The organism is Pedobacter heparinus DSM 2366 (assembly GCF_000023825.1).
GTDB lineage: Bacteria > Bacteroidota > Bacteroidia > Sphingobacteriales > Sphingobacteriaceae > Pedobacter > Pedobacter heparinus.
The window spans coordinates 3,229,607-3,460,292 of sequence record NC_013061.1; the positions used below are offsets into that span (position 1 = coordinate 3,229,607).

The 230,686-nt window shown below is 42.8% G+C and carries 167 protein-coding genes and 3 tRNA genes (2 of these 170 cut by a window edge); 58 read left to right on the top strand and 112 right to left on the bottom strand.

The window, feature by feature from the left end:
- Positions 1 to 318 carry the end of a response regulator transcription factor gene (locus PHEP_RS13545; RefSeq protein ID WP_015808547.1) on the top strand. It extends 357 nt beyond the left edge of the window, so the window shows 318 of its 675 coding nt (coding positions 358–675); its start codon lies beyond the left edge, outside the window; it ends in the stop codon at positions 316 to 318.
- 2 nt (positions 319 to 320) lie between these two features.
- On the opposite strand, the gene PHEP_RS21680 is transcribed toward PHEP_RS13545, so the two are convergent.
- On the bottom strand, positions 321 to 1,574 hold the full coding sequence (locus PHEP_RS21680) for a serine hydrolase domain-containing protein (RefSeq protein WP_015808548.1): 1,254 nt from the start codon (positions 1,572 to 1,574) through the stop codon (positions 321 to 323).
- A 385-nt stretch (positions 1,575 to 1,959) separates the two neighbouring features.
- Here PHEP_RS21680 and PHEP_RS13555 point away from each other — a divergent pair, with 385 nt between their 5' ends.
- Positions 1,960 to 3,441 carry an AcvB/VirJ family lysyl-phosphatidylglycerol hydrolase gene (locus PHEP_RS13555; RefSeq protein WP_015808549.1) on the top strand — a complete coding sequence of 494 codons (1,482 nt, stop codon included), beginning with the start codon at positions 1,960 to 1,962 and terminating at the stop codon, positions 3,439 to 3,441.
- A 90-nt stretch (positions 3,442 to 3,531) separates the two neighbouring features.
- Positions 3,532 to 3,930, top strand: coding sequence for a c-type cytochrome (locus tag PHEP_RS13560; RefSeq protein ID WP_015808550.1), 399 nt, complete (start codon positions 3,532 to 3,534; stop codon positions 3,928 to 3,930).
- Positions 3,931 to 3,932: 2 nt separating this feature from the next.
- On the opposite strand, the gene PHEP_RS13565 is transcribed toward PHEP_RS13560, so the two are convergent.
- From PHEP_RS13565 to PHEP_RS13665, 21 genes are all read right to left on the bottom strand, one after another.
- Positions 3,933 to 4,946, bottom strand: coding sequence for a zinc-binding alcohol dehydrogenase family protein (locus PHEP_RS13565; RefSeq protein ID WP_015808551.1), 1,014 nt, complete (start codon positions 4,944 to 4,946; stop codon positions 3,933 to 3,935).
- A gap of 28 nt (positions 4,947 to 4,974) precedes the next feature.
- Positions 4,975 to 5,763, bottom strand: coding sequence for an SDR family oxidoreductase (locus PHEP_RS13570; protein ID WP_015808552.1), 789 nt, complete (start codon positions 5,761 to 5,763; stop codon positions 4,975 to 4,977).
- Between the two features lie 11 nt (positions 5,764 to 5,774).
- Entirely contained in the window at positions 5,775 to 7,694 is a 1,920-nt protein-coding gene (locus tag PHEP_RS13575; protein WP_015808553.1) for a glycoside hydrolase family 88/105 protein, read from the bottom strand.
- 97 nt (positions 7,695 to 7,791) lie between these two features.
- Positions 7,792 to 10,104: a DUF5703 domain-containing protein gene (locus PHEP_RS13580; protein ID WP_015808554.1), complete on the bottom strand. Its 2,313-nt coding sequence runs from the start codon at positions 10,102 to 10,104 to the stop codon at positions 7,792 to 7,794.
- A gap of 14 nt (positions 10,105 to 10,118) precedes the next feature.
- Positions 10,119 to 11,567, bottom strand: a complete 1,449-nt coding sequence (locus PHEP_RS13585; RefSeq protein WP_015808555.1) for a sialate O-acetylesterase — start codon at positions 11,565 to 11,567, stop codon at positions 10,119 to 10,121.
- Positions 11,554 to 12,861, bottom strand: coding sequence for a bile acid:sodium symporter family protein (locus PHEP_RS13590; protein WP_015808556.1), 1,308 nt, complete (start codon positions 12,859 to 12,861; stop codon positions 11,554 to 11,556). The genes PHEP_RS13585 and PHEP_RS13590 overlap by 14 nt, the downstream gene beginning before the upstream one ends.
- Before the next feature lie 5 nt (positions 12,862 to 12,866).
- Entirely contained in the window at positions 12,867 to 13,529 is a 663-nt protein-coding gene (locus PHEP_RS13595; protein WP_015808557.1) for an aspartate/glutamate racemase family protein, read from the bottom strand.
- Complete coding sequence (locus tag PHEP_RS13600; protein WP_015808558.1) at positions 13,526 to 14,935, bottom strand: four-carbon acid sugar kinase family protein; 1,410 nt, start codon at positions 14,933 to 14,935, stop codon at positions 13,526 to 13,528. The genes PHEP_RS13595 and PHEP_RS13600 overlap by 4 nt, the downstream gene beginning before the upstream one ends.
- 3 nt (positions 14,936 to 14,938) lie before the next feature.
- Positions 14,939 to 16,189 carry a ribulose-bisphosphate carboxylase large subunit family protein gene (locus tag PHEP_RS13605; protein ID WP_015808559.1) on the bottom strand — a complete coding sequence of 417 codons (1,251 nt, stop codon included), beginning with the start codon at positions 16,187 to 16,189 and terminating at the stop codon, positions 14,939 to 14,941.
- A gap of 11 nt (positions 16,190 to 16,200) precedes the next feature.
- Positions 16,201 to 18,243, bottom strand: coding sequence for an aceric acid hydrolase (locus PHEP_RS13610; RefSeq protein WP_238326477.1), 2,043 nt, complete (start codon positions 18,241 to 18,243; stop codon positions 16,201 to 16,203).
- Between the two features lie 38 nt (positions 18,244 to 18,281).
- Positions 18,282 to 21,701 carry a glycosyl hydrolase gene (locus PHEP_RS13615; RefSeq protein ID WP_015808561.1) on the bottom strand — a complete coding sequence of 1,140 codons (3,420 nt, stop codon included), beginning with the start codon at positions 21,699 to 21,701 and terminating at the stop codon, positions 18,282 to 18,284.
- Entirely contained in the window at positions 21,701 to 22,996 is a 1,296-nt protein-coding gene (gene fucP, locus PHEP_RS13620) for an L-fucose:H+ symporter permease (protein ID WP_015808562.1), read from the bottom strand. The genes PHEP_RS13615 and fucP overlap by 1 nt, the downstream gene beginning before the upstream one ends.
- Positions 22,997 to 23,048: 52 nt before the next feature.
- The gene (locus PHEP_RS13625; RefSeq protein WP_015808563.1) at positions 23,049 to 23,489 is read right to left on the bottom strand and encodes a MaoC/PaaZ C-terminal domain-containing protein; all 441 of its coding nucleotides are present in this window, start codon (positions 23,487 to 23,489) and stop codon (positions 23,049 to 23,051) included.
- A 13-nt stretch (positions 23,490 to 23,502) separates the two neighbouring features.
- On the bottom strand, positions 23,503 to 24,582 hold the full coding sequence (locus tag PHEP_RS13630) for a Gfo/Idh/MocA family protein (RefSeq protein ID WP_015808564.1): 1,080 nt from the start codon (positions 24,580 to 24,582) through the stop codon (positions 23,503 to 23,505).
- A gap of 6 nt (positions 24,583 to 24,588) precedes the next feature.
- Positions 24,589 to 25,821, bottom strand: a complete 1,233-nt coding sequence (locus PHEP_RS13635; protein WP_015808565.1) for an extracellular solute-binding protein — start codon at positions 25,819 to 25,821, stop codon at positions 24,589 to 24,591.
- Positions 25,814 to 26,977: a CaiB/BaiF CoA transferase family protein gene (locus tag PHEP_RS13640; RefSeq protein ID WP_015808566.1), complete on the bottom strand. Its 1,164-nt coding sequence runs from the start codon at positions 26,975 to 26,977 to the stop codon at positions 25,814 to 25,816. The genes PHEP_RS13635 and PHEP_RS13640 overlap by 8 nt, the downstream gene beginning before the upstream one ends.
- Positions 26,978 to 26,980: 3 nt before the next feature.
- On the bottom strand, positions 26,981 to 28,132 hold the full coding sequence (locus PHEP_RS13645) for a CaiB/BaiF CoA transferase family protein (RefSeq protein WP_015808567.1): 1,152 nt from the start codon (positions 28,130 to 28,132) through the stop codon (positions 26,981 to 26,983).
- On the bottom strand, positions 28,129 to 29,289 hold the full coding sequence (locus PHEP_RS13650) for an ABC transporter substrate-binding protein (protein ID WP_015808568.1): 1,161 nt from the start codon (positions 29,287 to 29,289) through the stop codon (positions 28,129 to 28,131). Before PHEP_RS13650 ends, PHEP_RS13645 begins: the two co-directional genes overlap by 4 nt.
- Before the next feature lie 39 nt (positions 29,290 to 29,328).
- On the bottom strand, positions 29,329 to 31,746 hold the full coding sequence (gene galB, locus PHEP_RS13655; protein WP_015808569.1) for a beta-galactosidase GalB: 2,418 nt from the start codon (positions 31,744 to 31,746) through the stop codon (positions 29,329 to 29,331).
- Positions 31,747 to 31,755: 9 nt separating this feature from the next.
- On the bottom strand, positions 31,756 to 32,865 hold the full coding sequence (locus PHEP_RS13660; protein ID WP_015808570.1) for a glycoside hydrolase family protein: 1,110 nt from the start codon (positions 32,863 to 32,865) through the stop codon (positions 31,756 to 31,758).
- Between the two features lie 8 nt (positions 32,866 to 32,873).
- Positions 32,874 to 35,624, bottom strand: a complete 2,751-nt coding sequence (locus PHEP_RS13665; protein WP_015808571.1) for a family 78 glycoside hydrolase catalytic domain — start codon at positions 35,622 to 35,624, stop codon at positions 32,874 to 32,876.
- Between the two features lie 215 nt (positions 35,625 to 35,839).
- Here PHEP_RS13665 and PHEP_RS13670 point away from each other — a divergent pair, with 215 nt between their 5' ends.
- The 5 genes from PHEP_RS13670 to PHEP_RS13685 all read left to right on the top strand — a co-directional run bounded on the left by PHEP_RS13670 (position 35,840) and on the right by PHEP_RS13685 (position 38,363).
- Positions 35,840 to 36,619 (top strand): IclR family transcriptional regulator, encoded by a 780-nt coding sequence (locus PHEP_RS13670; protein WP_015808572.1) that lies wholly within the window; start codon positions 35,840 to 35,842, stop codon positions 36,617 to 36,619.
- 132 nt (positions 36,620 to 36,751) lie between these two features.
- Positions 36,752 to 36,895: a hypothetical protein gene (locus PHEP_RS22255; RefSeq protein ID WP_015808573.1), complete on the top strand. Its 144-nt coding sequence runs from the start codon at positions 36,752 to 36,754 to the stop codon at positions 36,893 to 36,895.
- A 224-nt stretch (positions 36,896 to 37,119) separates the two neighbouring features.
- Positions 37,120 to 37,554: a DUF1810 domain-containing protein gene (locus PHEP_RS21935; protein WP_015808574.1), complete on the top strand. Its 435-nt coding sequence runs from the start codon at positions 37,120 to 37,122 to the stop codon at positions 37,552 to 37,554.
- A gap of 254 nt (positions 37,555 to 37,808) precedes the next feature.
- Positions 37,809 to 38,120 (top strand): hypothetical protein, encoded by a 312-nt coding sequence (locus tag PHEP_RS21685; RefSeq protein WP_143715750.1) that lies wholly within the window; start codon positions 37,809 to 37,811, stop codon positions 38,118 to 38,120.
- A 12-nt stretch (positions 38,121 to 38,132) separates the two neighbouring features.
- Positions 38,133 to 38,363, top strand: a complete 231-nt coding sequence (locus PHEP_RS13685) for a hypothetical protein (protein ID WP_015808576.1) — start codon at positions 38,133 to 38,135, stop codon at positions 38,361 to 38,363.
- Positions 38,364 to 38,421: 58 nt separating this feature from the next.
- Here the strand turns inward: PHEP_RS13685 and PHEP_RS13690 are convergent, their stop codons facing one another.
- From PHEP_RS13690 to PHEP_RS13720, 7 genes are all read right to left on the bottom strand, one after another.
- Positions 38,422 to 38,622 (bottom strand): cupin domain-containing protein, encoded by a 201-nt coding sequence (locus tag PHEP_RS13690; protein WP_036674098.1) that lies wholly within the window; start codon positions 38,620 to 38,622, stop codon positions 38,422 to 38,424.
- 161 nt (positions 38,623 to 38,783) lie between these two features.
- The gene (locus PHEP_RS13695) at positions 38,784 to 39,218 is read right to left on the bottom strand and encodes an SRPBCC family protein (protein WP_015808577.1); all 435 of its coding nucleotides are present in this window, start codon (positions 39,216 to 39,218) and stop codon (positions 38,784 to 38,786) included.
- A gap of 50 nt (positions 39,219 to 39,268) precedes the next feature.
- Entirely contained in the window at positions 39,269 to 39,628 is a 360-nt protein-coding gene (locus PHEP_RS13700; protein WP_015808578.1) for a DUF1801 domain-containing protein, read from the bottom strand.
- Positions 39,625 to 40,113, bottom strand: coding sequence for a DUF4199 domain-containing protein (locus tag PHEP_RS13705; protein ID WP_015808579.1), 489 nt, complete (start codon positions 40,111 to 40,113; stop codon positions 39,625 to 39,627). Before PHEP_RS13705 ends, PHEP_RS13700 begins: the two co-directional genes overlap by 4 nt.
- A 113-nt stretch (positions 40,114 to 40,226) precedes the next feature.
- The gene (locus PHEP_RS13710; protein ID WP_238326478.1) at positions 40,227 to 40,772 is read right to left on the bottom strand and encodes a Crp/Fnr family transcriptional regulator; all 546 of its coding nucleotides are present in this window, start codon (positions 40,770 to 40,772) and stop codon (positions 40,227 to 40,229) included.
- A gap of 39 nt (positions 40,773 to 40,811) precedes the next feature.
- Entirely contained in the window at positions 40,812 to 41,009 is a 198-nt protein-coding gene (locus PHEP_RS13715) for a helix-turn-helix domain-containing protein (RefSeq protein WP_036674102.1), read from the bottom strand.
- 150 nt (positions 41,010 to 41,159) lie between these two features.
- Positions 41,160 to 41,669 carry a DinB family protein gene (locus PHEP_RS13720; RefSeq protein WP_015808581.1) on the bottom strand — a complete coding sequence of 170 codons (510 nt, stop codon included), beginning with the start codon at positions 41,667 to 41,669 and terminating at the stop codon, positions 41,160 to 41,162.
- A gap of 309 nt (positions 41,670 to 41,978) precedes the next feature.
- Here PHEP_RS13720 and PHEP_RS13725 point away from each other — a divergent pair, with 309 nt between their 5' ends.
- Positions 41,979 to 42,467, top strand: a complete 489-nt coding sequence (locus tag PHEP_RS13725; RefSeq protein ID WP_262495146.1) for a DUF6266 family protein — start codon at positions 41,979 to 41,981, stop codon at positions 42,465 to 42,467.
- Here PHEP_RS13725 and PHEP_RS13730 read toward each other — a convergent pair.
- The 19 genes from PHEP_RS13730 to PHEP_RS13820 all read right to left on the bottom strand — a co-directional run bounded on the left by PHEP_RS13730 (position 42,458) and on the right by PHEP_RS13820 (position 73,445).
- Positions 42,458 to 44,662, bottom strand: a complete 2,205-nt coding sequence (locus PHEP_RS13730) for an alpha-L-rhamnosidase-related protein (RefSeq protein WP_015808583.1) — start codon at positions 44,660 to 44,662, stop codon at positions 42,458 to 42,460. The genes PHEP_RS13725 and PHEP_RS13730 overlap by 10 nt on opposite strands.
- 9 nt (positions 44,663 to 44,671) lie before the next feature.
- Complete coding sequence (locus PHEP_RS13735) at positions 44,672 to 46,261, bottom strand: SLC5 family protein (RefSeq protein ID WP_015808584.1); 1,590 nt, start codon at positions 46,259 to 46,261, stop codon at positions 44,672 to 44,674.
- A 30-nt stretch (positions 46,262 to 46,291) separates the two neighbouring features.
- Positions 46,292 to 47,377 carry a Gfo/Idh/MocA family protein gene (locus tag PHEP_RS13740; protein ID WP_015808585.1) on the bottom strand — a complete coding sequence of 362 codons (1,086 nt, stop codon included), beginning with the start codon at positions 47,375 to 47,377 and terminating at the stop codon, positions 46,292 to 46,294.
- A gap of 15 nt (positions 47,378 to 47,392) precedes the next feature.
- The gene (locus PHEP_RS13745) at positions 47,393 to 49,909 is read right to left on the bottom strand and encodes an L-rhamnose mutarotase (RefSeq protein WP_015808586.1); all 2,517 of its coding nucleotides are present in this window, start codon (positions 49,907 to 49,909) and stop codon (positions 47,393 to 47,395) included.
- Positions 49,910 to 49,915: 6 nt separating this feature from the next.
- On the bottom strand, positions 49,916 to 50,803 hold the full coding sequence (locus PHEP_RS13750) for a sugar phosphate isomerase/epimerase family protein (protein WP_015808587.1): 888 nt from the start codon (positions 50,801 to 50,803) through the stop codon (positions 49,916 to 49,918).
- 4 nt (positions 50,804 to 50,807) lie between these two features.
- Entirely contained in the window at positions 50,808 to 52,202 is a 1,395-nt protein-coding gene (locus tag PHEP_RS13755) for an acetylxylan esterase (RefSeq protein ID WP_015808588.1), read from the bottom strand.
- A gap of 3 nt (positions 52,203 to 52,205) precedes the next feature.
- Positions 52,206 to 53,342 (bottom strand): sialidase family protein, encoded by a 1,137-nt coding sequence (locus tag PHEP_RS13760; RefSeq protein ID WP_015808589.1) that lies wholly within the window; start codon positions 53,340 to 53,342, stop codon positions 52,206 to 52,208.
- A 23-nt stretch (positions 53,343 to 53,365) separates the two neighbouring features.
- Entirely contained in the window at positions 53,366 to 54,040 is a 675-nt protein-coding gene (locus PHEP_RS13765) for a DUF3826 domain-containing protein (protein WP_162141659.1), read from the bottom strand.
- 13 nt (positions 54,041 to 54,053) lie between these two features.
- Positions 54,054 to 56,786, bottom strand: a complete 2,733-nt coding sequence (locus tag PHEP_RS13770) for an alpha-L-rhamnosidase (protein WP_015808591.1) — start codon at positions 56,784 to 56,786, stop codon at positions 54,054 to 54,056.
- Positions 56,787 to 56,819: 33 nt separating this feature from the next.
- A complete protein-coding gene (locus PHEP_RS13775; protein WP_015808592.1) occupies positions 56,820 to 59,582 on the bottom strand; it encodes a glycoside hydrolase family 2 in 2,763 nt (920 codons plus the stop codon).
- A 14-nt stretch (positions 59,583 to 59,596) separates the two neighbouring features.
- Entirely contained in the window at positions 59,597 to 61,030 is a 1,434-nt protein-coding gene (locus PHEP_RS13780; protein ID WP_015808593.1) for a sialate O-acetylesterase, read from the bottom strand.
- A gap of 8 nt (positions 61,031 to 61,038) precedes the next feature.
- The gene (locus PHEP_RS13785; RefSeq protein WP_049772251.1) at positions 61,039 to 62,880 is read right to left on the bottom strand and encodes a sialidase family protein; all 1,842 of its coding nucleotides are present in this window, start codon (positions 62,878 to 62,880) and stop codon (positions 61,039 to 61,041) included.
- Between the two features lie 33 nt (positions 62,881 to 62,913).
- The gene (locus tag PHEP_RS13790; protein WP_015808595.1) at positions 62,914 to 63,849 is read right to left on the bottom strand and encodes a glycoside hydrolase family 43 protein; all 936 of its coding nucleotides are present in this window, start codon (positions 63,847 to 63,849) and stop codon (positions 62,914 to 62,916) included.
- Complete coding sequence (locus tag PHEP_RS13795) at positions 63,846 to 65,267, bottom strand: glycoside hydrolase family 140 protein (protein WP_015808596.1); 1,422 nt, start codon at positions 65,265 to 65,267, stop codon at positions 63,846 to 63,848. The genes PHEP_RS13790 and PHEP_RS13795 overlap by 4 nt, the downstream gene beginning before the upstream one ends.
- A gap of 10 nt (positions 65,268 to 65,277) precedes the next feature.
- Positions 65,278 to 68,394, bottom strand: coding sequence for a DUF6298 domain-containing protein (locus tag PHEP_RS13800; RefSeq protein ID WP_238326479.1), 3,117 nt, complete (start codon positions 68,392 to 68,394; stop codon positions 65,278 to 65,280).
- A 196-nt stretch (positions 68,395 to 68,590) separates the two neighbouring features.
- Positions 68,591 to 70,216, bottom strand: coding sequence for a polysaccharide lyase (locus tag PHEP_RS13805; protein WP_015808598.1), 1,626 nt, complete (start codon positions 70,214 to 70,216; stop codon positions 68,591 to 68,593).
- A 238-nt stretch (positions 70,217 to 70,454) separates the two neighbouring features.
- Complete coding sequence (locus PHEP_RS13810; RefSeq protein ID WP_015808599.1) at positions 70,455 to 71,219, bottom strand: LytR/AlgR family response regulator transcription factor; 765 nt, start codon at positions 71,217 to 71,219, stop codon at positions 70,455 to 70,457.
- A 54-nt stretch (positions 71,220 to 71,273) separates the two neighbouring features.
- A complete protein-coding gene (locus PHEP_RS13815) occupies positions 71,274 to 72,212 on the bottom strand; it encodes a sensor histidine kinase (protein WP_015808600.1) in 939 nt (312 codons plus the stop codon).
- Positions 72,213 to 73,445, bottom strand: a complete 1,233-nt coding sequence (locus PHEP_RS13820) for a hypothetical protein (RefSeq protein WP_143715752.1) — start codon at positions 73,443 to 73,445, stop codon at positions 72,213 to 72,215.
- Positions 73,446 to 73,688: 243 nt separating this feature from the next.
- On the opposite strand from PHEP_RS13820, the gene PHEP_RS13825 reads away from it, so the two are divergent.
- On the top strand, positions 73,689 to 76,175 hold the full coding sequence (locus PHEP_RS13825; RefSeq protein ID WP_036674653.1) for a pectate lyase: 2,487 nt from the start codon (positions 73,689 to 73,691) through the stop codon (positions 76,173 to 76,175).
- 57 nt (positions 76,176 to 76,232) lie between these two features.
- On the opposite strand, the gene PHEP_RS13830 is transcribed toward PHEP_RS13825, so the two are convergent.
- Positions 76,233 to 76,592, bottom strand: coding sequence for a cupin domain-containing protein (locus PHEP_RS13830; protein WP_015808603.1), 360 nt, complete (start codon positions 76,590 to 76,592; stop codon positions 76,233 to 76,235).
- Between the two features lie 166 nt (positions 76,593 to 76,758).
- On the opposite strand from PHEP_RS13830, the gene PHEP_RS13835 reads away from it, so the two are divergent.
- On the top strand, positions 76,759 to 77,187 hold the full coding sequence (locus PHEP_RS13835; RefSeq protein ID WP_015808604.1) for an SRPBCC family protein: 429 nt from the start codon (positions 76,759 to 76,761) through the stop codon (positions 77,185 to 77,187).
- 164 nt (positions 77,188 to 77,351) lie between these two features.
- On the opposite strand, the gene PHEP_RS13840 is transcribed toward PHEP_RS13835, so the two are convergent.
- Positions 77,352 to 79,007 carry a polysaccharide lyase gene (locus tag PHEP_RS13840; RefSeq protein WP_015808605.1) on the bottom strand — a complete coding sequence of 552 codons (1,656 nt, stop codon included), beginning with the start codon at positions 79,005 to 79,007 and terminating at the stop codon, positions 77,352 to 77,354.
- Between the two features lie 220 nt (positions 79,008 to 79,227).
- Entirely contained in the window at positions 79,228 to 82,038 is a 2,811-nt protein-coding gene (locus PHEP_RS13845) for an outer membrane beta-barrel protein (protein WP_015808606.1), read from the bottom strand.
- A 312-nt stretch (positions 82,039 to 82,350) separates the two neighbouring features.
- On the opposite strand from PHEP_RS13845, the gene PHEP_RS13850 reads away from it, so the two are divergent.
- The 11 genes from PHEP_RS13850 (at position 82,351) to PHEP_RS13900 (ending at position 93,678) form a co-directional block, all read left to right on the top strand.
- Positions 82,351 to 83,115, top strand: a complete 765-nt coding sequence (locus PHEP_RS13850) for a DeoR/GlpR family DNA-binding transcription regulator (protein WP_015808607.1) — start codon at positions 82,351 to 82,353, stop codon at positions 83,113 to 83,115.
- A 2-nt stretch (positions 83,116 to 83,117) separates the two neighbouring features.
- On the top strand, positions 83,118 to 84,524 hold the full coding sequence (locus tag PHEP_RS13855) for an L-fucose/L-arabinose isomerase family protein (protein WP_015808608.1): 1,407 nt from the start codon (positions 83,118 to 83,120) through the stop codon (positions 84,522 to 84,524).
- Positions 84,503 to 85,327 carry a transketolase gene (locus PHEP_RS13860; protein ID WP_015808609.1) on the top strand — a complete coding sequence of 275 codons (825 nt, stop codon included), beginning with the start codon at positions 84,503 to 84,505 and terminating at the stop codon, positions 85,325 to 85,327. Before PHEP_RS13855 ends, PHEP_RS13860 begins: the two co-directional genes overlap by 22 nt.
- Positions 85,328 to 85,337: 10 nt before the next feature.
- Positions 85,338 to 86,300: a transketolase family protein gene (locus PHEP_RS13865; RefSeq protein ID WP_015808610.1), complete on the top strand. Its 963-nt coding sequence runs from the start codon at positions 85,338 to 85,340 to the stop codon at positions 86,298 to 86,300.
- Positions 86,301 to 86,341: 41 nt separating this feature from the next.
- Positions 86,342 to 87,274 (top strand): D-ribose ABC transporter substrate-binding protein, encoded by a 933-nt coding sequence (locus tag PHEP_RS13870; RefSeq protein WP_015808611.1) that lies wholly within the window; start codon positions 86,342 to 86,344, stop codon positions 87,272 to 87,274.
- A gap of 3 nt (positions 87,275 to 87,277) precedes the next feature.
- Positions 87,278 to 87,904, top strand: a complete 627-nt coding sequence (locus tag PHEP_RS13875; protein ID WP_015808612.1) for a DUF2291 domain-containing protein — start codon at positions 87,278 to 87,280, stop codon at positions 87,902 to 87,904.
- A gap of 7 nt (positions 87,905 to 87,911) precedes the next feature.
- Complete coding sequence (locus PHEP_RS13880) at positions 87,912 to 89,417, top strand: sugar ABC transporter ATP-binding protein (protein ID WP_015808613.1); 1,506 nt, start codon at positions 87,912 to 87,914, stop codon at positions 89,415 to 89,417.
- A 1-nt stretch (position 89,418) separates the two neighbouring features.
- Positions 89,419 to 90,393 carry an ABC transporter permease gene (locus PHEP_RS13885; protein WP_015808614.1) on the top strand — a complete coding sequence of 325 codons (975 nt, stop codon included), beginning with the start codon at positions 89,419 to 89,421 and terminating at the stop codon, positions 90,391 to 90,393.
- Between the two features lie 2 nt (positions 90,394 to 90,395).
- Complete coding sequence (locus PHEP_RS13890; protein ID WP_015808615.1) at positions 90,396 to 91,877, top strand: FGGY family carbohydrate kinase; 1,482 nt, start codon at positions 90,396 to 90,398, stop codon at positions 91,875 to 91,877.
- Entirely contained in the window at positions 91,874 to 93,169 is a 1,296-nt protein-coding gene (locus PHEP_RS13895) for a nucleoside hydrolase-like domain-containing protein (RefSeq protein ID WP_015808616.1), read from the top strand. The genes PHEP_RS13890 and PHEP_RS13895 overlap by 4 nt, the downstream gene beginning before the upstream one ends.
- A gap of 116 nt (positions 93,170 to 93,285) precedes the next feature.
- Positions 93,286 to 93,678 (top strand): VOC family protein, encoded by a 393-nt coding sequence (locus PHEP_RS13900; RefSeq protein WP_015808617.1) that lies wholly within the window; start codon positions 93,286 to 93,288, stop codon positions 93,676 to 93,678.
- A gap of 121 nt (positions 93,679 to 93,799) precedes the next feature.
- Here PHEP_RS13900 and PHEP_RS13905 read toward each other — a convergent pair whose 3' ends face one another.
- The 5 genes from PHEP_RS13905 to PHEP_RS13925 form a co-directional block, all read right to left on the bottom strand.
- A complete protein-coding gene (locus PHEP_RS13905; RefSeq protein WP_015808618.1) occupies positions 93,800 to 94,750 on the bottom strand; it encodes a hypothetical protein in 951 nt (316 codons plus the stop codon).
- A 33-nt stretch (positions 94,751 to 94,783) separates the two neighbouring features.
- On the bottom strand, positions 94,784 to 96,667 hold the full coding sequence (locus PHEP_RS13910; RefSeq protein ID WP_015808619.1) for a RagB/SusD family nutrient uptake outer membrane protein: 1,884 nt from the start codon (positions 96,665 to 96,667) through the stop codon (positions 94,784 to 94,786).
- 10 nt (positions 96,668 to 96,677) lie between these two features.
- A complete protein-coding gene (locus PHEP_RS13915; RefSeq protein WP_015808620.1) occupies positions 96,678 to 99,824 on the bottom strand; it encodes a SusC/RagA family TonB-linked outer membrane protein in 3,147 nt (1,048 codons plus the stop codon).
- Positions 99,825 to 100,073: 249 nt separating this feature from the next.
- Positions 100,074 to 100,748 (bottom strand): DUF3826 domain-containing protein, encoded by a 675-nt coding sequence (locus PHEP_RS13920; RefSeq protein ID WP_015808621.1) that lies wholly within the window; start codon positions 100,746 to 100,748, stop codon positions 100,074 to 100,076.
- A 41-nt stretch (positions 100,749 to 100,789) separates the two neighbouring features.
- Positions 100,790 to 102,403: a fucose isomerase gene (locus PHEP_RS13925; protein ID WP_015808622.1), complete on the bottom strand. Its 1,614-nt coding sequence runs from the start codon at positions 102,401 to 102,403 to the stop codon at positions 100,790 to 100,792.
- Between the two features lie 243 nt (positions 102,404 to 102,646).
- Here PHEP_RS13925 and PHEP_RS13930 point away from each other — a divergent pair, with 243 nt between their 5' ends.
- A complete protein-coding gene (locus PHEP_RS13930; RefSeq protein WP_015808623.1) occupies positions 102,647 to 103,519 on the top strand; it encodes an AraC family transcriptional regulator in 873 nt (290 codons plus the stop codon).
- Between the two features lie 5 nt (positions 103,520 to 103,524).
- On the opposite strand, the gene PHEP_RS13935 is transcribed toward PHEP_RS13930, so the two are convergent.
- The 7 genes from PHEP_RS13935 to PHEP_RS13965 form a co-directional block, all read right to left on the bottom strand.
- On the bottom strand, positions 103,525 to 104,460 hold the full coding sequence (locus tag PHEP_RS13935; RefSeq protein WP_015808624.1) for a dihydrodipicolinate synthase family protein: 936 nt from the start codon (positions 104,458 to 104,460) through the stop codon (positions 103,525 to 103,527).
- A 47-nt stretch (positions 104,461 to 104,507) separates the two neighbouring features.
- Positions 104,508 to 106,037: a sodium:solute symporter family protein gene (locus tag PHEP_RS13940; protein WP_238326480.1), complete on the bottom strand. Its 1,530-nt coding sequence runs from the start codon at positions 106,035 to 106,037 to the stop codon at positions 104,508 to 104,510.
- Between the two features lie 186 nt (positions 106,038 to 106,223).
- Positions 106,224 to 109,739 carry a malectin domain-containing carbohydrate-binding protein gene (locus PHEP_RS13945; RefSeq protein ID WP_015808626.1) on the bottom strand — a complete coding sequence of 1,172 codons (3,516 nt, stop codon included), beginning with the start codon at positions 109,737 to 109,739 and terminating at the stop codon, positions 106,224 to 106,226.
- Positions 109,736 to 112,558 (bottom strand): glycoside hydrolase family 95 protein, encoded by a 2,823-nt coding sequence (locus PHEP_RS13950; RefSeq protein WP_015808627.1) that lies wholly within the window; start codon positions 112,556 to 112,558, stop codon positions 109,736 to 109,738. The genes PHEP_RS13945 and PHEP_RS13950 overlap by 4 nt, the downstream gene beginning before the upstream one ends.
- 17 nt (positions 112,559 to 112,575) lie before the next feature.
- Positions 112,576 to 114,204 (bottom strand): glycoside hydrolase family 28 protein, encoded by a 1,629-nt coding sequence (locus PHEP_RS13955; protein WP_015808628.1) that lies wholly within the window; start codon positions 114,202 to 114,204, stop codon positions 112,576 to 112,578.
- The gene (locus tag PHEP_RS13960) at positions 114,201 to 115,748 is read right to left on the bottom strand and encodes an MGH1-like glycoside hydrolase domain-containing protein (RefSeq protein WP_015808629.1); all 1,548 of its coding nucleotides are present in this window, start codon (positions 115,746 to 115,748) and stop codon (positions 114,201 to 114,203) included. Before PHEP_RS13960 ends, PHEP_RS13955 begins: the two co-directional genes overlap by 4 nt.
- Positions 115,748 to 118,495, bottom strand: coding sequence for an alpha-d-galacturonidase (locus PHEP_RS13965; RefSeq protein ID WP_015808630.1), 2,748 nt, complete (start codon positions 118,493 to 118,495; stop codon positions 115,748 to 115,750). The genes PHEP_RS13960 and PHEP_RS13965 overlap by 1 nt, the downstream gene beginning before the upstream one ends.
- A gap of 465 nt (positions 118,496 to 118,960) precedes the next feature.
- On the opposite strand from PHEP_RS13965, the gene PHEP_RS13970 reads away from it, so the two are divergent.
- Complete coding sequence (locus PHEP_RS13970) at positions 118,961 to 119,446, top strand: Lrp/AsnC family transcriptional regulator (protein ID WP_015808631.1); 486 nt, start codon at positions 118,961 to 118,963, stop codon at positions 119,444 to 119,446.
- On the opposite strand, the gene PHEP_RS13975 is transcribed toward PHEP_RS13970, so the two are convergent.
- The 8 genes from PHEP_RS13975 to PHEP_RS14010 form a co-directional block, all read right to left on the bottom strand.
- Positions 119,443 to 120,690 (bottom strand): MFS transporter, encoded by a 1,248-nt coding sequence (locus PHEP_RS13975; protein WP_015808632.1) that lies wholly within the window; start codon positions 120,688 to 120,690, stop codon positions 119,443 to 119,445. The two genes, PHEP_RS13970 and PHEP_RS13975, sit on opposite strands and share 4 nt — an antisense overlap.
- A 15-nt stretch (positions 120,691 to 120,705) precedes the next feature.
- Positions 120,706 to 121,626, bottom strand: coding sequence for an ROK family protein (locus PHEP_RS13980; RefSeq protein ID WP_036674111.1), 921 nt, complete (start codon positions 121,624 to 121,626; stop codon positions 120,706 to 120,708).
- A gap of 102 nt (positions 121,627 to 121,728) precedes the next feature.
- Positions 121,729 to 125,799, bottom strand: a complete 4,071-nt coding sequence (locus PHEP_RS13985; protein ID WP_036674657.1) for a hybrid sensor histidine kinase/response regulator transcription factor — start codon at positions 125,797 to 125,799, stop codon at positions 121,729 to 121,731.
- 130 nt (positions 125,800 to 125,929) lie between these two features.
- Entirely contained in the window at positions 125,930 to 127,324 is a 1,395-nt protein-coding gene (locus tag PHEP_RS13990; RefSeq protein WP_015808635.1) for a sulfatase family protein, read from the bottom strand.
- Positions 127,325 to 127,331: 7 nt separating this feature from the next.
- Positions 127,332 to 128,834, bottom strand: coding sequence for a sulfatase family protein (locus tag PHEP_RS13995; protein WP_015808636.1), 1,503 nt, complete (start codon positions 128,832 to 128,834; stop codon positions 127,332 to 127,334).
- A gap of 11 nt (positions 128,835 to 128,845) precedes the next feature.
- Positions 128,846 to 130,483 carry a sulfatase/phosphatase domain-containing protein gene (locus tag PHEP_RS14000; RefSeq protein ID WP_015808637.1) on the bottom strand — a complete coding sequence of 546 codons (1,638 nt, stop codon included), beginning with the start codon at positions 130,481 to 130,483 and terminating at the stop codon, positions 128,846 to 128,848.
- A gap of 2 nt (positions 130,484 to 130,485) precedes the next feature.
- Positions 130,486 to 132,135, bottom strand: a complete 1,650-nt coding sequence (locus PHEP_RS14005) for a RagB/SusD family nutrient uptake outer membrane protein (protein WP_015808638.1) — start codon at positions 132,133 to 132,135, stop codon at positions 130,486 to 130,488.
- A gap of 18 nt (positions 132,136 to 132,153) precedes the next feature.
- Positions 132,154 to 135,315, bottom strand: a complete 3,162-nt coding sequence (locus tag PHEP_RS14010; RefSeq protein WP_015808639.1) for a SusC/RagA family TonB-linked outer membrane protein — start codon at positions 135,313 to 135,315, stop codon at positions 132,154 to 132,156.
- A gap of 263 nt (positions 135,316 to 135,578) precedes the next feature.
- Here PHEP_RS14010 and PHEP_RS14015 point away from each other — a divergent pair, with 263 nt between their 5' ends.
- Both PHEP_RS14015 and PHEP_RS14020 read left to right on the top strand, forming a co-directional pair.
- Positions 135,579 to 136,787, top strand: coding sequence for a glycoside hydrolase family 88 protein (locus tag PHEP_RS14015; protein ID WP_015808640.1), 1,209 nt, complete (start codon positions 135,579 to 135,581; stop codon positions 136,785 to 136,787).
- Between the two features lie 153 nt (positions 136,788 to 136,940).
- Entirely contained in the window at positions 136,941 to 138,263 is a 1,323-nt protein-coding gene (locus PHEP_RS14020; protein ID WP_015808641.1) for a sulfatase-like hydrolase/transferase, read from the top strand.
- Here the strand turns inward: PHEP_RS14020 and PHEP_RS14025 are convergent, their stop codons facing one another.
- The 13 genes from PHEP_RS14025 to PHEP_RS14085 all read right to left on the bottom strand — a co-directional run bounded on the left by PHEP_RS14025 (position 138,264) and on the right by PHEP_RS14085 (position 163,942).
- Complete coding sequence (locus PHEP_RS14025) at positions 138,264 to 142,325, bottom strand: hybrid sensor histidine kinase/response regulator transcription factor (RefSeq protein ID WP_238326482.1); 4,062 nt, start codon at positions 142,323 to 142,325, stop codon at positions 138,264 to 138,266.
- Positions 142,326 to 142,368: 43 nt separating this feature from the next.
- Entirely contained in the window at positions 142,369 to 145,050 is a 2,682-nt protein-coding gene (locus PHEP_RS14030; protein WP_015808643.1) for a DUF4962 domain-containing protein, read from the bottom strand.
- 6 nt (positions 145,051 to 145,056) lie between these two features.
- Positions 145,057 to 145,911: a DUF1961 family protein gene (locus PHEP_RS14035; RefSeq protein WP_015808644.1), complete on the bottom strand. Its 855-nt coding sequence runs from the start codon at positions 145,909 to 145,911 to the stop codon at positions 145,057 to 145,059.
- A 17-nt stretch (positions 145,912 to 145,928) separates the two neighbouring features.
- The gene (locus tag PHEP_RS14040) at positions 145,929 to 147,017 is read right to left on the bottom strand and encodes a polysaccharide lyase family 20 protein (protein WP_015808645.1); all 1,089 of its coding nucleotides are present in this window, start codon (positions 147,015 to 147,017) and stop codon (positions 145,929 to 145,931) included.
- A 36-nt stretch (positions 147,018 to 147,053) separates the two neighbouring features.
- On the bottom strand, positions 147,054 to 147,755 hold the full coding sequence (locus tag PHEP_RS14045; protein WP_202901247.1) for a sulfatase family protein: 702 nt from the start codon (positions 147,753 to 147,755) through the stop codon (positions 147,054 to 147,056).
- Between the two features lie 65 nt (positions 147,756 to 147,820).
- A complete protein-coding gene (locus PHEP_RS14050) occupies positions 147,821 to 148,507 on the bottom strand; it encodes a DUF6250 domain-containing protein (protein WP_015808647.1) in 687 nt (228 codons plus the stop codon).
- Between the two features lie 18 nt (positions 148,508 to 148,525).
- The gene (locus PHEP_RS14055; protein WP_015808648.1) at positions 148,526 to 151,759 is read right to left on the bottom strand and encodes a chondroitinase family polysaccharide lyase; all 3,234 of its coding nucleotides are present in this window, start codon (positions 151,757 to 151,759) and stop codon (positions 148,526 to 148,528) included.
- Positions 151,760 to 151,769: 10 nt separating this feature from the next.
- Complete coding sequence (locus tag PHEP_RS14060) at positions 151,770 to 152,951, bottom strand: glycoside hydrolase family 88 protein (RefSeq protein ID WP_202901248.1); 1,182 nt, start codon at positions 152,949 to 152,951, stop codon at positions 151,770 to 151,772.
- Between the two features lie 53 nt (positions 152,952 to 153,004).
- Positions 153,005 to 155,974, bottom strand: a complete 2,970-nt coding sequence (locus PHEP_RS14065) for a polysaccharide lyase family 8 super-sandwich domain-containing protein (protein WP_015808650.1) — start codon at positions 155,972 to 155,974, stop codon at positions 153,005 to 153,007.
- A gap of 20 nt (positions 155,975 to 155,994) precedes the next feature.
- Positions 155,995 to 157,416, bottom strand: a complete 1,422-nt coding sequence (locus PHEP_RS14070; RefSeq protein WP_015808651.1) for an alpha-L-fucosidase — start codon at positions 157,414 to 157,416, stop codon at positions 155,995 to 155,997.
- Positions 157,417 to 157,463: 47 nt separating this feature from the next.
- A complete protein-coding gene (locus PHEP_RS14075) occupies positions 157,464 to 158,903 on the bottom strand; it encodes an alpha-L-fucosidase (protein WP_015808652.1) in 1,440 nt (479 codons plus the stop codon).
- 4 nt (positions 158,904 to 158,907) lie between these two features.
- Positions 158,908 to 160,776: a RagB/SusD family nutrient uptake outer membrane protein gene (locus PHEP_RS14080; protein WP_015808653.1), complete on the bottom strand. Its 1,869-nt coding sequence runs from the start codon at positions 160,774 to 160,776 to the stop codon at positions 158,908 to 158,910.
- Positions 160,777 to 160,792: 16 nt separating this feature from the next.
- Entirely contained in the window at positions 160,793 to 163,942 is a 3,150-nt protein-coding gene (locus PHEP_RS14085) for a SusC/RagA family TonB-linked outer membrane protein (protein ID WP_015808654.1), read from the bottom strand.
- Positions 163,943 to 164,239: 297 nt separating this feature from the next.
- Between PHEP_RS14085 and PHEP_RS14090 the strand changes: the two genes are divergently transcribed.
- Together PHEP_RS14090 and PHEP_RS14095 are read left to right on the top strand one after the other, a co-directional pair.
- Complete coding sequence (locus PHEP_RS14090; protein ID WP_015808655.1) at positions 164,240 to 165,442, top strand: glycoside hydrolase family 88 protein; 1,203 nt, start codon at positions 164,240 to 164,242, stop codon at positions 165,440 to 165,442.
- Between the two features lie 254 nt (positions 165,443 to 165,696).
- Entirely contained in the window at positions 165,697 to 166,533 is an 837-nt protein-coding gene (locus PHEP_RS14095) for a hypothetical protein (protein ID WP_015808656.1), read from the top strand.
- Between the two features lie 2 nt (positions 166,534 to 166,535).
- Here PHEP_RS14095 and PHEP_RS14100 read toward each other — a convergent pair whose 3' ends face one another.
- A complete protein-coding gene (locus PHEP_RS14100; protein ID WP_015808657.1) occupies positions 166,536 to 167,162 on the bottom strand; it encodes a DUF6266 family protein in 627 nt (208 codons plus the stop codon).
- A 297-nt stretch (positions 167,163 to 167,459) separates the two neighbouring features.
- Between PHEP_RS14100 and PHEP_RS14105 the strand changes: the two genes are divergently transcribed.
- From PHEP_RS14105 to PHEP_RS14195, 20 genes are all read left to right on the top strand, one after another.
- Complete coding sequence (locus PHEP_RS14105) at positions 167,460 to 168,611, top strand: NUDIX hydrolase (RefSeq protein WP_015808659.1); 1,152 nt, start codon at positions 167,460 to 167,462, stop codon at positions 168,609 to 168,611.
- A gap of 122 nt (positions 168,612 to 168,733) precedes the next feature.
- The gene (locus PHEP_RS14110) at positions 168,734 to 169,312 is read left to right on the top strand and encodes an RNA polymerase sigma factor (protein ID WP_015808660.1); all 579 of its coding nucleotides are present in this window, start codon (positions 168,734 to 168,736) and stop codon (positions 169,310 to 169,312) included.
- Between the two features lie 73 nt (positions 169,313 to 169,385).
- Positions 169,386 to 170,657 (top strand): AAA family ATPase, encoded by a 1,272-nt coding sequence (locus PHEP_RS14115; RefSeq protein WP_015808661.1) that lies wholly within the window; start codon positions 169,386 to 169,388, stop codon positions 170,655 to 170,657.
- Positions 170,658 to 170,659: 2 nt separating this feature from the next.
- Positions 170,660 to 171,367 carry a hypothetical protein gene (locus PHEP_RS14120; RefSeq protein WP_015808662.1) on the top strand — a complete coding sequence of 236 codons (708 nt, stop codon included), beginning with the start codon at positions 170,660 to 170,662 and terminating at the stop codon, positions 171,365 to 171,367.
- A 99-nt stretch (positions 171,368 to 171,466) separates the two neighbouring features.
- On the top strand, positions 171,467 to 172,582 hold the full coding sequence (locus PHEP_RS14125) for a FecR family protein (protein ID WP_015808663.1): 1,116 nt from the start codon (positions 171,467 to 171,469) through the stop codon (positions 172,580 to 172,582).
- A 218-nt stretch (positions 172,583 to 172,800) separates the two neighbouring features.
- Positions 172,801 to 176,217: a SusC/RagA family TonB-linked outer membrane protein gene (locus PHEP_RS14130; protein ID WP_015808664.1), complete on the top strand. Its 3,417-nt coding sequence runs from the start codon at positions 172,801 to 172,803 to the stop codon at positions 176,215 to 176,217.
- Between the two features lie 16 nt (positions 176,218 to 176,233).
- Positions 176,234 to 177,673, top strand: coding sequence for a RagB/SusD family nutrient uptake outer membrane protein (locus PHEP_RS14135; RefSeq protein WP_015808665.1), 1,440 nt, complete (start codon positions 176,234 to 176,236; stop codon positions 177,671 to 177,673).
- 65 nt (positions 177,674 to 177,738) lie between these two features.
- Positions 177,739 to 179,031 (top strand): redoxin domain-containing protein, encoded by a 1,293-nt coding sequence (locus PHEP_RS14140; RefSeq protein WP_015808666.1) that lies wholly within the window; start codon positions 177,739 to 177,741, stop codon positions 179,029 to 179,031.
- A complete protein-coding gene (locus tag PHEP_RS22410) occupies positions 179,021 to 179,674 on the top strand; it encodes an alkaline phosphatase family protein (protein WP_049772260.1) in 654 nt (217 codons plus the stop codon). The genes PHEP_RS14140 and PHEP_RS22410 overlap by 11 nt, the downstream gene beginning before the upstream one ends.
- A complete protein-coding gene (locus PHEP_RS22415; protein ID WP_049772262.1) occupies positions 179,655 to 180,395 on the top strand; it encodes an alkaline phosphatase family protein in 741 nt (246 codons plus the stop codon). Before PHEP_RS22410 ends, PHEP_RS22415 begins: the two co-directional genes overlap by 20 nt.
- Positions 180,396 to 180,432: 37 nt before the next feature.
- Complete coding sequence (locus tag PHEP_RS14150) at positions 180,433 to 180,615, top strand: type IV toxin-antitoxin system AbiEi family antitoxin domain-containing protein (RefSeq protein WP_015808667.1); 183 nt, start codon at positions 180,433 to 180,435, stop codon at positions 180,613 to 180,615.
- Positions 180,616 to 180,766: 151 nt separating this feature from the next.
- The gene (locus PHEP_RS14155; protein ID WP_015808668.1) at positions 180,767 to 181,069 is read left to right on the top strand and encodes a hypothetical protein; all 303 of its coding nucleotides are present in this window, start codon (positions 180,767 to 180,769) and stop codon (positions 181,067 to 181,069) included.
- On the top strand, positions 181,070 to 181,492 hold the full coding sequence (locus tag PHEP_RS14160; RefSeq protein ID WP_015808669.1) for a hypothetical protein: 423 nt from the start codon (positions 181,070 to 181,072) through the stop codon (positions 181,490 to 181,492).
- Positions 181,493 to 181,554: 62 nt separating this feature from the next.
- Positions 181,555 to 182,016, top strand: coding sequence for an ORF6N domain-containing protein (locus tag PHEP_RS14165; protein WP_015808670.1), 462 nt, complete (start codon positions 181,555 to 181,557; stop codon positions 182,014 to 182,016).
- Positions 182,017 to 182,525: 509 nt separating this feature from the next.
- Positions 182,526 to 183,809, top strand: coding sequence for an aminotransferase class I/II-fold pyridoxal phosphate-dependent enzyme (locus PHEP_RS14170; protein WP_015808671.1), 1,284 nt, complete (start codon positions 182,526 to 182,528; stop codon positions 183,807 to 183,809).
- Positions 183,810 to 183,822: 13 nt separating this feature from the next.
- Positions 183,823 to 184,557: a TetR/AcrR family transcriptional regulator gene (locus tag PHEP_RS14175; RefSeq protein WP_015808672.1), complete on the top strand. Its 735-nt coding sequence runs from the start codon at positions 183,823 to 183,825 to the stop codon at positions 184,555 to 184,557.
- A gap of 29 nt (positions 184,558 to 184,586) precedes the next feature.
- Entirely contained in the window at positions 184,587 to 185,174 is a 588-nt protein-coding gene (locus PHEP_RS14180) for a MauE/DoxX family redox-associated membrane protein (RefSeq protein WP_015808673.1), read from the top strand.
- An 83-nt stretch (positions 185,175 to 185,257) separates the two neighbouring features.
- Positions 185,258 to 185,518: a hypothetical protein gene (locus PHEP_RS14185; protein WP_012781251.1), complete on the top strand. Its 261-nt coding sequence runs from the start codon at positions 185,258 to 185,260 to the stop codon at positions 185,516 to 185,518.
- A 96-nt stretch (positions 185,519 to 185,614) separates the two neighbouring features.
- Positions 185,615 to 186,661 carry a hypothetical protein gene (locus PHEP_RS14190; protein WP_015808674.1) on the top strand — a complete coding sequence of 349 codons (1,047 nt, stop codon included), beginning with the start codon at positions 185,615 to 185,617 and terminating at the stop codon, positions 186,659 to 186,661.
- Between the two features lie 33 nt (positions 186,662 to 186,694).
- Entirely contained in the window at positions 186,695 to 186,949 is a 255-nt protein-coding gene (locus tag PHEP_RS14195) for a hypothetical protein (protein ID WP_015808675.1), read from the top strand.
- On the opposite strand, the gene PHEP_RS14200 is transcribed toward PHEP_RS14195, so the two are convergent.
- Positions 186,923 to 187,156: a hypothetical protein gene (locus PHEP_RS14200; protein ID WP_015808676.1), complete on the bottom strand. Its 234-nt coding sequence runs from the start codon at positions 187,154 to 187,156 to the stop codon at positions 186,923 to 186,925. The two genes, PHEP_RS14195 and PHEP_RS14200, sit on opposite strands and share 27 nt — an antisense overlap.
- Before the next feature lie 357 nt (positions 187,157 to 187,513).
- Here PHEP_RS14200 and PHEP_RS14205 point away from each other — a divergent pair, with 357 nt between their 5' ends.
- Positions 187,514 to 188,155, top strand: a complete 642-nt coding sequence (locus PHEP_RS14205) for a DUF6266 family protein (RefSeq protein WP_015808677.1) — start codon at positions 187,514 to 187,516, stop codon at positions 188,153 to 188,155.
- A 49-nt stretch (positions 188,156 to 188,204) separates the two neighbouring features.
- Complete coding sequence (locus PHEP_RS14210; protein ID WP_143715754.1) at positions 188,205 to 188,387, top strand: hypothetical protein; 183 nt, start codon at positions 188,205 to 188,207, stop codon at positions 188,385 to 188,387.
- Positions 188,388 to 188,499: 112 nt separating this feature from the next.
- Here PHEP_RS14210 and PHEP_RS14215 read toward each other — a convergent pair whose 3' ends face one another.
- On the bottom strand, positions 188,500 to 189,480 hold the full coding sequence (locus PHEP_RS14215) for a 3-keto-disaccharide hydrolase (protein ID WP_015808679.1): 981 nt from the start codon (positions 189,478 to 189,480) through the stop codon (positions 188,500 to 188,502).
- 327 nt (positions 189,481 to 189,807) lie between these two features.
- Here PHEP_RS14215 and PHEP_RS14220 point away from each other — a divergent pair, with 327 nt between their 5' ends.
- Both PHEP_RS14220 and PHEP_RS14225 read left to right on the top strand, forming a co-directional pair.
- On the top strand, positions 189,808 to 191,673 hold the full coding sequence (locus PHEP_RS14220) for an FG-GAP-like repeat-containing protein (RefSeq protein WP_015808680.1): 1,866 nt from the start codon (positions 189,808 to 189,810) through the stop codon (positions 191,671 to 191,673).
- A gap of 210 nt (positions 191,674 to 191,883) precedes the next feature.
- The gene (locus PHEP_RS14225) at positions 191,884 to 192,249 is read left to right on the top strand and encodes an HIT family protein (protein ID WP_202901249.1); all 366 of its coding nucleotides are present in this window, start codon (positions 191,884 to 191,886) and stop codon (positions 192,247 to 192,249) included.
- Between the two features lie 16 nt (positions 192,250 to 192,265).
- Here the strand turns inward: PHEP_RS14225 and PHEP_RS14230 are convergent, their stop codons facing one another.
- The 3 genes from PHEP_RS14230 to PHEP_RS14240 are packed head-to-tail and all read right to left on the bottom strand — an operon-like array spanning position 192,266 to position 195,022.
- A complete protein-coding gene (locus PHEP_RS14230; RefSeq protein WP_015808682.1) occupies positions 192,266 to 193,231 on the bottom strand; it encodes an ABC transporter permease in 966 nt (321 codons plus the stop codon).
- Positions 193,232 to 193,236: 5 nt separating this feature from the next.
- Positions 193,237 to 194,184 carry an ABC transporter ATP-binding protein gene (locus PHEP_RS14235; RefSeq protein WP_015808683.1) on the bottom strand — a complete coding sequence of 316 codons (948 nt, stop codon included), beginning with the start codon at positions 194,182 to 194,184 and terminating at the stop codon, positions 193,237 to 193,239.
- 4 nt (positions 194,185 to 194,188) lie between these two features.
- The gene (locus PHEP_RS14240; protein WP_015808684.1) at positions 194,189 to 195,022 is read right to left on the bottom strand and encodes a COG1470 family protein; all 834 of its coding nucleotides are present in this window, start codon (positions 195,020 to 195,022) and stop codon (positions 194,189 to 194,191) included.
- A 265-nt stretch (positions 195,023 to 195,287) separates the two neighbouring features.
- Here PHEP_RS14240 and PHEP_RS14245 point away from each other — a divergent pair, with 265 nt between their 5' ends.
- The 4 genes from PHEP_RS14245 (at position 195,288) to PHEP_RS14260 (ending at position 198,525) form a co-directional block, all read left to right on the top strand.
- A complete protein-coding gene (locus PHEP_RS14245) occupies positions 195,288 to 195,749 on the top strand; it encodes a MaoC family dehydratase (RefSeq protein WP_015808685.1) in 462 nt (153 codons plus the stop codon).
- A gap of 92 nt (positions 195,750 to 195,841) precedes the next feature.
- Positions 195,842 to 196,960, top strand: coding sequence for a sensor histidine kinase (locus tag PHEP_RS14250; protein WP_015808686.1), 1,119 nt, complete (start codon positions 195,842 to 195,844; stop codon positions 196,958 to 196,960).
- Positions 196,961 to 197,334: 374 nt separating this feature from the next.
- Positions 197,335 to 197,682 carry an AAA family ATPase gene (locus tag PHEP_RS14255; protein ID WP_015808687.1) on the top strand — a complete coding sequence of 116 codons (348 nt, stop codon included), beginning with the start codon at positions 197,335 to 197,337 and terminating at the stop codon, positions 197,680 to 197,682.
- A 174-nt stretch (positions 197,683 to 197,856) separates the two neighbouring features.
- Positions 197,857 to 198,525 (top strand): hypothetical protein, encoded by a 669-nt coding sequence (locus tag PHEP_RS14260; protein ID WP_015808688.1) that lies wholly within the window; start codon positions 197,857 to 197,859, stop codon positions 198,523 to 198,525.
- A 148-nt stretch (positions 198,526 to 198,673) separates the two neighbouring features.
- Here PHEP_RS14260 and PHEP_RS14265 read toward each other — a convergent pair.
- From PHEP_RS14265 to PHEP_RS14345, 17 genes are all read right to left on the bottom strand, one after another.
- A tRNA-Pro gene (locus PHEP_RS14265) sits at positions 198,674 to 198,747 on the bottom strand.
- A gap of 54 nt (positions 198,748 to 198,801) precedes the next feature.
- Positions 198,802 to 198,875 (bottom strand) — tRNA-Pro (locus tag PHEP_RS14270).
- A gap of 231 nt (positions 198,876 to 199,106) precedes the next feature.
- Positions 199,107 to 200,465, bottom strand: coding sequence for a 3-keto-disaccharide hydrolase (locus tag PHEP_RS14275; protein WP_015808689.1), 1,359 nt, complete (start codon positions 200,463 to 200,465; stop codon positions 199,107 to 199,109).
- The gene (locus PHEP_RS14280; RefSeq protein WP_015808690.1) at positions 200,462 to 201,640 is read right to left on the bottom strand and encodes a glycoside hydrolase family 88/105 protein; all 1,179 of its coding nucleotides are present in this window, start codon (positions 201,638 to 201,640) and stop codon (positions 200,462 to 200,464) included. Before PHEP_RS14280 ends, PHEP_RS14275 begins: the two co-directional genes overlap by 4 nt.
- Positions 201,641 to 201,667: 27 nt before the next feature.
- Positions 201,668 to 203,074, bottom strand: coding sequence for a Gfo/Idh/MocA family protein (locus tag PHEP_RS14285; protein ID WP_015808691.1), 1,407 nt, complete (start codon positions 203,072 to 203,074; stop codon positions 201,668 to 201,670).
- Positions 203,075 to 203,098: 24 nt separating this feature from the next.
- Positions 203,099 to 205,030, bottom strand: coding sequence for a hypothetical protein (locus PHEP_RS14290; protein ID WP_015808692.1), 1,932 nt, complete (start codon positions 205,028 to 205,030; stop codon positions 203,099 to 203,101).
- Between the two features lie 30 nt (positions 205,031 to 205,060).
- Positions 205,061 to 207,094, bottom strand: a complete 2,034-nt coding sequence (locus PHEP_RS14295; protein ID WP_015808693.1) for an NPCBM/NEW2 domain-containing protein — start codon at positions 207,092 to 207,094, stop codon at positions 205,061 to 205,063.
- Position 207,095: 1 nt separating this feature from the next.
- Positions 207,096 to 209,288, bottom strand: coding sequence for a hypothetical protein (locus tag PHEP_RS14300; RefSeq protein ID WP_015808694.1), 2,193 nt, complete (start codon positions 209,286 to 209,288; stop codon positions 207,096 to 207,098).
- Between the two features lie 6 nt (positions 209,289 to 209,294).
- A complete protein-coding gene (locus PHEP_RS14305; RefSeq protein ID WP_143715755.1) occupies positions 209,295 to 211,325 on the bottom strand; it encodes an NPCBM/NEW2 domain-containing protein in 2,031 nt (676 codons plus the stop codon).
- Between the two features lies 1 nt (position 211,326).
- Entirely contained in the window at positions 211,327 to 212,919 is a 1,593-nt protein-coding gene (locus PHEP_RS14310; RefSeq protein ID WP_015808696.1) for a glycoside hydrolase family 28 protein, read from the bottom strand.
- Between the two features lie 37 nt (positions 212,920 to 212,956).
- Positions 212,957 to 215,125: a hypothetical protein gene (locus PHEP_RS14315; protein WP_015808697.1), complete on the bottom strand. Its 2,169-nt coding sequence runs from the start codon at positions 215,123 to 215,125 to the stop codon at positions 212,957 to 212,959.
- A 13-nt stretch (positions 215,126 to 215,138) separates the two neighbouring features.
- Complete coding sequence (locus tag PHEP_RS14320; RefSeq protein ID WP_015808698.1) at positions 215,139 to 216,710, bottom strand: sulfatase family protein; 1,572 nt, start codon at positions 216,708 to 216,710, stop codon at positions 215,139 to 215,141.
- Positions 216,711 to 216,723: 13 nt separating this feature from the next.
- Positions 216,724 to 219,111 (bottom strand): GH92 family glycosyl hydrolase, encoded by a 2,388-nt coding sequence (locus PHEP_RS14325; protein ID WP_015808699.1) that lies wholly within the window; start codon positions 219,109 to 219,111, stop codon positions 216,724 to 216,726.
- A gap of 103 nt (positions 219,112 to 219,214) precedes the next feature.
- A complete protein-coding gene (locus PHEP_RS14330; protein ID WP_015808700.1) occupies positions 219,215 to 221,089 on the bottom strand; it encodes a RagB/SusD family nutrient uptake outer membrane protein in 1,875 nt (624 codons plus the stop codon).
- A 15-nt stretch (positions 221,090 to 221,104) separates the two neighbouring features.
- Entirely contained in the window at positions 221,105 to 224,338 is a 3,234-nt protein-coding gene (locus PHEP_RS14335; RefSeq protein WP_015808701.1) for a TonB-dependent receptor, read from the bottom strand.
- A 267-nt stretch (positions 224,339 to 224,605) separates the two neighbouring features.
- Complete coding sequence (locus tag PHEP_RS14340) at positions 224,606 to 225,760, bottom strand: FecR family protein (RefSeq protein WP_036674120.1); 1,155 nt, start codon at positions 225,758 to 225,760, stop codon at positions 224,606 to 224,608.
- Positions 225,761 to 225,835: 75 nt separating this feature from the next.
- The gene (locus tag PHEP_RS14345) at positions 225,836 to 226,402 is read right to left on the bottom strand and encodes an RNA polymerase sigma-70 factor (protein ID WP_015808703.1); all 567 of its coding nucleotides are present in this window, start codon (positions 226,400 to 226,402) and stop codon (positions 225,836 to 225,838) included.
- Between the two features lie 325 nt (positions 226,403 to 226,727).
- Here PHEP_RS14345 and PHEP_RS14350 point away from each other — a divergent pair, with 325 nt between their 5' ends.
- On the top strand, positions 226,728 to 227,477 hold the full coding sequence (locus PHEP_RS14350) for an ankyrin repeat domain-containing protein (RefSeq protein WP_015808704.1): 750 nt from the start codon (positions 226,728 to 226,730) through the stop codon (positions 227,475 to 227,477).
- A gap of 275 nt (positions 227,478 to 227,752) precedes the next feature.
- Here the strand turns inward: PHEP_RS14350 and PHEP_RS14355 are convergent, their stop codons facing one another.
- Positions 227,753 to 228,205: a PA2169 family four-helix-bundle protein gene (locus tag PHEP_RS14355; RefSeq protein ID WP_238326483.1), complete on the bottom strand. Its 453-nt coding sequence runs from the start codon at positions 228,203 to 228,205 to the stop codon at positions 227,753 to 227,755.
- A gap of 64 nt (positions 228,206 to 228,269) precedes the next feature.
- Between PHEP_RS14355 and PHEP_RS22420 the strand changes: the two genes are divergently transcribed.
- Entirely contained in the window at positions 228,270 to 228,404 is a 135-nt protein-coding gene (locus PHEP_RS22420) for a hypothetical protein (protein ID WP_262495117.1), read from the top strand.
- Here PHEP_RS22420 and PHEP_RS14360 read toward each other — a convergent pair.
- From PHEP_RS14360 to PHEP_RS14375, 4 genes are all read right to left on the bottom strand, one after another.
- The gene (locus PHEP_RS14360; protein ID WP_015808706.1) at positions 228,399 to 228,698 is read right to left on the bottom strand and encodes a hypothetical protein; all 300 of its coding nucleotides are present in this window, start codon (positions 228,696 to 228,698) and stop codon (positions 228,399 to 228,401) included. The genes PHEP_RS22420 and PHEP_RS14360 overlap by 6 nt on opposite strands.
- A 60-nt stretch (positions 228,699 to 228,758) precedes the next feature.
- Positions 228,759 to 229,196, bottom strand: a complete 438-nt coding sequence (locus tag PHEP_RS14365; protein ID WP_015808707.1) for an Hsp20/alpha crystallin family protein — start codon at positions 229,194 to 229,196, stop codon at positions 228,759 to 228,761.
- 316 nt (positions 229,197 to 229,512) lie between these two features.
- Positions 229,513 to 229,602, bottom strand: a tRNA-Ser gene (locus PHEP_RS14370).
- Between the two features lie 68 nt (positions 229,603 to 229,670).
- Positions 229,671 to 230,686 carry the 3' portion of an HD family phosphohydrolase gene (locus tag PHEP_RS14375; RefSeq protein ID WP_086003148.1) on the bottom strand. The gene runs 994 nt beyond the window's last position, so the window shows 1,016 of its 2,010 coding nt (coding positions 995–2,010); the start codon falls outside the window, past its right edge; its stop codon occupies positions 229,671 to 229,673.

Here is a 230,686-nt window from a genome sequence, read left to right on the forward strand (position 1 = left end):
ATGCTGTTTGCATTGAAATACATCAGCAGGGGCGGAAGTTATATATGCGCAGCGCTATCAATGTCGATGCTGAGCAAGGTACTGAAAAGAATAAATAGTACCGTAGCAGTTGCGGAAACAGCTATAGATTTTTCCAGCCGCGAAATAGAGATACTGGAATTAATTGCCGAAGGTCTCACCAATCAGGAAATGGCAGACCGGTTATTTATTAGTAAGCGGACTGTTGAAGGACACCGACAAAGCCTGACAGACAAGACGGGATGCCGGAACACCGCTGCTTTGATTCGTTACGCGATGGTGCATGATATTCTTCAGTAATTTTAATTGATTTTCTTTACTTCCTGCACAACGCCGTCACGAATGATCTGTGCTTTGATAACATTCCGGCCATCTAAGACAAAGTTCAGTTGCCTGTCGCTGCCATCTGAAAAGAAAAGTTGAGTTTCAGACTCAGGTTTAAGCTCCATATCTCCTCCTTTTGTGCGCCTAAATAATTTATTGTCTTTTATGATCAGCTCAAACACACCAATATCAGTCTGATATTTACCGAGAAACCTTTCAAAGTTTTTAACGTCGACTTTCAATTCTACATGCTTGTAAGGATTGATCACCTCTTTATCGAAAAGTATTGCATTGATCGCAGAAGAAATTGCCGCCAGATTTGTATCACTGTTAGAAAGAATGATCACATGAGTATCTTCATCAGGAAAAATAAAATCATAGCTTAAAAATTCCGCAATAACTCCGCTGTGACCTATTAGTTTCCTATTGTACAAGGAATCAACAACCAATCCATATCCATACCTGTTTAAATTACGGGTAGTCATCATTGTAAACATAGCCGGACTGATGACCTTACCGCCAAAAAGTGATTTGTTCCATTTATATAGATCCTCAACTGTTGAGACCATCGCGCCTGCGCTGAATGGAATGTTCATCGATCTGTCCACTGAGGTGTTTAGAAGACCGGCTTTTTTTATGAGATTGTTCAGGATATACGTGCTATAAGGCTCACCGCTCACTTTTTCAATAATACATCCCAACAGGAAGTAACCAGAATTGCTGTAGTTATATTTTGTTCCGGGTGAAAAATCATATGGTTCTTTCTTAACAGCAGCTATTACAGAATCCCTTGGGTCAGAAAGGGTAGAAAAGCTTGAAATCCTTGGAATACTTATAAAATCCTTTATACCCGATGTATGATTGAGCAGCATGTGTAGCGTAACACTATCACCTTTGGGGTAGTCTGAAAAATACTTGCTCAACTTATCCCCAACATTCAGCTTGCCAGTTTCCTGCAGCTGTAAAATTGCTGCAGCGGTAAATTGCTTGGTGATCGACCCTATCCTGAATTTCGTTTGGATAGAATTGGGAATGTTCCCTTCCCTGTTTGCCTGCCCGAATGCTTTTTCAAGTACGACCTTTCCTTTTTTTGTGATGAATACAGCACCTCCAAATCCATGCACTTTCTCTTGAGCGTTCAGATAAGACTGAAGAACTGTTGAATAGTTCCTTTGTGCTTTTCCGGCAATAGAACAAAGAAGAAATAATAAAAATAAAAGTCTTGTTTTCATGTTGTATGTATTGTTGTTTGTTAATCGAATACAAGTATACTGATTTATATAGTACTATGCAATACATAGTACTATATAAATTTAACATTAACCGCACACCTTTGGTTATAACCAAGCCAACTCTGGCTATGAAACGGCCTTGAATCAGGATTTCAGCAATATATTGTCCAAAAAAAATCCGTAAATAGCGCCACTATTTACGGATCATTAAATTACGGAACTCAATCCGCTAACCTTAAAAAAACAATTCCCCCTCCATCAAATGCCTGTTACACCAATCGTTAATTGAAAGAATCATCATTATGATGATCAAAACTACCTTTAATTTACCTGCTCCCGAACAACAGATCGGCAGAAAGGCAAAAACGATAGCTGAACAGCCCAAATGAAAGGGTTAATGATCAGAGGTTTGGCACAGTTTATGAACAAAACGCTATCTATGGTAAAAGCCGGACTAACATCTGTATTTATTTGCCTGTTTTTGATGCTCTTCTATATAAAGCCCGCGCTGGCCATAAAAGAAGAAGTGATTAGTCATAAAACTTTTGGCAAAACGGTGATTTATATTCCTCAAACTATCCCCACTTCTGTTGCCTTGTTTGTTTCGGGTGACGGTGGCTGGCAGGCTGGCGTCATCAATATGGCTAAAAACCTGGCTTTACAGGGAGCGCTCGTTGCCGGAATAGATGCCAGGCAATACATGGCATTTTTATCCCGCAGTTCTTCATCCTGTTATTATCCGGCAGGTGATTTTGAACAATTGAGCATGATGCTCCAAAAAAAATACAAATTCAACAGTTATACCAAGCCGGTATTGGTTGGCTATTCTTATGGAGCTACATTGGTTTACGGTTTATTGGCACAGGCACCTGCCGGTACCTTTAAAGGGGCAATTGCACTTGGTTTTTGTCCGGATATCACCCTAAAAAAACCACTTTGCAAAGGCAATGGCTTAAAATCGCATGTACTTGTTCCCGGGAAATCGTATTACCTGGAACGTACAGAAAAACTGGCGGCACCATTTATTGCGCTCAACGGCATAAAAGATGAAACCTGCCCGTTTCAGGCCACTAAAACATTTTTAACAGGTATGCCCTTTGCCGAACTGGTTACTTTACCTAAGGTAGGCCATGGATTTTCTATTGCAGACAACTGGTTGCCGCAATTTTACCAGTCTTACAAGAAGATCATCGCAAGTCCCTCTGCCATTAAGCAGAAAAATGCGGCGAGCGTTCAAAGGATGCCAGACAAACTGATCACTACATTGCCGTTAAATTTGCTTCCGGCGCCTTCGTCCGACCAACCACTGATATTTATGATGTCGGGGGATGGTGGATGGACAAGTTTTGACCAGTCGCTTGCCGAGTCTTTTGCCGAAAAAGGAATGGCAGTAGTGGGACTTGATGCCCAAAAATATTTCTGGAATGCAAAAACACCCCAGCAAACAGCAGCCGCAATAGCTGATGCCATTTCTTATTATATGCAAAACTGGAAGAAAAAGAAATTTATACTTGCCGGTTATTCCTTTGGTGCCTGTATTGCCCCATTTATTGCGAACCGGCTTCCTGAAAACCTGCAACATAACCTTTCTGCAGTTTGTATGTTATCACCGGATGAACGTGCAGATTTTGAAATCCATGTTGCCGATATGCTTTCCATTGACGGACAGGATGAACCTTACAATGTATTGGCTGAAATGAAAAAAGCAAGGACATTTAAACTGATCGTGCTATTTGGTGATGACGAAGATCCGGCTACAACAAAACAGTTCAGACAGGAAACCTCCCGGGTAATCACCTTGCCAGGCGGCCATCATTACAACAATGATTACACTGGCATAGTAAACTATGTTATAAAGTCATTGTAATACACCTGTTTCATATTTCCGGAACTATTTTTTTGTTACATAGCGCAACTTTTATTTTTTTTTAGCATTTTTAATATAAAATTAGTTGTTATGCCTTATAAAAAAACCATCGTATTCTCAATATTATTGAGTACCGTACTCATACTCAGCGCTTTTATGCCACAACAGGAAGACAAAAAACCTGTAAACCTGAAGGTTTTGCCCAAAAATATTAGTGAGAAAGAACTGGATGACATTATGGACGGCTTTAAGGCTGCCTTAGGCGTAAAGTGTAATTTTTGCCATACACCAAGGAAAGACAATCCGAAAAAGCTTGATTTTGCCAGTGATGAAAACCCTAAAAAGGAAATTGCGAGAAATATGATCCGCATGACCAACAAGATCAACAAGAAATATTTTCACGAGAAAGATAAAGAAGGCAAGCTGATCAATATTTCATGCGTAAGCTGCCACAATGGAAAAGAAGAGCCGCAGACCATTAAAATTTAATTTTACAGGCTTACAATTGCCTTGATCACCCCATTCTTCGGATCCAGCCAGCCTTTAAATTCATCTTTTACCTCCTCAAATAAAACCCGGTGCGTGATGTATGTAGCGGGTTCTACCAGTCCAGCTTTCATAGACCTGATCACATGTTCAAAATCCTGTCTTGTGGCATTTCTGCTGCTCATTAAGGTAGCCTCGCGTTTATGGAATTCAGGGTGACTGAAAGAAATGTTTTCTTTTTGCAGACCGATCAGCACAAAACGTGCCCCATGGGCCATATATTGAAAGGCATTATTGATGGCTTTCAGGCTGCCTGTGGCATCTATAACTACGGTAGGCATATCCCCGTCCGTAATTTCTTTCAATTGCTCCAGTACATCGGGGGCCAATGCATTGACCACGTGAGGTACATTCAATTTTTCTTTACAGAACTTTAAGCGGGCATCATTGATATCCAGGGCAATGACTTTAGCGCCCGCAATGCGGGCAAATTCCATGGTGCCCAGGCCAATAGGACCGGCACCTAGGACAAGTAGAAATTCATCTTTCCTGACATCCGCGCGTCTTACCCCATGGGCACCGATTGCCAATGGCTCTACCAGTGCCAGCTCGTCAAAACTGAGGCCTTCGCCATGTATCAGCAAACGGGAAGGGACAGAAAGGTATTCTGCCATTCCTCCATCCACATGAACACCGCAGACCTTAATGTCGGTGCAGCAATTGGGTTTGCCTGAGCGGCAGGCTATACATATCCCACAGTTAAAATAAGGAATAAAAGTTACAGCTTCTCCTTTTTCAAAACCTTCTGCCCCATCAAATTCAATCAGCTCACCGGAAAGCTCATGGCCCAATACCCTTGGGTAGCTGAAAAATGGCTGGGTGCCTTCAAAAGCATGCAGGTCTGTACCACAGATCCCGATCCTTTTGATCTTTATAATTGCATGGCCCGGACTCAATACAGGTTTTTCAGCAAGCTGGTATTCAAACGTTCCGGGTGTAGTGCAAACTAATGTATTCATTTCTTCTTTTTAATGCTATAATAACAATTTATGCGTTGGCCAGCGCCCTGTCCAGGTGTACATATCCCCCATCCACATGGATGATCTGCCCGGTAGTGTGGCTTGACCTGGCTGACATTAGGAAAGCAGCCATATTGGCAATTTCTTCTGCTGTGGTCATCCTGTTTTCGAAAGGTATTTTGTCGGTGATCTCTTTCAGCTTTTCTTCCGCGTCCGAAAGGGTTGCTATCCAGGTTTCATAAGCCGGTGTCCAGCATTCTGCAACCACCACTGCATTTACCCGAATGCCATATTTCAGGAGTTCTACCGCCCATTCCCTGGTCAGCGCATTTCTGCCCCCATTGGCCGCAGCATAAGCTGACGTATTACCCTGTCCGGTTTCGGCAGTTTTAGAGGTTATGTTTACGATGGCGCCTTTGCTCTTTTTCAGTTCGGGCAGTGCAAAATGGGCCATTAAAAAATAATGCACTACGTTTTTATGCAGGGAGGCCATAAAATCTTTGTAATTCCCATTTTCGAGCCCCACCCCATCATTTACACCAGCATTGTTCACCAATCCATCTATCCGGCCAAAGGCACCAACAATGGCTTTCACCGCATTTTCACAGGCATCCGGATCGCTCAGCTCCGCTGCAACCTGAAACGCTTTGCCCCCGGCCGAGGTTATTTCTTCCACCACTTTCAGGTTATCGATTTCTTTTCGTCCTACAATTACCGCAGTTGCACCCTCGGCTGCAAATACCTGCGCCATGGCTTTTCCTATTCCTTTGGCCCCACCGGTAATCACAATGACCTTTTCTTTTAACTGTAAATCCATATTTAAACACTTTATTTTTTTAGCAGCTGCTTCCCGATCCAGTTCACCAGATCCTGGCCAGCTTCGAAATTCTGATAGTCTGCAGGTAATTTTCTGCCATCTACATATTCATTGTACAACCATGGATCGCCAATGGCAAAAACCGCCCCTTTACCATATTTAGCTATGGCCATTACATTATCGCCATCCTTATCCTTGAGCACTGCTTTTGCAGCAGTGGTTAATTTCAGGCTGCTGTATTCTTTGACGTACAATTGCTTTGCGGTTTTAAATATTTCGTTGCCTGCCGGTACCATTACCTTACCCATCTCAAACTGGCTTTTTACTACCCTGCCTTTACTGTCCTTGTTAAATTCAATACCAAAAGTTTTGGCCAGCTGGTTAAAATGGTCCAGTTCCACATTACCGGTATCATTGGCCATCAATACCAATATGCCACCACCCTTAACCCATTCAGCAATTGCTTTAATGTCATTTTGGGCAACAAAATTCGGTTTTTCCGTTTCTTTTTCCGTATCCGGATCAACAATGATATACACCGAAGCATTTTTCAAATTGGCTGCCGTAGGTGCCGCTTTTAAAGTTGCAGTTTTAAACCCTGCATTGTTAAACTGATCTGCCCACATAGAAAAGCCGCCATTGGCCAGTTCATCCCATTTATAATGCCAGGAAACCAGGTTTCCGCTTTGGTCTTTCCGGCTTTCATTGTTAAAGTATGAATCGAGTAGCACGGTTTTACCCAGCCCGGGTTTAGGAAGGGCGGCAATTTCCATTTCGTTTGCGGCCATTAAAAATGCGCCCACACCTTTGGGATCATTGCTAACTACCTTTTCGCTCATGTAATACTCATAACTGCCATCGCGGTAAGGCTTACCACCTAAACCGGAAACACTTACTGTCCCTTTCAGATTGATCTTACCTTCTGCACGCTGTTCAATAAATTCCTGCTGAATACCTTTATAACCTTTACTGGCTACCACAAAATAGGAAGCAGGGAGATAACCCAGACGAACACCTTTGGCGATGGCATATACAAACATGCTGGAAGCCGAGGACTCAAAATAATTGCCTTTACGGTTTGGCTGGTCTAAAATATCATACCATACCCCTGTTTTGTTATTTTGTGTGTTTTTAACAGCTGCAGCAAGACGGTTCAGGATATTGATCATTTCCTGACGTTTTGGGTGGGTTTTAGGAAAATTGTCCAAGGTTTCGACCAGTGCCATGGCATACCAGCCCATTGCCCTTGCCCAGATATGCGGAGAAAGACCGGTTTTTGGATCTGCCCAGCGCTCTGTTTTGCTTTCATCCCAGCCATGGTACAGTAAGCCGGTCCTGGCATCTCTCGTATTTTGTTCTACCCAGATGAACTGATTGGCAATGTCGTCAAAAGCTTCCTTATTTCCGATAAGCGCCGCATATTCTGCATAGAAAGGCTGCCCCATATACAGACCATCCAGCCATACCTGGTTTGGATAGATCTTTTTATGCCAGAAACTACCTTGTTTGGTTCTGGGTTGTATCTTTAACTGTTCCCATAAAGTAGTGGCCGCTTTAAAGTATTTTTGCTGACCGGTTATTTTATAGAGGTCAAGCAGCACGGTACCATTCTTTACATTATCAATATTTACATGCTCCTGGCTATAGGTATCAATTATCCCATCTGCCGAAATGAATCCATCCATGTCATTCTGGATGTACTTGAAATAGCTGGCATTCCCTGATCTTTTCCACAAAGCATCCATTCCGTCCTGCACTACACCATGGTCATAAGACCATTTTTTTGCCCTTTCTGGCCAGATTTCCATGACTGTTGCAGCCATCTGATCGGATAAAGGTTTAGCAGGTGTTTTAGCAATCTGGGCGTCTGCTGAAGATGCAGTACCCATCAGCGCCAATAAGCTAAATATAAGGGTTCTTGATTTATTCATACTTGTTATCTTATATTGGTTTCATACAATTCTACATAGTTTTACCCGGTGATTAGCGTAAAAACGGCAAAATAACTACGCAATCGTTGCCAAAGTATTATTTTAACCTGATCTCTATATCTTTTCTCCTCGATTCAGGTATCACTTTCAGCAATTTTACCTGGCCGTCTTTTAACTCTGCTTCAACAATGGTTTGATATGAGGCATGCAACCTGAACCGGACATTCCATTCTTTTGGCCATGCAGGGAACAAATAAATGGCTTTACCATTACTTTGCAACAGCATTTCCTGCAGGCCGATCATGCCCGAACCGCCCCAGTTGTGATCGGGTACCCAGTCAAATCCAGGTCCCCAGAATGCCGGGAACCTCCTGCCCGAATCTTTTAATTTCCCCAAAGTGAGTTCAGCAGCTTCTTTTGTTAAACCCAGCCTAGCCGCAAAAATATTGTCCTGTTTCCAGCCTATATGACTTCTGAACTTTAACACATCCGGATCATTGTTGAAGGTATTGATAGCCGTATCCAGCCCCGGACGGCCAATTCCGTAAATTCCCCAGGGATAAACCGGGTACAACTGCGGGCTTTCGGTATTGTTGACCCGCTCCCATACTTTAGCCGGTGCAATGGTAGTATGGCCATTAAATTCCCGGAAGCTGATGGGCGGAATACGTTTCAGCATCGCTTCCCAGCCTTGCTTTTGCTCCGTTGTAATGTCCTTAACCTGCAGCAGCCTGCTCAATACCGTTTTTAATGCAGCAATAGTAGAAGTAGCGTTATAGGCCATTTTATAAGTCTCTGCAGCCGATCCCGGGTACAGCACCAGGTGTCCGCTGCCATCCACTGCTTTACTGCCCCTTTGCCGGGCCAGGTAAGTGTAATGTTCATCAAAAAAGCTGAGGCAGCTGCTGATAAAGGGTAAATATGGTTTTACTGCTTTGCCGGCATAACTTTCTGTTTCCAGCATCATCAGACAAAATTCCAGCACCGTATCCCATTCATATTCCAGCCAGGCATTGTATTCCATTCCCTTATCGTAGTTTTCAGGACGCTTCCATCCATACTCTGCCGGGTTTGGCAAGCCGAAATTCTCCAGCTGTTCAGTAAAGCTTGCGCCTTTATGTTTCCAGTAAAATGCTGTCCGCAGTTCTGCATTTTTTAGCAGCCTGGTATAGAAATCGAATTGAGGCTGCATCATTTCCGCATCTCCGCTTTTTAACATCGGCCAGTATACCAGACGCTGGTTTTGCGCAGTATGGGTTCCCCCGCCCCAGTTCCTAAAATCCGGGGTATATTTCAGGGTGGTATCTACCAAAACAGGATCATAGGTGAAAAGACCTCCGTTAAATTTGGTCGGATAAGTACCAAAAGCATTACAGCCAAGCATATAACGGAACAGTTGATAGTTCTTTCCGGCCTGCACCACTGTTTCATCCTTGTTGCCCTCCAGTTCTATAAAACTACGTTCCCAATAGGCATTCCACCACTTGATGCTATTGTTAAAATCCTTCGCAGCGGCCTTATTTCTGGTCTGGCTCAAACCCGCTGTCCAATGCCGGAGATCGGTTGTGGCTTCTGTATGTAAGGCCAGGCTCAGGCTGATCGATGTTCGCCCTTTATCGTTTTTCAATTTCCAGCCCTTAAAAGCAATGCCTGCATAAGTACCAGTGTAATTCCCTGCCGGAACCATTCCTGTTCCCCAAATCATTCCGCCAAACACCAGGTTCTTAAGCGGGTTAAACAGCTGGTCTTTAATGCTGTCCAGGCCTTGTTGTTTAACGGTTATATCGAATACCGACTGTGCTTTGTTTTGATGATAAAACAGCAATCCATTATTTTTAAAAGCAATACTATCTTTAAAAGTCTTTACCTCACCCTGAGGAGCCCATTTATAAGAATTCTGGTTGTTTTCTTTGCCTTTGGTCAGGCGATCTGCATATCGCCAGCTTTCATACCCGGCTTCGGCGATGGTTTTCCGGTTGCTTTTTACTTCCAGATGAACCAATGGTTTAAATACATCCACCCAGAGCCTCACTTCGGTGGTCAATCCTGCTTTTTTACCCTTAACTTTCACATAACCGTCTTTTAAGATCAGTTCCTGTTTAAAAGCTGCATCTTCATCAAAGGGACTGGGACTTAATTTTAAGCGCAGGCGACCAAGTTTCAACAAGGTATTGTTCTCATCGAAGGTTCCACTCCTGGCGATGTAAAACAGCAGTTCGCCCTTTTCTACCCAAACGTTGAGGCCAATATCGCCCCCGCCGCAGGGCATAGATCCGGCTGCATTTTCACTCTGGCTGGTCCATACCAGGTTCTGATCAGCTGTTGCCGGCTGTTGGGCCAGTACAGATGTGCTCAGAAATGATAAAACGATACCAATGATAAGGGGCTGTATGTGCTTCTTGTTATCCAAATCTATATTTTATTTCAATTGTCCCAGTCATCTGTACGGAAGGAAGATACCGGCAGGCCATCTGTACCAAACAAATCTCCCGTCACAAAATCTTTAAATGCATACCGCACAGCCACAGGGTTTTTTACCTGATCGGAAGATACCGTTACACTACTGCCCGAAATTTTAGCCGTTGCGGGATAGAATTTTTTATCGGCACCTGCAATTTCGAATAAAGTTAAGCTTTTACCAAAAGATGTAAGGCCATTGGCTACATTTTGAAATTTAAGCACCGCTGTATGGTCTTTAATACTCATCGCTTCATAAGCTGGACTGGCATAACCAAAGCCTTTAATACCATAGGTATTTCCTAATGCCAGGTAAGCCAGCCGAGTCCCTCCCTTTTCCTTATTGGCCGGATGGATGGAGTTTTCCTCACCGATGTCCATCAATACAGCCATACCTGAAGCAGGTATTTTAGCCAGCGATTTGCGTTGTGCATCCCTGATAAAGGCCGAGCTGAATTTACCTCCGGTATGGTAAGGCGGCAGCTGGGCATAATTATAAGGAGCAATCTGCGCATAATAAAAAGGAAATTCGCCCATCCCCCAGGCTTCCCGCCAGGCCTTTACCATAGCCGGAAAAAGTTCTTCGTAACGGTCTGCCCGATCGTAATTGGATTCTCCCTGGTACCAGATGACCCCACGGATGCCATACCCAATTACCGGGTACAACATGCCATTGTATAAGGTGGTTGGCGTACGGCTTACTTCTTTTATGGTATCCGTTTTGGCGGGGATCTTCACTTCAGGAAATGCCTTTAACTGTGCTGGCGACATCCAGGCTTCTATAGAAGAGCCCCCATAACTGTCGTTGATCAGACCCACCGGCACCTGCAGCATTTCACTTAACAGGCGGCCAAAGTAATAGGCCGTAGCACTAAAGTTGGCTACGGTTTCTGGCGCAGCAGCTTTCCATTCAGAGGCTTTGCTGTTGTCCTGCCTTTCTGTAACAGAAGAACGCGGAACGGTATATAAGCGGATCTGAGGATTTGCAGCTTTCAAAATGGCTTCATTGGACCCAATGACAGGCTGCCCTTTAAAGCCTTTCATCGGCATTTCCATATTGGATTGCCCGCCGCAAAACCAGACTTCCCCAATCAGGATATCTTTTAAAACCAGCGCTTTGCCATCGCTGATACTGATTTCAAAAGGACCACCTGCTTTAGGGGTGTTGATCTTTATGTTCCATTTGCCATCGGCTGCTGCTTTTACACTGTACCTGCGCTTATCCCAGGAGGGGACAAGTTGTACATCGCTTCCTGCTTTTGCCCAGCCCCATATTGCAACTGTTGTTTGCTGCTGCAATACCATATGGTCGGTAAAAATCGAAGCTGGTTTAACCTCAGCAGAAACATTCGCAGAAAGGACAAGCGCAAAGGCCAGCCAGATAAATTTCAGGGTATAAACTTTAATCCTTTTCATTTTTATATTGAATTGATGCGGCTTCTTCTTTTAATGCTTTACGGCGCCAGTAATTGGCCAGTATTGAGCCCGAGATGTTCATCCATGGGCTAAATACGGCTGCTGCCAGGCCAACTGTACCCAGCTTACCCATAGAACCGGCCAGCCCTGTAGCCATTCCTCCGTTTTGTAATCCAACTTCAAATGCCAGCGTTCTGGCGTCTGCTTTATTAAGCCCTATTATCCGGCTGAAAGCATATCCGAAAAAATAACCTGCGCCATTATGGATAACAGCAGCAATGAACAATAAAAAGCCTACCTGCAAAAGATGATCACGTCCGGCTGCTGTAGTAACTGTGGTGAAATAAACAATCCCGGCCATAGAAAAGTAAGGCATGAAATCATCAATTTTAGGAGATTTCTTGGCAAGCATATGATACAGTACACCGATAACAACCGCTCCTGTAAAGAAATTAAGCACTTCTAAACTTTCTAAAAAAGGTTCAGATAGATTGGGGGCAAAAGTGCTTTTCCAAATCAGCAGGTTAATCACTAACCATGCTGCAGAAAGCAATGCTATGCTATTTAATTTCTTTGCCTGGTCAGGAGATGCCGTTTTAAGATAATCATGAATAAGTGCAGCACTTAAAGGAACAATCACAATCTTAATGATCTCCATCATCATATTAATGAACTTTACTTCTATTAAAGTTCCGGCGAGGATTTTCATTAAAAAAGGGGTCATTACCGGAGCAGCAATGGTGGTAACAGCAGTTACTGTTACAGACAGTACCAGGTTTCCTTTGGCAATGTAAGTCATTACATTAGATGCCAATCCGCTGGAGCAACAACCAATCAGGATAATTCCTGCCGCAATTTCTGTATCAAAATGAAAAACTTTAGTTAACAGCAATCCCATCAAAGGCATCACCGTAAAATGGCTCATTAAACCTACAACAACACCTTTTCCAGACTTTGCAATTCCTGTAAAATCTTTAATGCTCATCTTCATGCCCATGCCAAACATCACCAGTTGAATGACGATCAGAATAAGCCATTTATTTCGCATATCTACACCGCCAATGTTAAGCAGTTTTTCAGGATAAATCATCCCGGCAACAACAGCGGTAATAATCCATGCCGTGTACTGATAACTTTTAAGGGATTCAATCGACCCCATACCGATAGAGGTACTAAGGGCCAGTACAAGTGCTGCCGGCTGCCAGAAGACAGCATCTGAGCGCAGCAGGCCATACAGTAAAACAGCCAGGGCAACTAAAGCGACGAGCAGGCAAAACCTGCGGAACGTATACATGGCCCTTACTGAATCAGGTTGGCAATATGCTGAATGGCCAGTGCAGGACTGGCTAATATCGGAATGCGCTTCCCTGTATCCGGTAAAGTATCCACCACACGCGACATCGAAGCCTGTGCCAGTACAATCACATCCACTACAGCAGAAAGTTCCAGGAGTGCCTTAGCCACCATCTCATCGTGTTTTCCTGGATTCCCCCCCATCAATGCTTCAAAAGCACCTTCACAAAGTTTCGAAGTCAGCTCAATTTCTTTTCCTGCAATTGCAGCCCTGCGTTTTACCAGGTCGCTGGTTGGCCCAAGCGTAGTGGGCAAGGTCGCAATCACACCTATCTTTTTACCGGTTTGAACGGCAAGGTCTGCCATTGGCTGATCGACCCTCAATACAGGAACACCAGTTAGACCTGCTGCAGCTTCAATGGCTGCACCTATGGAAGAACAGGTGACCAGGATAAAATCGGCCCCTGCTGCCTCTGCGGAAGCCACATGGTCGACTACCCTTCTTGAAGTTAGTTTCGTCAGTTCATTTCTACTGATCACATCTTTTATCAGGCTGTCGTCCACAATGTTAAATACATTTACATTGGGTAAATATTCAGAACATAGTTTCTGGAAAACGGGTACTAGTGTGGCAGAGGTATGGACAAGTCCGAGTGTTTTGGCTTTCATATTTTAGTTGCTATAAGGTTATTGTTAAAAAAATCTTCTTTTCCGACCTGGCCTCCTTTAAATACCAGTTCTAACTGATCAATAGCCGAGCCTGGGGCATCAGCCCGGCAAACAGGGGCACCTGGACTAAGCGGGGCAATCATTTCAACTGCTGCAATCCCCATAGCCCTGGCGGCATAGCTGGAAGTATCACCCCCGGCAATGACCACTCTTTTTAGTTTTATTCTTTCTGCAGTTTTACGGGCAATCATCCCCAATAAACTGCCATAAAGCTGTGCTGTTGCCGCTTTACCAAAATTTTTCTCCCTGAACAGCTGATCCGTTTCGTTAACCCGCTGGTCATCATTGCCCAGGCTGGTATGGATCAGCGGATGTTTGCCCTGCCGGATCAGTTCAGTTGCCTGCAAAGCATATTTTTCTGCCGCTTCTGTTATCAGTATGGAATCCGCATTTAAATCTTCTGCTGAAGCCCGTTCCGCAAGGGATATGGTGTCTATGGCAATTTCAGTAAACCCATTTTTTAAGGCATAGGCAATTTGCGCTGCAGTAACCGGCGAACAACTTCCGGATGCGATGAGTACGGGGCCGTGCTGGCTGCTGTCTTCCCATAACACTTCCTTATTTAGTGTTCCATTTTCCTGCCAGTGCGCTCCGAGTGCCATCTCTATACCCGAAGATCCGGCAGAAAACAGCGTTTGGCCGACTGTGGCCATGCCGTCTATAATGGCTCCTATGCTTTTCAGGTCTTCCTGCTGCAGGGCATCAAAAAGAACAATATCTTCTCCTTCCAGCTTTAATGCTGTAGACTCCTGTTGGTATTGATGCAGGGCCAGGATATCAAAAAGACCTATGTTTTTAGTGGTTTGCTTGCCTAAATGTAAACGCAGGTCGCTCTCTTCTGCTGGGGTTACCGGATGTCTGGACATAGAAGGATGCCTGTCAAGCCGGTAAATATTCCCTTGGCTACCAATACCCATACGGGCAAACAAATTGCCAAACAGGCAGTACCTGCCTAAGATCGGGGCTGCCACCAATAAGGGCACTGTTTTGGTGTTAAATACAGCGGCACCGATATCAATTGCCTTACCGATGCTGCCTATTGCAGGAGAAGAGTCGAAGGTAGAGCAGACTTTATAATGCACATGACGCGGATTGAGCCCGGCCAGCGCTTTGAATGCGGGCTGAAGCTCCACTTCCATTTCGGCAGGCGACATCGTCCGGCTCATTCCGGCAATACCTATGGCCTGCAATTCAGGATAACGGGCCAGTTGTGCAGCTGAAGGTGTTTCGATAAACAGTACCGTTTTGATGCCCGACCTGCTTAAAAATTCCAGCGCGTCAGTTGAGCCGGTAAAGTCGTCGCCATAAAAGGCCATCAGCAGGCGCTTATTTTTTGTCACTTCCATCAGCTAGGCCTGTTTTTTACCGAATACACTTACCGAATGTCCAAATTCAGGATATTTTGCAGCTGTTTCAGCCACTGACAGGCCATCTACAGCACCTTGCCAGGCCTGTTGTAAAGCTACTACGCCACCTGCAGGACCGTCTGGATGCGCCATAATTCCACCTCCGGCCATATATAACAAGTCTACAGAGGGTACGCGCCGGTAGGTTTCAACAGCCTGCCCGCCCCACTGCCCCGAGGATACCACTGGTAAAACCGAATAGCCACCCAATAAGGGTTTGAAGCAGGCTTCAATAGAACGCACTACAGAATCGTCAGATTCCCAGAATTTGTTTTGTATGCCATTTACATGGATCTGGTCGACCCCGGCCAAACGCCAAAGCTGCTGATAGGCAGGAAACTCTATACCCAGTAAAGGGTGACGGTTGAGCATACCCCAGCCATTACGGTGGCCATGAATAGCCAGCTCCCCTATTTCGCCAATCTTCTTAACCCCTGCCAGCCCAACACTATTGAGACTTATCATCGCTGAAGTACCCCCTGAACGAAGGATCTTTTCGTAATTGCGCTGCATCTGGTCGATGTCATCGCTGATGTTAAAAGCATACATTACTTTTTTTCCGCTGCGATCAGCATGTCTGTTGATCACTTCCATAATGGCATCCACCCGTTTATCAAAGGGGGAATTGGCAGATGAGCCCAGCAGTTCATCATCCTTGATGAAATCAATTCCAGCCAGGGCAAGGGTATTTACCAAAGCAGCCGTTTGTTCCGGCGTCATGCCGATGCTGGGTTTGATGATGGTTCCGATCAGGGGCCTGTTGTAAACACCTGTCAGTTTCCTGCAGCCGGCTATGCCAAATTTAGGCCCTTTAAAGGCGGTAGCAAAAGAAGCTGGCAATTCCAGATCCATCAGCTTAAGCCCTGTAAACTGGGTCAGCTCATATAAATTTCCCTGCAGGGTAGACACCATCACCGGCAGGTTATAGCCGAAATTCTCTATCGACCAGGAAACCTCGATCATAGCGCGCTGGTATTTACCGCCGGCAGACAGTACGCCTGGTATGGCGGGTTCATTAGCTGTATCCATTGGGGTAATGCTTTCTACCCTGGCGGCAAAGCGCTGTTTCAATTCTTCGGTTTCGCCCGGCACGGCAATAAAGGTTCCTGAACTTTGCTCGCCGGCCAGCAACTGGGCCGATTTTTCGAGATCAAGCGGCGTTTCTATGTAATATTTTGCGGTTATTCTTTCCATAATCGTATCGTTTATCTGCTTACCGGTAACCAAACAGACATTTCTGAATGCCCCCTGTTGCCCCAGGCAAAATAAGGCACCAGTTTTATAGGGCTCAGCGCATTGTTTTCGTTAAGCGGACGGTACAGTACATTTTTCCAGTCTTTATTTTCAATCAAGCGGGCATTGCCTTCCAGGCTTATCATATCGGCACCATCAATTTTGATAGGCATCGCTTTCAGGCTGATGTTGGCCGGAATGAACACATTAAAGATCTTTTTACCCCGCAGATCAGGGGACTCCAGGCAATACACCACCGGTCCGCGTTTCACCGCAATCTGGTTCCTGTTTTCTTCTACCAGCGGATTGGCTTCTACCAGCTGTGCTTCCATTGGCAATACCAGTTCTACCAGGTCACCCGCTTTCCATTTCCGGTTCAGTTCGGCATAAGTACCTGGCCTAAGGTCCATATTTTCCACTTTACCGTTTACCTTTAAATCTGCCCTGGCTGCCCATCCCGGAATCCGGAAAAACAGGGAATAAGGTTTGCTCCCTGTTGAGAGGATTTTGATTTTTATGTTGCCATCCCAGGGATAATTGGTTTCCTGGCTCAGCTTTAATTTGGTTCCATCAGTTAAAGTAGTATTTACGGTATTGCCACCATACAGATTAAACCACAACCCTTTATCAGAAATACTATAAGCATAATCGCTCACTTCTGCAATGGTACGCACTACATTGGGCGGACAGCAATTGGACAGGCCGATATAAGGCACGCGGTCTTTGGACCAGCGCTGTTTAAAGGGCAGCTCATCTGAATAGCTGAGCGGATTGGTGTACAAAAATTTCTTGCCATCCAGGCTGATGCCTGACAATACACTGTTGTGCAGGGCCAGTTCCATTACATCTGCATATTTCGCGTCACCGCTAATCTGGAGCATGCGCCAGTTCCACAATACATTGCCGATATTTGCACAGGTTTCATTGTGTGCAGTAAAATTAGGCAGCTGAAAATCGCGGCCAAAGGCCTGGTGTATCTTTTGTACTTCTGTTGGGTTATAAGATGTCCCATCTGGCGATGTCCCGTCATAAAGCGATCCACATCCCCCGGTGATGTACATTTTATGCTGGTTTACATCATCCCACATTAAATTCAAGGTCTTCATCAGCGAATCGTTACCTGTTTCGGCATACAAATCGGCCACACCAGCGTACAGATAATTGGCCCTCACGGCATGGCCCATGGCCTTCGTTTGCTGTAAAAAAGGAATCCTGTCCTGGTTGTCATCCGTACCATCTTCAATCTTACCTTTTATGGCTATCAGATGTTTAGCCAACTCCAGATAACGTGGATCTTTAATTGTACGGTACATTTCAATCACGCCCATATAGTGGGATGGGCAAATGGCATTTCTGGCCAGGGCCGGTGAGGCCTTCTGGTAAAAATTATACAGGTATTCGGTGGCTTTTTTAGCCACATTCAGTAAGGTAGTTTTACCGGTAGCCCTGTAATGCACACAGGCAGCCGTCATTAAATGTCCGATATTATAGGCTTCAAAGCTCAGCCTATCCTGAAACTGGTTCTTTGAACCGGTTTTACGCTGCTCTATCATCGCTTTGGTATAAATGTAACCATCATCACGCTGAGATCTGGCTATGACCGCAATGGCCTTGTCCATCATCGCGTCTAATTTTGGATCGTTGGTAGATGCATACATACTGGCCATAGCTTCCAGCGTTTTATAATAGTCACCATCATGGAAAGATGGCCCTTTGTGTGATCCTGTATCCAGACCAGCTGCGATCTCAAAGTTTTTGAAGGCATGACTGATGTTGGCGTCGTTATAAATGGCCCACATATTGGGTACCATAGCTTCTTTCGCTACTTTAAAGCGGTCGGCCCAGAAACCTTTGGTCCAGCTCACATCCCTCATGTTCAGGCTATGCAGTTTGGCATGCTGACTATTAGAGGTATTGACCAGGCTTTTATCCTGGGCCTTACCCATACCTGCTACCAAACAGCAGGCAAAACACAAACCTAACATCATTCTTTTTGGCATAGTTATCGTTTCCATCAGCATATTCATTAATTTATATTCCCGGTATCTTTCATTTAATTTGATTGTTCCTGTTTAAATAGCCTTACCGGACCAAGCAAGCCAGCCTCATTCAGTGGCTTGCCTTCCAAACGGTATGGCGCATTTGTTTTTGTGATTCTCCTGTCTTCCGGCAAACGCTGATCGCCGATGATCCTGTTGGCCCAGGTATTGGTTACCGTTATGTCCAGCACATTGTCCCCATTTTTTAGAGCAGCTGTAATGTCGGCCTGGTAAGGCGCAGTCCAGACCACACCACAAGAAATTCCGTTTACCCGAACCTCTGCGATACAGCCTACCGTTCCCAAATCCAGCAAGTATTGCTGCCCGGCCTGTTTTTTAACTTTAAAATTATTACTATACTCCGCTGAACCTGAGTAATATCTGATCAGGCTGTCCGGATGTTTACTCCAATCGCTCAGCGCAGCAAAAGTTACCGGCTTTTCCGGACCGCCATAAGCAGGGTCAAAACGTACTTTCCAGCTCCCATTTATCGTGTTTACCAATTGCTGTTCTTTCCAGTTTTTGCCTGTAGCAGAGGCAGTAGTAGCCGCTCTATCTTTAAAGATGACAAAGGCGGAGGCATTTGGGGCCAGCTTTAGCTGCATTCTTGTACGACCAGCCTCAGTTTTCCAGGCTTTCAGGGCAATAGTTTCATTAGTTACAGCATCATAAAGTTCAGGTATTTTACCGGCTGTTCTAAAAGAAAACTCCAGCAAGCGCTTTTTATTTTCCTGGTTAGCAACAAAATAAAACTCTTTATCGGCTGCAATCCTATGGGTATAAGCTACCTTTTTCGCATAATCTCCATTTCCTTCCATTACCAGCAGATCCCTTTCCAGGCCAATAAGGTCAAAACTTTCTGCCTGATAAGCACCCTTAATGATCCTTCCCTTACCCAGTGTTTTCAGGGAAAGCTGCTGTTGCCCCTGTCCTGCTGTTTTAAAATTACCATCCCAAAGCTCGGTCAGTAAAGTCTCAAAGTCCTGATCACTGCCTGTTTTAGGCATACCCAGCTGGAATTTCGGACGTTCACCGAGCACAAGGCTTGCACCTGCTTTCGCCAGCTCGTTCAGCTTTGCAGCCACTTCCTTACTCATATACTGATAATTTGGGTTCAGGAGCATTTTACCCGGGATAACCAGTACCGCATAACTTGCACCGCTGGCAAACACCACTCTCCCGTCTTTTACACTTGCGTCAAGCAATACATCAGGATTAAAAGAATCGTAGGCATAGCCTCTTAATGGATTTACCCAGTCTTCCGGATCGGCCATGTTTGCCGAATGTGTTACCCCTGCAGGCTTTTGTCTTAAGGGCTCGCCGGTATTGGCCAGTCTTTTTGCCTCAGCTGCCACCACTTCAGCACCAAAAAGGCCAGGCAGCAGGTTAACCAACCGATCAGGTAATACCGAGCGGCTGGGCAATTCTTCACCAATAAATACCGCGACATCGGCTACAGGCTTACCCTGTTGTAAAAGTGCCTGACAACGTGTGGCATAATCTACCCAGGCCTTTCCAAGTTTCCACCAGGTCTGGTCACGCTGAAAATATAAACCTATCCCATCCAGTGTCATCCCTGGCTTTTGGTCCAGCCATGGATTATGGGCAAAAACATGATATACCAGTTTATTGATGCCCAGCGCATAATTTCTATCCTGTAAGGTCTTCATATTGCCGGGATGTTCATTCCAATCCATCCTAATGGTGGTGAAAGCTTCTGCCTGTATGATATTTTTGCCATAAATGTGCGCGCCGGAAACCGCATCCAGCATGTCGTTCAGTTTATCGTGTGTCGGACTGTTCAACCAGAACTCACCCATCGGCATGTCTACATTTTTATAATGCAGCAGGCCATCGCTCAGCATGGTCGGTGCAACATTCTCAGCGGCAAAAGTGACACCTTTCTCTTTGGTCAGGCTGGATAAGGTGTAGTAAAACTGGTCTGCAACCAGTTCAGCAATGGTTTTTCGCACATCATGTAAAAAGGCTTCAGACAGCTCAACACTTCCAAGCGGTATGCCTACCATAACCGGCAGATAACGCATCAGGTCGTAGCCCCTGCGTTTCTTAAATTCCGCTGCAAAAAGTGGCGACCAGTTCTGGCTGCCACACTCCCAGCTGTCAACAAACAATTCATTCAAAACCTTTGAGGCGATTTCAGGTCCTCCATGTTTTAAGGCTGCCCCGTACCAGCTGTCAAATTGTAATTTTACTGCAGCCGGATTAAATTTATCACATTCCAGCCCCATACCTGCTCCGGCAGTGGCATTCTTATGACCGGTGGAAGTATGGCCAATCCTCAATATGGTCCAGTTTCCTTTAGGCGCCTTCCAGTCTAAGCTGCCGTCTGCTTTAATTTTATCGCTCAGGTTGATGATCTTATCTATCGGTACACATAAATGGTCTTCCAGCGTCTCTTTTGTGCTGGCTTTGCTGATGCGCCATACCAAGCCAGCTTTTCCCTCAAACTGGTTGATCCTGGCTTCCGCAGAAAGCTCCAGGTTCCTCAGTTTTAAAGAAGGCTTCCATTTGGCGGCGTCCAGATCTTCTGAACCGGGCTCCGATCCTTTTTTATCGTATACGAAGCGGTAATATCTTGCGGTAACGGGTACAATACTATGTGTCACATCGGCATCAGTGTCCTGCCAGCCATGCCTTGGCGGCTCCAGGCGCCCCACCGAACGGAAATTTTCACCATCATCACTAACCTGTATTTCCAGCCGTTGTGCCTGGTAGTTATTGCTGCCAGTACTTATGCGGATGGTGCGGGTGGTAAAAGGCTGTTTAAAAGCATACTGAATCCAGCAGGCTTCATTACTTCCAAAATTTTTCGTATTACCCGGTCTGATCAGTCCGCTTGCATCTGCAGCATTACTGGTCGTAATTTCGGGAATCACAGTCTGTGTGGAAATACCGGCACCTTCAGCTGAGGGATAGGCGTATACCGCAATGTCTTTATAATAACCTTCCAGGGTTTCCGGTTGCTGCAGTTTTATTTTTTCAGCTGTTTCACCCTTGATATTCAATTGGGTAGATACCACTTTCTGCATAGAAAGTTCAGGTGTAATCCAGGGCCCTCCTGCAAGTGCAAAGCCATCACTTACATGCATCCCCAGTTTCAGGTTTAAACGCCTGGCCTCCTGCATGGCAAAGGTTACCATGTCCCACCATTGTGGGGTAAGCTGCCGTACAGATGGGTTAAATAAAGGGGGATTGGGTACATCTTTAATCGATAAAAGATATGCACCTCCGATGCCCGCTGACTTCATGGCTTCCAGATCGGCGGTAATACCTGGTTTTGAAACCCCGCCTTTAATCCAGTGCCATAATACCCAGGGCTTAGCAGACTCATTTGCCTGCGCCATAGCTGCGCCAGGCTGCAGGCTGCAAGTCAATAAAACGAATGCTATGGTTTTACTTAAGTTCAAATTCATTATGATTTGGCGGCAATCTTATAACCTTTTAATCCGAAATAAAGAATAACTAAAAAACAGATCAGCGGCACATAATAGCCAATCTGAACCTGATCATCGTAGTGATCAATCAATGCACCCATGCATACCGGAATGATTGCACCCCCAACAATAGACATGATCAGCCAGGATGAACCAGGTTTGGTATCATCACCAATTCCATCAATTCCCAATGCAAAGATGGTTGGGAACATGATCGACATAAAGAATCCTAACCCTCCAAGTGCATAAACCACATACACTCCGCTTCCTAAAACTGCAATTAAGCACAGAATAATACAGACGATCGCATAGATTGACAGTAACTTCTGAGAAGAGATCCATTGCAACAATGCAGTGCCTGCAAAACGGCCTACCGTAAACAGGAAGCCGTAAACAATTAAATAATATCCGGCAGTACCTTCGTCAAAACCAGCCCCCTGTTGTGCAGCACGGATAAAAGAGCTCGTTACACATACCTGAGCGCCCACATAAAAAAACTGTGCCACAACCGCCCATTTTAAATGTTTATGCCTTAATGCACCAATAAAGCTACCCTTAGCCTCGCCATCGATGCTTTTGGTTTTGATCTCCGGGAAACGGATGAAACAAAAAATTAAGGCAAAAAGCACTAAAACACTTCCCAAAATAATGTACGGCATTTTAACTGAAGCAGCTTCTTCCATAAAGTAGGCATTGCGGTTAATTTCTGTCATCGCTGCCAGCTCTGCTTTGGAATAGGATTTTCCTGACAGGATAAACCTTGTACCTACGTATCCCGCCACCATAGCCGCTAAACCATTAAAGGAAGCTGCTAAATTTAGTCTGCTGGTGGCTTTTGCAGGATCTCCTAAAACCGCAGCATATGGATTTGCAGTAGTTTCCAATAAGGTTAAACCACAGCCGATTATAAACAGGGCAATTAAAAACGTGATATAGGAAAGCTCATTTGCTGCCGGCACAAACAAAAAAGCACCTGCAGCAAAGACCAGTAAACCAGCAATCATACTTGCTTTATATCCCCATTTTTTAAGGATCATCCCCGCAGGAATTGCCATTAAAAAATAGGCCAGAAAAACTGAAGTATCAATCAGCATCGACTGCGTATTGCTTAAATTACAAGCTTTTTTAAGGTGAGGAATCAAACTGGAATCCAGGTTGTGCGCCATCCCCCATAAAAAGAACAGGCTGATCACAAAAATAAATGGTACCAGGTATTTTTTACCCGCTGCAGGATCACTGCCCCTTATCACTTCAGGTGCTGCTGAATGGTTCATATTTTGGTTTTTAGGTTTTTATCTATTCCAATTCCCTGTAACAGGGAATCTGTTATTTCTTTTTTACCAGCAGAAGGTGATCACATACCAATACGACCTCACCATGCTGGTTTATAATTTCCACATGCTCAGTTACCGTCCCATATTCCGGTTTTTTTGCCTCGGCCTTCTCCGAAATGGTAATCTCCGAATGAATGGTATCCCCTATGTACACGGGTTTTACAAAGCGCAAACGGTCATAACCTTTAGAAAAGGCTTCAGGATTGATCTCGGAAGCGGTAAGCCCGATCCCAATGCTGAATATCATGGTACCATGTGCGATCCGGTGTTTAAAAGGCTGTGTTTTGCACCATTCCTCATCCATGTGATGCGGAAAAAAATCTCCGGTATGCCCTGCATGGACTACAAAATCTGTTTCTGTAATGGTCCTTCCCAAGGTTATCCGCTTGTCCTGTAACAGGTAATCTTCAAAAAATATCGATTTAAAATACATGTTCCGTAATACTTTAATTGTTGTTCAGTTGTTCGCTTATTTTTACACCACCTTTATTGCTGGAGAGATAAGCACTCTCCACTACCGCCATCGTTTTGATCACATCTCCTACACTGGTATGCAATACCGATGAAGAACCTTCCTTGTAGCGCATAAGGTTAGCCATAGTGCCAATAAAAGCTTCAGGAAACCAGGAACCTTCCAGTTTCAGCTCTTTCCATTCTGGTGCTTTCCCTTCTTCCTTCAAACAATATTCAAATACATCAGGTACCCCATGCGGATAATCCATCAGCAAACCTATGTTCGCTTTGATCGAACCCTTTGTACCTTCCCATTTGATGAAACACTCCTGGTTATGCGGCCCGAAATCATGGTCGTGGTTGGTATTGATCACCGCATGCATGGTATCCCCATAATCCATCAAAATGGTGGAGCGGGAAGAGGAAAGTGTTTTAGCCGGATGTTTTAAGGTCTTTGCCATTACTGTTTCCGGATCTCCTAAAAAAGAGCGCAGCATATCGATATAGTGGATGCTGTGGTAAAGAATCTCCAGACGGGGATGTACCATTACATGCGGAAAAATCTCCCATGGTGTTTTAATGGTCACACGCACTTCCATATCATACAGCTCACCAATCATTCCCTGATCGATCATATACCTTGCAGCACTCACAAATGGTGCAAAACGCAACTGAAAATTGATGGCCGCAACCAGTTTTTTCTGCCTGCACAGTTCCAGGATCTCTCTGGCCTGTTTAAAGTCATCTCCCATGGGTTTTTGGATCAGTACCGCTGCCCCATCTGGTAGTTGTTCCAGTACTTCCAGGTATTGTTCGGGCATAATGGTCAGGTCAAACACGGTATGCGCAGGTGCCTTGGCTACGGCTTCTGCTACAGAATCATAAACATTCGGGATCTGAAAAGCTTCCGCCAGCTTTTCAGCTTTAGCTTTGGTACGGTTTACAATTCCCTGAACTGCAAAACCTGCTTTTTTATAAGCCGGAAGGTGTGCATCTGCTACAATACCGCCAGCCCCGATAATGATAATGGGTTGTATGCTTTTAGGTAAAACCGGTTGATAGATGATTTCCATAAAGGTCTATTTGTCAATTAAAATGATCTGTTCCTGGGCGAGGCGCAAAATTTCTGCAGCAGGTAGCTCGCTGTTTAAGGCCTTTAATACCGCCACATCAATAATCGCTGCAATTTCTGCCCAATTGCTTTTTTGCGGAAGTGTTTTTGCCCCTTTATGCAATTGTTCCAGTTTATGGTAATAAGGTACCAGCTCGTTCACCAGGCTATCTTTCCAGGTTGAAATCCGGCAGCCAATTCCACCTTCCAGCGTCAACTGCTTATCGTTCTCCTCATTTACTGCGAAACGGAGAAAATCATAAGCAGTTTGCTTATGTTTACTACCCGAGCCTATGGTATATACCCAATAAACATTTAACGAAGCCGGCAGGTTATTTTCCGAAACCGGCAATGAAGTTACCCCTACTTTGCCTTTCACTGCCGAAGCGGCATCTACCTCGCATACCGATGCAAAACCAAACCAGTTGATCATCAGTGCAGCTTCACCTCTGGCAAAAGCCTGTCCGGCCTGTACAGAATCGTAGTTTGCCGAACCAGGGTGTACAGCTTTTGTGTCTTTCAGCAGCTGACGATAAAAATCAAGCCCTTCAGCAGCGGCTTTGGTATCAATATTTATTTTTCCTTCTTCATCGAGCAATGTCCCGCCCCGGCTCCACAATTGCAGGCAGAAATCAAACACCGTATTGTGCCCATCAGGATAGCACGCAAATACACTGCCATAGAGGTTTTGTTCCGGACGGTAAAAAAAACTGGCTACCTGCCGGAATTCATCCCATGTTGCAGGTATTTTCAAATCCCTTCTGTATTGCTGCAGATAACGTTGCTGTTCTGCAACATCGTCAAATAAGTCTTTTCTGTAGCTCAGGCATTCCGGACCATCATGAAAGGGCAAACCTACCACCTGTTCTTCAAATTGCTGTAAAGCCAGCAATGACGGACTCCAGCCCTCCGGAAAAGCCGAGGGGGCATTGGCATCGAGGTGGGGGTTCAGTATTTCAAAGGCCTCGCTGGCATAACCTTCCAGCAGCCAGTCGGTATTGATGTGGGCAATGTCCCATTCGCCTTTTTTCAGGCCATCATTGCCCAAAGTAGCCTTATGTAGCTCATGCAGGTCGAGCGGAACCAGTTCTGCCTGCAGGGTACAACCTGAATACATGCAATAGCTATCCCATACCTTTTGCATAGCCGCCTCGAAAGGGGCAAATTTGCGCACTGCTATCCTGATGGCTTCCTTATTCATGAACACTGGGTTTTAAAGTGATAAACTGGTTAATGATCCTTTCATTATCCTGCCCCAATTTAGGAGAACCTTTGGAAGAAACCAGCAATTCTCCGTCAATCTTTATCGGACAACGGGTAGTCTGGTAACGATAGCCGTCCTCCATTTCCACTTCCTGAATCATATTTAAGGCCTTAAAGCCCTCATGTTCCATCAGTTCCTTCCAGTTCAACACCTCCGAACACCAGATGTCGGCAGGTTCCAGCACAGCAAGCCAGCTTTTGGTTGCAGCGGTCTGTAAATGGGCTGCAAGTATTGCCTTGATCTCCTCCCGTTTGTCATAAGCTTCAGCCGGATCGGTAAAAACTTCCATGGCCTTGCAGCCCAATAAAGCAGCAAGTACAGGGATGGAGCCCATTGCCAGGGCAATAAAGCCGTCAGCAGTTTTATAGATTCCGTAAGGTGCACCTAAATAAGCATTGGCATTGTTATGTACCGTTCGTTCTGGAAGCTCAGCACCGTCATTCATAAAAGTAGTGATGGTCTCAAACTGAAAATCATACGCCGATTCGATCATACTCACTTGTACCAAGCCACCTGTTCCGGTGCTTATTTTACGAAATAAGCAGGCCAGGATACCTTGCGCCAGGTGCGAACCTGCCAGCATGTCAACAATAGAAAGCCCCATAGCTACCGGGCCGCTGTTGGCATTACCACTTAGCCAGGTCAAACCAGTTACCGATTGCAGCAGCAAATCCTGTCCGGGCTTGCCTTTACCTTCAATTTCTGTTCCATAGCCAGAGAGTTCCGCATAAATGATGCTCTTGTTCAGCTGCTGCACATCTGCATAACCAAAACCCAGCCTTTCCATTACACCCGGACGAAAATTATGGATCATTACATCCGCCTTTTCCAGTAATTCCCGTACCATTTTACAATCTTCCTCATTTTTAAGGTCAAGCTCAAAGCTCTCCTTATTTCTGTTGATGGCATGAAATACAGAGGATTCCCCATTCATAATGACATTGGAAGTATATAAGGTACGGCATATATCGCCTACTCCTGAACGCTCTATTTTAATCACCCTTGCACCCATATCGGCCAACCTCAAGCTTGCAGAGGGGCCCGATAAGAACTGGCTAAAATCTACCACTAAATAATCTTCCAGGGCTTTCATATCCTATTTTAAATCAAATTCTTTGTTAATCCTTTCATTGTCTGCACCTATTTTAGGTGCGGCTTTGGCCGCATAAAGTTTATGCCCGTCTACACGGATGGGAGCCCTTGTAGTAGCTATGGTACGTCCATTCCCTAAATCCAGCTGTTGCCTGATTTCCTGATTTTTAAAGACCTCCATTTCAACAGCCTCTTTATAACTGAGTACTGCCGCACACCAAACGTCAGCCGGCTCCAGTACACTCAGCCAATGCGCATTGGTATTGGTTTTGAATGTCTTCCCCAATAACAGCAACAAGGCATCCCTGTTTTCAAAAGAAGCAGCGGCACTGGTGTATGCGGCCGAGATGTCGCAGCCAATCAACTGGCTGATCTTGTTCAGATCGCCCATAGCCAGGGCCAGGTATCCGTCTTTGGTTTGGTAGGTGCCGTAAGGGGCGCTTAAATAAGCATGTGCGCTGCCTTTAACAGCACTTCTTTGCGGCAACTGCCCGCCATCATTCAAATAAGTGGTCAGTACCTCAAACTGCACATCCAGTGCCGATTCCAGTAAACTTACCTCTATCAGCACGCTTTTATTGGTTTTGGCCCGCTTGATCAAAGCGGCTATAATTCCCTGCGTCAGGTGGTTGCCACACATGATATCGGTTACCGACAAGCCAAAAGGCACTGGCCCCTCGTCTCTGCTGCCCGAAAGTTGCGTTAAGCCGGAAACAGACTGTACCAACAGGTCTTGCCCGGGTTTTGCCGCCCATGGCCCCGCGGTTCCATATCCGGTAACTGCGGCATATATAATTTTTGGATTGATGTGCTGTACCGAAACATAATCCAGTCCTATCTTTTCCATCACCCCAGGCCTGAAATTATGGGTCATCACATCCGCTTTGCCAATCAGTTTACGAAGCAGATCCAGATCTTCCGGATTTTTCAGGTCTGCCGCATAAGATTCCTTATTCCGGTTAATGGTATGAAAAAGTAAGCTATCTCCTTCAACAAAGAGATTTTTAATGGCCAGCTGCCTGCAGGCATCGCCTTTTACCGGACGTTCGATTTTAATTACGCGTGCACCCAGATCGGCTAGCTTCAGGCCAGCTGATGGCCCCGCCAGGAACTGGCAAAACTCTAAAACAAGAATTCCTTCTAATGGTCTCTTCATGACAACTGCAGGGTTCTGGATTCTACATATAAACTATTCAGCTTTTCCAGTACTGATATTTCAGATCCTCCCATCATGAGGTAATCACGCACGATATCCCCGGCATGGTCCTGGAAAAACATGTGCCCGTGGTAACGCGGTCGCAAGAAAGCCCGTTGCAGTGCTGGCAGCGTATTCACAAAAAAATCATTCGACCTGTGGTTCACTTCTGCATCTGTCCAGGCACTTAAGTGGCCGGGCTGACCACCATTTTCGAAGAAAAGCCCCTGTTGCCAGAATGGCGAAGCTACATATCCTGCATATTTTACAGCCATTTCTATATGCTTACAAGCTGAAGATACGGCCAGGCCGGTTCCTCCAAGCGTACTGCGCAGGTTACTGCGCCCATTCAAAGAGATCATGTCATGAAAATGCAGCAGTTTGCGGGCGTAACCTTTTCTGGAATAATTGGAATACCCATAAGCAAAAGGACAATAAGCAATATCATCACCTAAGGTCATGGCTTCATATGTCTGTATTGGATTTCTTTTAAAATTATCGGGATGAATCTTTGAAGCCAGTTCTCTGTACATCCTGAGTGCGGCAATACCAATATCACTGGATATGATCAGGTCCTCCTGCTGGCAGGGATCTTCGCCCAGCGAGCAGCAAAATGTATAAAAATTCATGAGTACATCAATGGGGATCCCCGCAAAAGCCACCAGGCCTTTATCGGCCAGGTTCAGTAAATCCTCAAATGTTTTTGGCAAAGCAAGGCCATGCTGTTCCAGTAAATCCGGTCGGCAGGCCGCTACGGGTGTCGCCGCATCTATCGGGAGTGCCCACTGGTGTCCGTCGTAACTGTAACTCTCATAAGAATGTCCTACTGTATTGTCTTCCTGGTCTTTTAAATAATCCTTTGTAAAATATTTGTCCAGCGGAAGAATGGATCCTGTTTTGGCGGCAAAACCTGCCCAGGGATGATCAATTACCAGAAGATCAAATCTTTCGGCCAGCTCCTGTATGGAAAAATCAGCAAAAGCCTGTAAACTTCTTTTCTCCCATATAATTTCTACTGATGGATTCAACTCTGAAAAACGCTGTGCTGTAGCTACCATTGGGGTAAAGCCACGGCTGTGGTTCCATGTTATTCCTTTTAAACTAATTTTGTCACTCATGACCTTTCTGCTCTTTATCTTTATTTTTTTACCGCAATGTTATTTGCCTTTCAAGGTAATTGTTACAACAGCCTGCTGTAAACCTTCTGAAGAGGCCGTTAATGTTAATTTTCCGGCTTTGGTTTTTGCTTGTACAATAGCAAGGCAAAGTCCGTTATAGGCTTTCCGGTAATAGGCTTTGAAAGGTTCCAGACTGGCCTGAAAACCATTATCTACACCAGCTATCGTGCCCTCACCTTCCAGTTTAAACTGTACCCTATTGGCTGCATCCGGCACCGGATTGCCATCTGCATCTAAAATCCTTACCGTTACAAAAGAAAGGTCTTTACCGTCTGCGGTTATAGTAGTCCTGTCGGCAATCAGTTCTATCTTTGCAGGCTTTCCAGCAGTTTTAATCTCTCTGATCAGCACCACCTGCCCGTTTTTCCTTGACACCGCTTTTAAAGTACCTGCTTCAAAATTAACCGGCCATACTACGTGTAGTTCTTCTCCCTGTTTACTTTTGGTACCCAAAGATTTTCCATTCAGGAACAGTTCTACCTCATCCGCATTGTTGTAATAGGCCCAAACATCTATCTTTTTACCCGGAGTCCAGTTCCAGTGCGGAAACAGGTGCAGTACCGGTTTACTGGTCCATTCACTCTGGTACATATAATAGGCATCCTTAGGAAAGCCAGCCAGGTCAATGATGCCATAGTAAGAACTTCTTGCCGGCCAAGGATAAGGTATTGGCTCTCCTAAAAAATCGAATCCTGACCATACAAAAATCCCTGGTACATGGGCATATTTTTTTGCTTCCTTCCAGGTTTCTTCATGTGTAGAACCCCAATATGCAGAAACGTTATCATAAGCAGAAACTGCCCAGGCTGCATTTCCGTCTGTAAATTTGGTTTTCCCATCTTTAGGCCAGCGGCGGATACTGTCGGATGGCATGTCGTAAAAACCGCGGGTAGCAAATGCAGAAGTTGTTTCTGAAGGCAGTAATGTCTGTCCGGGATAGTTCTTTGGAAAATCCTTATACAGTTTATGGTTATAATTTAACCCGTAAATATCCAGGGCTTTGGCCTGGTAAATAAAGTTCTTCGCAGAATCTGTTTCTGTCAATGCCGATAAAACCGGACGTGTGGCATCTACGTCCTTTACCATCTTTACCAATGACCTGGTTAAAGCCACCCCGGTACTGTCAAACTGCTCACGGATCTCATTGCCAATGCTCCATAAAATAATAGAAGGGTGGTTTCTGTCCCTTTTCACCATGTCCTGAAGGTCGCGCTGGTGCCATTCCGGAAAATCAAGATGATAATCCTGTTTGTTCTTCTTTTTAGCCCATATATCGAAAGCTTCGTCCATTACCAGGAATCCCATTTTATCACAAAGATCAAGTAATTCCGGAGCTGGTGGGTTATGTGCCGTACGTATGGCATTACAGCCCATCTCTTTCAATATTTCCAGCTGGCGCTCCATGGCCCTTACATTCACCGCAGCACCCAGTGCACCCAGGTCATGGTGCATACAAACCCCCAGGATTTTCAGGGATTCACCATTCAGGAAAAATCCTTTTTTGGCATCAAAGTTAAAATAGCGGATGCCCAGTGGAGTTTCATAAGTATCTGTTAATGTCTTATTGACAAATACCCGGGTCATTACTTTATAAAGGTACGGCTGTTTTACCGACCACAGCTTAGGGTTGTTTACCCTGGCAAATTCTGCTACTTCAAACAAGGTGTCTTTTAAGGATATGTCCTTCATTTCCGTAGCAGATACCACTTTGCCATCTGCATCATGTACTTCCCATTTCACATCGATCTTAGCTTTTACCCGCTCTTTGTTTCTGATCTGGGTTTTGATGTAAACGTTTGCCGAGGTTTTACTTACCGAGGGTGTAGAAACAAATGTACCCCATTGGTTCACTGCAACCTTTCCGGTAGCCGTTAACCAGACATTACGGTAAATTCCGGATCCTGAGTACCAGCGCGAATCGGGCTGGGCAGCATTGTCTACCCTTACAGCAATGACATTTTGGCCCGTTTTCAAATATTTTGTGAGTTCGTAACGGAACGAAATATAACCATAGGGCCTTTTCCCCAGTAAATGACCATTGATCCAAACCTCACTGTTCTTGTACACCCCATCAAACTCAATAAAAACATCTTTTTTTTGCATGGACGCCGGTAATGTAAATGTTTTCCTGTACCAGGCAATACCCGTAGGTAATCCCCCACCTTCCGGTTTTGCAGGATTCTTTTCATCAAACTTCCCTTCAATGCTCCAGTCGTGGGGCAAGGTAAGTGTCCTCCATTTACCATCCTTAAAACCGGGTAATTTCGCCGCAGCATCATCACCCAGAAAAAACTTCCAGTCCTGGTTAAAATTCTGGCGTATACGCGGGGTGCCATATGCAACAGCCCCAACAGTCAGCATCAGCAACAATAAAACAAGGTTCTTTCTTAACATCATGATGTATCTTTATTTACTATCCGGACTTATAAACTCCAGCTTACTTTTCCCTAAATCTTTTGAAGTGGCTACTGCAATTCCGCGTTGGTCTTTTTTATTAACCGCGCAATAAAAATGGTATACCACTCCTTTATACTTTAACACAAAAGATTTATGTGCATACAGGTTATCGTAAACTTCAGAAGATTCAATTAAATTGTTTCCAGTCCAGTCTGTCCAGTTAACCAGGTCATCTGAAGCAGCAAAACGGTTAAAAGCTCCCTGTCTGTCCTGCCAAAAGGCCCCAAAATAGAACATTACCCAGGTCCCGTTTATTTTCTGGATCACCCCATCTCCGGTAATCCCAACCGGATGATGTACTACAGGATCCTTACCAAACCTTTTCCAGTGCAACATGTCATCTGACACTGCCATACCGATACGCTCATACCATCTGGTCTTTTTATTGTTCTTCAGTGAATCACCAACGGCATTGTAATACATCACAAACCGATGTCCTGTTAAACGCTGCTTATCTTCAATTACCGTGCTTTTAAAAAGCTTATTGCGGTTTTCCCACCACCTTACATCCGCATCAGCCGAAGTCAATACCGGTTCGGGCAGTCTGGTCCATTCCTGGGCAACCCAGGGCTTTTTATCAGTATAAGCCATCCCTATAGATAAAGGTTCCGTTTCATAACCCTTTTCTTTCCCTCCAAAATAAGACATCCAATACTTCCCCTCAAACTTGCCTAGTTTGTAATCTCCACCCCACCTGGTGCTGGTCAGCGCATTATATCCGGCTTTTTGGTTGTCATCCCATTTTCCTGCATCACCAAAAGACATGAGGCGGCCCAATTTTTCCCAGTTCAGCAAATCTTTGCTTTTGGCCAGCCAGGTCTCATAACCACGTCCGCTATACACCAGGTAAGTCATGTACCAGGTATTGCTTTCCCTGAACACAGTCGGACAATCCATTTTATGCCCTTCATCATCAGGCACCATCACCAATCCATACTTATAAGGTGTCTTAACTTCCTCATAAATCGATTTCATCCTGGCAGCCGAAACCTCCTTACCCGGCTGGGCAAAGACTGCTACCGAAACAAAAAAGCTGAAGATGGATAAGGTAAACTTCATGATCAAAACTATTGTACTTTAAATTTATAATTACCCGAGCCGACCTGGACTACAGCTCTTCCTTTTTCAAAACCAGCAGGCCGGATCTTTTGCCCCGATTCACTAACCTGCTGCGTTGCTGTAGCAGGCAGATAGACAGTTGCTTTTGTATTCGCAGGTACAATAACATCCAGTTCAAACGCATCAGCGGTTTTTCTCCAGTTACTTGCAATTTCGCCATAAGGCGACTGGTAACTGCTTTTGGCATAACGCAGGTCGCCAACCGGTTCCGGATAAATCCGGATGTGGTTAAAAGCAACAGCGCCTTTTTCCTGGCGGATCCCGCCAATGCCGCTGTAAAACCACTCCATAATGTGGCCCAGCATAAAATGGTTATTGGACACTGTGGGCAAAGCGGCCCATGATTCCGTTAAGGCGGTTGCACCTTGTGCCAGCTGATAACCGTAGCCGGGCACATCAGTCCGGCTGTTCATATCGTAAATTACATCCGATCTGCCCTCTGCTTCCAATACCCGCAATACATAGCGGTAACCAATATCCCCGGCGGTTAAACCATTATTTCGGTCTCTGATGTCTTTGACCAGATTGGCGACTACGGCATCTTTATATTCAGGGGCAACCAGGTTCATATATACGGCCATGGCATTGGCTGTCTGGCTGCCTGTAGCATATTGTTTGGTCTCTGTATTAAAAAAAGTATCGTTAAATGATTTCTTTACTTCCATCGCCAATGCTGCATATTTGCCGGCATCAGCATTTTTACCCAGTAAAAGGGCAATTTTCTCCATTACGTTCAGGTCGTAATAATAAATAGCAGTTCCGGTTACCCCCATTGGGGTAAGCTGAGAAACCCCAGGTCGTTCCGGCCCAAGGTCAAACCAATCACCCAGCCCTTGTGAAAGGATATTGTTTTTAGCTTTCGTACCCAGGTAAGCCACATAACGCTGCATCATGTCGTAATTTTCGGCAAGCGCCTGTGTTTCCCCGTACCATTCATAAAGATACCATGGCACCAGGATACTGCTGCTCCCCCATTCCGGAGAATCGCGGAACATACCATTGCCATAGTCAAATTTTACATATTCGGGCGAAATTTCAGGTACCAGGCCATCTGCTGTCTGCGAATTCCGCATGTCCTGCAGGGCCTTTTTAAACAGCGCAGCAGCATCATAATTGTAGCGCACAGAACTGCCCATCAGGTGAAGTTCTTCCAGCCAGCCCAGTTTTTCCCGGTGCGGGCAATCGGTAAATACGCTAACCATATTGCTTTTAATGGCCCAGTTGACCAGATCATCTGTTTTATTGAACAGTTCACTTGAACTTTCAAATGAACCTGCAGTTGCGGCTGCATTGCGTACATGCAAACTTTTCAGGGTTATTAATGAGGGCTTACCAGTTGTATTAGACTGTCCTTCCGGTATCCCGCCAATTACCTGCAGGTACCTGAAACCAGTATACATAAACCTGGGGCGCCAGGTTTCTGCACCATCTCCTTTTAATATGTACTGGAAATAAGTAGGGCTGCCTGTAGCCCGCTGATTTGCCGTACCATCTGCTTTAAGCAGTTCGGCAGGAATAATCTTTACGGTATCCCCTTTTTTACCCTTAACAGTTAGTTCAATAATGGCCGAAGCATTTTGTCCAAGGTCATATACCCAGTCGCCATTCCCAAGCGGCTTTATGGTTTTAGCAGTAAACTGATCAAATACCTTAAGCGGTTCGGCTTTTTGTGAAGTTAAAGCAGGACCGCCTACAGAAACTGCACTCTTCCAATGTTTATCATCAAATCCGGGAATGTCCCAGCCCTTTTGCTCCAGGTTGGCATCATAATCTTCCCCGCCATAAATACTGGAAAAAGTGATTGCTGAGGCAGCTGTTTTCCAGCTTTCATCGCTGATGATGTTGGCCACACTCCCATCTTTATATTCAATCAGCAAACGGCAAATCATTTTTGGGTAGCCAAAAGATGCCCTCAGCTTTTTATAACGCGCCTTAATTGGGGGAATATAATAAAACCCATTGCCCAGCATAACACCCAAAGCATTGTTTCCATCTTTTAATTGTGCCGTGATATCAAAAGGTATATATAAAGCTTCTTTATCATATTTAGTCCAGCCCGGATCTAAAAAATGGTCACCTACTTTCCGGCCATTCAGTTGCAGTTCAAAATGTCCAAGACCGGAAATGAACATGGTGGCTTTTTTTACTGCTTTGTTTACCCTAAATTCTTTTCTTAAAAGCGGCTGTATATTGTTACCCTCAGGTTTATCTTTTTTTGTATCAAGTGGTAAAATAGTAACCAGCGAATCTGGCATTTTCTCATAGCCTATCCATTTTGCATTTTTCCAGTCGGACACGGTTAACAGCCCCATTTGCCATGTTGCGGTATCCGACCAGGCCGAGGCTAGGCCATTATTATCCCAAACTTTTACTTTCCAGTAATAAGTTTTACCAGAAATAAGCGGCTTACCATTATAGTTAACCAGCAAAGACCGGGCAGAAGCCACTTTTTTCGAGTCCCATACATTCCCTATGCCTTTTGCAAGGGTTAAAGCATCGTCTGCTACAATGATATGATAAGCCGATTGCAGTACATTTCTTTGCGCTGAAAACAATTTCCAGCTTAATGCCGGGGCAGGACTTTCCACACCCTGAGGATTGTTTTTATAAGTGCAGCGCAGCTCATTTACTTTCAGCTGTTGTGAAAATACCGGAATCGTAAAAAAAAATAAACCAAGGAAATAGATTAGTTTGCTCATTCTGTTTTATAAGATTAATACCTGTTAAAACTAAATTAGCTATTTAGTTGAATTTTAAACCAGGTATCCGGTTTATAAATGGTTACTAATTCAAATATAAATATTTATTTCAAATATGAAAACTTATATTAAGTAAATTTTATACACATTTGAGAGAAAAATGAATAAAAAGCATTTAGTATGTTTGTTGATTAAAAAAATTACGCACCAGTTTTATGAAGGATAAAGAAATGAAATACCAGGCCCCTGCATTGGATAAAGGTCTGGATATACTGGAATATCTGTCTGCTCAGTCCATCCCGCTTTCCCAAACAGAAATTGCGGTAGGAATAGACAAAAGTCCGAACGAGATTTACAGGATGCTGATGAGTTTAGAAAGCCGCGGGTATATATTAAGGGACGAAGTTTCGGGAAAATACAGACTATCTTTAAAACTATTTTATCTTTCACACCGGCATTCCCCTGTTGATGAATTGCGAAAGGCGGCGCAACATCCTTTAGAAGAACTGGCCAATACCGTAAGACAATCCTGTCACCTCAGTATATTATATATGAACCAGGTGATGGTCATTATCCACGCCAAAAGCCCTGGTCCTATTGCACTTTCTATAGAAGAGGGTAACCTGTTTCCTTTGCCTTTAACTGCTTCCGGAAAAGTGCTGCTGGCCTATATGCCCGAGGCTGAACAGGAAATTGCTTTGAGTGGTAACACGATCTATACAGAATACAGCGATAAGGAAAAGAACAAGTTTTTAAAATCTTTAAAAGAAATACAGGCAAAGGGTGCTTATGTTAAAACAAGCGACCTGGCTGCAGGTGTTGTAGATGTATCGGTTCCAATTGGCCGCGGCAGTACCGGCATCATTGCCTGTTTAACCGTTTCCAGCTTAACAGCCTTAAACATGAATAATGAAATTGACAATGAAGCAGTATTGGTAGAAGCAGTTAAGTGTGCAAAGAAAATTGAAGAAAGGATTGGCATTATTGCATTGTAAATTTTACCATAACAGATGGTTAACAACGAGCAAATAATTGACAAAATAGACAACATATTTCTTTTTGGTTAATTAAGAATATTATTACTATATTTATCCCGATGATTTAGTAATGACCAAAAAGATCAAGCTATGAAAACCAATGCTCCCATATCCGAGGAAGAAATCTTATTAAATATCAAATGTAAGCTTGAAACACTGAGCCAGATGATGGAGGAAGTAATGCCTATCATCAGTAAAATCAAGTTGTATGACCTCAATGATGAGGAAGACTAAACTTCATGCGTTGCCAGTGCCTGGTCTGCTCTTCCGGCACTGTACCATCAGCAAGTACTGATTTGGTTATACATTTTACCAAATAATCATTAATCCATTACACGTTTTTACAGTCAAACTTTGTAAATTCGAGATTACCAAATATAGAAATCGGTCAAGCTCCTGATATCCGCCGCTCAAAAACCGACCCTTATAACCCTAATCGCCCTTCAGCAGACCAAACCATGAAAAGCCATAACCTGGAAAGATACATCTCCGCACAAAAATCCGTGTATCAGACGGCACTAGGCGAACTGAAATCCGGGAAAAAACAAAGCCACTGGATGTGGTACATCTTCCCGCAGATCCAGGGACTAGGGTATACCGAAATCTCCAAACGCTATGCCATTGAAGACCTGGAAGAAGCTGCCGAATACCTCCAGCACCGGATGCTCGGTCCAAGACTGATCCTGTTGAGCCACGTTTTGCTCAGCCTGGAGACCAACGATGCCCATAAAATATTCGGAAGCCCCGACGATCTCAAACTTAAATCCTGCATGACCCTGTTTTCCCATGTACCGGGCGCAGACCCCGTCTTCGAACTCGTGCTTAAAAAATTCTTCAATGGTCTGAAAGACCACATCACCCTGAAGATCCTCAACCTGCAAAACCAAAACTAAAGCAAGAAAATCAATCGACTTATTATCCTCCTGGATCAAATATGAATATTGATCCATACTGGAGCGTTCATCAAAAATTGTATATTGATTTTATATGTCAAATCTACTATGCTTATCCATATCGCCAACACCTATATCGCCTGGATCATAGACAAACCATATTCAGTTGGTTTTGCCAGGGTTTGAACATTTAAGAACATTTTTGTTTTCCAACTGTTTTTCCAGTAACACCAAAAAACAAAACTATGGATACCATGGAAAATATAAGCCTGGAACATCAAACAGAAGATAAAAGTAGTAACCCTGCAGGGAATTATCACCAGCGGCAGGCCGATGGAGCAGAACAGACCATTTTAACAGATCCTGCCATTACCGCAGAAACTGATGAATTGGATCCCAGCTTCTACGAGCAAGATCCACCGATTGATCCCGAGCAGGACGATGATGAGCAGGACGATGAAGATGATTTCCCTGCAAGAGAAGACCTGGAAGATGACGACTTTGACTTAAACAGGGATGAAGATGATGAGCTTAGTCTGAATATTGATGAAGATGATTTGAATTAAAAAAAGTAACACATGGAACAATTTAGAATAGAAGTAGCTGATAATGGAAGAGGTCATTTTTACAATATCAAATCGTTAGGAAACTCCCGTTACCAGATTTATGTAGAAGAAGACACCATTGGCACCATCCAACTCGATGAAAAAGATCATGCCCACTGCGAAAGCCAGGGCTGTGAACTGGATATGCCATTGCTTAATTCCATCCGGGACGCCATCCATGCTCATGAGCAGGCAAAGGGATAATTAAACCATGATTTCCATGCCGCATCACCACAGCCGATCACTTTTAACTTCAGCTCAGTCATCTCCAAAAACTTAAAAGTCCGCCTTCAGATTTACCGTTCAGCGGATCATTCTCAGGCAAAGCTACCCCATCTACTTTATCCCTGACACCTTCCGGACGATCCTCATCCAAACGGATCAGATCAGGCTCTACTCCACCGGGATAGGCCCCAACCACGGCACCATTCACCCACAAAAAACCAGTTTGGCTGTAGTGCACAGAACATCACATCAAGACCAATGAAAATTTACCTGGCCGCTCACGAAAACAAGCTGTTTATAGTGTTTAATAGCATAGGCCTGGGAAAATGCAGCTCCTGTTGGGTTATACATTTTTCTATACCGCATCCAAGAACACCCAGGGTAATCAAACAAAGACGGCTAATGGCCTTCTACAACTTCTTTGAGGGATCCAAGCATATTTTCCCAATTCTTCTGCGATTCCTGTTGCGCTTTTTCACTAAGATTTTTGTCTTGGGTCAAAACAACTTTTGTATGGTTCCCCACTGCAGATAAACTGATGGTAACAGTATGATAATTTTCGGGCTTATCGGCTAAACCGGAAAGGGGGCTAAAATGCGTGTACTGCAATACCTTATTGGGTTCAATCTTTGTGATCTCACCTCTGTCCTCATATTTTTTTCCTTTCCATTCCCCCTGCCAGGTAATTTTGCTACCTTTTTTCCAATCAGATTGAACAGAAGTTCCAAACATATATTGTTTGATTGAATCCGGATCAACCAGTGCTTTCCAAACCTGGTCAACTTTTGCTAAGATCGCCTCTTCGGCCTTTGCTATAAGATTTTCAGTTCCCATAATGCTTATTTTTTTAATATTCAATAATATTGTTGTAGCACCTTATTTTCTCAGGCATCCATGAGTTTAATCCATTCCTTTACGATATGCTGAATGTTCGCTTCGTTGTCCTTTATTTCTTTCATGGAGCGAAGTTTCAAATAGGCTTTGCCTTTCGGTGCGGCTTCCAATAAGCTACTTTCGTCTTTAATCAACTCTCCTTTGTGAAATATGAAAACAATTGTTCCTGCCACCCTCAAACTTAGCGTCGCCATTGGTTCCTTGTAATCAAAACTCGGGCCACCCCATTTTACATCCTCTTCCAGGTCATTGCTTGCACTGCGGATTATTTTTATAACCTCCTCAATTTCGGCTTTCATCGGATGGTTGAGTTTACTTACAAACTCGTCTATTTTGTTGGTCTTGCTCATGTTAATCTGGTTTTCGATTTGGTGAATACGGAAATGACTATACTGAAAATGATACCTGTTACCAATCCTCCTATAATACTGGTAATGATGTAGCTTTTAATATTGAATTGTGCTTCGGCCTGCTCCTGGGTAAACATTCCGGATTTGACCGTATGCGCAATAACATTGGCAAAGTAGTCAGGTGTAATAATATAGGAGGTAATAAGCTGACTGATCGGGCTGAGCAGAACCACGAATATGGTAAGCACAAGTCCACTCATAAAGCTTTGTTTATAAGTTATGGTTCCTGCATAGTAGTTTTTCTTCTTGTCCTTTATGGCAAGAGCATAAATAATAATAGCAGGAACCAGCACAAACATACTTATTAACTGTTGTTGTTCCAGATACCTGTCGTGTAATCCTGCAAGTTTTTCCATTGTCATCCATAGCAGATACATTGCTGTAAAAATGAATGCCCATTTGAGTTCAATTTTATACTTTTCCATGTTATTTGTTTAATTGGTTACTATTGTTTCATTGTTTTGATTTAATGTTGATTACAATACAAAGATGAAGACGTCAAAATGGAAAACCCTTTACAAATGTTGAGGATTAAAATTTATCCACTATAACCAAAAATCCGGCTTAACTGTGTTGGTGTAATGCCAAGATAGGAGGCAATGTGATGTTTCTTTAACCTTTTAACTAGCTCAGGATATTTCCGTAAAAAATCAGCATAGCGAATTTTTGCCGAATCGCTTCGCAGCGAAACCTCATAGGGTTCTTTGTCAATAACCCAATGTAATTCCAGGTAATGAATATAAAATACGGCAATATCAGGATAACCTGAAACCAACCTTTTGAAGGCAATAAAATCATATTCCAGAACGGTTGTTTCCTCAAGTGCTGTAATATCAAACAAACTTTCCGACTGCTGCAAGGTAGCGGGGATGGAGCCGGCAATCCTGCCTTCAGGAAAAAAATATTTGATTACTGTATCACCGTTGTCGTCAATGTAATTTTGCGAAAAAAGACCTTTTAAGACAAATGCTACCTTTTTAGGCACCTGTCCAATTCTTATAAAGCATTCTCCTTTTTTATAGGTCTTTTCTTTAAGTAGATTTCTCCAGGCAGATTCAGCTTCTTTTGAAAGGACTGTGTACATCCCTATTTTTTTGAAAAACTGGTCCATCATCATTTTGTTTTAATTAGTAACTCTGCTATGATATTTGTTGCGGTATTCATTAGGGAGTAACCCGGTTAATAATTTAAATGAGTTCCTGAAAGTGCTCTTATCAGAATAGCTCACTTCCAGCATGATATCATTGATCTTCATTTCTCCCGATTCCAATTCTTTTTTAGCTGCTTCAATCTTGACACGTTGGATATACTCATTTAACAAAGTTATGCAGTCTACACATTAAATAAGGTTGATTATTGCGCCAATCATAGTGGGGTATTGCGACAAAATTAACCATTTTTAAAATGCTTAACTATCTACGCGCAAGCACTATAAAAGCAGATTAAGGGAAGCCTAAGCTCCCCTCTAATGTTATTGCCGACTGGTATAATAAAGGTATACCCCATAGTCAGTGGGTACCCCTTTTTCCCCCAATTGATGCAACATCGCCGTCACATTACCACGATGGTAAGTGCCATGGTTAACCATATGCGTAACCACATCCCCGTAAGTCATCTGAACACCTGAAAATGTATCCATATATCCCATGTCGTTCCCGGCAATAAAAGTTTCCAGGTTGATAGCCAGGTTCTGCTGCTTTTTCGTAAAATCTCCCAGTTCCAGATCTTTGACCTCGCTTACTAAACGATCCACTGTAGTCTTTATAGTTTGATAATCATCTGAACGGTATGCTTTGGTTAAAACAGAATACCATCCCTGATCAATGATGTAAACATGCATCAGGGTATCAAATATAGAAGGAAAAACACTTTTGACTTGGCTACGGATAATTCCTTCAGGAAGTTGTTTGAGGTGATTCAATATTGTATTATTGGCCCATGTATTATACTGATACAGGGACAAAAAATGATTTTTTGTCATAATAAAAAATAATTAAACGATCATAAGAAGGGTGACTGACCTGAACGATCAGCACCAGAAAAGCGATACTTTAATAATTTCGTTTCGCTAATGAGCTATTTTTATATGTGACTTTTTCATAAGCACCTCCTTTGTAGAAGTGAAACAGTGAGCCTAAGATAAAAACTTTAACTCTTTTTTGATAGCGTTAATTTGGGATTTTATATTCCAGGTGATCAGTGCCTTTAGAAAGTTCAATAAATCCTAAATTAAAATATTTTTTCTTTTTTGTGGTTCATGTAAAGGCTTTTGTATAAGTTTCAGGGACAATTGGGAACTGCGTATGGCTGTTTCTGGCGACTAATGGATTTGGTTAAGGCCATGCCACGTAAGGTGAAACGCCCACCTACTACCGCACAAATACCGGTACAGCTAAAGCTTGCGCTGATGACAGCGTTTTTAAAGCGGCTGGCTAACATTATTAAGGTTGGTTTTCAAAACAAGCCAAGTAATCAATCGGCCATGAATGCCACCTTAGCCTGGAACATTAACAATGCAGTTGCCGGCGTATCGCCAAATTTCACAATTGACTTTACGAAGCTGAAGTTTAGCGATGGTGCGCTGCCAATGGCTTTAAATGCCGAAGTATTGATTGATACGGCGGGCACAGTTAAGTTTTTATGGGAGCTGGGCCCTGCCGGATCGGAAGATGGGAAGCCGACTGACAAAGCGGTTTTTGTAGACAGTCCTGTTATGAAATGGCTTGTGGAACTGATGTGTTTCGCAAGCCATTTGTTTAACCGGGATAATTACTTCTGATAATTAACCGTGTACTGAACACCCTTCATCAATTTAAGTTCATAAGTCCTTTTGCCAACTTCAACTACTTTACCACCTTTTACAACTGGCTTGGACACACTTTTAAACCTTAACACACCTGATCCTTCATCTGCTTTAATCCTGATCTCTTTTTTGCTGCAATACAATGAGATCTCGCCCGATGGTGTTGGTACCTTTCCTTCCATCCATTCCAATCCTCCCAGTGAAGGTTCAACTACATAAGTTTCATAACCTGCTGAAAGTGGTTTAACACCTAAATAATACTTACCCAGCAGGTAAATTGGGCTGGCGCCCCAGGCATGACAAAGGCTTTTACCAAAAGGCCTGCCGTACATAGCCAGATGCTCTACCCCTTTTTTATCACGGTTATATTCTTCCCAGAAAGAGGTAGCACCCAATTCCAGCATACCGCCCCAGTAATCTTTCATTTGTTTCAATACGTAAGATTGCTCGCCCATGGCACAAAGTGCTTCCAGCTCATAAAAACGCATGTATGGTGTAGTAATCTTATTGATTTTATTGTTCATCAATACATGTTGTTTTACCTCCTGTTTTTGTGAAGGACTAAAGTAATCGAAGAAAATGCCGAACATATTGGCATAACGTGTTACGTTGTCTGTAGGCTTCCCGTTAATCCTGCTATGTACCAGGGCATGTTTATTCTCGTCCCAGTACAGCTTAAATATCCTGGCTTTCAAATCGGCAGCAAGCTTTTTATAATTGGCAGCGGCCTCAGTATCTTTTGCCATATCGGCACAGAGTGCCATAGTTTCCAGACTCCGGCAAAACAGCAATTGCTCAAAACTCACTTCCCCGTCTTTGCTCAATTTATCGGCCCAATCTATAAAAATCCAGTCGCCAGGCATCCATTCCAGCAAACCGTCCTTATTCCGGCGCCCTAAAACATAATCCATCAGGCTTTTCATTCTTGGATAAATATCCTGTACAAATTTCTGATCACCCGAATACTGGTAATAGTCATAAATTCCTAAAAACCAATAGAAAGAGTAATCCATAATGGTATTGATATGTGCCGTTACCGGATCTTTACCCCTTTGGGCCAGTAAAGTCCGTTTCACAATTGGCGATTCGTTGAACGAATAATAGTTCATAAGATAGCTTTGGTAAGCATCGCCCGACCATACCCAGCGGTCGCGCTTGATCCCATCGATAAAAAATTCGCGGGTATTGAGATGGAAGGTATACTTAGAAATGTCGTAGATCTTATTGATCTGCTCATCTGAGCAACGGAAATTCCCTTTTTCTGTGACCGGCGCATACTCATACAACATGCTCACTTTATCCAGGGTTACATTACCTTCAGGCTGACAGTTGACATACCTGAAAGCTTTGGAAAGTTCAATTACTGAATCCTGTTTTCCCTTCAGGTCAATTTCCAGCAGGTCCAGGGTTTCGCAATGGTCGGCAGATAAGGCCTCTTCTTTAGATTCTCCATAATAAATGTGCAGTTTACCTTTACCTTTTAAGCCATGCAGCTTAATAAAGCCAAAGGTTTCCTTACCGAAATCGGCCACAAAACCATTGTTTACTTTGTCTGTTTTTACCGCAGCCATAGGCGTAGTGGCCAGCTTAAACCGGGATGGTGGCGATAAAGGATCGGTCAGGTTCCAGGAAGCGGCAGATACAAAGGTAGTACCCGATTTATCGGATGCCTTTCCACTCGCATCAATCCATTCCTTATCTTCAAAAGTAGCCAGCCAGCTCTCATCCGATACAACTGTTTTTCCCTGTACCAATATGGCTGGTACTTTATCCTGTCCGTATACTTTTAAACTAAGTTTGTGTTTACCTGCCGGTACGGTGATCTTTTTAGGATAACCCGAAAAAGCCTGCCCGTCAATTTTCACATTGTACTGTCCCTCTACATATAGATTGACCTCTTCGGCATTGGCCAGGTTAAACTCTTTATGGAATTCAACCAGTACATAATGGCTATCCATTTTCCAGAATGGTGGCAAAAAAGCTCCCCTTTCTGTTCTGCGGTTTTGCATTTTATTGGATACCCAGATGTCCAGATCGCCAGGATACCAGATCCAGGATGCTTTACCAGATTGCTGCGCCAGAACAGTATCAGCACAGCAAACAAGGGCCAACAATAACAACAGCACTGTTTGCTGCATACTGGTTTTTAAAAAATTGGGGATGAGTTTCATATCAAAAAATTAATGTCCGTTAAAAAATATATATAAGGCAACCATCACAATGGCAAGGGCAATCCAGGAAACCCAGACCCGGTTGGTTGGTTTTTCGATGGCACTTTTATCCAGTTCATTGATCTCATAAACTGTAGGGTTCCTGTCGGCCAGCGAGATCAGTATGGCAATGAGCAGCAAGCCTGCAAAAATTAAAAAAGAAAGGATAAGGTAATGTGGCCAGAACAGGTATTTATGAGGTGGAAGGATCCACAGGTAAGTAACACCTGTACCCAGGCTCAAAACAGAGCCCACTGAAAGCGTAAAATTCACTGCTTTGCGGGTAGTCCTTTTCCAGAAAACGGTTAACAGGAATACAACCGATAAAGGAGGTGCAATAAAACCAAGTACCGACTGAAACACATCAAAAAGGTTAAGGCCTTTGATGTTATCGATAGCCAGTACTACGATGACGGCAAATACGCAGCCCGCGATGACGGATATCCGGCCCATCCTGATGATCTGTTTATTGCTGGCCTGAGGATTGATATTTTTCACATAAACATCCATGGTAAATACGGTACTTAAGGAATTTAATGAAGAACCGATGGTGCCCACCAGTACGGCAATAAGTACCACAATGACCAAACCGTTCATTCCCGGAGGAAAAAGATGGGTAACCATGGTCATATAGGCTTCATTAGGATCTTTTAAACCCGGGAACAATACATAACACAGTATGCCGGTAATGATGAACAGGGGCAATGACAATATTTTTAGCCAGCCGATAAAACTGACGCCAAGCTGGCCCTGCTCCAGGTTCTTTGCACCTAAAACCGATTGCACCATAGCCTGGTCTGTACAAAAGAAAGCCACAGCTGCTACCGGATAGCCCAGCAAAATGGCATACCAGGGATATTTTGGATCACTTGCCGGCTGGATCAGGTTCCAGTAATTTGCAGGGGTTTTGCTGTATAAAGCTTCAATACCCCCTACTTTATACAGGCCCAATATGGTTAATGCCAACGACACAGCAATCAACAGGATCATTTGAAAAACATTTACCTTGGCAATGGCTTTCAGGCCGCCGAAAAAAGTAAATAAACCCGCAAACGCAACCAGTACAGTAACGGATTGCCACATGGGGATGCCGAGTATTTGTCTTACCAGAAAGCCCCCGGCAAACAAACCTAAGGATAACCAGGAAATGAGGATCTTGATCAGCGCGTACCAGGCCAGAATATTCTGTGTAGAATCTCCATATCTTTTGCCCATAAATTCGGGCATGGTACTTACTTTGGCGGCCAGGTATTTGGGTGCAAAAACAATGGCCAGCAAAAACAGGAAAACAAAGGCATACCAGTCGAAATTGACGGCCACAATACCTGTACTGTAACCAATGCTGGCAAAGGCGAGCAACATGGAGGGGCCAACATTGGTACCCCACATGTTAAAGCCTATGCTTGACCAGCCCAACGATTTATTGGCCAGGAAAAGCGTTTCATCCTCATTTTTCTTTTTAGAGAAACTGGCCCGGTAACCGATAACAATTAGAATAACCAGGTAGGCAATGACGATGATGTAATCGAGGCTGGTTAAACGTTCAACAATGTTTCCCATTATATTAGATTTGTTTTTTTTGGTTTTGCATTAAAGTCCGAAATCGCTCCTCAATAGCTGGTATTCATTCAGGATATCATTAATTTTAACGGGAACACCGGTTTGCAGGGACCTGTCCATAGCCTGTAACAAGGCAATTGTGCCGATACCTTCCTTTAAATCGGGATAGGCAGTCGTATTGTCCGCTATACTTTCTGCAAAATACTCCAGGTAGTTCTGGTATTCGCCCGCATGATGGCTCTGCCCTTCAAAACGGAAGAAGTGTTTCAATTTGGCATCACCCCAGGTGATCAGCTTTTCTTCGCCGGTATTGGTGGTTACGGCATAACGGAGTTCGTGATAATCGGCCTGACTGGCCCCTTCAGTTCCCCTTAATACGCAGCTCATTTCGCTTTCCCTGTAAGCGGGCTGAATGGGCCCTGTATAAGCACCACTTACACGGGCAACCCTGCCATCTGTAGCTTTAAAAATGAAATGCATGGTATCTTCATTTTTTAATCCTGCCTTTTTACCATTAGCGCTGATCATGCCATAGCCCATTACTTCTTCGATTTCGGGCAGGTACCACCTGATAAAATCAACAGGATGGCTTAAGCCCCCATACAACCATTTAAAAGAAGGTTCCAGTGCCCATTTTTTTTCAAGGAACCAGCGATGGTCTGCGTTATAGTGACATTCTACGGTGATCAGTTCGCCGATGATGCCTTCAGTATAATCTGTTCTTTGCCTTTTATAAGGTTCAAAAAACCTGGAGCTCTGACCTACAAAAACTTTTTTACCGCTTTGCCTTGATATCTCCAGGAGCTCCCTGGCCCTACCCAGATCATCAATAAAAGGTTTTGTGCACACTACATGTTTACCATGCTGTAAGGCCAGTTTCACATGGTCTGCATGTAAATGATCAGGTGTATAAATGGCAATGACATCGATGGCGGCATCATCCAGCATTTCCTGGTAACTGGTAGTGTAATCAGGGAAATCGAACTCTTTTGCCCTTTGTTTGCATACCGCTTCACTGGCATCACAAATTTTGACCAGCTCGTATTTATTACTCGCAAGGGCTGCCGACATGGTGCTGCGCCCTTCTCCCAAACCTAAAATTCCTAATTTTAACATATTGTTCTAAATCTTCTATTCTTTACTAAAAAACACCCATGTCTCATCCGGCTTTGTGCCTGCAATACCTTCCTGATATTTCTTCATTATCTGGTTCCATTCATCTACACGGGGATTGTTTAAGGTAGTTTTAGGGTTCAGCTCATCTAAACTTGCCCCTTTTGGTATGCTGATGACCAGCATCAGCTGTCTGCCGCTCTTAAAAATCCTGAGTTGCTGAAAATCAGCATTGCAAAATCCTTTGGCCACTTCCGGCCATTTTTCAAATTGCGTGGCATGGTAATCCAGGTACGCTTTTTGCAATTTTTCATCTTTCACCAGGTTGGCACTCAAAATGATATTGTCCCATTCTTTAACCTTTTCCAGGCCGCAATGTGTACTGCGGTCAAAAGTATAAAACACCTTATCGTATAGTTTTACCTCTGCATTGTTAAACTGCTGCCGAATCTTTTTCATCAGGTTTTCAGGGGAAGCCATTACTGCATAGAGCAGCAAGCGATTGTTCCACTGGTATACAGATGAAACCGGAATACCCTGCTGGATGCACACCTGCTTAAAGGAATCTTTGGCAGCTTTTACTGGTGTTTTAAGGATCACTTCGATGACAAGCTGTTTTCCGTTTTGAAGTGAAACCTCGTTGATACGTTGCCTGGATTGAGGTACGTAACTTTCTTTGCGTAACCACTGATAGGCGGGTTCCAATCCAGCCTGCTGTTTGATGTTTCCCCCAACCCCCGGCCCGTTATTTAGCCATACATTTCCAGGTCCGTTGGCATTTTGCAGGTATTTATTAGCAGGTGTCCAATTGTCCTTTACGGTAAAATAAGAAGAACCTTCATCGGTATATAAATAAAACCAATGCTCCGGATCGTGCGGATAAGGGGCTTTATAAATGCTGTCTATAACATTGCCGGTAATTGATGAGCCAGGCTGGGCCGATAAAGTATAAATTCCGGCCACATCATAGAGGTATTTTCCATAATGATGGATCCGGTTTGCCCTGATCGTATTGTTGCGCATGGCATTGCTGCTCTTTGTCCAGCCCCAGCCCATACTGATACCTGAATAACTTACTTCAGCAATTTCATTGTGGGCAATATTTATCCCCCTTACATAGCCGGCACCAATACCTACACAGCCCCAATCCTCATTGGTTGCATTGGTAATCAGGTTGTTCAGTATGCTTTCATTGGTACAGATCTCCCTTTCATCTTTTGGCTTGTAAGGCAAATGTACTTCTGTGGCTTCATCAGAAAATATACCCAGCAATATCCCGCTACCCCCTATATCTTTAAACAGGTTGCCTTTGATGAGGTTATTGCTGGTCCCCTGCCGGTAATCGAGTCCGGTTGAGGCATGGTGTTCAAAACGACAGGATTCAAAACTGGTATGCTGTGCATAAGCTACTTCAACAGCTGCCGCGGGCCGTCCTACCCAGGCCTGATTTTCCAGGGTCTTTTTATCAGGTGTTCCCGGAACTTTTAATTTATAGGCATCGAGCATGTACATGCCTGCCTGGTGTGGCACATGTCCAAAATGCGAAGGCCGCAGCCAACTGGCATGCTGGAATGAAATATTTTTAAAATGTACATGGCTCACCTGGTGGTCTATGCTACCTTCCATCTTAAGCAGCGTTTCCAGGTAAGGTACAATCACCTCAGCCGTGTTCAGGTTTTCATCAGCTAAAGGCCAGTAGTATACCTTGCCGTTCTGCAGATCTTCATACCACTCTCCAGGCTGATCCAGGAACTGAATGGCATTGGTTAAATAAAAGGGTGAATTGCCTGTTTTGGTAGAAAGCCATGGCGCTGGCCAGGGATGTTCCGACTGCACCCTGCTTTCGGGCTCCATAAAAGCCAGCTCAGCTTCATTGTTGGTTACCTTTAGTGATTTAACCCTTAAGTTGGCGATGGCCCACCATTGCTGGATGACCATTTCGACACCTTTTGCTGCTGCAAGGTTTTTGCTGAGCGGGATTTTGCAGGTACGCTTGTTAAAATCCCATGACAAAATACGCTGCATACTGTCAGCATTGCAATCCCTTGCCCTTATCGCTTTTTTGCCATTTACCCAGAGCTGCCGAAATTCCAGTAACCTGTTTCCCAATTCAGGTACATCGGCCACCCAAACCTTATTCTTTGCAATTTCTGGCAGGCCTGTTATTTCGGCTGCTTTTTTCCAACCCGAGATTTGCCTGCCACCACTTAAAACTACGGTTTCATTTTTTACAGCAGTAATGTAGGTAGGGCTTGCTGCACTTCCGCTATCTTCTGGTCGTACCACAACGGGCTCATCCAGCTGGTAAACACCTTGTTCTATAATAATATTAATCCCATTTCTGACAGAAGGATCATTTAAACGCCGCAATTCCCTGGCCTTGCGCAAAGCATTGGCCAATGTGGCTACCGGCTGTGTTTTGGTTCCGGGATTATGGTCTGAGCCTTTTAAAGAGACATAAATATCTGCCGCCTTAAGCTCTCCCATCAACAACAAGGTGATAAACAGTACCAGGTAAATTTTAACTGATCTCATAAAGGCTCATTGAAAAACCGACTTTACGTAAGCCGTATTTGCACTAAAATTCCATTTTACATTTCTTGGGTCTTTCTGGTCCCTCGACCTTTCGATGACCAGCCAGCCTTTCCAACCCATATCATCCAAGGTTTTACGAATGGCCTTCAGGTCAACCTTAGGGTCATTTTGCAGCCATACCCCATCTTCATTGGTACAATGGATCTGGATAATATTCTTTTTGCCCAGTATCCTGAGCTCCTGGTGCAGGTTGCGCCCGTTTTTAATGGCATTCGAAAAATTGAAATAACTTTTAACCGCAGCTGAACCAATGTCCTGTAACAGTTTCAATTCTCCTGCAGCATCTAAAGCAGTTTCAATCCCAATCACTACTCCAGCTTTTCTGGCCATTGCCCCCGCTACTTTCAGGCGTTCTACTATAGCTGGGCGAAGTTCAGGATTTCTGACCAGATCACCCTGTACACCCAATGGCAGGAAAGCCACTTTAACGTTCATAGCTTTCATGGTACTGATACAATCGCCGATCATTTGTTTGTAGGTAGGCCTGGTGGCTAACGACTGCGCATAAAAACCGGTCATGGCCAATGAACAGATCTCCAGGTTCAATTCTTTTGCTTTCGCCAGAAATTCCGCGCGTACTAAGGGATCGGCCAGTTTGTTATCGAAAGTATCCCTGTCGCCCAGACCGCCCATATCGAGTTCAACACCGTCGGCACCAATTTCCTTGCTTAAAGGAAAGGCACTTAACTTTTGTCTTTTCAGGATCATCAGGTCTATTACCGCCACTTTATAGCGTGGTCCCTTAAAGGCGGCAAAGGCCATTAGCTGATCTGACAGTAAAACACTCCCTGCAAGCAGTCCAAATTTCCGGATAAAAATACGCCTGTTGTCCATTTTCTTATTTTGTTGCGGCTTTAAATACTTGTTCCAGTTGCTCAAAACCCTTTATGGCATTTGCAGGCAAACGCTCAGCCTTTTCGCCGAATACATACATGGCAGGTTCTTTTTCAATGGTACATTTACTTTCATCGTATTTGCCATCTTTATCTTTTACTCCGGCAACATCAAGTTTGAAATTCTGCACTAAAAAATCATACAGGGCCTTTCGCTTGGAATAACCGAAGTCGTGTCCTTCTTCCGGCAGATGCACATTTTCAACCCGTTCAGGCTTTCCGTAATAACCATATATCGTTTTCAGGAAAGGCATGTCCTGCCCAGGTACGGTAACCGTCCAGTCCTGACCATCTGAGACGACCAACTGAGGATTTGGTGCCGCCATCGCGGCCAGCTCCACATTATTGGTTCCACCTGCGCAAAGGTGTATCGGCATGCCACTTTCACAAGGACAACCTCCATAAAATGAAGAAGAAAGCGAAACTACAGGTGCACTGAGTTTGATCCGATCGTCCATGGCGGCCATCAATACAGTGTGGCTTCCGCCACCCGATCCTCCACTAATGCCCACCCTGCCCGGATCTGTTTCTTTAAGGGACAATACATAATCCAGTATTCTGATGCCACCTAAGGTTTGTATCGTTTGTGCCAGGCTTCGCCTGTGGTCTTCCGGTTTAAACTGCAACAGCGATTCACCCCAGGCAAAAAGGTCGTAACTGAAGGCCATTACCCCCATACGGGCCATGGTAGCACAACGCAGCTGGCAATCGGCACGGTAACGTTGCTGCGCCCAATGCCCGTCCGGACTAAGCATTACAGGTATTTTTCCCCTGATTTTCGAGGGTCTGTATAAAGAACCATTGATGTACAGGCCGGGCAATATTTCTATCGCAATGTTCTCTACTGTATAGCCATCCATTACTCTTTTTGGTGTAATGATGGGTTTAGATAAAGGTTTTGCAGGTAAGGGCGACAATTGCTGTGCCTGGTACAACAATGGCCTGATCAAGGCCTTGCGTTTCTCCCAGCTGGCTTTATCCTGGTACAGTGAGGCCAGATGGTTTAGGGTAGCCTGGCCCTCTGCTGCATTCCAGCGGTAATATTCGTATTCTTTTAATTTGTAAACACCTTCTTTTTCCTTATTGACCTTCATGTCGAGCGGTGCGAGCACATTGGCCAGTGTTTCGTCAACATCGGGTCTGAAGCGCCATAAGGCATAGTTTACCCAACGGTTGTTCACCTGGTTTTCACTATACTTTATTTTTACTTTGAAACGGCCTTCTATTTCCGATAAAACAGTTTTAAGCGGCTGCCTGTACAGGCTATCCGAATTTTGGGTCTGTGCCAGCAATATACTGCTTAAACCCATTGCCACCAGAAATAAAGCTATCCGTTTCATCTGCTATTCCTCGTTTTTAACATCAGTAACCACAGGGGCTGTATAGCCCTTTAATTTTGGCCAAATGCCATTTACTATCTTTTTAAGCTTAAGTTTTGATGGATCAACTACTACATGTTTGATCTTTTCCCTTCTCCAGGTATAAATGAAATGCAGCAAACCATCTGAGGTTTGGATTACCGCAGGATAGGAATACTGGCTGGTGGGCGAATCCTCAAGGATCAACGCTGCCGACCAGTTTTTACCATCTTTGGAAATCGCTACATTTAATGGCGTCCGGGCCCCTTTTGCCAGGTCTCCGGGAGGCAGTACATGGTTGTATACCAATACATGTCTGCCATCTTTCATAGTTACTGCATCGGTGCCTGAATTGTTGTTTGGCAGGGACGTTTTTGCTAAAGCAGACCAGGTTTCACCGTTGTCCTGCGACCAGGATTCTACAATTGCCCTGTTCCTGCTCCTGGCCAGGATCTGTAGTTTTCCATTGCCATGATCCAGGATACTTGGCTGTATAGCATTGATCTCCCCACCTTCCAGCGGGCCGATTAAGCGCCAGGTTTTGCCATTGTCTTTGGTTACTTCGAAATGGACTTTCCAGCCTTTGCCTTCTGTACTGGAAGGACAGAACAAGTTACCATTGCTGAGCAGCACCGGTTTGTTTTTTACTGGGCCAATCTGGCCTTCCGGTAATTTCTGCGCTTCAGACCAGGTAATGCCGCCATCTTTTGAGCTGCGCATCATGCCCCACCATTCGGATGGCTTAGGGCCAATTTTGTAAAAAAGCAACAGTTCTCCACCAGGTACCTGGTACAATACAGGGTTCCAGGTAGGCAGCCTTACTTTGTCGTTTTGTATACCATTGGCTACAGAAACCGGAGCAAGCCAGGTTCCGTTAACCTGCCTGCTCACATAGATCTCCACATCCGGATGGCGTTCATGGGTACCACCAAAATAGGCTGCCACCAATCCGGTAGGCGTTTCGGCTATGGTAGCAGAATGGCAGGAAGGAAATGCTGCCTTCTCATATAAGAATTCGTCTGTTATAATACCTGACCGCCATTTTTGCGATTGTGCCTTTAAACCATATCCTCCGGTTAAACAAATCAGTAAACCGATTATACCTGTGCTTCTTTTTAACATTTTTTCTTTAATAAGGGTATTTATTATTGCTTTTTATTTGCTTTCTCGGCCTTGATCTTTTTGGTATAATCACTGTACAATGTCCTCCAGTTGCGGCCGTTATTGTTCAGGAACTGCTCAGATTTGGTTTTGTAGATCTCGAAAATGGCCGAGATCTGCTTCATGTTCTTGTAATCTACTGCCATTTCGCGGGCTTCTTTCAAAAAACCAAGAATTTTCGCTTCTTCCGTAGTGCTGAGGTCTGGTACAATGGCCTTATAGCCTTTCATGGTAAAATCTACTTTACCTATTGTGTATTTGTCCAGTATCGTTTCTACCTGTTCCGTGCTTAGCTCTTTGCGCAGCCCTTCCATTAAATCTTTGTGTACGGTTTCCGGCATGGCCGAATCGGCTATAATGGTACGGTCAAGCTCAGTTAATTTGCTGCCCGTTACAGGATTGATACCTGCAGGCACTGTAGTAGCCGGATGGGCGTTGTGCCAGTCTTTTACCTGGGTCATGTGTATGGCGACCACACTTTCTACACGTTTGCTTTTTGCGGCATCATCCAGTTTTAATGCAGCAGTATATTCAGCGGCTTTGGCACTCACATCTGCCGGAATAATTAGTTCCTGGGCATCCGCCCCATTTATGAAAATGAAGGAAATACCAGCCATCAGGCAGCAGCTCATTAAAAATTTTGTGGTTCTGTTTATCATTTTTTTTATTTTTCTATTGTTCAACTACAAAAGCATATTCTCCTGATTTCAACTCAAATACTACCCTTCCATTTTCTGCCATGATATACTTCGCTCCATCAGCTGTAGCTCCTTTTTTTACCTGGCTTTGCATGCTGGCAGGCAGGTAGGCTTTTGCCCTGGTATTTGGCGGAATACTGATGTTCCAGCTAAATTTTTTACCGGTTTTGGTCCAGCTGCTTTTTATAAGGCCGTATACCGACTGATAACCTGCAGTTACATTGTTGAGTCCTTCAATCAGCTCTGGCTTCATGGTGATTTCTTTGAAACCAGGTGCAGCAGCTTTAATACCAGCAAGATTTTCATAATACCAGATCATTAAATCGCCCAGCATCATAACATGGTTCTGCGAATTCATTTTAGGTGCAGCAGTATTTCCATTCCATAATTCCCAAATGGCAGTTGCACCATTTTCAATCATGTAACCCCAGGACGGATAGGTTTTCTGCGAGGCAATTCTATAGGCCAGGTCAGGCCTTCCTGCTTCAGTAAGGGTACGCATTAAAAATTGTGTGCCGATTAACCCTGTACTGAGATGCCCATTGTTTTTTTCCTCAATTATGGAACAGATTTGCATTACTACTCTTCCTTTATCGGCTTCTTCTACCAGGCCAAAGTAGACCGGCAACAAATTGTCCGTTAATTTATTGTCGCCATAATATCCCTGCGAATTATAAAATTTACGGTTAAAAGCATTTTTTACCTCAGCAGCCAATCTGGTATAGCCTTCCCTATCTCCTGCATTTCCTGTAAGTGCGCTGTAACCGGCCATCATGTTGGCCAGGTGATAATAATAAGCCGTAGCAATTAAGGCACTCGGGTGTTTCTGATCAGCATTTACCCCTTTGCCATCCTCGGCTGTTGCAGGCGGTGCACACCAGTCGCCATAGCTGTCTTTGGTCATGATCCCTTCACTGCTCATGTACCTGTCTTTCATATAGCTCATCCATTTTTTTACTGCCGGATAATTTTTACGGATCACTGTGCTGTCACCCGTTTGCCGGTACAGCATATCTGCTACAAAAAGTAAGGTTGCAGGCCAGGTTACATTGTCGCTATAATAACGCCAGAATGCCGGGGCCACATCCGGTATTGCTCCATCTTCTTTCTGGGCATATCGGATGTCATCCAGCCATTTTTTATACAATGCCGTATTGTCAAACAAAAAACTTTCGCCATAAGCACCTACGGTCCTATCGCCCAACCAGGGCTGACGTTCATTGCGCTGTGGGCAGTCGACAGGCATCCCTTTGTAATTAGATGCAATGCCCCACCATGCGTTTTTGAAAATCTGGTTAAGCAGGCTGTTCGATGACTCAAAAGTACCTGCAGTTTTCATGTCATCATAGACCAGGCATCCCGAGAAATCACTTTTTTGCGGAACACCAGGATATCCATTCAACTCTACATACCGGAAGCCCTGATAAGTAAACCTTGGTGCCCAGGTTTCAGTCCCTTCTCCTTTAAGCGTGTAAATATCGGTGGCCCTGGCATCACGAAGATTGGTCCTGAACAGCTCACCATTGGGCTCCAGTGATTCAGCAAAACGCAGGGAAACGCTTGTTCCACGAGGCCCTTTGACATTAAATTTTACCCAGCCCGAAAAGTTCTGGCCGAAATCGAGGATGTAATTGCCATTCGGGCGTCTGGTAATGGATACGGGCGACAGCGTTTTCATGACTTTCATGCCTTCGTTTAACTGGGCTTCATAAGTTCCCCCGGGTTCCTGTACATATTCGGCCCGTAGCCATTTGTCTTCCTTAAATCCTGGTTCGCTCCATCCTTTAAATTCTTTCCGGGCATCATATATTTCTCCATCGTACTCATTATTGGCCAGAATTGGTCCATCGGCTGTGCCTTTCCAGGTATCATCTGTTTTTATGGTTGCCGTTGAACCATCTGTATATTTAATGTTTACCTGTAGCAATAGTTTAGGTAGTCCGAATGTTTTTACTTTATAAGCTTTGGACTGGCGCATGGCAAAAAAACGACCGTTGCCTAGTATAACACCTATAGCGTGGTTTCCACCCTGCCTAAGCTGCTCAGTGACATCAAGGGTATTGTATTTTATATTTTTTGTATAATCGGTTGCCGTCGGTGCCAGCACCTGGTCGCCAATTTTTTGCCCATCTATATACAGCTCATACAAACCCATGCCCATCAGGTAGGCGGTTGCTGAGGCTACAGTTTTAGTGGTGCTGAACTCTTTTCTGAAATAACGGGCAGATAGCCTTGCCCCTGCCTCATTGTCGCCGGTAAAAAAGCGGTCAAAACCTATCCATCTGCCTTCCCAATCTTTATAATGCAATAATCCCATTAGCCAGAAGGCTGGCTGGCTCCAGCTGCTTTCGCCTTTACTGGTATAAACTTTTACTTTCCAGTAATATTTATTTTTACTTTTTAAGGTCTGCCCGGCATACAGGTTGTACAAAGATTCCGCTGAATTGACTTTGCCTGAATTCCAGATATCGGCATCATTTTCAGTAAGTTTGGCCAGCGATGAAGCAACCAGGATATGATAGGCAGTCTGCTGCACATCATTTCGGGTTGAGGCGATCTGCCAGCTTAAACGGGGCCTGGCCACATCAATTCCCAAAGGGTTTTGCAGCATTTCACAGCGCAGGTTTTGCAGCGTTACCTGCGAAAAAGCAATGCTGAGGTTCAGCATTAAAATCGCTGTGAGTAGGATATGTCTTTTAAGGTTCATCTGGTTCTGCCTTTTTCCATTTAATTTACGCAATTAGTTGTTCACCGAGAAATCAAAGTAAAGTGTTAAGTCCAATGCTCTTGCCGGATCTTTTTCATAATCATAAAAAATGTTTTTCATGGCCATTGGCCCACTCCGGTCTGCCCTTTGCGTTTTTGTACCGATACCGGGAATGCCCTGCATAAAGGAAATGTCGCCAGACGGGAAAAGCGGTTCATAATTGTGCCATTGGTCGGTTTTAAATGCTGCGCTAAACAACCTTAAAAAAACGTCCTCATTTTCGGTTACCACCTTAAAAGGTTGCTCTTTTGTAATAAATTTACACCAGTACATGTTAGAATGATATCCTTTGAATTCGGGGTATATCCAGGTTTCGCCGGTTTCTGTATTGTTATAATCCTTTTTCCAGACACCAAAAGGATTGCCCTTTAAGCGGTTTTTCCATACCCTGTATGGGCCTCTTCCCATGTATTCCACGCCCTTGATCTGGTCTTCCGGAAAAGAAAAATTTAATCCGATAAAATTAGTAAGGTACTCGGCAGGGAAATATTTCACCTGTAGTTTTACCCAGCCCGAAGGATAGATTGTCCATTTTAAGGTATTGTAGGCAGTTTTTCTGTCAAAAGTGGATGCTATGACCAGGTTCTCACCATCCTTATACTGACGGATATTTTGAAAATTGGTGGCACCTTCCTGTACAAGCGGTCCATTTGTAAATGGGATAATTCCCTTTTCATTCCTTACCTGACGCAATATCCCATTTTTTTTGCTGAAGCTTAACTGTATACCATTTGCTGAAACGGTATAAAGGCTATCACTTTCTTTAAAGCTTACCGCCTTGTCTCCAGCAGTTTTAACCAGGGTTAACGCCTCTTTTTTAGGGAGTGTGATGGGAAAGCTCCAGGTAAACAATTCTTTGCCATATAGATCGGTAGCGGTAAGGTACAATACGTCGAAAGAAAACCAGTTTTGTGGCAGATTTACCTGCAGCCGGCCTTTTGCTGCCGGTTGTACGTCAGGTGAGATTAACCTCCCGCTCATTTCCTGTCCGGTTTTCAGGTTTAACAGTTTCCAGCTAAACGTACAGGTATTCAGATTCGCAAAATGATAGCGGTTCTCAATGTTAAATACCCCGTCAAATTCGGGTGTCATTTCCCTATGTTCAAAAAACACAGGGCTCCAGATCTCTTTGATGGCAAAATAGCTGCCCTCTTTTTCATGGAAAGGTCCTACAATTCCATCAGCCCCGCGGTTGCCATCTGCATCTATTGTGTTATTCTTGTCGGTACGCACAACCCCCTGATCAGCAAAATCCCAGAGAAATCCACCGGCAGAAAGCGGGTTCGATAACATATCGTTCCAGTAATCTTCCAAATTGGCACCATGTCCCCCGTCAAACATACCATGTAAAAATTCAGTGGGCATCTGTATGCTGTGGCCCTGCCTGTAGTTGCCAATACCATAGTTGTATTCCCGATAATGCTGGGTATCGAATCCATTGAAATCTTCCCAGGGGTGGATTACCGGACGTTTTTGAATATCTTCTTTGGCAAACAGCGGATCCAGATCGCGGTTATGCCCTCCCTCATTTCCATTGGCCCAGAAAATAATGGATGGATGGTTCACATCATGGCGCAGCATTTCTTTAACCAGTTTGGTTCCTGTTGGGGTATCGTAATGTCCGTGCCAACCAGCAAGTTCATCCATTACATACAGGCCCAGCGAATCACATACATCCAGAAAATGGCCATCAGGAGGGTAATGCGACATGCGCACCGCATTCATATTCATTTCCTTCATTAACTCAACGTCCTCAACGCTGTTCTTTTTGCTCAATGTTCTTCCGGATGCAGGCCGGAAAGAATGCCTGTTCACACCTTTAAATTTTATTTTAACACCATTTACATATACCCCATCCCTTGGTTTTACAAGAATGGTACGGAAACCTATCTTTTTGGACAGGGTATGTATAATTTTGCTATTTTGATATAGGGTGAATGTGGCGGTGTACAGATTAGGAAATTCTGAAGACCACAATTGCGGCGACTGAAAAATACCTGAAAGGCTGGTCATTCCGGCTTTACTATTTAACCTGGTGCTGACTGGCGCACCGTATTGCTTTCCATCGGCTGTATACAACTGCAGGCTAAGCTCATCTGCCTTGCCCACTACCTGAACTTCAGCTTTAAACCGACCATCGGCCTGCGCATCTACAGCTACCCTCTCTATATGCTGCAGAGGAAGTGCTTCCAGATATACTGGCCTGAATATGCCTCCAAAAATCCAGAAATCTGCTTTCCGCTCGGCATCGTTTACCGATTTATTGGCAGAATGTTTGGCTACTTTTACCTCAAGGAGGTTGGCTGAACCATATTTTAACAGGCTTGATACATCGTACCGGAATACGTAAAAAGATCCCTGATGTGTGGGGCCTGCCGATTTTCTATTAACCTTTACTTCCGTATCGGTCATTGATCCTTCAAATACAATATTGATCTTTTTACCCTTCCAGGCTGATGGCACCTTAAAATTATATTTATATAAGCCCTCTTCCTTGCCCCTTATACTGTCTTTGGCAAATCCGTAATTGTATTTTCCAAAGCCCTGTAATTCCCAGTTGGAAGGAACCGGTATAGTTGTCCATTTACCCGAATTCATACCTGCAGTACAGAAAAAATCCCATTTAACTGTATCGTCGTTGCCGGTACCCGACAAATACAGTTGTTCGGTTTGCTGGGCCTGAACAACAGAAAACAACAATAGCAGCAGTACGGAAAGGATCGGTTTAAGCTTCATGAATCGGGATTGGGTTATATCGGGTTAAATTGGGTAATCAGCGGATTATCTGTACGAAACGGCAATGCAGGAAGGCCATTCTTATTGTATAGATTAGGACTGGCAGATTCAGTCCAGCCAAAACGTACTGCCACCGGTTTTTTTACGGCTGCTGCCGAAACCAGTACCTTGGTACCGCTAATGCGGGCCACAGCGGGCACAAACCTGCCATCTGCACCTGCAATACTGAAATCGCTTAATGCCTTACCATCCGAACTTTTCAATCCGGATCCAATATGGTTAAATTGCAGTTCGGCAGTAGCGCCTTTAAATTTCACGGATTGGTACATTGGTCCGGAGTAGACTATTTTTTTACCATAGTCTCTGGCCAGGGCCCAAAGTGCCAAACGCCTCCCCACTTCCCATTTGTAGGTAGGGTGCAGCTCATCTATTTTATCGTTAAGGTCTGTAGTAACTACCATACCTGTTTTAGGCATCCGCATCACCTGTGCCTGTGCTTCCCAGAATTCTGGTTCTATCTCCACATTCTGCATGGTTTTGGAATATTGAAAAGGTGCAATCTGCACGTAATAAAATGACATACCCGGGTTTTTCCATCCCCTTCTCCAGCTGTTGATCAGCGCCTTCATTTTATAACTGTAGGTAATATTTTCTCTCCTGAAACAGTTGGTCTCTCCCTGGTACCAGATTACCCCCTTAATGGCGAAAGGCATAAGTGGTTCGATCATGGTAGGATAGAATTTACCCGGATCGCTACCCAGATATTGTCCCTGAAAATCAGGACCGGCAAGAATTGCTGCTGGAATCCAGGGCTCTATGGCACTACCACTAACTGCGGAAGTGATCATCCCAACTGGCACATGAAGTTGTTTTTGCAATTCCTTTGCGAAAAAATAACCAGCAGCAGATGAATTTTTTAATGCCGGATCTGCAGCTACGTTCCAGTTTTTGGGATTGGTATCCGGTTTAGCCAGATCTTTACGGTTGACCACGAAGATACGGATCAGGTTATTGTGCGCATTGGCCACTTCATTTGCCGGAAAACCCAGCTTTTCATTCAGTGGCTTTTTCATGGTCTTTAATTTGTGCATGGCATATTCCATGTTCGATTGCCCCGAACACAACCATACTTCACCTACCAGGATATTTTTTAACTGAATGGTATTTGTTCCTTTAATGGTCATTGTAGCCGGAACTGCTGAGGTTTTCAAGGGAGATAAAAGCACCTTCCAGTTACCTTTTGCATCGGTTACCGCAGTCTTTTGCTGACCAGAAAAACTAACAGTTACCTTTTCGCCCGGACTGCCATAGCCCCAGATGTTTAAGGGTTTATCACGCTGCAATACCATATTGCCAGACAAGATCTGTGGCAATAATACTTTTGCCGGGACTGCTGTCGTCCATCCAAAAAATAAGGCTGTGCAAAGGAAATACGTTTTCAGATTCATAGTTTAATTTAAAATGCTGTTGTTCTTAATGATTTGACGTAATATACGGCTTCTTTCACTGGTGTGCCAGCATTTTTAAGATCGAAATCCTGATCTGTTGGTGTATCTACATCCGGAAACCGGCGTATATCACCTGTTCTGAAGGTAATTTTTTCAAATGATGCTACAGGTACAAACATCAGCCTTGTTCCTTTACTTTGGCCATTTACAAAGATGTCGTACATCCTTTTGTCACGGTCCAGCTCTATCCTGACCTGGTATGTTTTCCCTGCTTCGTATTTCATGACCTCAGAATTCCGGTAACCCACCTTGGCTTTTAAGGCACCATCGGCATCAAATATTAACCTGGCCGCTGCTGTACCTCTGGCATCCTGAAATTCAATCTGCAATGACCCGGTATTGTTCTGGGCCGGGCTTACTGAAAATTCTACTTTTACTTTTTTTGCTTCCGGGATCAACCGTTCCGCTTTGGCATAATCGTATGGATCTTTATCGCGCAAGGTGAGTGCCTTAGTACCGTCGGGTGTCTTTTCTATTCGAACCGGGGCCCAAAGCGGACTAAAAATGTTCCATAACTTAAGTTCCTGCCCGTCGGGAAGGGAATTAAACACTTCATCGACCGGCGTTTTAGTACTGGAAATTACAGGTACCGGTACTTTGGCGATCCAGATGTCTTCTTTGTTCATGCTATAAGTAAGCCACATATTGCCATCAGCTGGCTTACCATCAGTTTCCGGGATCCCACGGATATACTGCGGACCATAGGATTTGTAATTACCACCATAGCGCATGGTAGAAATTTCGCCATTAACCAGCAAAAGGTCTTTGTAATCTAAGCCGTCATCACTGGTAGAAACGGCCAGTGGCCAGCGGAATTCTGAAGGGTTGTATACTATGGAAAAACGGCCGTCTGAGGTACGCTGACCCCATATTTTGGCATTGCTGTTTACTACTCCAGGTGCACGCAGCGGATTATATTGCCAGCTCTTGCCATTGTCCTTGCTGATGGATGTTAGCGCATGTTTCCATAACCCCACTACCCTTCCATCCTGCAGGTGGTAATAACTGAATGCCTTTACTGGTCTGTTCAATGGAATTAGAGGATCATTTCTATCGGCCTCTTCTACCATTTGCTGCATCATTAAGGGACTGGCCAGAATTTCATTGCATGCCTTTACGAAATCTTTATCCTTACTGCTGCTATACATCGGATATGCCGCATGCTTCATATCCCAGCTGGAATTCGGCCTGAGGAAATATATAGGACCATAAGTATTGTCTTTCCTGATCTCCCTGATGACGCGCCCGATGCCTTTTCCATCATTCGGATCGTCTTTTTTATCCATAGCTATACCATAATAAGCCAGCAGGAACAGGCGTCCGGACTGGGATACATAAAAACCAACGCGTTGGTGCATGGTGGCATATAAATCTTTAGCTACACCAGGATAGCCATCTTTTTTCCAGCCATCGGGAATTTTATAGGGCGGAAAAACAATGTCCGGCTTAGACCATTTGTAACCATCTTTAGAGGTTTGCAACAGTGTTCTGCTGGGCGGGATATGCTCACCCACAGGATCGCTCAGGTATTCCAGGTAAAAAGTACCATTCCACCAGGCCAGCATGGGTGCATGGTTATAAGTCCAGTTTAGTCCCTCAGCCAGTTCAGGATGTTCCCGGTTGGCCCTGAAAGTCTGGATGTTGTGTACCCCCATCGCAGGCACAAGCTGACCGTGGTGATAGTCGGCATTAACCATGACACTGCCGGTATAACGTAAGGTATCTTGTGCTTGTGCTGCTTGTACCAGTATCAAAAGTACGGGGGTTAACCAAATTTTATATCTTCTCATTGGCATACAATCTTTTCAATGGTGTTTAAACCATTAGTTGGCCTTATCTTTTTTCAGATTTTCAATTATTTTCCTGCTTACTTTTACTATAGTTCCATGCTTATGCCCTTTGGGAACAATAGTCTCTGAAGTCACATCAGTAAAAGTTTTAAAATCACTGGTCTTCATCGCTGCATATTTTTTCTCCCCATAAGCATCGTAATAAATTAACCAGTCTTTTCCGAGCCTGACAACTGTTGGCCCCTCTGTTAATTTTCCGGTAAAGGCTGCAGAAACGCCCGTGTATGGCCCTAAGGCATCGCTGCTGAAAGCTACTTTTAAATTCCTGTTTGGCCTGGTATTGTCTTTCAGTACCAGCACATGGTCTTTTGCCGACCGTTGTACAATGACCGCATCAATTACGCTGAAACCCGGATCGAGGAATAATTTTGTGTCGGTAAATGTTTTAAAATCTTTGGTGGTAATGGCATACATCCTGTGGTTGTTCTCTTCATCTTCTATTCCTTTTGCAAAGCGATGTGGAATGGTAGAGGCCCAGATGATGATAAATTCCTTTTTTTGGTCATCATAGAACAACTCCGGGGCCCACACATTAATGACATTATTTTCCTGTTGTAATACCGGGATAAACTGTTCTGCCGACCAGTGTATAAGGTCTTTTGAGTTGGCGTAACCAAATCCCTTCTCCCCTTTCCATCCGCAGGTCCAGACCAGATGGAATACCCCATCCGGTCCTTGCACCATTGATGGGTCGCGCATGATTTTCTTCTCGCCTATTTCTGGTTTCAGGTAAATTTTATCCAGGTCGTTCCATTTGTAACCATCATAACTGTACAGCATCCTTAAGCCTTCATCGGCAGGTTCATGAAAGGAGGTAAATACATAACCTTTTTTGGAACAAGCGCTCAGTGCAACCAATAGTGTCAAGTATAAAAATAACCGGTATGTACTTTTCAGACTGTTCATCATTTCAATTTATCTACTACCAACACCCAATCATTTCCATTCTCTTCTAATCCAGGTGCATCGAAATCATGTATTCCTTTATTTTCTATTTCGCCAATCACTGTTGTTTTTCCATCTTTTGGGTTGAACCAGGATGCTTTAACTTTATCACCTTCCAGTACACCCATCTTCAGGGGAATGTTCCGGCCGGTATAGGTATATACGAAAATATAGTCCTTACCTCTTGTAGCCATTAACCTGTTGTATTTTTCTCCATCACCGCCTGCAGCTCCGGCAATAAGCGACTGATCTGGTACCCTGTCAAAATAAGCTTCACTTTTTCTGGAAAGCATCAGGTCTTTTAAATGGACCATCTGCCCTGCGCCAGGATCGTTTATGGCTTCCTGCCATGGTTTAGTTGCACCATAAGCCGGATTTTTATCTGCCGGATGGTACATCTGCATTACAGAATTGTCGCCATAAGTATAACCAAAAGCACCGGCAAATACCGACCAGTATCCGTATCTGCGCACATCGGCATCGTTCCATTTTGGCTGGGTCACATCATGTAATCCCTGCGGTATGCCTTCATAAGACGGTTCCCCATCTATAGTAGGTTTTACAGGTTTAAGGCTGTAATCTTTTTCAATGTACTTCCAGTTGTCTTCGCCATAATGCCATTTTTCTTTTGCGGAAGTATCCTGCTCATAACGGCGATGTCCGGACTGTACCATATTAAAATCGAGCCATTTGGCCTCATGGAACCATTCCGACGAACCGGTCCGGCCTCTGGGATGGAAAGTAATGAGGTGGTTGGGATCATTTGTCCGTAAAGTACTGCCAATCACTTCCCAAACTGGCTTTACTTCTGACCCTTTGATGTCCCCACCGTTTAACCAGATAATATTCCACCTGTCTTTATAACGTTTCGCCAGAAATTCGGCATAAATTTTAGCCTGTTCAGGTGTAACTTTTTTATTTTTCACATTCGTGCCCCAAACAGGTACCATCGCCATATATATACCTTTCTCTGCTGCTTTATCTACGATATAATCTACATGGTCCCAGAAATCATATTGTGTGGAGTCTGCAAATGAGCTACCCTCCGTAACCTTAGGTTTTGAAATGTCTCCTCCAACCAACGAAGAATCGCCATAAATATTTACGGATGGCACTGTATGTAACACCATTACCTGCACCACATTAAAACCTTTTTGCATACGGTCTTCCAGGTATTCGCTGGCCTGCTCACGGGTCAGTTTGTTAAACAAAAGCCAGCCTGTATCGCCGAGCCAGAAAAACGGCTTGCCATCTTCCTTAGTAAAATACCTGCCGTTTGCTGAAATGTGCAACCCTCTTTTTAAACTTTTGGGTTTTTGGTCCGATGCACAGGCATAGAGCATTAACGAGACCATAGCGAATAAAACTATTCTTTGATACATGCAATAATATTTAAATTTTATTGATAAAAACGACTTCGTCTCCCGATGAAAGCTTATTAAATTCTTTAGCGGCTCCCCCCTTTATCTTTTCTTCCTTAACTACCAGGCCGCTGCGCGGGTTGATGTATTTTACCACATAGTTTCCTCTAGCTTTACTTAGGTCAAGTTTTACAGGAACGGAAGAGCTGTTGTACAACAGATATGCGCCATCTGGATTAGCCAAAGCATACTGACCTGAAGACCGGCCGGCCAAATTAAATGGTTTCATTGTGGCCACACCCGAAAGCGAAGCATTATTGGCAGCCGGAACATTTGACAAAGATCCGCCAGCCATAAAAACGGCCCAGCCAAAAGCATCAAAACCATCACCTGAATAGATCACTGCCTTTTCGGGATATCTGGTACGATATTCTGCTACAGCACGGTATACCTGATCAAAAGATGTTTTTTTAGGTTTCAGCAAACGTGCATGCTGGCGAGGAGCCAGGTTTTGTCCACCTTGTGGTGCATAAGCAGAACCATCAGCCTGGTAATGCCAATAACGGATGTCGACCAGATCGACTACTCCTGCCCTGTTTTTATCGGCCAATATGGCATCCTGCACATCTTTAGTGGTACTTAAACCAATAATCGGGTGTTTACCTGTCTCTTTTTCCCATTCTTTAATGGTATCTATCCAGAACTCTACAAAATGTAATGGCCCGGTAAACTCTGCACCGATCAACTGGATTACACCGGTATTGTCTTTAAAATTATCAAGGCATTTACGGATATAGGCACGGTGCAGTGCCTTACGCTCAGCATTGCTGATGTCATAAAATTGCCCTGCCATAAATATCCTCTTGTCGCCCGCGTAAGGTACTGGCTCCGGAAAACCGGTATTATTGATGTTATTTGCCGTACGCCATGGAAAATCGGCATAATGCGCACCAGCTTCTATAATGTTATGCTGGAAATAGTTTTCGTGGATCAGTACCAGGCCTTTCTGATCAGCAAGGTCTGCAAATTGTTTTAACCTGCCCCAATACCATGGGTTGTATTTGCTAATGTCGTATTTGCTCAGTCCATCCCATGCTTTATCCTGTCCGCTGCGTGCAAAAGGCAATTCATAAAATGGCGTCCATACTTCTCCGTCCATTCTTCTGATCCGCTCATGGTCGTCACGTCTCCTGTCGTACCACAAACCATAATTATGGTCTAAGATCTTTACTGATCCTTTTTGCATAGAGTCAGTTATTTCTTCCAGATCGTCTGTCAGCCCCTTACCTGTACGGCCAGGTACAAAACGGGTGATGTGCATTTTCATGCCTTTAAGCGCATATGGCCTTGCGCTGCCATTCCACCATTGGACGTCTGCACGGTTTCCGGTTACCAGGGCATTGCCCCGACGCAACCAACCATTGCTTATCTGCATCGCACTGGCCTTAGCCGGAGTATTAATTCTCTCAACACCTATTTTGTCAATATTTTTTGCATTGCGCGTATCAGTTGAAATCTTTTGTCTTTCGGTTGCCTGATCTATATATTCCGTTAACAGCATGGCCGGTTTATCAGCCAGTCTGGTTAGCTTCTGAGCTACATCCACTGGCGGGCTACTTGAAGCTTCCGTTTCTACAGGCATTACAAAAGTCCGTTCATCGGCCTGTTTTCCCAGCCTGTCCTTCAATTGGGCATAATACAAACTACGCGGCTGGATCTGCTCGTTAGACATATCCCAATAACCGTCGCCCGAGAATTGTGCCCAGGTACCAAATGCCCAGTTCTGCGCAGTTGGCGGAGCATAACAGTCTACCCGGGCCGCTGTACACTGCCAGAATACGCTGTTGGCGGCCGACCAGCCTGCACCTTGTCCGTCCTGCCCTCTGTTCATAAAACTCAGGGCCTGTCCGTCCACATTAACAATATCAAATAAAACACCTGATGCCCAACTGTCAATTGTTCCGCTAAAGCTAAATGGCAGATAAGCCTGGCACTGGACAAAAGCATTTGGACCGGGAGCACAAAAGCCAACTGCAAAATCATGATAAGCATATTCAGAATACAATCTTTGAAACAGTGTTTGCCCTCCTGTAGTTAAAAAAGTATATCTGCGTTCGCCACCAATCTCCGAAACCGGCGCCAGCGATTTACAATCTTCCACAGTTATCCTGTTTGCAGTTTCCTGAACAGTTACTGCTGAACCTGCAAAATGTTCAAAAACAACCTGGCGTACCCATGCATCTGTGGCATTTTCTATAGAAATGGCCGTCCAGCGGTGGTATTCATCTTTAGGGTTTTTATCATCAAAGCCCGATGTAAATCTTATATTTTCTGCACCGGAATTGAAAATTCTGCCATTCCAGCTATATTTTGATACAGTAGCCCCACCATAAACAGCATCCAGCGCTGTAGTTAAGGGTGCATCCAATAATAAAGTATTCCCTTCAACCCCAATCACTTTTCTGTCCCAATAAATGTCACGTTGTCCTGCTTTCCAGCCCAGTGAGGTAATGCCCCCGCCAAAATGGTCTGTTCCAATCAAATCAATCCAGTTTTTAGAGGATATGCGTTGTACAATTACCTGATCACCTTTTTTAAATCCTCCATTTGCAAGGGTAACCTTCATTGCATTTACCGGAACATATTGATCTGTAACTGCTACAGGGGCCTCTTTAATACGATCTGGTTTACCAGCTATGCGTAATACCCCCATTCTGTCCAGTCCTGTTGCAAATATCTCCGTTCCGTTTTCCCCCATTCCGCTTCCACGCAAAACCACGCCGGAAGCATTGATCTTTAAAGCACCTCCAACTTCATATTTTCCTTTTTCCAGCAATACAGCTCCCCTTAAGCCATCTTTGCCTAAGGGCAAAGCTGCAACATAGTTTAAGGCCGATTGGATCCTCAGGGTAGCATCGCCTGATTTAACCGGCACAACAACCTTTACTACAGCCTCTGGTATGGGTTGCTCTCCGGCTTTATAACCTGCATAAGAAAAATCGGGAATCCGGTTGCCTTTTTCGTCCGGACTGTAATTCAGTTTACCTTCTTTACCTTTAAATATTGGTTTTGGTGGTTCGGGGATATTTACTTTTTGTGCATACCCGGCCAATACGAAAAACTGTCCCAGTATGAGCAAGCCCAACAAACGACAATATTTTATAGGATTACATTTCACAATCGTTGTAATTTTACAAGCAGAAATAACGGTTTAAAACCCTTAGATGCCACTCAAATTTATATTTGTGTCACAAAATTAAAAGATAAGCCGAATGCTTGTTATAGCATTTTTCCTATCTATTATATGATCTTATCATAAGCCCTTTAATTGTGTAAAGACCTTGTTATGGTCTTACACTTTTAATGTCGGTCAGGCTGTTCAGGTAATTTTCAATATTAGCATAACCATTTTTACTGATCTTTCCGGCATCAACAGCATTTTTGGGATCCAGACCGTTTTTGATCTCCCAGGCATCAGGAATTCCGTCGTTATCTGAATCCTGATAAGCCGTTCCTGTATATTCAGGATAACCACCTACCTGGCTAATGTCTGAGATAATTCCCTGTTTATAAGAATCTGCAGGTAAACGTCTTTTAATGAACTGCCCGCCAACCGGTGGTTTTGCCTGTTCGCTATACTTGATTTTTCCTGTTTTAACCTGTTCAACGATACGCAAGTCTACCGCATCACGTTTCGGTAAAGTGGCACCGGCATTCTTCAATACATAATCATATGCCTTGTAAGCATCAACCGTAGTTACATGCGCCATTGGCATAGGTTTATCTGTACGGATGGAATCCAGTAATTTTTGATTATTTGTTCTGTCGGCCGGTTGCACACCGCCTGCCCAGTTGTCTTTTGTTACTTTTTCATTACCCTCTACCACATTCCCGCTTACATAAGCTTTTCCAAAGAGATGTGCATATCTTTTATCCCGGCCAGACTCGGGTTTTAATATTCTGTACGAAATGGGTTGCCCGGCTGGTGTAATCGGTCCTGGTTTATAGTAGTTGTTGATGAAATTGAACAGTGAATTGTTATCGCCCCCGTCAGCACTGCGGTTCCACCAGTTAAAAATTACGTTGTTCACAAAACCAAAATCGCCATACATCCCTATAGATGGGTTTCTGCTAATGTTATTGGCCCATAAATTCCGCATAAATGTACTGTTTAGCCCACCAATGGTACTACCAAACGAATGGTTATAGGTATCCAGTGCTTCAGAGAAGATAGAATTTTGTATGGTCACATTTACAGTCGGCAGTTTCTCTGGTTTTGAACCATCATTTGCATGATATACATGCCTGTAAATAGACATATTTTCATCCAATCCCCAACTTGCCGAAACATGGTCGATAAGGATATTTCCTATTGGATTACCACCCAGCGCATCATCTCTGCGGGTTACATCGGTGGCTCCGCGGCGAAAACGCATGTATCGGATCACCACATCATGGGTATCTATCCATAAAGATTCCCCGGCAATACATACCCCATCCCCCGGAGCAGATTGTCCGGCAATGGTCAGGTACGGCGCACGGATGCTAACCGGGCTTTTTAAGTGTATGATTCCAGCAACATTGAAAACTATGATACGTGCTCCACCTTCTTCACAGGCAGCACGAAATGATCCCGGACCACTATCGGCCAGTGTGGTTACTACAATGACCTTACCTCCACGTCCTCCCGGTGTAAATGCCGCACCACCTTCAGCTCCAGGAAAAGCCGGCAGTTTAACCTTTACAAGGTCGGAGGGTTTGGATGCTCCAGGTACATAAGGCCGTCCATTATTTTTAGCTTCCTCCTGCACTATTTTAAAAGCCTTTTCCCAGGCCTGATCAGACAATTTTCTTTGCTGTGCCTCAACGGCATCAGATGAATCCTGTAAGGCTGGTGGAATGGTTGGATATTGGGCAAAAGCTACTCCGGTGCAAAGCACCGAAAGCAGGGTCAAAACGGTTTTTCTCATAACATTTGGTTAGTAGTTCAAAATTAACATACGGTTAACAATATATCTTGTACAATTTTCACATGGTCCTGTATGATGTTATCATAATCAAAATGTCCCTCCTCCAAAATGCTGCAAGCGGAATATAAGAAGGAAAGTCCTGTGATGATATGAAAGAACTGAATATTAACCTTAATAAAAATGATAACCTGATGAAGGGGGATTATTTGATACTGAATGCGGATATCATTGAACTGAATTATTGATCAAGCCATTCTTTGAAAGCAGGCGTTTTCTGGCTGCTTACAATTACTTCTTCTTCTATTGCAGGCTGGAGTACCAATTTTAATCTCCCTTTAAAATAAGGGTGGATCTCTTTGGCTGCATCAATGTGAATGATCAGTTTTCTGTTGACATGAAAAAACAGGCCCGGGTTGAGCATCTGGATCAGCTCATCCAGGGCATAGTCAATTGGAAATTTCTCGCCCTGCCTTGTAACCAGCAGGCTCAGTTTATTATGGGAATAAAAATAGGCTACGTCATCAGTTTTTATGGTTTTGATCTTTGCCCCTGATTTTACCATGAACCTGCTTTTATAGCTGGCTTCTCCTTTCCTGATCATGCTGACAATGTCATTCATCTGGATGGGGTCCGAGACAGAAGAAAAGGATTGGCGGATATCCTTCATTTTCTCCAGGCTCTTGTACAATTTATTGTACTGTATAGGTTTTAAAATGTAGTCTATGCTATGCAGCTGAAAGGCATCCAGTGCATACTGATCATATGCAGTACAAAAAATTACCGGGCATTTTACCGTAGTTTGCTTAAAAATCTCAAAGGAAAGTCCATCAGATAAGTGGATATCTAAAAAAATGAGGTCCGGAAGCGGATGTTTTTGCAACCATTTTATAGTACTTTCTATACTGGGTAAAACTTCCAATACCGTTATCCCTCCATATTCAGTTAATAAGGCCTGGAGTCTTTGGGCAGCAGGAACCTCATCTTCAACAATTAAAACTTTCATTCGTTTGGGGTTAAACCTCTAATTTCACTGGCACTAATATATAAAATTGGCTTTTCAATCTTCCAGTTCTAAAAGCGGAAGTTTCACAACAAAGGAATTTTCATCTCTAACTACAGTTATTGCACTATCAGATAAGTACTTGTATCTTTTACTGATATTTTCCAGACCTGTATTGGCCAGTTTACTTTCCGAATTCGGTTTGGGCTGGTAATTATTCCGGACAACCAAAGTTGTTCCATGCTCAATAAAAATACCGATCATCAGCGGGCTCTTCAGGGATATTTTATTGTGTTTAATTGCATTCTCGACAAGCATTTGTAACGACAATGGAGGTATGCACATCGTGTCCGGTAGATCTCCGGGAATGTCAATATCAATTATACATTGTTCTTCGAAACGTTTTTTCAATAAAAAAACATACGATCTGATAAAAGTGATTTCCGTATTTAGGGCAACCAACTCTTCTTTTTTATATTGCAGTACATATCGGTATACATCGGCAAAGCGTTCCAGAAAAAACTGGGCATCCCTGGAGTTTTCTTCAATGAGGGTTGACAGTACATTCAGGTTATTGAACAGAAAATGAGGGTCAATGTGCATGCGTAATGCTTCCAGCTGGCTGTTTAAATTTTCCTGTTTCAACTGGTCGGACTTTATATGTTCTTTTTTCCATTGCATCATAAAATAAATGCCAAAATTGACTGAAAGTACCGGAATAATAAACAACAGCCCATAAATGTTGAGCACCAGGATCTGGGCCAGATCGGGCGGGGTAACTGTACTGGTAATCTTAAATAGATAATAACTAAGGTTAATGCAGGCCAGAGAATAAATACAACTCAGCATCAGCTGAAGGAAAAACCTCCTGGCTGTATATTTAAGCCAGGACACGCTTTTATCCAATATTCTAAAAATAAATCTGTTGCCAAACCAAAGCAGGACAATAACGGTTAAAATCCATAAAAATGCGACCAGGTAGTTTAGATACATCATTTATCTGAATGAGATTTCGTTGATCATACTCCAGGGTATATATTTGTGTTCCGGGTTTTCCAGCCAGACCAATATACCCCAATTTTTTGCTGTTACATCATTGTGATGCCCTAAAATCAATTCCCTCTGGTCGTTTAAAGTAACATTGGTGTAGCTCTGGCCCATTGGGGATATTTTGCTGATGTACTTAAAAGGTATCTGGTAGTACATCCCGTCTTTATTACCTTCCAGCAGTTCGCAGTTCCATTCTTCATCCATATCAAAAACGCAATTGCCTTTATACATCCTTTTGTCGCGTGTGGTTACCGCTGCAAATATCTTTTTCGGACTTTCATAAGCCTCATAGCCCAGGTTGTCGGGCATTGGCTCGAAGCGTATTGATCTGAAAGCTTTCCAGGTGACAATTACCCTGCCCCACCGGGGATGCATCACTACTATTCCGGCGTTGGTAGCTGAAACATCCCCCCCATCAGTTAAATAAACTTTTTTCCCCGACTTCAGGTTTACTTTCACCCCTTTATCAAAACGTTCTATTTCAGCAATATCAGAAAATTCGTATTGAACAGCTTGCTCCCCGTTCAATATACCCTGCAGACTTTGGTTATCCAGGCATTTTATTTTATCCCATTGGATAAAGCCGCTAAATGGCCCTGCTGTTGTGATCACTGTACCGTAAAGTGGGTTCCCTTTGAGATGGTTTAAACGAGGGGGGCCGGCAAAAAAACGTATGGTACTGATGGCAGACCATTTTATAGTGCTCACAAGTTCGTTGTTATACACGACAATGTCCTTGCCCAAATGCCGGCTCTCGTGCTCGTCCACCATTACCCTGATTTTAGATCCGCTTTTATAGTAAAGCTGTGCTTCTTTTGCTCCGGTTACATGGATCAGCGCAATATCTCCGAAACGTGATAAAATTTCACTTTTCCTTTCGGGATATTTATCTTTCCATAAGTTCATAAATTTCCAGTCAAGTACCGGCTCAACGCCGTCTTTAGACAGGTTGTTTAGCTGATACTCACTCAAATACTTCAGGTTGGGATTAACCTGTTTGGCAACCAGCAGAATATCGGACCACAATACCTGCCCGCCACTCCACCTGATCTGGCCGGTATAGACCTGCTTGTTTTTTAATTTAATTTCCCCATATATAAATCCTTCGTGCTGGGCCCTTACCTGGGCTGCAAGGAAAATCAGGAACATAAAATGTAAATACCAGCGATTAAATCTCATTATTTTAGTTAATCCAGACAATTTATTTATTTATATTGTTCTAACAAATAAATACCAGCCAGATACTGATAATTTAGAATTGAACCGGGATATTAACAGGTTGAATAAATTCATCCATGAGTTATCCCGGTTCAGTACAATAAAGTCTGATTACAACCATCATCTATTTGCTATCAGCAATAATTTCTTTCTATTTATATGAACGAAACGCCTAAGTTTCAAAACATAAGAACCAAATATATAATGAAACCTTTTTACACTAAATTCCTGCTGTTCATTTCTTACCTTTCCATTCCAGGCATGGTAATGGCACAAACCAACAGACCTGTATTAAAAGTAGATTTAAATGTCTCTTCCCGCAGAGCTGCAGAAGTAAATGAATTTGAATATATACCCTGGCCGGTTAAATCCGGAACTTCTGATCAGCTTAAGATCAAAGGTGTAACCATCACCTTCAGTAAGAAAGGCACAGCTGGCTCAGGACTGCAAACTGATTATTATAAAACAGGTGTTCAGGCACCAAATTATGCCAGGCTGGCCAGTGATGGACTGATGGTTAGCGATGGAAATGCCGGAGCTGAAATAGAAATGCGCATCAGCGGACTTCCGGCAGGGCCAAATACCCTGCTTACCTTTCATAACATTATAGGAGGCGGAGGGCCCGACAATTATGCCCCTATTGACATCTACGTAAATGGGAAACTTGAGGTGAGCAAACTGGTACCTTCTTACCGCGTGCTGGCAAATACCAATATCAGTACAGCCTACCTGCAGTTTAGCGCACAGTCTGGTAAAGACGTGGTAATAACTTTTAAAGCCGACAAGGGCTCTTTAGCAGCCAATAAAAATCTGATCATTAATGGTTTTGAACTAAATACGCCCAATGTGACTGACCTTGCCCAGTCGCCACAGCCATTGCATAGCGATGAACACGTTAATGCAGATGCCGGAACATTAACATTGAGCTGGACAGCCGCAAAAACCGCATTGTCACATGATCTGTATTTTGGAACCGATTCAGCCGCAGTAGCTTCTGCAACTAAACGTTCTCCAGAATTTAAAGGCAACCGCAAAACAAGCACTTATAATGCAGAAAAGCTTTACAGTATGCTTACTTATTACTGGAGAGTTGACGAATTGAATGCAGCAGGGAAAGTTACCAAAGGCAATATCTGGCATTTCAGGCCACGTCAGCTTGCTTTTGCTGGTGCCGAAGGTTATGGCCGTTTTGCCCGCGGCGGCCGGGGTGGAAAAGTGGTTGAAGTAACCAACCTGAACGATTCAGGCCCTGGAAGTCTTCGGGAGGCCCTTGGAAAGGATATTGGCCCACGCACAATTGTATTTACGGTTTCGGGGATCATTACCTTAAAATCGCGGCTGGTCATCAATCAGCCCTATGTAACCATTGCTGGTCAAACTGCACCAGGCAAAGGAATCTGTATCCGTAGCGCACCATTGGGGGTTGTAGCAGATGATGCCATTATCCGTTATATGCGTGTTCGCCTTGGAAGCGGTACAACTTACGATGGCATGGGAATAACCGGTGCAAATCATAGCATTGTAGACCATTGCTCTATCAGCTGGACCATTGATGAATCATTTAGCTCGAGGGGAGCCCATAACATCACTTTGCAACGTACCCTTATAGCAGAAGCGTTAAATATTGCCGGGCACAATAAATATGAGGTCGGAAAATCACATGGTTTTGCAGCCAGTGTTGGTGGCGATGTTGGTAGTTTTCATCATAACCTGCTGGCACATTGTGCCGGCAGAAACTGGAGTTTAGCTGGTGGGGCCGATGGCGACGGCAATTACTTAGGCAGAATGGACATGCGCAACAATGTTGTATATAACTGGGACTATCGTACTACAGATGGTGGTGCAATGGAAGTTAACTTTGTAAATAATTATTACAAACCAGGTGCGGCCACTACTTTTAAATTTGCTTTAAATGCACAGCATGAGGGCTATGGTGGCGGTATGCAGCGCTATTTCTTCGATGGCAACGTTATGCCGGGGCAATTTGATGAAAAGAACCAGGAAAGGGGACGCAAAGAATCGGGCAGAAAAGTAAGTTACCAAACCTTTGTCGACAAGCCCTTCTTCCTTCCCTATGTAACTACACAAAGTGCAAGAGATGCTTATAAGGATGTATTGTCTGATGTTGGCTGCAACCAGCCAATTTTTGACGATCATGATATCCGCATTGTCAATGAAACACTTGGTGGAACTTATACCTATAAAGGCAGCAAATCCGGTAAACCAGGGTTGCCTGATTCGCAGGAAGATGTTGGAGGATGGGAAAATTATCCTGAAGTGCAACGCCCGGCCGATTTTGACAGTGACCATGATGGTCTGCCAGACTGGTGGGAAAAATTGCACCAGCTGAATCCCCACTCCGCTTCTGGAGACTTCTCCGATGCCAATGCAGACCCTGATAAAAATGGTTTTACGAATCTTGATAATTATCTGGAATGGATGGCAGGTCCTCATTTTATGATGGCAACAAGTGGAAGTGTTGAGATAGACCTGAAACAGCTGTCCAGGGGATATACAGAAAAACCGGCATACCGGGTTTTTGCCGCAGTTAATGGCCAGGTTGAACTGGCTGACAATGGCAAGGTTAAATTTACTTCTGCAAAAGGCGGACTCGCGTCTTTTAAGTTTACGGTAACCGATGCCGCAGGAAGCACCTTTACCAGAACCATAAATATGGCAACGGGAATTTAAGATAAATGCAATAAAAAAGGGAGAAATGAAATGCTCCCTTTCCATATCTGCTGTTCTTTATATACTGTCTAAAACATGTTTTGTCAGGTCGCTTTCTGTATCACCAGTATTTAACGTCGTTGCAGGCTCAAAAAGCATAACAGAAACTTCATTTTCTGCAACCGGCCTGTGTTCCGTTCCTTTCGGAACAATTAAAAATTCATTTTTATGGATTACAATTGTTTTGTCCCGGAGTTCCATTTTCAAAACCCCTTCCAGTACTAAAAACATCTCATCCTCATCATCATGTTTATGCCAAACAAATTCACCCCTAAACTTTGCCAGTTTAACATGTTGTCCATTAAGTTCCCCAACAATTTTCGGACTCCAATATTCAGAGAATAGCTTTAATTTCTCAGCGATAACTACCTTTTCCATTTATAAATATAATCAATATACCCCAAAACGGTCAAGATCTCCTTTTTTTACCCCAGTAACTTCCACGCCTTGCCGCATATCGCCACCTTTTTTGCCGCAGCCGGCCCATATATGTTAACAATAATATATATACTTTTGAAAGCCGCAAGTATACTCAATCATAAAAATGGAAAAAATCGAACATATCAATTACATCAAAGCACCTATCGAAGTTATTTATAAAGCATTGACAACACAAACTGGACTTGGGGCTGTTTGGACGGAAAAGTTGATCGTTAAACCCGAATTAGGCTTTATCAATGAGTTTGATTTCGGAGATAATTATGCCACAAAAATGGAAGTAGTAGAGCTGTCTCAGAACAAAAGGGTGCTCTGGAAATGCATAGCTACAGACCCGGAGTGGGTAGGAACAGGTATTTCATTTGATCTGACAGAGAAGGATGGAGTAACAACAGTTGTTCTCAAGCATTTCGATTGGCGCGAACTGACAGAATTCTACCGATGGTGCAACTACAACTGGGCTATGTTCCTGTTAAGCCTGAAAAGTTACTGTGAAGATGGGCAGGGAACACCCTATCAAAAACGAAAGTTTTAGTACCCAGGAATCCAAATTTAGATTGCCCCGGTTCGGGAACTGGTTGCAGTTAGCCCTTGCTATAAATGAAATCAAGCCATGAATTCATAATAAGCTGTGCTCAAATAATTAAGCACAGCTTATTAAATTCAATTATTTCTTCTTACTGCAAGAAGAAAAGGATCTTAAGGTTTAACTGTTTTTAACGGAACCACACTGTTTAAATACAATTCGATATTCGAGTAGCCACTTTTGGTGATCTTTGCTGCATCAGCTGCATCATTGGGATTTAATCCATTTTTTGTTTCGTAACTATCCGGCATACCATCATTGTCCGAATCCTTGTAAGGTGTGCCCTTGTATTCCGGATATCCACCTACCTGGCTGATATCGGTAATGATACCCATTTTATAAGAATCTTTTGGCAGCCTCCTGTGTTCAAAATCCGGTTTATCTGATAATTTCACATCTTTCAGATAATTAATTTTACCGGTTTTCACCTGTTCAATTACACGTGTATCTACCGGATCACGTTTTGGTAAAGTTGCACCCACATTGGCCAGCACATACTTATGCGCATCCATGGTTGGTAAAATGGTCATTTCAGCCATTGGAAAAGGTTTTTTAACCCGCATGGCAGCAAAGTAAGGCTGGGCCTGCTCGTAAGACATCAGATTGCCTTTCTTATCTTCCACCTGCACACCCCCATTCCAGTTATCTTTAGTTACCTTTTCATTGCCTTCAATGATATTTCCTTCCACATAAGCCCTGCCAAACACTACATAAGGCAATTTACTGCGACCAGATTCCGGCTTTAAGATCCGGTAACTGATCGGGTCATTTAAGGTGGTAACAGGCCCAGGTTTGTAATAGTTATTGATAATATTGTACATGGCCGTATAATCACCACCATCTGTAGAGCGGTTGTTCCAGTTAAAGATCACATTATTTGCAAAGTTAAAAATACCGTTCCATCCGATAGAGGGGTTACGTGCACCATTATCTGCCCAAAGGTTACGCATAAAACTACAGTTTTCTCCACCCAGGGTACTGCCAAAGGCATGGTTCCAGGTATCTAAAGCCTCAGAAAAAATAGAGTTCTGAATGGTAATGTTTACGGTAGCCAGTTTAACTTCCTGTTTACCGGTACTGTCATTATACATATGACGGTACATAGACATATTTTCATCCAGTCCCCAGCTTGCCGAAACATGGTCAATCATGATGTTCCCTACAGGATTTCCGCCAATAGCGTCATCTCTGCGGCCAACAAAGGTCTCTCCCCTTCTAAATCGCATAAAACGAACAACCACATCATGGGTATTTAACCAGACCGATTCACCAGCTACACAAACGCCATCACCTGGTGCAGTTTGCCCGGCAATGGTAATATAAGGTGCACGGATAATTAAAGGGGTTTTGATGCGGATGATTCCAGCAACATTAAATACTACAATCCTTGCACCACCCTGCTCACAGGCATCACGTAAAGAACCAGGCCCACTATCATTTAAATTGCTGACCACAATGACACGACCACCGCGACCACCAAAGCTATAAGCACCCCCACCTTCAGCACCGGGAAAAGCCAGAATTTCCGCTTGCGGCAAATCAACCGGCCTTCCTGCCCATGGAATATAAGGCTTACCTTCTTTAGCTTCTTTTTCTATAATCGGGATTGCTTTTTGCCAGGCGATCTCCGATTGACGATAGGCTTCCTTCATCATATCACCTGAAGCTTTAGCCACATCCTGTGGTATTTTAGGGTATTGAGCGAAAGCAGAGGGCGCTGCAACCACCAGTGCTGCAGAAAATACGAATTGAAAAAATCTCTTGTTCATGATGTCTCGAATAATAGATATACCAAAAGTACCTGGTATTTCAGATGAATATGATTTGGTTAGATTGTATAATAATCCAAAAATGCAACCTAACAAATGTCTTTTACTATAGTATTTTTCCCATCTATTGTATGATCTTATCTGATCAGTTTTTTATACGTCAAAATAACGTTTATGTCTCGGGTATGTTACAGTTCGTGTCCCCCGTTCCTGATCAATTTTACATAAAACTCCCGTCCCCTCTTCTCCGTATCGGTTGTCCCTTACGCCCCTTCGCCCCGCTCCATTTCTGCAGGCGCATGCTTAAACGAAGCATAAAATACTGGCTAAGCGCATTGGACTTTGTATCTGTATATCCCCCGTTGTCATTATAATCACGGTTTACAAAATTATTCTGGTTCAGGATATCAAAAGCATGCAAAGAGATTTTTCCCCTTCGGTTAAGCAATTCTTTTTCAAGATAAGCATTTACTACAAAAGGGTTGCTGGTCAGATTGGCCTTGATACCGCTTACATAATTTTTACTGGCGCTGTAGCCAAACAACCAGCTTTTCAGAAAATATATTTTCCCATCCACATTGAATGCAAGCGTACTGGTCTCATTTTGATTTTTTAAAAGGGTGTTTTCAGATTTAGTATAATTGTGCGAAACATAAGGATTCACCTCAAACCAATCTGAAGGGTTAATCCTTGGTCCGAAACGCTCAATAAAAGTTTTAACCGTATTGATATTCTGGTCGCCGTTGCTCATTGAAATCCGATGGTTGTAATTTGCAGAACCACTGAATGATAAATTGTATTTGCGGTTGCCAAATTGCCTGCTGACAGAGTAATTTCCTGCCAGACGATAGGAACCGTTCACATTGATGTACCTCGTTTCAGAAATGTATACCGCTTTCTGGTTGGGCCCGACTACCACATTTGGATCCAGCACATCTATCGTATTGTTTACCACACTGTTCTGCGTAAAAGAAGCATTCATGTTTAGTGAATAATTCATCTTAATATCTGCCAGGTAGTTGTTGTACTCCGACCTTATGGTATGTGTAAACGATGCTTTCAGGTCAGGATTACCAATTCTAGGGTTTTGAGGGTTGCTTACATCTTTTACAGGCTGGATCTGGTCAAACGAAGGCTCATTTGCAGAACCGGAATAATTAAGGGAAATTTTATGCTGTCTGGACCATAAATATTCCATTCTTGCAATGGGGATCAGGTTAAAACTCTTACGTTCAGTGCTGGTGCCCAGACTTACTTTGGTGCCGGAAAGCAAAGATGGTATTCCGGTTAAACCAGCCGAAAACCTGAATTTGGAGGTATTCACCATACCATATCTGAAGTTGAGTGAAATGCGCGCCTGGGTAAAAGAATAATCAAAAATATTACTTAAAGAATCAATCACTTCCGAATAACCGGTGGGCGTCACATTCCTTGTGGTGGCATCATTACTGTAACCATTGTAATTTAACTGGGCATTCAATTCCAGCTGTGTATTTAACGACAGTGGCTCTACATAAGTTATACTACCCCTATATGTATTTTGCAGGTTTTTTCGCGCAATGATCCTGTTGACCAGGGAATCCCTGCGCTCCGTTTCGTCCTCATTTAGAAAATAAACAATATTGGCCTCCCGTTGCTGTTCCACATCATTGTTATTGCTGTTTAAATTGGCATGTAAGGACAATCTCCTTCTTTTATTGCCAAACCGATGGGTATAACTGATCGCAGCACCCAGCTGGGGCCTGGTATTTGTACTTGCATTTGAGCTGATCTGGCGCTGATGCCGGAAACCCGTCTGGTAAGAAGAATCAGACCTTAAACTTAGCGAAGAACTATAATTAATTGATGGCGAGAAATTAATGAAATTATTGCTGTCCAGTTCAAAATCTATATCGGCCTTAAAGTTGTGGTTTTTCGAATTGTTATCACTTACATTGCCCCTGGTGGTATTGGTGGCAATTAAAGTATCTTTTTGCGTTACAGGATCTCTGAAATTGGTAAATGAATGTGTAAAGCTACTGTTTAAAGCATTTATATCGTTTCCGTTAAATCCGTAATTCATGTTAACCTCAATCTTCTTTCCTATTTTATCACGGATACTGAAGGAAGCATTCCCATCGTTCGTTGTGCCACCTGTTCCGCCACCCCCACCACTTCCGGCAACACCATTTACGGTGTTTTTGTAGCCTGTCCTAACACCAATCTGCTGATTGCCATTGATCCTTGTCCCAAAAATACCTGCATCATAACGTTTATTGTTTCCTCCTGCAGTGTTTAACCGCAACAGGTTACCTACCGATTTATCTGTCCTTGTAGTGATGTTCAGTATTTTTTGAGGATCTCCATCTTTAACTCCTGTACGTGCAGCTTCATCGCCATAATCATCTACAATCTGGATCTTATCTACAATTTCGGCAGGCAGGTTTTTAATGGCATTGGCCACATCACCCCCTAAATATTCTTTTCCGTTTAGCTTGGCCTTTAAAACGGCCTCACCGTTGTGCACAAGGCTACCATCTGTTCCAACTTCCATCCCTTCCATCTTTTTCAACAATTCATCCACGGTCGAATTCTCCCGCACTACATAATCACTCGCCTTATATTCTATGGTATCTGTTTTATAGGTAATAGAGGGTTCTCCATTAATGACCACCGTATTTAAAGTGTTTTTTTCTTCTTTAAGCACAATAGGATCCATCACAATTCTTGGTATGCGGTCGTTCTGCTTAAAAAGCATTGCAGGCGTTTTCATATACCCGATGCTCTGGACTACGATGGTATAGGTGGCCGATTTTACATTTTTAAATACAAACACCCCATTATTATTGGTAGCCGTCTTTAAAGTGTCTTTATCTGAAGTAAGACTTACAGTTGCACCAATCACCTCTAAATCAGTACTGTCTTTTACAATACCGCTGATTTCCCGTAATGGTAATGGAGGGGCAACTGGTTTTGAAGGTTTGTTTTGAGCATTAATTTGAGTGGTTCCAAACATGGCAAGGGCAAGTAAAATAAAAGCGCATTTCTTCATTGGTAACATTTGGTTTGGTTTAAGGTAAGACCCTCACTAATGATATAGGTTTAATCATGATTAATTATTATTTACACTTTTATCGTCTGAATTTACTTCGTCCGGAAGTTATCCCGTTTCATCGCAGGAATATCCCATTCCACACCAAAGCAATTCTCTAAAAAATTTAATACGCTTATTTTATCCTTTTTAAAATTAGAAACCGAAGAAAAAGGCCATCGTCTATCTTTGTTTATTTTCGATTTTTTTCGTTTGTTAATTATTTTTTTGTTTTATTTGAAGATAACCAAATAAAAAACACCTTTAATCATCATGCTTGCTAATCAACGAAAAGACAAGATACTGGAACTGTTAAAAGAGGATGGATCTGCAAAGGTGGTAAACCTTGCAAAACTCTTTAAAGTAACAGAAGTGACCATCCGGCAGGACCTGGAAAAACTGGAAAAAGAAGGTCTGGTACTTAGGGAACACGGTGGTGCCTTTTTAAAGAACATGGAAAACCAGGTGCGCACATTTTCCTTAAGCCATCAGGACCACCTGGACAAAAAGGAATTGATCGCAAAAAAATGCCTCGAATTTATAGAAGCAGGAGATACCATTATCCTCGACTCGGGCTCTACTACTACCGAAATCGCTAAAAAACTAAAAGGAATTAAAAATTTAACGGTCATAACCAATGCCTTAAATATTGCTTTGCTGCTGGGTGTAGAACCCGGAATTGAAGTAATCATGACAGGTGGAGAATTTAAGCCACCTACCCTATCGTTAACGGGACAAAAGGCCGCCGATTTTTTTAACGGGCTAAACGTGCATAAACTTTTTCTTGCCACAGCCGGCCTGTCACTCAAAGCCGGGTTAACCTACCCGAGCATTAGCGACCTGGTGGTGAAAAAGGCAATGATCAACGCAGCCGAGACCACTTATTTAGTGGCAGATTCTACCAAAATCGGGAAAAGCTCTCTGGCCAGCCTGGGTGCATTGTCGCTCATAGATTACATCATTACTGATGCAGGCATACAGGAAAAATATAAGAACTTATTAAACGAAAACGAAATAGAGCTGATCATAGCAGACTGAGGATGGAAAAGCAAACTACAATAGGCGTAATTATAGGCAACCGGGACTTTTTCCCCGACAGACTTGTGGCTGACGCCAGAACGGAAATTTTAAAGGAACTGGATAAACTGAACATCAAAGCTATAGTTTTAGCAGAGTCCCAATCGAAACTTGGGGGTGTGGAAACTTTTCAGGATGCACAAAAATGTGCTGAACTGTTCAAACAACACCGTGAGGAAATTACTGGGGTTCTAGTGGTATTACCCAATTTTGGTGATGAAAGAGGCGTTGCTGAAACACTGAAACTCTCACAATTAAATGTTCCTGTACTCATTCAGGCCTATCCTGACGACCTGGATAAACTGGATGTGGCACGGAGAAGGGATTCCTGGTGCGGTAAAATCTCTGTTTGTAATAACCTGTATCAATTTGGCATCAAGTATACCCTGACCACCAAACATGTGGTCCATCCGTCAGACCCTTCTTTTATAGCAGACCTGAAAGATTTTATTGCCGTATGCAGGGTGGTAAAAGGTTTAAGGAATGTACGTATTGGTGCAATAGGTGCCAGACCAGGCGGATTTAACACCGTACGTTACAGCGAAAAAATATTACAGCGACACGGCATTTCTGTAGTTACAGCCGATCTTTCAGAAATTCTGGGCAGCGCCAATAAACTCAGTAAAGACGACCAGGTAGTAAAAGACCACCTCGAAAAGATCCACAACTATGCACCATCTGGCACTACCCCGTCCGAAGCATTGATCCAGATTGCAAAGCTTGACGTGGTGCTGAACGACTTTATGAAAACACATGCACTGGATGCAACTGCCATTCAGTGCTGGACCTCGCTGCAGCAAAACTATGGATGTAATGTATGCACATCGATGAGCATAATGAGTGAAAACATGCTTCCAAGTGCCTGTGAAGTTGATGTTACAGGTACCCTAACCATGTATGCCATGCAGCTGGCATCGGGTTCGCCAAGTGCATTGGTAGACTGGAACAACAATTATGCTGCAGACGACGAAAAATGCGTATTGTTCCATTGCGGAAACTGGGCAAAGTCGTTTTTACCAGATATACAGATCAGCAATGCGCCCATTCTAGGAACTACGGTGGGTGTCGAAAATACTTACGGTGCACTTGACGGCCGCACACCTGCAATGCCCTTAACTTATGGGAGGATCAGCACGGATGATACCCGGGGGGTAATCAAGGCTTATTTTGGTGAAGGAGAACTTACCGACGATGCCCTCAATACTTTTGGCAACAGGGCCGTAGCCAAAATCAATAATCTGCAGGGATTGATGCAGTACGTTTGCAGAAATGGCTTTGAGCACCATGTAGTCATGAACGCTTCCAAAACCGGGGCCGTACTGAAAGAAGCATTTGAAAATTATATGGGATGGGAAATTTATCAGCACTAGCAAAATCGATCGGCTACCGTAAAAAGATACTCAAATACATTTACGGGGCAAAAGCCGGACATACCGGCGGCAGCTTATCCTGTATTGATATTTTAAACGTACTTTACAACGAGATCATGAACGTTGGGCCCGAGAATATCAAATCGCCCGACAGGGACCGCTACATTCAAAGTAAGGGCCATTGTGTTGAAGCGCTGTTTGTGGTACTTGCAGATAAAGGATTCTTTCCCGAATCGGACCTCGAGACCTTGTGCCGCTACAAATCACATTATATTGGTCATCCTACAAAGAAAGTGAACGGTGTAGAACAAAACACCGGCGCATTGGGCCATGGCTTACCTTTAAGTGTTGGAACAGCCATTGCAGCAAAGCTGGATGATAAAGATTACAAGGTTTTCACCTTGCTTGGTGATGGGGAATTGCCCGAAGGATCTAACTGGGAGGCCGCATTAACTGCCGCACATTATAAACTCGATAACCTCTGCGCCATTATCGACCACAATAAACTCCAGATCACCGGGAAAACAGCTGATGTGTGCAATACCGATCCTATCGATCAAAAATTTGAGAGTTTCGGCTGGTCGGTCAGACATGTAGACGGCCATAACCTGGTCCAATTAAAAGAGGTGCTGAGCAGCCTTCCTTTTGAGGCAGGCAAACCCAGCATGGTCATTGCACATACGATTAAAGGAAAGGGCATCAGCTATATGGAACATCAGATCAAATGGCACCATGGTGTACCTTCTGATCAGGAATATGAATCTGCACTGCAGGAATTAGACAATACTTTGGCTTCATCATAATTTAAATAAATTGGAAACAGTTGTAGATCAATTACCAGGAATAGGACAGGCAAACCTGGAGGTTTTCTCTGAAACCTTGCAGCGGCTTGCTGAAAGAGATAAGGACATTATTGTAGTAACCAGCGATTCAAGGGGATCAGGAAAACTGGTGCCTTATGCGCAGCGGTTTCCCAAACAAATTATAGAGATTGGAATTGCAGAACAAAACCTTGTTGGCGTTGCAGCAGGAATAGCATCGGCCGGAAAAAAGGTATTCGCAGTTTCCCCGGCCTGTTTCCTTACCGCCAGATCGTTTGAACAAATCAAAAATGATGTGGCTTATTCTGACAATCCGGTCAATTTAATCGGTATCAGTGCTGGTGTTAGCTATGGTGCTTTAGGATCAACACATCATAGTTTACATGATTATGCAGCCTTAAGGGCTGTAAATAACATGATCATTGTTGCCCCCGCAGATAATTATGAAAGCGAACAGGCCATTGTTCAGGCCGCAGCCCTTAACCAGCCGGTATACATCAGATTTGGAAAGAAGAACATGCCCCATCTTACAGGCGCCGATAAAGGTTTTCAGTTTGGCAAGGGAAGGATCATTAAGCCGGGAGCCGATCTGACCCTTATCGGAACCGGTGAAACAGTATACCCTGCTTTGCAGGCAGCCCGGAAATTACAGGCCGAACATGGCATTGTTGCTGCTGTGATAAGCATGCACACCATTAAACCCCTGGATTACGGCCTGATTGCAGATTTGGCCAAAGGTGGCAAACCCATCATTACAGTAGAAGAACACAGTATCTTTGGCGGACTGGGTGAAGCCTGTGCATCGTTTTTAATGGAAAATAATTATAGAAACCCTTTTAAAATCATAGGCATTCCTGACGAATACACTGTAACGGGCTCGCAAAACGACATTTTTAACCATTATGGAATATCAGAAGATGGAATTTTAGCCGCAGCAATGAAGCTGCTCAGCTGATCCGAACCCATATAAACCTAACCAAATATAATCCTGTAAAAATGAAAAGAATTTATGCATTCTTTTTACTGCTGTCCTTACTGACATTAGCTTCCTGCAGCAATAAAAATGCTGCCGGTGAACCTAAAAAAATTGCAGTAATTGTTTCAACCTTAAATAATCCCTGGTTTGTGGTGCTTGCAGAAACCGCAGCAGCAAAAGCCAGGTCTTTAGGCTATGAAGCAAAAATATTTGATTCCCAGAACAATACCGCACTGGAAGCAGACCACTTCGAAAATGCCATCAGTTCGGGCTTTAATGCCATTTTGTTTAACCCTACAGATGCAGATGGCTCCATTGCAAACGTTTCAAAGGCAAAGGCAGCAGGTGTGCCGGTATTTTGTATGGACAGGGAGGTCAACTCTACCAAAGCTGCCACTTCCCAGATCTTGTCCGACAGTTACTCCGGCTGCATAGCCATTGGCAAATATTTCGTGAAAAAACTCAACAAGAAAGGTAAATATGTCGAAATACTTGGCTTGGTGGGCGACAACAATACCTGGGCACGTTCCAAAGGCTTTCATAGTGTGGCAGACCATTATCCAGGATTGAAAATGGTTGCACAGCAAAGTGCAGATTTTGACCGGAACAAAGCAATGGAAGTACTGGAGTCTATCTTACAGGCAAATCCAGATATTGATGCCGTTTTTTGTGGAAACGATGCCATGGCCATGGGGGCTTATCAGGCCCTTTTTGCTGCCGGAAAGGCCAACCACGTGCAGGTATTTGGTTTTGATGGGGCCGATGATGCCCTGCAGTCTATAAAGGAAGGGAAGATCAAAGCTACCGGAATGCAGTACCCCAAAATCATGGCCGAAACTGCCGCACTTTATGCGCAGGAATATTTTAAAGGCAAGCGTGATTTCCCGCAAAAAATTCCTGTAGCAGTTGAACTCGTTACTGCTGAAAATATTAAAAATTACATTTCAAATTAAGCCATGAAGAAGTTCTTAAAATATTTTGCTGCTTTGGTCATTGTTCTTTTTGTTGGCTATCATTCGGTCTATTTCAAAAAACTGAATGAAGTACAGGCGAATACCCCATCAGGAAAAATCAACACCACTGCTTACACCAGGACATTCTGGGATAAGAAACTCCTCCCATCCTTAAACAAGGCCATATCTCTAGATCAACTGATCGGCATGCTCCATACTGATCCTGAAAATACATTCAAAAAATATAGCAATGCTTTAGGAATAGGAGAACTGAAATATTTTATGGTTAAAGCTGAAGGCAGTGTAAAACAGGTCGGCGACAATGACCTCACCGTAACCTTAGCTACAGACAACAAAACGGTAAAGATCGAGACGGAATATGTGTATGGAAATGCAGTACGAGATGCTTCCGGACTGATCAATAGGAATGAATTTGACAACACTTCAGATTTCAATGAAATTTCGGCAGGTATCAATAAGATTATTAGAGAAGAAGTGCTGCCGGATTTTAAAAGAACTGTAAAAACCGGCGACCACATTACATTTACCGGTGCCATAGAAATGAACAAAAAGTTCTTAAACCTGAGTGATATAGAAATTACACCCATACAATTAAAAATACTTAAATAATGCATAAATGCTGGTTGTAGAAAACATAAGTAAAAATTTCTCGGGGGTAAAAGCACTGGATCAGATCAGCCTTGAAGTGCATGCCGCTCAGGTTACCGCTATCATTGGCGAAAACGGGGCCGGAAAATCCACTTTAATGAAAATCCTTTCGGGCGTATATCCCGATTATGAAGGCAAAATCATTTTCAAAGGCAAAACCGTTAGCTTTTCCAGCCCTAAACAGGCACAGGAATGTGGCATCTCCATTATTCACCAGGAACTGAACCTTATCCCCTATCTGAGCATTACAGAGAATATATTTTTAGGCAGGGAACTCTGCACAGCATGGGGCGATCTGGATAAAAAGAGGATGCGCCTGAAAACGCAGAAACTCTTGAGCCGTTTAAAGCTCAACATTGATCCTGATACACGGATCATTGATATCAAAGTTGGGCAGCAGCAGGTAGTAGAAATTGCAAAGGCCCTGCTTACTGAATCTGAAGTGATTATTATGGACGAGCCCACTTCAGCCATCAGTGATACGGAAGTAAAAATCCTGTTTGACATCATCAACGACCTCCGTAAAGCGAATAAAGCCATTGTTTACATTTCCCATAAACTCGATGAACTGTTTAAGATTGCAGACAGGTATGTGATCATGAGGGATGGCAGGGTGATTGAATGTGGCGAGATCGGTGAAATAAAGGCCGATGACATTATCCATAAAATGGTGGGCAGAGAAATTAACCTCATTAAAAAAGAAGGTTCGGGAGCCGGCCCGGAAGAATTGTTCAGTGTAAAAGACCTTTGTCTTAAACATCCGGACCAAAAGCATACCTATCTGCTTAAAAATATATCCTTCAGCCTCAATAAAGGCGAGATTTTAGGCGTATTTGGTTTGATGGGCGCAGGAAGGACTGAACTGCTGGAAAGCCTGTTTGGCCTTCATCCCAAACTAATGCGCGCCGAGCTTAAAATTGAGGGCAAGGTCCTTAGCATTGCCACTGCCGGAGATGCCATAAAGGCCGGACTGGCCCTGGTTCCGGAAGACCGGAAAAGAGACGGCCTTTTACTTGGCCTGGATGTTCAGAAAAACATAAGTATCACTACTTTAAAAGAAATGGAAAACCTGGGTATCCTGGAAATTGGCAAGGAAGCAAGGTTAAGTGATAAATATACCGCAGAACTGAAAATTAAGACAGATTCCGGAAAGCAGGTTGCAGGTAACCTGAGTGGCGGCAATCAGCAAAAAATTGTCATTGCAAAATGGCTGGCCACCCATCCCAGGATCTTCCTGCTGGATGAACCTACACGTGGCATAGATGTAAACGCAAAGAACGAGATCTATAAACTTATCCTGGGCCTTGCAGCCCAGGGAATGGGCATCATCATGGTCTCTTCAGAATTACCGGAAATATTAGCGGTATCAGACCGGGTAATGGTCCTGTCGGAAGGTACCATTACCGCACAGATCCCCATCAGCGAAGCCAATGAAGCATGTATTTTAAAAGCAGCAATTCCAAAATCAATTTAAAATGGACTTAAGATTATACAAACCTTACCTCATAAAATTTCAATCGCTGATCGCATTGTTTATCCTTTGCTTATTGATCAGTATGGTATCCGATAAGTTCCTTACCCTCTCCAACGGCTGGAATGTAATGCGACAGATTTCTGTAAACATCTGCATTTCTGTTGGCATGACCCTGGTGGTTTTAACTGCGGGGATAGACCTTTCTGTTGGCTCTGTATTGGCCCTCTGCGGCGCATTAACTGCAGGCTTGCTTAAAAATGGCATTGCCATACCCGAAGCCAATCTTTTTGTTGGCTTTACCATTTTAGGTGCCATGCTGGCCGGCATACTTACAGGAACAGCCCTGGGTACATTTAATGGCTGGGCCATTACTAAGTTTAAAGTTCCGGCTTTCATTGCCACCCTGGCCATGTTAACCATTGCCAGGGGCCTAACCTTACTGTATACCAAAGGTTTTCCTATCTCTGGCCTGGGCGATGATTTTTCCTATTTAGGTACAGGCTGGTTCCTGGGCATCCCTGTTCCGGTATGGATTTCTGCTATTGTAGTGCTGGCCGCTGTAGTGCTGACCACAAAAACCAGATTAGGAAGATATATTTATGCTATAGGTGGCAACGAAAATGCATCCCGGCTTTCGGGCATCAACATCAGCAAAGTTAAAATAATCGTATACGCCATAGCCGGGGCCCTGGCTGCCGTAGGTGGCCTTATAGTTACTTCCAGACTGGATTCTGCACAACCCAATGCCGGCAACAGTTACGAACTGGACTCAATTGCAGCTGTAGTGATAGGCGGTACTTCCCTGTCAGGGGGCAAGGGCAGCATAATGGGTACAGTACTGGGTGCTGTAATTATAGGTGTGTTAAACAATGGGCTGGTGCTGTTAAATGTTTCGCCTTTCTGGCAGCAGGTAGTAAAGGGTGCCGTTATTTTGCTGGCTGTAATTGTCGACAAGGTCAATTCAAAAGCTGAATAGTGATGGGCACAAAATATATATTGGCCATTGATCAGGGCACCAGCAGTACAAAAACACTGCTGTTTGATGAACAGGGCAAGGTAGTGGCCAAAGGCTCGGCCCCGCTAAAAAGTATTTTTTACGGTGAGGGATTTGTAGAGCAGGACCCGCAAGAAATTTACCAGAATGTGTTGACGTCCATGCAACTGTGTTTACATGATTTCAGCACCAAAGGCGGCAATCCTGATGACATACAAACCTGTGGCATCTCTAACCAAAGGGAAACATTTGTGATCTGGGACGAGCAGGGAACACCCCTGCACAATGCCATTGTATGGCAATGCAAGCGCTCGGTAAACATTTGTAATCAATTAACAGCTGACGGATTGGCTGAAATGATCAAGTCTAAAACCGGCTTAATTATCGATCCCTATTTTTCGGGCACCAAGCTGATCTGGCTGTATCAGCACAACGAAAAAATAAAAACGGCCATCGATGCCGGGAAGGCTTATTTTGGAACGATAGATACCTGGCTGCTGTATCAGCTAACCGGTGGCACAACCTATTTAACCGATTATACCAACGCCTCCAGAACCTTATTTTTCAATCTTGCTACCCTAAACTGGGATCAGGAACTGCTGCATACTTTTGGCTTGGCCGGGCTTAACCTCCCCTCCATTCAACCATCATCCTCCTTTTTTGGTACCAGTAACTTTAACAAGCTCCTGCCAAAAGGATTATCCATTACCGCAATGATCGGCGATTCGCATGCCGCAGCCTTTGGCGAAGGCTGTTTCACAGCCGGAACAGCAAAAGCAACCCTGGGAACAGGATGTTCCATCCTGATGAACATTGGCCCTGAATTTAAATCATCAGGCAGTGGCATGATCAGTACCATCTGCTGGAGCACAGAGCAACAGGTAAATTATGCGCTTGAAGGCGTAATCGTATCCTGTGGTTCTACTATAGAATGGCTTAAAAATGAACTTGGCCTTTTCTCAAACAGCGCAGAAACGGAAAGTATGGCCAAAGCAGTGAGCAACAACAACGACGTTTACCTGGTTCCGGCCTTCAGCGGCCTGGGCGCCCCCTACTGGGATATGAGCCGAAAAGCAGAAATTAAGGGCTTAACTTTTGGTGCCAATAAAAACCATATCGTAAGGGCAGCACTGGAATCTATCCCCTACCAGGTAAAAGACGTGGTTATGGCCATGCAAAACGATACCGGTATCAGATTAGATGAACTGATGGTAAATGGCGGCATAACCAGCAATGGTTTTGTATTGCAGTTCATGGCCGATCTGCTGGACAAAAATGTAAGCAATATGGGGATGCCCGATGTATCTGCATTGGGAGCAGCTTATCTGGCCGGATTAAAATCCGGACTTTTCAAAAACATTACCCAGCTCAAAACATTAAATTCCAATAAGGAAACATTACAGCCATCAACAGATAAGACCAGCATCAACCAGGCTTACCAAGGCTGGAAAAACGCGATAACATGAATTTAAAAGCATTGACCTCTATTTGCCTGTTCTTTGCAGCCAGCACTATATTAACGGCCCAGCAATCCGTACCTGTAAAGCCCCGCATCCTCATCAGTACCGATATTGGCGGCACAGATCCGGATGACAACCAATCTTTAACCCATTTTCTGATGTACAGCAATATATTCAATACAGAAGGCCTGATATCCTCTCCTTCCTATGGAAATGGCAGCAAACAGGAAATCCTCAGAATGATTGATTTATATGAAAAGGATTTGCCGAAGCTGAAAAAGCACATTAAAGATTACCCATCGCCAGATGCCTTACGCAAAGTAACCAAACAGGGCAGGCATGGCGCAGCGCCCTATATCGGTTATACCACAGCTACCGAAGGCTCCGACTGGATCATTAAATGTGCCAGCAAGAAAAGCACGCAGCCCTTATGGGTGCTGGTTTGGGGCGGGCTGGAAGACCTGGCCCAGGCCTTGCATGATGCGCCTGAAATAAAAAGTAAAATTAAGGTGTACTGGATTGGTGGCCCCAATAAAAAGTGGAGCGCTTCCAGTTATGCCTATATCGCCCAAAACTTCCCCGATCTTTGGTTTATTGAAACCAATGGCTCTTACTATGGGTTCTTTTCAGATCATGGTGTGCCTGAAAAATTAAAAGGCAAAAATTATTACGACAATTATATTCAGGCCGCCGGGCACCTTGGTGCTGATTTTAAAAATTACTATAAAGGGGAAATTAAAATGGGCGATACACCTTCCCTGCTCTATATGATGGATGGAAACCCTGCCGATCCGTTTAAAGAAAGCTGGGGCGGAAGCTTCGAAAAACTGAGCCACAGCCCCAGGATTATATTGAACCACAGCACCACACTGTCCGATACAATAACCGTATATGCATTGCTCGACTTTCAGTTTAAAGGGCCGGTAATTGATATCCCGGCCGATTCAGCTTGCTTCAAAATGACAGTCAAAGCCGGAATCGGCATTCAGGAATGGGATGGCTTTTACCTGGGCAATGGCAACTACGGACTTAAATATGCCGCTAAAGAAACTGAAGTACTCAGTTATCAGATCAGTTCAAAAATACCCGGCTTTCCGGAACAAAGCGGACAGTTGGTAGTGGATAACATCTGGCCCGGCAAAAAACGTCCTACAGATTATCAATTGGGGGCAAACTGGTATACGGACAAGGTAGATCCAGGACTTTTCGACGGGATAAGACAGGGTGCAAAAACAGTTCTGAAATGGAGAAATGAGGCAATGCTGGATTGGGCAAAGCGCTGGGAATGGCTGCGATAACCAGCAGCTGTTCCAATAACCATTGTCGTAGATCCCCCCATTATATGACGCGATCAGCCAGCTGTATTTCAAATTATTAAGCTTAAATTTGGTATACAAATCTAAAATCTACAACAATGAACCAAAACATCATCTGCTGGTTTGAAATCTATGTAAAGGATATTGAACGTGCAAAAAAATTCTACAGCGCTGTTATAGGAACAAAATTCAGGGATAGTGCCGGACCAGGCAATTCACCTGCGGGCATGAAAATGGCTTTCTTCTCCCCTATAGAAAATCAGGGTGTATCCGGGGCCTTAATAGAAATGGCTGGCACCAAAGAAGGCGACGGGCATTGTGTAAACACGATGGTCTATTTTCCTTGCCAGGATTGCAGTGTAGAAGAAGCCCGGATCAAAGCCGCTGGCGGAATGGTGAGCCAGTCCAAATTTTCTATCGGTGAATATGGGTTTTGCTCTATTTGCGTAGATACTGAAGGAAACCCTTTTGGATTGTTTTCTATGGAGTAACGACCAGAGAACTAGACAAACCATTTTCATTGACGATCTTATACGGATATAACTTTTTCAGGAATCGACACAAAAAAAAGGCTGCTCCCTTTCGGTAGCAGCCTTTAACCACACACAATAATTACCTTTGAGTTTTTATACTGATATCTATGTAAGGTTTCCCGTCCAGATCTTTGGTTATACTGTTAATATGTAAAACCCCATATTTACCTTCTGGGGTCAGGAAAAAAACAATTGACCCTGCCACAAAATTAGTTGTAGTCTGGGTAAGGTTGATTGTTCTTTTCTTAGCCTCTTCCTCAATAATTGAAGAAGACCCTATGGTGTTACGATATATATTTGTACCACCCGTTACAGGTGCACTAAATTTAGTAGGCCTCTTTACCCATGTGCTAACATCGTAAACGGTCAACGGGTTAGGATTTGCATCCAACGCATAGATATTATAGGTATAGGTTATCGCACCAGTTGTGGGATTAACATTCATTCTTCTATAAAGTCCAAAATCGATATCGGCAGCATTGGCCTGCCCGTTGGAATAACTAAAAGACTCACTTCTCTTTATAGAGTAAAAAGATGGAGCTACCCTTGTAGCAGTATCGGGAAAATACACCCTGCGGTTTACCGTATGGATGTAACTTGGTGAAACTTCTACAGTAATGGTCTTACCACCATCCCCCATAAAGTAGCCTAATTTATTTAAGGGATAAACACGAAAGCTGGTCTTCCCATCTCTTTGCATTTTTAACGAAAACTGGCCACTAATCTGCCTTCTTTGGCCCTCGTCTGTTATAGCTGTAGTTGTACGCGTTTGTGTACTACTACTTCCTACCGACCTTTCAAATGTAATAGAGTACATATCCTCATTTGCAGAAGTAATGGTATAATCGATGTTAATCATATCACCATCATTTACCAACTTATAATCTGTAACACTTAACGGAGATAGTGCATTATAGGTTACAGAAACATCTGTAAACATATTGAATATATTTTCAGAATCTTTTTTACAGGAAGTAAGGCCTATTGCGACCGTAACCAGACAACCTATTAAGATATTTTTAGATTTCATATCATTTTGTTTTTTGAACAATAACTATTTGTATTAATTAGCAAGTGGATCAAATGTACCACCAGCCCAACCGATTGTAGCTTGTATGTTCGCACCTGTATTTACGAAGTCGGTGTTAAAAGTATAGAAATAATGAAATTCAGGTATGTTGTAAGGTAAGTATCCCTGAACACCTACAATGTTTTTTCTAAAATACTGACTGTAAACAGCTTTGTTCTCCATATTTAGCGTCTCTCTAAACCTGTCACCGGTAGTAGGGTTGACAACTACTTCCAAGGCATTTCTAACCGTAGTTCCACCTATTACTTCGATTTCTATACTCGTCATGTTACCGGTAAGTAAGTGCATCTTACGTGTCCTGCGTAAATCAGAGTTGCGTTTATTTTCGAATGCAAATTCTATCATTCTCTCGTTCAGGATTAAATCACGCATTCTTGTAGCATCGTTTACAGACCCTAAACCAAAATCATTGGCTGGTGTAGCACCAATCTTGATACCTGCTCTTTCTCTGATCTTACGGACCATGTCCTTTGCAAGCGACAGGTTTCCTGTTTCATTTGCGCAATCCGCATAATTAAGGATCACTTCAGCAAATCTCATTTCAATCCAATCCATCCCATTGCCACCAATATTGTTGGTATAGGCTGATGCTGCAGCCGTCAGTGCAGGTGTAGTAAAGCGCTTACAATACACCGGCATTAAGTTGGCTTCGCTTATCGCTCCAGTATATGTCCACTGTTTTCTTGTCGGCTTACCGCTCAAGGGCCATACTCCCCCATTATAAGCGATTGTAGCATTAAATCTTGGATCACGGTTTTGCCAGAACATCACATCATCATAGGTATACTGCCCCGCTGAACCAATTGGATTACCATCAAGCATGGGATAAGCATCCAGCAACCTGGTAGTAGCACGATATCCCTGGTGAGGTGAGCCTCCTTCAGAGGATGGTCTTGATCTTCTTTCTCCGTCATGTCCTCTCCGCTCCAATGTGCTGGAATAGGTTCTTACAATGATCGTTTCTGTATTCGCAGTACCCTCTGTTTGAAATATTGAAGCATAATTAGGCAACAGGACACGGCCCGAGGACACACATAAATCATAAGCGGTCTTATTGGCTTCAAGAGCAGTAGCCCAGCGGCTGGCATCATTGCCCGGGTTAAACTGTGGGCTTGCCCAGTATAATAACACTTTTGCTTTCAAACAGGTAGCTGCCAATTTATCCAGTTTACCTCTACCACTGGCATCATCCCAAACTACACCATTTAAATTAGTAATGGCTGAATCTAAATCCTTGGTAATGGCTTGAAAACACTCACGCGCACTTGCCCGGCCACTCACTGTCAGATTATCCGGACTTTGTGGTGTCAATACCAAAGGCACGCCGCCATAAACCTTTACCAGTTCAAAATACACCATTGCTCTCAGGGCATAATACTGTCCTAGAAAGGAGCGCTTAAGCGACGGAGCCATAGTACCACCCGGTATATTTGCGATGGCATCGTTGCATCTTGCAATGTCCATATATTTATTATTACCGGCGTTACCGGTATATACATTACCCGCAAACCTGATGTCATTATTTCCAAGTTCTCCTTGTAAACCCAATGCAGCTCTTGCCCACTGGTCTGCCACAGGGAAAAAGTTTTCATCACTTGCAAAATGTACGCCATAACGGCCGTTCATATTATTGGTATTGTGGTCCTGAAATAAGAATTGCGGCATAATCACATCATAAGCCCGGTTAAGGTGCATTTGTACAGAACCTTCTGTGTTCCATATGGCTGCATCTATCCCATTTCTATCTCTCAATTCAAAAAAGTCATCATCATTAACTTTACAGGAAGAGAGTAAAGCTACTGCCGTTGCGAAAACCATCAGGTATTTTTTAGCAACTGTTTTATATCGTTTTGTCATTACTTAAATATTATAAGTTTACACTTAGACCTAAGGAAATTGTTCTTAATATTGGATAATCATACGCACTTGAGGTATATGGATCTTTATATTTCAAAGGATTTACCAGTGTCCATAAGTTATTACCTGTTGCCAGTACCCGCGCGCCACCCAAACCTAATCTATTTGCTATTTTAGCCGGCAGTTTATAGCTTAAAGTCATGTTATTTACTCGGATAGTGGTTCCGTCAACTGCCCAGAAATCAGAATTTTTGGTAAGTGAGGGATCATCAAACCTTGGATACTTGCCTGCCATGGGGTTTTCAGGTGTCCAGTGGTCTTGCCAGATATTCAATATGTTTCTGGTATTGGAAGGTGCAATACGGGCACGACTGTCATAAAATACCTTTCCACCCAGACGTGCAAGAATATTGGTGCTCAGGCTGAAATCCTTATAAGATAAGTTAAGATTAATACCTGAGGCAAAATATGAGTTCGTATTGTCAAACATCGGTGCCATATCCAGATCATTAACTACGCCATCGCCGTTGGCATCTTCGTAGTACAGCCATCCTGGTTGTGGTACGTTACCATATAAAGTATAGTTAGGATTTTTTAACAGGAAGGCATCTATTTCTCCCTGGGTTCTGAACATTCCTATTGTTTTCAGCCCAATGTTACTGCTGTTATATTTCCTTGGATCCGTTCCGAATGAAAGGGCAAGCCATTCATTTGGTCTGTTTTCCTGCAAGTTACCTGGGGCGTAGATCATTCTATCAACAACAGAATTTCCGTAACTAAAATTTATACTGGTACTTAACTTTAAATCCTTGGCTAATGTTGCCCTGTAACCAATGCTAAATTCAGAACCCCAATTGTAGGCCTCGCGGTAATTTACTACTGGTGCAGTGAAACCGGCATATAAAGGATACCTGTTATTGGCTCCCCTGTCAAAACCATCAAATGTCCGGTTGCGGAAAAACTCGACCCCAACATCCAGTTTACTGTCAAAAAGAGAGGCTTCTACACCAACATTTATGGTCTCCTTTTTTTCCCAGGTAATGTCAGGATTCGGATATACGGACGGGTTCAGACCATTCCCGTTATAACTTCCAAATAGGTACCCGTTTGATACATCTATCGTGTATCTTTCCTGCCATAATCTTTCTGTAACCCTATCGTCTCCAACAATACCATAATTAAACTTCAACTTAAGAAAATTCACGAAGGATACATTATTTTTGAAAAAATTCTCTTTACTCACTACCCAACCTAAACCAATGCTAGGTGCCAATCCCCATCTGTTTCCTGAAGCAAAGTTTGATGAAGCATCTAAACGAGCAACTCCTTCGATGAGATATTTCTTATCAAAATCATAACTGAAACGTCCAAAAAAAGAGCGTTTTGTAGACTGAAAGATATTTCTGCTCTGACGTGTTAAAGTATTAGGATCAAAAGCCCAGTAATCATCTGCTTCCGGTATGAGCTGATTTCTCCAGTACACACTCAGATCTTCAGAAGAACCTTCTGTTTGTTCACCACCCGCAATTATATCCAAACTATGTAAACCAATTGTTTTAGCATATTGCAGGGTAAAAAAGCCCTGATAGCTGCTTTGCTTGCTCAAACCTGGCATCACTTTGGAGTTTGCAACAGTAACCGCCTCAAAAAAAGGTGTTACCGGATCTGGTTGGTCACTATAAATTGCTGAATTATTTCCTACCCTTAAGAAATTATACAATTTATAAGGTGGATCATATTGTGTGCTAGCTGAATTTCCACCACCTTGTGATACCTGCAGCTTTGCAGTTAAACCCTTTAAGAATTTAGGCTGATAAGTTAAACTAGCATTAACACGATAAGATTGAGTTTTTCTATCGTCATAATAACCGGATTGCAACACGCCTAATGGATTGCGTGGTGAGCCATTATTAAAATTCACAGGCAGTCCATTAATACTTATGGGTACCCATCTTGGCACGGATATGATAGATTCAAAAAAGCCGGCATCGTTTTCACTAACTGTATTTTGACTTTTTCTAAGGTTATGATCAACGTTAAAAGCGATATCCGCTTTTAGTCCCTCAACGATAGTGGCCGTCAAACCGCTTCTGAAACCATATTTATCAACCTTTAGTCCGGCATAGTTACCATTTTCATTCTGATAACTGCCTCCAGCAAAAAAAGTGATCTTATCACTTCCCCCAGAGATACTTAAATTATGCCTCTGAGTTGTGGCAGACTTCCATAATTCATCGTACCAGCTTTTATAATTGGTTCCTGCAATATAATCAAGATCTGCCTGAGAAAAAAAAGCTGATTCTGAGGCATTGTAAAGTCTGTAAGTATCGTTCAATAATGTTGCATGTTCTAAACCACTTAACATTTCTGGGGTTCTGGATGCATCAGATACACCTACATACCCATTATAGCTGATGCTAGGCTTACCGATTTTACCTCTTTTGGTTGTAACCAATACAACACCTTTAGCACCTGCAGCACCATAAATGGCGGCTGATGCATCTTTTAAAAAGGAAATGTTTTCAACCATTGAAGGATCCACAGCGTCGAAAGCATTTCTATCTACCGTAATTCCGTCAATAATATACAAAGGTTCTGCTGTGGCTCCCGCAACTGTTTCTGAAGCCGTAGAATTCCTGATATTTAATGTGATTGCCGAGCCCGGGCGACCAGAAACCTGGCTCACTCCAACACCCGCAATACGGTTTCTTAATGCACCGGCAATATTTGGTGCTGGAATATCCATCACTTCCGCTCCCGTAATTGTTGCTACAGAGCCTAATATTTCCGATCGTTTCTTGGTACCATAACCTACAGAAATGATTTCCACTTCTTCGAGTGACTTATTATCAGATGTAAGTGCAACATCCAAGCTGGTTTTCCCAACTAGGTTAATGGTTTGCCTGGTATATCCGATGTAAGAAAACACCAATGCATCCGTGGCTGGATCGGCCTGGATGGTGTAAATACCATTTGCATTTGTGGAAACATTACTGGGTTTACCTTTAATACTGACATTTACACCAGGCATAGGCCCGCCATCGATGCCGTCAGTAACTTTACCTGTGATTTTCTGTACCTGTGCATACGAAGACGCACAAATAAGCAGGGACAACAGTACTATCCCTTTTAATGTTCGTAAAAGTTTAATATTCATACTTGGTTTATTTGTTGATACTTGGTTCCTTTATTAAATCAATGTAGATTGATTGTTAATGTGCTATAATAAGTATTGTAAGCAGCTAACTGGTTTGGTTTTAAAGTAAATGTCGTTTCAAATTGAGTTGGTTTAATTGTTTATATTATTTTTCTTTTTGTAATACTATCAAGAACAGAAAAACCCGTTACCAACAGTTACTTTAATCAGTAACGGGAATTTTTCTAACCAAATAGAGAGCGGCATTTCTTATTTATCTGTCTTTGCTGTTGATTTTCTTCTTTTTTCCCATTCCTGACCTTCTTTTTTCAAATCATAACCTGCTGCCGAAAGGTAATTATTGATCCTTCCTTTATATTTGCCAAACCAGGCATGCTTCTTATCAGACGACTCTGCATCCATGGCATGCTCCCTTGCTTCGGTTAACCAGGTAAAGATTTGTTTCTTCTGCTCTTCCGTAAGGGTAAGTATCTGTTCCTGATAGGCTTTATAAGTTAGGGGCAATACACCATAGGTCATCCCGTTTTTCACCTGATCTACCTGGTCTTCAGTTAACTGAGCAGAAAGTTTAGCCAGATATTTTTTATGTAGCTTGGCCAGTTCAGCATCTGCTTTATCGTTTTCGGCTTTAACAGCAGCTTCAGTTGCTGTTTTATCGCCTTCGGTAGTTTTTTTGATTTCTTTAATCCGCGTATCCCGTTCAGTATAAATATCATTCAGGTTATTGTACTGATCTCTGATGATATGGCTCACTTTCTGCAGTTTTGCTTCATCACTGATATTCAGTACTGATGCAATTTTATCTGCACGTTGCGTAATCACCTTTAAATATGCTTCCTTTTCATTTGCAGGAATGGCATTGTTCTGTGCAAATATGCCAGTGCCCAGGAGCATGATAAACAGCAATAGGTATACACGTTTCATAATTTATTAATTTGGTTAGTATTCTCTTAAAAATTACCTTTCTATAGGTTTACCTCTCCGCAAAAATGCACCTTCAAACCCAATTCATCCATCGCTGCCGCTTTAATACAACATGCTTTATGCGCTGCAGCCTCATCAGGCGTATAGACAACATGGATGTGGTTTGCTTTGTGACGCCCCATTAACTGGTCCCTGCTTACACCTTTTAATACGGCATTCATAATGGGCCATTCAGGCGTGGTATTGTTCCAGCGTCTGTAAGTTTCTTCTTCCGGCAAGGCAACTACCTCGCCTACCCCTAAATCGCAATGCAGCTCATTGTTCATTACGTACACCCTGCTCCATACAATTGCACCTGGTTTACTGATGCCCTTAAGGGTGCCCCCACCCAAACGGAAATACATTGGCGGCTGCCTGTCGCTACTTGCACCAGCATAGCCCCCCACAAAATGCGCTGCAGGTGCAGCACCCGAAATCAGGAACAACCATACAAAATCATCTATACCTGCACCTTTATAATGCTCTCCCCATCTGATGTCATGTAAAGTATTCTCTCCTTCCATGCCCAGTTCCTTCCATAAATTGTAAGTGAGCAAAGCATCAATTCCGGCACATTCATCTACCTCATTAAAATGGGGCAATGCTTTGCCTGCATATAGTTCCTTACCGCCTTCTGAATATACAGGAGGCCTGTCTTCATTATTCAATAAACCTTCTACCAGGTCGCTTGCCACGGTAAGGTCTTTTAATCCCTGCTGGTATTGGATGCCAATGGTATCACAGCCAAACTCATCAGCAATGTGTACAGCCGCAATGTACATTTTGCATTGCTCCATACTTTGCGCCCGGGTAAGCTCGGCCTCAGGGTTCTCGCCCCAGTTAAACTGCATACCTTTATCCAGCAACCAATTTAAAACAGCCTCTGCTTCACTATCCTTAACACGGTTCATGGCTGCATAGAGTGCCGACTGGCTTAACCTTTCTTTAAAAAAACCTGTTGGATGCAACAATTCATCAGGCACAATGGCATTGTACATGCCCATGCAGCCCTCATCAAATACACCCATGATCACTTTTCTTTCTTTCAGCTTTCTGGCAAAACTTCTGCCCTGCTCTTCTTCACTAAATGGAATTTTATGGAGTGCCAAGCTCTTTACATGGCTTAAGTTATGGCTTACTTTACCTGTAGCCAGCCATTCGTTTAAACCGGCAATAAAAAAATCATCGGTAAACTGCTCAGACCACAGCGTGCTATAGTTTACACCGGCCTTTGTTAAGCAGCCATTTAAATTTAGCATACCTACCAGGCCCGGCCATTGTCCGCTCCAGTTGGCTACCGTTAATATAGGCCCGCTGTGCGTGGTTAACCCGGCAAATACGTGATGTGAATATTGCCAAACACTTTCGGCAACAATTAAAGGTTGTTCGGGGTTGATGTTCCGGAATACATCCATTCCCATTCTTTGGGAATCAATGAAGCCGTGTTTTTTATTGGCATCATAAGCATGGGCGCGTCTTACTGTCCAGCCTAACTTACCAATAGCTGTAGTCAGGTCGCGCTCCATTTGCGACTGTGCTTCCCAGCAATTTTGATTTGCCGACAGTCTCAGATCACCACTTGAAACCAGAATAATTTCTCTATTTACCCCTTGCATTTTAATTTATTACTGAACAAAATATTTACTAAAAAATAATTTGTCGGTTTATAATTTGGTTATTGCCATCATGGCCTTATACAAAACTCCACAATAGCGTCATTCAATTACTGATGGTTATTAGCAAATTAATGTAGGATATTGTCATAAAAAGACATACATTTGATCAATAACCCTTATTATTTGCAAAAACTCAGTTTTGAATAATTAAATATAAATATAATATTCAAATATAAAAATAAAATGAAGCCTCATTTTCACAAAATCCCGAGTACGCCTCAAAGTTCGTTCAGTATTCGTCATGATGTTAAACCAGACTTCGGAAACATCTGGCATTACCATCCGGAACTGGAACTTCACTATATTATAAAAGGTGAAGGTGTCCGGTTTATTGGTGATAACATCAGCAATTTTACACAGGGTGAAATGATATTACTGGGCGAGAACCTGCCGCATACCTGGCGCTGCAAGGATGAGTATTTTCAAAATAATCCCGATTTGCATGTAGAAGCGATGGTGATCCAGTTTTTACCGGATTGTTTGGGTAAGTACCTGTTGAACCTGCCCGAGGCTTACCTGATACCCAAACTGTTCGAGAAAGCAAAAAGTGGGATGGTGATTAATGGTAAGACCAGGGATAAACTGGCCGGCCTAATGAAATCGGCTATTGAGGCCACCAACCTGGACCGGATCATCATTCTGCTCTCTATTTTAAAAACACTGGCAGAAACCGATGAATATGCTGGTATAGTAACCGGTAAAAATACTTTTTATCAGAGCAACGAGTCGGAAACGCAGCGGATCAATAAGATCTGCACTTATACCATGACCAATTATAAAAAGGACATTACCCTGGAAGAAATTGCTTCATTAAGTAACCTGAGCATTACTTCTTTTTGCAGGTATTTTAAACTGATGACCAAAAAAACCTATTACGATTTTCTGATAGAGATCCGTGTAAGCCATGCCTGTCGCTTTTTAATTGAAAATAAACTGCCTACAGAAATGATCTGCTTTGATTGTGGCTTCAACAATGTGTCTAATTTTTACAGACATTTTAAAAAGGTAACAGGCATGACCCCACTGGATTATAAACGCAAGTATCTGAACGAATAACCGTTTTAAATCAGGACAGGAATGTCCAGCTCATTTTTCAAACTGCTGTAATCGGCAAACAGTGCTTCTATTTCCTTAACTACCGAAGTGTTAAAGGTTCCTACATCCCTGCGGGTAAAGGTTGAAATGTTCAGGCCTCTTTTTTGAAGAAAATATTTGGATACAACCGGATATACGTTGTGCATAACATCCATATTGTCGATCATGAATTTTTGCACACGCTGTACTTCATTTTCTAGCCGGGCATCGTTGTAGTATTTGCACAACCACACAATGAGTTCAGGAAAATAATTACCCTGGATGCAGGATAGACCTGCTGAACCTGCTTTTAAAGAATCTACAGCATGTACCATATAAGCATCATACAGTCCAAATTTCGGGAAACCCTGTGTAACTGCCAGTTTCTCTTTGATCTGGCCAAGATCCAGACAGGTATCCTTATGATAAATTACCCTGCCAGTTTCCACAAATTGTTGCAGCTGACCCGCATTTAATGTTCTTTTATAAGGTACCGGACATTCGTAAAAACCAAGCGGAATATCTTTTGTCTGGCCGATCAGGTCAAAAACCCTTTCATCAAATACAGCATCTGTTTCATATTCGGCAGCCAGCAAACCTGCAATAATAATTACCGCCTCTGTACCCAGATCATTCACCCGTTTTACAAAATCGGCCTGTTTATTGATCTCTCCGCCAAATGTACCTGTAGCCACTACAGGTACGGCCCCATCGGCCACCTTAATGACATGACTGATCACTTTTATTCTTTCTTCATCGCTCAGTTCAAACATTTCGCTTGACAAACAATTGGCGAATAAGCCTGAAGCTCCGGCCTTTAAGTATACTTCTGTAAGCTGGGTAAGTGCATCGTAATCTATATCGCCATTGCCAAAAAAAGGCGTAAGCATGACCGGGATGAACCCTTTTTGTGAGTTTTCCATTTTATATTATGTAGTAATTTTTATATTTATTTCAGACAGCTCCGGTGCTAAACCGGCATGTTTCCATCAGCAGATTTTAAATTTCTATTTTTCAGTTTTGTTAACAGTACGCCTACCAGGAAAATACTGAGGGTACCAATTACAATGATCATATTTTTATGGAGCGGGTTGCGCAAAAACTCATATTGGGCTGGCAAATGTGCAGAGAATGTCATCCAGATGATGACCACAATGCCAATCATGGTAGCAATAAATGCTTCATGGTTTTTGGTTTGCCTGCTGGCTATGCCCAGTAAAAACAAGCCGAGCATACCCGCAGCGAAAATACCCGACAGCTCCCACCACACATCAAGGATGCTCTTTACACCAATCATAGCAATACCTGCGCCCATCCCTAAAAGCCCAAATCCAACGGTAGCGATATGCAGGAGCGACAGGTTTTGTTTTTCAGTGATATCGGGTTTAAAATATCTTTTATAAATATCGACGGTAAACACTGTAGCTGATGAGTTCATCCCCGAGCTTATGGTGCTCATGGCAGCAGAAAGAATGGCTGAAACGATAAGACCAACCAATCCTGCGGGTATTTTTGTGACCATAAAATGAGGCATGATCTTATCACCATAATCGGCAGGCTGTAAAGTTTTTTCCAGATCTGTTATTTCTGTAACAGAAGCATTTAAAGGCAAACGCTCTACTGCTACCTGGTGTTTTATGCTTGCAATCAGATCAGGATTTACTTCATAATACGCATACAAAGCAGAGCCTATAACAAAGAACATCAGGGAGGCAGGTACATATAACCATACACATAACCAGATAGATCTGGAAGCTGCTTTTGAAGAAGAAGCTGTATGATAACGCTGCACATAATTTTGGTCCATACCAAAGTTGTTCAGGTTGATAAAGAAACCATACAATAAAACCACCCAGAAAGAGGAACTGATAAAATCGGGAGAAAAACTACCCAGACTAAACTTATCGGCTGATTTACCTATCTCAATTACTTTAGACACCCCGCCAGGCATATTGGTAATGATGAGATATAAGATAAGCAAGGCTCCAAAAGTTTTGACTACAGCCTGAACCACTTCTGTCCAGATCACAGCTTCAATACCACCAAGCACCGTATAAATAATAATACAAACCCCCATTACCACCATGATCATTTGCATGGAATATCCGGTAAGTGCCTGTAAGCTTAAGGCAATCCCAAAAAAGATAGAACCCATACGGGCCAGCTGGGTAAGTAAAAAGCAAACTACGGCATAAGTGCGTGCCCATGCGCCAAAACGATGTTCCAAATGTGTGTAAGCAGAGATTTCGCCTGTACTTCGGTAAAAAGGTACAAAGTATTTTGAAGCCACCCAGGCGGCCAGCGGCATGGAAAGGCTAAAGACAAAGGCATTCCAGTTGCTGCCAAAAGCTTTGCCCGGCACGCCTAAAAAAGTATTGCTGCTCAAAAAGGTAGCATAAATGGACAAGCCGATGGCCCATCCAGGTATCAGGCCCGAGGCCTTGGTAAACTGGTCAGAGTTTTTGTTGTTGCGGGAAAAATAAATCCCTACCAATATCATTCCGATAAGGTAAATGACAATTATAACAAGATCGAAAATAGGGAGACCCTTCATTTTGGCGATTGGCTGATTTATAAATTGGTTAAAGCAAATATCTACTTGCCGGTATCTATATTAATATAATATTTTCGCTATATGTTATAATATCTTATCTTATTTCATCTGGTTATTTTATAAATAATCAGATTATTGTACATCAACCGCATCAATGCTAAGCCCTGCTGCATCTTCTGCAATCAGGCGTACCTTATAGGTACCTGCATTGATCATGGTACCGGTATTGATACTAAAGTAATTCCATTTGCCTTTTTTTGCGGGGCTGAATGCAATGGTTTCTGCCGGTTTCAGCACGGTTCCATCCATGGTCAAAACTTCTATTTTTCCTTTCAGTGTATGTTCAAAAGGGTTATGGTATTTAACGGTAAGCGAATAGGTATCGGCAACGCCAACACTGATGGTAAATTCCAAAACGTCGCCCGAGGGCTTTTTAAAGGTAACACGTTCCTTTTCCATCAATATTTCCTTAACCAGACCTTCTCCTTTTAAAGCTGCATCTGCAGCTTTGTAGCTGGTTACCGCTTTCAGGTCGTAAGCCGGCTGCATATTGGTTTTCGGTAAAACTGCCAGGGTATACATACTTGTATTCGCTGCTTTTGGTCCAGGTACAATATGCTCTCCTTTTACAGCATGTTTGCGGTACACTTTAAATGTGGTACCTGCATTGTTTGTGATTGTGCTTTTGGTATCTTCATACCCCTGCAGCCAGTCGAGCTGGGCTACAGCATCTGCTGCTACATATACATCTGCATCACCGGAAACCTTAAATGCTTCGGCAATGGCCGATTGCCCTGCTGTCCGGATCCATTCTGCTCCGTACAGGGCAGATGGCAGACTGGTAAAAGCTGTTTGCCCATCGCTATATTGCTGATCGCCCAGATCCATCCAGGTGGATATCTGTATAGCTTTTAAAGGTTCAATAATAGCATTGCTCTGTTTAGCGGGAATAATATTTTTATTTGCCGATGCAACAGCTATTGCAGAAATAAGGGCTTGCCCGGATTTTACCCGGGGGAAAGAGAGCAGCAATGTTCCGCCTTTAACCCTGGCTTTAACTGTCTTTTTTAATGCAGCATCGTGTCCGGCCGCCGCCCAGATGTCCACATCCTTCAATAAGGTATTTCCATTGATCGCCACATCAAACAAACGCATCCCCTTTGCGTCCATTCCACCGCCTGTACCCAGCCAGGGCTCAATAAAATAAAGTTCTACCAGGTATTCACCGTCAGGTACAGGAAAATGGTAAGAAAGCTGGTCCCTGCCGTAACGGAAAGACTGGAACAGCGGCCAGTCTGCAGTTCCTTTGACGGGATCGAAGGTACGGCGCTGACTGGCAAAAAAAACCGGCATACCAGGAAAACCAGCTGTCCAGGATACCGAACCAAAACCACCTTTGGTCAAAGCACGGTCGGGCGACCATAATTGTCCGTTCTGGTCTTTATACTCGGGTCCGCCGCAATTGATACGGTACAGGTACTGGTATCCTGCCGCGGGTTTAGTTATATTTTCAGCCCCCTTATTGAACTCCTCAAAATGAGGTGATTTAGGCAAATTATTTAACACAATATAATCTTTGGCCACTGCTTTACCATTTACATAGCCAATGGCATAAAGTACATTGTATTGTACATCAACCGCATCCCACTGAAAATGGGTACCTGTACCAGCACGTTTTCTTTTACCCAGTGAAATGGCATTTACATCATTAAACAACTCCACCTCATCGCAATTGGAGTAAATGGTAATGCTATCCTTTTTGCCGGGTTTCAACCACCTTTCGGGCCAGGTATGCGATACGATATACACCATAGGTTCCGTTTCCTTTGGGGCATAATTGGCCCTGAACATATAAAATACATCCAGAGGTTCTTCCCAGGGGGTAAACAGGCCTTTATAATTTACAGGCCCTACTCTGTCCAGTTCCCTTAAACCTTCTCCTCCCTGTACCCTGCCCGGATTATCGTGCGAACTGAATAGCCAGAAGTAATGTCCGGCTGTTTTATCTTTTACAGATTCGGCCAAACGTACCTTGGTTTCCATCAGCTGGGTCATATTGTTTTCACTATACTGGCCCTTTTGCATAAAAGGCCCTTCTGTATGTAAATCAAGTGTGCGCCATGCTCCATACTCTCCTATCAGGACCTGCCGCTGCACATCTTCTGCATAGGTTAATGGATCACCACCATAGGTACCGGTCCAGTTTTGCGGCACATCCCAGTCTGTTCCTTTACCACCGTTACAGGTGGTTACTTTTCTTTGTGAAGAAGCCGTTGGATCCAGCCGTCGGATCAGCTCTGTACATTCCCTGGCAAAATCTTCGGGCAGGGTGCTTTCATTTTCCAGTCCCCACAACACAACTGATGGGCTGTTCCTGCGTTCTTTAACCCAGTCTGTAAGCAAATTTTTAAAGTTTTTTCTGAATTCCGGGGTATCGTACCAGATGTGTGCTGCCATTTGGGTCCAGGACAAAATGCCAAGCTTATCCCAGTATTCCTGATAAAGCAGGTTATGCGGTTGGTGTGCATCACGAAAAGCATTGAAACCCGCTGCTTTGATCTGCATCACGCGCGAACGGATCTGCTCATTACTGAAAGCATGGCTTTGTCCGATCAGGTGCTCATATTCGGCTACTCCATTGATAAAAACAGGTTTACCATTTAATAAGAACCGTCTCGCATCTGCCGGATTTTCACCTACAGGCCAGCTGATCCAACGGATGCCATAAGGGTTGTCTACCTGGTCTATTACTTTTCCATTTTCAATAACAGCCGTCCTGAGCGTATATAAATATGGATTTTCCAAAGACCAAAGCTTAGGATTGCTGATTTCATTGTCCTTTTGTGTAAAACTGAAGGTTGTTTTTCCGGAGAGTTTGGCCGAACGGCTAAATTCTTTAACCTTGTGGCCGGCCTGATCTAAAAGTGTATGTACAATAGTAATGTCCCTACTTTGCAGGCTGTAATTTTTTAAAGTAGTTTCAAAGTTCAGCAATGCCGATTTTTCAGAAACCTGATCGTTGTTCCAGATATGTACACCAAAAGGTTCAATCCTGACATCGCTGGTGATCAGCAGCTGTACCGGTCTGAAAATACCCATCGGCTGCGAACCCTCAGAAAAACCACGTTCCGTTGAACAGCCGCCGTCTACCCAGGGTAAATCACGGATATTGGCCGGATGGTCTGCACGCACCGCCAGCACATTGGGCTGGCTATTCAGTTTAATCGCTTCCGTTACATCCAGTGTAAAGGTGGTACGCCCACCCGCATGGTAACCTACTTTTTTCCCGTTCAGCCATACGGTGGCATAAGAACTTACGCCCTCAAAATATAAGAAAAACCGTTTACCTGCTTTCTGTGCTTTACTGACAAAAGTTTTGCGGTACCATGCATAGCCATGCCTGTTGCCATGCAGCATGCGGCGATAACCCTCATACTGGTCCCAGTTGTGCGGAACATCTACCGTTTTCCAGCTTTTATCGTTAAAACCTACAGCTTCAAATCCTTTGTATGCGTTGATATTCGTATCATCTGCAATACTTTGCCATCCCTGGTTCAATGCGATGCTTTTGCGCTGGCCTGTTTGTGAAAAAACTGTAAAGCTTGTCAGCATACAAATCAGAAAGGCCACAGCACTTCTTCTACTCATAATTTCTCTAAATCTCCGTTAAATTTATAGCTTGCCCCTCGCTGAGTGGCAATACTGGTAATCTTATTTCCGTAGCGCAGTAAACAAACACCACCTGTTTTTGAATAGACCTCGACTGCGCTTAATGCACCATCTTTCCATTTAAAGTTCAATACAAAGCCCCCGCGTGCACAAATTCCTTTTACCTCACCTTCCGGCAAATCTGCTGGTAAGGCCGGCAACAGTTCCACAAACTGGGTATGGCTTTGCAGCAGCATTTCTGCAATGCCTGCGGCTCCCCCAAAATTGCCGTCAATCTGGAAAGGTGGGTGTGCATCAAACAGGTTGATGTAAGCTCCACCACCCTTTGCCGCGGGGCTGATCAGCATTTTAACCATTTTCATGGCATGGTTACCGTCCTTAAACCGTGCCCAGAAATTGATTTTCCAGGCCAGGCTCCAGCCTGTACCTTCATCGCCACGGTAAATTAACGACTGCCTGGCTGCCTTCATCATGTCGGGTGTATCCCAGGTAATGTCATTGCCCGGATGTACGCCCCATAAATGCGAAACATGGCGGTGTTTATTGGTGGTATCATCTTTATCTTCCAGCCATTCCTGTAGCTGACCATATTTACCAATCTGATTTGGTGCTATCAACGTTATTTTTTGCTCCAGTGTTTTTTTAAAATCAGCATCAACGCCCAAAAGCGCTGTTGCAGCAATGCAGTTCCTAAAGAGGGTACGGATGATCTGATGGTCCATAGTGGGCCCGGCTACGAGTCCCCCATTTTCAGGAGAATTAGATGGTGTACTGATCAGCCAGCCTGTTTTGGGATCTTTAATTAAAAAGTCGTTAAAGAAAACGGCTGCCTGTTTCATTACCGGATAGGCTTCATTTTTAAGGAAATTTAGGTCCTGTGTGAAAAGGTAATGTTCCCATAGGTGCTGACTGAGCCATCCTGCGCCAGACACCCATATCCCATGATTTGAGGCATTAATAGGGGCTGTACCATTCCAGAGGTCTGTATTGTGGTGCAATACCCAACCCTTAGCATTGTAATGCACTTTAGCTGTTACTTCCCCGTTTTTTGCCAGCGCATTTATTTTCCGGATCAGGGGTTCGGCCATTGCAGACAGGTTCAATACCCCCGTTGGCCAGTAATTCATTTCGAGGTTAATGTTGGTGGTATATTTACTGCCCCATGGTGGGGTAAGCAGCTCATTCCAGATGCCCTGCAGGTTTGCGGGCTGCGTTCCCGGCCGGGAACTGGAAATTAACAGGTACCTGCCATATTGCATAAATAAGGCGGCAAAAGCGGGGTCATTCCCGTCCGAAAACTGTTCTATCCGTTCGTCTGTTGGCAAGCTTGCTTTACTGTCGGGCCCAAAACTGACTGAAAAAGCAGTATAGTATTTCTGGTATTCTTTGATGTGTGCCGCTTTAACCTGGGCATAGCTCTTTCCATTTAAGCCGGTCAGTGCTTTAACAGCTGCACTGGCTGGATTGCCCGAAACATCTTTGTCGTTTACAAAGCTGGTACCGGCCGTAAGGTAAAGTGTTACGGCATCCGCAGCAACAATACTGATCTTATTGGCCGTAACCAGTAACTTTCCTTTAGTAATGATGGCTTGCAGGCGGCTTTCGCCCTTTAGCACGCCATCCCTCACCTTTAAAGAAAGTGCAATGGTATTGGCATTTATTTTCTTAACTCCTGAGTACTTATGCGGACTTCCCAAAAGGGCATCAAAACTGATGCTTCCTTTTTTATCGGCCGTTAAACGTATCACAATTGCCTGATCGGGTTGCGAAGCAAGATATTCCCGCAGATAGTTTATGCCCTTTAAGGTGTAGGTGGTACTGGCAACTGCTGTGTTCAGGTCCAGTTTCCTTTTATAATTTGTAACCGCTTCATTTTCGGTTTTAAAGTTCAGGTACAGGTCGCCAAATGGCTGGTAACTGGCCTGAAACTGAGGAACCAGCGGCGGTTCATCATTCTGCACCTTATATTTCCATTCTTTAACCAGCGACACTCCATTTCCCGGTGCATCCTTCGGATAGACCGCAATGGCTTTGCTTGTATCTTTATAACCTGCCAGTCCACCTTTATCAAAATAATTGAGTACCTGTATAGCAATGGTATTTTTTCCAGGTTTAAGCAGTTTGGCCGGTATGGTATACTTTCTGGGTTCGGTACCATCGGTATTGCCGATCAGGGTACCATTTACATAAGTCAGGTCCTGATCACGGATACGGTTCAGGTCGAGCACCAGGTCTTTGCCCTGCCAGTTGGGCGGAGCCTCGAACGTCGTGCGGAACCATACTGCCCCATCCAGGCCCGAGAGTCCCACAGCTTCCCAGCCTTCATAACTGGGTACCTTAATGCTTTTCCAGGATTGATCGTCGTAGTTTTCAAGCGCCGGATTGCCTTGCAATCCCTTTAAAGCCTTCATGTCGCCAACCCATTTGGTCCGGTCGCCCGCCCCACTCATGCTGCCCATAAATTTCTCAGCAGCCAGCTTTTCGGCCTCCTGCTGGTTACCTTCAAAAAGCAATTGCCTGATCTGCGGCAGGTAAGCTGCAGCACCTTTATGGTTATAATCTCTTGGACCGCCCGTCCATAAAGTCTCTTCGTTAAACTGAATGTGATCTTTTTCTACCCCTGCAAAAATCATGGCACCCAAACGACCATTCCCGATTGGAAGGGCATCCGTCCATTTTTCCGCAGGTTTAGTGTACCAGAGCTGGTAAGCAGGTTGCTGGGCAAGGGCTGTAAAACTGGTTATACCAAAACCCGCCAGCAATACTGCGGATATCTGGTTTTTTAACAGATGGATCATAATGATACAGATTAAAATTATTTAATGGTATCCCCCGAAATAACCCGTACTGCGTCTGTAACTTTCCCTTCCGTTACCACAGGAGTTTTTACATGCTTAAAGTTATTGTTTCCCAGCGTGATATTTTTAGTTTTTTCTCCACTGATTTTCAGGTACATATCTGTTCCTGCAGCCGGGAAAGCGTTGTAAATAAAGGCATCATTTATATCTTTAAGCGTAATTACAGCTGCATTTGCATGTGGTGTATAACTTTTTAAACCGTTTATAGTCAGTGCAGAAACATTTTCAGCTTTAACAGCCGGTCCTATTTCTGTATTTACCTCTACGTTATGGAATGCGATACGGCTGGCATTCCTGATGTCTAAACCTGTTTTTGCCTCCATATTGATGTCATTAAAACTGATATTTTCTATGGGCATTTCTTCCAGTCCGTTTAAATAGGCAGCCTCATTTACCTGGCCGGTAATGTTGCTGAAATGAATGTTCCTGAACCTTGGCGTACGTTCGGAAACCGGTTCTAATGTTGTTTTAGCATACTGCAGATCGAGCACAATTGCCTGTTGTTTTATATTCTTCATGATGATGTTGTCTACCCTGATCTCTTCGACTATGCCACCCCTGCCGCGTGCAGATTTAATACGGATCCCGCGGTCTGTTCCATCGAATACACAATTGGAAATGCTGATCTTTCGTACATCACCAGACATTTCACTGCCTATCACTACACCGCCATGGCCCGATAACATGGTGCAATTGGTAATGGTATAATTCTGTGCCGGCGCTGCCATTTTCCGGCCCGGTGCATCCTTGCCCGATTTAATGGTAATACAGTCATCACCCACACTGATATGGCAATTGGAGATGTGTACATTGTTACAGGATTCAGGATTAATCCCATCTGTATTTGGTGCAAAAGAACCCGGGTTATTGATAGTTACCGCATGTATGGTTACATTTTCACAAAACTCCGGATTAACCGTCCAGAATGGGGAATTGCGAATGGTTATCCCTTCAATAAATACATTTTTACAGTACATGGTCTGAATAAATGGCGGACGCAGGAAGCCCCTTTTCATCTGCTTCGGATCATCCGGCAATAAGATCTCCCTGTTCAGGTCGTCGAACATATATTGCCATTTAGAACGTGGCTGGTCTGCTTTATACCCTTCTACAAAATCCCACCATTTTTTACCATGGCCATCTATAATACCACGCCCGGTAATGGCAATATTTTCAGCTTTATAAGCATAAAATAAAGGCGAAAAGCTAGTCACATCCACCCCTTCATACCTGCTTTTTACCATCGGCAAATAATCATCAAAATTATCACTGAAATGTAGTTCCGCCCCTGCGTCAATAAAAATGGTAATGTTACTTTTCAGGTGAATAGCCCCTGTAAGGTATTTTCCCGCAGGAAAATAAACCGTTCCGCCACCCGCTTTTGAAGCCGCATCAATCGCTTTTTTAATGGCCTGGGTTGCGAGTTTGCTGCTGTCGTTCCTTGCTCCATATTTCAATACATTGTAATAGGATTGTGCATTGGAACTTAAACCAAAGCTTAGCAGGCAAGTAAAAAGGACAACGATTATCTTAAATACAGGGCAAGGGCTATAAAACTTCATTTCGGCTATTTTCTTGATGATCATTTCATTTTAATTACTGCAGGTTTTAAGTTTGCAGCACGATAAATTTCTTTTCCATTGGCATAGATGTACAATCCTTTGCCCTTATTGTATTTTTTACCGGTCTTGTCCCAGCGCAGCTGCAATGTTTTGCCGTGATAACTGAGGTTATCCAGTAAAAACCAGTCCCACTTCCCTTCAGGGATCAGTGGCTGGAAGCCTACAGCCTGATCAGCCCTTGGTTTAATGCCAATCAGGTCGTTGATCACCAGATCGCAAAAAGTAGAATGGTTATAGAAACTGCTCCTTGGGTTATCCCCTTTCAGCCATTCCCCATTCTTTTCATCCTGGTATTCGCCCAGATAAGGTTTACCATTTTTCTGATGAGAAAGCGCATATTGATGTAGTTCATCATAAAAAACAGTTGCCGTCATTTTACCGTGGTTTTTATAATTGGTAAGCAAATTTGCCAGTCCTTTTAAAGTTTGCGAACTGGCAAAAGGCCATAAGGCACCGTCCCATTCGCAGCTATGGCCGGATCCCCTTGTCCTGAATGTAGGTTCTCTCCTTTCGGCAGTGGTCAGGCCCCAGGGAGCTTTAAACCCGGCAGTATCCAGCAACTGGTCCCATGCCCTGGCATATACTGGCTGATCGGCAGGTAAATTGAAATCCCATGGCACAAAGCCAATGGCCTCACGCGCAACAGCAAGTTTTCCGTTAGGGTGCCTCGTTTTAAAAAAACTGCCTTTACTGTCCCACAGGCTATCCTGCACCAGTTTTTTAAGCTGTGCAGCTTTAACAATATATTTTTCCGTTAATGCTTTATCTCCTGTAATTGCGGCAATATTGGCCAGGGCCTTTGCATTTCCATACATATAACTGCTGATGGTAGGCCTGCGGTTCTCATCTTTCCGTGACCCGCTTACCGACTCTTCCATTCCGTCCCTGACATCAAACTGCCAGAACAGGCCGCTTTTTACTTGTCTTTCTTTTTCCCATTTGGCATAATCAGCATCCAGGGCAGGCAATATGCGTTTCAAATGCGCTGCATCCGGTGTTACCAGGTAGTTCTGGTACACTGCATCATCCAGCCAGCTGCTAAACTGGTGAAAGCGCGGTTTGCTTTGACCAACATCGGCATGGTACAGCCAGAAATCTATATATTCTTTTAAATATTCCGTGTTCTTTAACCATCGCCCTTCATAAATATGGTGCCCAAGTGCACAGCTGATAGAATTGTATTTGCCTGCATGGTTAACAGGCTCAATAAACTCGGTAAAGATAAAGCCTTCAGGTGTTTTTACCAGATGCTTACGGAAAGACCACCACCGGTAATAATAGTTTTGTTCCAATACTTCATCCGGACACTCCAGCAAGGGAATATTTTGTGCCAGCCAGTCGAATGCCGCAGCATTGGGCACAAAGTTTTTCACTGCTTCTTCATCAATGGAATTAAAAAAGGTTACGTACTTTTTAAGTTTGGCCGTACCTGCAGGCAACTGCGCAGCAGCAACTCCTGTAAAAAACAGGAACAATGCCATGAGTATAAAATTCTTTCTGTTCATCATTATTCAAATAACCAGTCAATGTCTTTCCCTTGCCCGTCAAGTCCCGCATTATAGATCCTCATTTCCTGCTTTTCAGTGATAAAGCCAAGGATCAGACATTCGCCCTTTCCTAAAGTTAAAGTATTTGTTCCGGCTTCAAAAGTATAAGCATGTACATTGACAGGCGGGTAACCCGCCACAACCAGGGCATTGGAAATCTTTATCTCCGATTGCCCGTAATTGTTTGCACTGGCATCGGTTTCGAGTTCAGGAGCTTTAAGGTATGAGGGGCCTTTTTTATTAAAAAAACCTACCAAAACCTTTACCGGGACGGTATTACTGAACTTCAGTGTAGTACCCGTTTTTAGCTGTTCTGTTTTAGCCATTTTTACAGCCTTAAGCCCCTTCAGCTGTGTCGTGAAATCCTTTATTTTAGCTGCTGAATCTGTAAATACCACCGCATCCCTGCCAATAACATAAGTTCCCTGGTCCGACAGTATTTTAACCGCTGCATTTTTAAAAGGCTGTAATACAATCGCTTTCCCCTTGCCTGCCGATTTCAAAGAATCTATGCTTTTTTTAAAATGGTCCAGTTCTTTCGTAAAAACCGGCAACATCTCTTTCCAGTGGATAAAAGTTTTATCAACGCCACGCATAGGTATTTTACGCTGTTTGGTTTGCATACTATTGGCATACAGGTAATCATTTTCTGTTAGTTTAACCAAATCAGCATAATAACTTACGCTCTTTTCTAAAAGGGGCAGGGCCTTTTCCAGGTCGGATACATCGTTTGAATATTTATAGCGTAACACCCATAGTGCCGATTTAACCTTTTCTGCATAAAAATTGGCCATGGCATTGTAGCAGTACATATCATTTTTGAGCCTTCTAAATTCTGCGGTATCACGGGTAACTGTTGCTGCCGCTGCATTTATAGCTGCAAGGGCCTGCTGTCCATGTACCACCACTTCTTTGGCAATCTGAACAGGGGTTTCTCCAATATGGCCTTGTTTTTTCCATTCTTTCTCTGCGTACTCAATGATCATCTCTCCTTCCGGGGCTTCAGACTCATACATTAAGGTAAATAAACCATAACGGTAAGGATTGATCAGCTGGGTCATCAGCATCCCCAGTGTTAAAGTCTGCCTGTTGCCATCGGTAATCCCGTAGCGGCGCAACAGTTTAGGAGAAATTTCTCCTGATTCTTCATATGCGTTCAGGATGGCTTTACCACTGGCCAGGTCAGTGCCATATTTACCAGCAAGCTCCTTTCCCCAGTAATCAATTTCCTCATTTCTGTCCCTTTTGGAATTCCAGGCATATCTGCCCCATTCCTTGTACCAGATCCAGTCCCTGTCAACCTGCAACTGCCTGGGGCTGATCTTATCAGCTGTGTATGGCCAGTCCCAATAACCCGATTGCGGGTAAAGGTGCAGTCCTTTTGCCCCATATATTTTATCCATTGCCTGTACAGATTTCTGGATAAAATTGGCAGACCCATACCTGAAAGGTTCCAGATTGGCCAGGATATGTACATTTGCAATATGTACCGGAGCAACAGCACTTAATTTTCTGTGAAGCGCTGCCCAGCTTCCCCGGGGCTCATAAGTGGTAAGCGCCTCTCCGTTAAACTTATTTTCTGTATATAAATTTTTATACAGAGGTAAGGAAGCGGTCATTACCCTGGGTGCATCGGTATCATGGGCCCTCAATACAATTGGTGGTTCATTTTTAATACCCGCAGCCTTTAAGCCATCTTTTACCCCCGGAATAATGGTTTTCGTAAACCAGTCCACATCGTCCTGCCCTACGCCTTCCATAGCTTCGCCCAAGGCCACCAGTAAACCCACATTCGGATATTTCTCTACAAAGGCGGCAATAGATTTGCGGGTATAATCGGCTATAAGAGGAATAATCGGCCTGTTACGGTCCTGCGTTTTGAGGTGGTGTTTTTCGGCAAAAGGTTTAGGGATAATGATATTGTAAAACATCTGGATTACCCAAATGCCACGTTTATCCGCTTCTTCAGTCAGAAACCGGAACATTTCTTCATTTTTCTTAAAAGTAACATCGTCTACCTCCACTGCATAAGGATAATCTTTTAACCTTACCAATGAGGCAAAAGGGTGACCGTTCCAGAGGTAAAGTGAATTGTATCGGTTCTCTACCATCATATCCAGATACTGGATCCAAAGTGCTTTATCATAAAACCAGGGGAATGTTTCCGGGGTATAAGGATATTCGTAAACATCCCTGCCCGGCAGATAGTCGGGTTTCTGGAGTCCGATACAGGTTCCGCGCAATACCATTTCCGGCTGATCTGTAAGGGCAATCTTTTCAGGTAGTTTACCTGTATTTTTTATTTCATCAGCCAGCTCCATACAACCGTATAAAGCTCCGGAAGGATCAGTACCCTCAATAACCAGGTTTCTGTTTTTAGCATAAGTGATGCTGAACCCCTCTTTTCCGGCCTGTGTACCAGTAGCGTTCATAGCCGCAGCCAAACTGTTTAACAGCTTATCGTTTTTTGTACCGATAACGATTACATTTTTTGTGGCCGGAGCTTTGTCTCTTTGTACAATATTAACATCATAACCAATTAAATTCAAAGCACTTGCTAATTTACCCGCACCGAATTTAATCCTTGAACTGTTTTGAATGGGAATGACAATGGTGAGCTTGCTTTTTTTATCAACTCTGGCAGCATGCGATTCAGCATGGCTAAAAAGCGAAAGACATATAAAAATAAAAATGTGGAAATTTCTCATTTACTACAGATTTCAGAAGGCCTGAAGCTTCAAAAAGTTCAGGATATATTTGGTTAAACTATGCGAATTTCAAATATAGCAGGCAGCCCATAGTCTTTCCTGTAGCATTTCCCCAAAATACTATAGGATATTATCATCAGCTATTTCTTACTGTAAAAAAGCTGTTATATGACGTCAAATGCAGGGCATACACAACAGAACTTACACTTAAAAAGAAGTAGTCCCCCAAAATAGATTTCTTTAAGCAGCTGCCTGAAAATTCAGGCAGCTTTTTTATGGGCAATTAATCTGTAAAAACCGGAAATATTATCATATATAAACAACTTCACCAAATAATATTTCTTCATAATAAAATATTATCCGCATACACAAAATTACCTGTAAGTATTTGAAAATCTGAATGAAATACATTTTCTTTGCGCAGGTTAACCACCTGAACGGACCAACTTTAGCTTAAACATCAATATGAATACAAACACTTTGGATCAGGTTGATCTGCAAATTTTGCGTTTACTTCAAACAGATGCGAAGTTAACCAATAAACAACTTGCGCTTAAGCTGCACAAAGCCAGCAATACGATTTACGACAGGGTAGACAAATTAAAAAAGCTGGGTTATATAACCGGTACCATGACGCTCATCAACAGAAAAAAAATGGGTGAATTCCTGATTGCCTTCACCCATGTGCAATTGAATGAACATACTACAGATTCACTTAAGGCCTTCCAGTATGAAGCTTCAAAATTTTCCGAAGTTATGGAATGCTACCACATGACAGGATCTTTCGATTTTAACTTAAAAATAGTGGTGCGCGATATGACTTCGTACAATGAATTTCTGGTAGAACGCCTGGCAAAACTTTCACATGTAGGTTCACTAAGGAGCTATTTTGTAATCAATGAGGCCAAGCGTGAACTGGCTTATCCTATTGAAATGCCATCAACCTTTTAAAAAAGCTCTTTTAACTTTACCGTTTTGTTATTGATCATTGGTTTTGCATAGTAGGCCAGGAACAAAATATAACCTAGTGTAAAGTACAGGAACACCAGTGCAAAACGCAAACCGATCAGATCTCCGAGCGCACCAATGATCAGGGGTACCAATGCCCCTCCAAAAATACCTGAACACAAAATTCCTGAAAATGAACCATGATGCTGCGAAACCGAATTTAAAGCCAGCGAAAAAATAATGGAGAACATAACCGAGATAAAAAAACCTGCTGCCGGAAATGAATATAAAGCCAGTTCTTTACTGCCAAATAAAGCCAGTGAAACCACCACAATGGAAATTACTGTCGCCATTTTAAGAATGAGTTTGGAATCCCAAAGCTTTAAGAGCGCCAGACCAAGTAAACAGCCCAATGACATTAAACCCCAGAACCATGCTACTACCTGGGCGCCATCTTTATTGGGATCAACTCCGTGATAAGTTCTTAAAAATTCAGACATCCAGTTGGCCAGGGCCTGTTCCGTACCTACATAAGCCACAATACCGATAAAGAAAAGTACAACGTCCTTATTCTTTAACAGTCCTAAATAAACACTGCCAGCACCAGTTTTTTCATCTTCTTTCAGTTCTACCGCAGGCATGCTGATAAAAGAAAGCAGCAGCAGGATCAATAAAAAGATAAAGCTAAACAGCCAGTAAAGGGCTGTCCAGGACAAACCATCTTTAACAAGGCCAGCCAATACCCCAACTAAAGGGTTTTCAATGGGATGGGCAGTAAGTGCAGTGAGCAAATAGGAAAATACAAAGGGGCTTACAAAAGAGGCCAGTCCAAATACCAGTTGCCCCAGCACAGAAAAGAAAGCAAAATTTTCTTCACCCCCTGCAGTACGCATCAGCGGGTTAATGATGACCTGGAGCATAGCCATTCCCATTCCAATAATAAACAGTGATCCTAACGCAATGCCATATTGCGGATACAGGCCAAAGGATATGGCACCAATAAAGTTCAGCGAAAAAGCGATGAGCATGGATTTTTTCTCACCGATCTTTTCTATCATGATACCCGAGGGGATGGACATAATACCATAAGCCAGGAAAAAGGAGAACGGCAAAAAAGCTGCCATCGTTAAGCTCAGCTTATAAGTCTGGATAATGATTGGCATCAATGGCCCCAAAATATTGGTAACAAATGAAATGACAAACCAGATCAGTAAAATAACACCAACTAAAAAATTATTACGCTGCATATAAATTCTGTTAAATTATTTAAATTTTGAGAATACCCTTGCCGCACAGCCCAGCAAACCGGCCTGATTGCCTAATTTTGCGGCCACAATACGGGTATATTGAACTGTGCCGGGCATAGCTATTTCCAAAACTCTCCTTTTGATCTCTTCAATATAAAAATCGCCCGACTCGCTGATGCCGCCACCAATAACTACTTTTTGCGGACTAAACACATTGACAAAGCTGGCAATGCCTGTGGCCATATAGTCGAAATGTTTTTCCATCACTTCAATTGCCTGTACTTCATTAGCCCGGTATTTATCTACAATCATTTTACCTGTAATGCCTTCTGCATCTGTTCCATGAAGCTCAGCATAATCATTAATTAATGCAGCTACAGAAGCATAAGCTTCAAAGCAACCGGAAGAACCGCAGGAACACCTGGTACCTCCGTGCTGTATGGTAATATGTCCCAGTTCTGTGCCCCTGTTTTTATACCCGCCGTAAAGTTTTCCATTGATGATCAGTCCGCCACCTATCCCCGTTCCTACGGTAATAAAAACCACATCCGTACAATTGCCGGCGGAACCATAGATCAGTTCTCCCCAACCCATCATATTTGCATCATTGTCTATCACCACGTTTAAACTGGTAGAGCCGGCAATGATCCTGCCCAGGTCTAGGTTTTCAAAGCCGGGCAGGTTATCTGCTCCGCCAATAACTACATTTTGGTCAACAATGCCCGGAAAACCAATACCAACACCAATTACCTGTGCGGGGGCATGCTCCACACACTTACGTATGGCCGCGTTGATCAGGGCTATGACCTCCCCTTCTGTTAAAACATTGTTTAGTGGAAATAAAAAGGAATAGATGACCTCTCCCATTTCATTTACCAGGCCGCATTTTAAAGATGAGCCGCCAACATCAATTCCGATTGCGTAAGATTGTGCCAATTTTTCTAAGGTTTCAAATTATTATAAACCGAAATTAGGGCTAAACCTTAGGAAAGGATTTCAATATTGTCTTTTATGATTTAGGTTTTGTGTTAAACTCCGTTAATTGCCTTCCAAATCCTTTTTTGCAAGATATTCTGTAGGCATACAATCGTAATATTGTTTAAAGGCCGTCGAAAAATAGGAAGGAGAATTGAAGCCCGACATGTAGGCTACCTGTGCAATGGTATATTGTCTGGATTCCATCAGTTCTACCGCTTTTTTAAAGCGGATCCTTTTGATAAAATCAGTTGCAGATTCACCGGTAATGGCTTTTAGCTTCAAATACAAATTGGAACGGCTCATGCCGATTTCCCTGCTGAATTTATCTACTGAAAAATCTGATTCTGTAATGTGCGACTCGATAATTGCAATGGCTTCCCTTAAGAAGTCTTCATCAAGTGTATTAAAAGCAATATTTTCAGGAATAATCTCCGTTGAACTTGAATAATACTCTTTCAGCCGCTTTCTGGAACGACTGATATTTTGCAGCTTGGCCTCCAGTAAAGCGATAGAAAAAGGCTTCGTTACATAATCATCTGCCCCAACTTCGAGCCCTTTGATCTGGTGGTTGGTCTCATTTTTTGCTGTAAGCAACACTACCGGAATATGACAGGTCCGGATATTCTGTTTGATCTTCTTGCAAAAATGTATGCCATCCAGCTCTGGCATCATCACATCACAGATGATCAGGTCTACCTGTTCCTCATCCAGCAGGCCCAGTGCCTCTTTACCATCGTAGGCAACGCTAACCTGGTAAATGTTGCTGAAATAATTCTTAAGGTAATCTACAATTTCAGGATTGTCATCTACCACCAGCAACTTCTCTTTTTCCTGACTGTCATCTGCTGCTATGGGGTTTTCAAACGCCACATCTTCAGCAAAATTTCCTTGCTCGTCATTTTCAACCGACAGCTCATAATGCTGGCTTCCACTGTGTTCATCCGCATCATACTGCTCATCAGCAAGTGGAATAGAAACGATAAACATACTACCCTTGCCGGGGGCACTTTCTACTGTAATGGTACCATGGTGCAATTCTACCAGGCGTTTGGTAAAGGCCAGTCCAACCCCCGAGCCCAGGTTCATTTCGGCTCCGCTCACCTGATAAAAACGGTCAAAGATCCTATCCTGATGTTTTATGTCTATCCCTATACCCGTATCACTTACCTTAATCACCGCATCATTGTTCTTCCTGGTCAGTTCAACTGTTATAGATCCTGCCTCCGGCGTATATTTAAAGGCGTTGGACAATAGGTTGAACAGTATTTTTTCAATAGAATCCTTATCAAAATAAAAAGGCAGTCGTGCTTCGGTGGAATTGTAAGTGTATTTGATCTTGTTTTTGGCAGAAAGCGTACTAAAAGAGCTATAAACCTCATGAATAAAACTCACCATATCGGCCCGGTTCACTTTCAGTTTCTTGGTGCCCAGCTCTGTCTTTTTGAATTCAAACAACTGATCGACCAGGTGATACAACCGTTTTGCGTTCAACAGCATCAGTTCATGGTGCCTGCGCAACGATTTATCTGTTACAGGCTTGTTCATGATCTCTTCCAGCGGAGCCAGGATTAAGGTAAGTGGTGTCCTGAATTCATGAGATACATTGGTAAAGAAATCCATTTTCATCTGGTTAATGGAATTGACCTTTTCTCTTTCCATTCTTTCCAGCTTTAACTGGTGCAGTGTTCTGATACGCTCAGAAACCACCCTATATACAATATAACCAGCTCCAGCCCCCAACAGGCAAACCAGCAGGTAAAACCAGTTGCTGTTCCACCAGGGTGGCAACACTACTATCTCCAGGCTTTTCGTTGCACTGCTTTCCCCAAGCGGCCCAATCGCTTTTACATGAAATATATATTTACCAGGTTGCAGATTGGTATAACTGGCCTTCGGTACATTATCTGTTAACTGCCAGTCGGCATCAAAGCCCTCCAGTTTATACTGGTATTTGGTTCTGTTGGGTGAGATATAGTTAAAAGCATTAAAGAAAATGCTGAACTGCTTAAATTCATGTCCAAAAGTGAGTTTGGCAGCCTGGTCAATGTGCTGGTCCAAAATGCCATAACCATCATCAGGAACTACTGTTTTATTAAACACTTCCAACCCGGTAAAAGTCACCTTCAGCTTAAGCGGGGCCTGGTCTAATGTTCTGGGATAGAAATAAGATATCCCGTTTATACCACCAAAAAGCATCATTCCATCATTGGCTTTACAAAAAGCGTACAAATTAAACTGGTTGTTTTGCAAGCCGTCCTTGTTGTCGAACATTTGTATTTTACGGGTATCGGGGTCAAATTTCACCAGGCCTTTATTGGTGGATATCCAAAGGTAGCCATCATCATCTGGCTGTATGCCATAAATGGTACCCTTAAGAAAATCCTTGCGGGTATTAAAGGTTACAAAAGAACGGGTATTTTCATCAAAAAGATTTAAACCGTCCCTGGTACCTACCCAGATCCGTTTTTTATGGTCTTCAGCAATACAGCTCACTACATCGTTGCTCAGCATTGCACCCGGAAAAGGATCAAACAACAGGTTTTCGGGATAAAACAGGTTCACACCATTTGTTGTACCGATCCAGATCCTCTTTTTGGAATCTTCCAGCAAATAAGTGAGCTCATCAGAAGTTAAACGTTTGCCTGCCTTGTCGATGTAAATGTGTGAGAAAGACTGATCGGCTACATTAAACTGATCCAGCCCCGTCCTTGTTCCTACCCAGATCCTGTTCTGATGATCTTTTAAAAGGGCATATACCATATCGCCGGTGATGCTTTTCGGATCACTGGCCACATGTCTGAAAACTTTACTTTTTCCGGTAACCGGATCCAGGTAATTTAAGCCCGCATTATGTGTACCTACCAATAGTTTACCACTTTGATCAAAAGCAATCGACTTGATATTGTTCGAGCTCAGTGAATTCGGATCAGATTCCTTATAAGTATAATACCTGATTGTACCGGCTTTGCGGTCCCAGTAGTTCAGTCCTTTATCATTTGTACCAATCCAAAAGTTATCCTTACTGTCTTCTTTAATCAGGTTAACTACCTGGTCATTTAAGGATAAGCCACCTGTATTCTGATTGAGCAGGTTAAATTTAATGTCGTTTTGATGGTAATAGTTTATGCCTCCGTAAAAAGTACCCATCCACATACCCATTTGCTTATCACGGTATACAAAACGTACAGAATTCTGGCTCAGGGTATAAGGAATAGAAGCCTGGTGATAGTAATTCTGAAAAATACCGGTCTTAGGGTCGAGGATAGAAAGGCCCCTGAATGTACCCAACCAGAGGTTTCCCTGAGCATCTTTACTGATGCCACGTACGTCATTATCGGCCAGACTGCCATTTACTGTTGTTACCAGGTGCCTGTAATTTTGCCAGTCGCCGGTAGTCAGGTTATATTTGATCAACCCGTTGCCTTCTGTTCCCACCCACAATACCTGGTCATCAATAAAAAGTTCATTTATGGGTTTAGCCGAGCCCAGATTAAACGAAGTCAGTTTACGGCTCTTCATGTTCATTTTAAACAGTCCCACATCTGTGCCTACCAGCAACGTGTTTTTCAACAGCGCCAGGTGGCGTACACTTTTAATGCCATAGGCAGATGCATCAAAATTAACCTGTTTGAACTGCTCAGTATGTTGATCCAGACAAAACAGTTCACCCGCACTGGAACTGGCCCATATTAGTTTATCCGCATCCTGTATGACAGATGAAATGTACCATTCGCCAGGCTTTCTTGGCAACTTATAATTCTGAAAATTGTTACTCGCATAATCATACCGGCTCACACCCTGGTTACCACCAACCCATAACAAGCCCTTGTGGTCAAGATAAATGCTCCTGATGTAATTCGACTGTATGCTTTTTTTATCGCCTTTGGAGGGTCTGTATACTGTAAAAGTTTCCCCGTCATAACGATTAAGTCCGTCCTGGGTGGCCATCCACATAAATCCCAGTGTATCCTGTACAATGGCGAAAACCGTGCTTTGCGACAAGCCCTTATCTACAGAAATACTTCTGAAATAACGCTTTACATTTTGATCAGGGTTGGTCTGGGCATGTACCGGCAATCTGGCTGCCAACAGCAATACCAACAAATAACAATATAAAGCACCTCTCCTCATTCGGTCAGCATTAAAAAAACCTGTGTTTAAATCCCATGTCAAAATTAACCACATCCGACAAAAAACCATAAATACTGCTTAATATAAGCTTTATTTTTAATTTTAAATCATACAAACCCGCTCCTGCTATTTATTTTTTTAATGCATAAAACGAATCCTGGTGCTGTTTACACCATAGTTTCAGGTAAGCGCGCATTTCATTCAATTTCTTTTTATAGGCGGGTTTAACAGCCAGGTTATCCATTTCTCCTGCGTCTTTTTCCAGGTCAAACAATTGTTCCCGGATCTCCCCCTTGTCATAAACAATGTATTTAAAATCTTTGGTAATCACTGCCCTGCCCTTAATACCCAGCAACAGTTCGTTATCAGCAAAATCGGTTTCTATCACTAAAGTATCCCGTAGTTTAACCGAAGGGTTGGCAATACGTTTACTTAAATCCAGGCCTTTTAAACCAACAGGTTTAGCAATTCCGGCAAAGCCACATATGGTGGGGATAATATCGATGCCATTGCAAACCAGCTGATCATCGGTTCTGGCTTTCCATTGTCCGATCTTCGAGATGATAAAAGGTATCCTGGCAGCCTCCTCATACAAAATCTGCTTCTGGTTCCACTCATGTGCCGCATAACCATCACCATGATCGCTGGTAAAGATGATGATGGTATTGTCTTCTATACCATATTTTTTTAACGAACCCAATACCATGGCCATATAATTGTCTACCTTCTCTACCAGGCGGTTATAGGCCCAGCGGTATTTGCGCCACTGGCTTTCGTTCCAGCCTACCGAAGGATAAGTACGCGGGTTCACCTTTTGCTGTTCCCTTACAATGGCAGGCTCAAAAGCCGGAATTGGCCAGTTGGCAGGTAATTTCGGACAAAATGCTGTATCCGGCGCTGCATCCAGAACATCCATTTTCAAATTATCACCCCTTGCCCATTCACAAATATCGTGTGGGTTCAAAAAGGATGCTACCAGTAAAAATGGGTTGTCTTTATTCTTTTTAATGAAGTTGGCGCATTGCGATGGGGTAACTGCATCGGTATAATCGCCCATACCTGTATTCTCAATAGTCTCAAATCCATGTTGTGCTACTTTAGTAACAGGAACAGGCAGGTGCCATTTTCCGACGTAGCCGGTTTTATAGCCTCCTGCCTTAAATATTTTGCCCATCATCAGCACAGAATCGGGCCACTGTCCGTCCTTTTCCGGTGTATTCCCCGTAAAGCCGGTTTCATGTGGCATTTTTCCGCTAAATATCGCGGAGCGTGAAGGTGTACAGAGCGGCTGGGCACAATAGGCACGTGTAAAACGGGTACCGTTTGCAGCCAAAACATCCATTGCAGGTGTATGCAGGTCCTTATTACCAGCATTGCTCATGGCATCAGCTGTTTGCTGATCTGTCATGATGATAATGATGTTAGGCCTGGAAGCTGCTACTTTTGAGGTTTGCGCCCCTGCATCTCCAAAACCTGCAAGTATAAGCATGGCTATCAACCAGCCTTTCGATTTGTACATCTTCATGTTATGTTTACTTCAAATAATTGTAACTGGAATCTAATTTAAAACGCTTTTGCATCTCTTTACTTGGTTTTGGCGTTTTATCTATTTCACTAAAATAAGCAGCAGTATCCCAGATCTGTATATTACCATTAGTTTCTCTCGGATCTTTCGTTGCTACCAAATAATTACGCAATTTAGCAACAAGCTCCTGTTTTATTTTTTGATATTCAGGAAGTGCTGCCAGATTGTGTAATTCATCCGGATCTTTATTGATATCAAATAATTCTTCTGCCGGACGTTTGCCCATTCCCAGTTCAAAGAAAGACTTTACTTTCGGATCATCTTTATGTTCTATCAGGTAATATTTGGTTTCACCCGGCCAGTTGAACATGTAGGGATCAATGTCTCCATAAAACGGCGGATCACCTGCCGGCCATCTATTTGGTTCATAATTTTTAATGTAAAGATAATCTTTAGTACGAATTGCCCTGCCAGGATAGCCAAGGCCATGCCGACGAACGAATGCATGACGCTCTCTTCCCAGTACTACATAATCCCGGGGTTTTTCATCTTTTTTACCTGCCTCAACAATGGGCAATAAACTTTTACCCGTCATATCGGCCGGTACAGGTACCTTACCCAGTTGTAAGAATGTTGGGGCAAGGTCATTCAGTGTGACCAGGTTATCGGCAACTACATCCTGTTTAAACTTACCTGGCCATGAAATGATCAGGGGCACATGTGTACCAAAATCGTACAAGTTGGCCAGTCCACGCGGCATTTGCCAGCCGTTGTCACTGCATACCACAATTACCGTATTGTCCAGCTCACCACTTGCTTTCAACTGGTCAAGGGCCTCGCCCAGTTCACGATCAAAGGTTTCAACCGCAGCGTAGTAATCTGCAATGTCTTTTCTTATACTGATATGATCTGGCAAATAGGCAGGAACTTTTACTTTATTTGGATCGATACCAGCTTTTTCGCCGGAACCTTCCACATAAGGACGGTGAGGTTCATGACTACTGATCCAATAACACCAGGGACCTTCTTTTTTATCTTTTAAAAATGCGCCAAAACTTTTAAACTCATTCCCTGCAGGATTTCTTGGGCGTTTATTGGCCTCAAAGCTTCCCGGGCCCCAGCCTTTTCCCTGAAAACCTATGGCATAGCCAGCTTCTTCCAGCAAATCCGGATATACTTTATATTTAACCGGTAAAACACCCCATAAATTGCCCCCATCTTCTAACCTCCATATATCCTGTCCGGTCAGCATTCCAGCCCTTGCGGGCGTACAGGAAGGTGAACTGCAAAAAGCATTGGTAAAACGTACCCCTTCTTTCGCAATCCGGTCCATATTGGGCGTGCGTACCGTTTGATCACCATAGCTCCCTACGTGGTTCCAGGATTGGTTATCGGACATGATCATCAGGATATTCGGACGATCCGTTTTTTTTTCCGGCGAAGTGCAGGAAGCCCATATCAGCACCATTGAAAGTGCTGCAGGGAAATATTTCAATTTGTTAAATTTCATCTTTATCAATTTTATAAAGCTTCAGTTGGATTCGTATCTTTATATTGTACCTGCAGCTTTTTCATTTGCACTTTCAGGTCTTTAATAATCGGCTCATAGGCCTTATCGTTATACAGGTTTTGCATCTCATGCGGATCTTTCTGCATATCGTATAATTCCCATTCATCAATGTCATTGTAAAAATGGATCAGTTTATAGCGCTCCGTTCTGATGCCATAGTGCCTTTTAACCATGTGCCAGCTTGGAAATTCATAATAATGATAATATACAGCCTTGCGCCAGTTTTCCGGCGATTTTCCTGCGTTATCCAATACCGGACGTAACGACAGGCCCTGCATATCGGCTGGTATTTTTACCCCTGCATAATCCAGTAAAGTTGGTGCAAAATCGAGGTTCATGGCAAAGGCATTACTTACTGAACCGGCTTTAACCGAAGGCGGATACCTCACCATTAAAGGTGTACGGAAAGATTCATCGTACATAAAACGTTTGTCGAAATACCCATGCTCACCCAAATAAAAGCCCTGATCGGAAGTATAGACAATAATGGTATTGTCCAGCTCCCCTATCTTTTTCAGGTAATCCATCAGCCTGCCTACATTTTCATCTACCGAAACCACGCAGGCCAGATAATCGCGCATATACTGCTGGTATTTCCATCGCACCAGGTCGGCCCCTTTCGGGTTCAGCCTTTTAAATTCGGCTACGCGTTTGTCATATACTTTTCTCCATTGTACCTTTTCAGCATCTGTCATGCGGTTGTACACTTCAAAAAAACGGGCTTTATCCAGTGAAGGATCATTGGCCTGTTGATAATCATCACCCTTGGCATCTTTAAACTTAGGGGAAACAGGTAGTTTCGCCATAGAATCAAGCTGGGCTGTAGAAAGCATTTTAAGGTCCCATGCAGGCCACATATCGGTAGAAATGTTCATCAGCTGCTCCTTTGCTGCCCTGCCCCTGCCCTTAAAATCATCCAGTAAATTGGCAGGTTCAGGAAAAACCGTATCGTCAAACATCCCCAGGTGTCTTGGTGCCGGCAACCAGTTGCGGTGCGGTGCTTTGTGCTGGTAAATCATCAGAAAGGGTTTATCATGGTCCCTTTTTTCAAGGAAGCCGATGGCCTTATCGGTGATGAGGTCTGTTACATATCCTTTTTCTTTAACCAGATGCCCGTTTTCTATAAATTCAGGCTGATAATATTGTCCCTGGTTGGGCAAAATACTGTAATAGTCAAAGCCCATTGGTGTTGAGCCCAGGTGCCACTTGCCAATCATTGCGGTCTGGTACCCTGCTTTCTTTAACAACTGCGGATAAATAACCTGAGTACTGTCAAATACCTTTGAATTGTCTGTTAAACCATTCAGGTGGCTATATTTTCCGGTCAGGATAGTAGCCCTGGATGGCCCGCAAACTGCATTGGTTACAAAACAGTTGTTAAACAACATACCCTCGTTGGCAATTCTGTCCAGGTTGGGCGTTTTTACCAATTTGCTGCCATAAGCGCTTATGGCCTGAATGGTATGGTCATCTGTCATGATGAACACAATATTGGGCCTTTTGGCACTTTCAGCAGGTTTAGGCTGCTGGCAAGACATTAAGGTGGCACCGGCAAACAAAACCGGTAAAATTAATTTCAATTTACCCATTTTTAGTATTTAGGATTTTGGGACAACTTGGGGTTTAAATCACGTTCTCCCTGAGGGATTGGGTAAAGCTCATGCTTATTGTCGACAAAGTTTGTTCCAGCTACATAAGGATAAGCAGCCCTGTAAACTTTAAGCGCTGCCTGTGCAGCCCTTAAGCTTGGCCCTAAAATATTCCACCTGATCAGGTCAGATTTTCTGGTGCCTTCAAAACAGAGTTCATAAGCACGCTCTGTTTGCAGTTTGGCAAGAAATGTATCTTTGTTTAAACCAGCAGGCAAATCGACCGCAGCATTTACCGTAGTCAGGGGTTTACCAAATCCCCTTCTGCGCACCATGTTTACAGCAAGATAAGCATCACTATTAGGCCCTTCGTTTATTTCATTTTCTGCTTCGGCCCGCATTAACAAAATATCGGAATAACGCAATAAAGTCCAGTTGATGTCTGTATTGTTTAAATCTTTAGGCCCGGTATTCTGCCAGTCGCGTCTCCATTTACCCGGCGCCCACTTGGAGTCGTTGGTACCGGTAAATTCTATCTTTGCCGCATTTACGTCCAGCTGATAGGTTCCTACCGCAACATCTCTTCTCAAATCACCAGTTGCATAACTTTTCTGGAATAAGGCAGTGGTTTTGTAAAAAGAATTTGCCCTGCCGTAAGGATTTTTATCAGCTGCTACCGGGGCATTCCAGGTGCCTATAACACCACTGTTTGCCAAACCGCCATCAAGATTATACAAGGCCACTTCATACATGCTTTCCTTAGGTTCAAGGATCAGTTTACAGTGGTTTCTAAAAATCTGCTCATAGCTGGAGTTCAGTACATGCTCTCCCGATTCCATAACCTCCTTTGTTTCCTTTAAAGTGATGGCATAATAATCTTTGTACTTAGCCGGGCGCTCCATCAGTTCATTTGCCCTTAAGGAATAACCTGCCCTGTACAACGCTGCCCTTGCCAGCATACCCTTGGCCGCCCCTTTACTAATCCGCTCATCCACAGGCTTCTGGGAAGCCCACGGCAAATCCGGAATCGCTTCGTTCATGTCTTTGAACACCTGGTCGTACACCAGCTCACGATCAGTTCTGGGCAGTTGCAGGTCATCTGTAGCTGCTGTAGGCTTCAGTTTCATCGGCACATCACCAAATAACCTGATCAGGTCAAAATAATATTGTCCCCTTAAAAATTTGGCTTCGGCCAGCAAACGTGCCAGATCTTTCTTCTGCGCATCCGTGCCGTTCTTGTACAGGTCCATTTCCGGAATCCTTTCAATGACCAGGTTGGCCCTGTCTATCCCTTTATAGAGTAACTGCCAGCATGCGGCTACATAAATGTGTACCGGCGTCATTGCATAATGCGCAGCCACACGGGGATCATTGCTCAAACCTGTTCCGTCCATCTGGGCAATATCACTGTCGATATCAAATACCAATGACATGTAGAAACCATAAGTGTTATTGTTAGACATCGATTCATATATGCCCAGCACCGCCATTTTGGCTTCATTTGCATCCTTAAAAAAAGTATCGGCAGCATAATAAGAAGTAGGTTTTTCCTCCAGCCATTTTTTGCAGGAAGTAGGCATAACCAATATTGCTGATGCTACAACCATTAATTTAACAGTTCTGATAGCAGTAGTTTTAAAATATTTGTTCATGATCTTACAGTCTAGAATTTAAAAAGAAACATTTACACCCGCAACAAAAGAACGGGTTCTTGGATAGGCCCCAAAATCAACTCCCGGGGTAAGTCCTGTACTGTTCGCTGTACTTACTTCCGGATCGTAACCTGAATATTTGGTAAAGGTGTGCAGGTTATATCCTGTTACATATATCCTTGCACCCGAAACTTTCACTTTAGACAACCAAGCTTTTGGCAAGGTATAACCCAGGCTCACATTACTGATCCGCAGAAAGGAACCATCTTCAATCATCTGGTCGTAAAGCCTTAAGCCCGTGCCCGCACCATTATACAGCGGTATGGTTTTGCCTTCGTTCAATGCAGCCAAAGCAACCGGATCTGTTACGCGCTGACCGGCAGCATCAATACTCATCCAGCGGTTGGCCACATAAGCAAATGCATTTTTATAATCCAGGTTGGTCTGGCTCATGTTCAGCTTATTGGCATTGTACACATCGTTGCCATACGACCAGTTTAAGAAAACACTCAGGTCAATACCTTTGTAAGAAAAGGTATTGTTCATGCCGCCGATAAAGTTCGGATTTGCATTTCCGATCACTACCCTGTCGTCCGAATTTATTTTTCCGTCACCCGTCTGATCAACCAGTTTTAAAAAGCCAGGTTTTGGTACATTATTGGCGTCAAAAGGAATCCCTGCTTTTAAGGTATAAACTTTAGTTGTAGGGTTATAATCAAATTCATTTACCTGGTACAGACCGTTAGATTTATAACCAAACATTTTGCCTACAGCACCACCTACACGTATAATGTAGTCTTTTTCCTGTAAACCACCCCAGCTTGCTGCACCATACATAAATTGATTTCCACTGGTAAGCGAAATCACTTTATTATAGTTAAAGCCCATATTAAAAGTGGTATTCCAGCTAAATCCGCCGGCATCTTTAAGGTTTACCGTATTTAAAGTAAACTCAATCCCTCTGTTACTGGTGGCCCCCACATTGATCAGCATGGTACTGTAACCAGAAAGGTTAGGTACATCGGCATTCAGCAATAAATCTGTTGTGCGGTTATCGTAGGCATCAACCGTTAACTGGATACGCTGGTTAAAGAAACCGATATCCAGACCAAGGTTCTGTGTACGTGTTTTTTCCCATTTCAAATCCGGGTTAGGCAATGTTCTCGAACCTACAGAAATTACGTTCTCGTTGTTCAAAGGATAGTAACCGGATTGGAAAAGTGCCTGAGAAAGGTAATTAGGAATCCGGTTATTTCCCGCTACCCCAACACTTAAACGCAGTTTCAGATCAGATATCACGGGGATCTTTTTCATAAAATCTTCTTCAATTACCCGCCAGGCAAATGCACCAGAAGGAAAATAGCCATATTTATTGTCTGAACCGAATTTAGAGGAACCATCAGCCCTTAAGCTTGCAGAAAAGATATACCTGCCCTTATAGGTATAATTAGCCCTTGAAAACAGGGAAAACATTTTCTCATCTTCAGAAAACGAAGTTGGGATTCCAGGTAAAACACCTTGCGACAAATCGTCCAGTCCTAAACTCTGGTCCGGAAATCTGTTTGAACTGGCACTGAAGTTTTCCGATTTGGAATACAACTGTTCCTGTCCCACCAATACATCCAGTTTATGCACCTGGTTAAACACATTAGAATAGGTTAAAGTATTGCTGTAATTCCAGTCGTTCCTGTCCGACTGGGCAATGGACCCATTCGGGCCACCAGAACGTTTCGCATTTACGGAACGGGAATCATTAAATATTTTAGTTTTTGTACCTGATGTTCTTAAACCTACCAAACCCCGGTAAGTAATGTTTTTAAACAGTTCATAATCAACAGCAGCATTTAAATTTAAGATCTTATTGGCCGAAGACCTTTGCTGAGAGAGGGCATTGATGATCGGGTTTTGTAAGGTATTCCCACTATCATCCTGTAAATATGGATCTTCTTCCATTCCAATCAGATCTGCATCTGTACCTTTTAAACCAAAAGTTGGACGGAACTGGAAGACGTTTTGCAACTGGTTAAACCTGGTATTGCCTTTTCTCGTACCCACCCCAAAGGTATTCTGATCGGAATAGTTTACAATACCTGTTACTCTTAATTTTTTACCGGCGTTATGGGTTACATTCAGTTTGGCCACATTCTTTTTGGAACCGCTGTTCAGCATAATCCCTTCATCATTGTTATGAGAATAAAAGAAATTGAACCTGGTTTCTTTGCTTCCACCCCCTACACCAAATTTATGGTACTGGCTATTGGATGTACCCCCAAACAGTTCATTTTGCCAGTTTACCCCTGATTTGTCTCCATATAAACTTTGCAGATCTGCAAAAGCACCGTAATTACTTAAAAACTTGGCTTCTTCAGTAGCATTACCCAAACTTTTTTCATATTGTAATAAGGTATACTGATATGGGTTTAATACAGGCAGTGTTTTCGTAATGTCTTTAGCACCAAAATACATATCATAAGATAAGGCCAGTTTACCTGCTTTAGGTTGTTTTGTAGTTACCAGAATTACACCGTTCGCACCTCTGGCACCATATATCGCAGTAGCAGATGCGTCTTTCAACACATCCATACTTTCCACATCCATCGGGTCAAGAAAGCCCAGTCCGTTGGTTTGTGGAATCCCGTCTATGACATATAATGGCTCATTGCTTTGAGTAATCGAGCCCCCGCCACGTATGGTGATAGATGGGTTTGACCCCGGTGTACCATCAGCAGCTGTAACCTGTACGCCTGCAATGCGTCCGGCCAATGCACTGGCTACATTTTGTACCGGAACTTTGCTCAGCTCTTCACCTTTTACAGACGATATTGCGCCAGTCAGCTCTTTACGTTTAACTGTTCCATAACCAATTACCACCACCTCGTTCATGGTTTTAGTATCAGTAGCCAGTTTTACGTTAATCGTAGTCCTGCCATTTACAGGTTCTTCTGTAGTTTTATATCCTATATAGGAGAAAACCAATATCGCATCGGGATTACTTGTACTTATGGTATAACTTCCATCCACGCCGGTTGACCTTCCCTTACCTATTCCCTTTATAGATACGCTTACTCCCATAAGCGGTTCTCCTCCGGCATCAGACACAACTCCTTTTGTAGTTGTATTTTGGGCATAGAGCGTAAGGTTACCCGCAACAATAATTAATAGCAGTAAAAATCTATTCATAACATTTTTTTAGTTTTACATAATTTGGTTTATTGACAAAAACGAATGTATAGCACTCCAACCAGAATGAATTTAGGTATTGATCAAAATGCTATCACTTTTGATTAATCACTCATTATTTCACAAAAATAGATGCTGTAATCCAAAAAAAATCAGGCATTCACCAATTCCTAAATGAATATATCCGATACTTAAAGCCTTACATCTTTACACTCCCTACCTTCATCATTATTAAAAAACAAAACTTAGATCGGAAAATAATTATGAAATCACTACTCAGTGCGTTTGTTGCGACTATTGCATTAATAGGATCTGCAAACGGGATGACAGTTACGAAAGGCAACGGCGATGACTGGTTAAAGAAATCAACTAAAACCGCAGTAATACAGTTAACACGGGCTGCACAAACCTATACACCAGGAATGAACCCAAGGTCTGTCAATCCGGACGGGACGGTAAGGCTGGCCCCTCCCCGCGACTGGACCACAGGTTTTTTCCCGGGAACGTTGTGGTATGGTTATGAACTATCGGGCGATAAAAACCTGGCGGCCGAAGCCAAAAGATTTACCCTTGCCTTAGATACGATACAATATGTTAAAGATACGCACGACCTGGGCTTTATGTTGTATTGTTCTTATGGCAATGCCTACCGTGTAACCGGAGACAAGATTTACCTGAAGCCATTAGAAAACGGTGCGGCCAATTTATATGCCCGTTTCAATAAAAAAGTAGGGGCCATCCGCTCATGGGATTTCGGACACTGGCAATTTCCGGTAATTATAGACAACCTGATGAACCTGGAGTATTTATACTGGGCAGGAAAGGAATTCAATAAGCCAGAATGGTTCGATGCTGCTAAAACACATGCGGTTACGACCATGAAAAACCATTTCAGAAAAGATTATAGTTCTTACCATGTGATCAGTTACGATACCCTGTCTGGAAAAGTACTGCAACGTGAAACCCATCAGGGACTTACCAACGAATCGGCCTGGGCACGGGGGCAAGCCTGGGGACTTTACGGCTATACCATGAGCTATAAGGATACGAAAGACAAAAAATTCATCGAACATGCAGAGCATATCGCTGCTTTCATCATGAACCACCCTGCAATGCCGGCAGATAAAATTCCACTTTGGGACTTTGATGTCCACAACCGCGACAGGTCGCCAAGGGATGCTTCTGCTGCTGCAGTAATTGCTTCAGCCCTGCTAGACCTGAGCACGCAGGTAAAAGATGGTCAGAAATATTTTAAATTTGCCGAGGATATCCTGAAAACATTGTCATCAGATGAATACCTGGCGAAACCCGGCGAGAACCAGTTTTTTATATTGAAACATAGTGTAGGTGCATTGCTGTACAATTCGGAAATCGATACACCTTTGAATTATGCCGACTATTACTATCTGGAGGCTTTAAAACGCTATGCAGAGATTAAAAAAATTGACCTGAAAACAATTAATCAGTCTTAATTTTAAACCAACAGCATTATACCAAAACAGCAAAGGCTACCAGGGTTGGTAGCCTTTGCTGTTTTGGATAGTTTTAAAAGAATTTAAATCAGTATTGAAACATTTTGGCAGGGATTATTTTTTAATTTGTTGAACAAGAATTAAGAATAAAATATGAAACGTATACCTTTTCTCTCCATTATCTTAACTGCCTTAAGTTTAATTACCCATGTAACATTTGGTCAAAAAAGACCAAATGTAATTATTGTGCTCACCGATGATATGGGTTACGGTGATCTGGCCTGTTACGGGAACCCTTTATTCAAAACACCATTTCTTGATAAAATGGCCAGTAATGGCGTAATGGCAACAAATTTTGTAACCACTTCTCCTACCTGCTCCCCATCAAGGGTATCAACCCTTACCGGGCGGTATTGCAGCCGCTCTAAAATGCCACGTGTTATAGGCCCTGGTGATAAAACAGCAATTCCTGATGAAGAGGTTACCATTGCCGAAATGCTGAAAACTTCAGCTTACCGTACAGCCTGTATAGGTAAATGGCATATTGGCGATTATGGTACCGGATTGCCCAACAAACAAGGTTTCGATTTATTTTACGGGATGTTGTACAGTCATGACTTCAGGGCACCTTATGTAAAAACAGATACAGTGATTAAAATATTCAGGAACCAAAAGCCCGAAATATACCGTCCTAATGATACCATACTCACAAAAGCCTATACCAGGGAAGCCATCGGTTTTGTAAAAGAATCGACAGCAAAAAAACAACCTTTTTTTTTATATCTGGCCTACAATATGCCACATCTTCCAGTAGCCAGCGCAGTAAGAAAAGACAGCAATAAATCGGCCGGAGGCGAACTGGGCAGTGTGATAGAAGAAATGGATACGGAAATGGCTAAGCTATGGAAAACAGTGCAGGACAGTGGCGAAGCTGACAATACCATTTTTATATTTACCAGCGATAACGGCCCATGGTTAAATGCCCCTCAGCGCATGTACGATGACGGCATTACCAAGCCATATCACGTGGGCACAGCTGGTATTTTCAGGGGATCGAAGGCAACTTCTTTAGAAGGCGGACACCGCGTGCCTTTTATAGTTTATTACAAAAACCATACAGCCCAACAAGTTGTGCGCAGCCCGATATCCAACCTGGATATTTTGCCCACCCTGGCCGACTGGACCGGTACTGCCCTACCAAAACGGGTGCTGGACGGAGAATCTGTGGTTAAGCTGCTGTCACAAAAAGACTATCAGATTCCCCACAAGCCAATTTATTATTACAACTATGTCCTGGAAGGTGTAAAGGATGGTGACTGGAAGCTGAGGATCACTAAAAAGGATGATAAAACAATAGAAGAAATGTTCCATCTGGGCTGGGACCCTACAGAGCGCTACAATTTATACAACGACCCAAAATATGCTAAGGAACAACAACATTTACTGCAGTTATACAGGGATTACCCGGATCAGTAATCACTGTTTCTCTGCTTCTATCTTTGCCAGGTAATCACTCGGCATCACACCATAGTATTGTTTAAATGAAGTAGAAAAATAAGAAGGTGTATTAAATCCGCAGCTATAAGCGATCTGTGCAAGGGTATATTTTTTGGAAAGCATGAGTTCCACTGCTTTTTTAAACCGGATGCGCCGGACAAAATCCTTTACGGATTCTCCGGTGATTGCCTTTAATTTCAGATAAAGATTAGACCTGCTCATGCCAACTTCCCGGCTAAATTTATCCACCGAAAACTCCGAATCAGAAAGATAACGTTCAACAATAGCAATTGCTTGTTTTAGAAATTCTTCATCAATCGCATTAAATGCAATATTTTCCGGCACAATTTCCTTACTGGTAGAATAATACTCCTTTAAACGTTTACGGGAACGCAGCAGATTGGTTATTTTGGCTGCCAGCAGACTGGTCGAGAAGGGTTTGGTCACATAATCATCTGCGCCCATTTCCAGTCCTTTGATTAGCTGGCTATCCTCAGTTTTTGCAGTCAAAAGTATTAAAGGAATATGAGAGGTATTGATGTTCTGTTTAACACGCTTACAGAAATGCAGGCCATCCAGTTCTGGCATCATCACATCACTAATGATCATATCAAATTGCTGATGCGCCAGCATCTCCAATGCCATTTTACCATCAAAGGCAACGGATATCTGGTAAGTCTGATCAAAAAAATCCTGGAGATAGGCTAAAATCTCCTTATTGTCATCAACAAGGAGCAATTTGAGTTCTTTATCTTGTAACTCTGTCTCTTCTTCTAAAACCTCATGTTCCCAAAAGGAATTGTCAAGGTCGGTACCCTCATTTTCAGGGACTATTGAAAGTTCATATACCGGACTTTCAGCAGCATGCAAATCCTGATCATAAACCTCATCAGACATTGGTATATTAATCGTGAAAGTACTTCCCCTGCCCGGTTCACTTTCTACCCTGATTTGGCCATGATGCAGCTCTACCAAACGCTTTGTGAAAGCCAGACCAACCCCCGACCCCAGGTTCATTTCACGGTTATCGACCTGATAAAAACGGTCAAATACTTTGGTTAGATCCTCTTCATTAATTCCTATACCAGTATCAGCAATCTTTATCAATACCACATCGTCTTTTTTCAGCAGTTCGATACTTACTTTATGATGTGGGCTGGTATATTTAAAAGCATTGGATAAAAGATTGAACAAGATCTTTTCCATTGCATCTTTATCAAAATAAAAGGAAAGCTTTGCCTCGGTTGAATGATAAGTATAATGGATATTATTTTTTTCCGAAAGTGGCTTAAAAGACTCGTAAATTTCGAATATAAAACTTACGATATCGCCCTTGGCTACTTTAAGCGGGCGTGTTCCCATCTCTGTCTTTCTGAACTCAAACAACTGATCAACCAGGCTATAGAGCCTTTTGGCATTGACTGACATTAAATTTAGCTTTTTAGAAACTTTATCTGCCAGGGGGATCTTTATCAATTCTTCCAAAGGTGCCAGAATTAGTGTTAACGGCGTTCTAAGCTCGTGGGATACATTGGTAAAAAAGTCCATCTTCACCTGGTTAATGTAACGCACCTTTTCTTTATCCAAACGTTCCAGTTTTAACTGGTGCAGGGCCCTTACCCGTTCAGAAACCTCACGGTAGATGATGTATCCGGCTGTTGCTGTCAGCAAGCTCATCAACAAGTAAAACCAGCTGGTTTTGTACCATGGTGGTAAAACCGATATCTTCAAGCTCCTTACCGGACTGGTTTCTCCATTGGGGCCTATGGCTTTAACGTACAGTTCATAATCGCCATAAGGCAGGTTACTATAGCTTATTTTCAGCGCTTCGGTATCCTGCCATGTCTTATCAATTCCCTCCAGTTTATACTCATAATGGGTACGGTTAGAGGATACAAAATTAAAAGTATTAAAAGAGATGCTGAACTGCTTATATTCCGGATTGAGTTCCAACTCCTTTGTCTGGTCAATGTGATTACTCAGGATATCTGTTTCGTCATTAGCAGCAACCGTTTTGTCAAAAACTTCCAGTGCAGTAAAACGAAGCCTTAAAGAAAGCGGTTGTTGTTTAAGTGCCGAAGGATAGAAATAGGAAATTCCTTTTATACCACCAAAAAGCAGTAAGCCATCGTTAGCTTTGCAAAAAGAATATTCATTGAACTGATTGTTCTGTAAACCATCACTCTCATCAAAAGCCTGAAGCGATAATCTATGATCAGGATTAAATTTTACCAAACCACTATTTGTCGATATCCATAAATTACCTTCATCATCCGGCTGAATGCCATAAATGGTCCCTGTCAGAAAAATACTTTCATTTTTAAACGGCACAAAAGAACGTTTGGCTTCATCAAATAAACTCAGTCCATCTCTTGTCCCCATCCAGATCCTTTTCTTCTTATCTTCGGTAATGCAGTTCACAATATCCTCGCTCAAACTGCCATCACCAATATTTCCAAAAAGCAGATTGTCTGGATAAAATTGTGAAACACCGTTGGTAGTACCAATCCAGATCCTGTGTTTGCTATCTTCAAACAAACAGGTAATATCATTAGAAATCAACCTTTTGCCTGCTTTATCTGAAAAAACATGCATAAATTTCTGAGCTTCCGGCTGAAACAGGTCTAAACCTGAACGGGTGCCTATCCAGATTCTGCCTTTATAATCTTTCAGTATGCTGTAAACCAGGTTACCCGCAATACTGCTTGGGTCATTTTCATCATGAAGATACCGTTTTATCCTTCCATTTGATGAATTAAGCACATTTAATCCGCCCTTATGCGTTCCGATCAGTACGTTACCCATATGATCAAAAGCAATAGCCTTAATGTTATTTGAACTCAAACTATTCGGGTCATTTTCATTGGAAGTATAATAACTAATGGTATTTGTGCTTTTGTTCCAGCGGTTTACACCTTTATTATTGGTACCGATCCAAAAATCACCGGTCTTATCCTGTTTGATCACACTGATGACTTCATCGTTTAATGAAGGCTTGCCAATATTTTGGCTCAGCAGATTAAATTTGATATCGTCTTTATGGTAATAACTTACACCCCCATAATAAGTGCCCAGCCACATTCCTTTTTGCCTGTCCCGATAAATACAGCGTACCGAATTCTGACCTATAGTAAAAGGTTGGGAAATCTGATGGTAATAATTATCGAAAGTAAGATTTACAGGATCCAAAATGGAAAGCCCCTTAAAAGTTCCTAACCAGATGTTGCCATCAGCATCTTTATCTATACTCCTGATGTTATTGTCTATGATACTATTTTTCGAGGCGATATGTACATAAGACTTACTCAGTTTGTCATTAACATTATAGCGCAGCAAACCATAACCTTCAGTTGCAATCCACCAATCATCATTATCTATAAAAACATCATTCACGCCGGGTTTATCAATACCAAGTTTTATTTGGACAACATCATTTCTTTTGTCGCTGACCTTAAAAAGACCAATATCCGTACCTAAAAGCAGATCATTCTTCCAGATACCGATATAAGAAATATTCCTGATGCCCTTAGGCAAGGTATTCAGGTTTATTGGTATAAATTTCTTTTCAGATGGTCTTAAACGGAAAATATCCCCTGCGATAGATACCGCCCAGATGTTTCGTTCTGCATCTTCCGTCATCGAACAGATATACCATTCGCCAACACTCCGGGGTAATTTGTAATTGACAAAGCTATCTGTTTTATAATCGTAACGGCTGATCCCCTGATTACCACCCACCCATAAGCTTCCCGTATGATCCGTAAAAAGACACCGGATATAGTAAGATTGTAAACTGCGGTTTTCTCCTCTTACAGGCCTGTATACCTTAAAATTCTTGCTGTCATAACGGTTCAGCCCATCCTGTGTCCCAACCCAGATAAAACCCAGTGTGTCCTGTCTGATCGCAAAAACAGTACTCTGGGACAAACCTTTATCTACAGAAATATTCCTGAATTGTTTACCACCTGTTTGTGCATTTGCCAGGTGTACACCGGCAAGCAACCATAAACAGCAGGATAAAATATAAATTTTACGAATCACAATTCACTCCTTTCAGATCACCTATTATCAAATTTAACAAAATCTATTCAAAATCATATTTTGCAACACCGGGTAATTCATCAACAACTTCTTTTCTGTTCAATTTACTCCCTTTTGTTTCGAGCAACATTGAACTACCTCTAACCTCATTTTTATAGGTCTTGCCATCAAAGTTTACCGTCAAATTCCCATAATTAAAAACTGATTTTAAGATGGCATTGTTTACCTGTACCGCAGCCGGCCTGTTACCATCCAATTGGGCCTGAATGTTCCAGTTACCCACTTGCAGTTTCAATAATCCATCCGTTTCCCCTGTTGATTTTATCACTTCAGCTTTGCCCTCTTTAACCTGGATAATGGTCAAAAACCTAAACTTTTGGGCCGGTTGGGAAGTAATACCAGCATGCCATTGGTCTTCAAATTTTGCCAGGTTTCCGGTTTCGTCAGTTATTCCATTCCAGTTTAAAGGTTTTTCGAAAAATTGATTGTGCACAATCATGCCCAATGGCGCATGGGCAAACACACTGGCGTTAACTGTGCCCAGATCAGTTTTTACCGCAAAATTTTGCTGTTTTGCATTATCGGTTGCCCCTGCTTCGATGGTATAATAAGGTGTATGAAACAAAGTAGTCCATTTCACCGGCTTTTTAGCTTCCAGTTCGTCATACAAAAGAATATAACCTCCATCCAGCTGCAGCATGTGCCTGCGGTACAAAGTTACCCCGGCATCTCCGTAACCATTAACCGGCGCAGGTTTAAGTTTGATCTGATCAAACCTGTTTAGCCAAAATTCACTCTTAATCTCGCCATAAGCATTGCTGGCATCTCCCAATCCGTATTGAATATGGTTTCCGTTAATTGACCTTGCCGTCCAGCCATAACCTTCTTCGCCCAGTTTTTGGTTTAAGCTATCCGCCAAAATAGTACAATAGGCTTTTGAAGCGCGATAGTACAGTAAATTGTGTTTATCACTGAAATTGCTGTAATAACCAGTGGCACCAAAAATGGTCTTGCCTTTGTAGTTTACCGTGAAAGCATTTTGTGAAGCATGGCCATGCCCCGATGAGCCAAATGGGCTACTTAACAGGTAGCTGCTCAGGCTATTACCGGCATTTGACAAATTTTCATGCATTGCGACTACCCCTACGTCTTTAAATTCCCTTGTTGCGGGCAAGTTTTTAGGAGATGCGGCAAGCATTTTTCTACCGGGATTGTAATTCAGTAAGCGAAAAAAGAGGTAATCGTCTGTTCCTTTAAAAAAATCAGGATTACGGGTTTTGATCTGAGCCACATACCAGTTGAGATAAGGGTTTTCAACCTTTAAAGCCAGGGCTTCAGCAAACCATGCTTCCGATTTTGTTACATCAGGCATGTTTTCCCAACTGTCACCCGTCGAGATCGAAGCCGATGCAGGGGGATGTGTATACAACAGATAGTAAGGCAGGTTTTGCATCCATGGCAGCTTAAAATAATCTACGCCGCTGAAATCACCAAAAAGCTGGGACAGGTAGATAATAGATCTGAAATTCACTTTAAAATAACCCGTACCTTCATGCCAGCCACCATCGGTAGTGCCCAACACCGGGAAACGTGCCGACCATACCTCATATAAATAAGTCAGCCATTTAGCTGCTTCAGGTACTTCGTTCATTACCGCTACCGTTCCAATGGCAAGATTGCGCATAGTGATTTGCCAGATGTGGTTTTCACTTACATGCACTTCAAACCGGTTTGGCAAATGATCATAAATGCGTTTGGCCCTCACTGTAATCACGTCTCTTAACAGCACTCTTTCTTCTTCAGTTAAAAAATCATAACCTGCATCATAAAACCAGGCCAGGGCCTCCAAAATAGCACCCCCATTAAAATCATCCCGTGTAGCAAGGCCATTCGGGTCCATCCGGGCAAGTATCATCGCCCTTCTTTTGGCATCTTCTATAAATTGCTTGTCCTTTGTAAGCTGATAAGCAATGCAAAGGTTACGTACCGGGGTTCCTTCCTGATCACCAAAACCATGGTACATACGGGTCATCATTATTTTCTTTTGAACGGCTGTTTTACCAGTGGTATCTAATGATCGTCTTGGTTTTTCTACCGGTAAAGGGGCCTTCATCAGTTTTCTAGCCAGGGCTACCAATGCTTTGGCTTCCGGATTGTCCAGGTTTTTCTGGTAAAATTCCTTTTCTATGCGATTCATGCTCCACAAACGCGGATGCGGGCCTCCATTTCGTTTCAATACTTCGGCTACCGGCGGAGATACTTTTGCACTGGCATAGCGGGCATCTACCGAAAAGTCGTACACCTCCGACCATTTCCACTGTTTATTGCCTTTCAGCGCAAAGGCATATTTCCAATACCATTTGCCAGGTTTCAATGCCTGGTGCAAGGGGTACACTGCCCATTCCTGTATACCACTTTTAATTACATCTTTCAAAAAATTTTTATCACTTGCCAGTACAACCTGGTACCGTACGTTTCCAATATTTGGGTCTTCCGGAACTGCACTGTCACTCTCCATAGGCAATACCATAGTGGTACCATTACTGGCAGGCCATTGCAAAGCAGGGGCATTGGTAGGCACAGTAACACCATTGGCCGGGTAAGGCCATTCGCGCACCCGGGCATGCAATTTTTCTGCGGTTAACTTAATTACGGCATGCTGTTGCTGCGCAGATACACTACTAAATGTCAGCACAGCAAAAACAACTGCCAATCTTCTTTTCATAAAATTTTATGGATTTAGTATTTTATAAACTTTAATATGATCATATTCACCAAGGGCACAGGGCATCAGCCGGAAACCCCAATACCCAGCCCCTAATGGCTGGCTGTCTGTATAAGCGAAAATTACTTTTCCGTCAACCAGGTAGCTTATCGTACCTGCTATTTTTTTTATTTCGCAATGGTAAGTTTTATAAGGGTCTTTAGACACCACATCTTCAGCTTCATACAAGAGCTTACGGCCTGGTGCTTTACGCAGATTAGCAGTTTTACGTTCCGGTTCAAAAAAAGAAAGGCGATAATTGTTCAGTTGCCCGGTCATAATTTCACTGGAAAGGCCATAGCGTTCAGGAAAAGTTTTGTCGAAAATTCCTTTTCCATTTGTTCCCATAGCCGAAAACATAATCATGTGTAAAGGTGTAGGGTAAAGGCATTTAAAATCGAATGCTATCGAAAAATCTGTTCCTGTCGGGAACCTTGTATTCCAAAAATTAAAGCTGCCGCCTAAAAACTGCGCATCCTTCATGGCTGAATCTGCCTTGCCATTCACATAATAGCGTGAAATGTCTTTTCCATATTTTTTTTTCATTGCAGCGATCACATAAGGCTGATATTCTGCCACTTCATTTTTTTTGGATATTTTTCCTTCATCCATCAGCTTTTTTAACATTTGAAAATGGCTGGGCTCTAGAATCAACTTCCCGTTGCGGATAAAAGCCCTACCCTCCCCCTCAATTTTCCAGTCCTTTAATTCTTTATTGTTGTTAAACTCATAACTGCAGATCAATATTTTTTTATTTGCAGACTGGGTAAAACCTAAATGACTTAACAAAATCAGGGAAACCGCTATAAACACTTTACTCATTATGATAGAAATTAAGGTTACTTTTTAACGGTTTCGGTAAACCCGCTATGCTCCACAGTAAAGCCCCCTTTAGCTGGCTTGTAAATGCCATATTTAAAGTAAGGTCCCAATTCATCGTTTTTGCCTATGTTCACATCTTTGATATCGCACAAAACCTTGTCATCCATCCACATTTTGATGTATCCTTTCTCCAAAACCTCATCAGCAGTGTGGCTGTATTTACTGTATTTGATTTCCATTTTAAAATGGACCCATTTATTGATCGGTACGCTGCTCGTTGGCTCAGAAAAAGCTAAAAATCCTGTTTTACCATTTTCGCCAATTACCTTACCTACCTGAACCTTCCCCGGATATGGCCGTGTGCGGGTTTCGCTATGGGATATACGTTCGGCGCTGCTCCTTGCCATCAGATATAAGTACGGCGGACGGTAGCTCATTTCAGCAATTGGCCCACCTGCAGCGGCATCCACACGCCAACCGTTAGGTGCTTTTGTTTGCTTGTTTTTGCCGATATGCAAATCAAAATACATCGTATCCAACATTGCTTTCATCACCTTTATCGACACCCTTACTATCTCTCCCTTGGGATTGACGAGCAGTGTCCGATCTGGACGGCCGTGTATCTGTGCTATAATACCACCCTTCTCCGGTGATTCTGCTTCCGGGAACCTCGAATACCAATCGTACACTACTACATCGCCATAATTGCCATGCGAAGAATTGATATAAGCTTCACCGATCTCACTGAGTTCTTTAATTTCTTCTTCCGGGTATTGTTTCAGATTTTCCCTGGTACCAAATGTCGAGGACAGTTCTATCCTGTTGGCCTTACCCGTACAGATGAATTTATACACCACCTGACCATTGTGCCTGTTCTTGCTATCCTCTATAATGGTTGCATTGGGTTCTTTATCACCAATGGGTATAAACTGATTGTCTAATATTTGTTCCGGCGCAGCTACGCTTTTTTGCTCGCTTAACCGCCAGTCTATTTTCCGAATGGCCTCTTGCTTTGTTTCTGGACTCAGCTTATTTTCCTGGCTATAACAAGTAGCCACACAAAGTGATCCGGCAATTGACAAGGAAAGGTGTAGTATAAATTTCATATGTTTTTAGATTTTAAATCAAACTTTTATAAAAGACTATAAGCCGGTTTCAAACTTATCCCCGTTTTTTCTGCACCATTGTTTCAGATAATTACGCATGGCGATGAGTTTCTTTTTATAGGCATTATTAACTGCCAGGTTTGCCCACTCACAGATATCGTGCGGATTTAAAAATGAAGCCACCAGCAGGAAAGGTTTTTCCTTGTTTTCTTTGATGAACCTGGCACAATAAGAAGGTGTGGCAGCATCATTATAATCCAGGAAATTGGTATTCTCAATAAAACCGAAACCATGCTGACTTTTCTTGGCCACAGGAATTGGCAAATGCCATTTGCCCACATAACCGGTTTGATAACCTGCCTGCTGAAAGATCTTGCCCATTACCAGCAGGCTATCAGGCCATTTGCCATCCCGTTCGGGTGTATTGCCTACAAAGCCAGTCTCAAAAGGCATTTTACCACTAAAGATGGCCGTACGTGAGGGGGTGCAAAGGGGCTGGGCACAATAAGCCCTGGTAAACTTCACCCCATTGGCAGCCAGCTTGTCCATAGCCGGTGTATACAGGTCCTTATTTCCCGCATTGCTCATGGCATCAGCAGTTTGCTGGTCGGTCATGATAACCAGAACATTAGGACGCCGGGAATTTTGTGCATTTACAGTCGAAAATACCGTAGACAGTAAAAAACAACAGTTAATTGTCCTGATTATTATTTTTTTTAGTGATGTAGCAGGTTTCATTCTATATTCTTTTAGCCTTAAATGATCAGTTGAAATAAGCAAATTCATATCGTATACAGCTGTGTTTAATCCAATGCATATATGCGCAGGTTTTTAATTTCCTGTCTGGATTGTAAACTCCTGAAACCAAAATAACCTGATGTTAGCGGACTTGGATCAGTATAGTTGAACCAGCATTCCCCATTCAGCCAAAAACTTGAAGTGCCGTTTTTTACAATTATCTTAATACGATAAACTTTATTGGCTTCTAATAAATGTTCCTTGTCTGTATACTCCTTTACCACGGGTTTTGATGTAGGCGTAAGGTATTTTCTAAAACGGGAAGTGGTATTGAAATTCCCACCCACTCCTGCATAATACAAATTGAGATTATCATACTCCTGAAATTTTCCACTTCTGGTAAACAAACTCGCATTTTTAGGATCTGTTGCCATCCAGAACTGATTAAGGTCGCCAATACGGTCGTTACAGCCCTTACCCATTTGCACTATCCTATCGTATTCAATCTGTATATTGCCAGTCAGTTTTTTATTTAACCAAACCGTTACCCCTCCCCAGGTATCCAATACTAAAGCATTGCTGTAAGTATAAACTGTCGAAGTATGTCCGGGTAGGTTATCTATTTCTGCTACCCAGTCTTTACAATCCAGCGGCCTGGAAAAATCTGATTTATATATGAGTTTTCCTGGCGTTTGTGCATAGGAGGATATCGTTGTAATAAATACTAAAAAAAGGAACAACAGGTTTTTCATAAGTCTGTAATTTATTGTTTATTCCGTATCCACGTTATCCATAGTACGGTGCTGTAAAGGGATATCTATGCTTTTGCCTTCTTTACAAAAAACTTTTAAGATAGTGTTACCATTCATGTAACTTACGGTTTCCACCTCCTGCAGCTGTTTGGCAATATACCATGCCCCTTTTAGGGTAAGCGTAGCTATGCTCCCTGTGCCCCAGCCATTGGTAATGCTATCGGGCATATGGCTCATATTGTGATTCCATTTTGGTTGCCTGATATCAGGATCGGCAAGGCTAAGCCATAAATGCCCAGCCTGTTCTTTTACCATTGCCAGCATAGGTCTGTCAACATGAATAAGCGTTCCTTTTAAGGGTTGCGCAGCACTATAAACAGCGTATGCGGTAATACCCGATAATGGATGCCTGATAATATGGGCTGATGCATTTTTTTGCATCACCTCATAGGTTTTATTTTGCAGGTACGGTTTCAGGTCAGCTGTTGGCGTATTCAGTACAATCTCATATTCGTACCCTTTATCTTTAGGGTTTGTACCATGATCAAACCAGGCTTTTGTATATACCTCCTGTGTTTTCTCATAAGCTCCGGATGTGTTTAAAACGATCGACTTTTGGTCGCCTACATTAGCGCCCCTGTAAGAAATTTGCTTATCCTGGCCCAGCACAATAGGTTGTCCTTTGGGAATGATGTAATGCAAACCGTTCTGATCGGTAAAATAACCCCCATCGGCTTTTTGGTTAAGGGATGAAGAAGCACTGATTTCCTTTCCATTAAAACTGTTTTTCCGTTTTTCATCGGTTCGGTACTGAAACAGCGTGGTTACAGTTGGGTACCTGGTATCATTATTTTGAATGGAAGAACCCAGGCAAATAATTTCATTACCGATAAAGAAATAGGTTTTTCGGGCCCTGAAACTGTTGTCGAACAAAGATTTATCTTCATCCGGAAAAACATCATCACGCAGGTCTAAGGCAAACAATCCATTGGTACCCTGTTGCAGTCCACTGGCCACTACGCTTTCAGAGAAATTGCGGTGTTTACCTTCTATATATTTTTGGTCACCTTTTGTATAATACAATACTTTGTCTGCCGGTAACATTTTAGTTGTAGCTCCGGGCAACATAGACCAATCGAAACCTTCATTCAAACCCAGACCCAAACTTTTGAAACCCATTTTTTCATCGCCCTGTGCCGTTACCAGCATACCGTGGCTAAGGTAACGGCCCAAATTATTTTCTCCTCTGCCACTTTCAAAATCCCAAACGTATTTGTTGTATCCTTTTACGGTTGCAAAGGCATTGCCCTGGCGGTAAGCCATTAAGCCCGAATAAGGCATTGAAACGGCACCATCGGCAGGTCTGTGTTTTTGTGCACCTACCATTTTGTGCAGTCGTTCTATTAAATTTAAGGTGCCAAAAGTACCCGAATAGGTAAGCACGGGGCTAAGCATTCTGGCTACCACATCTGGTTCGGCAATATCGTATATATAGTTAAACAGTTCAGCCATTTCTTTGTCTGCAATGGTATTGCCATTCATACTCATATAGGCCAGTGCCGGAAAGGTAAACCCATCAAGTGAGCTGTTGCCCAGCGGAAAACGCCCACCGGCACCATAATGAATATCTACTCCATAGGCAATTTCCGCCTGTCGCTTTAATGCCTGTTTAAGGTTGCCGGTAGTTTGTGGCGAAAGCTGATAAGGTGTGCCACTAAGCAGCCAATGGATGAGTGCCATGGTGTTTAGCGCATTGGTACCATAAGTATTTAAATAAGTTCCCCGGTGGTGATAAATAGAAAAATCGGGTTTAAACGTGTCACTATAGCCGGGCGAAATACTGGCTACATAATCCATGTAGCTTTTAAAATCCTGCAACAACTCTTGCTTACGGCTATCATTTTCCATTAATAAAATGGTAATGAGTTTGGCCAGGGCACCTCCGCGGATTTTATCAGAATTTTCTCCCCGTGTGTAATCAATGGTTAACATACTGCCCAAACGGGTATGCCAGATCAGCATATCAGTTTCTGCTTTTAGCTTATTTTGTGCTTTCAGATCATCTCTTACCAAAAAAATAGCGGTTGCAATCGGGTTAAGCTTTATCACATGGTCTACCGTACCAAAAGCACTGCCCGCTGCCCAACCCTGGTCCTGTAAATAATCAAAGGTCAGCATCAGTTTTTCTCTGGCAGTTTTATTGCCATTAAGCCTGTAATCCATTGCTAAGGGAAAGGCAGTTGGCAGGATAGCCTCATCGTAATTTAAACCTTCTTTAGGGATATGTTCATCACGGATGCCAAATAAGGGTCTTCCATTTACAAAATCGTTTGCTTTATGTATTCCAAGCTTATCGAAAATAGCTGAAGCACCTTTAATTTTACCATCTATTGTTTTTTCGATGCCCGTATTGCGTTTTTTCCAATCGTTGGTTTTATCGCCAAGTATTAAAAATTCCAATCGGTCTGCTATGGTCTTACTTTCTTCGGTTAGTTTTTTAACATCTACCTGCTGGTTAAATTGTTTGGCTAAAAATATTTGGTAAGGTGCCAGTATTTCATAGCCATCACCAGAGCGGAGGTTAAGTTTATGGTTTTCAAACTGCAGATCGGAATGACGTTTATTAGAAACAAAACTCAGCAGCATGAAATGGTCGATGAATATTTTACCACTTTGCCCCGATGGAGTAAGTGCCACCAAACTGGTCATTTCATCACTGCCCTTGTAGTTTTTTACCAGCGCATCTTCATTAAAATTAACCCAAACGGCCCGCCAGCCAGTAAAGTTAAGGTTTACCGAAAAACGATATTTTGGAGCCGTATTTGCCATTTGCAAATTGCTGCCTACCTGAAAAGTAATTTTGCCGATGGAAGGTTTTTCCTGGTATAACCACATTTTTACACCTCCATAATGCGATTTTTTGTAGAACGACGGTTCGTAAACTTCAGGCTGACCGCCAGGATAAAAATCTCCGGCTTCTTTTAAGCCCTTTAAATTGGCAATTTCTATAGTGGCACCATTTTGATACGTCCACAGCAGCGATTGCGTGCCATCTTTAAAATGAGCAGATGAAAAAGAGAGATTACCTTTTTCTGATTTCCAGTTCGCAATATCCTGCGCTTCTTCAAAAGTAAGATAGTTGGTCACAATATCCTTTACAAAAGTTGGCACTGATTCCTTTTGTGCTTTTAGGCCTGGTGCAATCGTACTTAATCCAAGTGTAAGTGCCAATGTGGCTATCCGGTAGTTCATTTTATATATTTTAAAATTCAATTTTTTGCTTCAATTTCTGATACCTCAATAAAGCTTCTAAATAATAATAATCTGCATATATCAGACCGCCATCTACTTCAGATTTTCTTAAGAAATTACCGGTAGCATGGTTCAGTAGATAATTGCCTTTGCCACTCTCGTTCAGGTAAGGTGCGGCAGAAAGGCTTTCCAGAATTTTTTCGCCCGCTTTAAAGTACTTTTTGCCATTGGCCGGTGACAATTCTGCAAGCTGCATTAAGCCTGATGCAAGCAATGCAGCTGCCGAGGCATCTTTCTGGGTAGGGATTTTCGGTGCGCGATAATCCCAGTAAGGTACCATATCTTCAGGCATATTCTGATTGTTTAGAATATATGCAGCTATATTTTCTGCCTGGGTTAAATACTCTTTTTTATGTGTGTATTTATACATAAATCCAAACCCATACAACCCCCAGCTCTGGCCACGGCTCCAGGACGCGGTTTCAGGGTTGCTATCTCCATTGTTCCAGTCACGTTTACGCATTTTTCCTGTAAGCGGGTCATAATCTACGACATGCGAACAACTGTAGTCTGACCTGTACTGGTTTTTCATGGTCGTATTGGCATGATTAACCGCTACATTGTAATAAGTACTGTCACCGGTAAATCCGGTCCCATTCAGTAACAGTTCCAGATTTATCATATTGTCGATAATTACCGGAAATTTCCAGTCCCGTGCTGCACTGGGATTCCAGGACATAATTGATTTCACTTTAGGATTATACCTTTTAATGGCCGATTTAGAGGCCTCAATCATCACTGCTTTGTATTTTTCATTTTTAGTAAGCCGGTACCCATTGCCATAACTGCTATAAATCATGAAACCAATATCATGGTCATGCGTATAGTCCTTATTGTCCTCTACCAGGGCCGTAGCATATTCGGCTTTTTTAAGGATGTCTTTGTCCCTGGTAAATTCATACACCAGCCACAAATTTCCAGGATAAAAGCCGCTGGTCCAGTCAGAAATAGGTTGAAAACCTTTCTCTAATGAACGCGGCATTTTACCGGTCGATTTTACGATTTTAAAGGCATTGTCGGCATATATCTTCTCCAATTCAAAAATCGAAGCAATTTTCTCATCTGTAAGTTGAGCAGTTGGTTTTGCACAAGCCAGGGTTAAACCTAATGCCAAACCAGCACAAGCAACCACTATCAATTTGTTTATTATCGGTTTTTTATTCATAAAAGGAAACGGCTAAATATTTATTTCTTTGGAATTTCTATACTAACTGGTGCGGCATTATACAATACCTCCTGGTAATTGTAAAAAGCACTATCCCTTTTATCAGGAAGTTCTGCCACAATTTTAGAACCTGTACCTTCGGCCGAGACCGTTACATACTCGCCCTTGCGGGGATAGATACCACCCAACATATAATCATACTTACCAGCCCTGAGCGGTTGTGACACATACAAGACCAATTGTTGTTTGTCGGCAGATGGTGAAGGGTTGCTCATTGTCAGCTTCCAATTGCTGCCATTGTCTTTCAAAATCATCAAAGCAGGCGTTTCAGCCTTTACGGTTAACCCGCCCACTGTGATTGCTGTCCCTTTAAAAAAAGCCGTTTGCCAGGTTTTATCTGTTGCCGAATACACCCCATGTGCATCTATAGCCTTTTTTATCTGTACATCTTTTGCATAAGTGGCAAGTACAGCAGGCATTTCTGTGGCCAAAACATTAGGTACCAGAAAATAACTATAACCATTACCTGTTGCAGGTTCCTGTCCGTGATTGACCGCAATGATATAACCAGGCGTTTTTGATGCATTGGCAGGGTCGGTAATATTTATTTCAGTTCCGGTTTTAACGATTATCTTTTGTTTTCCATCCGGATAAATGATATACCCCTTATTGCCAATATGTAACCAAACAGGTTTATCAGCTTCAAAAGAAAGATTAACCGACTGTCCTGGTTGTACCACTTCAGTTTTACCATTTTGGGCGATGGTTAGCGGCTGGGTAAATGCTGACTGATCAAGCGTCGTTACAATCTCTTTTTGCTGACCGGGGCGCAGTCTTTTGATGTTATTGCCCAGGGCGATGATTTTATCGGCTATAAAAAAATAGCTCTTTAAAGCTGTAGCAGAGCTGTATGTTTCCCTTGGCAGATGGTGATAAATGGCTACACCCGATCGTCCATCCGACGTTACACCAGCCACCTCATTATCGCCTGGCAAAGAAGCCTGTGCATGGCCAACCGGAATAGCATCGCTACGCCATTCTTCAGTTAGACCGGGCAGAGCATGCCAGTCCAGGTTGGCCAGTACTTTATCCGAATATTCATCGCCACTTATTTTTAGTGGAAGAATCCCGTAACCTGCATACCAGGACCTGCGTATGTTTCCAAAATCTTCAGCCCCAACCGTGCGTTTCGATTTTAATTTTAGCGATACATAAAAAGGTTTTTCATTTTCGCCCCGGCGATGCACCAAAAACTCATTTACCCAAAAAGCATCAGTACCGGAATATTCAAATTTATTTTTTTTGATCTTATTGTATATTTCATCCAGTTCGGCCTGGTTGCTTAGCTTCGTATCTTTGCTTCGTGCCTCCTGCAAATCTTCAAAAGCAGACAAATAAACTTTGGTAACAAACTTCTGCAGATCCTCTCCATAAGACCTCCCGGATACTAAAAAATCCAGGCGGTTTTTATAAATCAATTTCGGATAAGTACCTACCAGCCTATCGGCAGGAAACTGGTAATATTTATCGGCCAGCTTAAAGTCCGTATCTTTAAACTGGTTAAAACCAACAAATGCTTCAACAAGCCATCCAAAGCCATAAGCCTGCATAGCCGCATCAGTACCCTGAGCAATATGGTGTGATATGGTTCCATCTGGCTGAAAACCAGATTGTTTGTATTCGTGAGCAGGTACATTAAATTTGGTTAACCACCTGGACACATCAGCTGCAACACCATGCGGGCTCCATCCGTAAGAAAAACTAAAATTTTTAAATGGTTTATCCTTATAGAAATCACTGTACCAGTATTGCACATAAGTTAAAGGCCGGTTATAATCTGCCCAAACAATGGGCATGGCCAACATCCAGCGACCTCTGTGCCCCAGGTTGGCATCTGCCCAGGCACCTGATGAACGAAGGGTATCCTGCAATATCCCCCAGCGACCACCCTCTTCTTTATCGTCCGATTTATCGATCGATCTTCTGCCGATCATTTCGGCCATTGCGGTTTGGTAAAAACGTATAAAATCGTAATACACACGTTCGGCCTGTTTGTTGCCCTGTTTAATGTCTGTAAGCATATCTGGTATTAAATGTACTGATGGTGCAATGAGCGCATCAGAAATAACCCATTGGTGGGTTACCACCTGGGTTCCCACCAGGTTATACTCTTTCAGGTTACTAAAACCGTCGCCCGTATACGGGCCTATCGGCTTACCCTTTACCATTACATCTGAACCTTCAACCGGAACGCTCTCCGTATAAGCGATAATAGCTGAATATAAAGCATTTTTTAACTGCATACGGGCCTGCGGATCGCCATTTGGTCCATACTTTTTTGATTTGGCATAAGCGTAGCCCAAACCACCAATTTGATTTGCCACTTGTTCCCACTCAAATTCTATCGTTTTTCCACCAGGGCTTTTATATTCCATCGGATTTTTGCCGTAAAAACCAAATGCTGCAAATTTGCCATTATTACTTTCCAGTTCAGTAATCATTTCGGCTACTTTTACATCCGAAATGAGTTTTCTACCATACATTCTACTCCCTTCAGACGATACTGTATAATCCTTATATCGCTCATAAAGTGTTTTCCACAGGGTTTCCTTAACTACTTTTATGGTAATTGGAAAAGAATTAAGCTGTTTTGACCCATCTTTTAACACTATCGTTAATTGCTGATTTCCCAATAGGTTTTCTCCCAACTTTTGCTTCGTAGAAAGTACTCCCATGATTCTACCAACTGGATCAAAACGGGTTTCAATGCTAAACAAATTGTTCTTTTGACTGGTTATGGCAAACTGATAGGTTTTAGGGACAGGGCGCTTCAATACATCCTTATTTCTTTCCAGATGTATACGTCCTGTTACCTCCGTATTGGCGGGACTATTGACTTCTACATCGAAATAACCGGCGAATATTTTTTCCTGGGCAAATACACCCAGATTAAGAAAAATAATCAAGCATATCAATATTGTTTTTTTCATCTCTTTTTATTTTTATGGCCTTAATCTATTGAACCCGATTTCATTTTCTTTTCCGGATTAAAATCTTTCTTTTTTGCAAAACCATTCAGCTTCAAAGCAATTACACTTGCTGTTTTATCAGGTGCACTGACAGGCAGACCACTAATTTCTAAAATACCCTGCTCATCCTGTTTAAGTTTCAGCTTTGCATTGCTGTTTAATAATGTGGCACCAATTGCCTTATTACCCAGCCCATCAATGTTTAGCTGACCACTGCCGGGCCAATTGAAAACGGACAAATAAAGTACAGTACCATGTTGTTCATCTTTGGCAGTAATGCGTCCCCAATCTACAGGCTCAACAGGGTTAGCATGGGTGCCATAAATAGCTTCACCATATTTGCTCATCCAGTTACCTATTTCTTTTAAACGTTCAACACTTTCAACGGGGAAAGTACCATCTGGTTTAGGACCGATATTGAGGAGGTAATTGCCCCCTTTAGCAGCAATATCTATCAATTTCTGGATCAGTTCTGAAGAAGACTTCCATTCATGATCGGCTGTGCGATAGCCCCAGGTGCGGTTCATGGTCATACAGGTTTCCCAATCTTTACCATCAAGCTCTGCCAGATTGGGTATTTTTTGTTCAGGAGTTTTAAAATCACCTGGCAAATTTCCTCCCAGCCTGTCATTGGTAATGATATTAGGCTGCAAGTGCTTCACCATAGTCATCATTTGTCTGGCCTGTTCAGCAGATAATCCTCCAGGTGTATCCCACCACAATACGGAAACATCGCCATAGTTAGACAATAACTCTTTTACCTGTGGAAAAGCTACACCGTTTAAATACTCGTTGAAAGTTTTTGATTGCTGTATGGGGTCCCAACTGCCATTGTGCGCTAAAGTATAGGCATCGATACGCGTGCTATCCGGATTATCCCATCCTTGTTTCATGACCCTGCGACCAGTAAAACCACCAGGATTTCCCCAATCTTGTGATTGTGAATAATAAATACCAAATTTTAAACCATACTTTCTGCAAGCATCAGCTAAAGGTTTAATCATATCTTTACCATAAGGTGATGCTTTCATAATATTCCAATCGCTGGCTTTGGTGTCAAACAATGCAAATCCATCATGGTGCTTTGCCGTAATAACCAAATATTTCATGCCTGCGTCTTTGGCCATACGTGCCCATTCATCAGCATTGAAATTTATGGGATTAAAATGTCCAGCTGTATCTTTATATTCCTGAACGGGGACTTTCATCCGGTTCATCAACCATTCTCCATTTTTAACTTTTTGTTCATGACCCCGGTAAACACCCCCAAACTGGGCGTACACACCAAAATGAACGAACATTCCAAAACGGGCTTCGCGCCACCACTCCATTTTACTATCTTGTGCACTTAGTGAACATGATATCATCACTAATAAGAAAAAAACAATGCCAATTCGTTTCATTAATTTAAGAATAATAGATACATCAGATTTACCCGGCTATGTTTGGGTTAGTTAAATGCAAAAGCCAAAGCCTGTGTTTTCTTTCCCATCAGGTTTTTGGGTAAAACGATCACAACCTCTTCTCCTTCTTGCTTCCAGTTCACATTTTTACCGGTTGAGATTAACCTGATCTTACTACCCCCGGCAGGTATATTTCCTTTCCATTTCAGGGTAGCAGGTAGGCTTTCACCTTCCTTAACGCAGACAATAGCATATTTTATTTTACCATCCTTTGACTGCGTGAACCAGGTTGTCCCATCATTATAATTATCGGTTATTCTGGTACCGTAAATGGCTTCTCCATTTTGTTTTAGCCATTGTCCTACCTCTTCTAAAGGCTTTTCAACTTCTTTAGGAAATTCACCTTCTGGTGTTGGGCCAAAACCCAAAAGCATATTTCCACCCTTGGCTACGATCTCAGCCAGGGTATGAATTACCCAGGTTCCAGATTTTGCTTTTTCCTCGCTTCGGTAGCTCCAGCTTTTTGTTAAAGTGATACAGGTTTCCCAGGGCTCTTTCATCTGAGTTTTTGGTACAGATTGTTCTGGTGTCCGGTAATTTTCATAAGGGCCGTGTACTGTTCTGTCCACCACCAATATGCCGGGTTGTTTTTCGCGGGCCATTTTGGCAATGCGTGGCATATCTACCTCCTGATTAAAGTTAGGATAATTTGCCCTTCCTCTTTTGTTCATTCCCCATTCTTCCCTCGCAAGCTCAGCTTTTAATGCCGGGCGCACCCAGCCACCGTCCAGCCATAAAATATCTACCTGGCCATAGTTCCCCAAAATTTCAGCAATTTGGTTATAGGTAAAATCTTTAAATTTCTGCCACTTCTGTGGATATTTGCTCATATCGTAGTTGATATTCCGGGATGGTGTAGGAAACCGGTCCCACCAGAAATCCTGCGAATGCCAGTCTGGCTTTGAAAAATAAGCACCAATCATCATTCCCTGTTTACGGTAGGCATCAAAAATGTATTTGGTCACATCAGCTTTCGGATTTTTTGCGAATGGTCCATTGGTAATTTTATAATCGCTTTGCCTGGTATCGAACATATTAAACCCATCATGGTGCTTGGTGGTAAATACGATATATTTCATCCCTGCATTTTTAGAAATTTCAGCCCATTTATCCGGATTGAACTTTACCGGATTAAGTTTTGAAGCCAAACCCCAATACCATTTTTTATAATCTTCATAAGCCATAGTGGTATCACGTTTAGGCCATGGCTCGCCACTTATTACCCATGATTCCGGAATTCCTGCAGCAGTGTAAACACCCCAATGCAAAATCACACCAAACTTCAGGTCCTGCCATTGGTCCAGTTTTTTCCTCACCAATGGATCCTTGGGATATTCATATTGGGCAGATGGATCATAAATATCTTCCTGTGCATTTGAAAGTAGCGGAAAAGCCAGTAAAACGGTTAAAATTAATCCTCTAAACATATAGCTAATAATTTGGGTTTTGACCTACGATTTTATTTACATCCGTTTCATTTAAAGGTATAGGATAAAGCTCGTGTTGTCCTGTTCTAAAAAAAGTACCCGCCGGATAAGCATAATTGGCGCGATAAGCCCTTAAATCATCTGCTGTTTTTTTAATCCTTGCAGCTAAGATATTCCAACGAATAAGGTCTGTACGCCTTGTACCTTCAAAGTTCAGCTCAAATGCCCGCTCCTTCTGTACGGCATCAAAAAACTGGTCTTTGGTAAGACCTGCCAGGTTTACCTGATCAGCAGTAGCTTTAGGCACCAGCGCTGCAGTTGCAGTAGCGCCTGTGCCACCACCACCGGTAATGGTTACTGTTGGTGCAGAAGTGTAATTCCAGCCTGCACTTAACGTAACAAAGCCGGTTATCCTTCCGGATGCAAGGGTAGTAACTCCTGCAGCAGCACCTGAGCCACCGCCGCCGGTTACAGTCACAACCGGCATGGACGTATAGCCTGTACCTGCATTATTTAGTGTTATGCTTACCTGACTACCACTTGCATTTAATCCAAAACCTCTTCTCCTGACTTCATTGATCGCCTCATATGCAAGGCTGTTAGGCCCGTTATTGATTTCATTTTCTACCTCAGCTCTCATGAGCAGAACATCTGCGTAACGTAAAATAACAGTATTTATGCTGGTCGTATTTCTTTCAGTAACCGCATCCGTCTGGTATTCCCTGCTCCATTTTGCCGAGGTCCACTGTTCGTCAAGTCTGGCAGTAAACAACTGTACTTTCTGGCCGGTCGCGTCGATCCTGAAGGTTGCTATCGAAAAATCTCTTCTGATGTCCTTTGGGTTAAAACTGTTATAAAAAAGGCGCAATGCCCTGCCTCTGCCCAGGGAAGCATTGTAAACGCCCTGAGCTGTAGTTACAGACAAAAAATTTCCTCCTAAACTATTTTCGCTGCTGTTACCTAAATTACTAAAAAACGCTACTTCAAACATGTTCTCTGTAGGTTCTAAAATAAACTGGCACTGGTTTTTGAAAAGTTTGGTAAAATCATCATTCAACTTGTAAAGCTTACTGTTTATGACATCGTTAATTTCCTGCTGCGCAATTTTATAATAGTCTATATAATTGGCAGGGCGTTCCATCAGGGCAGTTTGGCGCAGCGAGTAACCGCCAGCCATTAAGGCAACTCTGGCCAGCATTGCTTTTGCGGCCCATTTGTTAATCCGTTCATCAGTTGGCAATTTGTCTGGCAAAAGAGCAGCAGCCTCTCTCATATCTTTAAATATCTGCTCATAGATAACATAACGGTCGGTTCTTTCAACTTTGAAATTCTCTCCGGCTTTTGAAGATGTCAATTTGAATGGTACATCACCCCAAAAACGGACCAGTTCCGAAAAGTAAAAGCCACGTAAAAATTTAGCCTCTCCTAACATCCTGTTCAGGTTATCTTTTTGGGCCTGTGTACCACTGCTATAAGTAGGCATTTCAGGTATTTTTTCAATAACAACATTGGCCCTGTCAATTCCTGTGTATAAAGAACTCCAGGTTTGGTAGAAATTATCGGTTTCAGCCGTACCGTAATAATGTGGTATGGCTCTGAATGCATCTGCCGTGATCGCTGCATCCATCTGGGAAATATCGGTATCGTTATCGTATAACATTGGAATAGATTGCCCGTAGGTCTGCGGACGCGACATGACCTCATATATGCCTAAAGTTGCCAGATAAGCTTCGTCTTCATTTGAAAAGAAATTTGCACTTGTGAAATAAGAATAGGGTTCAGTTTCTACAAACTTTTTACATGAACTCATGGATATAGCTGCACAGAACAAACCTGCAAGTATAATTTTGCTGATATATATATTAGTTTTCATTTTTACGGAGATTAAATTAAAAGGATACGTTAAGACCTGCAACAAATGATTTTGCCCTTGGGTAAGCGCTAAAATCTACTCCTGGCGTAAGCGGATCGCTGAATACGCTTACCTCCGGATCATAGCCACTGTAATTTGTAAATACATGCAGGTTATATGCAGTTACATACAAACGGGCATTGGCTATTTTAACCTTGCTTAACCAGCTTTTAGGAAGGGTATAACCGAGGCTGATGTTATTGATGCGCAAGAAGGAACCGTCCTCAATCATAGTATCATGTAAACGTTTGGCTGTTGCACCGTCAAAAACCGGAATTGTTTTCCCACTATTGGCATTGGCAAGTTCTACAGGGTCCAGTATCCGCTGGCCAGCTGCATTGACGATCTTCCACCTGTCTTTGAAATAGGCAAAAGTACTTGCATAATCGTTAAACAATGCAGAATTGTTCAGCTTGTTCGCATTATAGATGTCATTCCCATAGGTAAAGTCAACAAAAACACTGAGGTCAAACCCTTTATAACTGAAGGTATTATTTAAACCTCCGGAAAACTTGGCATTGGCATTTCCTATTGCTGTTCTGTCATTGTCGTCTATTTTGCCGTCATTATTTAAGTCGGCAAATTTGATATAACCCGGCTGCACTACTGCGACATCCGTTACTACACCGCTTTTTAAAGTATAAGTGTTGTTTGCTGCGTTAAAATCAAAGTCATCCACCTGGTACAGGCCTGCTTGCTTGTAGCCATACATGATACCCACCGGCTGACCAACCTGCAGTATATAATCATTGGTAGTGGTCCAGCTATTTGTTAGCATGGAATTTTCCCCCTCACTTAAACCCAGTACCTTGGTTTTGTTAAAAGCAATATTAAAGTTACTGCTCCAGTTGAAACTATTGTTTCTTACATTGATGGTATTTAAAGTAAATTCAATACCCCTGCTCGAGGTTGTGCCGATGTTTCTAAATTGTTCCGTAAAACCTGAACTCGCCGGAATACGGGAACGATACAGCAGGTCTTTCGAACGATTATCGTACAGCTCAGCTGTGAAAGACACTCTTTGCTTAAAAAGGCCCAGATCCAGACCAAGGTTAAAGGATTGGTTTGCTTCCCATTTCAGTGAAGGATTAGGTAAGTTAAGCTGGCCTGCAGAAGTTACCAGCTGATTGTTTAAGGGGTAACTTGAAGTTCCAAAAATGCCCAATGCCTGGTAGTTACCAATGCGGTTATTTCCAGATGAACCATAACTTAAACGCAATTTCAGATCTGATATAGCTTTAAATTTTTTCATAAAATCCTCTTCCACAATTCTCCAGGCTACCGCCGCCGAAGGGAATATTCCCCAGATATTTTCTTCGCCGAATTTGGAAGAGCCATCATACCTCAAACTTGAAGTTAAAAGATACTTTCCTTTATAGCTGTAATTCAGCCTCCCAAAAAGAGAAAATAATTTGTCATCTTCTGCAAAGGAAGTCGGAATACCCGGAAGTGTACCTAATTCCAGTTTATCCCAGCCTAAATTTACGTTCGGGAAAGCACTGGTACTTACGCCAAAGCGCTCGGTATAGTTATAAATATATTCCTGTCCTATGGTTGCATCCAGCTTATGTATCTTGTTAAAAGTATTGCTGTAAGTAAGCGTGTTGTTATAATTAAAGCGGTTGGCAAGTGCATCAGAAATAGAGCCAAAAGGTCCTCCTGTACGCCGGGCAGCCAAATTCTCAGTTGTAGTAAAACTCTTGGCCTTATCGCTGCCATCAGTATAACTGACAAGACCACGATAGGTCAGGTTTTTAATAATGTTATACTGAAGGGAAGCATTTACATTTAATGTCTTTTTCTTCCTGTCTCTTGGATTGGATTCAATGGCTACCAGCGGGCTTTGAAAAGAAGGGGAGCTTTGGTTTGGATCTAAAGGATCCAGGTCCAGATCTATCAGTTCATCATCCAGACCTTTAATACCATTTGTGGGACGATACTGAAAGAGGTTTTGAAGGTAGTTAAACCTCGAAGTTCCGCCTTCCTGTGTTCCAATGCCAGTTAGCTTTTGATTGGAATAGTTCACAATGGCATTGATACTGAACTTTTTACTTAAATTATGGCTCACAGTTAGTTTAGCAATGTTTTTATCAGAACCACTGCCCAGCATAATTCCCTCATCTATGTTTTTTGAGTAAAAAATATTGAACCTGGTATCGTTTCCACCGCCACTGATGCTAAACTTATGGTACTGGTTCATCACCGTGTGCCCAAAAACTTCTTTCTGCCAATCTATACCAGGCCTGTTGCCATAATTTTTTTCCAGGTCTGCAAACGTGCCATAGTTTGCTTCAAATGCCGGCAATCTGTCGCCGCCCCTTCCAATTGCTCTTTCATAAAGTAAAAAAGCATAATCGTAGGCATTTAATACCGGTAAATAGGTCGTGATTTTTTTTGCCCCTACATATCCATCATAGTTAACTTTAAGCCCTCCTCCTTTGATCTGCTTGGTAGTTATTAAAACTACACCGTTAGCTCCTCTGGCACCATAAATCGCCGTTGATGAAGCATCCTTCAGTACATCAACTGATTCAATGTCCATTGGGTCTAAAAAATCAAGCCCATCAGTTTGCGGCACACCATCTACCACATACAATGGCTCATTGCTTTGCGTGATAGAGGTTCCTCCGCGTATTTTCATTGAAGGAGCCGCACCGGGAGTTCCGTCTGCCATCGTTACCTGCATACCGGCGATACGTCCCTGCAAGGCCTGGGCTACGTTTTGCACTGGCACTTTTGCCAGTTCAGTACCACTTATTGATGATACTGCCCCGGTAAGGTCTTTCCGCTGAACGGCCTGTCCATAACCAGTAATTACAACTTCGTTCAGGTTATTCTGATCGTCAAGTAACTTTACATTAATGGTTTTCCTGTCCTTTACCTGAACTTCAACCGTTTTACTGCCCAGATAACTAAATACCAATATGGCATTCGATTTTACCTTGATCTGATAACTCCCGTTATTAGCAGTTATCACAGCATTTGAGGTGGTCCGCTCCATTACCGTCGCACCGGGCATCGGCTGATTAGTTCCATCTGTTACTACACCAGTAACGGTGATGGTTTCCTGCGCATAAGTAAATGTGCAGATAAACAGAAACAGAATTAAAAGTAATGTTCTTTTCATAAATTTTGGTTTTAGTACGAGTTTAGTTTTTCTCAGAAAATAATCACGATACCGATAAGTTCATGATCGTAGGTTTAATTAATATTTGGTTCGATTTGATAAAACGAATTTAAAGATCAACCACTTAGCAATGTTTTAAATTCGTCCGAAATAGTTATGAATTCGTCCCAAATGGCCACGAATTTAATAAATGACCGATTTCAAAAGATTTCTGGAAAGAATTGAAATACGGTTTTAATATTCCCCTCTACCTTCACTCCCATAACCAAACACGTCAAATTCTAAAAACATTGAAATATGAAAAAAGCTTCCAGCATGCTTTTAGCTGCTTCTACCCTTGCTTTAACCTGCTTTGCCCAGCCCAGGCAGGTTAACCCAGCATTCAACTGGTTTAAAAACGCTACGAAAACAATAGACTACCAGCTCAATAAAGCAGCAAACACCTATAAACCTGGTCAAAATCCCCGTTCTGTAAATCCTGATGGCAAAGTGAGGCTGGCTGGCCTTACCGATTGGACTACAGGTTTTTTTCCGGGATCACTCTGGTATGGATATGAACTTACCGGAGATCAAAAACTGGCAGACAAAGCAAAACGTTTTACCCTGGCACTTGATTCTATCCGCCACATTAAAAATACCCACGATTTAGGCTTCATGTTGTACTGCTCCTACGGCAATGCCTATCGCATTACAGGTGATAAAACCTATCTGCCAGTGCTCACTGAGAGTGCCCAGCATCTTTACGAAAGATTTAACCCTAAAGTGGGTGTCATCCGTTCCTGGGATTTTGCGCCATGGCACTATCCAGTAATTATCGATAACATGATGAACCTGGAATACCTGTATTGGGCAGCAAACACCTTTAACAAACCCGCATATGCCCAGGCAGCCAATACCCATGCCATTACCACCATGAAAAACCACTATAGAAAAGACAATAGTTCGTATCACGTGGTAGATTACGATCCTGCAACAGGACAAGTATTGCGCAAGGTTACCCACCAGGGTCTTACCGACGAGTCTGCATGGGCCCGCGGACAAGCCTGGGGGCTTTACGGCTACACAATGTGTTATGCCAATACCAAAAGCCAGACCTTCTTAGATCAGGCCGAACGCATAGCCTCCTTTATCATGAACCATCCCCGCATGCCAAAAGACAAAGTTCCGGTATGGGATTTTGATGTGCACAATGCCCTCGATATAGATGAACGCGCACCAAGAGATGCCTCGGCAGCGGCTGTTATTGCGTCTGCTCTGCTGGACCTGAGTACCCATGTAAAAGACGGAAAAAAATATGTTGATTATGCAGAAGACATACTCAGATCACTCTCTTCCGATGCTTACCTGGCCAAACCAGGCGAAAACAAGTTCTTCATCTTAAAACACAGTGTTGGGGCTTTTTTGTACAATTCTGAAATTGACACCCCTATAGATTATGCCGACTATTATTACCTGGAAGCCTTAAAAAGATATGCCAGCATTAAAAAAATAAACCTTTAAAAACCAATGGCTGTCAATCCGATGATTGACCTAAGACATATAAATCATTTCCTAACCTAAAAACCATATGAAAACTATGAAAACCAGCCGGAACAAAAAAACATTTTTGATTCTTGCATCCTTAGCTATTTTAGCATAAACCTTGACCAACGTTAGCGAGTTGACGCGAGTATCATTACCAGCAAAAATTTAGCGGCAATTAAAAACATAAAACAAATCCAATTGTTAGGCAGCAAGAAAAGATAAATACCGTTATGAAAAAACTCTATCTCTTTTTAATCCTGGGCATATTTTCTATGAATGCATTTGCCCAGACCGGTCAAGATGTAATTCAAAAAATTGATGGTGAGCAAATGAAAGGAAAGGTAATTAAGGTTACCGACAGCGATGTCACTTTTATTTACACAGGTGAAACTGCAGAATATGTCATTAAAAAATCGGAGATTGCTAAGATCGTCCATTCCAGTGGCCGGGTTGAGACGATCAGCCAGGTGAACTCGCCAGCTCAAAACCGGCAAAACGATCAGGTAGCTATGTCTGCCTCCCCTGCCGATCACCACAACAAAATTGCCATTCTTCCCTTCACTTACCTGATGGACAATCAGCCAGGCGCCGAGGCCATCGGTTATAAGGCCCAGGAAGACACCTATGGGTTTTTATCCCAGCATTCGGCAGGTTACACCATACTTGATCCAAGAACAACCAATGCCCTGCTTACTAAAGGTGGTATTACCAGGGACAAAATGAACAATTTCACTATGAAAGAGATCTGTGATGTGCTCGGTGTAGAATATGTGATAGATGGTTCGGTAATACAGAACAAAGGCTATCAGACCAGTTCTACAAGTGACTATTCCAACAGTAAAGTAAAGCGTGACGATAACGAAAAGATCAAAGGTGTTTCCTCTTATGGTTCCAGCAACAGCAATGCTGTTCAGCGGTATGATGTATCAGTAAGCTTACATATTTACATGGATAACAATGCCAGTATCTATAACCAAACGCACAAGGCTTTTCTGAGCAATACAGATGGCTCATATAGCAATCCGCTCGAGTATTTGCTTAAACGCAGTCCATTATACAGAAAATAAATTTAAGCCCCAACCCACCTACTGTCACTTACACTTTTCCCGTTAACTGCTTTAAAAGCAATATAAACCTGTAGCGCTTTGCCAACAAAACTTAAAGGCAGTTCTATTTCATCTTTGCCGGTACTTCTTCGGGCACCACTTAGCACATACACTGCTTTATCCAGTTCCGGGCAGTAAATGAACAGCATGGTACGGTCATTTTTAATGCCCCAGTCCATATCTGCTGCCACCTGCCAGGTAATTTCCAGTAGTGTGCCTGTAAATGTAGCTTCAGGCAAAATAGCCGGTTCCAGTATGCCTTTGCTCAGCAAAACTTTGCTGTAATCCAGTGTAATATCAGGGTATTGGCCCTGCAGGGCATTTTTAACATTGTACGATACCGCAGCATTGTGTGGGTTTTTATCGGTACCCTGTACTTCCAGTTCAAACCCTACATTTACAAAAGGCACTGCCGGCTGCAGGAATTTAATTATTGTGGCCATTTTTTGCCTTGTAGCCAATTGTGCAGCACTTGGTTTTTTATTGGATTTGCCGATGTGGCGGATTACTGTTTTGCCTTTTAATTGATAGCTCACCAGGTTACCTAGCTTGCCTTTAAATTCTCCGGATATACCGTTTGATGTTGCCATAGTTTTTTATGATGTTGGTTAGTATTTAAGTATCAATAACCGGAAGGGTTAAGGATTTGTTTTGTACTGAGGATATAATGGGCAAGTATTGAGTATGCCTTGATTAAGCCCGGGGGTATAGCAAGGCTTAACCAACCCTTGCGCAATGGATACACAAGGCATACGCAAAGTTGAACCTATACCAAATGATAGATTTGGGTTGATTTGTACACAACGTGATGAACTGGAACGTGATCTGTTTGTTATTTCTTATATTGTAACGGTATTTAGTCCCAATCTTTATTATACGCTGATCTTATGATGGAAACATTTCTTAAAATTACTGCCCTAATGACCGGTATTGGCATCGTCCTGAATTTTGTTTTATTTCCGTATTTACATAGGGAGAAAGTAAAAAAAGGGATAAAGGATTTAAAAGCACTGATAAAACCAAAAGATAATAATATAACCTCTAGAGGGAGGGGCATGAAAATTGGCAATTTAGTATTGAGTGATTTCATTTTATTAGATGGTCTATTTGATGATTACAACTTCAAATTCATAAAAAAGGAAGTTGAGGTTAAGCTTCCGCAAGATCTTTTAGACGTTTCACAAAACCTTTACCTGGAAAACCAGGAACGTAAAGAGAATAATATCAATCCGATTTTCTCAGATTTAAAACCCTATTGTATTAAATCAATTACTTTTACTAGGGAAGAAAATGGAGGTGAGAAGAAATTGTGCAGTATAGAAATTATCCGTTCCAGTTATTTCCATTCCCTGATTTCTATAAAATGCTTAGATGACGTTTTGCCAGATGGGCAAACCATTAGAAACAAGTACTACTCATCAATTATTAATGATCCCTACAATTTATCTCCAAATGGATTAAACTTAATTCATGGTTTTGGAATAAATGTACTTGTCCAAACCGCAGATAATAAAATAATTATAGCTCAAAGAAATAAACTAAACGTAGCTACATCAGGTGGATCTTATAGCATATCTGTTGGGGAGCATTTTAATGAAGAGTCTATTGACGAAACCCATAGGAGGGATATAGACATTAAAAAAATTGCAGTACGTGGAATATATGAAGAGCTCGGGATTGAACAAGAAGAAATAGTTGATAATGGTGTCAAATTCCTTGCGATCGGATTCCTGCCACATGCTTTTCAATATGGGGCAGTTGGTTTTGCCAGGGTTTCAATTGACAGCACAGAAGTTTGGGAAAGAATTCAAATGTCAAAAGATGGAAGCCGTGAAATCAGTGATATTAAATTTGTGGATTTTACCCTAGCTGGTATCGTTGATTTCTTTAAAAGTACTGATGTCGTACTCACACAGTGGCTGGCAGGCTCTCTTCTGATCAGTTTGATGGAAATCAATTTTATTACTGCCTCAAAGATCGCCTCTAAATTTCAAGATGACTACTGGAGAACTGATTTCCTTAATAAGCTTAGCAACTGACAAATATCCAGATAAAACAAGAATGCGGACTCTATGTGTAAGCACCACACTAAGTAAATAATTACCGAATATTTTGTGGTTTATTATTTTAATTATAGGTAAATTTACATTAGGATAACAACATGACAACTTATTGCTCATATACTGATGCGGAGCTTACCACCTTATTGAAGGACGGAGACCGTGTTGCCTATGCTGAAATTTATGAACGCTATAAGAACTTACTGTACATAAATGCCTTCAAGAAAACCGGGAACAGTGACGATGCACAGGATATTATTCAAGAAGTTTTTATTATGCTTTGGGCAAAACACAAAAAGCTTGTTATCAACAAAAATTTGGCTTCATTTTTATATACCTGTATCCATCATAAGGTACTTGATCTTTTTACACACCAGAAGATAGATGAAAGGCATGTTACGAAATTAAAAGATTTTCTTCTCCTGACAAGTAATAATACAGACTATAACATCAGAGAAAAGCAGCTAGCTCTTATTATTGAACGTGAGATTGCAGCATTACCAGAAAAAATGCGGGAAGTATTTGTTTTGAGCAGGTACGAAGGATTAAGCCAAAAAGAAATTGCATTGACGATGAATATTTCGGAAGAGACCGTGAAAAGCCAGGTAAAAAATGCACTGAAAATTTTACGAACTAAGCTGGGATTATTTACCTTTCTGCTATTTTTAATTCGGTTTTAATGGATTATTTAGAATCTTTGTATAGAATAAGGAGGATATTCTCATTTTGTATTAGATTTGAAAAAAGCTTTGGATGTTAAAATCAATTAAAATAAAAAACTTTAAGTCGGTTCAGGATCTTGAAATTGAACTGGGAAGAGTTAATGTATTTATAGGCGAGAATGGCTGTGGTAAAACATCGATACTTGAAGCTATTGGCATGGGCACTGCTGCTTTTTCAAACGAATTGAACCAAAGTGTGCTATTTAACAAGGGGATTCGGGTTACCGAGGGCAATTTAATGCGGTCTGCGTTTGATACGTCTAAAGGTAATACTCCTATTCATATTGGACTTACAAACCAGGCCGGTAATAATCTTGCATATGATATTGCCGTTTCAGGTAAAAGTTTTGAAATCAACAAGGCATATTCAAATATAGATGAGCAAGAGCCAAGGCGTAGAATGTACGAGGAGATTTTAGGCATCCTTAATAAGAACAAAAGGTTGCAAAAAGAGATTGCTTCCGAACTCAACAAAAGAAAAAAGACAAATCAAGTTAAGGAAGATCATGCCTTTATTGAGAAGAAATTCCAAGAAGATCTTGAAATAATACTTAAAAGTAGTATTGATTTAGATAACGATTCTAATTATTGGCGGAAATACATTTATTTAAGTAATAACAGAACAAAGCTGGAAGGTTTCGATGTAGACGATTATATGATTTATACTCCTGAAAATCATTTTTTGAGACGATTTGAGGACGAAGGACAAATTTTGCCTATAGGCAAACAAGGTGAAGGGCTTTTTAAACATCTTGTTGAGCTGTTTAAAAATGACGACAGCTTTGCTGAAGATATTTGTAAACAGCTAAAGCTAATCAACTGGTTTGATGGTTTGGAGATCCCATCTGATCTGGCATTTACCGAAATGAGGTTGAATATCAAAGACCGGTTTATTAAGGAGAATATTGAATATTTTGATCAGCGCAGTGCAAATGAAGGTTTTTTATACCTGCTGTTTTATTTTACTTTGTTTTTGAGCAAGGAAACACCTCGATTTTTCGCAGTAGACAACATAGATAATGCGCTAAACCCTAAGTTGTGTAGGGAGTTGATTAACCGGTTAACTGAATTGGCAAAGGAAAAGAAAAAGCAGGTTATTCTTACTACGCATAATCCGGCAATATTAGATGGTTTGGACCTAAAGGATGATGAACAGCGCCTGTTTGTGGTTTATAGAAATGCGGATGGACACACCAAGGCGAAAAGGGTCCCCCCCCCGAAGGATATTGATGGAATTGAAACAGTGCGACTTTCTGAAGCTTTTATCAGAGGATATATTGGAGGATTACCAAAAAATTTTTAACAATGGAAGTTTCTATTATCTCAGAAGGTGTAACGGACCAGATTATTATCGAAGCTATTGTTCAAGGGTTATTAAATGACAAAAATATATCTCTAAATGCGCTGCAACCTAAGGAAAATGAACCTGGGGGTTGGCAACTTGTTAGAAGTTATTGCAAATCCAAAGACTTTAAAGAAGCTCTTCCATATACAGAGGGATTAATTATTATACATATTGACTGCGATGTTTTAGGAACAGATGGTGTCCCAGAGGATTGTGTGATTAATTTTAACAATATGACCATTAATCAGGCATTTGATGCGGTGAAAGCCAAGATTATAGGTTTCATAACTCCTAATGTATTTAATCTGTATTCGGATAGAATTGTCTTTGCTATTGCAATTAACTCTATTGAGTGTTGGCTGTTGCCTTTGTATTATTCAAACAAACGGGCGGTTGCCAACAAAACCAGCGGATGTCTTCAAGCTTTAAATAATGAATTGAGGAAACGGGGATTTACAATAGACAAAAAAGATCTGAAATATTATCGTGAGATAAGTAAGGACTTAAGAGCAGAAAAAACTATACGTCATTGTTATGAAAGGAACGAGAGTTTCGCGTTATTTATTGATAGTTTAAACTTGGCAATAGCAACTTACCCTAAAGTTTCCGATGATGCTGATGAACCTGAAGAAGCAGGTGAAGCTATTGGAATCAAGGAAGCCGAATAATCTCTTAACAATTTTTTAAAAATATTTTCAAATCATCTCACCCCCAGGAGATTTTGATTCGTCATATCTATAAGCAACGAGAAAACGACTTATTTGGATATGCAAAATTACGAAGCCAGAGATTTGTTGAATAAGTACCAGGCAGGTAAAGCGACTGATGAAGAGATTGATTTGCTTTTGCATTGGGTGCAACAGATTGAACCCGAAAATCAACCAGAATTTAAATCGTCCGATCTAGATGAGGTTACAGCGAAAATATGGAATAAAATAAGTACAGCGAATAAAAAAAGAAGGGTTATAAAACTATCCTATTTATCTGGAATTGCCGCTGCGATAGCAGCCATTGTGTTTGGGGTGTTCTTTTTTAAAGCGCCAGGTAAACCTGAACCTGGTTCAGGAGCTGCAAACTATACAAACGACATTGCCCCGGGTAAAAACACCGCAACCCTTACCCTTGCCAATGGTAAAACCATTCTCCTAAGTGATGTTAAAACCGGGGTAATTATAGATAAGAATAGTTTGGAGTACAACGACGGTAGCGCTGTAGAACGCGGGGATTCTGACCTGCGTCAGGATGGCGAACCTGTTACCATCACCACTCCTCGGGGTGGCACCTATCAGGTGCGTTTGCCTGACGGCAGCAAAGTCTGGCTAAACGCCGCATCGAGTTTAACTTATACTGCGCCGCTAAATGAGCGTGGCGGCATACGTAAAGTTGAACTGAGCGGCGAAGCCTACTTTGAAGTATTTAGGAATAAAAATCAACCCTTTGTAGTAACCGCCAAAAATTTGACAACGACGGTATTGGGTACACATTTTAACATCAATGCCTATGAGGATGAACCCGCTATTAAAACCACACTTTTAGAAGGAAGTGTATTGGTTGCTGTAGATGGGTTAAACAAAAAACTAAGTCCTGGTTTTGAGGCTGTAAATAAAGGCGGCAACATTGAACTGAACAAAGTAGATGTAGCAACTGCTGTAGCCTGGAAAAACAAACAGTTTTTATTTGAAAGCGAGAATATACAGACCATTATGCGGATGATTGAACGCTGGTATGATGTAGAAATAATTTACGAAGGGCCTGTTACTAAAGATAACTTTAGTGGCGGTGTGTCAAGGTTTGACCAGCTTTCAAAAGTTTTACAATCACTGGAATCGGCCGGGGCGGTACATTTTAAAATACAAGGAAGAAAAATATATGTCTCTCAATAAATTATCACTCTTTAATCACATTATCTAATGAAAAAGGGAACAGAGTTATTCATTTAAAAGAAAGGAAATGATAGGATAATTAAAAAGAGGGAATAAAAAACCAGGAATGCGCGAACACTCCTGGTTAAGTCTGGAACAATTCACAAAAAGTAAACCGTTTAACCGCAGGTGCCTAAAGCTTCGAACCAAAGGGCATTCTGCTTAACCAAACAGAACAAATGTATACAATTTATACTAAGAAAATCGGTATGCCTAAAAGGCTATACCATAAAATCATGCTCATTATGCGACTAACCACCGTTATATTAATAGCATCCCTACTGCAGGTTAGCGCATCCAGCCTGGCCCAGAAAGTCAGTTTGCACAAAACCAATGCAGACTTAAAAACTGTTTTAAAAGAACTGAGAGGCCAAAGCGGCTATATTTTCCTGTACCGCGACAATGTTTTAAAACAAGCCAAACCGGTAAACATCAAGGTAAGCCGGGTTGAAGTTAAGGAAGTGTTGGATCAGATTTTTGAAAAGCAACCGCTAACTTATAGTGTAAATGAAAACACGATAACCATTCAGCCCAAAGAGCCTTCCTTTCTGGAAAAGGTGGTGGATGCCCTTACTCCTCCTGCTGATATCAGGGGTATCATTTTGGATGATAAAGGCCAGCCGCTTGCAGGGGCGAGTGTAAAGGTAAAAGGTACTTCTAAAACAGCTACTACAAATAACAAAGGCGAATTCTTCTTACAGGGAGTGAATGAAAATTCTGTGTTGCTGATTTCTTATATAGGCTATCAGACAAAGGAAATAGCGGCAAGTTCTAGCCTGAGCGAAATTAGATTGGAATTGAGTACTTCAAAGCTAGATGAAGTACAGGTGATTGCTTACGGTACGACAACACAAAGGTATAATGTGGGGTCGGTAAGTAAGGTCACCGCAGAAGAGATAGCCCAACAGCCAGTTATGAACCCTTTGGCAGCTTTAGCTGGAAGAGTTCCAGGTCTAGTAATCACGCAAACCAGTGGTCTTGCAGGTTCTTCTTTTAAAGTGCAGATCAGAGGGCAAAATTCGCTAGCACCAACTGCTGGCGGTGTTCCGCCATTAGACAATCCATTAATTGTGGTAGATGGAGTCCCTTTTGCAGCAAATAATGCCAATGTCAATCAAATGACTTCAGTTATGTCGCCCCAAGGTGGTGGATTTCTTAATGACTATGGAGGAATTAGCCCACTCAACAGCATTAATCCTAACGATATTGAAAGCATTGAAGTACTAAGAGATGCTGATGCCACTTCTATTTACGGGTCTAGGGGCTCTAATGGGGTTATTTTGATTACTACAAAGAAAGGCAAGCCTGGGAAACTCAGCTTGCAAGGTAATGTATCTAACGGTGCTAGTAAAATAACTCGAACATTAAAATTGATGGATACAAAACAGTATCTGGAAATACGAAGGGAAGCTATAATGAACGATAATGGTCTGAAAGGCGTTTTCCTAAATCCACAATACGCTAATTTTTTTCCTGATTTTTATGTTTTTGATACCACTAGAAATGTAGACTGGGTGGATAAATTTATCGGAAATACGGCGTCAACTACAGATGCCAATATATCTACTTCGGGAGGAAGTGCCGGTACGAGATTTATGTTGGGTAGTACTTTCCATAGAGAAACAAGCATTTTTCCCGGAGATCTAGCCTATCGAAGAAACACCCTGAACGCCAGTTTTCATCACAATACTATGGATAATCGGCTTTCGTTTGATTTCTCTGTAAACTACGCAATTGACATAAATAATTTGGTATCAAATAAAGAAGCATTAAAGTCAATTACTTTGACGCCGAATTTCCCTGATTTGATAGATCCTCAAGGAAATCTGATATGGAATTATAAAGGAATTTCCTTTGCAGCCACGGCAGGTATTATTAATACAAATCCATTCCGGTATTTGAAAACAAAATATTCTGCAGCAACCGAAAATCTTTTAAGTAGCTTTCTGGTCTCATATCAATTGTTGTCGGGATTGGCTATCCGTTCTAGTTTTGGGTATAATACGCTGTTGGCGGAAGAAATTTCACAAGATCCGATTACCGCACGACCACCTGGAAACAATGTTACTGGAAGTGCTTCCTTCGGGAATAACAAGTTTAAGACCTGGATTATAGAGCCGCAACTTGAATATAAAAAGGACATCGGAAGTGGTAAATTAACTTTATTGATTGGCGGGACTATACAAAAGAATCTGAACAATTCTTCTATAATAAACGCATCTGGTTATGCAAACGATGCTTTCCTTGGGGCTGTTTCAGGAGCGGCCACTACATCAGCTTCCGGCGGGTCAACGGAATACAAATACTCTGGGATATTTGGGAGGATGAATTATATATTAGCAAATAAATACATTATTAATTTAAGTGGACGAAGAGATGGATCGAGCAGGTTTGGTCCGGGAAGACAGTTTGGTAATTTCGGGTCAGTAGCTGGCGGGTGGCTTTTTTCTGAAGAGTCAGTAATCAAAGAGGGGCTGCCTATTTTATCGTATGGAAAATTAAGGGCTAGTTATGGAACGACGGGAAATGATGCCATTGGTGATTATCAATACTTGGCCACTTGGTCACCAATAGCTAGCAGTGTATACCAAGGGTCAGCTGGCTATATGCCTAATAACCTATTTAAACCTGATTACAGTTGGGCAGTAACAAAAAAATTAGAATTTGGATTTGAACTGGGATTAAACAAAGATAAAATCTTTTTAAATGCCGATTGGTACAGGAACCGATGTGGAAACCAGTTGGTCAATTATCAATTGCCAGCTCAAACAGGATTTGCCAATGTGACGCAGAATTTTCCGGCTTTGGTCGAAAATTCGGGATGGGATTTTCAAATAAATACTACAATATTTAAAGTCAAAGAGTTTATTTGGAAGTTGGCGGTAAATCTAACTGTACCAGAAAACAAATTGACTGCATTTCCCGGCATCGAAACATCGTCATATGCCAACACTTACTTTGTAGGTCATTCTTTAAGCGTTTTAAATAAGGTACTGTATTCAGGGGTAAATCCTACAACAGGTCTATTCGAATTTCAATCAGTTAATGGCCTTACAAGTGCCCCGGATCTTAATAGGGATCGCCATATCATTGGTGACCTTGATCCTAAATTTTATGGAGGGATGAGAACAAACTTTTCTTTTAAGGGATTTCAATTGGATGTCTTTTTTGAATTTAGAAAACAAACAGGTCTCAACTATCTTTATTCAATTTATGACGGTGGTGGAATTGGTCGTGACTCAAGAAATTTACCAGAACTTTTGTTATCTAGATGGCAAAAGCCCGGGGATCAGTCTGACATTCAGAAAGTATCCACAAGCTTTTCTGACGATACATACATTCCCTCCTCATCCTTTAAGTCATCGAGCGGAGTTTACAGTGATGCATCTTTTATTCGGTTTAAAACGGCCTCACTTTCGTATAGTTTTAATGAGCGGTTGCTAAAAAAAATAAAAATGAATGGCTGCCGCTTGTATGTAAATGCTCAGAATCTCTTCACGATAACAAAATATAAAGGTGGTGATCCAGAGACTCAAAATTTATATGGAATCCCCCCCTTAAAAACAGTTGTTGCTGGAGTTCAATTTTCATTTTAATATTAAAAACATATATATGAAACGACAAAGATATACGCAAACAACAAAAGGTTTTCTTTTGATTTGTAGCTTGATATTTTTAATCTCATGCAAAAAAATGGTTGAGATTGAATTGCCAAATGACCGTTTAAATACTATTACAGTTTTTGCAGATAGTGCTAATGCTACACAAGCGATTTTAGGATTGTATATAAAGATGTTGCAAAATGGCGGCGGTAATCCAGATTTTTGGGGCGGCGGAATCACACTCAATGGTGGTTTATCTGCTGACGAATTAGTGCCCACCGCTCTGAATTCGGAACTTGGTCAATTTTATGTTAACAGTATATCTGTCAACAATGGAACAAATGACAGTTTTTTGTGGAAATCGGCTTATTATCTTCTTTATCACGCAAATGCTTGTATTGAAGGCGTAACGAAAAGCACTTCTCTAGATGAGAAACTAAAAAATAAGCTAGTTGCCGAGGCAAAATTTATAAGGGCACTTGGTTATTTTTATCTTCTTAATATGTATGGCGACGTACCTTTAGTTATCAGTACGGATTTCAAAGGCAATGCTATATTGCCGCGCACACAGCATCAACAAATATACACACAAATTATTAGTGATTTGAAAGATGCGCAACGAGATTTGCCTGCGTCATACATGACCAATGGAAGATTTAGGCCGAACCGATATGCTGCTACAGCTTTGATGGCCCGTGTATACTTGTTTCAAAAAGAATGGGCGAAGGCTGAAGAAGCTGCATCAGAGCTAATTGACAATTCAATCTATCAATTGGAGCCAGATTTGAATGCGGTATTTCTCATAGGAAGCAAGGAAGCTATCTTGCAGGTGATGTCGAATACAACTTCAATAATAGAAATACCTGAAGCATATGTATTTATTCCTGGTGGTGGATCTGGATCTCCGGAAGGTTTACTTCCATCCTATGTGATAAGCTCTGATTTGCTAAATACTTTCGAAGCCGGCGATTCTCGTAAGAACAATTGGCTTGCTAGCTCAATAGTGAACAACCAAACTTACTATTATCCCTATAAGTATAAAAGAGGGCTGATTAGTAGTAATTCTTCTCCAAAAGAAGGCTATATGGTACTACGTCTAGCGGAACAGTATCTTATCCGTGCCGAGGCAAGAGCTCAATTAAATAATATTTCGGGAGCAATTTCAGATCTAAATGAGATAAGGAAAAGAGCTGGATTGACGAATACAAGTGCCAATGATCAGGAGAGCATTTTAGCTGCTGTTTCAATAGAAAGAAGACTGGAATTTTTCTGCGAATGGGGAGCTCGTTGGCTAGACTTGAAAAGAACCGAACAGATCGATCCGGTAATGAGGGTAGTAACACCTCAAAAAGGAGGTGGTATATGGAATGCAAGCCATCAGCTATTTCCAATTCCATTTTCTCAAATCCAGGTTAATCCTTATCTAATCCAAAATCCGGGTTATAATTAATTGTTTTTACTTGTATCTATTAGAACAGTGCCCCTTTTCTAATAGATACTTCATTAAAGAAATTTATGAAAAAGATACTACTAAGCCTTTTATTTTTGTTTATTTCCTATATCGGAGCAATGGCGCAAGGCAAGGAAAACTGGCCTAAAATTGGAAAAATATTCCCTTCTATAAAATTTAATGACGTGCAATATCATCCGTCTAAGCAATTAACCTTAACTGATTTAAGAGGAAAATGGATAATCCTTGACTTCTGGAACTTTTTCTGTAAATCATGCGTAGAAGAGTTCCCGAAGCTGGATTCTTTACAAAAGCATTTTGCAAAAGATGTGAAAGTGTTGCTGGTGGGCTATACCGGATCTCAGTATAGCACCCATGATGACAAACACATTCAACCGCTTTTTGAAAGAGTAAGAAAGAAAAATCAGCTCTCGTTAAGTATTGCATATGATTCTGTTGTTTTTCATCAACTACAAGTATACAGCCCGCTAAAACTCATTATCGATCCAAAAGGGGTATTGAGGGCAGTTACTTATCGAATTACTGATGCTGATATGCGATCTTTCATAGCAGGGAAAGAACCCAGATTACCAAAGGCATGGTTTAGAAACGAGAATAAAGTGACCTATGACCCTGATTTGCCATTTCTTTTAAATGGTAATGGTGGCAATGACAAAGACTTTTTATACAGGTCTGTCTTAGCCGAGTTTAAAGATTATATGAACGGAAACAATCAGTACGAGTTCAATATTAAAGGGAATCAAATGCAGGTATTAGGTGCCAGCCTTGCTGCTTTATACAGGTTTGCTTATACCGGGGCTGGAACAATTCATTACGGTGATCCTCTTTATGGAAGGGTTGCAATGATGCCGATCCTCGAACTGAAAAATCAAGCTCCTTTTGAAGTAGACATAGACCTTCGGACTGGAATGTATGCTTATGGAATTAGCTTCCCTCCTGATAAATCATCAAAAGTCCAGGTAATGCGGATGATGCAGCAAGACCTGCAAAAATACTTCGGGTATAAGGTTGAAGTAGAGAACAGGAAAATGGCAATTTGGAAGTTAGTTGTAATCTCAAAAGCACCCCCTGCATTAAAACTACCTGAAGATGTTGCAAATTATCCCTTTGATTCTGTCAGAAGTATGCTATATGGCATTACTTCGACTTATGGTAACGATAGATACGTATTTGTCGATGAAACCAACTCAAAAGGTAAGTTGGATATCATCCTGAAGTGTAAGATGGATGATTTTCAAGATGTAAGGCGTGCATTGAGAGAAAATGGTTTTGATTTGGTACAAGGTGAAAAGGAAATGCAGGTGGTGGTGATAAAAGACAATCCAGATGAAAATTAACGCTTTGGTTTTTAGTTTGTTATTCCCTGCGCTTTTGTGGGGACAGGGAAAAAAGCAGATTGTCCTGATCAGCATTGATGGTCTTCGCCCTGAATTTTATCAGGATGGGAGTTATCCTGTGCCCAACTTGCAAAAATTAATGAAAGAGGGTACATGCGCCAAACACATGAAAAGTGTTTTCCCTAGCTATACTTACCCATCCCATGTTGCCATGCTTACTGGAGCAATGCCCGCGCGTAGCGGTATTTATTATAATGCACCCATTGGCAGTTCCGGTGTCTGGCATTGGTTTACTAGGGACATTAAAGTCCCTACCCTTTGGCAGGCATTGAAAAAGACCGGACTAACCAGTTCCGCAATAGAATGGCCAGTAAGTGTGGATGATATCATTACCTGGAATATTCCTGAGATATGGGACGTTGCACATCCATCAGACAGGATAACTGTAACAAGGAAATATGCTACCAAAGGTCTGGTGGAAAAAGCGGAACAAGCCATCGGTAAACTAGACAGTGTAAACATGAGCGAGGAAAACTTAAGCCTTGATTTGAATAGTGCTAAAATAGCAGCCTACATTTTCAAAACCTATAAACCTAATTTCATGGCCCTGCATTTTTGCGTGTGTGGATGGTGCCCAGCATGAGCATGGCAGGGATCATGAAAAGGTTGCTGCGGCGATTATTAATGCTGACAAAGCGATTGGAACTGTATTAGATGCTATTGAAAGTTCTGGGTTAAAAGAAAACACAACGGTTCTGGTAGTTGGTGATCATGGCATGTCGGATATTCATACGGTATTTAGGCCCAATATGCTGATTAAGGATTTACCTGCAAAGTTTGTAGCCGCGGGCGGTTCTGCTTTTTTATATGCAAAAAAAGGTGTGCCAAATACTGAGTTTGCTGGAATTGTACAATCGGTAAGTAAACAATTGGATGCTTTACCTGCTGAACGGCGAAAACTGTTTAGGATTATGGACCGCAAGGAGCTGGACAAAATGGGTGCGGATTCTAGCGCAGTAATGGCTTTAGCTGCTGTGCCGGGTTTGGTATTTAGCGGAGCTGTTCAACCAGCCAAAATTGTTAACCTGGGCCCGGGAACGCAGGTACAGCAAAATCCTTTGGAAGGATTGTTTGTACCAACAACTGGTGGTCATCATGGCTATGATCCGAACTCGCCGGAAATGTATACGGGCTTTATTGCTGCTGGTGCTGGTATAGCAAAAGGCAACGTAGTTGAGGGGCTGTGTGTAACAGATATAGCGCCGCTTATTGCTGAATTGCTAGGGCTTGAGTTTAAGACGCCTGATGGGAAGCTGGTACCGGGGATTTTAAACAACAGTATCATCAACCAAACTATTAAATGAAGTTAAAAATGAACAAATTCATCAAACTATCTAACTAATGGAACAAAACGAGTTATCGGAAAACCCTCTTGCTTTTTTAATCCATAGAAAGGATGGAGTGTTTACTACAGAAGATCTGATGCGGCTTGGATTGACCAGGGATGAAGCCAATAAGATCATGGAGCAGCTTTGCAGGGATGGTGTTGTACAGTTGGTGCCGGTGATTAGCGGCATAAATTAAATGAAAATTAACGTCTCTCCCTTCATAAACGGGTGGGTTTATAATGGAACCGGGGGTATAGGCAACTCCCGGTTTTTTTAAATTGAGGTTCGTCAAAATATTGGAAATACAGGCAGAAAAATTATGATAAAGTGTATAACAAATTGAACTTATGATGGATAAAAATATTTTACTGGCCCGTTTCTGGGCAAATGCAAACCAGTTTACAACTGCCGACGGTATTGAGATTGACCTGCATGGGGATAACATCGTAGTGGTATCTACCACATTGAAAAATACAGCCGGATCCCTTCGCGAAATACAGATGATGGCAGAGTTTGGCCTGGATGCTTTTATAGCCGAAATGGAAGTTCAGTTGCTGGATGATGTGATGGAAATTGACCTGAACATGTTGTTTGCCTGGCTGATTGGCGGCACAGCAGGATATCATATCATGAAGGGAAACACGGAATAAATGAACATACTGCCATACATTGCTGCTTTGGAAAAGGTACTTGCAGAATTGCCGGAAAAAGGGCATTTATTTACCCTGCATGAATATGCCCTGGACGACCGGATCTTGCTGCACAAAATGATATTCCGTTTTTTAGACTTTAGTTATGCGGAAACAGTTTTCCTGCTGAAAGGGCTGATCATTTATCAGCAGCGCTGGGGTGAGTTAAATGAAATGGCAAAAGAAGGGATAAGAGAAGTAAGCACAGTGCTGATGCGGCGGGCCAGGGAATACCAGCAAAGCGGGGACCTGGTAAAAGCTATGGAACTGGCCTTTGCGATACTGGTTACCGTTGAACCGGAAAAGGACCCTGAAGACCTGGTTTACTACGCCGTAGTAATGGATGTGGTTGGCTTTATCACCGAACTGGAAAAAGATTACTGATAAAACCCTGGCCAGGAACAGCTGGGAAAGTTCTTTGACATAATGGATTTAGTGAAAAGGTAATGCTTGATAGTGATCTGGCTGAACTTTATGGTGTTGAAACACGAGTTTTGAACCAGGCTATTAAAAGAAATATTGTTCGTTTCCCTGATTCTTTTATGTTCCAGCTATTGGAAGAAGAATGGAATGCTTTGATATCACAGTTTGTGATATCAAACGGAAGAGGTGGAAGAAGAAAACTGCCCTATGCTTTTACTGAACACGGGATATTAATGTTATCAAGTGTACTAAACAGTACCCAGGCAATACAAATGAGTATTCGTATTATCGAAATGTTTGTATTGCTTAGAGAAATGGTGTTGTTGCATAAAGATGTTTCTGTTCTGGTAGAGCAGGTGGAAAACAGATTAATGAAACAAGATCAGAAAATAGAAGTTCTGTTTACCTATCTGAATAAATTTATGGATAAAGTAGATGGATCAAAGGGAAAAATTGGATTTAAAGTAGGCCATAAAGAAGTTTAAAATATCCTGTAGGCCAATTAAAACTCGTTATGCCAATCAACTAAGCCGCTGTTAGCGGCTTTTTGCATTTCTTATACCCCAGCTTTTCAAGGGGCGAAACACGTATTAAATCCATTAGAGAATGTTAGCTATTATGCAAAGCAGGAAGAATTTTTTTTCTGTTTTTCCATTTATCGCAAAAAAATATTGTAGTAAGAACCAAAATAATATAAAAACGACTAATTAACTGAACCAAAAACCATAAGAAAAACTAAAAAAACCAAATATGAAATAACGCTACACTCCCCATCCTTTAAAACCGATTGCAATTTTACGCTGCCTGTTGCTGCTTAAAAGCAGGACAAAGAACAGCCGTAATTTGAGGGCATTGCTATGCCTGATCTTTCGGTTTTTATCATTCAATAAATTGATAATCAGATGATTATTTTTTTATAAAGTGCACTAACGCAAGCCAAAAAGCACAAAACACGCTCTACCTTGGCAACATCAATTTTAACCAAATATCATTTATGAACAGACCAGATTTTAATAAATCGCATATGGGAACGTTTGCCGTAAACATGCAGGGCTATGGCATGTACGAGCGGGCAGAAATTTTTAGCGATTATATAGCACACCAGCACGAGCGTGGCCTGTGGAACTACCGCAATGTATGCATCAGCGGCTGCAGGCCCGAAGTAGAACTGGATTTGCCGGATACCTTAAGGCACATTAAACACAAGACCTTTGTGGCCACCGTATTTAATGACTACCTGGGCTTTAGCCAGCACCCCGCCGTAAAAGCAGCCGCCATTGCTGCGATAGATCGTTACGGCGTGGGTGTTACGGCCAGCCCGGCCATTGGCGGACAGATGGATTTCCACAGGGAAATAGAACAGGCCACCGCCCGCTTTTTTAGACAGAAAAGTGCCATTTTGTTTACTACGGGCTATACGGCCAACAGCGCTACCATGCGTGCACTGGTAAATACACAGGATAAGGTGATTGTAGACCGCTCGGCCCATGCCAGTATGTTTGAAGGGATACTGGACAGGACCAGAATGGCCTACTTTGAACACAACAACATGGACAGCCTGGAGCGTAAACTGAAAGAAAGTACGGCCAAAGGTGAACATAGGGACATCATGGTAGTGATAGACGGGGTATACAGCCAGCCTGCAGACCTGGCCAAACTGGATGAGGTTGTTTTTTTGTGCAAACATTATGGCGCCCGCCTGGCCATGGATGATGCGCATGGTATTGGGGTAATTGGCCAGACCGGCCGTGGGGTAATAGAGCATTTTAATGCCTGGCAGGATGTGGACATCATTACGGGCACTTTTAGCAAAACCCTGGGCCATTTGGGGGGCTATGTGGTGGCAAGCCCCGAAATGATCAGGTACCTGCAGTTCCAGGCGGGTCAGCACATCTTTTCGGTAGCGCCTACGCCGGCATCGCTTTGCGTAATTAAGAGCATGGCCCTGCTGGACGAGGAGCCCTGGTGGCAGGCCAAGCTTTGGGAAAACATCAGTTACCTGAAAAAGGGCCTGCATGATTTGGGTCTGGATACGGGCAACAGTGCCAGTGCCATAGTGCCGGTAATGATAGGATCGGCCCATTTAAACGCCCAGGTATGCCGCTGGCTTTTGGAAGCGGGCATTTACGCCTGCCAGATTGGTTACCCGGCCGTAAATGTGAAAGGTGCACGCATCAGGATGAGCCTGATGGCCACGCATACGCTTGAACACCTGGACAGGATACTGAACGCCTGGGAATGGGTAAAGACGAAAATGAACATCAGGAACTTTGAATAATTTTTAGGATACCATGAGCAAAAATAAAAGGAATAAACTGGCTACAAAGGCAAGCCTGATAAAAGCTGCGCTGGAAGATATTGTTAAAAATGGTTTTAAAAGCTTATCGGGTGCAAAACTGGCCGAACAGGCTGGCAGGCATGGCAGTAGGATAACCCATTTGTTTGGTGGCTTGGGCGGACTGATCAAAGCAACCGTTGCCGAGCATGACCATTGGGACCTGCTGTTTAAAAAGTTCAGCATCCCGAAAGATGCCGGGGAAAAAGAGACAAGGAAGCTGTTTGCAGGGCTGATGGCTACCAACTTTAGCGCTTTTAAGGAAAACACGGACATGCAGCACATGATACTGGGACAAATGAGTGTAAAGCTTGAGGTGTTGCAGGAGATATCGGCCTACAGGGAGCTGGAAGGGGCAAAACTACTGGACAGAACGGACAGGTATTTTGAGGACAGCGGGGTGTGCTTTCGTACGGTTATTGGGCTGTTGCTGTATGGCAGTTATGGATTGGTGCTTCATGCCCGGCATACCGGAGGTACGGTTGCAGGTAAGGACATCAATAAAGAGGAAGACCTGAAGGTAGCAAAACAGACAATTGCTAATTTGATTGAACTGGCCTGGAAGGATGCGGGCAAGAAACGGAAGAAGCGCCTGAGGGAAAAAATGACCGTTCTGCTCATCGCGGGGATCCTTTGGACTGAAGAAGTCCAAAATATCCCAATGCTCTTCACAGAAGGTAATTTTTTTTGAGCAGGCCAGCCGGGAAATAATTAGAGGATATGAAATTGATTTTGAATAAAAGATTTTGGTACCTGCTGTTGATTGATGTGATCAGGTACTTATTTATGGTGCTGTTTTTATATGCAGCATTTAGCAAAGTTTGGGAATTTCAGAAGTTTAAAGTGCAGCTGGGGCAGTCGCCTATATTATCGGATTTTACCTTTCTGGTTGCACTGCTTGTGCCTGCTATTGAAATTTTGATTGCTATAGGTTTGGCGTTTAGAAGGACTTTACTGCCAGCCCTTTGGGCCAGTTATGGCTTGATGATCATGTTTAGCTTGTACATCATAGTGATTTTGAAGTTCAGTGACAGGCCGGTTTGCCATTGTGGGGGTGTTTTGGAGCAGATGCAATGGTCGGAGCACTTATGGTTTAATGTGGGGTTTGTGGGGTTGGGGATAATAGGGTTGTGGTTGGGGTTTTACCACCGGTTTCGTAATGCTAGCACACTAACCCGTCATCTCGAACCGCAGGGAGAGATCTCTTGTTTAGGCATAGTTCAAGAGATCCCTCGTCGCTGCGCTTCCCTCGAGATGACGGGGTGTGTTAAGGACGACCGCTTTAGGCATGACGACGAAGCAGTTTAAAAATATTCAATGCGCGTTGAACAGGTGGAAGCCGAAAAACCTGATTGAAACAGAGTAGGCATTAATCTTATCATTCAAACAAAATGAAAAAACAATTTTTCACATTCGTAATTGCGGCCGTATGTGTCGCAAGCACTGTATTTGCGACTGCAAAACCAACAACAAGTGTTTTACTGGGATCGCCTTACAATGACCAAGGTGAATGTACTACCCCAGGCAATGTAATTGGCACCTGTGATGTAAACTACACAGGCAATGCCTGCCAGCTGCTGGCCGGAGGCGATGCTTACCTGCAGGATACAGAGACTGGCCTTTGTACCATTCCACTGTACAGACAAAACTAGATCTCCCAATTTAGTTTGACATCCTTAAACGGCCCGCTGCATAGCGGGCTGTTTATTCTAAACCTAGCTTTTACATCCCATAATCCATTTGCCTATATGAGAAAATTCTACTACTTACTGATCATTGTTGCTTTACTTTCATCTTTACCTATCCTGTATCTGACCATCCGCTATGCGCTTAAACAGCGTGCTGCTACCTATAACTTTAAAAGGAACCTGCTTGGGCTGGTTAAAGGCCATAAGGCCATCGATATAAAATACAACTCGTATTACCTGGCCGGTGAGGCTGGAAGTTCCGTTTACCTGGCTAGTGGAACGGCCATAGGTCATTTGCTGAAGGTTGGCCCTTTGTTAAGGGATACGGTAAGTATTAACCTTGAGCTGAACAGGCAGGAGGTAAAGTTAAAGGGCAGTTATAAGGCTTATGTAGATTCTGGTTCTTTTTACCTGTACAATGGATTGGAACGCAGCATCCTGAAAGGCATGACGGGTGTTTGGAAGGCAGCGGTGTATGGGATAAAGGCGCCATACTTTGCACAGCTGCAACCTTTGGGTACACAAACGATGTTTTTCCGTTTTATAGACACCGATACCCGGGCCAATAGTTTGCGTAAGGTAACAGGGAACGGAGAAAGCATGAGCAATACCGGGATATTTGAAAAGCAGGTAGATGGTTTGTTTTGCACGGATGGCATGCTGAGGTATAACCGGCAGCTGCACATGCTGACATACCTGTACCATTACCGCAACGAGATCTTGCTGATAGATACGAACCTGAACCTGGTAAAGAAAATAAAGACGATAGACCCGATTGATTCGGCCCGGTTTAAGGTAGACCAGCTGCGTACTGAAAAATCATTCACCTTTGCTTCGCCTACCCTGATGGTAAATGCAAACTGTTCAAACCAGGGCAAATATTTGTTTGTGCAATCGAAACTGATGGGTAAGGACGAGGATTTGACGCTGTTCAGGAAAAGTGCGGCAATAGATGTGTACGATCTGGAGAAACAGGTATACTGTTATTCGTTTTACCTGCCCAAATATAAGGAGGTACCCATAAGCAGTTTTAAAGTATTGGGGAACAGCTTGTATGCAGTGGCAGGGCAATACCTGACCAGGTATGAACTGGAATTGCCGGAGTAAATGACAGCTGGTATGGAATGCTGTTGCGGTTGCATGGAGATGCTGCTACGACAGCAGCAGGAATTATTAGACCTGATGAAGGCCATAGATACTAAACTTGACTTGCCGGATCCGTTACCGGAAGAAGAGGTATGGCTAACCAAGGCTGCGGTTATGGATATGTTGTGTATTACTAAAAGCACTTTTTTTAGAAGAAGGAAGGAATGTACCTGGGTAAGGAAGAAGATTGGCAGGAGCTGGTATTATTTGAAATCATCGGTATTACATGAACAAAGACTTAAGTCTTAACTCATACATTTTCATTTCGATCATTCCCGCTAATGTAGTAGGTGCCTCAATAACATATTTATTTTGTTCATAATACTGAGCAGCCAGGGCAAGTTCACGTATTTCTGCCAATTCGCTATCCGTTACGTTTTTGCTTCCTTTAGCCATCAGGCTATTTATTTTGGCCATTACTTTATCATAATCGGCTTCTTTACTAATCTTATCCATATTATCTTATAATATTCTAATTATTTATATCACAGAACAATCTTTCAGTTTATTATATTCAGCATGTGAGCCTACAAAGTATTTATTCCTATCTTGTTGATGCGAGCAAACACCCCTTTGTGAACATAACCATTGTAAAACTAAGCACCACAAAATCAGGGATTATTTTTTTACAGAGTATCAATTGGTTCCAAAATTTAATTGAACTGTCCCATTCGGTTTCATAATGATTTGATGGCTAGGATGATGACTAAAGCCTGTTTATGTTTGTTTGAGCATCGGGCTAAATGTCTTGCCGGCCGGGAGATGATGAAGCTTTTAGGGATGCTTTTTTATTAACCCTTAAATTTTAAGAAAATGGGATTTTTATCAGGTGGTCCTTATTACGATATGATCGGAAGGACCGGAAACAACGTTGGACGCCGCGTAAAGGGAAAAAATGTATTCTCTATGCGGCCATCCAAATCAAACAAAGCACCTACGGTGGCACAGGTAAACCAGCGGCTAAGGTTTGAGCTGGTAGCCTCATGGCTGAGGCGCCTTGGCAGTGTGATTGACATCGGCTTTAAAGAGTATGATGCGCAAATGTCTGCACGTAATGCGGCCTTTTCCTATAATGTATTGCATGCGATTACAGGGGTAACACCCAATTACACCATTGATTATGCTAAGGTAATGTTTAGCAAGGGCCCGCTGGATTTACCAAACGACCCGCAAATCAATGTAGCTACGGCTGCTAAACTGGATTACAGTTGGGCTGCCACTACTGGTGACAGCAATGGATTGGCTACGGACAAGTTCAGTTTTGTGGTGTTTAACCCATCAAAAAACAAATTTGTAACGCTGAAAGGTGGAGCCGTACGCTCGGCTTTGGCTTACAGCCTGCAGCTGCCCGGCGATTTTTCGGGAGATACTGTAGAGGCCTATTTTTCTATAGTATCAGCTGATGGGAAAATGGTAAGTGACTCGGTTTATATAGGGCCGTTTATTGTACTTTAATTTAATGGGGCTGCACCTGCAGCCCCATTTTACATTAAAACAGAAAAACATGAAAACAATAAATTTAAAAATGCCGGCCTGGCAGCCGGTTTTGAAAAATACAGAGCCTTATCTTGTAGCATTGATCATGTTGCTGCTGTGGTTTACCGCACCAAAACTGATGGTGCTGGGTGATGGAGGAATGGGGCATATTGATCCAAGTATCAGGGCGATGGGGTGTACAGAAAAGTAAGGCACAAACGAACCATTTATCGCTATGCGGATTGGTTGTAATCAAAGGCGGGTGCTATAAGATAGAAAGCACCCGCCTTTAAAATCAAGATCGAAGAACCAGCACCATGCGATCAGTTGGCAATGGCCGGTGTAATCACTATTTTTCTGAATTCAATGGGTTGATGATCGCCCTGCAGGTAAATTGGTCCCGGCTCAGCTTCATTGCTGTCCAGTGCACCCCCGGTAATACCCGGAATTTCCTGATTGCTGATGATTGTTTTACCATTCGCCACTACAGTTACCATACGGCCCACCAATGTAATATCATAAGTCTGCCATTGGTCTGGCCCAAGTGTAACCATTTCATTAGCTGTTAAAAAACCATATATTCCACCAAACAGCACACTGTTGGGATGGGCATCTTTCGGACTATCCTCTATCTGTGTTTCATACCTGCCTCTTAAATACACACCGCTGTTGCCACCTTTGGGGTATTTAAATTCTACATGGAGTTTAAAATCATTAAACTTCTGTTCAGTGATCAGGTTTGAACCAGGCTTCGGACTGGTTAAGATACCATTCTTTACTTCCCACTGGTTTTTGCCTGTCGCTTTCCAGCCAGTCAGGTCTTTTCCATTAAAAAGGTTAATGGCCTTACCCCATACCGGAGCAGCTGTTCTTTTTAAATATGGCGCTTTTACCCCTTTCCAATTGTATTTTTTACCTTCACTGGTCAGCATCGTACCCTGTATTCCAGCACTGGTCAATTCCCCCTCAATTACAAAATTCTGCGTACCCTTTTCCCATTGTGGTGGAATCTCGAACTTAAATTTACCATTGTCAAATTTCACTTCAGCTACAGGGCGCGCACTTCCCGAAGCTGCAACAAAATAACCCACTAAAGTACTGTAACCTGAAAGCTTTACTTCCAGCCAGGAAGGAACAGATTTACCGTCCTCATCAACTGTAATGTCCCAGCGCCCGATTAAATCTTTAGCTTCGGCCAGCTTTTGTGCAGCAGAAAGCGCAGTATTAGTTGATGCATACGCCCTTTCGGCAGCACCTGTCATCAGTAAACAACCTATACCCAATACAAGGATTTTTTTATACATAAGATTTTTTTCAGGCCAATATAACTTTTATTTATTTTTTGTACAAGGTTCAATATGTTGATTTCGGTATAGATTAAGGCCTAAATTCACAAATATCACCATGCAATTTATTTCATAATATTTATTTATTAATTTCATAACATTTACTTTTATTAAAAATTGTTATATTAGTATTTACATTTACTTTAATTATATTCAATAATGTTTTAAAATAAAATGATGTAACAGGATATTCAGGCAGGCATAGTTAGAAATACATCATTTGAGTGTTGTTTTACCAGGTAATCAAATCTTAAAAAACCAAATATTACTTTAAACTACATCAAAATGAAGAAAACAAATTTAATGCTCAAAAAAGCGCTCCTCTCATTGAGCTTTGGCTTGTGCCTGGCTGGATGCAAAGAAACCCAGCTCACAGATTTAAAAGAACAGGCAAATGGTGCAAAGCCCAAATCGGCAGGCGACGTACAACTGCTGCTCGCCGGCGAAAGCCCTTTCAAAGTGCTGTCTTTTAATGTCAGGCATAATGATGCCGGCGACCCCCAAACCATTACACAACGGCAGGGAAATATCCGCCAGATTATTGTAGACAATAATCCGGATATTTTTGGGGTGCAGGAATTCTCAGATGATACGTTCAAAACCTGGTTTAGGGCCCAAATGGCCACATTGGGTTATGGAGAATATTTCAGTACCACGCTTACCGCTACTCCTAAAACTATTTTCTTTAAAAACTCGCGGTTTACACTTGAAAGAAGCGGTACAGTAAGGTTAGGCGCCTCTCCCATCATCAATACGGCCACCTGGGTAGTGCTGCTCGACAACAGCACCTCCAACAGGTATTTTATCAGCAACAGCCACTGGCAGTTTGATTCACAACCCACAAGGATCGCGAATGCCAATGCACTGGTTGCAATGGTGAACGCCCAGAATACCGACAACCTGCCCGTAATTGTCTTCGGTGATTTTAATGCCAAACCAGGTACAACCGAAATCAATGCGCTGAAAGATGGCCTGGATGTAGTAGATGCGCTTGGTGATAGCACCGGCGACCCTACCTTTCATGGCTGGACCTCAACCGGAACCAATAAAATTGACTGGATCATGAGCGACAGAAGTATGGGTTTTACCAGCTGGAATGTCATCACAACCAGTTATGGTGGCTATTGGCCTTCAGATCACTGGCCGGTTATTGCCACTTATGTACCAGGCGTATTTGGTGGTCCGCATACCGATGCAAACGGAAAGAGCGCCAATGCAAATACTAAATTTTATTTTGCCGATATAGACGGGGACGGTAAAAAAGATAAAGTATACTGGAACCCTACTTATGACAGCGGCAGGCCCCAGGTATTTCTTTCTAATGGAAACGGTACTTTTGCCTCTCCTGCAGTGGTCCATACCGCTAGTGCTTCCACCCTCAGTACCACCAGGTACCATTTTGCTGATGTAAATGGCGACGGAAAGGCCGATCTGATTTTATGGGACCCTACCCTAAACTCGGGCCATACCAGGGTTTATCTGGCCACTACCAGTGGCAACTTCAGCTCAACCGTGGTTGATAACCCGGAAGGAACCAGCGCAGGTACAACCACAGTGTACAGTTTTGCCGATGTGAACGGCGATGGCAAAGCGGATAAGATTTACTGGAACGCCACCTTCGATTCCGGCAAAACACGCGTATACTTAGCCACTTCTGGTGGTAGCTTTAGCGGAACTGTTGTTGCTGGTACAGAAGGTGCCAGTACAACCGGCGGAACCATTTTTTATTATGCTGATGTAAATGGTGATGGTAAAATGGATAAGATATTATGGCACCCTACTTTAAATTCAGGCAAAACTATGGTTTACCTGTCTGATGGTGATGGTACTTTTACGGCTTCGTCAACCTTCAGCAATTCGGGCGCAAGCAGTGTTTCCGCTTCAACCGAATTTTATTTTGCTGATATAAACGGCGATGGCCGTGCCGATAAGATTTACTGGAGACCAGACCTTTACCTGGGTAAACTAAAAGTATATTATGCAACAACAGGCAGTGTATTTGACGGGCCAATTTATTCTTTAAGGGGTACTTCGCAAAGTGCAAACACTAATTTTTACTTTGCTGACATCAATGGTGATGGAAAAGCAGACCAGATCCGCTGGAACTATGCAGAAAATACAGGTGAATTAAGAAATTACTTCGCTAAATAAATAAAGCATAAAAAATAAGCCTGCAGATCTTGATGATTTGCAGGCTTATTTAATACTGGAATGAAAAATTGCTGATACCCTGTAGTAACTATCCATAGTATTTTTAAATTTGACAACTGCTAAAAATAAAATCAATTATTTAAATATATTATGCCTACGCCTATTTCAGAATGTTTGTATTGCCAAAACAATGAAACATTACACCGTTTAATGATTAAAGTTGGAGATTTAGAAGTATCTCAATTGTTTCTGTTTAAAGAGCAATCACATCCGGGTCGCTGTAATGTGGTCTATAAAGACCATGGAATTGAGTTCCATGAATTGAGTGATGAGCAACGTAATGCATTTATGAAAGATGTGGCAAAGGTAGCAAAGGCTATTGCTGCTGTATTTAATCCTGATAAAATCAACTATGGGGCCTATGCGGATACCCTGTCTCATTTACACATGCATATTGTTCCTAAATATAAAGACGGCTACGGATTTGGTGCTGTTTTCGAAATGAACCCGCAAAAAGTTGCGCTTTCTGATGTTGAATATTCAGAAATTATCGATAAAATTAAAGCAGCGCTTTAAAAATATTGATATCTGCTCAACTTCGGATTTCCCGGCGCATGAACAAATAGTAAGCAAGTGCAAAGCAAGCTACAGTTGCCCCTATCAAACCACTTACCTGTGGCCATACGATCATCAGACTCTCTCTGAAAGGTAGAGGAGCGGGTATTGCCCCGGCCATTTGCTCCATCGTCATCGGACCAAGACTTCGAACAGAAGGCATCAACAATGTAGTGCTGGCATCTGTATAAAGTTGATTGGGTGCAATGCGCAACAAATCCAGAATCAATTCATTGTAACGCAGGACCTGATCTTGTGTTAAAAAGGTAGGATCGGGTAAAAAAGACCTGATTATAAGATTGATAATGATCTGGTAAAATACTGTAAAGAACAACCATATGCCTATTGCCGTAAGGGCTGAAGTTGCTGCTTGCCTGAACCTGACCGACAAGGTGATGGATAAGCTCAACCAAAAGCCAACATAGATCATACTGATCATCATGAATCCCAGTATCCGCAGCAGCTCCTGGGGCTCTATCCTTACCCCCGTCAAAACCAGCCCTCCTCCTATCATCAGCAAGGCCAAAACCAGGAATGGGGCGCTTACCAGAATAAGGGCACTTACAAACTTGGCCAATAGTAAGTTGTCTCTGTAAACGGGTTGTGCAATAAGCCTCGTCAGTGTTCCGCTGTTCTGCTCGGCATTAATCGCATCGAAACCCAGGCTGATACCCAGTAAAGGGGCCAGAAAGCTTAGAAACACGTGAAAGGGTGGCATCGAATTATCTGTGGCAGTTAGCAGTTTAAGGTATAAAAAAGTATGGTCCGGATCATTAACATTACTCATAGCCGATCGGATATTGCCCAGGGATACATACATTGACGCAACGAACGTGAGTATGATCAGCCCCATCAGTACGATAAAGCGCCAGCTTCGGATATGGTCTGCCATTTCTTTATGAACCATCACATTAAAAGGGCTGGAAAGTGGTTGACTCTTCATTATCTTCAATTAATGTCCTCAAAATATTTTTGATAAATGTCATCCAGGCCATAATCTTTTTGATGTACGCCAGTAATGTCGCATCCCTTCTCCACAAAAAAACGGACCAGTGCTGGCGTAATGTCCTGCGTACACTCAAATTCTATCGTCTTTTCATTTATCCTGATCTGCTTAATGGTTTCCCATTGTTCCAGCTCCTGTTCCAATGCCCAGGGCTGAGGAATGACATTTGCTAACCTGATGGATACAACATGCCCTGCGTTGTTAAACACGTTGCCAGATAAGGTATCGATATTGCCCTGGGCCAATAGTTTGCCTTTTACAAAAATCCCTACCCGATCGCATACCTGTTGTACATGGTGTAAATGATGCGAGGAAAGCAGAACGGTCAGTCCCTGCTCTTTGCTCAAGCGCTTTATAAGTGCCAGAAACTCCCGCACGCCACTAGGGTCAATCCCCAAAGTTGGTTCATCAAGAATGATCACATCGGGCTGCTTAATCAATACATCGGCCAGGCCCAAACGTTGTTTCATACCTCTGGAAAAAGTAGCTGTTTTCTTGTTCAAGGCAGCAGAAAGCCCTACTGTTTCCATTGTCTCCACCGTGCGTACCTTGATCTCCTTTTCGGTCAGCCCGTTCAGCCTTGCAATGTACTTCAGGTTTTCCAGTGCAGTCATGTTGTCATAAAAGCCCAGGCTGTCTGGCATATAGCCTACCTTTCTTTTTACAGCAATCGGATTATTTGTTGCGTTATAACCGCAAACAAATGCAGAACCGCTTGTCGGATCGGTAAGTCCCAGCATCATCAGTATGGTGGTCGTTTTGCCAGCGCCGTTTGGTCCCAGCAGTCCAAAAATCTCTCCCTTATAGATGTCCAGGCTCAGGTCATCAACTGCCCTTTGCGTGCCATAACATTTAGTCAGGCTTTTGAGTTGTATAATAGGATCCTTCATTTTTCTATCTTCTACCGTACTTGCGGATAAGATAATACACCAGGGAAATGGCAGCCAGAATAACCAGTATACCAATCCATCCAGATAGCAATGAAGTGGTAACGACCATCCTAAAGGCAGCCTGGGAATTGCCATTACTATTTGTTGCAGTAAAGGTAGCTGCATAATCGCCCGCTATCGTCTTATCAGGAACTTTAAGTTTTGCAGTGATGGCTATGTTCTTCCCTGGCTCCAGCTGTTTAACCTTTGAGGGCTCAAACGTCGCTTCCCAATTGCTGGGCAATTGGGAACTGAGTTCAATATCGTTCAATGGCAGGGTACCTGTGTTCTTTACCTCCAAATGGATTTCCTTGTGGCTGCCAGAAGTAAGCTCTTCGCTTAACTTTCCGGTGGGTGTGGTCAGTGCTATCCCGTAAGATCCCTTTACCACGGCCTCCAGATTCAGGGACAGGGTATCGGCAGCAGTTATGGCCTTTACAGGCAGCTTGTATTTCCCGGGTACGGTACTTGCTGTGGCATTGACCTCGATAGAGACATCCCGGGTACTTCCCGGATCCATATTGAGAGAGGTAACCTGGCTTCCATCAACCTTGTAGCTGATCATCCAGCCAATGGGCAGATTGCTTTTGAACTCAAATACGGCCGGTTTTCCAGACCCATTATGCAAACTGGCATTGTAACGAAATATTTCATTCGTTGCAGCCTCGATATTCATCAGCTTTGCTGTAAAGCCGGATTTACCATCAATGTTTACAGCCGGGCTTTGGGCACACAAGGCCAGAGGGCATGCAAAAAGAAATAGGAAAAAGAGAGGGGTAAGTGAAAATTTTGCTAACATGATCTAAATACTAGAATTTATAATAATAGCTTAAAAAAAATGTTTGTTCAATGTTTTAATTTGACGGAACAAATCAAAACAACAAAATAAAATTTTCAAATGGATTTAACATTTTTTAACAAAAAAAGAGACCGGCTATATTTATCAAACAAAAAAGTCTCTAAATCTTCTGATATTGCGAAAAGTAAATGATCAGAATTCCGTCCGAAAAAAGCTTCAGATTAACCCGCCTTTACAATCTATTTTCACCCCATATATTATACCCATGTTAATCATCAATAATTTCGAAGAGTATAAATCCCATTTAGGTAAAGAACTAGGTGTCTCCAAATGGCATCGAATAAATCAGGAACAGATTAACCAATTTGCCGATGCCACCTTAGATCACCAATGGATACACGTTGACAGGGAAAAAGCCGAAACCGAAGGCCCATTTAAGGCAACCATAGCACATGGATATTTAACGATATCGTTAATTCCATATTTATGGAAGCAAATTGCAGAGGTCCGCAACATTAAAATGGAAATCAACTACGGCATAGAGCGCTTTAAATTCGGACAGCCTGTCCTTGTCGACAGTGAAGTGCAGTTAAAAGCGAAACTCGTTTCTATTGTGAATCTGAGAGGCGTTACGAAAGTGGTTATTGAAGCAACTCTTGTCATTAAGGATCATCCAAAGCCAGCTTATAACGGAGATGTTGTATTCTTGTATCATTTTATAGCCTGATGCACATATTCTGAACGGCACAAACTTCTAGCCAAATCCTCAAAAAAATGTCTTATTTTTGCGCGGAGCCATAACAAAAAGGAAGCAAAAACATGGAAAACAATACCGGGACAGATCCTCAGGAAGATCCTGCACCCACACTTGAGACACGCTCCTTTACGTCACTGGATATTGCTAAACTTGCCATAACCGCTGCCAATTTAGGCGTCTGGTTTATAGATGAACAGACAGGTACCTTTCTTCCCTCTGCACGCATGAAAGAACTCCACGGCTATCTGGCAGAAGAAGAGATGTCCTTTGAAGCTGCACTTGTGCAAATACCAAAAAAATATAGGCAGAAAGTGATCAGCGTCCTAAAAGAAGCCAGGAGCCGAAAGGAACCATTTTATCTGGAATATCCAGTGATAGGATTTCATGACCAACAACAACGATGGCTCAGGGTAATGGGTGGATCAGAGCAACCCACAACCGAAACCAGCCAGTTCTCGGGTGTAATCATGGACATCACTGACATCAAGCAAAATGAACTGCGCAGGAGCAAATTCATAGGAATGGTCAGCCATGAACTCAAAACGCCACTTACAGCCTTGAAAGCATATATTCAGCTCCTGAACAAATGGGCAAAACAAAAGCGGGACAGTTTCAGTATAGGTGCATTGTCCAAACTGGAAAAACAAGTAAAAAAAATGACTACAATGATCAATGGCTTCCTGAATTTTTCAGGAGCAGAATCTGGCAAAATCCATTTGAACAAGTCAACTTTTGATATGATCCCCCTGTTGAACGAGGTAATCGAGGAAAATAAAGACATATATCCCGACCATGCCATCAGCCTGGCAGCTTCCCAGCAGATGGTGGTAAATGCAGACCGGGACAAAATAGAGCAAGTGATCATCAACCTGATCAGCAATGCCGTTAAATACTCCGATCCCGGAAAACCTATAGCAGTTACCTGCCTGCAGGAAAAAACCAGGTTAATATTGAGCGTAAAAGATACCGGAATGGGAATTGAAGAAAAAGACATAGCCAAACTCTTCAAACCGCATTCCAGGATAAAAACCAGCAAAACGGAAAATATATCAGGCTTTGGCATCGGACTCTACCTCTGCGCTGAGATCATTAAATACCATGGTGGGGAAATTGGTGTAAAAAGTGAACCAGGCCACGGCAGTACGTTTTGGTTTAGCTTAAAAATGAAAGAGCAGCCTTAAGGCGCGGCTTTCCCCTGAGCAGCAATATTTGATGGCCAAACAGGCGGTGAAACGAAAAAGATAGAATTTGAAATCTATGTTGTCGTCTTACCTGTACTTATTTCGAACCTTTTTCTCCATGATTTGAGGTTATTGGCGGGTTTAGTACTTCCAATTAATTAACTTCACGTCCTATCTGGCTGACTCTATATTGTAAAACTCCAAATACTTTTGTATCAGATCTGAAGCAAAATAGCGACTTTAAATCACACATGATTGAAATCAGATTACCCAAAATATCCCTATAAACATTACCAAACAACACAAAAACAACCCAATAAATGTTACAAATTTTAAGTTATTTCACCCTGTAAACATTACAAAACATTAAAAACATGTTTAAAAGAGACATTATTGACGAACTTATTAAATGGAAAAACAACCCTGAACGTAAACCACTGTTACTACGTGGAGCCAGACAGGTGGGGAAAACTACTGTTGTCAATATGTTTTCGGAACATTATGAACAATATATTTACCTAAATTTAGAACAAGCAGATAATTCACTTGATTTCACCAATTATGGTAGAGTAGAACAATTCGCCATAAGAATTTATGGGGGTCAATTAAAAATAGATAAAATAAGCACTTCAAATGGAAAAGAATATACCTTACTAAATTTACCTTTTTACCTAGCGGGAAGAATAGAAAACTATATCGACTGGATGCAAAAAAGCCTTTAAATCTTACGATATAAAGGCTTTTATTGTTGTGTCGTCTTCCCTGTACTTATTTCGAACCTTTTTCTGCATGATTTGAGGTTATTGGCTGCTTTGGTACTTCCAGAACAATCATAACTTTCGCTTTTCATTGAATATAAAATATTCAAATTATATTAGCTTAATTAGAGCCATCTTATGTTTAGATTATTTAAAAAGAAAGTAAAAGAATCGGAAACGTTCCAAAACGACCGCCCAGAATATGAATTCACTTGGCAGGAGATAAGTGAACATAATCCGTTTAATAAGCGGATTCTTGATATTAGAAGTTTTACTCAACATATTCTTGCTTTCACTAAAGATAAATATGTGGCTGAATTATTTAATAAGCAAAGACATAGCATCGGAAAAGAGTTGACTAACACTAAAATACCTGGAAGTAAAACTATTAGTGTTAACCTTATCTATCCACATAATGGTTTGAAAATCGAAGGATCTGCTTATAAAGCGAAATGTATGGAGGATAAATGGGATATTTACGGATGGGACAACATTATTTATTTTACCAGAAGCTGGACGGGAGAAGTTGTATATAAGGCATTTATCAGTGTTTCAGACAATAATTTTGAAATCAACAAAATAGAATACATACCTGATGAATATAATGAGAATGATCAATCCCTTGTGGTAAGTAATGTTCACTTTCTGATTAAGACACTTGCCTTTAATGCCATTTATCCTCATAAAGTTCCTATGGTTTTAATAAATGATAAAGACATAGCTCTATATTCGTTTAGTCAGTTTGGTCATAATTGTTGGTATGCAACTTATGACGATATTGTAGACGTAATAGTAAAAAATAGCTAATAAATTCATAGAGAATTAGCCTATTATAACAATAAAAATTATTAAGACGGTAACGATTACACAATTAGTGAGATCTAAAATATTCAACTCAAAAAAAGTCAAAACAAAAAAGCCTTTAAATCTTACGATCTAAAGGCTTTTTATGTTGTCGGGGTGGCAGGATTCGAACCTACGACCTCCACATCCCAAATGTGGCGCGATACCGGGCTACGCTACACCCCGAACTGGTACCTTCTTTTTTTTAAAATAACCATTGCTCAGCTAAGCAATTTTTTGTCGGGGTGGCAGGATTCGAACCTACGACCTCCACATCCCAAATGTGGCGCGATACCGGGCTACGCTACACCCCGAACTTGGTATCTTTTCTCCCTTTTTCGAAGGGATTGCAAAGAAACAATTTAAAATTGATAAATCCTACTTTGCTTTATTAATTATTTCAATTATAGCTAAAAATTCTATGGCGCAAATATAGGAAAAATATCAGCACAACAAATCTGGAAGCCATTATTTTTCATATATCTTATAAAACATTGTTAATCAATCTATAATAAAATCTTCTTTTGATACACCAAGCGATAGCACTAATTAAGTTCCCTTATTTTAATGTTTTTATAATACACCGCATTACCATGGTCCTGTAACAAAACCGGTCCCCGTTCTGCAAGGCCAAAACCTTCTTTACCGGCAAATTTACTATGGGCTACAAGCACTTTGTAGATATTGCTTCCACGCTGATACTCAACTACCTTAAATCCATTTAACCAATGCTGTACCAGGTTATTGGGGTATACAATGATCTTACCCTGGTTCCATTCGCCTATATTTTTCTTAAAGCGTGGATCCAGCTTATCGGCCGGAATCAGGTCATACAAACTGCTCATCGTACGGTTCCCCGCAGTCCCCAGTTTTGCATCGGGATGGCGTTCATCATCTAATATCTGGTATTCCAGTCCCAGGCCGGCGCGTGCAGCATTTTCCGACTCCATTACAAAATATTTGACCCCGGAATTGGCACCTTCTGTTAACTTGAAATCGAAGTTCAGTTCAAATGCCTTGTATTGCCTGGCGCTGAGCAGGTCGCCATATTTATTTTTTGCGCTGCTGTCAGCAGGCATAATGTGCAATATCCCATTTTCTACCTCCCAACCTTTTTCAGGCGGGCTTTGTTTTAAAACGGCCCTCCATCCCCTCAGGTCTTTTCCATTGAACAATAAACTAAAACCCTGGGCCTGTTCCAATGGGGAAAGGGTATTGAGCGTATAATTGGCCACGGGTACCGACAAATCCAATGGCCTCGGCCTCATAGCAGCACCCGTTTGTATTTTAATGTTCCGCCATTGGATCTGTGCACCACCTGCCCGCTCTTTTACACCATGCACCTGTAAGGCAATAAATCCTTTCGCAGTCATGTCATCCACCATATAGGCAACAGGCACATCGTTTACCCAGGTCCTGATCACCGGTCCTATTGCTTCTATCCTATACTTGTTCCAGCCTTTTTTTACAAATGCTTTCTTAGCAGCAGGATGCATCTCTGTCTGGTACATCCAGCCCCGTCGTGCTTCGTCATAAATACCACCAGACCAGGCCCTGTCAGAAGGGTCAACTTCTACCTGATAACCCCTCACCCTACCATTGTGATCAGCAGGATCAGACAAACTCCTGAACTGGATGCCGGAATTCATCTGGCCTACTTTTAGTTCCAGTTCCAGGATAAAATCTCCGTAGTCTTCATTGGTAGCCAGAAATGAATTCGGCTCAGCAGTTACTGTAGTACCTACAATACTGCCATTGATCACTTCATATTTTGCTTTGCCATTCAATTGGTGCCATCCTTTCAGCGTTTTTCCATCAAATAAATTTTTCCAGCCCGCTGTTTGGGCGTACACACCTGCCGTGCTGAATAACAGCAACAGTGAAACTAATTTTCTAATATTCATTTACGTAATCCTTTATATTGTTCATAGGCAAGCCCAAACATGATGAATGCGCCATAGCCAAACCCTGTACCTTCTGTTATTTTTCGGCCCAGGTAATAATTCTCATCACCAATACAGGTACCACCTGAAACTCTTGCAGGCACCTTATATCCGTTACCGGCATCCCTTAGGCTATTTTTGATGATGCCATTGTAAGACCGATCTGCCATCGGCCCGTATTTTTTCTGGTCCAGCATGTGCATTTTTAAGCCCATGGTAATGGTATAGGCAAACATGGCGGTAGCAGAACTTTCCAGAAAGTTTTTAGGTTCATTCACTAAAGTCGGCAACTGATACCAATGGCCTGATTCACGGTTTTGCAATGGGGCAATGGCTGCTACATACTGTAAAAAAGCCTTTTCCAATTGTTTGCGGTACTTTGATTTTTTAGAGATGGTATTCAGGGCATCTGAAAGCGCCATACCGATCCAGCCGTTTCCACGCGCCCAGATTTCGCTGCTTTTCCTCGTAACCGGATCCGGCCAACCCATAATACTGCATCCATCATTGTAATCAGCCTGGTCTGCATCCCAACCATGTACCCACAGACCGGATTTCGCATCAATCAGCTTTTCCTGATGTGCTTTAAATTGCTCCACAAAATCAGCAATATATTTCTCATCACCGGTTAACCGGTACATTTCCAGCAAAAACATATTCAGCATGTATACGGTATCGTCCCATAACTCCACCGTTTCTGCCCGATGAGAAACGCCACCATTCGGGGCACGCGGAATTTTCAAATAGTCGGCATAAATCTCATTGCATTTATCGAGGTATTTTTTTTCACCTGTTATCCTGGCAAGAAAAGCCATGCCATGCGCCGAAGCTACTGCATTTGGGTGCTTACCATTTGCCACATTAAAACTGGCATCCATAGCCTGTTTAATATAATTGAGGTATGTTTTTTTCTGCACCTCACCTGAGGCCTTATACAACTGGACCAGCGCATTCAAAAAAGTTGCCTGTCCCCAGTCCCATTTGTATTGGGCAGCCGGCATATACATCTCACGGCCATGACGGTCTACCGCATCAACCCAGGACTGGGAAAAAACAGGAGTGGATGCTATACCAAAAATGGATACGACCCATAAACAAACAGCATGTTTCATCGAAAAATAATTTAAGTGTTTCATCAATAAATAATTTAAAAACAGGTGCCTTTACATTTTATAAAATTGCGACCAGCCTTTTCTTGGCGGAGGGCCAGCCAGCAGTTCGTTACCAATTTTACTATTGCTGATCTGCTTTTTATGGGCATCAAAAACAAGCCTGGTATTTAAACGCTGTGCCAATACCCCCAATGCCATTACCTGGCACAATGGGCCGGCAATAGCAAACGAGGAACGGCAATCTTCCTCACCTTTGCAGGCTTTTAAGAAATTGGCAAAATGATTTGACGGACTCTCCGGCACTACGGGCAGTATAGATGCCATTTCTTTTGCTTTTTCTGCAGGGATGATCTCGAGTGCTGAACCATGCGAGCCACCCTTAAAGGTCAACTCTTTTGAATAAATTATTTTTCCGGGATATCGTTTGGTATTGGCAGCCCCTGCTGTTGGCGGCGGAATATTTTTGGCCCGTACATATTCACCAAAACCTTCAGGTAATTCGGGACGGTTATTAAACCCATCATACCAGGTAATGTCACAGGCCGGCATATGCCCACGCTTTGGAAATTTAAACAATAAAGTAGAGCCCTGCGGAAATAAAAATGCACTATGTCCTTCCATTTTAACCGGATTGACTTCAGTAGGTAAACCGAGTTCTAAAAACTGATGTGCCGTATCGATGATGTGCGCACCCCAATCGCCCAAAGCGCCATTCCCAAATTCATACCAGGAGCGCCAGTCGCCATTGATATAGCCCTTATTGTAATCCTTAAAAGCCGACGTACTGAGCCATTTATCCCAATCCAGCGTTTCAGGAATAGGTTGTGCCGGTAAAAAACCGGAAGCTGTCATGCCATGCCACCTGCGGCCATTGTTCATAAAGGCAGTGATGGCGGTAACGTCTTTAATAATGCCTGCTTCAGTCCATGCTTTAAACTGAAAGTAGTTTTCTTCGGAGTGGCCCTGGTTGCCCATCTGGCATTTTACCTTATATTTTTTTTCCGCATCCATCATCAGCGCCACTTCGTTAAACGTATGCGCCATTGGTTTTTCTACATACACATTTTTGCCCTGATTCATGGCCAGCATGGCTATCGGAAAATGAGAAAAGTCGGGCACACCAATGCAAACAGCATCAAATTCCTTACCTATCTGATCAAACATTTCCCTGAAATCATTAAAACGTTTTGCATTCGGAAACTTGTTCATGTTCTCCAGCGTATGTGGCGCTCCCATATCCACATCGCAAAGCGCCACAACGTTCACCAGCCCCGTTTTATACAGAGAATTCAGTAGCTCACCACCCCTGTTGCCAATGCCGCAGCAGGCCAGGTTTACTTTATCGCTTGGTGCGGTATGGCCAAAAGGTTTCCCTAACACGTAGGATGGCAGGATCATGAAACCGGCAACAGCCGCCAATGCAGATGAACTGGTTTTTAAAAAATCTTTTCTTTTCATATCGTTTATCGTTGGTTACGAGGTTTATTTTACTTTATATTTTTGCATAATGGGCCTGCCAATTTCCACTCCATCTACCTGGAATAAAAAGCTGGCAGGTAAGGGCGATGGATTGTAATAGGCCAGTCGCTTCTTACTGGAGAGGTCTGCTTTTACCCCCAGCCTGCCATTCACCGTCACCACGGCAACTTCTACCACCCCATTTTGCACATTCACGATCAGGGGAGCCGACAGTACTTTCTTCCTGAATTTTAAAAAATCGGCAGCTGTCTTTATCCCTTCTTCTACTTTCCACCACATGGCAATGGCCGCTTTGCCGTTATTGGAGTGCCGCAATGTCAGGCGCATGGTTTTGTTGTGTTTCAATTGAAACTGTTCCCTGGACGACTGATAATTGAAACCATCGTTATAAAGTGATGCGCGGCCTTCTCCGGTATCATCCCATATCAGGCGGAAGGATATAGCTACATCTTCAAATCTTGCAAAGAACGTCCTGCTGGTATCAAGTTCAATTCCCTTACCTGCATCCGGCACATTTATCTTTTTATTGCCCATCCAGATTTCATCAAATACATTGGGTAAAATAATGGTGGAATTGAGGTAATCATTGGTACAATTGTGGTCTTTTTCTCCGGCAGCCAGCAGCACAAACTCAGCCTTGTTCTGAGCAGATTGGAGGAATGGCATCAGGTGCCTGGTTTTGTTCCAGCCCCCATTTGCAGGGTAATTGGCCGGCATCCGGCTTTTCATTTTTTCGCCCATACCTGTAGCGGCCCAGGTACCATAATGGTCATCACGCCCTTCCAGTACGTAAGCAATATTGGGCATGGCAGGTATACGCTCACTACTCAGGTACACCACAAAAGGCTTGTCATCCGGGCTATAAGTTTGGTTGGATGAGGCAATGGATACTTTATTGCCCACAAAATCGCAGGCATAAGTATTGGCCAGACTATCCCAGCGCTGCACAATGAAACGGTTCTTTCGGTTCATCAGTTCTTTCTGACTGGCCGATAAGCCTAATTTTTGCAGGGCCGATAAACAAATCTGGTTAAACAGGTGTACATTGTTATTCTGACCGCCCAGCAATGGATTAATATATTTTTCTTCGAGCAGGTCGCGACTAAAAACACGGTTGTAATCACGGCTATGGGCTCCGCCAAGTATACCCGCCCGTTTGTTGTAATGCGCACTTAAATCAGTCATTAAAAAATTCAGGGCATCCGCAGTCTTTGTTTTAATGTCATTGTCTTTTAAAAAAGTATGCATCAGCAATAAAGACTCCATATCAACCCCGCTGTAAGTTGGGCTGTCATATTCCCGGTTACCATATTGTGCTACATGGTTCAGCCAGGTATCGAAAAGCTTACGTCCGCTTTCGAGCATAACGGGGCGATGATAAACCTGGCCCAGGGCCAGCAGGTTCCATATTTTCATTAAATATATATTGGTATAAGAGATCCGCACTTCCTGGTTCAATACCCCATTACCGGCCAGCATAAAAATTTCGTCGAGTGTTTTTACCGCAGCCTTCGAAAGCCGGTCGTTAAACAACAACTTAACCAGAATCCCATACTGCACACAGAACTGCACATTATTGCCATCGCCCACATCAAAGCCCCTTTCCTGCCAGCCCCAAAAAATATTGCCATAAATACGGCCTGCCGCCGGGTCCGTGATCATCCTGGTCTGCACCTTTTTCAGCAACCACTCTACCTGCTCGTCTTTCAGGAAACGGGTGTCCAGGGCATCTGCCAAAAACATGAAGCAGTCCCTTACACCTATTTGCGGAGGATTGGCCTGCATAGCCGCCCATTCTTTTTCCAATACAGCTTTACGTGCTGCAGGGTTTGGCATAGCAGGTACCTTATAACCTTCCGGCTCCTGGGCCGCCACACGTAACACAAAGCCGGCTATGCTTAATATGACCACGATTACCGTTACGATTGTTTTCATAATCTTCTGTTTATAACTGATGAAAAAATTTTATTTCAATAAAGCCAATCCAACCGGAGAAACTTTAAGCATCACCACACCGTGATAAGGAACAGTAGTGGTGAATGGTCCACTATATTGCCCCAGGGATTTTTGCCGCCACACATCTCTGATCTGCCATTTTCCTTTCAGGCCTATCTTAGTAAAATCCAGTGCATATAGTTTTTCTTTTTCATCGCCCCAGCGAAAATAAGACTGGGGTGTTTCTCCATACCCGGCAGTGTTGAAAATACCTATACCATAAGCACCGTCTTCCAGTTGTTTTACCCAAACCTCTATGCCGGCCTCACGCAATAAAAGCCGGCCAGCTTTCCCAAGTGGATCCTGGTTAATGGCAATCACTTCATCATTGGTCAGCAGGTTTAGTGTAAATGCATCCAGCTTCTCAATAGGGCAGCCGATCAACATGGGTGCGGCCAGCAAACTGAATATGCTAACATGGCTATACTGTTCATCTGCTGTTAATTTTGTAGGATGCATTACCGGACCAATTGCAACATCACCAACAATCATCATATCCGGATCGGCCCAATGTCCGGGACCAGTATAGGCTGCCCATTTATCGATCGAGAATACCGTAGTGTACAAACTATTCCAGCTATCTTTAATATCAGGGCCGGTTCGGTACATATGTGAAAGGCGCATCCAGTCTTTCACTTTTTCAAAAGGTGAATTGTTGGATAAACTGAATACCACATCACGGTCTGATTTTTTCAGGGCATCGGCCATACGTTCCGTAGAATTTACATCTATCCGCCAGTCGTATTTTAAAAAGTCAAAGCCCCAGCTCGCCATTTGTCTGGCGTCTATTGTTTCAAACCTGTATTTTCCGATGTGCATAAAAGATTGCCTGTTCACTTTAATGCGCTCATGTGTTTCCCCTCCTGCCGGAAAATCAGAGGAGCCACCTACATACCCGCCATAACTGGAAACATAAGGTGTAGAATACAAACCAGCTTTTAAACCCAATGCATGTATCGCATCAACCATACTTTTAAAGTCGGGAAACTTCTCATTCGGTTGTAAGGCGGTGTCTGGCCTGGTTCTTACGCCCTGCCAGCTGTCATCAATATTGATATAGTTCCAGCCATGGTCGCGTAAACCTTTATTTACCATGGCCTGGGCAGAAGCCATTACTTTTTCCCGGTCAATTTTAGTTTCCCAAGAATTCCATCCATTCCAACCCAGTGGGGGTGTCAATGCAATGGTATCCCCAATTTTGATCACTAATTTTTGCTTCGCTTCACCGAGGTTATTTTTAGCCTTCAGCAGTACACTGTAGTTTCCTTTTTCTTTAACTACCCCGGTAATGATGCCGGTTGATGCAGATATGGATAATCCTTTGGGTAAACCAGGCGCCGAAAATTGCATAGGCCGCCTGCCCGTTGCTGCTATTGTGTATAAGACAGGATTGCCCGGACTTGCCCCAAATACTTTGGCCGAATTTATTTTAGGTGTTTGTTTGGGTAGCGGGGTCAGTATATATTTCTGATCTGGATACCGCAGGTATCCGGGCAAATGCCCCTCTTTCATTTCCAGTTTGGCATTGATCCAGTTGGCATAGGTCCTTTTATTACCAACACCACCTACCTTATCCGTAACCAGTAGTCCAAGTTGTTTAATTCCGCTCAAATCTACCTCTACTTTCAGCGGCTCATCTCCAACCCTCCTTTCCCCGCTTTCAAACAATATTTTACCGTCGCCCAATACATAAAACCGCAGCGCTATATCCTTATTACCATGGTCATCCACTGCCGCCATTGCCGAAAAACGTATGGCCTGTTTAGAAAGGTCAAATTTAAGGATACTGATGCTTTGTGCCCCCAATCCCCTTAAATACTTAACACCCTTTACACACATGGTATCCTTACCATAGTTGGCTTTTACCTCCACCGGACGGATGCCGTCTGAAAAACTTTGGATAGGAAGGTCATCCAGCCATACTACATGGTTTTTCTGCGCAAAACTTACTAAAAATGAAAAGGTTAATAAAAGTGTAAAACACCCGGATATGAATTTATTCATGTTAGTTTGTTTGAAGTGTTAAATTTTCTACATCACCTTTTGCGGGCCGTGGCACAACTACGGTAAATAAATGGGTAGCTGCATCCTGGCTCAGTTTCCCTTTGCTGGATTTTATGCGCTGCAGGGAATAGCCCTGTAAGGTTACCGCTGGTTCCCCTTTGGCAAACAATACTTTTACCTGCAGTTTTTTTCCGGCATCGATGATACCGGCAATGCGTTTTTTTCCTGTAGCCGTTATTTTTCCGGCATCTCCCAGAAAGGCAATTCCTGAAGCGGTGATGGGTGCCACAATGTAAAAGGCATACTTTTCTTCCGGCAAGTCTGCACTAAATCTTTTTCCTGCCTCCAGCACTTGTACCGTATGTTTTTGTGGATTAAATACGACCGATCGGCCTTTCATCGACAGTTCAGATAAACCAAAACTGAACTGGTTGATCTTAGTGGTATCGTTTCCAAATGCAAAAACATAGCCTGTTTTTATGTTACCATGTAGCGTGTGCGTGGCTGCTATTATAGGTTTTTCTTCCTTACGGGCCATTTGCACGTAATTCTGGTCCAGCGGCAATAACGGTTCGTCCGGCTTAACCAGCACACCATCGGCACGGCAGGCCATCAGGATATTTTTCTTGCTTTCTGTACCAATCAGGTCACCGGTGCCTACCGGACCTGCCGATAGCACAGATACAATCATATTGTCGATTTCAGAACTTTTAAAAACATCACTCCAGGGCCAGATGCCCATTTCATAAGCCAGCTGTGCAGTAAATAAAAAGTACATCCATCTTTTGGGCATAAAGCGATCTCCCGCTGTCCTGATGGTAGTCAGGTTATTGTATTTTACACCTTGCATAAAATACCTGGGCAAGCCCATGCAATATTGCAGGTTGATGCCCGCATCCTGCGCCGCCTTTGCCATATGATCTGTAAAAGCATTGGCCACATTGATGTCCGATTTCATTTCCGGATTATTGGTATAGATGTAATTGATCCAGTCCTGCTCGTATACCGCTACTCCCGAACTTTTCAGATAGCCCATAATTTCTTTCCAGAAAGCCGGATCAATCGCTCCGATACCACTGATCTTAAACCGTTTGTGGTAAGGACTGGCACGATCAATCCAGCGGTTATGCGTTACCAGTGGCAGTCCCAGCTGCTGCTGAAAAGCAGCAAGCCCGTTCGGGAACAAAGCGGTGTCGGCTTTGTATTCCATTAAACCGCCCGACCGGTTCCAGGGGCCTTCAGGAAATTCCGCTTTCTTTTTTGTGCCACCAGGTACATTGTGTACACTCGTAGTGGACTTCTGGTACCACCAGCTATCCAGCTGCATATAGCCCAATGGAATGCCCTCTTTTTTATAATGTTCTTTAAGGGCCAGCAGGGTACCATCATAACCTTTTGCCGGATCGTAATTGTAATAATAATCACCGCCTACATCGGTCCAGCAGCCAAAGTATTTGAGCACTACATCGGCATCATTTGCCGGAATTTTTCTGTGATAGGTTTTACGCAATGCGGCACCCCATTCGTCCCAGGTATTGCGTATACCCTTGCGCATCACCAGGATAGAAGAATGGGTAAAACCTGCGGGAAGCTTTTGTACTTCCGGATTAAGGCCACTCCTCACGTGGGTAGTACCGTCACCTGTCATGAGCGACACCATAAAATCCGATGCAGGCGATAAAATGGCGGCGTCGTTTTTACCATTGAAGAACAACCAGGGGGTAGATGTTTCCTCTAAAAAATACTGTGCCAGTGGAAATATCCGGTTATGATAACTGTAGTGGTACAAAGAGTCTGGCATGCGGGTAAAATCAGGAAAGGCCTCCGTAGACTGACCATCTGCTCCCTTTGGGGTGGTTAAAGAAAACAACACGACCGGGCATCCGGCATACCAGCGGATACTACCCTTATACAGATTGTTGCCTTCCCACTGAAAAGAGATATCGGTATATGTTCCAATAACGTCTTTTCCCTTTTCTTTTTTTAAACGATTGAGGGCCTTCCCTATGCTGCCACTCATGGTCCATTTGAGACTGGATGAGCTGACCGAATAATTTCCTGTTTTTGCATCAACCTGCACATAGATATCCTGTTTTGGCTGGGCTTGCGATGAAAAACTGATGCTTAGAAAGATCAGCAGCAACAGCGCTGCCCCATATATCTTTAGCTGAACTATTTTTTTGATGAACTGCATAATGTTTTAATGTTTTGTTGATTGATGGGCCGTTAACCTGATCATTACCACGCCATGGTGCCTGATGCCGGTGTTAAATGTTCCTTCAAATTCACCTAGGTTCTTTTGCCTCCATACATCACGTATGGTATATTTTCCCTTCAATCCGATTTTTGTCAGATCCAGGGTAAAGGATACAGGCTTTTCATCACCCCAGCGAAAATAAGACTGCGGCGTTTTGGTATATCCGTCGATGTTAAACAGGCCAATCGCATACTCCTTATTTTCCAGTTGTTTCAACCAGATCTGCACACCGTTTTCTTCTCCAACCAACCTTGCAGGCCTGCCCAGCGCGTCCTGGTTTACAGCAATCACTTCATCATTGGTCAGCAGGTTTAGCGTAAAGGCATCCAGTTGTTCTATAGGGCAGCCAATCAGCAGCGGGGCGGCCAGTAAACTGAATAAACTCACATGGCTATACTGTTCATCCGGAGTAAGCCTGGTTGGATGTAAAGGAGAACCGGTAGTCACATTGCCCAATATCATCATGTCCGGATCATTCCAATGCCCCGGTCCGCCATAAGGGCTCCATTTATCGAGTGTAAATGCACTTACGTAGAGGCTTAACCAGCTATCCCTGATATCCGGTCCTGTACGGTAACTATTGGTTAACCGTACCCAGTCTTTTACGTTGCTGAAAGGAGCCGAATTGGAAATGCTGTAAAAGATGTCTCTGCCCGAATTTTTCAGGGCTACCGACATGCGTTCTGCCGAAGGTACTTCTATCCGCCAGTCATATTTTAAATAATCAACTCCCCATTCCGCCATTTGCATGGCATCTTCTTTTTCGAAACTGTACTTGCCGATATAGCGGAAAGCTCTTTTATTGTCCCGCACAGCATCAGGGAAAAATCCATGCTCCAGGTTGGAAGAACCACCAGGATAACCCGCGTAACTGCTGATCCAGGGAGTGGAATAAACACCGAGTTTTAAGCCCAGGCTATGGATATAATCTGTCATTTGTTTAAAAGAAGGAAACTTTTCATTGGGCTGAATGGCATTGTATTTTCCACCTCTTTGCCCCTGCCAGGCATCATCGATATTGATGTAAGTCCAGCCATGATTGGCCAGTCCCATTTTTACCATGGCATCTGCTGATGCCATTACTTTTTCCTGGTCAATTGCTCTTGCCCAGGAGTTCCACCCATTCCAGCCCATAGGTGGTGTCAATGCAATGGTATCGCCAATTTTTATCCTCAGCTGTTTAACAGACTCACCGGATGAATTTTTAGCTTTCAATGTTACGGTATACACCCCTCTCTCTAACACCTTACCTGTAATGATACCTGTCTTCGCATCAACCTGCAGCCCGTCCGGCAAATTGCTGGCTGAAAATACCAGGGGCCTTTCGCCGGTTGCAGCAATGGTATACAAAAATGGATTCCCCGGTCTGGCACCAAACACAGCCGCAGAATTGATCTTAGGTTGAGTTCCGGCAACAGGGGTTAAAATAATCCGTTCATCTGTATTGGGAATGTTGAGTGGCATCTGCTCATCTTTCATGATAAATTTAGCATCAGCCCAATTGGAGTAGGTTTTGGTTATACCCTGCTCAACAAGCACCAGCAAGCCCAAACGCTTAATTCCTGTTAAATTTACATTTAACATTCTGGGTTGATCTCCCCATTTCATATCTCCGCTTTCAAAAAGAATTTTCCGGTCACCGATCACATAAAACCGATACGGCAAACCTTTCATCCCCATATCATCTACACCCACCACCGCTGAAAATGCTGAGGCGTTTCCATTCAGTAAAAAACTCAGCACACTGGTACCATTCACACCAATCCCTCTGCTGTAAGTGATGCCTTTCATACGGATCGCCTCACCGGAACCTGAAGTCTTTGCCAGCACTGCCGGAATCCCTTCCGAAAAAGTACGGATACTTAAATCATCCATCCAGATGGTATTGTTTTTTTGTCCGTAAACCAGCGTGGTCCCCATCAAAAAACAGCCTATACAACATAGAAGTACTTTAAACCTTTGCTTCAGCTCCATTTTATCTATAATTTGTTTTTAAAATCCCTTTCGCTTCAGTAACCGGCATTTCCAGCTGTTGGAAACTGATGCCATCCGTATTGTTCAGTTGAATCACCGGCAGCTCTTTTACAGTCGGAATTTTCATGTTGCTGAGTTTCATTCCTTTCACATCATCCAGCACCATTGCAGGTCTGAAATCATTTTCCAGGTAACTTATTTTTACATTGATCATTTTTATACCTGCAGCATGCCGGATATAAAATCCCCAGGCAGGCAGTTCACCAAACATGGAGAACTCAGGATAGTTAGCCGGGTTTTCAGGAATTTCAGTGATCTTATCCAGGGGTATATAAGCGATATTTTTATTGGCCCTGCCACCATAGCTGATCTCTATATTTTCAAGGGTAACATCTTCTACAGGATAGCCCGGCAAACCTACAATCGAAGAAGGGATGAGGTTGTACGGCAAAAAGGGATGTCCGTAAATGTGAAAATTAGACGGGCGTACCGGCATTTTATCAAAACCCGGACGAAGGTGATCCGGTGGTCCTTCAATCGGGTAACCCTGATCGGGTTTTAACAAAGGGGTTTCCACTTTTACATTCGCGATATAGATGCCTTTTAAACTGCCCACTGCCCCCGCTGTATTGCGCTGCCCCCGACGTATAAAAATGGCATTACCGGTATTTTTGGCCACCACGTGCTGAATGTCAATATTTTCCAAAAAACCACCATCTACCGATTCGAGTGCAATAGCAGAGCGGTAAGTATCAAAAATGCTAAGATTACGGATCTTAAAATTGCGAAAGCCCCCGGAATTGCGGGTACCAAACTTCAGTCCGTTTGCGCTCGACCTTAAAGTACAATTGTCTACAAAAACATTCTCGCAGGAACTGTCAGGGTTTTCAGATTTAAAACAAAGTGCGTCATCAGATGCATTGATGAAACAATTGGTTATCCTTACGTTTTTCGAATCGGTAATGTCCAGGCCATCATTGTTCCAATAGGCCGTACTTTGTACCGTAATACCATCAATAATTACTCCATTACATTCCCGGTAATCCTGTACCCAGTCTGTTGCATCTTTCAGGGTAACCCCCGTCACCTTTACATTGGTACAGGAAGTAAAGGTCAGGATCATTGTCCGTCCTATTCCCGGCCGTTTGTACAGCCAGCTAGAATCCTGTTTCATTTCCCCGCTCCGGAGTTTCTTAAAAATATCCAGCATCAGTTCCTGCCCCTGCCCATCAATGATCCCTTTGCCACTGATCGAAATGTTATTTTGATTTTTTGCGGACACGAGCGCTGGTCTTCCGTTATAGGCCCCATAATCAGCCCGGTCTGTAGACCCGAGCAGGCGGGCTCCCAGTTCCAGATGCAGGTCGACACCAGATTTTAAGAACACCGGCCCCGACATAAAATTACCTGGCGGCACAATTACCCTTCCGCCGCCACCGGCAGCGGCTTTATCAATCAATTGCTGAATGACAGCAGCATTGTTGGTTTGCCCGTCGGCCACAGCTCCATTGGCCGTGATCAACTGGTCTTTTACCTGGCAGTTTGCAGAGATGGTGTATATCAATGAAAACAATAACACTAGTTTATATTTCATAACCTTTTATTTTTTAAATCCTTCAGGACTTTGTGTTTTACAATTTATTGATCAATGGTGTAGCTGATCTTTTACCGTCCGCAATGGTCATTTGCAGGATGCCGTTCTTTTTTTCCATATAAAAGTCTACCGGTTTCGAAAAGCTCAACACCAGCTGCCCGTTCCGGCTTAATGACTTACAACCGGCTGCTGCAAACTTTTTGACGCCTGTTTTTTTATCCGCAGCAAGAACCGCAAGCCCTTTATATTCGCCGGTATACTTGTCGCCGTTAATGCGCAGGGCAAAACTCGCAGTCCGACCCGTTCTCAGTGAATTCAGATCTGTAAAAACATAAGAGCCATCTTCGTTTTTACAACCGTCAGGCAAAAAGTTCTTTTTTAAACCAAGCCTGGAAAGCCCTTCAATCTGATACCCCCGCACTGTGGCTTTATCATAAATGGATTTGAACCTTGCAGCAATCAGCTTGCCTTTAAAGTCACGGTCGGCTTTCCCTTCAATCATCAGTTTGCCACCTTGTTTTTGATAAGCTTCCAGAAATTTCAAAACGGGTTCCCTTGCATATTGAGGATTCAGAAACAAGACCGCATCAAACTTATGTCCGTTCATCACCGGCTTGCCATCCTTGCCAATAGTTAAGGTCTGGTTTACAATTAAATCGGAAGGCACCAGGGCATTCAGATAGCCGGCCTTCCAGATTTCAAGGGCCTTATTTTCTATCCCCAGCTGATCATTGATGTCGTATACACCCCTATCGGCATCATTTGGATACCAGTTGCTCAGCGCCTCCATACCAAAAATTACCAGCAGCTTTACCTCCGGCAACGATGGGTTAAATTTGTTCAACAAGCGCGCGCAGTTTTCAATTTTGTTGATGCTATCGATAGCTTCCGGGAATTCAAGATCAAACCGTAAGGGTCGCTTATCATTTAAGGCGTGATAATGTGTGCGGATGCCATACCGCAGGTCATGGATGGCTTTTACAACGACAGGCGACAACTCCGCATCATAGTATTGGTTATACATGGCATTCATGGGGTGCGACATGGCTACGCCCATTTGTGTGGGCAAAAATGTTTTCTCATCCGTTTGTCCGTAAGCACGCGGGGCAGTCCACCAGCCAATTCCATTGGCCCATATTTCATCGTTGATCAGGCTATTGTGGTAAGTATTGTGAATGCCACTGAATATATTTTTACCAAATATTTCTCTCGATTTATGGAATACAGCTGTTTCAACCCTTAATGCACCCTTACGCATAAATTCCATATAGGCGTTGATTGCCGCTATTCTTACTTCAGGTTTTCCTTCAGGTGCATACCGGCCATCGAATAAGGTTTTGGCCAGGTCCTTCCTGGTTTCAGCTGCATATGCTTTCGCCATTGCAGTAGAATACCAGCGCCCCCTGAAGGGCTGGGCGGTTCGCTGGTCAAATATTCTTTCAATGAATTTGTTCCCATATTCATCCAGCGCAAACCCATCAAAAGGGATATCAGCGAAAGTGGTCATTGCTTCCGTAAAACCCTTGATCTCCACATCATCCCACATGCTGCTCTGGCTGCAATACTGCTGCGTCATGATGCAGGCAGTTTGTCCTTTTAAAGCTGCACCAGCCTTGATGCTGACCTGCACCGTTGCTTTATCGGGTAAAACAACTTCGCAGCTACTGCTGATGTCTTTCAATGTAGCCGGATCATAAAAGCCTTCGCCGGTTTTTTTAAATGCATACACCTTAAACAGGTCTGATTTTAGCAATCGGTCTGCAAAACGGATATACCTGGCTTTTGCGGTAAAAGAAGCACTGCCGCGCTCATCAAGGGTAACTTCGTTTTCAACAATCATCCGCTGCGAACCCTCCATCGTTTTATCTTTGTAATTTCCCCACAACTGCAAACCAACTTTTATTCCTTTCCGGTGCCCTTCGGCTACCAGTTGTTTAAAAAAAGGGTGCAGCAGTTTCAGATCATAAAAATCAGCACCCTCCCTTGCGGTTAAAAACAGCATGGTGTAATTACATTTGCTGGCAATGCTGTCTATATTGGCCAGGGCCTTTTTGGTATCAGCTATAAGCGCTGGTGTAATAAACCAATAGCCGATCTGCTCATGGTTTTCATTCGCAAATTTTTGAACATAACTTATCTTTTGTGATTGTGTGCACAGTATATTACTGAAACAAAACAACACGATAAGTACAAATATCTTCTTCATTTTTATTTCAGCTTTATTTTGCACGTTTTCCTTTGGGCGCTGCTTTTATTTTTTCCAATAAGGCGCTTAGTTCTTTTACTTTTTCAGGATACCGGCTATACAAATTTGTCTCTTCTTTAATGTCTGTATCCAGGTTGTACAATTGCCCGGCAGCTTGCCCTTCAGGGGCCTTAACTATTGAGGGTACCGAAAACCCTCCGGAACCCAAACCGGTAATCAATTTCCAGGGCCCTTTCCGGATATCATAAAACCCTTTGGAAGAAATATTGACAATGGCCGGCTGTTCTGCAATCCCGGCAGCTTTACCAAGCAATACCGGTAAAATGGAGTAGCTATCTTCCGTTTCAAACTGGACAGCATGGTTGCCAGTTAAATCGGCACAGGTGGCCATCAGGTTGGCAAGGGTGGTTGTTACATTACTAATGGTCCCTGCTTTTACTTTACCGGGGTAACGCACAATAAAAGGAACCCTGTGGCCACCTTCATAAGCATCGCCTTTCATTCCCCTGAATGGCCCCGCAGCATGGTGGCCATATTGCTGCACAAAATCATCCCGCCAGTAAGGCCCGTTGTCGCTGGTAAACACCACTAAGGTATTTTTTGATAAGCCCAGGCTGTCCAATACCTGCAATATTTTACCTACTGCAGCATCAACTTCCTGTAAGTAATCACCATATTCCCCTGCCTGCGATTTACCCCGGTATTCGGCGGTAGGCATCCATGGGGTATGTGGTGCCGGCATAGGGAAATACAGGAAGAAAGGATTTTTTGTTGCAGCCTCTTTTTTAATAAAATCGGTGGCCTTATTGGTAAAGGCCGGCAATACACCGTAAAAATCAAATGAGGGACTTTTTAAGCCGGCCCTCCAGAAGGGGCCGGTATAGCCGCTGGCCAATTTATTACCTGGTGTATAGCCCGTAAGCGGCTCTGTTAGCTGATCATTCTCCAGATAGGCATATGGCGGCATGTCCAGAGAGGCAGGCAGCACATAGGAGTAATCAAAACCTTGTGTACGCGGGCCACGAACGGGTGCTCTTCCAAAATCTATCTGATCCGGATTCATTTCATCGGTAATGCCGTACAGCCTGTCTTTGTTAAAAGCGGGATTAATAGAATCTTTGAATGCTTCTTTTGGCATCCAATCCAATCCTAAATGCCATTTCCCAATTACCGCTGTGCGATAGGAGCTTGTTTTCAACAAACCGGCTACCGTTGGCAGGCCTTCTTCTATCAATGTTCTGCTATACCCTCTCAATACACCTACCGGAAGCCTGCTGCGCCAGGGGTAGCGACCGGTCAGAATAGAATAGCGCGAAGGCGTGCATACAGATGATGTGGTATGCGCATCTGTAAAGCGCATGCCCTGCTCGGCCAGTTTATCAATGTGGGGTGTATTTACTTTTGCACCTGCATTGTAAATTTTAATATCGCCATAGCCCAGATCATCAGCCAGAATATATACAATATTGGGCAGCTTCTTTTGTTGCTGGGCCTGCAATTTTGTTTTGCTGAGCAAAACCAGGCAAACTGAAAAAGCAAATGCGGTTACCCAGGTACTATGCTTCAAATAGGTTATTTTTTTCATATTCGGGATCTATTTATTGTACGGTAGACATAGATGGAGGCGCCATTTTTAAATTACTGCCCCATAATTTATTGGGCTGTGCGCCCATTTGCAAAATCAACTGACCGCCCTTTACCAGGGTTTCATGTAAAAACCAGGGCTGATCTAAAGGTTTCCCATTGAGGCTGGCCCACTGGATGTATACATTTTTAGCACTGTTATTTTTAGTGCTGATCACAAATTGTTTTCCGCTGTAATATTTCTGGTTCAGCTGGATGGTAACCTTGTCAAAGATGGGACTGGTAATTTCGTAAAAAGGCTTTTCCGAAGTCCCGCCGTTTGTAGAGAACAAGCCGATTTTCATGAGCACAGCCAATGATCCCATCAGGCCCTGGTCCTCATCCCCACTGTACCCTTTTTGCGGCGAAATACCACTGTAAACAGAATCGATCAATTGCCTTGTCCAGTATTGGGTAAGCCATGGTTTACCGGCATAGTTAAACAGAAAAGGTGTTTGCATACAGGGCTGGTTGCCGTAGTTAATGTAAACCCTTCTGTTCAGTTCCTGGTCTTTAGGGTTTTCAGATTTACCCGAAACAAAACCATGCGTTCTTGCTTTGGTAAACGACTCATTTAATTTGCCGGTAAAAGCATCAGGTCCACCCATCAATCCGATCAGTCCCTTTACATCCTGTGGTACAAACCAGGAATATTGTGCCGCATTGCCCTCCACAAACCCATGCTCATATTTTAAAATATCAACAGGCTGGTTCCAGTTGCCCGTCCTGTCTTTTGTCCACATCCAGCCAATCTCTTTATTGAAAACATTTTTATAATTCAGGGCCCTTTTGCTAAACAAAAGAAAGTCATCGGTTTTACCCAAAGTTTTGGCCATTTGCGAAAGGGCATAATCCTGATAGGCATACTCAAGCGTTTGTGCAGTGCCGTCCTGGTGATAGCCATACTTAATGCTGCTCAGCGGATACGGAACATAGCCCAGGCCTATATAATCTTCAATTCCGCCGCCTTTAAACGTGTTGTGCTCATAACCGGCCTTGCTCATCATTCCGCCAGGAAAATGGTCTTTCCGCATCCCTTCATAAGCTTTATTTACGTCAAAACCACGGATACCTTTCATGTAAGCACTTACAATAAATGGAGTCATTGTGGCCCCGGTCATCACATAAGTATAATTACCGCCCGAAGGGCCACGTGGAATTAAGCCGCCATTTTTATACATCTCTAAAAAAGAATTGATAAACGACTCCGTTACCTCCGGGTATACGAGGTGCCACAGGGTATTGAGCGACCATTGTGCACCCCAGAAAGAATCTGAATTGTAGGAATTGAACAGTGGTTTGCCCTTGGCATCCAATGGCATTTGCCTGGTTACAGGTTTTGCCCCGGTATTGTCGATATAGGTGCCACTTACATCACTTACGATACGTCTGCCTTGTAAGGCATGCCAAAGGTCGGTATAAAAACGTCTTTGGGCTGTCAGTGTGCCGCCTTCTACTTCAATACGGCCAAGCCAGGCATTCCAGTCATTGGCAGATTCCTTTACGATGCGATCAAAATCCCAATGCGGCAATTCAGTCTGCAAATTTCGTTTCGCTTCTGCTGTACTTACATATGAAATGGCCACTTTCATTTTACGGACTTCATTTTCTGCAGTTTTAAAGCGGAGAAAAACGCCTGTATGCTCACCTTCAACCCGCTCTGTGAAGGAGAGGATCTTACCATTTTGCCAGCCATTAAAACTTTCGAAATCCTTGTCAAATTCGGCTATAAAAAATATGGTGATCGGTTTAGGCCTCCGTACCGTTGCAGCCATGGTTACAGCACCTTCAATGGAATGTGCACTTGTTCTTTTAACACTTGCCGATTGCGTACCGGATGAGCCGAGTACGGTTGTAAAATCAAATAAAATACTGGCAGACGGGGATTTTGGAAAACGATACCGGTGAAAACCAACCCTTGTGGTAGAAGTGAGCTCAGCCGTAATGCCATAATCTTTCAATACCACTTTATGATAGCCCGGTTTGGCTACCTCTTGCTGGTGCGAATAGGAAGAGCCATAAGCAGAAGGCCCCAGATGTCCCTTAAATTCGCCGGTAGTAGGCAATACAGGTATGCCCGATAGTTCCCAGCAGTGGATATGGCTAAAACATTTAATGGTATCCTCGTCATAACGGTAGCCAGAGTTCCAGGTACCATCCAGTTCCATATCCGGGCTCAGGTTAACCATACCAAAAGGCCTTGATGCAGAGCTGAAATAAAAAAATCTCGAATGGGAAGCATCTACCATGGGTTCAACCAGCGCTGTCTTTTCCAACGCAGGCCGGCTGGTATTTTGCGCGAAAACGCAGGCACTGGTTACCCATAAAATGCTTAAGGGTAAAAGGCATTTTTTTATACACATAATAATATTGTCAATTTTTAGGATTCAATAGCATGGTATAAAAAGGATTTATCCACATCAACGTGAACAATGCGAATAAATCCCTTTTTACAACATGTTTATCTTAATAACCCAGATTCTGAGACATCGCCGGGAACGACAGATCAATCTCACTTTGGGGGATTGGCCGCAAATAATGCGTGTCCTTGATCGTATTGCTCTTTATCGCCCATGGATTGTATTTCAACACCCGCTCAATCAATTTTCCTGTTCTTTTTAAATCGAACCAGCGGTCATATTCGCCAAGCAATTCACGGGCCCTTTCATCCAGAATAAGGTCGATGGAGATATTGGCCGGTGTAGCCCGGTAAGAAACGGTTTCCAGAGATCTGATATCGCCAGGGAATTTAGCGCATTTTGGATCCGCAGCAACTTTAGCACCCAGGGCCCGGTTAAGCACTTTATTATAATACACATCGGCAGTACCCAACTGACCGCCTGTAGCGCCTTTAACAATTGCCTCTGCAGCAATTAAATAAGCTTCGGCAGAGCGGAAAATAGATTCATTGAAAGTTCCGTATGCATCGCCATAAGGAATATTTGGCTGCCAGAACTTCCACATAATGGGTTCTCCCGACGGAAAACCACTTGCAGCCACACCATTTACAATATTATAGCCCCCTCCCCATTCGCTTCCGTTAATCACCGAATAGTTTCGGGTGCCACCAACATCTACACCTCTGTCTTTAAGTGCAGTTGCAGGATTATTCCATGGACGGTAGTACACCACCGTGTCACCACTTTTAATATTGATCTTAAGGTTGGGATCTAACAAGGGTAATGGCTTAAACCCTGTAACAGCCAGTAAGGCATAACCTACTTCTAAAAAATTATGGTCGTAACGGCTGTCATTTTGAGGGTCATAAAACCTGTAAGTAGCCGCTGCCAGCGGGTAAATAGGCTGTGAGCGGTTGTAATCACTTGTTCTGCCTTTAGTACCAGGAAAACTTTCAGCCGTACCACCAAAAACAGAATGCAGGTTATTACCTCCGGCAGCATCTACAGCAAAAGCCGGATCGGTTTTATTGGTCAGCACATCAGGGTTATACTGTACCGAAAAAACAATCTCCGCGTTTTTATCATTCTGGGCACCGGTGTATTGGGCAAGTGGGTTTTTGGACCGCACCGGAAACAAATCTTTATAATTTGCCGCCAGTGGATAGGCCGCAATGATCTTGTCGGCATATTGCAGTGCCGACGTAAAATCGGCATTGGAACCGCCAAGTGTATTTTTAAAATTCCAGCCACGGGTTAAATATACGCGGGCCAGCAGGAACTGCGCAGCGCCTTTTGTGATGCGTCCGTAATTGGATGCCACCGGAGGAAGCTTTGATTCTGCATCCAGCAGATCAGCCAGAATCTGTTTATATACCTCTGCCGAAGCGATCCTTGTTGCTACTTTACTTGCACTTTGTGTTTCTGTTAAGGGCATCGGTACATCGCCCCATTGCTGCACCAGGTAAAAGAGCACCAGGGCCCTTAAAAATTTAGCTTCGGATACACGGGTACTTTTTAAGGTCTCATTCATGCCTGTAACGCCATCTGCCCTGCTGATTGCCGTATTTACCCGGCCAAGTTCTGTGTACAACAGCGTCCACAGCACCCTGAAATCATCCAGAGAAGAATTCAGGCCTGCGTCGTACTGGTTTAACGAGCCTGCATTGGGCGTTGTAGTTGCAAATTTCGGGTCATTGTAAGCACCCGGACTAAAAAGGTCAGTGCCCAGTAAAACCAGGCTCCGGGTTTGATGGATATTCCGCAGCAAAGGGTAGCATGACCTCACCAGGTCCTCAAAGCCCGCTTCTGTTTTGTAATAAACATCTGTTGTGAGTGTAGAAACCGGCGTTTCATCGAGAAAAGAGTTTTTACATCCAGGTGCAACCAGCAACATTAATGAAATGGCCAGTATGGTATATTTTGTAGTGAATCTTGATTTCATTGTAGTCGATTTAAGTTAGAAACTGATGTTTACACCCAACGAATAAATTGCCGATGGTACATCGTCCTGGTAAATAGCCGAATTAAATTCAGGATCAAAGCCGGTATACTTTGTAAAAATAAAAGGATTGGAAACCTGGGCATAGAACCTGGCATTGGCAATTTTATATTTACTCAGAAAATTCCTGGGCAAAGTATAACCTGCTGTGATGTCAGATATCCTTAAAAAACTTGCGTCCTGGTAGTTGATCGCACTTCTATATGGATTGGCTACATAAGGTGAAAAATAAGTATTGGAAGGATTGTCTTTGGTCCAGTAATCTAAAGAAGCCAGTGAATTGTAGCGGGTACCCAGTTCACCAAATGTTCCTGACAGGGTTGAATTGCTGTATTGTCCGCCATTCCTGTAATAAAGGAAGAAAGAAAGATCGAATTTCTTGTAATTGAAACGGTTGGTAACTCCCAGCAGCCAGTTTGGCAACTGCGTACCCAGTACTACCCGGTCATCAATATCACCGGAAGAAGAAATCTTATTGTCCTTGTTCTGATCAACCACACGCACAGAACCAGGTAGCTGCCCGTAAACTTTTGCCTGGTCCACATCGGCAAGCTGCCAGATGCCGGCAAACTGGTAATCAAAATTGGCACGGATGGGATAACCCACAAACAGTTTGTTTCCTTTATCAAAAGTCTGGCCTCCGCCATACAATTCCAGCAGCTTGTTGTTGTTTTTGGTAAAAGAAAACGTACTGTTCCATCCAAAATCAGGCTTCATGATGTTCTGGGTATTTAAAGTGATCTCTACCCCCTTATTCTGGATTTTACCCACATTGGCAATTACCTCGGTAAACCCGGTTACAGTTGGCATTTTTTGATTCAGGATCAGATCCACTGTTTTTCTGTTGTAAATTTCAATCGCTGCAGTAATGCGGTTGTTGAAAAATCCCGCATCAATACCAATATTTAACTCTTTACTTCTTTCCCATTTCAAGCTCTTGTTACCAAGGTTGGCAGGTGCAAAGCCCATCGCTGCTGCACCATCAAAATCGTAACCTGTATTTAACAGGAGCGCCTGCGTACTGTATGGGTTTACCGTAGCATTACCTACCTCGCCATAGCTGCCCCTGAGTTTCAGGTTAGAGAATATATTGAGTTCTTTAATGAACTGTTCTTCGCTCATTCTCCAGGCCAGGGCAACAGATGGGAAAAATGCCCATTTATTGCCTGCTGCAAGTTGAGAAGCACCATCTGAACGGCCGGTAACTGTCAGTAAATATTTGTCATCGTATCCATAATTGATCCTGCCCATGAAAGAAAGGAGTGAGCGCTCTATCAGGTTACTGCTCCTTGCAGTAATCGTACCGGTATTTAAAGCATACCAGTAAGAAGTATAAGGCAGGTCTTTTACAGCAATACTGGTGGTCTCATCCCGCTGATAATAGGCACTATACAGACCCGTAAAACCTATGGAATGTTTTCCAATATCCTTTTTGTAACTGAGGATATTGTCGAAAGTATAATTTGCCATCCCCTTGGTATCCAGCTGGGTCCTTGGCAAACTCCCGATCTGAGATTTCGACCAGGTACCACGCCAGTCCCCTATTTTAGCATTGCTGTAAGAAGCCGAAAGAGAACTCCTGAAAGACAAACCTTTAAGCAGCGACACTTCAACATAAGCATTGCCCAGGGCGGTAAGCGTCATTGTTTTAAGCAAAGATGTTTTGGGATCAATATCGGCAAGCGGGTTGGGTACCTGTTTATCATTGATACCCATCCATATGGCCAGTCCATCCACATTGATATCCGCGTTCTGGCTTGGATTGGTCAGGTCTGCATAATAAGGTGTCCCGGTAGGGCGTGCCCTGTATGCGCCCCTTAATGATTCCTGTGAGCCCCAGTTCTGATCGCTATAGGTTACATAAGAAGTGAATCCGGCCTTCACATGCTCACCCAGTTTACTGTCCAGGCCGGCATTTAAATTGTAACGTTTATAACCGGTATATTTAACATTACCCTGTTCATTTAAATAACCTCCCGAAAACCTGTAGGTAGTTTTATCCGTACCTCCGGACAAGCTCAGGTTATGACTGGTCTGAATGCCATTATGGGTAATCAGATCGGCCCAGTCGGTGGTTCTTCCTGCATCAATATTTGCGGTTTCGGCAATCGTAAAAACCGTTCCCGTAAGTCCTGCTGCAACCATATCTGTATAGGCAAGCTTATAAAATTGCGGTGTGGTCATCATTTCAGGCCCGTGAGCCATCTTTTTCATGCCCACATAGGCATCATAACTTAACTTCAGTTCACCAGATACGCCTTTCTTTGTGGTCACGATAACCACTCCATTTGCACCCCTTGCACCGTAGATAGAGGTGGAAGAGGCATCTTTAAGGATATCCATAGATTGGATATCATTGGGGTTAAGGGTATTTAAGTCTCCGCCCATCAGTCCATCAATCACGATCAGGGGCTGGGTAGAATTATTGATCGTATTTTCACCCCTGATGGTAATGTTATAGGGCGCACCCGGCCGGTTACTCGCTTTGGTTACCGTAGCGCCCGCAACTGTTCCCTGAATAGCTTTAGCAGCCAGCACCGGGTTAGACCTCACAATGTCTTTTGACTGGAGCGAAGAAAGTGCTCCGGTAAGGTCTCGCTTTTTAACTTCACCATAGCCAACCACCACAATTTCATTCATCTCAATATTTGCTACACTAAGCGAAACACTCATACTGCCCTGCCCATCATAAACTACTTCCTTATTGGTATAGCCAATAAAACTAAAAACCAGCACATCCCCTTTTTTAGCTACCAGCTGAAATTTCCCGTCCGTATCCGTAACAGCTTTGCCGGTATTGTTTTTCACTTTAATGCTCACACCAGGCATAGGCATGTTCTTTTCATCAACTACCCTTCCGGTAACCCGGTCAAATACGGCTGGGGTTGACACGCTTAAATCAGCCTGTTTCAATACGATGACCTGGTCTACTATCGTATAAGTCAGCGATTTATCTTCAAGTAATTGTTCCAGTGCCTGCTCCAGGGGAACATTTTTCAGAAAGACGGTGAGCTTTATCCGCGGATTGATCAGTTTATTGTCGTAAAAGAATTTGTAGCCGCTTTGCTTTTCAATAGACTTCACTATAGATGAAAAGGCCGCATTCTTTTCATTAAGGTTTATCCGTTGGGAAAACACCTTTGCAGATAAATGCAGACAGGTAATGGTTATTAAAATTACGGTTAGTTTCATAACCCTGATGGTTTGGCTCAGGGGCAAAATCCACAACGGTGGGATTTTACCACATTGGTTTAATTTCATACTTTTGTACGGTTAGGTTAATGGTTTGATTTCTGTCAATAAGAATTTTAAGGTTAGCCTGACTTTTCCAGGTCCCGACGGCAATCGGGATCTGGTTTTATCTTTTCATTCCTATTGTAAGGAACTAGGGTAATCTTCGAAGGGTTCGTGTAGCTATTTTTCCATATGCATGAATTGGTTTATATTTGGTTATATTGGTTATTTAACGGTTAATGTTCTGCCCTCCAGTTTAAAGGTGAGCCCACTCAGTTCCAGAATTTTTAAAATCTTCATCAGACTATATTTTCGGCTTACTTCTCCTACAAATTCATGGTCTTTAAGATTACCGGAAGCATATACCACATCTACATCATACCATCTTGATATCTGACGCATCAGCTGGGGCAAACTTGCGTTATCCAACAGGAAATACCCGTTTTTCCAAGCCATTACAGCAGCAATATCTGCCTCGCGTACTTTAAAACCTCCACCTTTTTCCTTAATTGTCCCCTGCTCTCCCGGTTTAAGAAAAGCCTCGTCATCTGCATGGACCAATTTTACAGCCCCCTCCAGTAATGTCGTCCTGACCGCTTTTTCGTCCGGATAGGCCATTATATTAAAGTGCGTTCCCAAAACAAGCACACTTGTTCCCTTTGCGTTCACTGTAAAAGGCATTTTCTCATTTTTAGAAACCTCAAAATACGCCTCACCACTCAGCTCTACATTACGCATTTCACCGGTAAATACTGTTGGGAATTTTAAGGAAGAAGCGTCATTTAGCCAGACCTTGGATCCATCGGACAGCAAAATCTGGTATTGTCCTCCATTTGGTGTACTGATGCTGTTATACTCCATGGCTGCATTCGCCTGATTTTTGGCGGGCCCCAAAACTTTATAAACCAATTGCCCGTCAGCTGCTTTAGTGATGGATATACCTGATCGTTTAACCAGATCACCATTGCTGGCATCGGTAAGCGATATTTTAGTACCATTGTTAAGTGTTAAGGTGGCTTTGTTCCCACCAGGGGGCCTGTCATGAATATGAACTGCTTTTGAATCCTGCTTTTTTGTGACTACGGCTGGATTGAGTTTATAAAAATAAAAACCTATTGAAACAGTGATCAGCAGAACTGCTGCAGCCGCATAGTTGAAAAGTGAATAAGATTTTTTCTGTTTTGAGGGTACTTCAATCGCTTCCGAGATGCTTGTATACATCTCCTTTTCAATTTTCTGTTTTTCTCCCATGGTCAGGGTATCCCAGTCTTCAGCTTTTTGAAAATGCATATAAAGTTGATTGTACTGGGCCAATTCTTCAGTCGTAGCTGAGCCAGATTCGATCTTTTCCAGAAGTTTAAACAGTTTTTCCTTTTCCATAATATTGGGCGACATATAAGTAAGGCGTTTTAAAGTACCTTAGCCCCCAAAGGAAAATAAAAAAAATATTTATGCTCAGATCAGCGGAAACCAGCAGCTCAGGTTACCCAAAGATCCTTTAAGTTTCTTAAGTGCAATGGTAATCTGGTTCTCTACTGTTTTTTCCGAAATACCCAGCTTTCTTGCAATCTCTTTATTACTGAGGTGTTCATTGCGGCTCATCTTGAAAATTTCCCCACATTTATCGGGAAGTGTGCCCACAAATTGGGTAATGAAGCTCTGCAATTCTTTTACCTGAATGTTTTCCTCTATCGTATAACTTTCCGGCAGGCTTTTAGCAATCTCTAAAAAATTCGCTTTCACCTTATCCTTCCTGATATAGCTGATCATTTTGTACTTCACCGCACTGAGCAGATAACTGTGTACAGTACTGATTAAGTTTACTGAATTCCGGTGTTCCCAAAACCAGATAAATATTTCCTGGCAAACATCCATGCAGATTTCCCTGTCCCGGCAAATATTAAATGCACTTTGATATAGTTTCTGCCAGTGACGCCGATAAAGCATTTCAAAGCCATGATGATCGTCCTTCCGAATCATTTCCATTAGTTCCTGATCTGAAAATACAAGGTGCTCCTGCATATTTGGTATGTTGCTCAGTGCAAGTTACAAAAATAGTCCCGACTTTCTTATGCAATTAATTTACCCATGCGGAGAATATACAAATGCGTCTAATAAAAATATTAAAATATTCGTCTTCAAACCAAATAAAAAAGCCGCCTTTTATAGGCGGCTTGTATTTTTCTTAGGCGTTTTAGCTGGTCAATTTTGCAGCATCGCGCAAAGCCAATATCAGGTTGATTACTGCGGCATCAATTGGTATTTTTAGATCATATTAGTTATTTATCCTGGCTAATTATGCCAAATTTATTAGTTTTAATAGTGCAAACCATTATATTTAATCTACATGACCAACTATCCACAAATCCTGATCGATATCGAAACCCACAACGTCAGCGGTATCCAACATTATTTCAAAAATGGAGGCAGTCCGAATGACGTGCTGAACAACCTGCCCCTATTCACCACCATGGTAGAAATGTATAGCCGCGGGCCAAAATTTCACTTTTGCATACAGGCATTTATAAACGCGGGGCTCCAATTTGAAGACGAAGCCTTGCTGGCGGTTCTGGCGGACGATGCAATCAAGCTTGAAAATATCCTAAAGCGAGACCATAGTTACATACGAAAAACATATACGCTGTTCCGTAACACCTATACCTCCCTGATAGGTGGCACGCTAATGCATTTTTGTGCAGAATACAATAGTATCGGTTGTGCTCAGGTATTGTTATCCTACGGAGCAGATGTGAATGCTAAAGCAGCGCTGGATGAGTTTGGTTTCGGGGGGCATACACCCATTTTTCATACGGTGAATCAAAATGGCAACAGTTCGGCCGACATGCTATATTTTCTATTGGAAAATGAAGCCGATCTGACCCTTACCCTAAAAGGACTGATCTGGGCCAAAGGCTATGAATGGGAAACCTTTGTTCCTGCCGTCAACCCTATAAGTTATGCTATGATGGGCTCATTGCCGCAATTTCAACGGAAAGAAGAAACCATCGCCGGCATAGTATCTTTACTGATAAAGCAGGCTTATGGTATCGAATATACACCACCAAATGTACCCAATTCCTATCTGTCGAAAGGCTAAACTAGCATGCTATAAACAGCCAAACCCAGCCGATAAATGGAGCAAAAACCAAAATTACCCCAACAGCCCACCTGCTACACGAGCGCCTGATTTGTTTCTACTTATCACCTTACTATCTGCTGCTCAATACCTCGGTCGTAGCTTGTTCGTAAAAAGTACCCTTTTTATGAGCCAGGTATGCGCAAGCTACGAGCAAAGTGCGCCCAAGGACGAAGGTAGAGCCAGATTTATTACAAGCCGCCTTTTATAGGCGGCTTGTATTTTTCTTAGGAGTTTTAGCTGGTCAGTTTTGCAGCATCACGCAAAGCCTTGATCGCATCATGCGCAGATTTGATCTCTTCAGCCTGCCGGCTTACAGTCGACAAAGCTTCGCCCCCCAATTCTCCTTTTTGCAAAGCCAGCTGATAAGCGGCCTTGATCGCATCTTCCCCACGTTCTGCTTCATTGAGAATGCTCAACCGGTCATCTCCGCCAAATAACGACTTCACATCTATCCAGGCCCGGTGCAAAGTACCGGCAATGGTGTTGCCCGTTTCTACCTCTTCACCAAGCCCCGCTACCAATGCAACCAGTTCCTGGCTGAATTTTCTGCTCTGGGTACTGTACTCCTGGAATATTGCTTTCAAATCAATATTTTCATCTTTAATGTCTAAAGCCGCTTTCTGGAAACCTTCAATGCGGTCATTATTAATTTCGATCAGCTCATTTAAAATTGTTGTCGTTTTCATAGTCATCTTTCTTGAGTTTATATAACATGCAATCAATCGAATTGTTTTTTCTAGCTGGCAGCTGTTGGTACCGGTAAGCTATACCAATGGTTATGATCAGGCCAACAGTACAGATGTGAAGTACAATATCAGGTTGACTACTGTTATTGAATTTGACGGGTATGATGCTACATGGATAATGGGCTCAAAACACTTATAACGATCTATTCTGCTCCAGATTCAGCTCTTTAAACACTTCTTTAGTAATAATCTTGGTATTATAAGCCAAATGCTCCCAATTACAATGGAGAATAGATATTGGATAAGGAATCCCATCCTGCCTTTTGGTTAAATCCATACTAATTACCGAATTCTCCATGATTTCCCGCTCACCCCGCATCAAACCAAAAATACGTTCGGCGAATTGCTGATCAACGCCCAAATAAAAGCTGGCATAAGTTTCCAAACCTTTAAGGGTTTTCATATTCAGCGAAATCTCAAAAGAAGTTCCCATAATAGAAGATAAAAAAAAGAGCCACCTGATGGCAGCTCTGTAAATTGATTTTACAAAAAATTATTTAATCTCTATCTGACGGCTTACTGCCTTTGCCTCTTCCCTTTTAGGGATATCAATAGCCAATATACCTTCGTTATAGCTTGCCTGTATGCCGTTTTCATCTGCACTTTCAGGTAAGGTAAATGAACGGACAAAAGAGCTATAACTATATTCCCGCTTGGCATAGTTTCTTTGCTCCTGCTTATCTTCTGTGCGCTTCTCTACAGAAATATTCAGCACATTCCGTTCAAGACTGATTTTGAAATCTTCTTTTTTAAGTCCCGGAGCAGCCAGTTCAACGTGATAGTGGTCCCCCGATTCACTGATGTTGGCCGCAGGTACCCTGGTTACCATACGGTCGGCAAAGAAAGTATCATTGAAAATAGAATCAAAAACATCATTAAAGCCCGGCATTAATGTGTTGTTTTTTTGTGGATTAAATTTAACCAGTGTCATAGGTTTTTCCTCCTTAATTTGATTTAATGATTAAAACTTATAATTAATTAAACAATTTGAACTCAAGGTTCGGTAAAAATATGACAACTGAAATGCCAAATGGATTTTTGCTTAAATTAACAGAAATAATTACAGCATTGCTGAAAAATATTCAGTTTCCGGCTGTCAAAAATTCAGAAATAGCGGGTTCATATCTGTAATCCATAACAAATGGAAAGGACATTTGCATCAGGAATTGCTGGTTTTGCCAGGCAGGTGTATCAAATAAAAAGGGTTGCTCTTTGTGGAGCAACCCTTTTTATTTAAGCTTTCCGCTTGGCGGAGAGGGCGGGATTCGAACCCGCGGTACCGTTGCCAGTACGACAGTTTAGCAAACTGTTCCTTTCGGCCACTCAGGCACCTCTCCAATTCCCGTTAGCATCCTTGCTGAGGGAGTGCAAATATAGCAACGTGATCGGTGTTTGCAAAAAAAAATTACAGAGTTTGCTGATAATCTATACGCACATGATAAATGCTCATCAGCATTGTCTTGAATATCAGCTTTATAGTTTCCAGATCTTTTAATGTAATATCGCAATTGTCCAACTGGTTTTGCTCCAGTTTATAATCTATGATCCTTTCAACAAGGTCATTTATACTTTGGGCATCCGGATTTTTCAGGCTCCTTGAAGCTGCTTCTACCGAATCGGCCAGCATCAGCACCCCTGTTTCTTTAGAAAACGGGATAGGCCCCGGGTACCTGAAAATGTTCTCATCTACAAATTTTTCAGGCGAGTTCTTTAAGAACGACTGATAAAAATAATCTACCCGCGTATTGCCATGGTGTGTCCGTATAAAATCAATCACACTCTCCGGCAGCTGGTGCCTGCGGGTAATTTCTATGCCCTTATGCACGTGTTTAATGATGATCTGGGCACTCTGCTCGTAAGGCAGCTTATCGTGCGGACTCAAAGCGGTATTCTGGTTTTCTATAAAATACTGCGGGTTCTCTATCTTACCGATATCATGGTACAGTGCCCCTGCCCTTACCAGCAATGAATTGCCCCCTATTTTAAAAATGGCTGCCTCGGCCAGGTTGGCCACCTGCAGGGAATGCTGAAAAGTACCTGGTGCTTTAAAAGCCAGCTCCCGCAGCAGCTTGTTATTGGTATTGGTCAGCTCAATCAGGGCCACATCCGAAGTAATGCCAAACATCTTTTCAAAGGCATAAATAAGCGGGTATGCCAGCAGCGAAAGCAGGACACTTACAATAAATGGCACAAAATTCATCCATTCTATCTGGGTCAGTGATCCTTCCCTTAGTAAAGCTATACCCAGGAAAGAAACAAAGTAAGCCGAAAGGATAAATAAAGCAGACAACAGCAATTGCTCGCGCTTAATTAAATTTCTGATACTGTAAATGGCGACCATGCCCGAGGTAACCTGATAAAAAACAAACTCAAAGCTGTTGGCCACAAAAAAACCTGAAATGAGCACCACCAGCAAATGCA

Coding starts and splice junctions, on each gene's coding strand:
- PHEP_RS14065 (WP_015808650.1), bottom strand. CDS start 155,974: ATGAAAAAAACAATATTGATATGCTTGATTATTTTTCTTAATCTGGGT.
- PHEP_RS14190 (WP_015808674.1), top strand. CDS start 185,615: ATGAGAAAATTCTACTACTTACTGATCATTGTTGCTTTACTTTCATCT.
- PHEP_RS14165 (WP_015808670.1), top strand. CDS start 181,555: ATGCTTGATAGTGATCTGGCTGAACTTTATGGTGTTGAAACACGAGTT.
- PHEP_RS14005 (WP_015808638.1), bottom strand. CDS start 132,135: ATGAACAAATATTTTAAAACTACTGCTATCAGAACTGTTAAATTAATG.
- PHEP_RS13775 (WP_015808592.1), bottom strand. CDS start 59,582: ATGAAGCTTAAACCGATCCTTTCCGTACTGCTGCTATTGTTGTTTTCT.
- PHEP_RS13770 (WP_015808591.1), bottom strand. CDS start 56,786: ATGAACCTTAAAAGACATATCCTACTCACAGCGATTTTAATGCTGAAC.
- PHEP_RS13880 (WP_015808613.1), top strand. CDS start 87,912: ATGCTGGTTGTAGAAAACATAAGTAAAAATTTCTCGGGGGTAAAAGCA.
- PHEP_RS13590 (WP_015808556.1), bottom strand. CDS start 12,861: ATGTATACGTTCCGCAGGTTTTGCCTGCTCGTCGCTTTAGTTGCCCTG.
- PHEP_RS14295 (WP_015808693.1), bottom strand. CDS start 207,094: ATGAATAAATTCATATCCGGGTGTTTTACACTTTTATTAACCTTTTCA.
- PHEP_RS13870 (WP_015808611.1), top strand. CDS start 86,342: ATGAAAAGAATTTATGCATTCTTTTTACTGCTGTCCTTACTGACATTA.
- PHEP_RS13940 (WP_238326480.1), bottom strand. CDS start 106,037: ATGATATTGGTAGGGATTTATTTTTCCCGCAACAACAAAAACTCTGAC.
- PHEP_RS14125 (WP_015808663.1), top strand. CDS start 171,467: ATGCAAAATTACGAAGCCAGAGATTTGTTGAATAAGTACCAGGCAGGT.
- PHEP_RS13595 (WP_015808557.1), bottom strand. CDS start 13,529: ATGAAAGCCAAAACACTCGGACTTGTCCATACCTCTGCCACACTAGTA.
- PHEP_RS14220 (WP_015808680.1), top strand. CDS start 189,808: ATGAAGAAAACAAATTTAATGCTCAAAAAAGCGCTCCTCTCATTGAGC.
- PHEP_RS13915 (WP_015808620.1), bottom strand. CDS start 99,824: ATGAATATTAAACTTTTACGAACATTAAAAGGGATAGTACTGTTGTCC.
- PHEP_RS14195 (WP_015808675.1), top strand. CDS start 186,695: ATGGAGATGCTGCTACGACAGCAGCAGGAATTATTAGACCTGATGAAG.
- PHEP_RS13975 (WP_015808632.1), bottom strand. CDS start 120,690: ATGCAGCGTAATAATTTTTTAGTTGGTGTTATTTTACTGATCTGGTTT.
- PHEP_RS13645 (WP_015808567.1), bottom strand. CDS start 28,132: ATGAAGAGACCATTAGAAGGAATTCTTGTTTTAGAGTTTTGCCAGTTC.
- PHEP_RS14325 (WP_015808699.1), bottom strand. CDS start 219,111: ATGTGTATAAAAAAATGCCTTTTACCCTTAAGCATTTTATGGGTAACC.
- PHEP_RS21685 (WP_143715750.1), top strand. CDS start 37,809: ATGGAAAATATAAGCCTGGAACATCAAACAGAAGATAAAAGTAGTAAC.
- PHEP_RS13605 (WP_015808559.1), bottom strand. CDS start 16,189: ATGGAAAGAATAACCGCAAAATATTACATAGAAACGCCGCTTGATCTC.
- PHEP_RS13635 (WP_015808565.1), bottom strand. CDS start 25,821: ATGAATAAGGAAGCCATCAGGATAGCAGTGCGCAAATTTGCCCCTTTC.
- PHEP_RS14250 (WP_015808686.1), top strand. CDS start 195,842: ATGGAAAACAATACCGGGACAGATCCTCAGGAAGATCCTGCACCCACA.
- PHEP_RS14300 (WP_015808694.1), bottom strand. CDS start 209,288: ATGCAGTTCATCAAAAAAATAGTTCAGCTAAAGATATATGGGGCAGCG.
- PHEP_RS13920 (WP_015808621.1), bottom strand. CDS start 100,748: ATGAAACGTGTATACCTATTGCTGTTTATCATGCTCCTGGGCACTGGC.
- PHEP_RS14175 (WP_015808672.1), top strand. CDS start 183,823: ATGAGCAAAAATAAAAGGAATAAACTGGCTACAAAGGCAAGCCTGATA.
- PHEP_RS14230 (WP_015808682.1), bottom strand. CDS start 193,231: ATGAAGAGTCAACCACTTTCCAGCCCTTTTAATGTGATGGTTCATAAA.
- PHEP_RS14245 (WP_015808685.1), top strand. CDS start 195,288: ATGTTAATCATCAATAATTTCGAAGAGTATAAATCCCATTTAGGTAAA.
- PHEP_RS13995 (WP_015808636.1), bottom strand. CDS start 128,834: ATGAAATTTAACAAATTGAAATATTTCCCTGCAGCACTTTCAATGGTG.
- PHEP_RS14285 (WP_015808691.1), bottom strand. CDS start 203,074: ATGAAAAGAAAAGATTTTTTAAAAACCAGTTCATCTGCATTGGCGGCT.
- PHEP_RS13820 (WP_143715752.1), bottom strand. CDS start 73,445: ATGAGATTTAATCGCTGGTATTTACATTTTATGTTCCTGATTTTCCTT.
- PHEP_RS14010 (WP_015808639.1), bottom strand. CDS start 135,315: ATGAATAGATTTTTACTGCTATTAATTATTGTTGCGGGTAACCTTACG.
- PHEP_RS13815 (WP_015808600.1), bottom strand. CDS start 72,212: ATGATGTATCTAAACTACCTGGTCGCATTTTTATGGATTTTAACCGTT.
- PHEP_RS14090 (WP_015808655.1), top strand. CDS start 164,240: ATGAAAAAAGCTTCCAGCATGCTTTTAGCTGCTTCTACCCTTGCTTTA.
- PHEP_RS13875 (WP_015808612.1), top strand. CDS start 87,278: ATGAAGAAGTTCTTAAAATATTTTGCTGCTTTGGTCATTGTTCTTTTT.
- PHEP_RS14275 (WP_015808689.1), bottom strand. CDS start 200,465: ATGAATATTAGAAAATTAGTTTCACTGTTGCTGTTATTCAGCACGGCA.
- PHEP_RS13825 (WP_036674653.1), top strand. CDS start 73,689: ATGAAACCTTTTTACACTAAATTCCTGCTGTTCATTTCTTACCTTTCC.
- PHEP_RS13555 (WP_015808549.1), top strand. CDS start 1,960: ATGAAAGGGTTAATGATCAGAGGTTTGGCACAGTTTATGAACAAAACG.
- PHEP_RS14185 (WP_012781251.1), top strand. CDS start 185,258: ATGAAAAAACAATTTTTCACATTCGTAATTGCGGCCGTATGTGTCGCA.
- PHEP_RS14100 (WP_015808657.1), bottom strand. CDS start 167,162: ATGGCAACATCAAACGGTATATCCGGAGAATTTAAAGGCAAGCTAGGT.
- PHEP_RS13665 (WP_015808571.1), bottom strand. CDS start 35,624: ATGAGCAAACTAATCTATTTCCTTGGTTTATTTTTTTTTACGATTCCG.
- PHEP_RS14315 (WP_015808697.1), bottom strand. CDS start 215,125: ATGAAGAAGATATTTGTACTTATCGTGTTGTTTTGTTTCAGTAATATA.
- PHEP_RS13810 (WP_015808599.1), bottom strand. CDS start 71,219: ATGAAAGTTTTAATTGTTGAAGATGAGGTTCCTGCTGCCCAAAGACTC.
- PHEP_RS13640 (WP_015808566.1), bottom strand. CDS start 26,977: ATGAAAGCCCTGGAAGATTATTTAGTGGTAGATTTTAGCCAGTTCTTA.
- PHEP_RS13960 (WP_015808629.1), bottom strand. CDS start 115,748: ATGATGAACAGAAAGAATTTTATACTCATGGCATTGTTCCTGTTTTTT.
- PHEP_RS13705 (WP_015808579.1), bottom strand. CDS start 40,113: ATGGAAAAGTATAAAATTGAACTCAAATGGGCATTCATTTTTACAGCA.
- PHEP_RS13930 (WP_015808623.1), top strand. CDS start 102,647: ATGAAGCCTCATTTTCACAAAATCCCGAGTACGCCTCAAAGTTCGTTC.
- PHEP_RS14040 (WP_015808645.1), bottom strand. CDS start 147,017: ATGAAATTTATACTACACCTTTCCTTGTCAATTGCCGGATCACTTTGT.
- PHEP_RS13910 (WP_015808619.1), bottom strand. CDS start 96,667: ATGACAAAACGATATAAAACAGTTGCTAAAAAATACCTGATGGTTTTC.
- PHEP_RS13585 (WP_015808555.1), bottom strand. CDS start 11,567: ATGAAAAGGATTAAAGTTTATACCCTGAAATTTATCTGGCTGGCCTTT.
- PHEP_RS13955 (WP_015808628.1), bottom strand. CDS start 114,204: ATGATCATCAAGAAAATAGCCGAAATGAAGTTTTATAGCCCTTGCCCT.
- PHEP_RS13830 (WP_015808603.1), bottom strand. CDS start 76,592: ATGGAAAAGGTAGTTATCGCTGAGAAATTAAAGCTATTCTCTGAATAT.
- PHEP_RS14030 (WP_015808643.1), bottom strand. CDS start 145,050: ATGAAAAGAAGATTGGCAGTTGTTTTTGCTGTGCTGACATTTAGTAGT.
- PHEP_RS13845 (WP_015808606.1), bottom strand. CDS start 82,038: ATGAAGAAATGCGCTTTTATTTTACTTGCCCTTGCCATGTTTGGAACC.
- PHEP_RS13950 (WP_015808627.1), bottom strand. CDS start 112,558: ATGATCCATCTGTTAAAAAACCAGATATCCGCAGTATTGCTGGCGGGT.
- PHEP_RS14080 (WP_015808653.1), bottom strand. CDS start 160,776: ATGAAAACTAATATATATATCAGCAAAATTATACTTGCAGGTTTGTTC.
- PHEP_RS13700 (WP_015808578.1), bottom strand. CDS start 39,628: ATGAGCAAGACCAACAAAATAGACGAGTTTGTAAGTAAACTCAACCAT.
- PHEP_RS13695 (WP_015808577.1), bottom strand. CDS start 39,218: ATGGGAACTGAAAATCTTATAGCAAAGGCCGAAGAGGCGATCTTAGCA.
- PHEP_RS14240 (WP_015808684.1), bottom strand. CDS start 195,022: ATGTTAGCAAAATTTTCACTTACCCCTCTCTTTTTCCTATTTCTTTTT.
- PHEP_RS14095 (WP_015808656.1), top strand. CDS start 165,697: ATGAAAAAACTCTATCTCTTTTTAATCCTGGGCATATTTTCTATGAAT.
- PHEP_RS14320 (WP_015808698.1), bottom strand. CDS start 216,710: ATGAAAAAAATAACCTATTTGAAGCATAGTACCTGGGTAACCGCATTT.
- PHEP_RS14045 (WP_202901247.1), bottom strand. CDS start 147,755: ATGAAACCTGCTACATCACTAAAAAAAATAATAATCAGGACAATTAAC.
- PHEP_RS14290 (WP_015808692.1), bottom strand. CDS start 205,030: ATGAAAACAATCGTAACGGTAATCGTGGTCATATTAAGCATAGCCGGC.
- PHEP_RS13610 (WP_238326477.1), bottom strand. CDS start 18,243: ATGGAAACGATAACTATGCCAAAAAGAATGATGTTAGGTTTGTGTTTT.
- PHEP_RS14305 (WP_143715755.1), bottom strand. CDS start 211,325: ATGGAGCTGAAGCAAAGGTTTAAAGTACTTCTATGTTGTATAGGCTGT.
- PHEP_RS22410 (WP_049772260.1), top strand. CDS start 179,021: ATGAAAATTAACGCTTTGGTTTTTAGTTTGTTATTCCCTGCGCTTTTG.
- PHEP_RS13560 (WP_015808550.1), top strand. CDS start 3,532: ATGCCTTATAAAAAAACCATCGTATTCTCAATATTATTGAGTACCGTA.
- PHEP_RS14160 (WP_015808669.1), top strand. CDS start 181,070: ATGAACATACTGCCATACATTGCTGCTTTGGAAAAGGTACTTGCAGAA.
- PHEP_RS14350 (WP_015808704.1), top strand. CDS start 226,728: ATGACCAACTATCCACAAATCCTGATCGATATCGAAACCCACAACGTC.
- PHEP_RS14310 (WP_015808696.1), bottom strand. CDS start 212,919: ATGAAATATAAACTAGTGTTATTGTTTTCATTGATATACACCATCTCT.
- PHEP_RS13895 (WP_015808616.1), top strand. CDS start 91,874: ATGAATTTAAAAGCATTGACCTCTATTTGCCTGTTCTTTGCAGCCAGC.
- PHEP_RS13760 (WP_015808589.1), bottom strand. CDS start 53,342: ATGTTAAAAAGAAGCACAGGTATAATCGGTTTACTGATTTGTTTAACC.
- PHEP_RS13835 (WP_015808604.1), top strand. CDS start 76,759: ATGGAAAAAATCGAACATATCAATTACATCAAAGCACCTATCGAAGTT.
- PHEP_RS14110 (WP_015808660.1), top strand. CDS start 168,734: ATGACAACTTATTGCTCATATACTGATGCGGAGCTTACCACCTTATTG.
- PHEP_RS14330 (WP_015808700.1), bottom strand. CDS start 221,089: ATGAAATCAAGATTCACTACAAAATATACCATACTGGCCATTTCATTA.
- PHEP_RS13600 (WP_015808558.1), bottom strand. CDS start 14,935: ATGGAAGTGACAAAAAATAAGCGCCTGCTGATGGCCTTTTATGGCGAC.
- PHEP_RS21935 (WP_015808574.1), top strand. CDS start 37,120: ATGAAAAGCCATAACCTGGAAAGATACATCTCCGCACAAAAATCCGTG.
- PHEP_RS14000 (WP_015808637.1), bottom strand. CDS start 130,483: ATGGGTAAATTGAAATTAATTTTACCGGTTTTGTTTGCCGGTGCCACC.
- PHEP_RS14035 (WP_015808644.1), bottom strand. CDS start 145,911: ATGAGTAAAGTGTTTATAGCGGTTTCCCTGATTTTGTTAAGTCATTTA.
- PHEP_RS13805 (WP_015808598.1), bottom strand. CDS start 70,216: ATGAGAAAAACCGTTTTGACCCTGCTTTCGGTGCTTTGCACCGGAGTA.
- PHEP_RS14155 (WP_015808668.1), top strand. CDS start 180,767: ATGATGGATAAAAATATTTTACTGGCCCGTTTCTGGGCAAATGCAAAC.
- PHEP_RS13840 (WP_015808605.1), bottom strand. CDS start 79,007: ATGAACAAGAGATTTTTTCAATTCGTATTTTCTGCAGCACTGGTGGTT.
- PHEP_RS14215 (WP_015808679.1), bottom strand. CDS start 189,480: ATGTATAAAAAAATCCTTGTATTGGGTATAGGTTGTTTACTGATGACA.
- PHEP_RS13890 (WP_015808615.1), top strand. CDS start 90,396: ATGGGCACAAAATATATATTGGCCATTGATCAGGGCACCAGCAGTACA.
- PHEP_RS13710 (WP_238326478.1), bottom strand. CDS start 40,772: ATGTACACAGTCCTTTCAAAAGAAGCTGAATCTGCCTGGAGAAATCTA.
- PHEP_RS13885 (WP_015808614.1), top strand. CDS start 89,419: ATGGACTTAAGATTATACAAACCTTACCTCATAAAATTTCAATCGCTG.
- PHEP_RS13755 (WP_015808588.1), bottom strand. CDS start 52,202: ATGAAACGGATAGCTTTATTTCTGGTGGCAATGGGTTTAAGCAGTATA.
- PHEP_RS13790 (WP_015808595.1), bottom strand. CDS start 63,849: ATGATGAACAGTCTGAAAAGTACATACCGGTTATTTTTATACTTGACA.
- PHEP_RS14345 (WP_015808703.1), bottom strand. CDS start 226,402: ATGCAGGAGCACCTTGTATTTTCAGATCAGGAACTAATGGAAATGATT.
- galB (WP_015808569.1), bottom strand. CDS start 31,746: ATGATGTTAAGAAAGAACCTTGTTTTATTGTTGCTGATGCTGACTGTT.
- PHEP_RS14235 (WP_015808683.1), bottom strand. CDS start 194,184: ATGAAGGATCCTATTATACAACTCAAAAGCCTGACTAAATGTTATGGC.
- PHEP_RS13625 (WP_015808563.1), bottom strand. CDS start 23,489: ATGTATTTTAAATCGATATTTTTTGAAGATTACCTGTTACAGGACAAG.
- PHEP_RS13780 (WP_015808593.1), bottom strand. CDS start 61,030: ATGAATCTGAAAACGTATTTCCTTTGCACAGCCTTATTTTTTGGATGG.
- PHEP_RS13945 (WP_015808626.1), bottom strand. CDS start 109,739: ATGAGTAGAAGAAGTGCTGTGGCCTTTCTGATTTGTATGCTGACAAGC.
- PHEP_RS13745 (WP_015808586.1), bottom strand. CDS start 49,909: ATGAGATCAGTTAAAATTTACCTGGTACTGTTTATCACCTTGTTGTTG.
- PHEP_RS14210 (WP_143715754.1), top strand. CDS start 188,205: ATGAAAACAATAAATTTAAAAATGCCGGCCTGGCAGCCGGTTTTGAAA.
- PHEP_RS13935 (WP_015808624.1), bottom strand. CDS start 104,460: ATGGAAAACTCACAAAAAGGGTTCATCCCGGTCATGCTTACGCCTTTT.
- PHEP_RS13970 (WP_015808631.1), top strand. CDS start 118,961: ATGAATACAAACACTTTGGATCAGGTTGATCTGCAAATTTTGCGTTTA.
- PHEP_RS14360 (WP_015808706.1), bottom strand. CDS start 228,698: ATGGGAACTTCTTTTGAGATTTCGCTGAATATGAAAACCCTTAAAGGT.
- PHEP_RS14135 (WP_015808665.1), top strand. CDS start 176,234: ATGAAACGACAAAGATATACGCAAACAACAAAAGGTTTTCTTTTGATT.
- PHEP_RS14355 (WP_238326483.1), bottom strand. CDS start 228,205: ATGAAAACGACAACAATTTTAAATGAGCTGATCGAAATTAATAATGAC.
- PHEP_RS14335 (WP_015808701.1), bottom strand. CDS start 224,338: ATGAAACTAACCGTAATTTTAATAACCATTACCTGTCTGCATTTATCT.
- PHEP_RS13785 (WP_049772251.1), bottom strand. CDS start 62,880: ATGAGAAGATATAAAATTTGGTTAACCCCCGTACTTTTGATACTGGTA.
- PHEP_RS13570 (WP_015808552.1), bottom strand. CDS start 5,763: ATGGATTTACAGTTAAAAGAAAAGGTCATTGTGATTACCGGTGGGGCC.
- PHEP_RS22255 (WP_015808573.1), top strand. CDS start 36,752: ATGAAAACCAATGCTCCCATATCCGAGGAAGAAATCTTATTAAATATC.
- PHEP_RS13660 (WP_015808570.1), bottom strand. CDS start 32,865: ATGAAGTTTACCTTATCCATCTTCAGCTTTTTTGTTTCGGTAGCAGTC.
- PHEP_RS14150 (WP_015808667.1), top strand. CDS start 180,433: ATGGAACAAAACGAGTTATCGGAAAACCCTCTTGCTTTTTTAATCCAT.
- PHEP_RS21680 (WP_015808548.1), bottom strand. CDS start 1,574: ATGAAAACAAGACTTTTATTTTTATTATTTCTTCTTTGTTCTATTGCC.
- PHEP_RS13735 (WP_015808584.1), bottom strand. CDS start 46,261: ATGGGAAACATTGTTGAACGTTTAACCAGCCTCGATTACATCATCGTC.
- PHEP_RS14205 (WP_015808677.1), top strand. CDS start 187,514: ATGGGATTTTTATCAGGTGGTCCTTATTACGATATGATCGGAAGGACC.
- PHEP_RS14015 (WP_015808640.1), top strand. CDS start 135,579: ATGAAATCACTACTCAGTGCGTTTGTTGCGACTATTGCATTAATAGGA.
- PHEP_RS13850 (WP_015808607.1), top strand. CDS start 82,351: ATGCTTGCTAATCAACGAAAAGACAAGATACTGGAACTGTTAAAAGAG.
- PHEP_RS13985 (WP_036674657.1), bottom strand. CDS start 125,799: ATGAGGAGAGGTGCTTTATATTGTTATTTGTTGGTATTGCTGTTGGCA.
- PHEP_RS13740 (WP_015808585.1), bottom strand. CDS start 47,377: ATGTTAAAATTAGGAATTTTAGGTTTGGGAGAAGGGCGCAGCACCATG.
- PHEP_RS14075 (WP_015808652.1), bottom strand. CDS start 158,903: ATGTTTAGAGGATTAATTTTAACCGTTTTACTGGCTTTTCCGCTACTT.
- PHEP_RS13900 (WP_015808617.1), top strand. CDS start 93,286: ATGAACCAAAACATCATCTGCTGGTTTGAAATCTATGTAAAGGATATT.
- PHEP_RS14365 (WP_015808707.1), bottom strand. CDS start 229,196: ATGACACTGGTTAAATTTAATCCACAAAAAAACAACACATTAATGCCG.
- PHEP_RS13925 (WP_015808622.1), bottom strand. CDS start 102,403: ATGCAAGGGGTAAATAGAGAAATTATTCTGGTTTCAAGTGGTGATCTG.
- PHEP_RS13615 (WP_015808561.1), bottom strand. CDS start 21,701: ATGAATTTGAACTTAAGTAAAACCATAGCATTCGTTTTATTGACTTGC.
- PHEP_RS13905 (WP_015808618.1), bottom strand. CDS start 94,750: ATGAAATCTAAAAATATCTTAATAGGTTGTCTGGTTACGGTCGCAATA.
- PHEP_RS13860 (WP_015808609.1), top strand. CDS start 84,503: ATGGGAAATTTATCAGCACTAGCAAAATCGATCGGCTACCGTAAAAAG.
- PHEP_RS14280 (WP_015808690.1), bottom strand. CDS start 201,640: ATGAAACACTTAAATTATTTTTCGATGAAACATGCTGTTTGTTTATGG.
- PHEP_RS14070 (WP_015808651.1), bottom strand. CDS start 157,416: ATGAAACGAATTGGCATTGTTTTTTTCTTATTAGTGATGATATCATGT.
- PHEP_RS13685 (WP_015808576.1), top strand. CDS start 38,133: ATGGAACAATTTAGAATAGAAGTAGCTGATAATGGAAGAGGTCATTTT.
- PHEP_RS14020 (WP_015808641.1), top strand. CDS start 136,941: ATGAAACGTATACCTTTTCTCTCCATTATCTTAACTGCCTTAAGTTTA.
- fucP (WP_015808562.1), bottom strand. CDS start 22,996: ATGAACCATTCAGCAGCACCTGAAGTGATAAGGGGCAGTGATCCTGCA.
- PHEP_RS13855 (WP_015808608.1), top strand. CDS start 83,118: ATGGAAAAGCAAACTACAATAGGCGTAATTATAGGCAACCGGGACTTT.
- PHEP_RS14255 (WP_015808687.1), top strand. CDS start 197,335: ATGTTTAAAAGAGACATTATTGACGAACTTATTAAATGGAAAAACAAC.
- PHEP_RS13965 (WP_015808630.1), bottom strand. CDS start 118,495: ATGAGAAATTTCCACATTTTTATTTTTATATGTCTTTCGCTTTTTAGC.
- PHEP_RS13650 (WP_015808568.1), bottom strand. CDS start 29,289: ATGAGTGACAAAATTAGTTTAAAAGGAATAACATGGAACCACAGCCGT.
- PHEP_RS14200 (WP_015808676.1), bottom strand. CDS start 187,156: ATGGATAAGATTAGTAAAGAAGCCGATTATGATAAAGTAATGGCCAAA.
- PHEP_RS13565 (WP_015808551.1), bottom strand. CDS start 4,946: ATGAATACATTAGTTTGCACTACACCCGGAACGTTTGAATACCAGCTT.
- PHEP_RS13795 (WP_015808596.1), bottom strand. CDS start 65,267: ATGTATCAAAGAATAGTTTTATTCGCTATGGTCTCGTTAATGCTCTAT.
- PHEP_RS14260 (WP_015808688.1), top strand. CDS start 197,857: ATGTTTAGATTATTTAAAAAGAAAGTAAAAGAATCGGAAACGTTCCAA.
- PHEP_RS13575 (WP_015808553.1), bottom strand. CDS start 7,694: ATGAATAAATCAAGAACCCTTATATTTAGCTTATTGGCGCTGATGGGT.
- PHEP_RS14115 (WP_015808661.1), top strand. CDS start 169,386: ATGTTAAAATCAATTAAAATAAAAAACTTTAAGTCGGTTCAGGATCTT.
- PHEP_RS14140 (WP_015808666.1), top strand. CDS start 177,739: ATGAAAAAGATACTACTAAGCCTTTTATTTTTGTTTATTTCCTATATC.
- PHEP_RS13730 (WP_015808583.1), bottom strand. CDS start 44,662: ATGAAACTCATCCCCAATTTTTTAAAAACCAGTATGCAGCAAACAGTG.
- PHEP_RS14130 (WP_015808664.1), top strand. CDS start 172,801: ATGTATACAATTTATACTAAGAAAATCGGTATGCCTAAAAGGCTATAC.
- PHEP_RS14050 (WP_015808647.1), bottom strand. CDS start 148,507: ATGAAAAACCTGTTGTTCCTTTTTTTAGTATTTATTACAACGATATCC.
- PHEP_RS13765 (WP_162141659.1), bottom strand. CDS start 54,040: ATGATAAACAGAACCACAAAATTTTTAATGAGCTGCTGCCTGATGGCT.
- PHEP_RS14225 (WP_202901249.1), top strand. CDS start 191,884: ATGATTAAAGTTGGAGATTTAGAAGTATCTCAATTGTTTCTGTTTAAA.
- PHEP_RS14105 (WP_015808659.1), top strand. CDS start 167,460: ATGATGGAAACATTTCTTAAAATTACTGCCCTAATGACCGGTATTGGC.
- PHEP_RS13670 (WP_015808572.1), top strand. CDS start 35,840: ATGAAGGATAAAGAAATGAAATACCAGGCCCCTGCATTGGATAAAGGT.
- PHEP_RS13720 (WP_015808581.1), bottom strand. CDS start 41,669: ATGACAAAAAATCATTTTTTGTCCCTGTATCAGTATAATACATGGGCC.
- PHEP_RS13630 (WP_015808564.1), bottom strand. CDS start 24,582: ATGGAAATCATCTATCAACCGGTTTTACCTAAAAGCATACAACCCATT.
- PHEP_RS14085 (WP_015808654.1), bottom strand. CDS start 163,942: ATGAAAAGAACATTACTTTTAATTCTGTTTCTGTTTATCTGCACATTT.
- PHEP_RS13750 (WP_015808587.1), bottom strand. CDS start 50,803: ATGGACAACAGGCGTATTTTTATCCGGAAATTTGGACTGCTTGCAGGG.
- PHEP_RS13990 (WP_015808635.1), bottom strand. CDS start 127,324: ATGAAGATGTACAAATCGAAAGGCTGGTTGATAGCCATGCTTATACTT.
- PHEP_RS14340 (WP_036674120.1), bottom strand. CDS start 225,760: ATGGAAAAGGAAAAACTGTTTAAACTTCTGGAAAAGATCGAATCTGGC.
- PHEP_RS14180 (WP_015808673.1), top strand. CDS start 184,587: ATGAAATTGATTTTGAATAAAAGATTTTGGTACCTGCTGTTGATTGAT.
- PHEP_RS14170 (WP_015808671.1), top strand. CDS start 182,526: ATGAACAGACCAGATTTTAATAAATCGCATATGGGAACGTTTGCCGTA.
- PHEP_RS14055 (WP_015808648.1), bottom strand. CDS start 151,759: ATGAACTACCGGATAGCCACATTGGCACTTACACTTGGATTAAGTACG.
- PHEP_RS14120 (WP_015808662.1), top strand. CDS start 170,660: ATGGAAGTTTCTATTATCTCAGAAGGTGTAACGGACCAGATTATTATC.